This window comes from Candidatus Leptofilum sp. (assembly GCF_965223525.1).
Lineage (GTDB): Bacteria > Chloroflexota > Anaerolineae > Promineifilales > Promineifilaceae > Leptofilum.
Window position 1 is genome coordinate 2,246,442 of sequence record NZ_CBDCWX010000005.1, and the last position, 230,686, is coordinate 2,477,127.

Annotated in this window: 203 protein-coding genes (2 of these 203 only partly in view); 119 read left to right on the forward strand and 84 right to left on the reverse strand. The window is 50.9% G+C overall.

The genetic code is table 11. From position 1 onward, the window contains the following. From ACOQPM_RS15320 to ACOQPM_RS15395, 16 genes are all read left to right on the forward strand, one after another. Positions 1-742, forward strand: the 3' portion of a protein-coding gene (locus ACOQPM_RS15320) for a hypothetical protein (protein ID WP_420630138.1). It extends 74 nt beyond the left edge of the window; only the last 742 of its 816 coding nucleotides appear in the window; its start codon lies off the left edge, out of view; its stop codon occupies positions 740-742. A 74-nt stretch (positions 743-816) separates the two neighbouring features. Beyond that, positions 817-1,617 (forward strand): red chlorophyll catabolite reductase, encoded by an 801-nt coding sequence (locus ACOQPM_RS15325; protein ID WP_420630139.1) that lies wholly within the window; start codon positions 817-819, stop codon positions 1,615-1,617. A 50-nt stretch (positions 1,618-1,667) separates the two neighbouring features. After that, positions 1,668-2,828, forward strand: coding sequence for a hypothetical protein (locus tag ACOQPM_RS15330; protein WP_420630140.1), 1,161 nt, complete (start codon positions 1,668-1,670; stop codon positions 2,826-2,828). Positions 2,829-2,934: 106 nt separating this feature from the next. Continuing rightward, a complete protein-coding gene (locus ACOQPM_RS15335; RefSeq protein ID WP_420630141.1) occupies positions 2,935-3,927 on the forward strand; it encodes an alpha/beta hydrolase family protein in 993 nt (330 codons plus the stop codon). Positions 3,928-3,996: 69 nt separating this feature from the next. After that, positions 3,997-5,184 (forward strand): Rieske 2Fe-2S domain-containing protein, encoded by a 1,188-nt coding sequence (locus tag ACOQPM_RS15340; RefSeq protein ID WP_420630142.1) that lies wholly within the window; start codon positions 3,997-3,999, stop codon positions 5,182-5,184. A gap of 80 nt (positions 5,185-5,264) precedes the next feature. Beyond that, positions 5,265-5,990: a hypothetical protein gene (locus ACOQPM_RS15345; RefSeq protein WP_420630143.1), complete on the forward strand. Its 726-nt coding sequence runs from the start codon at positions 5,265-5,267 to the stop codon at positions 5,988-5,990. A 74-nt stretch (positions 5,991-6,064) separates the two neighbouring features. Then, positions 6,065-7,024, forward strand: coding sequence for a hypothetical protein (locus tag ACOQPM_RS15350; protein ID WP_420630144.1), 960 nt, complete (start codon positions 6,065-6,067; stop codon positions 7,022-7,024). Beyond that, the gene (locus ACOQPM_RS15355) at positions 7,025-7,819 is read left to right on the forward strand and encodes an SDR family NAD(P)-dependent oxidoreductase (RefSeq protein ID WP_420630145.1); all 795 of its coding nucleotides are present in this window, start codon (positions 7,025-7,027) and stop codon (positions 7,817-7,819) included. Between the two features lie 93 nt (positions 7,820-7,912). Then, entirely contained in the window at positions 7,913-9,298 is a 1,386-nt protein-coding gene (locus tag ACOQPM_RS15360) for a hydroxymethylglutaryl-CoA lyase (protein ID WP_420630146.1), read from the forward strand. 60 nt (positions 9,299-9,358) lie between these two features. Then, on the forward strand, positions 9,359-10,606 hold the full coding sequence (locus ACOQPM_RS15365) for a 3-isopropylmalate dehydratase large subunit (RefSeq protein WP_420630147.1): 1,248 nt from the start codon (positions 9,359-9,361) through the stop codon (positions 10,604-10,606). Between the two features lie 45 nt (positions 10,607-10,651). Continuing rightward, the gene (locus ACOQPM_RS15370) at positions 10,652-11,158 is read left to right on the forward strand and encodes a 3-isopropylmalate dehydratase (RefSeq protein ID WP_420630148.1); all 507 of its coding nucleotides are present in this window, start codon (positions 10,652-10,654) and stop codon (positions 11,156-11,158) included. A 1-nt stretch (position 11,159) separates the two neighbouring features. Then, on the forward strand, positions 11,160-12,335 hold the full coding sequence (locus tag ACOQPM_RS15375; RefSeq protein ID WP_420630149.1) for a CaiB/BaiF CoA transferase family protein: 1,176 nt from the start codon (positions 11,160-11,162) through the stop codon (positions 12,333-12,335). Positions 12,336-12,399: 64 nt separating this feature from the next. Then, positions 12,400-13,872 carry a dihydroorotase gene (locus tag ACOQPM_RS15380; protein ID WP_420630150.1) on the forward strand — a complete coding sequence of 491 codons (1,473 nt, stop codon included), beginning with the start codon at positions 12,400-12,402 and terminating at the stop codon, positions 13,870-13,872. 43 nt (positions 13,873-13,915) lie between these two features. Continuing rightward, positions 13,916-15,541 carry an alpha/beta hydrolase gene (locus ACOQPM_RS15385; RefSeq protein WP_420630151.1) on the forward strand — a complete coding sequence of 542 codons (1,626 nt, stop codon included), beginning with the start codon at positions 13,916-13,918 and terminating at the stop codon, positions 15,539-15,541. Positions 15,542-15,614: 73 nt separating this feature from the next. After that, positions 15,615-16,886 carry an acyl-CoA dehydrogenase family protein gene (locus ACOQPM_RS15390; protein ID WP_420630152.1) on the forward strand — a complete coding sequence of 424 codons (1,272 nt, stop codon included), beginning with the start codon at positions 15,615-15,617 and terminating at the stop codon, positions 16,884-16,886. Positions 16,887-16,965: 79 nt separating this feature from the next. Next, positions 16,966-18,450 (forward strand): aldehyde dehydrogenase family protein, encoded by a 1,485-nt coding sequence (locus tag ACOQPM_RS15395; protein WP_420630153.1) that lies wholly within the window; start codon positions 16,966-16,968, stop codon positions 18,448-18,450. A gap of 67 nt (positions 18,451-18,517) precedes the next feature. Here ACOQPM_RS15395 and ACOQPM_RS15400 read toward each other — a convergent pair whose 3' ends face one another. The 3 genes from ACOQPM_RS15400 to ACOQPM_RS15410 all read right to left on the reverse strand — a co-directional run bounded on the left by ACOQPM_RS15400 (position 18,518) and on the right by ACOQPM_RS15410 (position 22,197). Next, positions 18,518-20,239: a nitrilase-related carbon-nitrogen hydrolase gene (locus ACOQPM_RS15400; protein ID WP_420630154.1), complete on the reverse strand. Its 1,722-nt coding sequence runs from the start codon at positions 20,237-20,239 to the stop codon at positions 18,518-18,520. A gap of 113 nt (positions 20,240-20,352) precedes the next feature. After that, the gene (locus ACOQPM_RS15405) at positions 20,353-21,006 is read right to left on the reverse strand and encodes a cobalamin B12-binding domain-containing protein (RefSeq protein WP_420630155.1); all 654 of its coding nucleotides are present in this window, start codon (positions 21,004-21,006) and stop codon (positions 20,353-20,355) included. Positions 21,007-21,066: 60 nt separating this feature from the next. After that, positions 21,067-22,197 (reverse strand): uroporphyrinogen decarboxylase family protein, encoded by a 1,131-nt coding sequence (locus ACOQPM_RS15410; RefSeq protein WP_420630156.1) that lies wholly within the window; start codon positions 22,195-22,197, stop codon positions 21,067-21,069. Positions 22,198-22,302: 105 nt separating this feature from the next. Here ACOQPM_RS15410 and ACOQPM_RS15415 point away from each other — a divergent pair, with 105 nt between their 5' ends. Then, positions 22,303-23,157, forward strand: a complete 855-nt coding sequence (locus ACOQPM_RS15415; protein WP_420630157.1) for an AraC family transcriptional regulator — start codon at positions 22,303-22,305, stop codon at positions 23,155-23,157. 83 nt (positions 23,158-23,240) lie between these two features. Here ACOQPM_RS15415 and ACOQPM_RS15420 read toward each other — a convergent pair whose 3' ends face one another. The 8 genes from ACOQPM_RS15420 to ACOQPM_RS15455 form a co-directional block, all read right to left on the reverse strand. Then, entirely contained in the window at positions 23,241-26,408 is a 3,168-nt protein-coding gene (locus tag ACOQPM_RS15420) for an alpha-mannosidase (RefSeq protein ID WP_420630158.1), read from the reverse strand. Between the two features lie 57 nt (positions 26,409-26,465). Continuing rightward, positions 26,466-27,266: a phytanoyl-CoA dioxygenase family protein gene (locus ACOQPM_RS15425; RefSeq protein WP_420630159.1), complete on the reverse strand. Its 801-nt coding sequence runs from the start codon at positions 27,264-27,266 to the stop codon at positions 26,466-26,468. 87 nt (positions 27,267-27,353) lie between these two features. Beyond that, entirely contained in the window at positions 27,354-28,709 is a 1,356-nt protein-coding gene (locus ACOQPM_RS15430) for a hypothetical protein (RefSeq protein ID WP_420630160.1), read from the reverse strand. Positions 28,710-28,804: 95 nt separating this feature from the next. Then, positions 28,805-29,806 carry an ABC transporter ATP-binding protein gene (locus ACOQPM_RS15435; protein ID WP_420630161.1) on the reverse strand — a complete coding sequence of 334 codons (1,002 nt, stop codon included), beginning with the start codon at positions 29,804-29,806 and terminating at the stop codon, positions 28,805-28,807. Further along, complete coding sequence (locus tag ACOQPM_RS15440; RefSeq protein WP_420630162.1) at positions 29,778-30,809, reverse strand: ABC transporter ATP-binding protein; 1,032 nt, start codon at positions 30,807-30,809, stop codon at positions 29,778-29,780. Before ACOQPM_RS15440 ends, ACOQPM_RS15435 begins: the two co-directional genes overlap by 29 nt. A 12-nt stretch (positions 30,810-30,821) precedes the next feature. Then, complete coding sequence (locus tag ACOQPM_RS15445) at positions 30,822-31,775, reverse strand: ABC transporter permease (protein WP_420630163.1); 954 nt, start codon at positions 31,773-31,775, stop codon at positions 30,822-30,824. After that, on the reverse strand, positions 31,772-32,785 hold the full coding sequence (locus ACOQPM_RS15450) for an ABC transporter permease (protein WP_420630164.1): 1,014 nt from the start codon (positions 32,783-32,785) through the stop codon (positions 31,772-31,774). The genes ACOQPM_RS15445 and ACOQPM_RS15450 overlap by 4 nt, the downstream gene beginning before the upstream one ends. Positions 32,786-32,917: 132 nt before the next feature. Further along, positions 32,918-34,825 (reverse strand): ABC transporter substrate-binding protein, encoded by a 1,908-nt coding sequence (locus ACOQPM_RS15455; RefSeq protein ID WP_420630165.1) that lies wholly within the window; start codon positions 34,823-34,825, stop codon positions 32,918-32,920. Positions 34,826-35,290: 465 nt separating this feature from the next. Between ACOQPM_RS15455 and ACOQPM_RS15460 the strand changes: the two genes are divergently transcribed. The 6 genes from ACOQPM_RS15460 (at position 35,291) to ACOQPM_RS15485 (ending at position 47,261) form a co-directional block, all read left to right on the forward strand. Beyond that, positions 35,291-36,307, forward strand: coding sequence for a LacI family DNA-binding transcriptional regulator (locus ACOQPM_RS15460; RefSeq protein WP_420630166.1), 1,017 nt, complete (start codon positions 35,291-35,293; stop codon positions 36,305-36,307). A gap of 132 nt (positions 36,308-36,439) precedes the next feature. After that, a complete protein-coding gene (locus ACOQPM_RS15465) occupies positions 36,440-39,937 on the forward strand; it encodes an AAA family ATPase (protein ID WP_420630167.1) in 3,498 nt (1,165 codons plus the stop codon). Beyond that, complete coding sequence (locus ACOQPM_RS15470) at positions 39,921-40,904, forward strand: ABC transporter substrate-binding protein (RefSeq protein WP_420630168.1); 984 nt, start codon at positions 39,921-39,923, stop codon at positions 40,902-40,904. The genes ACOQPM_RS15465 and ACOQPM_RS15470 overlap by 17 nt, the downstream gene beginning before the upstream one ends. Positions 40,905-40,919: 15 nt before the next feature. Then, positions 40,920-44,744 (forward strand): cache domain-containing protein, encoded by a 3,825-nt coding sequence (locus tag ACOQPM_RS15475; protein WP_420630169.1) that lies wholly within the window; start codon positions 40,920-40,922, stop codon positions 44,742-44,744. Then, positions 44,741-46,627 (forward strand): protein kinase domain-containing protein, encoded by a 1,887-nt coding sequence (locus ACOQPM_RS15480; protein ID WP_420630170.1) that lies wholly within the window; start codon positions 44,741-44,743, stop codon positions 46,625-46,627. The genes ACOQPM_RS15475 and ACOQPM_RS15480 overlap by 4 nt, the downstream gene beginning before the upstream one ends. A gap of 175 nt (positions 46,628-46,802) precedes the next feature. Continuing rightward, positions 46,803-47,261 (forward strand): hypothetical protein, encoded by a 459-nt coding sequence (locus tag ACOQPM_RS15485; RefSeq protein ID WP_420630171.1) that lies wholly within the window; start codon positions 46,803-46,805, stop codon positions 47,259-47,261. Between the two features lie 94 nt (positions 47,262-47,355). Here ACOQPM_RS15485 and ACOQPM_RS15490 read toward each other — a convergent pair whose 3' ends face one another. Further along, positions 47,356-48,282, reverse strand: coding sequence for an LLM class F420-dependent oxidoreductase (locus tag ACOQPM_RS15490; protein ID WP_420630172.1), 927 nt, complete (start codon positions 48,280-48,282; stop codon positions 47,356-47,358). A gap of 141 nt (positions 48,283-48,423) precedes the next feature. After that, on the reverse strand, positions 48,424-48,750 hold the full coding sequence (trxA, locus tag ACOQPM_RS15495) for a thioredoxin (RefSeq protein WP_420630173.1): 327 nt from the start codon (positions 48,748-48,750) through the stop codon (positions 48,424-48,426). A gap of 217 nt (positions 48,751-48,967) precedes the next feature. On the opposite strand from trxA, the gene ACOQPM_RS15500 reads away from it, so the two are divergent. The 5 genes from ACOQPM_RS15500 to cofE all read left to right on the forward strand — a co-directional run bounded on the left by ACOQPM_RS15500 (position 48,968) and on the right by cofE (position 53,258). After that, complete coding sequence (locus ACOQPM_RS15500; RefSeq protein ID WP_420630174.1) at positions 48,968-49,645, forward strand: hypothetical protein; 678 nt, start codon at positions 48,968-48,970, stop codon at positions 49,643-49,645. Between the two features lie 44 nt (positions 49,646-49,689). Beyond that, positions 49,690-51,054, forward strand: coding sequence for a putative aminohydrolase SsnA (gene ssnA, locus ACOQPM_RS15505; RefSeq protein ID WP_420630175.1), 1,365 nt, complete (start codon positions 49,690-49,692; stop codon positions 51,052-51,054). A gap of 172 nt (positions 51,055-51,226) precedes the next feature. After that, positions 51,227-51,628 (forward strand): NUDIX domain-containing protein, encoded by a 402-nt coding sequence (locus ACOQPM_RS15510; RefSeq protein WP_420630176.1) that lies wholly within the window; start codon positions 51,227-51,229, stop codon positions 51,626-51,628. A 127-nt stretch (positions 51,629-51,755) separates the two neighbouring features. Then, positions 51,756-52,406 (forward strand): NADPH-dependent F420 reductase, encoded by a 651-nt coding sequence (gene npdG / locus ACOQPM_RS15515; protein ID WP_420630177.1) that lies wholly within the window; start codon positions 51,756-51,758, stop codon positions 52,404-52,406. Positions 52,407-52,493: 87 nt separating this feature from the next. Next, on the forward strand, positions 52,494-53,258 hold the full coding sequence (gene cofE / locus ACOQPM_RS15520) for a coenzyme F420-0:L-glutamate ligase (RefSeq protein WP_420630178.1): 765 nt from the start codon (positions 52,494-52,496) through the stop codon (positions 53,256-53,258). Here cofE and ACOQPM_RS15525 read toward each other — a convergent pair whose 3' ends face one another. From ACOQPM_RS15525 to ACOQPM_RS15585, 13 genes are all read right to left on the reverse strand, one after another. Beyond that, positions 53,259-53,675, reverse strand: coding sequence for a DUF1801 domain-containing protein (locus tag ACOQPM_RS15525; protein WP_420630179.1), 417 nt, complete (start codon positions 53,673-53,675; stop codon positions 53,259-53,261). It lies immediately after the preceding gene. 132 nt (positions 53,676-53,807) lie between these two features. Then, entirely contained in the window at positions 53,808-54,767 is a 960-nt protein-coding gene (locus ACOQPM_RS15530) for an MBL fold metallo-hydrolase (protein ID WP_420630180.1), read from the reverse strand. A 40-nt stretch (positions 54,768-54,807) separates the two neighbouring features. Next, a complete protein-coding gene (gene miaA, locus ACOQPM_RS15535) occupies positions 54,808-55,752 on the reverse strand; it encodes a tRNA (adenosine(37)-N6)-dimethylallyltransferase MiaA (RefSeq protein ID WP_420630181.1) in 945 nt (314 codons plus the stop codon). A 50-nt stretch (positions 55,753-55,802) separates the two neighbouring features. Further along, positions 55,803-56,186: a YraN family protein gene (locus tag ACOQPM_RS15540; protein ID WP_420630182.1), complete on the reverse strand. Its 384-nt coding sequence runs from the start codon at positions 56,184-56,186 to the stop codon at positions 55,803-55,805. Next, positions 56,176-57,474: a glycosyltransferase gene (locus tag ACOQPM_RS15545; protein WP_420630183.1), complete on the reverse strand. Its 1,299-nt coding sequence runs from the start codon at positions 57,472-57,474 to the stop codon at positions 56,176-56,178. Before ACOQPM_RS15545 ends, ACOQPM_RS15540 begins: the two co-directional genes overlap by 11 nt. A gap of 492 nt (positions 57,475-57,966) precedes the next feature. Then, a complete protein-coding gene (locus ACOQPM_RS15550) occupies positions 57,967-59,097 on the reverse strand; it encodes a molybdopterin-binding protein (RefSeq protein ID WP_420630184.1) in 1,131 nt (376 codons plus the stop codon). Positions 59,098-59,181: 84 nt separating this feature from the next. Further along, a complete protein-coding gene (locus ACOQPM_RS15555) occupies positions 59,182-59,691 on the reverse strand; it encodes a cyclic nucleotide-binding domain-containing protein (protein WP_420630185.1) in 510 nt (169 codons plus the stop codon). A 76-nt stretch (positions 59,692-59,767) separates the two neighbouring features. Continuing rightward, positions 59,768-60,850, reverse strand: a complete 1,083-nt coding sequence (locus tag ACOQPM_RS15560; protein WP_420630186.1) for a dipeptidase — start codon at positions 60,848-60,850, stop codon at positions 59,768-59,770. Positions 60,851-60,999: 149 nt separating this feature from the next. Then, the gene (locus tag ACOQPM_RS15565; RefSeq protein ID WP_420630187.1) at positions 61,000-62,580 is read right to left on the reverse strand and encodes a sensor histidine kinase; all 1,581 of its coding nucleotides are present in this window, start codon (positions 62,578-62,580) and stop codon (positions 61,000-61,002) included. Then, positions 62,573-63,271: a response regulator gene (locus ACOQPM_RS15570; protein ID WP_420630188.1), complete on the reverse strand. Its 699-nt coding sequence runs from the start codon at positions 63,269-63,271 to the stop codon at positions 62,573-62,575. Before ACOQPM_RS15570 ends, ACOQPM_RS15565 begins: the two co-directional genes overlap by 8 nt. A gap of 66 nt (positions 63,272-63,337) precedes the next feature. Continuing rightward, positions 63,338-63,820, reverse strand: coding sequence for a hypothetical protein (locus ACOQPM_RS15575; protein ID WP_420630189.1), 483 nt, complete (start codon positions 63,818-63,820; stop codon positions 63,338-63,340). Between the two features lie 183 nt (positions 63,821-64,003). Continuing rightward, positions 64,004-64,537 carry an SRPBCC family protein gene (locus ACOQPM_RS15580; RefSeq protein WP_420630190.1) on the reverse strand — a complete coding sequence of 178 codons (534 nt, stop codon included), beginning with the start codon at positions 64,535-64,537 and terminating at the stop codon, positions 64,004-64,006. Then, positions 64,455-67,301 (reverse strand): DUF2207 domain-containing protein, encoded by a 2,847-nt coding sequence (locus tag ACOQPM_RS15585; RefSeq protein WP_420630191.1) that lies wholly within the window; start codon positions 67,299-67,301, stop codon positions 64,455-64,457. The genes ACOQPM_RS15580 and ACOQPM_RS15585 overlap by 83 nt, the downstream gene beginning before the upstream one ends. A 563-nt stretch (positions 67,302-67,864) precedes the next feature. Between ACOQPM_RS15585 and metA the strand changes: the two genes are divergently transcribed. The 8 genes from metA to ACOQPM_RS15625 all read left to right on the forward strand — a co-directional run bounded on the left by metA (position 67,865) and on the right by ACOQPM_RS15625 (position 75,982). Then, positions 67,865-68,932, forward strand: a complete 1,068-nt coding sequence (gene metA, locus ACOQPM_RS15590; RefSeq protein ID WP_420630192.1) for a homoserine O-succinyltransferase MetA — start codon at positions 67,865-67,867, stop codon at positions 68,930-68,932. 98 nt (positions 68,933-69,030) lie between these two features. Further along, positions 69,031-70,305 (forward strand): O-acetylhomoserine aminocarboxypropyltransferase/cysteine synthase family protein, encoded by a 1,275-nt coding sequence (locus tag ACOQPM_RS15595; RefSeq protein ID WP_420630193.1) that lies wholly within the window; start codon positions 69,031-69,033, stop codon positions 70,303-70,305. Between the two features lie 73 nt (positions 70,306-70,378). Further along, entirely contained in the window at positions 70,379-71,014 is a 636-nt protein-coding gene (locus ACOQPM_RS15600) for a LysE family translocator (RefSeq protein ID WP_420630194.1), read from the forward strand. A gap of 24 nt (positions 71,015-71,038) precedes the next feature. Then, a complete protein-coding gene (locus tag ACOQPM_RS15605; RefSeq protein WP_420630195.1) occupies positions 71,039-71,671 on the forward strand; it encodes a nucleoside kinase in 633 nt (210 codons plus the stop codon). A 71-nt stretch (positions 71,672-71,742) separates the two neighbouring features. Further along, positions 71,743-72,411 (forward strand): NAD(P)-dependent oxidoreductase, encoded by a 669-nt coding sequence (locus ACOQPM_RS15610; protein ID WP_420630196.1) that lies wholly within the window; start codon positions 71,743-71,745, stop codon positions 72,409-72,411. Between the two features lie 353 nt (positions 72,412-72,764). Further along, entirely contained in the window at positions 72,765-73,823 is a 1,059-nt protein-coding gene (locus ACOQPM_RS15615) for an amidohydrolase family protein (protein ID WP_420630197.1), read from the forward strand. Positions 73,824-73,906: 83 nt separating this feature from the next. After that, a complete protein-coding gene (gene pyrB / locus ACOQPM_RS15620; RefSeq protein WP_420630198.1) occupies positions 73,907-74,902 on the forward strand; it encodes an aspartate carbamoyltransferase in 996 nt (331 codons plus the stop codon). A gap of 273 nt (positions 74,903-75,175) precedes the next feature. Continuing rightward, on the forward strand, positions 75,176-75,982 hold the full coding sequence (locus ACOQPM_RS15625; protein WP_420630199.1) for a GNAT family N-acetyltransferase: 807 nt from the start codon (positions 75,176-75,178) through the stop codon (positions 75,980-75,982). On the opposite strand, the gene ACOQPM_RS15630 is transcribed toward ACOQPM_RS15625, so the two are convergent. Continuing rightward, a complete protein-coding gene (locus tag ACOQPM_RS15630; RefSeq protein WP_420630200.1) occupies positions 75,976-76,791 on the reverse strand; it encodes a vWA domain-containing protein in 816 nt (271 codons plus the stop codon). The two genes, ACOQPM_RS15625 and ACOQPM_RS15630, sit on opposite strands and share 7 nt — an antisense overlap. A 131-nt stretch (positions 76,792-76,922) precedes the next feature. Next, complete coding sequence (locus ACOQPM_RS15635) at positions 76,923-78,029, reverse strand: ATP-binding protein (RefSeq protein WP_420630201.1); 1,107 nt, start codon at positions 78,027-78,029, stop codon at positions 76,923-76,925. A gap of 203 nt (positions 78,030-78,232) precedes the next feature. On the opposite strand from ACOQPM_RS15635, the gene ACOQPM_RS15640 reads away from it, so the two are divergent. From ACOQPM_RS15640 to ACOQPM_RS15670, 7 genes are all read left to right on the forward strand, one after another. Next, positions 78,233-78,469 carry a ribbon-helix-helix domain-containing protein gene (locus ACOQPM_RS15640; protein ID WP_420630202.1) on the forward strand — a complete coding sequence of 79 codons (237 nt, stop codon included), beginning with the start codon at positions 78,233-78,235 and terminating at the stop codon, positions 78,467-78,469. Continuing rightward, entirely contained in the window at positions 78,466-78,792 is a 327-nt protein-coding gene (locus ACOQPM_RS15645; RefSeq protein ID WP_420630203.1) for a type II toxin-antitoxin system PemK/MazF family toxin, read from the forward strand. The genes ACOQPM_RS15640 and ACOQPM_RS15645 overlap by 4 nt, the downstream gene beginning before the upstream one ends. Positions 78,793-78,809: 17 nt before the next feature. Then, positions 78,810-79,250, forward strand: coding sequence for a hypothetical protein (locus ACOQPM_RS15650; protein WP_420630204.1), 441 nt, complete (start codon positions 78,810-78,812; stop codon positions 79,248-79,250). A 122-nt stretch (positions 79,251-79,372) separates the two neighbouring features. Then, positions 79,373-80,272: a glycerophosphodiester phosphodiesterase gene (locus tag ACOQPM_RS15655; RefSeq protein ID WP_420630205.1), complete on the forward strand. Its 900-nt coding sequence runs from the start codon at positions 79,373-79,375 to the stop codon at positions 80,270-80,272. Between the two features lie 98 nt (positions 80,273-80,370). Further along, positions 80,371-81,135 (forward strand): glycerophosphodiester phosphodiesterase, encoded by a 765-nt coding sequence (locus ACOQPM_RS15660; protein WP_420630206.1) that lies wholly within the window; start codon positions 80,371-80,373, stop codon positions 81,133-81,135. Then, entirely contained in the window at positions 81,136-81,897 is a 762-nt protein-coding gene (locus tag ACOQPM_RS15665; RefSeq protein ID WP_420630207.1) for an aspartate/glutamate racemase family protein, read from the forward strand. Between the two features lie 106 nt (positions 81,898-82,003). Then, on the forward strand, positions 82,004-83,113 hold the full coding sequence (locus ACOQPM_RS15670; protein ID WP_420630208.1) for a P1 family peptidase: 1,110 nt from the start codon (positions 82,004-82,006) through the stop codon (positions 83,111-83,113). Between the two features lie 70 nt (positions 83,114-83,183). On the opposite strand, the gene ACOQPM_RS15675 is transcribed toward ACOQPM_RS15670, so the two are convergent. Then, positions 83,184-84,083, reverse strand: a complete 900-nt coding sequence (locus tag ACOQPM_RS15675; protein WP_420630209.1) for a R2-like ligand-binding oxidase — start codon at positions 84,081-84,083, stop codon at positions 83,184-83,186. 74 nt (positions 84,084-84,157) lie between these two features. Further along, positions 84,158-87,541 (reverse strand): hypothetical protein, encoded by a 3,384-nt coding sequence (locus ACOQPM_RS15680; protein ID WP_420630210.1) that lies wholly within the window; start codon positions 87,539-87,541, stop codon positions 84,158-84,160. Between the two features lie 272 nt (positions 87,542-87,813). On the opposite strand from ACOQPM_RS15680, the gene ACOQPM_RS15685 reads away from it, so the two are divergent. The 5 genes from ACOQPM_RS15685 to ACOQPM_RS15705 are packed head-to-tail and all read left to right on the forward strand — an operon-like array spanning position 87,814 to position 92,982. Further along, positions 87,814-88,833, forward strand: a complete 1,020-nt coding sequence (locus ACOQPM_RS15685) for a hypothetical protein (RefSeq protein ID WP_420630211.1) — start codon at positions 87,814-87,816, stop codon at positions 88,831-88,833. A gap of 3 nt (positions 88,834-88,836) precedes the next feature. Next, positions 88,837-89,925 (forward strand): redox-regulated ATPase YchF, encoded by a 1,089-nt coding sequence (gene ychF / locus ACOQPM_RS15690; RefSeq protein WP_420630212.1) that lies wholly within the window; start codon positions 88,837-88,839, stop codon positions 89,923-89,925. A 55-nt stretch (positions 89,926-89,980) separates the two neighbouring features. Then, entirely contained in the window at positions 89,981-90,997 is a 1,017-nt protein-coding gene (locus ACOQPM_RS15695; protein WP_420630213.1) for an SH3 domain-containing protein, read from the forward strand. Between the two features lie 20 nt (positions 90,998-91,017). After that, the gene (locus tag ACOQPM_RS15700) at positions 91,018-91,470 is read left to right on the forward strand and encodes a DinB family protein (RefSeq protein WP_420630214.1); all 453 of its coding nucleotides are present in this window, start codon (positions 91,018-91,020) and stop codon (positions 91,468-91,470) included. A gap of 57 nt (positions 91,471-91,527) precedes the next feature. Beyond that, positions 91,528-92,982, forward strand: coding sequence for a sensor histidine kinase (locus ACOQPM_RS15705; RefSeq protein WP_420630215.1), 1,455 nt, complete (start codon positions 91,528-91,530; stop codon positions 92,980-92,982). A gap of 8 nt (positions 92,983-92,990) precedes the next feature. Here the strand turns inward: ACOQPM_RS15705 and ACOQPM_RS15710 are convergent, their stop codons facing one another. Continuing rightward, complete coding sequence (locus ACOQPM_RS15710) at positions 92,991-94,196, reverse strand: BtrH N-terminal domain-containing protein (protein WP_420630216.1); 1,206 nt, start codon at positions 94,194-94,196, stop codon at positions 92,991-92,993. A gap of 167 nt (positions 94,197-94,363) precedes the next feature. Beyond that, entirely contained in the window at positions 94,364-94,903 is a 540-nt protein-coding gene (locus tag ACOQPM_RS15715) for a thermonuclease family protein (protein WP_420630217.1), read from the reverse strand. A 138-nt stretch (positions 94,904-95,041) separates the two neighbouring features. Between ACOQPM_RS15715 and ACOQPM_RS15720 the strand changes: the two genes are divergently transcribed. Both ACOQPM_RS15720 and ACOQPM_RS15725 read left to right on the forward strand, forming a co-directional pair. Continuing rightward, a complete protein-coding gene (locus ACOQPM_RS15720; RefSeq protein WP_420630218.1) occupies positions 95,042-96,277 on the forward strand; it encodes a thiolase family protein in 1,236 nt (411 codons plus the stop codon). Between the two features lie 135 nt (positions 96,278-96,412). Then, complete coding sequence (locus tag ACOQPM_RS15725; RefSeq protein WP_420630219.1) at positions 96,413-98,014, forward strand: alpha-amylase family glycosyl hydrolase; 1,602 nt, start codon at positions 96,413-96,415, stop codon at positions 98,012-98,014. Between the two features lie 27 nt (positions 98,015-98,041). Here the strand turns inward: ACOQPM_RS15725 and ACOQPM_RS15730 are convergent, their stop codons facing one another. Together ACOQPM_RS15730 and ACOQPM_RS15735 are read right to left on the reverse strand one after the other, a co-directional pair. Further along, the gene (locus tag ACOQPM_RS15730; RefSeq protein WP_420630220.1) at positions 98,042-99,469 is read right to left on the reverse strand and encodes a response regulator; all 1,428 of its coding nucleotides are present in this window, start codon (positions 99,467-99,469) and stop codon (positions 98,042-98,044) included. Further along, positions 99,466-101,484 (reverse strand): ATP-binding protein, encoded by a 2,019-nt coding sequence (locus tag ACOQPM_RS15735; protein WP_420630221.1) that lies wholly within the window; start codon positions 101,482-101,484, stop codon positions 99,466-99,468. The genes ACOQPM_RS15730 and ACOQPM_RS15735 overlap by 4 nt, the downstream gene beginning before the upstream one ends. 248 nt (positions 101,485-101,732) lie before the next feature. Between ACOQPM_RS15735 and ACOQPM_RS15740 the strand changes: the two genes are divergently transcribed. Continuing rightward, a complete protein-coding gene (locus ACOQPM_RS15740) occupies positions 101,733-103,439 on the forward strand; it encodes a hypothetical protein (RefSeq protein WP_420630222.1) in 1,707 nt (568 codons plus the stop codon). 206 nt (positions 103,440-103,645) lie between these two features. Further along, entirely contained in the window at positions 103,646-104,734 is a 1,089-nt protein-coding gene (locus ACOQPM_RS15745; RefSeq protein WP_420630223.1) for a hypothetical protein, read from the forward strand. Between the two features lie 22 nt (positions 104,735-104,756). Here the strand turns inward: ACOQPM_RS15745 and ACOQPM_RS15750 are convergent, their stop codons facing one another. Then, entirely contained in the window at positions 104,757-105,380 is a 624-nt protein-coding gene (locus ACOQPM_RS15750; protein ID WP_420630224.1) for a hypothetical protein, read from the reverse strand. Positions 105,381-105,398: 18 nt separating this feature from the next. Further along, positions 105,399-106,199, reverse strand: a complete 801-nt coding sequence (locus ACOQPM_RS15755; protein ID WP_420630225.1) for an IclR family transcriptional regulator — start codon at positions 106,197-106,199, stop codon at positions 105,399-105,401. Between the two features lie 434 nt (positions 106,200-106,633). Here ACOQPM_RS15755 and ACOQPM_RS15760 point away from each other — a divergent pair, with 434 nt between their 5' ends. Beyond that, positions 106,634-107,515 carry a hypothetical protein gene (locus tag ACOQPM_RS15760; protein WP_420630226.1) on the forward strand — a complete coding sequence of 294 codons (882 nt, stop codon included), beginning with the start codon at positions 106,634-106,636 and terminating at the stop codon, positions 107,513-107,515. A 16-nt stretch (positions 107,516-107,531) separates the two neighbouring features. Here the strand turns inward: ACOQPM_RS15760 and ACOQPM_RS15765 are convergent, their stop codons facing one another. Continuing rightward, positions 107,532-107,927: an IS1 family transposase gene (locus ACOQPM_RS15765; RefSeq protein ID WP_420627216.1), complete on the reverse strand. Its 396-nt coding sequence runs from the start codon at positions 107,925-107,927 to the stop codon at positions 107,532-107,534. Beyond that, on the reverse strand, positions 107,924-108,283 hold the full coding sequence (locus ACOQPM_RS15770; RefSeq protein WP_420627217.1) for a helix-turn-helix domain-containing protein: 360 nt from the start codon (positions 108,281-108,283) through the stop codon (positions 107,924-107,926). Before ACOQPM_RS15770 ends, ACOQPM_RS15765 begins: the two co-directional genes overlap by 4 nt. Before the next feature lie 41 nt (positions 108,284-108,324). Here ACOQPM_RS15770 and ACOQPM_RS15775 point away from each other — a divergent pair, with 41 nt between their 5' ends. Beyond that, on the forward strand, positions 108,325-111,609 hold the full coding sequence (locus tag ACOQPM_RS15775; RefSeq protein ID WP_420630227.1) for a DEAD/DEAH box helicase: 3,285 nt from the start codon (positions 108,325-108,327) through the stop codon (positions 111,607-111,609). A gap of 121 nt (positions 111,610-111,730) precedes the next feature. Here ACOQPM_RS15775 and ACOQPM_RS15780 read toward each other — a convergent pair whose 3' ends face one another. Then, complete coding sequence (locus ACOQPM_RS15780; RefSeq protein ID WP_420630228.1) at positions 111,731-113,482, reverse strand: hypothetical protein; 1,752 nt, start codon at positions 113,480-113,482, stop codon at positions 111,731-111,733. A gap of 314 nt (positions 113,483-113,796) precedes the next feature. Between ACOQPM_RS15780 and ACOQPM_RS15785 the strand changes: the two genes are divergently transcribed. Then, a complete protein-coding gene (locus ACOQPM_RS15785) occupies positions 113,797-114,813 on the forward strand; it encodes a phosphotransferase (RefSeq protein ID WP_420630229.1) in 1,017 nt (338 codons plus the stop codon). A 52-nt stretch (positions 114,814-114,865) separates the two neighbouring features. Here ACOQPM_RS15785 and ACOQPM_RS15790 read toward each other — a convergent pair whose 3' ends face one another. After that, positions 114,866-116,086 (reverse strand): hypothetical protein, encoded by a 1,221-nt coding sequence (locus tag ACOQPM_RS15790; protein WP_420630230.1) that lies wholly within the window; start codon positions 116,084-116,086, stop codon positions 114,866-114,868. On the opposite strand from ACOQPM_RS15790, the gene ACOQPM_RS15795 reads away from it, so the two are divergent. Then, positions 116,085-116,510 (forward strand): hypothetical protein, encoded by a 426-nt coding sequence (locus ACOQPM_RS15795; RefSeq protein WP_420630231.1) that lies wholly within the window; start codon positions 116,085-116,087, stop codon positions 116,508-116,510. The genes ACOQPM_RS15790 and ACOQPM_RS15795 overlap by 2 nt on opposite strands. Before the next feature lie 9 nt (positions 116,511-116,519). Here ACOQPM_RS15795 and ACOQPM_RS15800 read toward each other — a convergent pair whose 3' ends face one another. The 5 genes from ACOQPM_RS15800 to ACOQPM_RS15820 form a co-directional block, all read right to left on the reverse strand. Beyond that, the gene (locus ACOQPM_RS15800; RefSeq protein ID WP_420630232.1) at positions 116,520-117,179 is read right to left on the reverse strand and encodes a CBS domain-containing protein; all 660 of its coding nucleotides are present in this window, start codon (positions 117,177-117,179) and stop codon (positions 116,520-116,522) included. Positions 117,180-117,198: 19 nt separating this feature from the next. After that, positions 117,199-119,313 carry a dipeptide ABC transporter ATP-binding protein gene (locus tag ACOQPM_RS15805; protein ID WP_420630233.1) on the reverse strand — a complete coding sequence of 705 codons (2,115 nt, stop codon included), beginning with the start codon at positions 119,311-119,313 and terminating at the stop codon, positions 117,199-117,201. A 10-nt stretch (positions 119,314-119,323) separates the two neighbouring features. After that, the gene (locus ACOQPM_RS15810; protein ID WP_420630234.1) at positions 119,324-120,247 is read right to left on the reverse strand and encodes an ABC transporter permease; all 924 of its coding nucleotides are present in this window, start codon (positions 120,245-120,247) and stop codon (positions 119,324-119,326) included. Between the two features lie 17 nt (positions 120,248-120,264). Then, the gene (locus ACOQPM_RS15815) at positions 120,265-121,584 is read right to left on the reverse strand and encodes an ABC transporter permease (protein ID WP_420630235.1); all 1,320 of its coding nucleotides are present in this window, start codon (positions 121,582-121,584) and stop codon (positions 120,265-120,267) included. A gap of 85 nt (positions 121,585-121,669) precedes the next feature. Beyond that, positions 121,670-123,409 carry an ABC transporter substrate-binding protein gene (locus tag ACOQPM_RS15820; protein ID WP_420630236.1) on the reverse strand — a complete coding sequence of 580 codons (1,740 nt, stop codon included), beginning with the start codon at positions 123,407-123,409 and terminating at the stop codon, positions 121,670-121,672. A gap of 519 nt (positions 123,410-123,928) precedes the next feature. Between ACOQPM_RS15820 and ACOQPM_RS15825 the strand changes: the two genes are divergently transcribed. Then, a complete protein-coding gene (locus ACOQPM_RS15825) occupies positions 123,929-125,161 on the forward strand; it encodes a DUF3048 domain-containing protein (RefSeq protein ID WP_420630237.1) in 1,233 nt (410 codons plus the stop codon). 159 nt (positions 125,162-125,320) lie between these two features. On the opposite strand, the gene ACOQPM_RS15830 is transcribed toward ACOQPM_RS15825, so the two are convergent. Beyond that, positions 125,321-126,457, reverse strand: a complete 1,137-nt coding sequence (locus tag ACOQPM_RS15830) for a citrate synthase/methylcitrate synthase (RefSeq protein ID WP_420630238.1) — start codon at positions 126,455-126,457, stop codon at positions 125,321-125,323. A 171-nt stretch (positions 126,458-126,628) separates the two neighbouring features. Between ACOQPM_RS15830 and ACOQPM_RS15835 the strand changes: the two genes are divergently transcribed. The 4 genes from ACOQPM_RS15835 (at position 126,629) to ACOQPM_RS15850 (ending at position 130,227) form a co-directional block, all read left to right on the forward strand. Further along, positions 126,629-127,600 carry a threonine ammonia-lyase gene (locus ACOQPM_RS15835; RefSeq protein ID WP_420630239.1) on the forward strand — a complete coding sequence of 324 codons (972 nt, stop codon included), beginning with the start codon at positions 126,629-126,631 and terminating at the stop codon, positions 127,598-127,600. Between the two features lie 31 nt (positions 127,601-127,631). Then, positions 127,632-128,849 (forward strand): citrate synthase family protein, encoded by a 1,218-nt coding sequence (locus ACOQPM_RS15840; protein WP_420630240.1) that lies wholly within the window; start codon positions 127,632-127,634, stop codon positions 128,847-128,849. 117 nt (positions 128,850-128,966) lie between these two features. After that, positions 128,967-129,236, forward strand: coding sequence for a hypothetical protein (locus ACOQPM_RS15845; RefSeq protein ID WP_420630241.1), 270 nt, complete (start codon positions 128,967-128,969; stop codon positions 129,234-129,236). Between the two features lie 277 nt (positions 129,237-129,513). Continuing rightward, positions 129,514-130,227, forward strand: a complete 714-nt coding sequence (locus tag ACOQPM_RS15850; protein WP_420630242.1) for a hypothetical protein — start codon at positions 129,514-129,516, stop codon at positions 130,225-130,227. 72 nt (positions 130,228-130,299) lie between these two features. On the opposite strand, the gene ACOQPM_RS15855 is transcribed toward ACOQPM_RS15850, so the two are convergent. Then, a complete protein-coding gene (locus ACOQPM_RS15855) occupies positions 130,300-131,301 on the reverse strand; it encodes an alpha/beta fold hydrolase (protein ID WP_420630243.1) in 1,002 nt (333 codons plus the stop codon). Positions 131,302-131,545: 244 nt separating this feature from the next. Between ACOQPM_RS15855 and ACOQPM_RS15860 the strand changes: the two genes are divergently transcribed. From ACOQPM_RS15860 to ACOQPM_RS15890, 7 genes are all read left to right on the forward strand, one after another. Further along, entirely contained in the window at positions 131,546-132,478 is a 933-nt protein-coding gene (locus tag ACOQPM_RS15860) for a carbohydrate ABC transporter permease (protein WP_420630244.1), read from the forward strand. A gap of 26 nt (positions 132,479-132,504) precedes the next feature. Continuing rightward, the gene (locus ACOQPM_RS15865) at positions 132,505-133,416 is read left to right on the forward strand and encodes a carbohydrate ABC transporter permease (RefSeq protein WP_420630245.1); all 912 of its coding nucleotides are present in this window, start codon (positions 132,505-132,507) and stop codon (positions 133,414-133,416) included. Positions 133,417-133,496: 80 nt separating this feature from the next. Then, entirely contained in the window at positions 133,497-134,912 is a 1,416-nt protein-coding gene (locus ACOQPM_RS15870) for an ABC transporter substrate-binding protein (protein WP_420630246.1), read from the forward strand. Positions 134,913-135,051: 139 nt separating this feature from the next. Beyond that, entirely contained in the window at positions 135,052-136,653 is a 1,602-nt protein-coding gene (locus ACOQPM_RS15875) for a CRTAC1 family protein (protein ID WP_420630247.1), read from the forward strand. 81 nt (positions 136,654-136,734) lie between these two features. Further along, the gene (locus tag ACOQPM_RS15880; RefSeq protein WP_420630248.1) at positions 136,735-138,048 is read left to right on the forward strand and encodes an alpha-glucosidase/alpha-galactosidase; all 1,314 of its coding nucleotides are present in this window, start codon (positions 136,735-136,737) and stop codon (positions 138,046-138,048) included. A gap of 93 nt (positions 138,049-138,141) precedes the next feature. Continuing rightward, complete coding sequence (locus ACOQPM_RS15885) at positions 138,142-139,611, forward strand: hypothetical protein (protein WP_420630249.1); 1,470 nt, start codon at positions 138,142-138,144, stop codon at positions 139,609-139,611. Between the two features lie 11 nt (positions 139,612-139,622). Next, on the forward strand, positions 139,623-140,732 hold the full coding sequence (locus ACOQPM_RS15890; RefSeq protein ID WP_420630250.1) for a UDP-glucose--hexose-1-phosphate uridylyltransferase: 1,110 nt from the start codon (positions 139,623-139,625) through the stop codon (positions 140,730-140,732). A gap of 35 nt (positions 140,733-140,767) precedes the next feature. Here ACOQPM_RS15890 and ACOQPM_RS15895 read toward each other — a convergent pair whose 3' ends face one another. Then, on the reverse strand, positions 140,768-141,694 hold the full coding sequence (locus ACOQPM_RS15895; RefSeq protein WP_420630251.1) for a hypothetical protein: 927 nt from the start codon (positions 141,692-141,694) through the stop codon (positions 140,768-140,770). A 130-nt stretch (positions 141,695-141,824) separates the two neighbouring features. Here ACOQPM_RS15895 and galK point away from each other — a divergent pair, with 130 nt between their 5' ends. Beyond that, positions 141,825-143,000 (forward strand): galactokinase, encoded by a 1,176-nt coding sequence (galK, locus tag ACOQPM_RS15900; protein WP_420630252.1) that lies wholly within the window; start codon positions 141,825-141,827, stop codon positions 142,998-143,000. Positions 143,001-143,131: 131 nt separating this feature from the next. Then, positions 143,132-144,115, forward strand: coding sequence for a UDP-glucose 4-epimerase GalE (gene galE, locus ACOQPM_RS15905; RefSeq protein WP_420630253.1), 984 nt, complete (start codon positions 143,132-143,134; stop codon positions 144,113-144,115). 89 nt (positions 144,116-144,204) lie between these two features. On the opposite strand, the gene ACOQPM_RS15910 is transcribed toward galE, so the two are convergent. Both ACOQPM_RS15910 and ACOQPM_RS15915 read right to left on the reverse strand, forming a co-directional pair. Then, positions 144,205-145,203 carry a LacI family DNA-binding transcriptional regulator gene (locus tag ACOQPM_RS15910; protein ID WP_420630254.1) on the reverse strand — a complete coding sequence of 333 codons (999 nt, stop codon included), beginning with the start codon at positions 145,201-145,203 and terminating at the stop codon, positions 144,205-144,207. Between the two features lie 84 nt (positions 145,204-145,287). Continuing rightward, positions 145,288-146,979 carry a glycosyltransferase family 39 protein gene (locus tag ACOQPM_RS15915; RefSeq protein ID WP_420630255.1) on the reverse strand — a complete coding sequence of 564 codons (1,692 nt, stop codon included), beginning with the start codon at positions 146,977-146,979 and terminating at the stop codon, positions 145,288-145,290. Between the two features lie 198 nt (positions 146,980-147,177). Here ACOQPM_RS15915 and ACOQPM_RS15920 point away from each other — a divergent pair, with 198 nt between their 5' ends. The 5 genes from ACOQPM_RS15920 (at position 147,178) to ACOQPM_RS15940 (ending at position 151,422) form a co-directional block, all read left to right on the forward strand. Then, positions 147,178-147,720, forward strand: a complete 543-nt coding sequence (locus ACOQPM_RS15920; RefSeq protein WP_420630256.1) for a helix-turn-helix domain-containing protein — start codon at positions 147,178-147,180, stop codon at positions 147,718-147,720. Between the two features lie 32 nt (positions 147,721-147,752). Beyond that, the gene (locus ACOQPM_RS15925) at positions 147,753-147,950 is read left to right on the forward strand and encodes a PLD nuclease N-terminal domain-containing protein (protein ID WP_420630257.1); all 198 of its coding nucleotides are present in this window, start codon (positions 147,753-147,755) and stop codon (positions 147,948-147,950) included. A gap of 3 nt (positions 147,951-147,953) precedes the next feature. Continuing rightward, positions 147,954-148,889: an ATP-binding cassette domain-containing protein gene (locus tag ACOQPM_RS15930; protein WP_420630258.1), complete on the forward strand. Its 936-nt coding sequence runs from the start codon at positions 147,954-147,956 to the stop codon at positions 148,887-148,889. Between the two features lie 108 nt (positions 148,890-148,997). After that, complete coding sequence (locus ACOQPM_RS15935; RefSeq protein ID WP_420630259.1) at positions 148,998-150,557, forward strand: YhfC family glutamic-type intramembrane protease; 1,560 nt, start codon at positions 148,998-149,000, stop codon at positions 150,555-150,557. A gap of 94 nt (positions 150,558-150,651) precedes the next feature. Beyond that, positions 150,652-151,422, forward strand: a complete 771-nt coding sequence (locus ACOQPM_RS15940) for a hypothetical protein (RefSeq protein ID WP_420630260.1) — start codon at positions 150,652-150,654, stop codon at positions 151,420-151,422. Positions 151,423-151,503: 81 nt separating this feature from the next. On the opposite strand, the gene ACOQPM_RS15945 is transcribed toward ACOQPM_RS15940, so the two are convergent. From ACOQPM_RS15945 to ACOQPM_RS15965, 5 genes are all read right to left on the reverse strand, one after another. Next, positions 151,504-153,528 (reverse strand): beta-galactosidase, encoded by a 2,025-nt coding sequence (locus ACOQPM_RS15945; protein WP_420630261.1) that lies wholly within the window; start codon positions 153,526-153,528, stop codon positions 151,504-151,506. A gap of 93 nt (positions 153,529-153,621) precedes the next feature. Continuing rightward, positions 153,622-155,121 carry an FGGY family carbohydrate kinase gene (locus ACOQPM_RS15950; RefSeq protein WP_420630262.1) on the reverse strand — a complete coding sequence of 500 codons (1,500 nt, stop codon included), beginning with the start codon at positions 155,119-155,121 and terminating at the stop codon, positions 153,622-153,624. Between the two features lie 20 nt (positions 155,122-155,141). Then, complete coding sequence (locus tag ACOQPM_RS15955; RefSeq protein ID WP_420630263.1) at positions 155,142-155,924, reverse strand: HAD-IIA family hydrolase; 783 nt, start codon at positions 155,922-155,924, stop codon at positions 155,142-155,144. Positions 155,925-156,016: 92 nt separating this feature from the next. After that, positions 156,017-156,307, reverse strand: a complete 291-nt coding sequence (locus tag ACOQPM_RS15960) for a DUF411 domain-containing protein (RefSeq protein WP_420630264.1) — start codon at positions 156,305-156,307, stop codon at positions 156,017-156,019. A 51-nt stretch (positions 156,308-156,358) separates the two neighbouring features. Beyond that, complete coding sequence (locus ACOQPM_RS15965) at positions 156,359-156,493, reverse strand: hypothetical protein (RefSeq protein WP_420630265.1); 135 nt, start codon at positions 156,491-156,493, stop codon at positions 156,359-156,361. A 306-nt stretch (positions 156,494-156,799) separates the two neighbouring features. Here ACOQPM_RS15965 and ACOQPM_RS15970 point away from each other — a divergent pair, with 306 nt between their 5' ends. The 32 genes from ACOQPM_RS15970 to ACOQPM_RS16125 all read left to right on the forward strand — a co-directional run bounded on the left by ACOQPM_RS15970 (position 156,800) and on the right by ACOQPM_RS16125 (position 187,777). Further along, positions 156,800-157,147: a hypothetical protein gene (locus ACOQPM_RS15970; RefSeq protein ID WP_420630266.1), complete on the forward strand. Its 348-nt coding sequence runs from the start codon at positions 156,800-156,802 to the stop codon at positions 157,145-157,147. A gap of 18 nt (positions 157,148-157,165) precedes the next feature. After that, a complete protein-coding gene (locus tag ACOQPM_RS15975; RefSeq protein WP_420630267.1) occupies positions 157,166-157,891 on the forward strand; it encodes an HAD family hydrolase in 726 nt (241 codons plus the stop codon). 51 nt (positions 157,892-157,942) lie between these two features. After that, complete coding sequence (locus ACOQPM_RS15980; RefSeq protein ID WP_420630268.1) at positions 157,943-160,732, forward strand: LuxR C-terminal-related transcriptional regulator; 2,790 nt, start codon at positions 157,943-157,945, stop codon at positions 160,730-160,732. 253 nt (positions 160,733-160,985) lie between these two features. Further along, complete coding sequence (locus ACOQPM_RS15985) at positions 160,986-161,819, forward strand: ABC transporter ATP-binding protein (RefSeq protein ID WP_420630269.1); 834 nt, start codon at positions 160,986-160,988, stop codon at positions 161,817-161,819. Between the two features lies 1 nt (position 161,820). Further along, the gene (locus ACOQPM_RS15990) at positions 161,821-162,588 is read left to right on the forward strand and encodes an ABC transporter permease (RefSeq protein ID WP_420630270.1); all 768 of its coding nucleotides are present in this window, start codon (positions 161,821-161,823) and stop codon (positions 162,586-162,588) included. Between the two features lie 71 nt (positions 162,589-162,659). After that, positions 162,660-162,842: a hypothetical protein gene (locus ACOQPM_RS15995; protein ID WP_420630271.1), complete on the forward strand. Its 183-nt coding sequence runs from the start codon at positions 162,660-162,662 to the stop codon at positions 162,840-162,842. 5 nt (positions 162,843-162,847) lie between these two features. After that, the gene (locus ACOQPM_RS16000; RefSeq protein WP_420630272.1) at positions 162,848-164,617 is read left to right on the forward strand and encodes a serine hydrolase domain-containing protein; all 1,770 of its coding nucleotides are present in this window, start codon (positions 162,848-162,850) and stop codon (positions 164,615-164,617) included. Positions 164,618-164,846: 229 nt separating this feature from the next. Then, complete coding sequence (locus tag ACOQPM_RS16005; RefSeq protein WP_420630273.1) at positions 164,847-165,473, forward strand: hypothetical protein; 627 nt, start codon at positions 164,847-164,849, stop codon at positions 165,471-165,473. 74 nt (positions 165,474-165,547) lie between these two features. After that, on the forward strand, positions 165,548-167,050 hold the full coding sequence (locus ACOQPM_RS16010) for a CPBP family intramembrane glutamic endopeptidase (RefSeq protein ID WP_420630274.1): 1,503 nt from the start codon (positions 165,548-165,550) through the stop codon (positions 167,048-167,050). 93 nt (positions 167,051-167,143) lie between these two features. Beyond that, a complete protein-coding gene (locus ACOQPM_RS16015; protein WP_420630275.1) occupies positions 167,144-168,088 on the forward strand; it encodes an ABC transporter ATP-binding protein in 945 nt (314 codons plus the stop codon). 2 nt (positions 168,089-168,090) lie between these two features. Beyond that, entirely contained in the window at positions 168,091-168,873 is a 783-nt protein-coding gene (locus ACOQPM_RS16020; protein ID WP_420630276.1) for an ABC transporter permease, read from the forward strand. 40 nt (positions 168,874-168,913) lie between these two features. Then, a complete protein-coding gene (locus tag ACOQPM_RS16025) occupies positions 168,914-169,573 on the forward strand; it encodes a hypothetical protein (RefSeq protein ID WP_420630277.1) in 660 nt (219 codons plus the stop codon). Positions 169,574-169,632: 59 nt separating this feature from the next. Continuing rightward, complete coding sequence (locus ACOQPM_RS16030) at positions 169,633-170,562, forward strand: ABC transporter ATP-binding protein (protein ID WP_420630278.1); 930 nt, start codon at positions 169,633-169,635, stop codon at positions 170,560-170,562. Beyond that, on the forward strand, positions 170,562-171,371 hold the full coding sequence (locus ACOQPM_RS16035; RefSeq protein WP_420630279.1) for an ABC transporter permease: 810 nt from the start codon (positions 170,562-170,564) through the stop codon (positions 171,369-171,371). Before ACOQPM_RS16030 ends, ACOQPM_RS16035 begins: the two co-directional genes overlap by 1 nt. Positions 171,372-171,423: 52 nt before the next feature. Further along, on the forward strand, positions 171,424-172,269 hold the full coding sequence (locus ACOQPM_RS16040) for a type II CAAX prenyl endopeptidase Rce1 family protein (protein WP_420630280.1): 846 nt from the start codon (positions 171,424-171,426) through the stop codon (positions 172,267-172,269). 68 nt (positions 172,270-172,337) lie between these two features. After that, positions 172,338-173,399 carry a zinc-binding dehydrogenase gene (locus ACOQPM_RS16045; RefSeq protein WP_420630281.1) on the forward strand — a complete coding sequence of 354 codons (1,062 nt, stop codon included), beginning with the start codon at positions 172,338-172,340 and terminating at the stop codon, positions 173,397-173,399. Next, positions 173,392-173,844, forward strand: a complete 453-nt coding sequence (locus tag ACOQPM_RS16050) for a hypothetical protein (RefSeq protein WP_420630282.1) — start codon at positions 173,392-173,394, stop codon at positions 173,842-173,844. Before ACOQPM_RS16045 ends, ACOQPM_RS16050 begins: the two co-directional genes overlap by 8 nt. Before the next feature lie 588 nt (positions 173,845-174,432). Further along, positions 174,433-175,104, forward strand: coding sequence for a CPBP family intramembrane glutamic endopeptidase (locus ACOQPM_RS16055; RefSeq protein WP_420630283.1), 672 nt, complete (start codon positions 174,433-174,435; stop codon positions 175,102-175,104). A 195-nt stretch (positions 175,105-175,299) separates the two neighbouring features. Then, a complete protein-coding gene (locus tag ACOQPM_RS16060; RefSeq protein ID WP_420630284.1) occupies positions 175,300-175,818 on the forward strand; it encodes a pyridoxamine 5'-phosphate oxidase family protein in 519 nt (172 codons plus the stop codon). Positions 175,819-175,852: 34 nt separating this feature from the next. Continuing rightward, on the forward strand, positions 175,853-176,599 hold the full coding sequence (locus ACOQPM_RS16065; RefSeq protein ID WP_420630285.1) for a hypothetical protein: 747 nt from the start codon (positions 175,853-175,855) through the stop codon (positions 176,597-176,599). A 94-nt stretch (positions 176,600-176,693) separates the two neighbouring features. Then, positions 176,694-177,251, forward strand: a complete 558-nt coding sequence (locus ACOQPM_RS16070; protein WP_420630286.1) for a pentapeptide repeat-containing protein — start codon at positions 176,694-176,696, stop codon at positions 177,249-177,251. A gap of 206 nt (positions 177,252-177,457) precedes the next feature. Next, positions 177,458-178,936 carry an alpha/beta fold hydrolase gene (locus ACOQPM_RS16075; protein ID WP_420630541.1) on the forward strand — a complete coding sequence of 493 codons (1,479 nt, stop codon included), beginning with the start codon at positions 177,458-177,460 and terminating at the stop codon, positions 178,934-178,936. A 228-nt stretch (positions 178,937-179,164) separates the two neighbouring features. Beyond that, positions 179,165-180,181: a zinc-binding dehydrogenase gene (locus ACOQPM_RS16080; RefSeq protein ID WP_420630287.1), complete on the forward strand. Its 1,017-nt coding sequence runs from the start codon at positions 179,165-179,167 to the stop codon at positions 180,179-180,181. Positions 180,182-180,313: 132 nt separating this feature from the next. After that, positions 180,314-180,592, forward strand: a complete 279-nt coding sequence (locus tag ACOQPM_RS16085) for a 2TM domain-containing protein (RefSeq protein WP_420630288.1) — start codon at positions 180,314-180,316, stop codon at positions 180,590-180,592. Beyond that, positions 180,593-181,006, forward strand: coding sequence for a flavodoxin family protein (locus tag ACOQPM_RS16090; protein WP_420630289.1), 414 nt, complete (start codon positions 180,593-180,595; stop codon positions 181,004-181,006). It abuts the gene before it with no gap. A gap of 128 nt (positions 181,007-181,134) precedes the next feature. Beyond that, the gene (locus tag ACOQPM_RS16095) at positions 181,135-181,866 is read left to right on the forward strand and encodes a head GIN domain-containing protein (protein ID WP_420630290.1); all 732 of its coding nucleotides are present in this window, start codon (positions 181,135-181,137) and stop codon (positions 181,864-181,866) included. Positions 181,867-182,059: 193 nt separating this feature from the next. Continuing rightward, positions 182,060-183,367, forward strand: a complete 1,308-nt coding sequence (locus tag ACOQPM_RS16100) for a hypothetical protein (RefSeq protein ID WP_420630291.1) — start codon at positions 182,060-182,062, stop codon at positions 183,365-183,367. A gap of 107 nt (positions 183,368-183,474) precedes the next feature. Continuing rightward, the gene (locus ACOQPM_RS16105; protein ID WP_420630292.1) at positions 183,475-183,933 is read left to right on the forward strand and encodes an ester cyclase; all 459 of its coding nucleotides are present in this window, start codon (positions 183,475-183,477) and stop codon (positions 183,931-183,933) included. Further along, positions 183,930-185,360, forward strand: a complete 1,431-nt coding sequence (locus tag ACOQPM_RS16110; protein WP_420630293.1) for an MFS transporter — start codon at positions 183,930-183,932, stop codon at positions 185,358-185,360. Before ACOQPM_RS16105 ends, ACOQPM_RS16110 begins: the two co-directional genes overlap by 4 nt. Before the next feature lie 309 nt (positions 185,361-185,669). Beyond that, positions 185,670-186,542: a CPBP family intramembrane glutamic endopeptidase gene (locus ACOQPM_RS16115; protein ID WP_420630294.1), complete on the forward strand. Its 873-nt coding sequence runs from the start codon at positions 185,670-185,672 to the stop codon at positions 186,540-186,542. Positions 186,543-186,573: 31 nt separating this feature from the next. Next, positions 186,574-186,939 carry a DUF6326 family protein gene (locus ACOQPM_RS16120; RefSeq protein ID WP_420630295.1) on the forward strand — a complete coding sequence of 122 codons (366 nt, stop codon included), beginning with the start codon at positions 186,574-186,576 and terminating at the stop codon, positions 186,937-186,939. A gap of 118 nt (positions 186,940-187,057) precedes the next feature. Continuing rightward, positions 187,058-187,777 (forward strand): DUF4386 domain-containing protein, encoded by a 720-nt coding sequence (locus ACOQPM_RS16125; protein WP_420630296.1) that lies wholly within the window; start codon positions 187,058-187,060, stop codon positions 187,775-187,777. 416 nt (positions 187,778-188,193) lie between these two features. Here ACOQPM_RS16125 and ACOQPM_RS16130 read toward each other — a convergent pair whose 3' ends face one another. From ACOQPM_RS16130 to ACOQPM_RS16140, 3 genes are all read right to left on the reverse strand, one after another. Beyond that, complete coding sequence (locus ACOQPM_RS16130; protein WP_420630297.1) at positions 188,194-189,177, reverse strand: carbohydrate kinase family protein; 984 nt, start codon at positions 189,175-189,177, stop codon at positions 188,194-188,196. Between the two features lie 79 nt (positions 189,178-189,256). After that, positions 189,257-190,423 (reverse strand): SIS domain-containing protein, encoded by a 1,167-nt coding sequence (locus tag ACOQPM_RS16135; protein ID WP_420630298.1) that lies wholly within the window; start codon positions 190,421-190,423, stop codon positions 189,257-189,259. Positions 190,424-190,533: 110 nt separating this feature from the next. After that, a complete protein-coding gene (locus ACOQPM_RS16140; RefSeq protein ID WP_420630299.1) occupies positions 190,534-191,103 on the reverse strand; it encodes a TetR/AcrR family transcriptional regulator in 570 nt (189 codons plus the stop codon). Positions 191,104-191,265: 162 nt separating this feature from the next. Between ACOQPM_RS16140 and ACOQPM_RS16145 the strand changes: the two genes are divergently transcribed. From ACOQPM_RS16145 to ACOQPM_RS16190, 10 genes are all read left to right on the forward strand, one after another. Continuing rightward, entirely contained in the window at positions 191,266-192,324 is a 1,059-nt protein-coding gene (locus ACOQPM_RS16145) for a hypothetical protein (protein ID WP_420630300.1), read from the forward strand. A gap of 118 nt (positions 192,325-192,442) precedes the next feature. Then, positions 192,443-193,369, forward strand: a complete 927-nt coding sequence (locus ACOQPM_RS16150) for a [Fe-S]-binding protein (RefSeq protein ID WP_420630301.1) — start codon at positions 192,443-192,445, stop codon at positions 193,367-193,369. Continuing rightward, a complete protein-coding gene (locus ACOQPM_RS16155) occupies positions 193,366-194,049 on the forward strand; it encodes a methyltransferase (protein ID WP_420630302.1) in 684 nt (227 codons plus the stop codon). Before ACOQPM_RS16150 ends, ACOQPM_RS16155 begins: the two co-directional genes overlap by 4 nt. 68 nt (positions 194,050-194,117) lie before the next feature. Continuing rightward, positions 194,118-194,789: a deiodinase-like protein gene (locus tag ACOQPM_RS16160; RefSeq protein WP_420630303.1), complete on the forward strand. Its 672-nt coding sequence runs from the start codon at positions 194,118-194,120 to the stop codon at positions 194,787-194,789. Between the two features lie 12 nt (positions 194,790-194,801). Continuing rightward, complete coding sequence (locus tag ACOQPM_RS16165; RefSeq protein WP_420630304.1) at positions 194,802-195,050, forward strand: hypothetical protein; 249 nt, start codon at positions 194,802-194,804, stop codon at positions 195,048-195,050. Further along, positions 195,051-195,770 (forward strand): hypothetical protein, encoded by a 720-nt coding sequence (locus ACOQPM_RS16170; protein ID WP_420630305.1) that lies wholly within the window; start codon positions 195,051-195,053, stop codon positions 195,768-195,770. Further along, the gene (locus tag ACOQPM_RS16175; protein ID WP_420630306.1) at positions 195,764-196,438 is read left to right on the forward strand and encodes a GAP family protein; all 675 of its coding nucleotides are present in this window, start codon (positions 195,764-195,766) and stop codon (positions 196,436-196,438) included. Before ACOQPM_RS16170 ends, ACOQPM_RS16175 begins: the two co-directional genes overlap by 7 nt. Then, the gene (locus ACOQPM_RS16180; RefSeq protein ID WP_420630307.1) at positions 196,435-199,095 is read left to right on the forward strand and encodes a phosphoenolpyruvate synthase; all 2,661 of its coding nucleotides are present in this window, start codon (positions 196,435-196,437) and stop codon (positions 199,093-199,095) included. The genes ACOQPM_RS16175 and ACOQPM_RS16180 overlap by 4 nt, the downstream gene beginning before the upstream one ends. A gap of 22 nt (positions 199,096-199,117) precedes the next feature. After that, complete coding sequence (locus tag ACOQPM_RS16185; protein WP_420630308.1) at positions 199,118-199,369, forward strand: hypothetical protein; 252 nt, start codon at positions 199,118-199,120, stop codon at positions 199,367-199,369. Then, positions 199,370-199,909, forward strand: a complete 540-nt coding sequence (locus ACOQPM_RS16190) for a hypothetical protein (RefSeq protein ID WP_420630309.1) — start codon at positions 199,370-199,372, stop codon at positions 199,907-199,909. Between the two features lie 22 nt (positions 199,910-199,931). Here ACOQPM_RS16190 and ACOQPM_RS16195 read toward each other — a convergent pair whose 3' ends face one another. From ACOQPM_RS16195 to ACOQPM_RS16265, 15 genes are all read right to left on the reverse strand, one after another. Next, positions 199,932-201,287, reverse strand: coding sequence for a sulfatase (locus ACOQPM_RS16195; RefSeq protein ID WP_420630310.1), 1,356 nt, complete (start codon positions 201,285-201,287; stop codon positions 199,932-199,934). A gap of 3 nt (positions 201,288-201,290) precedes the next feature. Further along, positions 201,291-202,649: an MFS transporter gene (locus tag ACOQPM_RS16200; protein ID WP_420630311.1), complete on the reverse strand. Its 1,359-nt coding sequence runs from the start codon at positions 202,647-202,649 to the stop codon at positions 201,291-201,293. A 133-nt stretch (positions 202,650-202,782) separates the two neighbouring features. Next, complete coding sequence (locus tag ACOQPM_RS16205; RefSeq protein ID WP_420630312.1) at positions 202,783-203,343, reverse strand: PadR family transcriptional regulator; 561 nt, start codon at positions 203,341-203,343, stop codon at positions 202,783-202,785. Between the two features lie 22 nt (positions 203,344-203,365). Continuing rightward, on the reverse strand, positions 203,366-205,315 hold the full coding sequence (locus ACOQPM_RS16210; RefSeq protein ID WP_420630313.1) for a glycoside hydrolase family 3 protein: 1,950 nt from the start codon (positions 205,313-205,315) through the stop codon (positions 203,366-203,368). Positions 205,316-205,496: 181 nt separating this feature from the next. After that, a complete protein-coding gene (locus ACOQPM_RS16215; RefSeq protein WP_420630314.1) occupies positions 205,497-206,381 on the reverse strand; it encodes a glycosyltransferase in 885 nt (294 codons plus the stop codon). A gap of 98 nt (positions 206,382-206,479) precedes the next feature. Continuing rightward, a complete protein-coding gene (locus ACOQPM_RS16220; RefSeq protein ID WP_420630315.1) occupies positions 206,480-207,265 on the reverse strand; it encodes a hypothetical protein in 786 nt (261 codons plus the stop codon). 123 nt (positions 207,266-207,388) lie between these two features. Next, positions 207,389-208,144: a triose-phosphate isomerase gene (gene tpiA, locus ACOQPM_RS16225; RefSeq protein ID WP_420630316.1), complete on the reverse strand. Its 756-nt coding sequence runs from the start codon at positions 208,142-208,144 to the stop codon at positions 207,389-207,391. Between the two features lie 85 nt (positions 208,145-208,229). Next, positions 208,230-210,053, reverse strand: a complete 1,824-nt coding sequence (locus ACOQPM_RS16230) for a protein kinase domain-containing protein (protein WP_420630317.1) — start codon at positions 210,051-210,053, stop codon at positions 208,230-208,232. A gap of 113 nt (positions 210,054-210,166) precedes the next feature. After that, positions 210,167-211,846 (reverse strand): dihydroxy-acid dehydratase, encoded by a 1,680-nt coding sequence (gene ilvD / locus ACOQPM_RS16235; RefSeq protein ID WP_420630318.1) that lies wholly within the window; start codon positions 211,844-211,846, stop codon positions 210,167-210,169. A 20-nt stretch (positions 211,847-211,866) separates the two neighbouring features. Next, a complete protein-coding gene (locus ACOQPM_RS16240; protein WP_420630319.1) occupies positions 211,867-212,502 on the reverse strand; it encodes a hypothetical protein in 636 nt (211 codons plus the stop codon). A gap of 13 nt (positions 212,503-212,515) precedes the next feature. After that, positions 212,516-212,914 carry a RidA family protein gene (locus ACOQPM_RS16245; protein ID WP_420630320.1) on the reverse strand — a complete coding sequence of 133 codons (399 nt, stop codon included), beginning with the start codon at positions 212,912-212,914 and terminating at the stop codon, positions 212,516-212,518. Next, the gene (locus ACOQPM_RS16250) at positions 212,907-213,338 is read right to left on the reverse strand and encodes a hypothetical protein (protein WP_420630321.1); all 432 of its coding nucleotides are present in this window, start codon (positions 213,336-213,338) and stop codon (positions 212,907-212,909) included. Before ACOQPM_RS16250 ends, ACOQPM_RS16245 begins: the two co-directional genes overlap by 8 nt. A 5-nt stretch (positions 213,339-213,343) precedes the next feature. Further along, positions 213,344-214,432: a 3-isopropylmalate dehydrogenase gene (gene leuB, locus ACOQPM_RS16255; RefSeq protein WP_420630322.1), complete on the reverse strand. Its 1,089-nt coding sequence runs from the start codon at positions 214,430-214,432 to the stop codon at positions 213,344-213,346. Positions 214,433-214,542: 110 nt separating this feature from the next. Continuing rightward, positions 214,543-215,016 (reverse strand): YbaK/EbsC family protein, encoded by a 474-nt coding sequence (locus tag ACOQPM_RS16260; protein WP_420630323.1) that lies wholly within the window; start codon positions 215,014-215,016, stop codon positions 214,543-214,545. Between the two features lie 92 nt (positions 215,017-215,108). After that, positions 215,109-216,092, reverse strand: coding sequence for a hypothetical protein (locus ACOQPM_RS16265; protein WP_420630324.1), 984 nt, complete (start codon positions 216,090-216,092; stop codon positions 215,109-215,111). A gap of 294 nt (positions 216,093-216,386) precedes the next feature. On the opposite strand from ACOQPM_RS16265, the gene ACOQPM_RS16270 reads away from it, so the two are divergent. Then, on the forward strand, positions 216,387-217,583 hold the full coding sequence (locus tag ACOQPM_RS16270) for a hypothetical protein (protein WP_420630325.1): 1,197 nt from the start codon (positions 216,387-216,389) through the stop codon (positions 217,581-217,583). 54 nt (positions 217,584-217,637) lie between these two features. Further along, positions 217,638-218,594: a hypothetical protein gene (locus tag ACOQPM_RS16275; RefSeq protein ID WP_420630326.1), complete on the forward strand. Its 957-nt coding sequence runs from the start codon at positions 217,638-217,640 to the stop codon at positions 218,592-218,594. A gap of 235 nt (positions 218,595-218,829) precedes the next feature. Here the strand turns inward: ACOQPM_RS16275 and cimA are convergent, their stop codons facing one another. From cimA to ACOQPM_RS16330, 11 genes are all read right to left on the reverse strand, one after another. After that, a complete protein-coding gene (gene cimA, locus ACOQPM_RS16280; protein WP_420630327.1) occupies positions 218,830-220,389 on the reverse strand; it encodes a citramalate synthase in 1,560 nt (519 codons plus the stop codon). Positions 220,390-220,468: 79 nt separating this feature from the next. After that, complete coding sequence (leuD, locus tag ACOQPM_RS16285) at positions 220,469-221,077, reverse strand: 3-isopropylmalate dehydratase small subunit (protein ID WP_420630328.1); 609 nt, start codon at positions 221,075-221,077, stop codon at positions 220,469-220,471. A 78-nt stretch (positions 221,078-221,155) separates the two neighbouring features. Beyond that, entirely contained in the window at positions 221,156-221,635 is a 480-nt protein-coding gene (locus ACOQPM_RS16290) for a hypothetical protein (RefSeq protein WP_420630329.1), read from the reverse strand. A gap of 89 nt (positions 221,636-221,724) precedes the next feature. Beyond that, positions 221,725-223,131, reverse strand: a complete 1,407-nt coding sequence (gene leuC, locus ACOQPM_RS16295; protein ID WP_420630330.1) for a 3-isopropylmalate dehydratase large subunit — start codon at positions 223,129-223,131, stop codon at positions 221,725-221,727. Further along, positions 223,128-223,676: a pyridoxamine 5'-phosphate oxidase family protein gene (locus ACOQPM_RS16300; protein ID WP_420630331.1), complete on the reverse strand. Its 549-nt coding sequence runs from the start codon at positions 223,674-223,676 to the stop codon at positions 223,128-223,130. Before ACOQPM_RS16300 ends, leuC begins: the two co-directional genes overlap by 4 nt. Before the next feature lie 72 nt (positions 223,677-223,748). Continuing rightward, on the reverse strand, positions 223,749-224,318 hold the full coding sequence (locus ACOQPM_RS16305) for a hypothetical protein (RefSeq protein ID WP_420630332.1): 570 nt from the start codon (positions 224,316-224,318) through the stop codon (positions 223,749-223,751). 127 nt (positions 224,319-224,445) lie between these two features. Next, the gene (locus ACOQPM_RS16310) at positions 224,446-226,101 is read right to left on the reverse strand and encodes a 2-isopropylmalate synthase (RefSeq protein ID WP_420630333.1); all 1,656 of its coding nucleotides are present in this window, start codon (positions 226,099-226,101) and stop codon (positions 224,446-224,448) included. A 48-nt stretch (positions 226,102-226,149) separates the two neighbouring features. Beyond that, complete coding sequence (ilvC, locus tag ACOQPM_RS16315) at positions 226,150-227,154, reverse strand: ketol-acid reductoisomerase (protein WP_420630334.1); 1,005 nt, start codon at positions 227,152-227,154, stop codon at positions 226,150-226,152. Between the two features lie 60 nt (positions 227,155-227,214). Beyond that, a complete protein-coding gene (gene ilvN, locus ACOQPM_RS16320) occupies positions 227,215-227,766 on the reverse strand; it encodes an acetolactate synthase small subunit (RefSeq protein ID WP_420630335.1) in 552 nt (183 codons plus the stop codon). 45 nt (positions 227,767-227,811) lie between these two features. Continuing rightward, complete coding sequence (gene ilvB, locus ACOQPM_RS16325) at positions 227,812-229,527, reverse strand: biosynthetic-type acetolactate synthase large subunit (protein ID WP_420630336.1); 1,716 nt, start codon at positions 229,525-229,527, stop codon at positions 227,812-227,814. A 650-nt stretch (positions 229,528-230,177) separates the two neighbouring features. Continuing rightward, a protein-coding gene (locus ACOQPM_RS16330) for a PucR family transcriptional regulator (protein WP_420630337.1) crosses the window boundary here: on the reverse strand, positions 230,178-230,686 show its end. Its footprint extends 1,129 nt past the window's final position; 509 of the gene's 1,638 nt are visible here — the last part of the coding sequence; its start codon lies off the right edge, out of view — the gene reads right to left on this strand; it ends in the stop codon at positions 230,178-230,180.

Here is a 230,686-nt window from a genome sequence, read left to right on the forward strand (position 1 = left end):
GCAGCGGCGGGAATTAGCGCAGTTACCGAACGGCCGTATTCGCGTCACCCAGCATTGCCAGCCAGACAAGGCGCTGAGTAGGCATCCAATGGTGCGATTTGCTGGGTCGCCCGTGTTTGAATTGAGCGTAGACGGCCGTTTTAGACGCTATCATGGCCCAGCCGTGGTAGGCACAGGCATTTCCTGGGGCGAAGGAGCGATGACGGGAAGAGGGTTGTGGCCCGACTTTGGACACAACTTTCGCTCCTTCGCCGTCCTGCCTGTGGCCGATTGCCAACTAACTGGCGGCAAATTTTTTAACGCCACCGAAATGATCGCCAACATTGCCGGGGTCGCCGTGCCGGAAAGCGGAGCGAGTGACTACCCGACGCTCAATCAAGCATACCGCCCACTCAGTCGGGAGTGGCAAGGCACCTGCCGGACTATTTTGCTCGATGGCACGGTGCAGGATGAACGGCCGTACCGTCGTATCTTCCACACCGTCAGCGATGAGCAAATTATTTGGGAAGAAGCGGGTGAATTGACAATATTGAACTGGGACAACGGCCGTTTCCGCAGCAAAGATGGCATCGGCAAACTGTTTGGTCCACTTTTGGAAATGGAAACGGTGCTGGAGAACGGCCGTATCTGCGAACAACTAGAGCTGCTAGACACCGTTCGCGGCCATCTCATTGGCATTCGCCGCTGGTTGCGGGATGAGGAATTGGAGAAGGTGGAAGTGGTACGACTTCGATCAAACTGAATTTATTGCGTATTTCGTATTGCGTAGGGGTTGATTTTATACGCAATACGAAATACGCAATACGAGGAACAAATATGACCGACACAACCAAATCAATTGCCCAAATGGTCGCCGAACGGCCGTCTGTCAACAACCAAGAACTGTTCGACGCGCTGTGGGGCATCACTACAGAGCTCAAAGAGAAGGTATTTGCCCGCTTCGCGCTGAATCCCGATCCTTGCTCGGCCAAATTTCAGCCTTACGGCGGTGAGGACAAGCCCAGCGGCTTCCTCAGCACCTTTGCCGGGCCAGAGATTGATTGGCTGGTTTACTCCTGGGTTGGCACGCCGGGCACCAGCTTCACCAACATGCACCTCACCATCAACGTGGGCGCACAGGTGAAGATTCCCCACTTTGGCTTTGCTTTGGGCACCGCCCCAGACATCTTCATGTACATGGATTATCTGCCCCGCGTTGATTTTTGGGCAGACGCTACCTATGCCGATAAATATTTGCTCCCAGCCAATGAACGATTCTTACAGTTGCGGAACGACGGCCGTTTCTCCCCCTTCGTTAGCCAAGATATGAGTATGCGCCTTTACCAATCGCCCACCAGCCACTGCTACATGGTCACACCCAATGATGAAACGCTCACTCTCATCCGCGAAACGGCGCACGAAATGCTAGACCGCTGGCTGGACTGGTTCGATGATGCCGAACCAGTCCCCGAAGCACAACGCCCAGCCCTCGCTGCCCGCGACCTCTACATGCGCCAAACCATCTGCGAACGCGACCCCGCCAACGCCATCGCCGACCGACTTTTTGGCAAAGCAATGGCCGATGAGTTAGTGAAAACTTTGTGGGGTGGGAACCGCACCCTAAAAAGGGTGAATTAAGAATTATGAAGCTATCAAGCCCCTCATAATTCAAAAAAGGAGAGAGGAAGATGGAGTCCACAATTTTTATTATTTATGGCTTGATTCAACTGGTTTTATTAGGGTTAGGACTGCAAATCTGGTCAAAAACCAGACGGCCGATTTATCTCATTTTGCCGCTGGTGTCGGCGGCGTTGGTCTATGACAATTTTGTCATTGGTTTGGGACTGTCTATCGGCGAAGGCAGTACGCTGGAGGCATTAAACAGTGTTCGCTTTATTTCTCATGCGCTGTTTACGCCCCTGTTGTCGTTGTATGGATTGCGCCTCAGTCGTAATGCCGGGCTGGATTGGTCGTGGCGTAAAAATGGGGCAACGGCCGTTTACGTCATCGTTGGTGCCTTGGTACTTTTGGGCATTTATCTGGACATTATTAGCCTGACACTGGAACCAATTGCCGAAGGCGGCACGCTGCGCTACGTCAACACTGGTTGGGAAGGGCCACCCATCACCGCCATCATGACAATGGCCGTTCTACTGTTTATAGGCTTTAGCATGATTGTGACAACGCGCTGGGTCTGGTTGCTATTTGGCTCGTTAACGATGTTTATCATTTCTGGTTTTGCTGCCACTCTGGGCATCGTGGCTAACTTTGGCGAAATTCTGCTCATCGTTTCACTCATCGCCACGGCGCGCCACTTCCCGCACCAAACCAAAGCGGAATTTGAAGAAAAAGTTCGCCTGCTCACCCCAGCCGAGAAGAAAGAGTTAGCCAGCACCATTCGCGCCCGCAAAAAGCGGCTGGCCGTGCATAATCGGCGCATGGCCTGGGTTATGCTGCCCGTTCTTATTATTGGCACAGTTGCCTTTTATCGGGATAGCCTCAATATGTCCTGGATTCCAGCCTGGGTTGATTACACCTTTAACACCCTCTTCATTTTGCTGTTTTTCATCCATGCCGTCGCCAGCTTTTATTTTTATGGAGTCCCCAAGCCGCGCCGGCATATCCGGGTGACGCATGTTTACATCGGCTACGGCGTCTTTTTGTTCACGCTAATAAGCCAATCACTCATTGGCGTAGAACCGATTCATTTGATCACCTACATCATCAACTGGGTCTTCATTGGGGCGCATGTGGTGTTGAGTACCTACTTCATGCTCAAGCGAAACCAAAAAGCACCTGTCGAGTCGCTCGACATCCGGGTGAAGGTGAAGGAAACAACGCTGGCTTAAGCCCTGATGTCATTCCTGCCTGTGCAGGAATCCACTCCAGTCGAAATGATGGATACCCGCCTTCGCGGGTATGACACTGAAAAGATACGAATTAAACGGAACAAGGATGACCATTAGAGCATTTTATCGCGCAGTTAAGGGCGAAACGGCCGTTTCGCCATACGATTCGGTGACGCTGAAGATTTATTATCCAGCGGTGTTGGATAGCGAGAGTGCAAAAAATACAGGCGTTATTCCCGCCGATGAAACGTTGGCTCCATTTCCGGTAGTTATTTTTATGCCAGGAATCAACGTGGGCTTGGAAGGGTACCATTGGCTGGCTGTGGCTTTGGCGAAGCAAGGATTGGTGGTGGTCACTTACAGCTGGATTGCTGAGGAGATGCCAGGGTTCATTAGCTTGACGCCCGGTGTGGATTTAACGGCCGTTTCCCCCCAAACATATGGCAGCAAACCTACTTGTCCCGCCATCCAACCCATCCTAGACCAACTGCAAAATACGCAACACGCAACACGCAATACGACCCCACTCGCTGGCCTGCTCGACTTAGATAAAATCATCCTGGGTGGGCATTCAGCAGGTGGCACAATGGCGCTGCAAAATGCCAATCCCGACTGGTTTCCGGCCATCAAAGGGGCGTTTTGTTATGCAGGGCACACTATGGCCGCTACCTTTTTGGGGTTTGAAGCAGGAACCATTTTGCCAATCAGCAGCCATCTACCGCTACTCATTTTGGGCGGCAGCAAGGATGGCGTCATCGAGGCCAGCGCCCATCGGTACAAGCTGGAAAACCCATCCGCCACGCTTGCCCTGGAACGCACCTTTGCCGAAGGTATTGATGGCGGTCAGCAAGACAAATATCTTGTTATCTTGGATGGTGCCAATCATTTTTCATGTGTACATCCCATTGATGAGACGACGGGACGGCCGTTTCTAGACCACCCAACCACGCAAGAAGACGACCGTATCCGCAACGAACTCATCACCCTGATACACTTTTTTATTGACGGACACATTCGCGGCAGTGCAAAATCGCGCCTTGCCCTAAAACAACAGGTCAGCAGCGGCAATCCGCTGATTGCTATGTGTAAATCAAAATAATTATTGCGTATTTCGTATTGCGTATTTGGTTTGTTTACGCAATACGAAATACGCAATACGGAGAAAATCATGTTAAAAAACTTCTGGTACGCCATCGAATTTAGCGAAGAAGTCACTACCACGCCCAAACGCCTCACCATTTTGGGGCAGGAGCTGGTGCTCTACCGGGACAGTGCCGGGAAGCCAGTAGTCATGAGCGACTTGTGCGTTCATCGCGGCGGGGCTTTGTCCGACGGTTTTGTCGAGGGCGACTGCATTCGCTGCCCCTACCACGGCTGGAAATTCAAGCAGGACGGCGCCTGTGTCGAAATTCCGGCCAACCCTCCGGATCGCGCCATTCCCAAGAAGGCGCGGGTAGACAGCTACCCGGCCGTGGACAAATACAATTGGGTCTGGGCATTTTTGGGTGATTTACCGGAAGCGGAACGGCCGTTAATCCCCGAACTGCCCCACTTCGACAACAGTGAGCTGCGCCGCATTACCGGCATTTACGAATGGCCCGTGCATTTTGCCCGTGCATTAGAAAATGGCATTGATTTCTCGCATGGTGCCTGGGTACACGGCGGCTCCTTTGGCAACCGAGACGAACCTGAAATCGAGGATTACAGCGTTGATTACATTAGCGATCTGGCCGCCTCAGCCACCATTTCCTTCAAACCGCAACCTGTCAAGGGGCTGTGGCGACGACTCTATGCCAAAGAAAAGGTACAGCCACACATTAAAGTGACCAATACCTGGTGGATGCCCAACGTCACTCTCCTGGAAGTGCGCCTTCCCTTTGGCTTTCAGCGGCTCTTCAACGCCCATGTACCCATCAATGAAAACAAAACAATCACCAAATGGCAGCTACTGCGTGATTTCTTCAAATCCCCCCTGGCGGACCGAGACGCGGCGCGGCGCGTTATCAAAATCTTTGATGAAGACAATCCGTTTGTGGTGGCGCAGCGTCCCGAACTGCTGCCTTATGATTTAGCCGCCGAGCTACACGTCAAATCAGACGCTATCCAGGTAGCCTTCCGCAAAACCCGCGCCAAATATTTTGATATGGGCTACGGCATAGACATGCACAAAATTCGTTCAGAGTATGGCAACTATCAAGCTGTGGTGATCCCTTCACCTGCCCGGCGCGAAGTTCCCGAACTAGCCAACGCCTGGGTTATGAAAGAGGTCCCCGCCGTCGGCCATGAAGAGCCTGCCGAAAATAAGTTGCGTCGTCCGGGCGAAATAAAGCGTTCTGAACAGCGGCAGAGTACGTAAAATTAGAGCATATTGCGTGTTGCGTATTGCGTAAAAGGAGCTTCCCTACGCAATACGAAATACGCAATACGGAGATCCCCATGTCATCACTAGCAAATACCCTCAGCCAAAATACTCTCAACGCCATCGTGAATCGGTTTAACCTGGCCGAACATGGCGAACCGTATAAAACACTCGTTTCCCCCATGTCGCCTGCGCCGGTGGGGCAGGTGCGCGTCTTTTCCGGTGGACCGGTGCATAAGATGGTCTACATTGGCCTCACCGTGCCGCCAATTGGGCTGGATTCACATATGATTTTTGCTTTCACCGCGCCAGATAGCCCCACCCCCCACTTTACGCTCGATTCGGTGCTGGCTGGCCCCCACTTTGCCTTCCATCTGGACATGATCCCTCGCGTGGATTTGGGGGCAAATTTGGCCTACATTAACGAGCTTTTCCAGCCATTAACCGAAATTTTCGACTCGGCCAAAGAGATCGAGGGATTGACTCCGGCGCACCTTTCGCCGCGCCAATACGCTATCATGTCCCCCTGGATGCTGGCCTACCGCGCCACCGAGGAAGCCTTTGCCCAAATTGATGAGCATGTAGAGCAATATTTAGCACACTGGTTTAAGGTCGTGGAGGCGAAATTGTCGGTTTCTACCTTTGAAGGGCTGGATAACCACAACTTTAGCCAACGGGATCAACGCAATCGCGCTGCCATTTTCAACCCAGCGGTTGACCCGGTTTGGGCGCAGATTGATCGGCTGTTGGGGGAAGAAGTGAGTAAGGAATTGAGAGAATTACTGATAAAGCAAGACGTTTAGATGAAGATATCGCGTATTTCGTATTGCGTAGGGGCATGTTTTTTACGCAATACCCAATAAAAGTAAGGAAAAATATGGCAGAACAAAAACCTTCTACCTGGCAAGAAAAAATCACGGGCGAATGGCACGGCCGTCCTTCAATCTTCGACGCAGTGGGAAATCATGTTGGCTACAACAAGGTGTTCCGTGAAAGCAGCTTTGAAGGGGAGCGTGTGACCTACACGATGGATACGCGGCTGGATGCCGTTGGCCCGCTGCGGGCTCGGTTTGAAGCAGACAAATTTGCCTTCGGCGTGGATGATCAGGGCAATAATCGCGTCTACATGGGGCCAGATTTTATCGGCGCGGGGCATCCCTTTGGCTCGCTGGTAGATGCCCATTACTACTCGCCTGGCTGGACGAGTGACCTACGCACGATGGTGCATGTGTTGCCCGACGGTGAGACGCAGGTCTACTCTTCGCTGCTGTATGACGGCCCCACCATCAATGGTGTATTCAACGGCATCTACAAAGTGGCTTACGATTACCACAGCAATCCAGACACCCAAGCGCGCATTGACGCGTTTACGGCGCAGGAAATGATGGACGGCAAAAAGCCCCACGTTTTGCCGATGAAACATGCCGGCAGGTGGACAGGCGAGATGCAGGTTTTCAATGCCGAGCAGGAAATGGTTGGCTCGAATCAGGTAGAAATTGTTTACAAACCGCTCACGCTGCTGCGCTCTGAGATGACCGTTACGATTAGCGGGATCACCGACCGCAGCTACACCTTCCAACGAGCGCGGAACGGCATTCGCCACACCTTCGAGGGGCCGGATGTGCTGGGAAATGGGATTGCCTACGGCCGTGCCCTTTACACTTCGCAACATTTCTTTGGTGAAGCCCTCAAAATTCGTGGCCGCGAATTTATTATTGATGACCAATACACCATGAGCGTCGTTTGGGATTGGCTGGCAGGCGACAAGCGGCAGTACATGACGTTTGGGGTGGTGAATTGGGAAGAGACGGGGTTGGTTTTGGGAGCGAATTACTAAATGAGCATGAAAACAGTCGTCATTACAGGCAGCAGTCGTGGCATTGGCTACGGTTTGGCAAATGAATTTTTGGTACGCGGCTGCAACGTGGTTGTAAACGGCCGTTCCCAAGCCAGCGTGGATAAAGCCATTGCCTCACTCAGTCAGGTTCATAGTTCAGAGCGTTTAGTTGGGCAAGCGGGCGATGTGACTAGCCCCGACGATCATCAGGCCTTGTGGGATACGGCCGTTGCTAAATTTGGCAAGGTAGACATCTGGATCAACAATGCTGGAGTGGGGCATCCCATGATCAACGTGTGGGAGATTCCGGTAGAAAAAGTGCATCAAATTGTGGATATTGATTTGAAGGGGCTCATTTTTGGCTCTCAAGTTGCCATTCGCGGCATGTTACAGCAGGGGCAGGGGCATTTGTACAACATGGAAGGTTTCGGCAGCAACGGCCGTACCCGTGCAGGCATTAGTCTGTATGGCGCAACCAAATCGGCCGTGCGCTTTTTGTCCCGTTCACTCACCAAAGAAACGGCCGCTACCCCCGTAAAAGTCAGCACCCTCAGCCCGGGCATCGTCATCACCGACTTTATTACTGAGCAGTATGAAGATGATCCAGAAGGGCTGGAATCCGCCAAAAAAGTGTTCAACACCCTGGGCGATAAGGTAGAAACCGTCACCCCTTGGCTGGTGGAACAAGTGTTAGCCAACGAAAAGTCAGGCGCAAGCATCGAGTGGCTCACATCCTTCAAAATTATCAAACGCTTCGCCACAGCCCGGTTTAACCAGCGAGATTTGTTTTCCTAGATTATATTTGAACCACAGAGAACACAGGGCACACAGAGAAAAAAGAAGAAATCTCCGTGTTCTCAGTGCGCTCTGTGGTAAAAGAAAATGTAAATGTCCATTGATCACACAGAGTTCAAAAAAGCCCTCTCCCAATTTGCCACAGGTGTGACCGTTGTTACGACGGTTCACAACGGTACGCCCATTGGCATTACGGCCAGTTCGTTTAGCAGCCTGAGCCTGGAGCCGCCGCTGGTGCTGGTGAGCCTGAGCAAGAAGCTGTTTACCCACAACGTCATTGCCGATAGCGGCAGCTTTGCCGTCAATATTTTGGGTGCCACCCAGCGTGAACTGGGAATGCGTTTTGCTGGGATGATTCCGGGGGTGGAGGATCGATTTGCGGGGGTGGCGGTGGGTACGGCCGTAACCGGCTGCCCCATCCTCACCCAAGCCATCGCTTGGCTAGATTGCCGCGTCTGGGAAATGTACGACGGCGGCGACCACACCATCTTTGTCGGCGAAGTGGTGGATGTGGCTTCTAGCGACAAAGATACGCCGCTGCTTTACCACAGCCGCCTGTGGCGGCGCAGCGAAGCGTTAGACGAACCCACCCTGCCGCCAAGTGCCACTATCATCGAGGTTGGTCCGCGGGATGGTATTCAAACCCGCGAGAAAATTGTACCCACCGCCATGAAGGTAAAGTTGATTCGCCAGTTGGCCGAAGCCGGACTTAAGCGCATCCAGGTCACCTCCTTTGTCCACCCCAAGCTGGTGCCGCAAATGGCCGATGCCGCCGAGGTGTGCGCCCAACTGCCGCAGCTAGACGGGGTACAGTACAACGCGCTTGTTCTCAACATGAAAGGGCTGGAGCGTGCCCACGCCGCTGGCATTCGCCATGTGGATATGGGCGTGCCTGCCAGTGAAACACTCAGCCTGAAAAACGCCAACTGCTCCATCGAAGAAGGGATGGAGCGCATGGCGGCGATGGTGCAGCAGGCGCGAGCGTGGGGCATGGGCGTGCGAGCCGGGGTACAAACCGCCTTTGGCTGCGTCTACGAAGGCAACATTGAACAAGCCAAAGTGGTTGGCCTGTGCCGCCGCTTTTTGGCCATGGGCATTGATGAGCTAACGTTGGCCGATTCGGCCGGTTTGGGCAATCCCAACCAAATTCGGAGCACTATTCAGGAGCTTTTGCCATTGGCTGGCGAAGTACCCATCGTCATGCACCTGCACGACACGCGAGGCATGGGGCTGGCCAACTGCCTGTCTGCCCTAAAAAGCGGCGTTCGCCTGTTCGACACCTCGTTTGGCGGCCTCGGTGGTTGCCCCTTCATCAAAGGTGCCAAGGGCAACATCCCCACCGAAGACACGGTCAATATGATGCACGAGATGGGGGTGGAAACGGCCGTAAACATCCCAAAACTAGCTGCTATTTCCCGTGAATTTGAAGCGTTCTTTGGTGAAGAGCTGCCGGGTAAAATTTACCAATTAGAGAGTTGACGTATTGCGTGTTGCGTATTTCGTATGAATGACGCAATATGCAATACGCAATACGCATTTATGTCCCAAACAATCGCCGAAAAAATCATCTCCCAACACGCTGGAACCACCGTCCGGGCAGGTGACATCGCTATTGTGCCTGTGGATGGGGCAATGGCGACGGATGCGACGGCACCACTGGCGATCCAGGCCTTCCGAGAAATGGGCGGGACGCGCTTGTGGGATGCCGCCAACTTTTCGCTGGTACTGGATCACGCCACGCCTGCGCCGAATGAGCGCGTGGCTAATTTGCATGAGCTAATCCGGGCATTTGCCCGCGAAACGGGCTGTATGCTGTACGATGTGGGCGAAGGAATTTGCCATCAGCTCATGGTGGAAAATGGGCATGTAAAACCTCATGACATTTTCATCGGGGCCGATTCGCATACGCTGACGTATGGTGCGTTGGGTGCTTTTGCCGCTGGCATGGGTTCTACTGATCTAGCCGCCATTATGCTAACGGGGCAAACGTGGCTCAAAGTGCCGCGCTCCATCAAGATTGTGCTAAACGGCCGTTTGCCTACAGGCGTGGTTGCCAAAGATGTGATTTTGTATTTGGTGGGCAGGCTGGGCATTAGCGGGGCGACCTATGAAGCAGTGGAGTTCATGGGAACGGCCGTACACAACCTCTCGCTCGCCTCCCGCATGACGCTAGCCAACATGGTGGCTGAAATGGGGGCAAAGGCTGGCCTGGTAGACACGATGGGCTTGCAACTCCCCTATGAATTTGAGTCCGTCAAACCTGAGTCTGATGCCAGCTATCGGGCGATTTATGAGTATGACGTCTCCACATTGCGTCCCCAAATCGCGCTGCCTCATTCGCCAGACAAGGTGGTGGATATTGATGAAGCGGTGGGGCAGAAAGTGAGCATGGCCTTTATTGGCTCGTGTACCAACGGCCGTCTAGAAGATTGGCAAGAAGCGGCACGGGTGCTGGAAGGGCAAAAATTGGCACCCGGCGTGCGACTGATTATGGCGCCGGCATCCAGAGCAGTATTCAACGCGGCCTTGCGAGATGGAACGGCCGCAATTTTATCGGCGGCTGGTGCTACCTTTATCACCTCTGGCTGTGGCCCGTGTGTGGGAACCCATCAGGGCATCCCCGGCAACGACGAGGTGGTGATTTCCAGCACCAACCGCAACTTTCGCGGTCGTATGGGCAATCCCAATTCACAAGTGTATCTGGCTTCTCCGGCGGTGGTGGCGGCAACGGCCGTGGCTGGCGAGATTATTGATCCGAAGGAGGTAGGAATAGTGCGTAGAACGTAGTACGTAGAGGTTGTTCTACGCACTACGCACTACGCTCTACCCACCATGAAACCCATCACCGCCCCCACCCACGTCTACGGCGACCATATTGACACAGATCGGATCATCCCCGGCAAGTACACCAAAACGCTGGATATGAGCCAGTTGGCGGCGCACGTACTGGAAGACCTCGACCCCACATTTAAGGATCGGGTGCAGCCGGGTGATATTTTGGTGGCGGGTGACAATTTTGGCTGCGGCTCCTCGCGGGAGCAAGCGCCCCTGGCGCTCAAGGCCGCTGGGGTGAGCGTGGTTGTGGCAGCCTATTTTGCTCGCATCTTTTACCGCAACGCCATCAACGTGGGTTTGCCGCTGGTAGAAATTGGCGTACACACTATTCAGCCTGGCTCTATCTTGCAGGTGGATTTGCTGCGGGGAGAAGTTGTGGATGAAACGGCCGTCGTCACCTACCGCGCCACCAAAATGCCAGAGGTCATGCTGGCAATTTTGCAGGCGGGTGGGTTGGTGAATTATTTGAAGGAAAACGGCCGTTATTTACCTGGGAAGGATTGATTTGCTGCCACTTGATGGAATCCGCGTCCTAGAATTTACCCACGCCGTGCTGGGCCCCAGCACCGGCATGTATTTGGCTGACTTTGGCGCAGAAGTCATCAAAGTAGAGCCAGCCCCAGGCGGCGACCCGACGCGCCGCTTGCAGGGGTTTGGCATGGGCTTTGCCCCATTCACCAACCGGAACAAAAAAAGTCTGGCCGTTAATTTGAAATCTGATGAGGGAAAGAAGGTGGTGTATCGGTTATTAGAAACGGCCGTTATCCTCATCGAAAACTTTGGTCCCGGCACCATGGAACGGCTCGGCTTTGGCTATGATGATTTGCGCGAGAAATACCCAGGGCTTATTTATTGCAGTCTAAAAGGCTTTATGCCGGGGCCGTATGAAAAGCGGATGGCTTTGGATGAAGTGGTACAAATGATGTCCGGCTTGGCCTACATGACGGGGCGACCGGGCGACCCGCTCCGCGCCGGGGCTTCGGTGGTAGACATCATGACGGGAATGAACGGCGTGATTGGCATTTTGCTGGCCTTGCGCGAACGGGAGCAGACGGGCAAAGGCCAATTGGTGAAAAGTACGCTGTTTGAAACGGCCGCATTCCTCATGGGGCAGCACATGGCCTATGCCGCTATGTCGGGTCAATCTGTGCCGCCAATGCCCACCCGCGTCAGCGCCTGGGGCATCTACCACCAATTTGAGGTGGCCGATGGGGGGCGCGTCTTCATTGGCGTGACCAGCGACAGCCAGTGGGCGCGGTTTTGCACCGAGTTTGGCCGTGAAGATTGGCTGCAAGATGAGCGAATTGCTACCAATAACGGCCGTGTAAAAAACCAAACCTGGCTGCTGCCTGCCATTCAGGAACTGGTGAAACCAATGAGCCAAAATGATGTATTGTCGCGGTGCGAAAAAGCCAACCTACCCTTTAGTCCCATCGCCCGCCCAGAAGATTTATTTGATGATGTGCAGCTAAACGAAGGGGGTGGGTTGCTGGAGACGACGTTGCCCAACGGCCGTAAAATCAAACTGCCCAAGCTCCCCATCCGCCTCGGCGATGAAGATTTCAACATCCGCAGCGACCCACCAGAAATTGGGGCACACACGGCCGAAATTTTGCAGGAGTTAGGCTATTCGGAAGAAGAAATTCAAGAATTTGTTTCGGCAAATATTGTTGTGACTTAAAAACGAACCCGTATTGCGTAAAGGAACCAAATACGAAATACGCAATACGCAATACGAGGACGCTATGACCCCAGAACTCGATTTAATCATCAAAAATGTACGTTTGGTGCGGCCGAACGAAACGGCCGTTCCCACCACAGACATCGGCATTAAAGACGGTAAATTTGCCCGCATTGCGCCCAATATTCTTGCCGAGGAGGGCAAAGAAGTGTGCGATGGCGGCGGCCTGCTCGCCTTCCCCGGCCTGGTGGATGCCCACATGCACGTTGGCATTTACCAGCCGTTGGCCGACGATGCCGTTACCGAGAGCAAAGCGGCGGCGATGGGCGGCGTGACGACCGCCCTGACCTACTTCCGCACGGGCGAATATTACCTGAACAAAGGCGGCTATTACCGCGACTTTTTCCCGGAAGTGCTGGCCTTGTCACAGGGCAACTACTGGGTTGATTATGCCTACCATTTGGCACCCATCAACCAAAAGCATCTGGATGAAATGCCCATACTGCTCACCGATTTTGGCGTCTCATCCTTTAAGATTTTTATGTTTTATGGGGGGCATGGATTGCACGGCCGTTCCGACCAGCAGCACAACTTCCTCCAGCTAGAGCCAGGGGAACGGTACGACTTTGCCCACTTTGAATTTATCATGCGCCGCCTGACCCAAATGCTGCACGATTATCCGCAGCAAGCCCCCTACCTCAGCCTCAGCCTGCACTGCGAAATTGCCGACATTCTCAACGCCTACACCGCCCTCGTCGAGCGGGACGGCAAGCTAAAGGGGCTGCACGCCTACAACGCCGCCCGCCCGCCCCATTCCGAGGGGCTGGCCGTCTTCATCGCCAGCTATTTGGCCTACGAAACCGAATGCCTCAACATCAACCTGCTGCATCTCAGCAGCCGCAAGGCAGTGGAAGCCGCCCTGATGATGCAAGAGATTTTCCCCCACATCAACTTCCGCCGCGAGGTGACGGTGGGGCATCTGCTGCTGGACATTGACACGCCCACGCAGGTGTTGGCCAAGGTCAATCCACCCATTCGCCCTCGTGAAGATGTGGAATTTTTGTGGCAGAAGGTGCTAAACGGGGAGATTGATTGGATTGTGAGCGACCACGCCTGCTGCCGCAGCGAAATTAAATACAACGCCGACCATCCCGACGACATTTGGCTGTCTAAATCTGGCTTTGGCGGCACGGAATACCTGCTCTCTGGCGTCTTTAGCGAAGGCCACAGGCGTGGCATGTCGCTCAACCAGATGGCCGAACTGCTCAGTTGGAACCCCGCCCAGCGGTTTGGCCTGCTCAACAAGGGCGACATCGCCCCCGGCTACGATGCCGATCTGGTGCTGTTTGACCCCAACCAAACCTTCACCGTGCGTGCCGCCGATTCGCAGTCCGGGCAAGGCTACACGCCGTTTGAAGGCCAGGAACTGACCGGACAGGTCAAACAAACCTTCCTGCGTGGCAATTTAGTTTTTGACAATGGCAATATTGTTGGGGAGGCGTCGGGAGAATATCAGAAACGGCCGAATAGTGCGTAGTGCGTAGACAACTCCTACGCACTACGCACTACGCTTCAAATCTATGAAAAAATTACCCACTCTCACCCTCATCGGCATTGCTTTAACGGCCGTTGCACTGTTCTTTTTGTACAGCGGTGATCGGGTGCTGGCTGATGGCGAGAAATTTGCGGTGTCGGATCCAAACGGCCGTCCGCTTTCCGCCACCTTTTACCCCGGCACGCAGCCCGCCGGGATTTTGCTGCTGGCAGGCTTCGGCAGCGACCAAATGGCGATGCGAACGGCCGCCAGCGAATTTGCCCAGGCGGGTGTGGCTGTCATGACGATGGATTTTTCGGGACACGGCCGTTCCCCCGGCACAATCACTTTCGACAACGCTGCTACGGCTGACCTGGCTTGGCAAACGTTGGCTGGCATCGAGGCATTCACCGCCAAATCTGGCCTAGCGCCCAACCAAATCATCATCATGGGGCACAGCATGGGGGCGCGGGTGGGCTTGCAGGCGATGACCCTGACAGATGACCCGGTGGCTGGACTCATCTTGCTGGGGGCGCAGGTAAACCTGGAAAGCAACCAGCAGGCCGAAACCTTCACAGGCGTGTCTGACAGCGAGCTGCTGTGGGTAAAAGGGCTCAGTACTAATCTCCCGGCCAGCGACGTTTTGCTCATGAGCGGTCAGTGGGACGATATTTTACCGCCGTCGTCGGCAAAACTGCTGCTGGGCAAGCTGCAAGAAGGCGAAGCCAGCAGCTGGAGGCGCGAGCTGAGCGTGCTGGATAGGCTGGTGCACAATTATGAAATTTATTCGCCGCGCGTGATGACCCAAGCCAAAACATGGGCTGGCCAGCGTTGGGGCATTCCCCTGGCAGCCGAAGCAGCCACGGCGCAAATGCGCCTCATTCTTTGGGCTGTGGGATTGGTGGGAATATTTTTAGCGGTGGCTGCTGGCTGGCGCTGGGCGGCGCAAACGTGGCCGGGCACGCCGCTAACCTTTCATTTGCAGATTGAGCAGACGAATCGTTTTCTGATCGGGAAAACGGCTCTTTGGCTGGCGGCCGTTCCCTTTGCCCTTTTGCTTGGTGGCCTGTTTTTTGTGCTGCCGTTGGGCTTGCCTGCTTTCAATCTGTACTATGTTTGCTTTATCGGTGGCTACGGGCTGTTGTTACTACTGCTGTATTGGCGGGGGCGTGTGCCGGGGGTGAACGGCCGTTTACCTTTTGTTCGCTCCCAAGCAACAGCCGTTTCCCCCAAACGTCTTGTGCTAGCAATTGGTATTAGTCTAGGGATTTTGGGCATAGTCACCGCTTTTATCCAAACTGGGCTGTTCTTCTACCCCACCGGGCAGCGGTTCATCTGGCTGCTCATTTACACACCGTTCACCGCTCTCGGTTTTGCTATTGGTTTGCGGGAAATCCAGCTTGTTCATCAGTCTGGAGCGGGATGGGGTGCTTTGTTGATTACGGCCGTCATCGGCCTGATCCCCTTCATTTTATACACGCTCTTTCTCGCCGCTTTGGGATCAATCTCCGGCATGTTAGGTGGCCTGCAAGGGCTCATCATTTTGGCTCTGGTTTGGCTGAGTGGCGGCTTGATTTATCAGGTTGCCCAACGATTGTGGCTAACGGCCGTTTTCCAGGCCTTCTTGCTCTACTGGCTGGTGTTGCCGGTGGGGCCGCTATTTTCTGTTTGATTTGATTCGTAGTGCGTATTTTGTAGTGTGTAAAAAACGGAATACGCAATACGCAATAAAAAAGGAACCATCCATGACAAACAAACCACTTACCGCCCAATTTTTCCTCGAACGGATGACCGCTGCCGAAATTGCGCGGGCGCGGCGCGTGGAAAGCGTGCTGCCTGCTCTGCGCGAGCACGCAGCAGAATCGGATGTGGCAGGCGAGTTTTATCGGCCGCACAAAGAGACATTGCGAGAGGCCGGACTGCTGGGGCTGGTCGTGCCAGAAAAATACGGGGGCTTGGGCGGCACGCTGCGTGATCTGGCAGCGGCCACCTTTGCTCTGGGCACGGCTTGTCCCTCCACGGCGCTGGCCTACTTCTTCCACTGCAGCAGCGTTTCACGCGGGTTGCTGGCTTTGGAGGCCGTGGCAGCAGGCAAGTTTAGCGACGAAGACGCGCCCGTCGTGCGGGCATTTGGCGAGAAAGTACTGCGAAAAATGGGCGCGGAGGGCAAATTGCTGGGCAACTTTGCCAGCGAGACGGCCAAATCGTCCAAGAGTGCCGTCTTTATTTCTTCTGAAGCAACCAAGACAGAAGGCGGCTGGCTGCTCAACGGCACCAAGAGCTTTGGCTGCAACACAGGCGTCGCCGATGAATATTTGGTGGCGGCAAAATTAGAGGGATACGAAACGGCCGCAGGCCTCGCCATGTTTTTTGTAAAGCAAGATGCCCCCGGCGTGACTGAGCGCGCTGCCTGGGATTCGTTGGGGATGCGGGCCACCGCCTCCCAGGGCATCGTCATGGAAAACGTTTTTGTGCCCGATGCAGACGCGCTGGCCATCCCCGACGCGTTTGTGACGATGATGCAGATGAGTCGGGGCTCGTTGCTAGGCAACCAGTTGGCAATTTCGGCCATTTACTTGGGCGCGGCCAAGCAAGCGTATGATTTTGCCCTCAACTTTACGACCGAAATGAAATTCAAGGATACCGGCTTGCCCATTGCCACAAGCCCGTTCCACCAGGAACTCATCGGCAAAATGACGGTGGATTTGGAGACGGGGCGTTTGTGGCTGCTTCGTCAACTCGATTTGGAGACATCAGAGCCGCCGTTGCTGCCCAAGCCGCTGGTCATCCGGCAGTGGCGCATGTGCAAAGGCGTTGTCTCTGAAGCGGCACTCAATGTGGCGCAGGGGGCGCTGAAAATGTGCGGCACGAGCAACACGGGCAACAGCGGCGTCATTGCCCGCATGCTACGCGACATTTCGATGGGCTTGGTCATGGCCTTCCCGCCAGAACGCGGCCGTTTGGAAGCGGCCAAAATGGTGGTGGAGGGGCAGGGACAGGATGTGTTTAGGGTGTGAGTGTGAGAGCGTATTTCGTATTGCGTAAAAAGCATCCCCTACACAATACGAAATACGCAATATCAAGTGAGATAATTCTATGAATAACGTAAAAATCCCTGATTTGACCGACTACATCGCTGGTGAATTTTTGCCGCCGACTGTGGCGATAACGGCCACTTCGGCAAGCTCAACACCGTTGAGCAGTTCAGTGCAGGCCGTAAACCGTAATCCCCACGACAACAGCCCAATCGGGCAGCAAATGGCAACCAGTGAGGCCAATTTGGAGCGGGCGTTGGCGGCCGCGTGGCAGGTACACCAATCCGGTGTTTGGCGGAATTTGCCCATTGCGGAACGAGCCGATTTGGTGACGAGAATGGGAGCTTGGCTGGCCGAACGTGCCGAGGACATTGCTCAATTGGAGTCGCTGACAACGGGGATTGTCATCAACACCTCGCGCTTGGTGAATATGATTACCCATCTCACGTTTACCGCTTCGGCGGAGATGTTGCGTGGGGGCAGTACGTTGCAAACACTGTCCGGCGAACTGGCTGAGGTGGAGGTTCATCGTCAACCGTGGGGGCCTGCTGCCTGCATTGCCCCGTGGAATGCCCCTGCGGCGCTGGCGGCGCATAAAGTGGGGGCGGCGTTGGCGGCAGGCTGCCCGGTCATCTTGAAGCCGAGTGAATGGTCGCCCTATTCGGCCGTTTTTTTGGCGCGGGCAGCAGAGGCAGTGGACTTGCCTGCGGGGGTATTTCAGTTGGTAAACGGCCGTGCCGACGTTGGCGCATATTTAGTGAATGATGCCCGGATTCGCTGCGTCTCTTTCACGGGTGGTTTGGCAGGGGGGCGGGCCGTCGCCCAGGCTTGCGCTCGCGACTTTAAGCCAGCTCAGCTTGAACTGGGCGGCAACAATGCCATGGTGGTGCTGGCCGATGCCGATCTGGACAAAACGGCGCAGGGCATTGTGGCTGGGATGACGACGCTCAACGGCCAATGGTGTCGTGCCCTGGGGCGGCTCATCGTGCAGGACACAATTTATAACGATTTGCTGGAGCGAACGCTGGAAGCGTTGGCGGCAGTGAAAGTTGGCCATGCGCTGGATGAAAGCAGCCAGATGGGGCCGCTGGTTCATGCGAGGCATCGGGGGCATTTACAAACGGCCGTTGCTCATTTACAGTCACGCGGCGGCACGGTGCATCAGGTCACGCCTCTGCCCGATTTGCCCGGCACCTTTTTTGCCCCGGCACTCATCACGGGGATAGATTCATCTGAAACATTAGAGGAGATTTTTGGGCCAGTGACGGCCGTTCACCCTTTCAAAACTGATGCCGAGGCCGTTCAGCTTGCTAATCAGACGCCGTATGGCTTGGGTGGTTACGTTTTTGGCGAACAGGAACATGCGCTCACCATTGCCCGGCAGATGGAAACGGGCGGCGTGAAGGTCAACGGGGTCAGCCTGATTGGTCTGCACCCGATGGCCCCACGCCCCGCCTGGAAGCTCAGCGGCTTCGGCGAAGAAGGCACGGCAGAGACGTTTCACTTTTTTATGGGGCGGCGGGTTGTTGGCGTGGCGGGAGTATAAAAAATTTGCCACAGAGAACTCAGAGAAAAAAGCTCTGTGGGCTCCGTGTTCTCTGTGGTGCAAAAAATTAACGCTCTGTAATTGCCTCAACCAAATACCACGGCCGTCCATTTACTACATCCGTATTTTTGGACACTTCTTTGTTTTGGGTATGGGCGGGGTGGATGGTGGCGGTGGTCAGGCCGGGCTGGTCGGTGGCGTGGGTGACGATTGGATAGCTGATGTTGCCATCGAACGGCCGTGTTTCCCAGGGCGTCATCAGGGTGAAATCGTTGTGCAGGGTGCAAATGAGGCTTTGCCCGGCTGGGGTGGGGCGGCTGGCGGCAATGAGGCAGACGCGATTCTCGGCCGAGCGTTCTAGCAAGCCTAGCTCTACTTCCCACCGTTCCTGAACGTGCATCGGCGCAGCCACCACGTCGGCCCCTTGCAGGGATGCCAGGCGAAACGCTTCGGGATAGATAGTGTCATCCCCCACGATGAGAGCAAAGCGTCCCCACGGTGCTTCCAGAATTTGTAGGTCATCGCCCAGGCTGGTGGCCCAATTTGCGTGCCGATTGACCCGATGTAGCTGCGGCTGGCGATGAATGAGGCCTTCACTGTTGATGACAACGCCAACGTGCGCGTGACCTCCACCATTATTTACTGCCTCCACAATGCTTGTAACCACAAATGCAGATTGATTTTGTAGAGCGGCAGTGAGGGTTTGGACGGCTTGCTGGCTGGTGGTTACGGCCGTATCCACATCATCCACTACCCCATCGGCAAAGCAAAACAGTTCCGGCAACACGATGAGCTGGCTACCGTTGGCGGCGGCTTGGGCAATGGCTTCGGCCGCTTCTTCGATGGCGTCGGGGCCGTTGGCAATGGGTTGGTAAACGGCCGTTTGCAGTTCGGCCGCACCTACCGGAAAGTCCAACGGCTGTGGTTCCTGGCCAATGGCGGCATAAAGCTCCGGGCGACGGCTGGCAAAAATGTCCGTGCCGTCGGGTCGTTGTTTGTCATCGGCTAAGCTGGGATCAATATCGGCCACGATGACGGCATCTCCCGTGCGGGGTGCTTTGGCCAGCACCGTGCCGTCTGGGGCCACAATTTGGCTTTCGCCTGCGCCATGCAGAAAATGGACGGGAATGCTGGTGGCCTGGCTCACTGGCTCCAGCAAAAATTCGGGGATGAGCGGGTCAACCTTGTTGGCCGCTACCACAAAGACTTTATTTTCCGCTGCGCGAACGGGTACGTGCAGGCTGGCCTCATCCAGGGCAAAGGAGTTGAGACTGTTGCCTAAAATTTGCGCCCCACGCAAGGCCAAAGCGCGGGGTGTTTCGTTAATCACGCCATCCATGCAGGCGTAGGTAGACAGTTTACCCAGCAGCGATTCGGTGATGGGTGTAGCTGCCTGGGCGCGTTCAAGGAAATCATTTTCATGCCCCATCAGCACCTGTTTGTCTGAGGTGGAAAGCAAACGGCCGTCTGGCCCGTAAAGCAGGCTGGTTCCGGTGGCCGTGCCATCCTCCTGTTGCAAGGTAACGTTGATGACGATATGGCAGTTGTGCTGGTGAGCTTTGTGGGAAACGGCCGTTAAAAATTCACCGTCAAGGGCAACAGAGACGTTAAAACAATGCATCTTATCATCATACCAAGAGAGGTGATTAACAAATTCGGGCAGCACCATCAAATCCGGCTGCTGCTCGGAAGCTTTGTCTATCATGGCTAAACATTTTTCCAAATTTTCTTGAACATCTGCGCCTGCACCAAATTGCAATGCAGCTACGCGAACTGTGGGATTTGACATAAAAACCTCATATTTGATGGCCGCTAAGAGGGCATCCACAAACAAGTGATTTGGAAATGGCAGATGACCTTGAAGTAAGCGGTCACTTTTTAAAGGAAGAATTTGTTGGCCGCTTACTGAGAGACGCCCAGTTGACGTTTTAATTCACGCACTAACGCACTACCATTAGGTGCATAACCATCAGCGCCAACATGATCACAATACTCCTGCGTAACAGGTGCCCCGCCTACGAATATTTTTACACCGTCTCGCAGACCAGCGTTTTCAATTGCTTTAATGGTTGGGCTAAACATGGTCATTGTGGTTGTTAAAAATGCACTCATACCTACTGCATCTGGTTGATACTTTTGTATGGCTTCTACAAAGGCAGCTTCAGTAACATTAACGCCTAAATCAATAACCTCAAAGCCTGCACCTTCCAGCATGATGTTACACAAATTCTTGCCAACATCGTGAATATCACCTTTTACTGTTCCCATAACAAACTTGCCCACAGGCTTCGCGCCCGTTTCCGCAATGAGAGGGCGCAAGATAGCCATTGCCCCGGCCATAGCTCTGGCTGCCACGAGCATTTCTGGGACAAAGTAGGTGCCGTCTTCAAATAAACGCCCCACTTCTTCCAATGCTGGAATAAGAGAATCAAAAAGAGTGACAAGGGGATCCATCCCCAGTGTAACAGCCTCTTTGGTTAAAGCAACTACTGGGTCACGCTCACCGTCAATCGTGTGGTTAAATAGTGAATCTAAGATTTCGTTTTCTCTGCTCATTTTGCTTACTCTCGTAAAAAATTTTGAATTATGAGGGATGAATTATGAAAAATCTGCTGTCTAAACCAGTTCTTTCACCAATTCACCAATCATGCGGATGCGTTCAATATCTGCACCGGGAGGTACCTCATCCGAAACGCCCAGAACCAGGCGGGGGTAGAAGAAGTCAACCATTTTTTTAGTGTAGGCAACCATTTCTTCAACTGGGTATTGGTTTTCGTTTACTAGCAATGAGGGTATGCCGTCCATGACGATTAGGTCGCCAACGGCATCCCGTATTTGTTCAATGGTGACATCGCCTTGCGGTGCGGCCGTAGGTGCTTCAATTGCATCGTAATCAAAATCTCGTAGATGAGGCAGCAGTGATTTCATCGTGCCGTCAATATGCACTGAAACAAATTTACCGGCCGCATGAAGCTGGTCTGTACGCATGGCGTAATAAGGAACCAGATGCTTTTTCCAAACCTTGGGGGAATCAATAAACCCGTCTACATTTTCGCCCAAATTGATAATCTGTACGGGGCTTTTGCAAATGACATCATACATGACATCATCAGCGGCCGTAGCAAATTCAACGTACTCTTCCAAAACGGTGGGATGGTCGTACATGAAGTAGATGGCTTGTTGTAAGCCCATTTCCTCAATCATCAAGCGCTGCACGGGTGAACGCCGGAAGTAAAATTGGGGAGTGCCATACTCACCATATTTGGCTAAATCTTGCTGGAATAGCTCCTCGTCCCAGAACCACTCTTCATCTTCGTGAATGTATTTCAGGATTTTGAAATCTTCGGCTTCCTTAACGCGATATTCGGTGATGTGTGAAGATACTTTCCATTCATCAAATTCGATCACTTGGGACAAATCCCCAATTGGCGTGTGCCAGGTGCGGCGCAGGGTTTGATCATCTTTCCAATCAAGCTCCACATCCACCGTTTTGTAGCGAAATTTGAGCCAGGAATTGCCGCGCAGCCAGGAGCGATCCCACATGAAGTAGCGAATTGAAGCGTGGCAGTAGTCGCATATTTCCGGGAAGGTGGCGTCTTTTAGGTGGTCGGGAATTGTGCCGTTGGCCTTGTTCACTTTGTACCACCAATCCAAGCGGGGCTGCCAAAGCACACCGCCGGGGTCTTCGCCGCGAAAAATTGCCAGTTGCATTGCACCATAGTTGGGTCTTACTGCTGAAGTAACCATTTCACCTCATCCTTTTAGATACACTGTTTCTTATTGTACAATACCGAAAATGCGACTGTTTTGTCTTGTGAGTAATTAGCCTATCTTTGTGCTAATTTGATATTTATGGAAAAACGACTGGCGGCAAATATCATTGATTCTGAAATTGAGGGTCACTATACTTTTTTTCCGTTTGTAGAGGGGATTTCAACGCGGGAGCATGTGCATGATTTTTTTGAAATTTTTCTCATTGCCGCTGGCAGCATTTATCATCATGTGAATCGCGAGGTGATTTTGGTGCAAAGCGGCAGCCTTGTCTTTATTCGGCCTGAGGATGCTCACTTCTTTCGTCAGCATGAAAACCAGCGTTGTGAACTGATTAATTTGGCATTTTTGCAGGAGACTTTTGAGGAAACGGCCGTTTTCCTCAACATCGCTCAACAAAAAGACGCCTTACTTGAATTGCCATTGCCCCCCACCGTTTTGCTGACAACGGCCGAATCAAGCTGGATCTCAGCCCAATTAAAACAGTGGGGGCAGCTCATGTACCGCGACAAAAGTCACTCCTGCGTTACGCTCAGAGCTTTACTGGCACAAATTGTCTCAAACTTCTTTATTGCCCGTTTTGAAGATTATGTAGGGGATGTGCCACTGTGGCTGAAAGCACTGTGTCAACAGATGCAGGGAAAAGAAAATTTAGTCGAGGGCAGAACGGCTCTGATGCGTTTAGCCAATCGCACACCCGAATATGTGGGGCGAGCTTTCAAGACGCACCTCGGGATCACGCCATCCCAGTTCATCAATGATTTGCGCCTCAATTATGCCACTGATTTGCTGCTCCACACCGATATGGCCGCCACTGAAATTTGTTATGAGGTGGGCTTTGGCAATCTTAGCCATTTTTATCATCTGTTCAAAAGACGCTGGCACTGTTCCCCCATCCAGTTTCGCAAAATGAACCAGCGATCGCGCGTTGTTTAATGATTGGGAGTTTTGTGAATTCGCGGAGTTTACAGGCCGTGAAACGTGATGACATCTTGTCACGTTTCACGTTTCACGCTTCATTAATCACGCAAACCCCCACGAAAAAAGTTGAGACGATGCGTTTTTATTTCATACGGCGTGTAGCTGGCAATAAAGGTGTGGGGATCAATGTTTTCTACAGCTTCTGGGCTTTCTTCTAGCAAATTTGTTTCGGCCACATTGTCTAAGTCGGCATTGAAGACAAGCTTTGTCTTAGCATGGCTGCCGTGGCTGTCGAAGGTACGCAGGATGAGTTCATCACCGTCTTCTGACTGCTTTAGTGCTTCCACGATCAGGCTGCGGGATTCAATGTTCAGCAGTGAGCAGGTCGCCGGCAGGTTGGCATTTTGTTCACTCGCTTGCAGCTCTAAGGGAATTGCCAAAGCGGGGATGTTAAGTTCATAAGCGCGGCGATCCGCTTGGGCTTGCCGCCAACCGCCAGCGTGAGGCAGCAGTGAGTAGGTAAATTGATGGTGGCCGAGGTCGCTGGTAGCGTCAGGCCGAATGGGGCTGCGAATGAGCGAGAGGCGCAGTACGTTTTCCCGTGCGTCGTAGCCATATTTGCAATCATTTAGCAGGGCAACACCGTAATCTCCCTCAGACATATCGGCCCATTTGTGGCCACAAACTTCAAATTTGGCCTGCTCCCAGTCGGTGTTGCGGTGGGTGGCGCGCTCGATGTGGCCGAAGGGCAGGTCGTAGGTGGCGACGCGGCTGCGAATTTGCAGGGGGAAGGCGACTTTTAGCAGCTTGCGGCTGTTGCGCCACTCGGCACGGGTATGAAAGTCAATGCGGGGATTGTCGTGGTACAGCCACATCTCTTGCTCGATGGTGGAATCTAGCACTTGCCAACTGCTGGTGAAGACGGCAAAGTGTGGCCCGTTGGCGACCAGTTGCCATGCGGCCGTCTGCTTTACGGGGTGCTGGTACGTTTCAAGATGGTAAGCAATGTCCCAGGCGCTGAACTTGGTGCCAGGATTATCCTCAAAAACCTGAAAGGCGTTGCCCGGTGCAGCCAATACCTCGTGGTCGTTGGTTTTGTCGTAGAGGCGTTCCAGGTTACCAGCCTCGTCTAGCTCAATTTGGTAAAGGGGAGTTTCGATGCGGTTGTTGGCAAAGGTGGCGGTTTGTTGGTTGTGGTCAACGGCCGTCCCCTCCCCAAAAGCCGCCACCGTCCAGCCCAAACTGGGAAGATCGGGAGCGCGGAAGTAGGCACGGCCGTTGTAATCCTGCACTGGCACAAGTTCACCACCGTTGATCCGAACGGCCGTTGCCCCAGTAGACGCAGTTTCCACCAATTCATTCCGCTGCCAAGCAAGCGTGTTAAAGATGATCAGATCATTTGCCTGTGCCACCTCTGGCTTAAGCTGCTGCACTAGATGAGCAACGGCCGCTCCTTGAACTTCATGGCCAATAGCAAAGGCCGCATCATAATCCTGCTGAATGTCGGCCACCGCTTCCGGCACGTGCGTACCGGGCAGAATGTCGTGGAACTGGTTCAGCATTGCCAGCTTCCAGCCCTCATTCAGCCGCTCCTGCTGGCGGGGTGCGCCATAGAGCCAGGCCAGCGAACTTAAAATTTCGGCGTTGCGGAAGAGCGTCTCCACTTGGCGGTTTTGCCGCTTGAGGCCAGCCTTGGTGGTGTAGGTGCCGCGATGGGCTTCCAGATACAGTTCATCGTCCCAAATTGGCAAGTTGGCGGCTCTTTTTTCAATGCTGTGGAAAAATGTTTCGGCAAAGGTGAGTTGATTGTGGGGGAGTCCGGGGAAAACGGCCGTTCGCAAGCTCGCCTCCACCATTTCACGGGTGGGGCCGCCGCCACCATCCCCCAAGCCATAGACGAACAGGTTTTCACCCACCGTCTCTTTTTCGCGGAAATCCTGCCATTGACGCTGCAAATTATTGAACGAGTACGTTTGGGCAAAGTGGGTGGGTGGAAAGTGAACTAACACCTCACTGCCGTCTGGCCCACGCCAGCGGAAGGTGTCGTGGGGAAAGACGTTGGTGTCATTCCATATGTTTAGCTTGGCCGTCATGAAATATTTGACGCCACTTTTGCGTAAAATCTGGGGCAGCGTATACACCGCGCCAAAAACATCCGGCAGCCAGCACGTTTCCGACGTGATGCCAAACGTTTCGCGGATATACCGCTGACCAAAAAGAAGCTGCCGCACGAAGCTTTCTGGCCCCAGCAGATTGCAATCTGGCTCGACGTACATCGCTCCGATCACTTCCCAGCGTCCTTCGACCACCCGCTGCTTCACTTCGGCAAAGGTTTCCGGGTACATCTCCTCCAGCTTTTCGTAAAGGTAGGGCTGGCTGTAGCTAAAAAGGTAATCTGGATATTCCCGCATCAGACTGAGCATATTGGTGATGGTGCGGCAATTTTTACGCAATGTTTCTTTCAGCGGCCACAGATAGACAATATCTAAATGCGAGTGGGCGCAGATGTTCATTTTGCCAGCATGTCGGTAAAAGTCGCTGGTGAACACGTTTTGGCGCAAAATTTGGCGGGCGCGAACGGCCGTAGCACGAGCCTCCTCACGGGAAGCAAGACAAGCACCAACTTCTCGGCAGGCTGTTTCTAAATGGTGGCGTAAAAAGCCTTCAATTTCCAGATTTTCGTCACTTTGCCAGTAACTCTTGTAAGCCTCCAACACCAGACGCGCGTCAAGGAGAAAGGCTTCAAGCTCACGGTCTATTTTTACCAGGGTTGCTTGGCGGAACAGGTGATAGTCACGCTCATCATGGCGGCGGGCATCGTAGGGATAGTTGATGATGAACGCTTCCATTTCTAGCTTTAGCTCGCGCCCAGCCTGGGCAAACTCGCCTAACGGAACCAGACTGCGGTAGTAATCGAGACCTTGCCAGGGACGGCCGTTTATACTAAGCTGCGTCTCTCCCCCATCCATATCAATGTCCAAATAAACGTCTGACCCTGAATGACTCTCAGGTATCACAAGCGTTTTGCGAAAGAAGGCCGTTGTATCCGGGCCACCCCACTGCTCGCCAACCTCAATAACCCTCCACGCCTCATCTAAGAATTGGTAGCTGCCGGGGGCTGTCAGGCGGGCGCGACGGTATTCCCAAAAGGTCAGTTCGATGGGAGCATAAGTAATAAATGAAGCGATACGAGCAAGATGGCGCTCGATCCATTCATGGGGCAAGTCGGGGCTGCGTTCAGGGTCTCTTGGTTTTCGTTTGGGCATTTCACTTCCAGTCTGCTTTTGGAGACTGGAGATTGGAGACCAGTAAATCTCTAATCTCTAGTCTCTCTCTTTCTTTGCACTATTGGCACGCGCCATCCGGCCAGTCTGCCACGCCTTTTGCCAATAAAAATCACGCGGTTCTGCCAACGGTTTGGCCGGGGCAGTGAAAGCCAAAATATAAGCTCGCCTTGCTCGGTTCGTCCGGTTTGGCCCTGCATAATGAAGCGTCCGGCAATGGTGTATGGTCGCCCCTCCAGCGGGAATTGGGCAAGCTACAAGATCGCCAAGATTGGTCAGTTTGGGGTCAACCTCTAGCCCATGCACACGCACATCCCCACCGATGCTGCGATGAGGAATCACGTCGAGCCGATGACTACCAGGAACAAACTGCATACAGCCCATCTCTACCGTGGTGTCTTGGAGCGGCATCCAGATGCTAATGCCGTTGTGTTCTTCCTGCGGGTTCCAATAGGCTTCATCTTGATGGAGTGGTGTCTCCGCACCCGTTTGTGGTGGTTTCAGGATGGCATGACTTCCCGTTCCCAATTCATCACTCCTCAGTAGCTGTTGGGCAACCTGGGTGGCGTTGGCTCTGTAGAGCGTGTCCTGCAATTCTGGCGCATACTTTTCTGGCTTCAATATTTGGGGCAAGGCTGCTTCCTGCCCTTCCTCATCGCTCCCGGCCAGATCAAACTGGTTGCCTTCTTCACGCCCAGCGCGGGTGGCAAATAGCCGATCGTACACGTTTTTGATGAGATTGATTTCTACGGCCGTTGTAATCGCATCAAGCACCAGATAGCCGTTCGCCTGAAAAAACGCAATTTGCTTGTCATTCAGTTGTAAGGTGGGTTGAATCATTGTCCCTTCCTTCATAAATATAGACTACGTAGACTACGGTGTGATTCGGTTAACCTTCTCTTAGCTCCGAGTCTCTTTCTTATATTATTAAGACCTAACTTTTAGGACGTCTTCTCCACCAATGTTGTCACTGAACTCAACAAATGCTGATTCTTGCCCTAAAACCTTTTTCACAAACGCAGGCCACCAATTAGTTTGCTTCTCTGGATCAGCATATTGATCCAGAACTGCTGACGTCTCCTCTTTTTTTTGTCTGCCTAACGCTTCAAACTCACGCCGATCTAGTCCGCTCCGCGGAATTCCCCACTCTCGACCCGTGTGTACGTGCAACACTTCATCGGCCCAATCAAAATCCTGGAAGAGTTTAGCCAATGGATTGTTTGCTTCTTTTGTCACCTGCCACTCATATTTCTTACCACTTTTAGCGGGCATCAAGCCTTGTTCAATAGCATAGAGAACAGCGTGGGCTTCTAATGTTGTCATATGCATATTCATTCGGATGGAGAAACCAGGGTGAAGTGGAATGTCACGTCGCCAATCAACGCCTAAATTCTCAAAATAGACAGAACCCATCATTGCGTGGCGTGCTTCATCCCAAAGTTGACGACACATATCAACATAGAACGACCACGGTTGTTCTTTTGTCTCGGCAATAATGCGTGCCATTGATTCTGGTACGTCCATTTCCAACGCTCGTTTGCACATCAATGCCAATGTCTTTTCCTCTAGAGGAACACCTTCAGTGCGAGCCACATGGTAACAGGGAAATATAAAATTTTCTTGCAGCTCAAAGCGCCTATCGCGGCGGGGCATGTAATCGGGCTCAAAGGGAGTTGTTACGCGGCTTTTGGGGAGGTGGTTAGGAGGTACGGCCGTTCCCTCCACCCCACCAGACGCTGCCAAATAAGCTTGTAAATGAGCTTTAAATTCTGTGTGGCACCCTACTGCAGCCATGGTAGCCTCACCCCACGTGATAGCATCTTTTTCCTCAAGCATAAGGAAACGTAAAATTCGGCGTGTTGGCGCATCAGCGAGTGGATTAGCCGCATTGAAGTGATTTTGGTAGGCGTCCAATACGGCCGGTTTCAGCACCTCATACAGTGCCGTAAGTTTTTCCGAGGTGGTTACGGCCGTCAGCAACTCATCAAAAAAGCGATCTATGCGTGGGTCAGGAGACTTATTCATGTCCGGCATCGGGTTTCTCATTTCACTGACCCGTACGCGAAACGACTGGGCATGTTCAGCGGCAAGATACGTATGATAGCTCAGCGCTTCCTTGACCTCCCATTCCGGCGTTGGATTGATCCAGCACAACGCCACTTCCATTGTCCGTTTCGCAATCCATGCGTAACGAAGCAACCGATCAACCGTTTCATTAACACCCAAACCATCTTGAGCAGCATCTTTATAATTTATGACATTAGGCAACAGGGAATTTGACATAACGCCTCTATAAGATGTGATTTCTATCCATTTCCATCAAAAATGAGCCAGAAATGAGACACAATAATGAATTTCAACATCGTCGCAAAGCAGAATTAGCCAAACGCCGCTTCTGGTTTTTCATTATAAAGAAAGCAAGAAGCCAGATGGTTAGCCTCATCAACCTTGTAAAGCGGCGGCAGCCCATCCAAACAGCGCGGCATCTTATCAGGGCAGCGCGGATAAAAGCGGCAGCCCGGTTTTTCAGATGTACGCATTTCTTCTTCAGCCGGCAGTTCAATCGTGCCTTCCCACTTAATATCTGGGTCTGGTATGGGCACCGAATTGATCAACAACTGCACATAGGGATGATGCGGTTGGTTAATAACGCGCACCGTATCGCCAGTTTCGGCAATGCCACCTTGATAAAGGATGAAGATTTGATCACCAATCTGGTAGGCTGTGCTTAAATCATGGGTAATGTAAATGAACGAGATGCCACTATCCCGCAGGCGAATCATCACGTCAAGAATTGAAGCCCGCAAGGAGGCATCTACCATAGAAACCGGCTCATCAGCCACAATCAGTTTTGGTTTTACCATGTAGGCCCGCGCCATCATAATGCGCTGACGCTGCCCACCACTAAGCTGGTGCGGGTACTTGCGTAAAACATCCTCACCGTGCAGTCCCACCACATTGAGCGACTCTTCCACCATGTCGCGTGCCTGAGATTTACTCTTCGCCAGCTTAAAATTGCTGGTTACCATGTCAAACACATGGCCTACCCGGTAAAATGGATTGTAAACGCCAAAGGGGTCCTGAAATACAGCCTGAACCTGTCGGCGGTACTCTTGCCGCTGCTGTGCATTTGCCTGTGCCATATCCAGCCCGTCGTAGATTATTTGACCTGACGTGATCTCCGTAAATCCAAGTATCACGTTAGCCAGAGTCGTTTTACCGCTACCGCTCTCGCCAGCAATTGTTGTAATCGTCGCCGGACGATGGGGAATGTTCAGGTTGAACCGATCCAGGGCGATGACTTGACGCTTTTCACCGCCAGAGGCACGCTGGGCATAGATTTTGGTCGCGTTACGGATTTGTAACAATAGTTCGGACATCAATATAGTTCCCATCCTCTTGCTTTTCATACAAATGGCAAGCAACTTCCTGGCGTGGTCGGATTTCCTGGCGAGCAGGCTCCTCCGTGCGACAGCGATCCATCACGAAGGGACAGCGCAGGTGGAAGATGCAGCCCGGTGGTGGATTGCGCGGGTCATGCGTAATGCCTTCCGTAATTTTTAGTGGCTTACGCTCCTTCAATGAAGGGACGGAATCAATTAACAATTCGGTATAAGGATGACCCGGATTTTTGAAAATATCTTCGACACCAGAAATCTCCACAATGTTGCCCGCATACATCACGGCCATGCGATCCACCATCTGCGCCATCAGCCCCATATCGTGGCCGATCATGATCATGGAGACACCCATGGCCTTTTTTACCTTCAGCATGGTTTGGGCCACCACGCGCTGTACCACCACATCCAGGGCGCTAGTGGACTCATCGGCAATGATAACTGCTGGATTGAGGGCAATGGCCATGGCGATGCAGGCACGCTGCTTCATGCCACCGCTGAGTTCGTGAGGATACATATTGTAAATGCGTTCGGGCAGTCCAACCCATTGCAGCAGCTCCAGAATGCGCGTTTTCATCTCATCTTTGCTGCGTTTGCCCTCGTGTTGGCGGATAACATCGGTGATCTGTTCGCTGATCCGCATGGTGGGGTTGAGTGAATTCATCGCACCCTGGGGGATCAAAGCCAGCCGCGTCCAGCGCATTTTACGCAGTTCGGTGCCGGTCAATTTGAGCAAGTCCACATCGCCCATTCTGATTTCACCAGCTACGATGCGGCCGGGTGGCACAATAAGCTGCAAAACGCCCATTGCGGCCGTAGATTTGCCACAGCCAGACTCTCCCACCAGACCCAAAATTTCACCTTCGTAAAGGGAAAAATCAACGCCGTCTACGGCTTTCACATCGCCTTTGGGCGTTTCATAGTAAATTTTTAAATTGTTTACTTCCAGGACTGCTTTGGGTGATTCATTTCCATTTGTCGCCATGAGAATCTCCCTCTATTTTGAAGCCCGTCGCAGGCGCGGATTGGCAATTTCGTCAAAGCCAAGATTGATTAGCAACAGCCCGATGAACATGAGCGATAGCAATACCGTGGGCAAGCCCCACCACCACCACATATTGAGCGAGAGCGCGGTGCCGACGTAAGCGTCATAAATCGTGCCGCCCAGCGTGGAGACCCGAGTTGGGCCAAGCCCTAATGTTTCCAAGCCAACGGCCGTTAAAATAGCCCCCGTCGCTCCAGCAATAAAACTGGCAAAGATGTAAGGTATCAGATTGGGCAGCATCTCCTTAAACATCAGGTCAAAATTGGAGGCACCGGACAGCCGTGCCATCTGCACATAGCCACTCTCGCGCATACTTAGCACCTGCGAGCGAATCTGCCGAGTGGCACGCGGCCAGGCAAAGGCAGCAATGAGCAAGGCCATCGTCGTGATTTCAACCCGATCTAGCACCGATTGCAACACTATCAGCACCATCAACGCTGGTATCGTTAAAGTGACATCTGCTATCAGGCGCACGGCATCATCCACCCAACCCCCAAGGAAGCCAGCCGAAAATCCCAGCACAATGCCAATCAGGATGCCAATTGTGGCCGCCATCGCCCCAATGATAAACGTGGTTGGTGCGCCCAAAATGGCAACGGCCAGCAGATCGCGTCCCAGATTATCTGTTCCCAGAGGATGTTCTGGCACGCCAGCCTCGCCGCGCCAATTGACAAAGCCAACGGGGGGCAGGTTGCGCGGCGCGGCACGAGCAAAGCCAAGATCGGTATCGTAAAAGGCTGGCCCAATCACCCCCGCCAGAAAGAGGAGGAGGAGCAAGCTAACCCCAATAATCATCTTGGGGTTGAGCCAGGGCGTATCCCACTTGTTGAAACGACCCATCGTTTTTGGTTGTTCATTATCTGCACCGGTTGGGCTCTCAGGAGTTGTCATTTTAGCGTCTGTCATGATTCGCCTCCATGCCTAATCCGTGGATCAATGAGCGGATAGATCAAGTCAACAACCAGCACAGCCAGGGCCGTCATCAAAATAATGATAAATGAGCCACCTTGAATAACGGCAAAGTCGCGGGCTAAAATGGCTTCGTAAATCACCCGTCCCATGCCGCGATACTGGAATACATACTCCACCAATATCTGCCCACTCACCAAAGTGCCCAGGGTGATGGCAAAGGCGGTGACTTGGGGCAAAATGGCGTTGCGGATCATGTAGCGATAAAGTACATAGTAAGGATTCAGCCCCTTCGCTTTGGCCAGTTGCATATAATCTTCGCCCTCAACCGTGATCATCATGCCACGCATACCTAGCGTCCAGTAGCCAAAGCTCACCAGAATGATGGAAAGCGCGGGCAATGTGCCATGCTTAATAACGCTTAGAATAAAGTCCAGGTTGAAACCAGGCGTGACGTCAAAAGCATAGGAGCTGCCCGTAGGAAACAAGCTAGTAGTAAAGGCGAATATGTACAGTAGGAATAGCCCGGCGAGAATTGCCGGAATCGAGGTAAACACCATCCCCAGGGGGATGATTGCTTTAATCAGCCCAGGTGTCTTTGTCCAAACCATGATGGCACCCAGAATGTTGCCAATTAGGAAAGTCAGCGTCATTGCCAAAAGCAATAAGCCGATTGTCCAGGGAAGGGCTTCACCGATGATGCTACTCACAGGGGTGGGGAAATTGGACACAGATAAGCCAAAATCCAATGTGACCAGGTTCCCCATATATTTAAGGTATTGAACGCCTAGTGGATCATCCAGACCAAAGCGCTCGCGCCAGCCTTCAATAATGGCTTCGGAATCTTCAACAAAACCGCCAGCGCTGGACATGCCAGCCACCATGGCAGCAATGGGATCAGTTGGCGCTAAACGAGGAATGAGCCAGATGATGGTGGCTGCCACCCAAATGGTAAGCAAGAAAATGCCAAGGCGGCGTAAAAGGTAATTTCTTGGTATTCTGCCCATTCTATTTTCCTTGCGATAACTCGTAATCGGCAAAAGATGTAAGCTCAGTGAAGGGTTGTTTTGGCTGATTACTTAGGAGCGGGACGGGAACATTGTTCCCGTCCCGCTCCCCGTTCAGAATTTACTTGGATTTTACTGAGAGCGCGTCAAATTATGAATAATTAGACCGCCTTTGCCACCCCAGAATGCAGAAGGATTGATGTATGGATCATCTGACGTTGGCCAACCGCTCCAGTAGGTGGTGTTAAACGGGAGCAACTTGGTGGACTGAACCAATGGGGTAAAAGGTACCTCTTCAGCCAGATACCCATAAGCTTCAGCAACAAGCCCTGGTACAGAGGGATCACCCAGAGGCAATGGGGCAATCTGTTCAACGATAGCTGAGTAAGCGGCCGTACTTTCAGTGTCCCAACGACCCGTATTGTTGAAGCCAGGTGCCCGTTCGCCAACCGGCACAACATATTGAGCCGTATAGCGATCCATTGACGCCCACGGTTCGTTGATCGAGCCACAAGCTAACCAGCTATAGGCAATTTCGTACCCACCATTAGGTGCCACATCACCCCAGAAGGTTCCATTGTCAACTGGGCGAGGTGCAGCATCAATACCAGCATTTCGCAACTGCTCAACAACCACATCAACCGTACGCGTATACTCAGTACTGGCTGTGTTTACTGTAATATTGACAGCAAGGACTTCGCCGTCCTTTTCATAGAAACCATCAGCGTTCAGCGTATAACCTTCGGCCTCAATTAAGGCTTGTGCGGCTGCAACATCGGCCGTTGGCGATAGAGCAAGCCCAGCTTCCGTAATCGCATCATTAAACGGCTGCATAGCGCCGTAATTCAGGAACATCGTTGTCGCTGGGGTTGTCGTGCCGTCATAAGCAAACTCGGCAATTTCTTCGCGGTCAATGATGAGACTGACGGCTTTACGCAAGTTTGCATTGTCCCATGGTGCTACAGTCGTGTTGAAATCAAGCTGGCGAACGCAAACGTCAGTAAATGAGTACGGGAACCCATCAAACCAGGCAACGACATTGGGATTGCGAGCTTGAATCGCTTCGAAGGCAGCAGGGGACACATTTTGACCAGCGTCAACTTCATTGTTGGCTACCCGCTGTACCCGGACATCCTCTGTTGTGATTGAAAGGTAAATTACGCGTAGCGGTTCTGGCAAATCCTGGAATCCTGTCTCAGCACCCCACCAATCATCATTCCGATCCCAAACAATGCGGTCTACTTGCAGATCGGTCAATGTATAGGGGCCTGTACCTACAGGCCAGCCTTGCGCTGGATCAAAGTTCGTGAAAGTCAAAGGATCTTGACCCGCCCAGATGTGTTCTGGCATAACCAATAGGCTGTCGTTGATACGTATTGAGAAGTAGTCTAGTTGAAAACGGGGATTAGGTGAAGTTAGATTGAATTGAACAGTTAAATCATCAACCTTTTCTACACTATCTACCCAACGTTGCATATCTGATGCATAGAAAAGTGTCGCAGATTCGTCATTCTTCAACATTTCTACGGTAAAGACCACGTCATCTGCATTGAAAGCTTCGCCATCTGACCACATGATGCCGTCGCGGAGGGTAAGTGTCCAGACATCTGCTGCGTCATTTGACTCTAAACTTTCTCCCAGCCAGGGCTGAATATCACCTGAAACTGGATTCAGGATAAACAATGGTTCCCATAATACCTGGTGACCACCAGCTAGACGGAAGCCAGAAACGCCAGCCGGTGAATATGGGTTGGCATTTGAGTTGTCGGCCAAGAAGCGGTCGAGGTCAAAAATCACTGTATCTTCACGGCCGATTTCACCGTTATCCTCAACGGGAGCATCGGCCTCAACTTCCACGACGCGCGTCACTTCAACTTCTTGTACTTCAGTCACAACTTCACCATCAACAATACGCGTTACTTCGATTGTTTCTGTGACAACCTGGGTTTCTGTGACGACTTCTGGTTCACCCCCGCCGCAGGCGGCTAGAATGAAGAATGCAACCAATAATGAAAATATAAGCCAAAGTTTTTGTTTCATTCTTATCCTCCTTCTCAGGATTGTAATTTACTCAAGAAAAAGCGGGAGGGAAGGCTTTGCTTATTTCAAGTTGCTTTCCCGCTTCTACACGTACAACGATTTATGATATAAGTTGCTTGGCGCTAGCTATATTGTCTTGATTAGTTACTTAATGTGATCTGGTTCACCTCCTTTTAGCAATGAGGACATTCATGCGGATATGAATAGGCTTTAGAAGAAGTTTGCCAAATGGCAACTAAGGTGGTGGTGGATTGCGGCCGTATTGCGGAATGTAAACGGCCGTTGGCTGCGATGAAATAGGTTTGGGCAAGGATATGAATGCGGATTCATGAATCCGCATTCATACTCTAAACTAGGTTAGTCAATTTGTCAATATAGTTCGGAAAATTGACACACGCGTTGACCAAGGTTAGGAACTACTATATATTTGAATTCGCATTCACAATGCAGGAAACAGGAGAAATAATGTCTCAACGACAAGTCACATCTTATGATGTTGCCCGACATGCGGGCGTTTCTCAACCGACGGTTTCGCGTGCCTTTGATCCCAACGGAAATATTAACGCCAAAACACGGGCGCGAGTGCTGCAGGCTGCGGCCGAACTGGGGTATCAACCAAACGCCATTGCTCGTGGTCTAACAACCCAACGCACCGACATTGTGGGCATTATTATGGGCAATATTGCCCGGAGTTATTTTTATCCAAACGTCTTGGTTCAGTTCACCCGTCGCCTGCAGGCTATGGGTAAACAGGTACTCTTATTTAATACGCATGAAACGCGTCCAGTTGATGAAATTTTGCCTCGCTTTCTTAGCTACCATGTTGATGCCTTAATTGTGGCTTCCAATACGCCTGGCCGGGAGTTGATTGACAAGTGTACTAGCATGGGAACGCCAGTGGTTCTGCTTAATCGGACAGTGCCGGATACGACTGCCAATGCTGTCTGTAGCGACAACGAAATGGGTGGACGAATCGTAGCTGATTTACTACTTGATGCTGGTCACAAGCGCTTGGCTTTTGTGACTGGCGTTGAGGTAACCGCAACTAACGAACTGCGCCAGAAAGGTTTCACGGAGCGGCTTAAAGAACGTAGCTATGGTGATGTTTTGCTAGGACATGGGGAATATACTTATGACTCTGGTTTTGAGGCTGCCTTGCGCTTGCTGGACCAAGATAACCCGCCGGACGGGATTTTTTGCGCTGCAGATATTATGGCTTTGGGTGCAATGGATGCCGCTCGCTACCGTTTAGGCATCCAAGTACCTGATGAGTTATCAATTGTTGGGTACGATGATATTCCGATGGCTAGTTGGCCAGCATATGATTTGACGACGATTCGTCAGTCTGCTTCCAAAATGGTGGAAGCGGCCGTTTCCCTTCTTACCTCCCCAAAAGACCACATTACCACTGGACAGGTCATCTTGCTTCCTGGTGAACTAGTCCAACGTGGCTCTGCCAAATTAAGAAAGTCTCAACTATAAACTTACCTCGCTCACCTTGCCACCAAGCCAGTTTCGTTCGCTTGGCAATTATGGAATTGGTTTTGAGATTTTAAAGCCAATCTCGTATAATTTGGTATTCGTACCAGAATCCTGCGAGAATAGGCTTTTAAAATGCTAAAAGTGAGTTTGTTGGGAGCCGCCAACATATCACTTGATGGACAGGACATTCCATTAACTGGCCGTCCTTTAGCGTTACTTGCTTATCTGCTTCTTACCCATCAACCCCATAAACGTTTATTATTAGCAAGACTTTTTCACGAAGAGTCTGAAAACCCTCAAGCCCGGTTCCGGTGGACACTCAACAAGCTCAAACAAAATATAGGCGCGCGATATCTGATTTCAGATCGGCAAACAGTAAGTTTTAACTTTGAGTCTGACTTTAAATTTGATGTAAATCAATTGAATCAAGGAATGACAAATGTATACAGTGGGGAGCTTTTAGCCGGTTTGCATCTTAATCGAGCTCTGAATTTTATGAATTGGCTTCTTTTTCAACGGGAAGCCTGTCGGCGTCAGGCAGAATCTTTACTCGTCAACGAGCTAAATGCTTCATTTCAGGCCGAAGATTGGAATCAGGTTATAACAACCTCACACCGCTTACTTCAATTGGATAATCTACGAGAAGATTGGTTATTGCCATTATTGCGGGCGCACGAACACAATGGAAATATTGAACAAGCAATCCAGCTTTACGATTCCTACAGAACGACATTGCGTGACGAGCTAGATCTATCACCAGGTCCGGAGTTGCAGCAAATATCATTCCGTTTGCAGACAAAAATGCAAGCTAGCCACACGTTGAAAAAAGGATCGCTCAAATTACCTGAACCCTCATTTTTGCAAACCCTTTCTAATCAGAACGAAAACACCTTCATTGGACGAGAGAAACAGTTAGTGCAGCTACTTTCTCCACTTCAGCAGGTAATAGAAAAAAAAGAAGGTCAAGTTTGCTTTGTCAAAGGGAGCGCAGGCAGTGGTAAAAGTTCTTTAATTCGTGAAGTTGTACGACAAGCAACTGACCAATATGAAGATATTCTGGTTGCTTATGGGCGAGGCACCTCAATTGATGGCGGTGGAAGTTCTTATCAACCGTTTATTGATGTTCTTTTTGTATTAATATCGAATAACCTGGAAGCAGTCATTCGTGATAACTTTCTTCCACATAAACAGGTTCGCCGACTATGGCAAGCAGTCGCCAAAATTCGTGATATTGTCAATAGCAATGGACCCAATTTGGTGAAAAGTTGGCTACCAGACCAGGAAAATGCAGATGACTTTGTTTCAGACCACAATACTCAGCATTACCTTTTTCAACAGTTAACATCGGTACTCATCACAATTTCCAGAGAATATCCACTAGTAATATGTCTTGATAATCTACAATGGTCAGATAAGTCCTCAATAAGCTTATTGTTTCATTTAGGACAACGTCTAGCGGGTTATCGAATATTCATTATTTGCGCTTTTCGGGAAGAATCTGCCCATTTGCAGGTTAACAGCAGTTTGCCTCAAACCATTTATGAGATTCAGCGGCGTACCAGCAGCACTCCTATTAATTTGGATAATCTTGATGATGAGGAGAATAGAAACTTCACAAATTTGTTTCTAGATAAAGAACCGAACCAATACTCCAAACAATTTCGACAAGCTTTTTTTGAACAAACAAACGGGCATCCTTTATTTGTAATCGAGCTATTCAATGCTTTGAAGGCTGATGGGGCACTATTCCAAAGTAACGGCGGAGGGTGGCGCGATCAGAATGATATTAGTTGGGCAAGGTTACCCACCCGAGTTGAAGCGGTAATTGAAACGAGAGTCAATAAATTGTCTGAGGAGTTGCAACAGATATTGAGCGTTGCTGCTGTCGAAGGAGAGTATTTTACGATTCAACTAATCAGCCAAATTGCTGGCTATAGCAACCGTGGTTTGCTCAAGTTACTTACTCCGCTTTCAACTCAGCACCCCCCCTTTATTCAGCAAGGGAATGCTCATGCCGAGGGTGCTTTTATGCAAATGAGGTTTTCGCAGCAGCTTTTGCAACAATTTTTTTATCAGCGAATTAACCCATCTGAATTAATTTTGTTGCACAGTGAAATTGCGGAAACTTTAGAGATTCTATATTCAAAGTCCTCAAATAGCATTGCTGCGAAATTGGCCTATCATTTTGAGAAAGCAAACCTTTTTATGCCAGCTATAAATTATTACCAGATTGCAGCAGAAACGGCCGTTTCGCAATTTGCTAATGAAGATGCCATTACTTACTTCACAAAAGCATTGCACCTATTATCAGATAATGACCGAATGATGCAGGCTGATTTTCTTCTGGCAAGAGAACGACTTCATGACCTACTGGGTAACCGAAACGAACAGGCTCAAGATTTATACACACTACATACGATTGCAAATCAAATGCGAAAGCCACAATTAACAGCCATTTATCTTTTGCGGCAAGCTAAACTAGCCTTCAATCAGAGCAATTTTAATCAAGCTGCACATCTCTCTTTAGAAATAATAAAACACCAAAATGCACCATCGGAAGTATTGCTGTCAGCAAATCAACTTTTAGGTCAGATAAACTTGTATCAAGGTCATACAATTGAAGCAAAAAATTACCTTGATAAATCTATGAAGTTGGCTGAAGCAATCACATCAATAGGAACTGAAGCAACAATATTCCGCAGTTTCAGTCTTATATCTTCAATGCAGGGAGAACTTACCCTTGCTCGCTCTTACTTAGAGAAAGCACGGAGCATTGACCACCACACACAATCTTTGATAGGGGAAGCCAAAGTTCTGCAAAATATTTGCTCATTAGAACATCGAAAAGGAAATTATCAAATCGCACTACATCACGGCCAACAGGCTCTGAACACCTTTCAAAGGGCCGGTTTTCGTCAAGGTGAAGGGCAAATTTTACAGGAAATTGGCGATTTATATCGTTCTATTGGAGGACAGCGTCAGGCTATAATTTATCAGCAGCAGGCGAGGCAACATTTTCGTATTTTAGGCGACCCCACAGGTGAAGCCATTTCATTAGGCTATCTTGGGAAACTACTCTATCAAAAACAAAACTATAAAGACGCATTCTTTTTTGCGAATCAAGCAGCTGCTCAAATGGCGATGTTAAATCTTAATTGGCATCATTGTTGGGCATTGGTCTTGCTAGCAAAGATATTATTGCAACAAAATAATTTGCAAGAGGCTGCCAAAAAAATTGAAGAGGTTACTCTGGTTTGGACCTCCTTGAATATCCCATCAACCCACCTTGGGATTCAAGCTATAAAGGCAGATTTGGCATTATTAAATGGAGACACCGAATCAGCAGTTGCAAATGTTCAATCGTCACAGAAGCATTTAAATGCGCGTAACCTCGATTGGTCAGCCGATCCATTTTATATTTATGCTGTTTTTTATAAAGTTTTGAAAAAGGTTAACGTAAGTCAGGCTGAACAGCTTCTTGAAACCGCTTATCAAACATTGCAATCAACTGCCCAAAAAATTGAATTAACGGTGAATAAAAACGATTTTCTTGAAAAAAACCCAAGCCATAAAGAAATAGTTACCTATTATCATCAGAGCCAGGAGGAAAAGAATGAAAACAACAAATAGAAATTGGCCCATAATCCAATTAGCCATAATTTTTACCATTTTTCCCATCCTTGTTATCGCTTGTGAACAAGAACCAGAACCGATTCGAATTGGCGTTGTCAACTATTTGCCTGCCATGGACCAGGTTTTTGTGGGATTTAAACAAGGAATGCAAGATGATTTTGGATATGAAGAAGACGTAGATGTAATATACGTTTACGATGGACCAGCACCAACAACCGACGATTTATTGCCTGTTGCGGAGAACCTCGTTAATGAAGAAGTAGATTTGATCCTGGCGTTCAGCACCGTGGCCTCTATTGCAACAAAAGAGGCAATAGAAGGAACTGATATTCCTGTCATATTTGCCCCTGTGACAGATCCTGAAGGGAGCGGATTAGTTGGAGAAGGAATTAACATGACCGGGATCACCAATGGCGGTAGCGATCGTAAACGAATGGAATGGGTCGTTGACATCATTCCAGATGCCGAAGTGATCTTCGTCCCTTATAATCCAAACCCAAGTGCAGTTAGCGCACTAGCTGAAGTGAGGGAGGCGGCAGAGGAATTAGATCTGGTTCTCATCGAACGGCCGGTTGACGAGGACGAGGATATGTTGAAAGTCCTTGACGATATGCCTGAGGAAGCGGACGTGATCTTTATTTTGCCTGATATTATTACGCTTGCTGAAGTGCCAACGTTTTATCAAGCAACGATTAACGATAATATTCCCATCGTTTCCGTTGTAACTGCTTCTGTTGAGGAGGGTGCACTTTTCTCGTTTGGTATAGATTTTAATGCAGCAGGGCATCAGGCAGCCCGTATGGCAGACCAAATACTTAGAGGAAACAGCACCGTCAATGATCTCCCTGTAGAACCAACAGATTTCTTTCTAGACATTAATTTGGAAACGGCCGATCTCATTGGTTTAGAAATCCCTGATGAAATTTTGGAGCAAGCCCGACAGATTTATCGGGCTTCAGAATAGATAGTACTGTTTCATATGTTTAAGCTGAATCATATAAGTTCTCGTCTTCGTCTCACCTATATACTCTTAGCAATATTGCCCCTTTTAATTGCCGGTTCCATTCTCCTATGGGTCAATTTCAATGCGCTAAATGAACAGGCCCAACTTCTTCAAGAAGAATTAGCCCGAAGAGTAACCGTTGAAATTGAAGCTTATTTTTCAAACCTGGAAGAAACAATCAAGGTAACACTTGCCGCTACAGATTTGGAGCAACAATCTAATGAGGAGCAGGCAGAAATTTTAAATGAGTTACGGATACAGCAACCAGCTTTTCAAGATATTTATCTGGTTGGGAGAGACGGTGAGGAAATTATTCATTCCTCATTGCTTGCTATCAACACAGAGACAAATTTATCTAGTCGTGTGGGCAAACCAGAGTTTGAAATTCCTGTACAAGAGAGGATGACGTATTTTGGGCCAGTCATAAATCGATCTGAAATTAACCAAGTTCCACAAATGATAATGTCCACACCGTTGGAAGACCGGCGAACAGGTGAAATCGAGTATGTGTTGGTAGCAGATGTTTCATTTAAAGCAATTGGAGAGCTAATAGCAGATGTAGACTTTGGCGATGGCGAAGATGTTTACCTAATTGATAAGAACGGCGAAATTATTGCTCACCGCGACCAATCGGTTGTACTTAAAGGCAATACATTCTCTTTGCCTGCACAAAGTTGGGCCATGGGCCTGGCAGGGAATTCTGCCATTATTAAATCCCAAACTATACAGTTGGGAGAACAAACGCTTACAGTTGTAGCCGAAAAGGAATTATCTGAGGCTTTGAGATTAGCGTTTACAACTGTGTATATCATTCTTGGAATACTGTTGGCTTCATTAATTATATCAATTGTCCTTAGTCTGATCGCTACCAACAGGCTGGTAAAACCAATTCAGCAAATGGCGGGGGTTGCGCGGAGGGTTCAGGATGGGGATTTGACACCAAAGGCAAGGGAGAGCGGATTATCTGAGCTGGATGAATTGGCCGGGGCTTTTAATAGCATGACATCCCAGCTTAGGGAGATGCTAACTAACCTGGAAAACTTGGTGGCAGAGCGAACCCAAGCGTTACGCAGCAGTGCGGATATAAGCCGGTACCTTTCAACAATTTTGGAAGTAGATTTACTCTTATCTGAAGTAGTGCATCGTCTTCATCATGAAATGAACTATGGATTGGCAGAAATTTATCAAACTAAAGGCTCTCAATCCGATTTGATACTTGTGGCTTCAAGTGCTCAAAATGGGCCAATTGTCCCGGAAGAGGAACAGCCTCCTCAGGAAGTCATCTTTCGGGCGGCTGAAACAAATAGCCCTATTCACCTTCCGAATGTTTTAGAGTATGAGCGTGATATTCAGCCCATTGAGTTCCAATCACTACTAGCAATCCCGATTGCCAGGGCAACCCAAGTATTAGGGATTTTGGCTGTTTATAAAAGAAACCCAAATGAGTTAGACACGGGTGATTTAGATTTGGTACAGTCCGTTGCTAACCAGTTGGTGATTGCCTTGCAAAATGCACAATCATTTGAGCAGCTGCTTCAAGAAAAGGTTGAAGCAGCTCGCCAACGGGAAGTTGCACAAAGTCAATTATTGGCTTATCGAAATTCCCCGTTAGGTCGTGCTGATCTCCTGGCTCAAGAGTTGTTGGAGGAGCCAAAACAAACGGCCGTTTCCCTTTACAAGTTGTCACAAGAAGCTGAACGCGATCAAGAGCGTGCCGATCTGTTAGCAAATCTTCCCAGAGCAATGAGCAACCGAACTGCACGCAATAATTTTGAAGGATCGGAGTCGCCTCGCCTGTCAATCAATTCAGCCATCCAATTAGCAGAAGGATTTCATTTCTTACAGAGTAGCCAGGAGCGTCCAGAATTGCTGTCGGTTGGGCTTCGCCAAATTCTAGCTGCTTTAAAAACCCCAGAAGCTCAGGAATGGGAGGAAAGCGCGTCTGTTACGGCCGTTTTACAGCTTTGTCATCAATTAATATCTGCTAGCAACGTGGAACAACTCACGACAATTGATGGAACGACCTTGCCGGAGAAGTTTGCTGCATCCCCCGCCAAACTATTAATTTCGGAAATGAAAGAATTATCACCAGTCATGGCAAGTTTAAATGCTTATGAACGAGTGGATACTGTTGAGGATAAAATCTCATACTTGGTTGCCGCTGTACAGCAGTGGCAGCGAGTTGAACGACAAGCGAGGCAAAAGCTGCAGGGGATTGATCGGATATTGTTGGCACGTATAGGAGAAAAAGGCATCAACATTGTTAATGGAGCGTTGAGCGATCTGCAATTAAATGCCCAGATTGTGTGTGAACTGTTAACCCGCCACACTTGGCAAAATGAAATTGTTCCGCTTACCTTAATAATACGGAATCAAGGGCGGGGCGCAGCCTTTAATGTACGTATCTCATTGGTAGAATCCCCCAACTATACAATTGTTAGTGAAAATGCTGTATTAGATCGTATCGGGGCGGGGGAAGAGGTGCGGGTCACCCTCAATGTGCATCCGCGACTAGAACAAAACATCCGCGAATTTCGAGCCCGGTTCCTTGTGCTCTTTACAGACCCACGCGCTGGTGAACAGGTAGAAAATTATGCTGATCTTGTTCATTTGCTGGATCGATCCGAGCCGTTCCAGCATATTAAAAACCCCTACATTGTTGGCACGCCCCTTGAAGAGGGGTCCTCTTTGTTCTTTGGGCGAGAAGATTTAGTTGAGGCAATAAAAGAGAGCTTTTCTGGCGAGCATCACCACAATTTGGTACTGGTTGGCCAAAGAAGGATGGGAAAAACATCGTTATTAAAACAGCTTCCCTTTCACTTTTCTGATGATTATTTGATTGTCTACCTTGATGGTCAGGTTATGGGACTGGACCCAGGCAGTGGGGCATTTTTCCTGAATTTAGCTACGGAAATTACGTATGCAATGGAAGATAAGGGTCTAGAAGTGACTCAGCCCGATTTAGAGATGTTTAGTAACAACCCAGCCCGTGTGTTCGAGCATGAATTTTTGCCCAAAGTGATGACTATTTTGGGGGATGGCCATCTGCTAATTTTGTTTGATGAGTTTGAGGAGCTGGAAAATACGGTGAAGCGCGGCTATTTGGATGAGGCGATTTTTGGATACCTGCGACACCTTATGCAGCATGTTCCTCGATTAAGCTTCATCTTTTGCGGCACACACCGGCTAGAAGAACTGTCAGCTGATTATTGGAGTGTATTTTTTAACATCACTTTGAATCAGCAAGTTGGCAATCTATCTTATCAAGATACCATCCGTTTAATTCAGGAACCGGTTGCGCCATATGGCATGCGGTATGATGATTTGGTGCTGGATAAAATTTGGCGGTTGACTTCTGGCCATCCTTACTTTCTTCAGTTACTGTGCCATAGCCTCGTGAATCAGCATAATCGTACAGAGCGTAGTTATGCCACAATTTCTGATGTAAATAATGTTTTGGATGAAATTTTATCCTCAGGGGAGGCCCACTTCATTTACCTGTGGACAGAATCTGAGCCAAATGAACGCATGGTATTGTTTGCCCTAAGCCGCATTATGCCTCTAACAGGCACTGCTTCTGATATTGATCTAGCAGATTATTTGGCAGAGCGAGGGGTTACTTTGTCCCGAGCCCAAATTCGCACTGGGCTACACCAATTAGCTTTGCGGGATATATTGCAAACAACCAATTATGCTGGCTCAAAGGAAACAGTAATTTATCGTTGGCAACTTGGTTTAATTGGTTTATGGGTCGAAAAATACAAGTCGTTTAGCAGGGTCATGGACGAGGCTTTCGGATGAAAAATCCTTACATTTCACGAGGGCCAATACAAGATAAATCTCTTTTTTTTGGTCGTCACTATATTTTGCAAGAGATTGGCAATTTCTTGCAGGGGAATCAATCGGTTTCCGTTGTTGGGCCCCGGAAAATTGGCAAAACTTCTTTGTTTTTCCATCTTTTGCGCCCTGAAACTGTCGCGTCCCTGAATTTTGAGCATCAATACTTATTTGTCTATTTAGATTGTGAAGTGCTTGGAGACAGCAATCATCAAGAAATCTTTGGCATTTTTGCTTCAGAAATGGAGATTGCTTTAGAAGAGCAAGGATTTGAGGTGGAGCCCACGTTGGAACGGGCTATTGCACACCCAACCCGCATTTCCTTTGAAACGGCCGTACGTAAGCTAAACCGGCGCGGTATCCGCATTGTCATTATTTTGGATGAGTTTGAACGATTAAGCGCAAATCCTAAACTGAACGTCAATTTTTTCAACGCGCTCCGTTCTGCTGCTGGCCGTTTTCAGCTCATTTACCTCACAGCCTCTACCAAACCTTTGATTCAATTAACATACGTCCAAAACCAGCAAGAAATTCTCTCCAGTCCCTTCTTCAATATATTTGCTCAACTTCATTTAGGGTTATTTTCCCGAGAAGAGGCATTTCAGTTAATTAATACGCCAGCGCAAGAAGCAGGGAACCCCTTTACAGCAGAGATGGCTTCGAATATCTATCAATTGGCTGGAGGGCATCCATTTGTTTTGCAAATCGTTTCTTTTTTCGCCTTTTCGAACGATGATGAGCAGCTTGAAGAGAGAATATGGCAAGAGCTTCTTGCACATTACGAATATTATTGGCGCAATTTGAGCCTGCTGGAGCAGAGTACGCTCCTGCGACTTTCACAGCTAATTGCTTCTGAGGAACAAAACACAACCATTGCTTCGACATTGAGGGATTTAACAAAAAAATGTTTGATTGTTGAATTGGCAGGGCGGCATGAATATTTCTCAAAATCATGGCAACTATATGTTTCCAGACAGCAAATGCCAGATACCCCAAACAAAGCTAATGGTGCCTTCACAGGTACGCACATCGCACCCTACGAAATAGGTGATTTATTAGGTCGTGGGGGAATGTCAGAAGTTTACAAAGGCGTTCACGTCCGTCTAGGGAAACCTGTCGCTATTAAAGTTCTCCCCTCAACTTATGCCAGCAAGGATGATTTCCGTACTCGCTTTCAGCGTGAAGCGCAGGCTGTTGCCCGCCTGAATCACCCCAATATTGTGCAGGTTTTTGACTTCGGTGACTTCGAGGGTGCTTACTATATGGTCATGGATCTGATTGATGGCAAGGATTTGATGGCTTATTTAGCTGACAGGAAGCCCCTATCTATAGAGCAGACGTTGGTTTTGGGCAAGGATATTGCTACCGCTCTGGATTATGCACATAGTCAAGGCATTGTGCACCGTGATATCAAGCCATCCAATATTTTGCTACGGCAAACAGATGACAAAAATGAAAACTGGCCTTTCCAATGTTTGTTAACAGATTTTGGTGTAGCCAAAATTCGGCAAGAATCTACCAACTCTACTAAGACGGGGGGGATATTGGGGACGCTTAATTATATGGCACCGGAACAGATTCGTCAGACTAGCCAAGTGACCCATCTGGCCGATATTTATGCACTGGGTGTCGTGTTGTACCGGGCGCTTACTGGCCAGCTACCCTTTGGTGGCGAGAATTTTGGCTCTGTGATTGATGGCCATTTACACCAAGTGCCGCCAGACCCCCGCAAATTTAACTCTGAGATCAGCGACCTTGTAGCTAATGCACTGCTGAAATCCTTAGCCAAAGAGCCCAAAGATCGTTTTGAAACGGCCGCTTCATTTATAGCCAGCATATCTCAATGAAAATTATTTTGGACTAATGCAACTTGTTACCGACCATAGCGTATAGCTAGCGAGGTAAGCAACGCAGCTTACGAGAGTTTGATCTCACACACGGTAATCTGGAAGATGGTGTTTAGCCGAAGCTGAGAGATGATTAGAAACCATATTTTTGTGATTGATTAAGGAGTATAAAACGATGACCGAAAAAACAACCCCCAGCGTTGAAGAAATTAAAGAACGCTTGAAAGTAGAAGTTCCCGTTGAGGAAGAAGTTACCAAAGCTGAGGCACAAAGCCCGGACGTGGCCGAGGAGTTACGTGAGTTTGGCAAACAATTTGCCGACACCATTCGCACCGCCTGGAACAGTGCCGAGCGGCAGCGGCTGGAAACGGAATTGCGCGATGGGATGCGTTCCTTTGCCGACGAGGTAGACAAGGCAATTCAGGAAATCAAGAAAAGCCCGGCAGCCGACCGCGTAAAAACAGAAGCTGTGAACGTGCGTGACAAGGTTCAATCCAGCGATGTGGGGCACAAAACCCGCTCTGGTGTAGCCACTGGCTTGCAGCATCTCAGCGAGCAGCTAGCTAAGCTGGCTGAGCGATTTACACCCGTTGAGAAGCCCGTTCCTGACGTGGAAGAAGAAAGCGCCGAGTAATGTCGCGGGGCGACCGCTTCGTGTACGGCATTCAGTAATCCGTGAACGGTAATCAGCTTACCGATTACCGTTCACCGTTTACAGATTACTGAACTTACTGAACCTGCGGAAGAACGGCCGTTCCCAAAGCCTCCAACCCCGTCATATCATCCAAATCAATCCATTGCAGCATGATGCGCTGCACGCCTGCCTCTGCAAACGCCCTTAACTGATCCACCAACTCATTGCCTGTTCCCACAACTAAGCCACGTTCCCGCAGCTCTGCTGCAGAGAGAGTACGTGGGGCCATTTTGGCGTCAAAATCGGCCTGATCTTTGCCAAACACCAGCCCTGTCATGAGCGAGCGGCGCACGTCTGTGGGTTTACGGCCGTTTGCTACCAACAACTCATCTAGCAACGCACATCGCTCGGCAAAGGTTTGGGGCGGAATGTAAACACCGTTCCACTCTGTAGCATATTTTGCCGTGAGGGGCAGCGTGCGTCTGGGACCATTGCCGCCGATGAGGATAGGTGGGCCGCCGGCTCGCTGTGGGCGCGGTAGCAAAACAGCTTCGTGCAGTTGGTAATATTCCCCGTCAAAATCGAGCGGTTCTTCGTTTTGCAGCAAGTGGCTGATGATTTGTAACCCTTCCTCAAACCTGGCGAAACGGCCGTTCATATCCAGCAAGTCCCAACTGTAATTATGATGTTCCCGCTCTTGCCACCCTGCACCGAGACCGAGATGGAGACGGCCGTTCGACAAATCATCCACTGCGCTCGCCATCCGCGCTGTCATCGTAGGCTGGCGGAATGAGACGGGTGAGACCATCGGCCCGAACTCAATGCGGCTGGTGTGGCTGGCCAGCCAGGTGAGCGACACCCACAGTTCCAATGATTCCTTATCTGGCGGATTGGCATTGGTATAATGATCCGAACGATACAGACCCGCAAATCCCAAATCCTCCACAGCGCGGGCAATCCGCTGCCACCGCTCCCACGTCAGTCCATTTTGCCCTTCCAACATAATTGCAACTTCAATCATTTTTCACTCCTGGGTTCATAGTTGTTAGTGGCTGATTGCTAGCGCATTTTACCAAACACTAGCAACTAACCACCAATCACTAAAACAAAAAACGCCCACGCTGGCAACCAGCATGGGCGTTAAAAATTCACATTCCTGTACTTAGTTCATGTGCGGCAAAATCTGGGCTACAATGCGATCTTTGGGCAAAGCGCCAGTGATGCGCTCTACAACCTCGCCACCTTTGAAAACCATCAAGGTGGGGATGCCCACGATGCCGTAGCGGCCGGGCACCATTGGATTGTCATCTACATCCATCTTGCCAACTTTAATTTTGTCGCCATACTCCTCAGCAATTGCCTTAACGGAGGGGGCGATCATGCGGCAGGGGCCACACCAATCTGCCCAAAAGTCCACCAAAACGGGCATTTCGGACTCTAAAACGTCGCTTTGAAAGCTGCTATCAGTAATTTCTAATGGGGTTGCCATCTTTTTTGCTCCTTGCATTTGGTATCTTACACACAATTTGCGTGTCTGTTTCTTTAGATTACGCTTTTTAGATAAGGTTACATGAAAAATTCTTACTAACGAGTTTAGCCAAACCGTTTGGGCTGTCAAGCAAAAAAGCCTACAATTAGGATTCCTGCACCTCTTTTTCTTAGGGACGCTGATTTTGCGACTGTGCCCACCAAAAAAGGAGACGCCAATGGCCGCGATAGCCTCAGTGATGATTTTGCTGATCCTTTCACTGATATTCTTAGCAATTTTTTGCCGCCCCCGTTGGGGAGTTTTTCGTACGAGGATGAAACAACGACTCATGATCCTCGTTGGATTATACCTTCTCCTAGTGCTCCTTTTGGCATATGCAGCTTGGCCGCTTTTGCCTTCTGGCCAAGCTCAGAGAGAAGTCGCTATTGATTCTTTTTTGAGTGCGCTCAGCGAGGGGGAGACGCAAACCGCAATGAGTATGATTGTGCCTGCGCCAGATGAAGAACTAAGCGTTATCCGAGCGGCTCTTTCGACCCCCGAAAACCGTCCCGTTAGTTGGGAGGTTACAGAACCAAACCGCAGGGATTATGCCTTTGGTACAGTGACATTTGCCGATGGCCAGACGCTTGATTTATTTATTGGCTTGGAGTGGGAATGGGAAAAGGCGCGTTGGGGCGTTATCCTGCTCGAATTTGGCCGAGAACAATCTACCAGCAAGGCGCGATTTTATTTGTACAGCACGTTTTTGCCTTACAGTTGGTTTCGTGGTGGCGCAATTTATTTAAGCCTTTTTTGTATTTTGTTTACGGTTTGGCAGGTTCGGCGACTTAGACAAGAATGGGCAAATATGGAAGCTCAAACAACTTCTTTGCCCAATCAAGTCCACAATTTCTGATTGGTTTCCCGCTTATTTTCACAAACCCATGTTAGGAGGGTTGTATGTTACAAGACCGCACATTTCTAATCACAAACGGCCGTATCGTCACCTGGGCCGACCCGAATGAGATTATTGAAAACGGAGGAATATTGGTGGAAAACGGCCGTATCGCCAAAATTGGTGATTCTGCTGAACTAATCGCCGCCGCCCATCCAGACCTGGAACAGCTAGACGCAGGCAACCAGCTTGTCATGCCCGGTAACATCTGCGCCCACACCCACTTTTACGGCGCGTTTGCCCGCGGCATGGGCATTCCTGGCCCGCCGCCAAAAGATTTCCCAGACATTTTGGAACGGCTTTGGTGGCGGCTGGATCGCGCCCTGCTCGATTTGGACACCGAATACAGCGCACTGGTTTGCCTGGTGGATGCGATCAAGCACGGCACCACCACCTTAGTAGACCACCATGCCAGCCCCAGTGCCCTCAACAACTCGCTGGATATGATTGCCGATGCGGTGGAAAAAGCTGGCGTTCGCGCCGCCCTTTGCTACGAAGTGACTGACCGCAACGGGCCAGAAGAAGCCGAAGCCGGGATTGGCGAAAATGTGCGCTTTTTGCATTCGCTCAAAGAGCGAGATAGCGAGCTGCTGGCAGGCAGCTTTGGCCTGCACGCTTCCCTTTCGCTGAGTGATGAGACGCTGGCCAATTGCGTCGCTGCCGCCGCCGATCTGGATACTGGCTTCCACATCCACGTTGCTGAACATGAGGTGGATGAGTACGATTCGCTGCACAAATATGGCCAGCGCGTGGTGCCACGTCTGGCAGAAGCGGGCATTTTGGGGCCAAAAAGCATTGTGGCCCATGCCGTGCACGTAGACGCTGTGGAAAAAAACATCCTGCGCGAGACGGGCACCTGGGTGACGCACCAGCCGCGCAGCAATATGAACAATGCCGTGGGTGCGGCCGACATCGAAGGGATGCTGCGGCTGGGAATTCCGGTTTGCCTGGGCAATGACGGCTTTAGCAATAACATGTGGGCCGAATGGAAGATGGCTTACCTGATGCACAAGCAGGTTCACCGCGACCCGCGCCGGGCCAACGGCATGGACATCGTGCAAATGGCGATTCACAATAATGCAGCTCTGGCGGATATGTTCTGGCCTGGAAAGCAAATCGGCCGTTTGGTGGCAGGCGCAGCGGCAGACATCATTTTTGTCGATTACCATGCCACCACGCCGTTGAGCGTGGGCAATCTGCCCTGGCACATTATCTTTGGCTTTGAGAGCAGCTTGGTAACCAGCACGATGGCGGCAGGCAAGCTGCTGATGCACAATCGTGAACTGTTGACGCTCAACGAAGCAGAAATCACCCAGCGCAGCCGCCAACTGGCCGCCGAGGTGTGGCAGCGGTATGAGAAGCTGAATTAGAGAATTAGCCACGGATTGCGCGGATTTTTGAGGATTTTTTGTTTTCCTCTGTGTCACTCTGCGCTTCTCTGTGAAGCTACTTCGGCTGCGTTCAGCACGGGTCTGTGTCCCGCTTTTTTATTGGAGTGATTTGATGGTTGCTTGTAGGCGTTGGTTGGGTGGAGAGATTTTGGTGCCAAAAGAGAAGTTGTTTCATCGGCCAGGGGCTTATGGCATTGTGCGGCGTGAGGATGCAGTTTTATTAATGACAACGGTGGGGCTGAACGGCCGTTACTGTCTCCCCGGCGGTGGCATTGAACCATATGAAACCAACGCAGAGGCTTTGCAGCGTGAACTCATGGAAGAGACAGGCATTCAAGTTGAGGTAGGCTCACTGCTTCATTTTCAGGAAGATTTTTTCTATTATGATCCCAAAGACGAAGCTATGCATGGTCTACTGTTTTATTACAATTGCCGGCCGCTTACCTTTGATCTGCTTGCTTCTGATGAAGTAGACGACGAATCTGTAACCAATCCGCAGTGGGTTAAAATCGACACGCTGCACGAAGACAATTTGCAGCCGCAAGAGCAATAGCTGCTAAAATATTTGAAGAAATAATATCGGCTCTTTAAGAGCCAAGTAACTGTTGTAGGGGCGCATCCCCGTGTGCGCCCGAAGTGGGTAGACACGGAGGTCTGCCCCTACTTGAGGAGATTGAACATTGAAGATTGCAATTTTAGGTGGAACGGGCGATGAAGGTTTTGGTCTAGGTTATCGTTGGGCGGCGGCTGGACACGAAATAGTTATTGGGTCGCGTAAACAAGAGAAGGGTGCGAAAGCGGCCGTTGATATGAAGGAGCGATTGCCAGAAGGCAACATAAGCGGCACAGATAATTTGAGTGCCGCGCAGCAAGCTGAACTGGTGGTGCTTTCTGTGCCGTACTGGGCGCAGGAAGGCACGCTGGACAGTGTGAAATCTGCTCTGGAAGGCAAGATTTTGCTGACGGTGGTGGCTCCATCTGGCGAGAAAAAATCGCGGGTGCATCATCTAGAAAGCGGTCTCTCGGCTGCAGAAGAGGCGCAAAATCAGCTAGGCGAAGCAACGCGGGTTGTGGCGGCGTTCCAAAATATCGGGGCGCACCATTTGCTGGATTTGGACCACGAGATGGATTGTGACGTGCTGGTTTGCGGCACAAAGAAAGCGGACAAGCAAGTTGCCATTCAGCTGTGTGAGGATGCTGGTCTGCGCGGGGTGAATGCAGGGGCGTTGCAAAATGCGCGGGCGGTGGAGGAGTTAACGGCCGTTCTCATCGCCATCAATATAATCCACAAAGTTAAAAGTGCGGGTATCCGCATCACTGGACTTTCTTAATCCATATATTTTTATCAACAGATTACGCAGATTAGAAAGATTTTATCTGTTAAATCTGCGTAATCTTTGATTTTTTCTTGAAGCATTATGGCAGATTTAACGTTAATGGCCGTTCCCCACATTCCCTATGTCCAACCCGGTGACAACCTGGCTGATCTCATCCTGAAAGCGTTAGCCCAGGCAGAGATGACGTTGGCTGATGGCGACGTGCTGGCCATTGCCCAAAAAATCGTTTCTAAGGCAGAGGGACGGCTGGTGTGCTTGGCAGACGTGCAGCCCAGCAAACGTGCGCTGGAAGTGGCAACCCAAACCGACAAAGACCCTCGCGTGGTGGAGCTGATTTTGCAGGAGAGCGACGAAATCTCGCGGATGCGGCCGGGCGTGCTGATTGTGCGCCATCGGCTGGGCTTTACCAGTGCCAATGCGGGTATTGACCGCTCCAACGTGGCGCAAAGCGATGAGGATGAGACGGTTTTGCTGTTGCCAGTAGACCCAGATGCTTCAGCAGCAAAGCTGCGGGATGAAATTAGGGCGCGGCTGGGTGTGCAGGTGGGGGTGGTGATTACGGACAGTCATGGACGGCCGTTTCGCATGGGTACAGTAGGTGTAGCAATTGGCGTAGCCGGGTTGCCCGCGCTGTGGGACAAGCGCGGCGAGCCAGATTTGTACGGCTATGAGCTGCAACACACCGACATCGGCGTGGCCGACGAAATTGCAGCGGCAGCGGGCTTGCTCATGGGTCAGGCAGCCGAAGGGATGCCCGTGGTGCTCGTGCGTGGCCTAAAATTCCCCGCTGTGGGTGGTAAAGCCACCGACCTGGTTCGCCCCAAAGAGATGGATCTGTACCGTTAGTTAACGATTTGTATTTGCCACATGCTCGGCTGAGCGCCGGACAAGTTCTTTTAGCGTTGGCAAATCTACATCCTCAATTTTGTTGATGTACAGGCACGATTTGCCTGTTTTATATTTGCCTAATTGGGCCATGAGGTCGCCGTACTCTGGAAAGCCAGCCATGATATAAAGCGTTAGGCTCTTTTTGCGTGGCGAAAAACCGGTTAGGAACCAATCGCCTTCACGGCCACTTTTGTATTTGTAATGATAGTCGCCAAAGCCCACAATGCTGCCGCCCCACATTTTCGGTTCTTCACCGGTGACTTCTTTCATGAGGTCTAACACCTTGAAAGCGTCTTCTCGACGTTTGTCGTGGTCTACACTGTTTAAGAATGCTTCCACACTGCCATCGTTCTTTTTTGTTTTGAGTTCAGCCATTTTGCTCTCCTATGGAAATCATTTGCCACAGAGGCTACAGAGAAAAGCGAGATATTCGTAAGCGCAAGCTGCGCTATCTGCAAAATCTGTTGCTTTCGGGGTTGTGTTGTTGCGTCGTCATTATACCAAATGTTATAAGGTGAAGCAGTCGCCGATGGCTGGGACGTGTACCTGGCCGGGCAGTTGCTCATCTTGCCAAACCCGACGCGCTTCGGCTTGCCAACGGCCGTTTCCCCAGCCCCAGCCTGCATTGCCACGGCCGTCTGGGTGGCCGCTAAGGTGCACAAGAAATGTCTGGCGGGGCTGCAAGCGCCTGGCATAACGCTGCACGTTGGTAAACGAGGGGTGGCTGGTAGTTTTGTTGGGCTTGGCTTGCCAGAATGCAGTATCGGCAAAAAGATAATCGGCGTGAGAAAGATAGGCGACGGCCGTTTCTTGTTCAGGTGTTTGCGGGTTTACCAACCACTCATTGCTGCTGTCTAAATCCCAGAGCAGGATGGCTTTTTTAGCGGCCGTTTCAATGACAAATGCGGCACAAGCATAGCGCGGGCGACGGCCGTCTACACCCTTATCAGCGTTGAGATGGGCGACTGTTACCGGGGTGATGGTGACATCTGGCAAAGAGATTGGCAACGGCGGCAGTAAAATCCCCGGTGGCTCATTATTGCCAGTCGTGTGCAATTCACACAGGCCAAATTCAAAATCATGATGCTGCTGTACCCATTCGGCCGTGCCCGGGCGGCACCAGATTGGCAGCGGTGGCAGGTTTAGCTTGTTGCGCTTGTTGTTAGCGTGCCGCGAGACGATGAGCTGGTTCATCCCAGCCGTGTGATCCGGATGCCAGTGGCTCAAGCAGAGCCAATCTAGCCGCGCCCGGCTGCCCTGCAAATAAGGAATTGACATCAGGCTGTCGCTGACGCCCAAGCCGATATCGAACAAAACGTGGTGTGTAGCTTCGCCCTGATCATTTAAGCTAATGAGGGAAGCAGAGGTGTGGGCTTGACGAGTTCCGTTGGTGCAGCGGGCGCAATCGCAGCCCAAAATACGCGCAAGCGGGCCATCCAGCCCGTTGATAACGAGAACATGATTCATATAAATGGCCTCTTTGTGTGGTTTCTAGTTTAGCTGAGGATTATAGCAGGGGTGCGGGACGGCCGTTGCTCGTTTTACCTTCATTTAACCAACGGACGATATAGGTTTGAACGGCCGTTTCCACTCCCTCCACCATCTCAAACCAGTTAATCGCCGGGTCGTCCTTACGGAACCAGTTGGCTTGATGGCGGGCAAAGCGGTGGGTCTCGAACTTAATCCGCTCAACTGCTTCATCCAGGCTCATTTCGCCATCCAGATGCGCCCATAGCTGCCGGTAGCCCAGTCCGCTCATGCTGGGCAGGGAACGGCCGTAGCCCAAGTCGCGCAACTGCTTCAATTCATCTAGCAAGCCGTTGGCCAACATTTGATCTATGCGGGCGTCAATGCGAGCATACAGCTCCTCGCGCGGGCGCGTTAAACCAATTTGGCAGACGCGGTAGGGTGGGGGTATTTTGTGCTGTAGCTCAGAAATTGGCCGTCCTGAAACGAGCGTCACTTCCAAAGCGCGAATGATGCGGCGCAAGTTGCGAGGATCGTGCTTGGCGGCGGCGATGGAATCAAGTGCAGCTAGCCAGCGAGCCAATTCGGGGCCGGGCAGTTGGGCCAGGGCGTCGCGCAGCTTGGGGTGCGGCGGTACTTCGGGGATGCCCCAACCTTCGATCACCGCTTTCACATACTGCCCCGTACCGCCGACCAAAATGGGCAGACGGCCGTTTGCCAGCACAAAATCAATCGTCTGGTACGCACGCCGCTGGTAGTCGCCCAGGGTAATTGTCTCATCTGGTTGGCACAGGTCAATGAGGTGATGCGGAGCGATGACCTGTTCTTCTGGCGTGGGTTTGGCGGTGCCGATGTCCATCCCCCGGTAAAACAGCCGCGAATCGGCAGAAATAATTTCACCAGCCAACGCCTGCGCCAGTTGTAATGAAAGGGATGTTTTTCCAACGGCCGTTTGCCCCAGCAGTACAATCAATGGTTGATCCAAGCTAATCTCCGTAAAAAGTATGCGAGTTTGCGAGTGGGCGAGTTACCCATTCACCAGCCCAGCACCGCATTTGGAATATGCTCGCACCGAACCAATTTCCCGCTGCTGTCCAGCTCTACCGCCACCAGATCAATGCGCCAATCTACGTCCAAATCATGCTCGCCCAGGTAAATTTGGGCGAGCTGCATGAGCTTGCGGCTTTTGTGCGGCGTGAGCCCTTCTTCTGGCAAACCCATGCTGCGTCCTTTGCGCGTTTTCACTTCCACAAAGGCTAGCAGTTCGTCTCCTGCCTCAACAATGAGATCAATTTCCCCCTGCTGGCAACGCCAGTTTTGGGCGACAATGCGGTAGCCGTCTGCTTCTAGCTTGGTGGCGGCGACCTTTTCGCCCCATGCCCCCAGCTTTTTGCGGGATGCACCGGAATTAGTTGTCATGCGGCCGTTGCTCAGATTGGGTGCTGCTGCCGGGCAAAAACCAGCGGCGGCTCGTTGGATCCTTTTCTGCTGGCCAAAGCAGTTTGCCTAGCTGTCCCACAACTGGCTGCAGCCGCTCGGAATCAAAAATGCGACGGCCGTGCATTTTTTTACGCTTCAGGTCTGGCCGTTCTTCGCGCAGCCGTTCGTACAGCTCAATGGTGCGCCGTACGGTGTTGTGAATGTCGAACCGTTCGCTGTCGTGGCGAGCTGCCCGGGCCATCTGCTGGCGGCGCGCCTCGTTAGTGGTCAATCCCACCAGGGCGGCAGCTAACCCGCCAGCCGGTTTGGTGGTCAACAAGCCAGAGCGTCCCGACTCAACCGTATCTACAATGCCGGGAGAAGAGACCGCGACAACGGGCAGGCCGGCAGCCATCGCTTCGATGACGGTGAGCGGATGCACCTCAGAAACGGAAGCAGTGGCAAACAAATCGGCGGCAGCCAGGTAATTGGCTACGTTTTCGTAGACAACTGGGCCAGTGAAGGTGACGCTGTTGGCAACGCCAAGCTGACGCGCTTGTTTTTCCAGTTCGGCTTGAATTGACCCTTTGCCGATGATCATAAGATGCAGGTTGGGCACTACATCTTTGGCAATGGCAAACTGGTCTAGCAAAATATCTACATCTTTTTCGGGGGAGAGCCGGCCAACGTAAGTGACGAGTACGGCCGTTTCTGGCACACTCAAATCAGTTTTGGTTAAGGGATTTGTGGGCTGGTGGAATGGTTTCAAATCCACGCCATTTTCAATGAGTTCGATGGGGCGACGCACGCCAAACTCGAGCATTACATCCCGTACGCCAGCAGACGGGGTAACAACCACATCTGCAAAATCAGTAAACTCTGGCCAAATTTGCCGCATAATGACGTCGGCCGCGGGTTGGGGCAGGGAGGTAACTGAGCCGGTGTACAGATCGTACCGGGTGTGGTTGGTATAGACGATGGGAGAACGGCCGTACCGGTGAGCCATCTCTACACTCATAAATAGGTGATGGCAATGAATAATGTCCATCTCTTGCAGCAAGGCTTGCGCTTTGTTGCTGTAGCGCATGCTGATGTAGTAGCCATAATCCCCTAGCATGAGCCCTGGCGAGCGGACAACACCTGGCTCATCGTTGGGGTGTGGATCGCCTAGGGTAAAGATAGTGACCTCATGACCAGCCGCTTCCAAATGCTCTTTGTATAGTGAAACCATGCGGGTAACGCCATTGATGACGGGCTTATAGCAGGCAGTAACCATGCCAATACGCATTTGCTCTTCTTCCTTTAGGTACGAGTTTATGTAAACTTCGCTTATTCTGCCAAGAAGTTGGATAGTTTACATAAAACAACCTATAAACGCTTAACTTCCTATATTTATACCAAAAACCAGATAGTTTTTGTACGCCAGCCTCAAAAAAGATGTAGGCGCAATCAACATGTATCTGATAGTAGCATTACGTAAAAAAGTGGGTTTTGGTGTAGCGACTTCTTATTTTCAGTAGATTGAAACGGAGTTCGCATCCCTAGATGCTTGCTCCTCTGCGTTAGGTGCAGCCACAGTCGGGTGCGTCGCCTCGGCGCTTTGCGCCTGGCGACGCTAATCAAGGTGGTTTTTTCACTTTTTGGGGTATCACACCCCTAAAAAGTGAAAAAACCCCAAAATTCCCCCGCACGGGGTGCAAAGCACCCTCGTGCGGGCAACCATCGAGGCGACATATTTTTAGAGGAAAATTGTGCTGTTTTGAACTATGCTTGATTTTGGTTAGTTGTGTACCAATAGCCAGCGGCGCAGGTGGGTTAGCCCTAGGGTAAGCGCCCATTGGTCAATATTTTCCGGGTGGCCGCCAAAGGAACGTTGGGTGACAGATACGCCATGCGGTGAGGCAAGGGTAATGAGGATTTGCACACCGCCCTGAGTTACGTTGTTATACACCATTAGGCTCAGATCGGTATTGGTTTGGCTACGCAAGGCGTTGGCAGCGCTACGACACCACTGGCTTAGATTGTCGCCGGTGAGGTTGTCTAGCTTGAGTTGAGTGGCAACTGCTTGCCACGTTTGGGCAGGAAGTAGCTGAATATGCTCAGTAGCGGCTGGAAGCAAAGCAATAGCTTGTTGTAAGACACCGTGCGTGTAGCATTCGGCCAGACTCAGGCGCAGGTTGTTTTGCCTGAGTTTACCTAAAACAACAGTTTCCAGCCGATCGGCCTCTTCGCCAAACACATGATCACCTAATCGTTGGGAAACGGCCGTTTTCAATTGCGTCAGCTTTTCATTCAAAGCGGCTTCATGATTCGCTTTGGCCCAAAGTCGGATGTTTGTTTGCCCAGCAAAAGAGTCAAAGGTGATCCGCTGCTCTGGGGTTGCATTGAGATCAGCCAGCTCTTGCTTGAGGCTGCTTTCCATCACGCCAACGCAGCGCAGGAGGGACCAGCCAGTACGGACATCGCTGCTGAGTTGCTCCTGCAAATAGGGCAAAACCTCTGTTTCAAGCAGGTAAGACATTTCCCGGCGGTTGCCAGGCAGGCAAACCAACACACCATTTTGCTCTTCTACCATGATGCCAGTGGAGCCAACGATGCTGTCTCCCAAAATGATGCCGCCCTGGATGCCGGGTGGTTCGGGGGTGGAGCGGCGGTTGGTAACGGCCGTAACCGCCTCTAGCGTAAAGTCATCCTTGCCACTGCCTAATCCCCCAGTGGCAATCACCAAATCGGCTCGCCGCAGTGCCACCTTAAAGGCGTCGGCAATCATCTCTGGGTCGTCGCCAACAGTCACTTTGCCGGTAAGGGCAACGTTCACCTCGCGCAGGCTGCGCGAGATGTGGGCAGCGTTTGTATCCAGAATGTCGCTCACGAGGAGTTCAGTACCAATGCTGATAATTTCCACTTTCATGTTTGCTACTACTATTGTGTGGAGAACTGATCCATTACCGGTGTATCCATTTGCCAAAAAAGTGACGAACTTGGCGAATGGTACCTATGATGCATCTAATTTGCTTTGTGACAACATCAATTGGTACTGGCGAATGGTTAAATCGGTGTTGCGAATTTTGAAGGCGAGGTCTGCCGCCAGGTTTTTCATCAACTTGTAACCCAGCTCAGGATAGGTGTCGCACAGCTGCATAATCCGTTGGCGGTCAATACGTAGCAAAAGTGTGTTGGCTTGGCTCACCCGAATAGTGGCGGAGCGGATCCCCTGATCTACCAATGCCACTTCACCAAAAACTTGCCCCTGGCGCAATTCTGTCAGAACGACCATCTCGGTTTCGTCTACGTCGTCGCTTACAAAGGTGGGGTTCATCACCACTTCAACGCCACCACGAGCTATGACGTACAGTTCAGTAGATTGATCGTTTTCTTTGAGGAGAATGTCGTCAGTTTGGTAAGTGTCGGCTTGGCAAATGGCAGCAACCAGCTCCAGCTGTGTGTCGTTGAAAGAATCGAAGATGTCGGTTACGGATAAAATCGCGCTGATTGATTGCTGCATGTTGGCCTCAAATTGTCATCATCTGCTGACAGTTTGCATTCTAGCATAAAGGCAGATTTAACAAAAGCACCAACTACTATTCTCCCCAAGTTTGGCGAAGGACGCGCACCCAATTTTGGTGGGTCACTTTTTGCAGGGCGTCGTCATCTAGGCCAGCTTGCCGCAGGGCTTCGATGAGTTTTGGCAAGCCTGTTACATCAACTAAATCATCTGGCATGGTGGCGCCGTCAAAGTCGGAGCCAAAGCCTACGTGTTCGATGCCAATTCGATCGGCGATGTAGGTGAGATGGCGCCCAATTTCGATGAGGGAGGTTGTTTCTTTGAAACGGCCGTCTCGCCTTAAAAATCCAGTGTGAAAATTAATCCCCACCATGCCCCCCGTCTCTTTAATGGCATCCAACTGCTTGTCAGTAAGGTTGCGCGGCGAGGGGCAGAGGGTGTGGGCGTTGGAGTGGGTTGCCACCAGCGGCGCGTCGCTAATTTTGGCTACGTCCCAAAACCCTTGTTCATTCAGGTGAGAGAGATCAATCAACACGCGCAGTTCGTTGCAGGTGCGAACTAACCCTTTTCCTTTTTTGGTGAGTCCGGGGCCAATATCTGGCGACTTGGGGAAGCTGAAAGGGACACCGTACCCAAATTTAGTAGGGCGGCTCCAAACCAGCCCCAATGAGCGCAGCCCGGCGGCGTGCAGGATATGCAGCGCGTCGTAGTTGGTATCTATCGCTTCTGCCCCCTCGATGTGGAAAATGGTGGCAAAGGTGCCATTTTTGAGACAGTGCTCTAGCTCTTCGGCCGTGCGGACAATTTTCACCTCTCCCTCTGAGGCGCGTTCGATTTCAAAAAGGTGGGTGGCAACGGCCGTTGTAAAGCGCAACGCATCTTTGTGGCGAATTGGTTTGGGCAGCGGCACCTCGTACCCATCTTTGGTCATTTTGATGCCCTTGAATGCCGCTTTTTTCTCTTTTTTGGTGAGCGGGCGACGGCGATTGGGGGTAAAGACGGCAAAGAAGCCACCGGCCAGGCCGCCCTCACGGGCGCGGGGCAGATCAATGTGGCCTATGTCTGATCGCTCAAAAAAGGAACGGCCGTTGCCTCGGTGTTCTAAATGTAAATTAAGCAATGTATCGTTGTGGCCATCAAAAATGGGAAAATCAGACATGAATTACCTCACACGCTTTGAACACGAACCTACTGGTTACTAACTCATGTTACGCAGCGTAGATTTCAAAAGTCTCGTATCTCTCTGGCAAATTGCAGGACTACTTGCAAGACTTTTGAAATCTTTTCACTGGAAGTGCGTAACATCAGTTACTGAATATTAAATATTGGCAACGAGATTGTAAAGGCTGCGCCGCTGTTGTTGGGGGAAAGCACGCTCACCTGCCCCTGATGCAGTTCCACAATTTGCTTGACAATGGCCAGGCCGAGGCCAGAGCCACCGCTGTGGCGGCTGCGGGATTTGTCGCCACGCCAGAAGCGGTCGAAGACGTTGGGCAAATCTTCGGAGGGAATGCCGGGGCCGCTATCTATAACAGAGAGGTGGATGGTGGTCTGTTCTTGAACGGCCGTTACCCGCACCCGCCCCCCTTTTGGCGTATGCCGAATGCCGTTGGCCACCAAATTGGTGAGCGCCTGCTGAATCCGATCTGCATCGGCGTGGGTGATGAGCGGCTTGCCTGGCGCATCATCTACCAACCGAACGCCGCTGGTTTCTGCCAGAGGAGCCAAGCGAGCTACAACAGTTGCCGTTAGCTCACGCACGTCTAAAGGTTGCAGGGTGAGGGAAAGCTGACCAGAATCTGCCAGGGACAGCAGGCGCAAATCGTCAATGAGGCGGGAGAGGCGATGCACTTCGCCGTTGAGTTCTTGCAGTTCGGTGGGATTTGGCTCCAGCAGGCCATCGAGCATCGCTTCCAGATTGGCCTGCATGACGGTAAGTGGCGTACGCAGCTCGTGGGCGACGTCGGCAACCATCTGCCGCCGCAGCTGCTCCTGCTCTGACAGTTTGCTGGCCATCTGGTTAAACGCTTCGGCCACCTTGCCCAGTTCATCTTGCGAGCGCACCGGAACCTGCACATTGGGTTCTCCTGCTGCTAACGCTTGCGAAGCGCGGCGCATTTGGCTCATGGGGCGGGTAATTTGCCAGAAAAGGAGGGTGCCCAGCACCAATGAAACCACGCCAGCCGCGATGACGGCCGTTTGCGCCGCCTGCTGCACATCGTTGAGGAAAGACAAACCCAGTGCGTCTAGGGAAGGAGGGGCCAAAACACCTGGTCGGTCCAATGCGATCACTTCTTCGGTTACGGCCGTTTCCACTCCCTGCTCAATCACAACCTCAGGCGGTACCACCTCAATTTCTGGTGGTTCAAATTCAATGTTGGGAAAATTAGGGAACTCGGGCGGCACTAGTGTAGCAGGCCGGGGCACGGTGTGCCGAATGATAATTTCATCTCCGGTTACGATGATTTCTGCACCCTCTAGCGTACTGGGATCATCCACCACCGTAGGCAAAATAGCGCGAATCGTTTCGTTACGCTGGGCAATGTACTGGCCAAAGGCGCGGGCGGTAATGTTGCCCACCACAGCGGTTACGATGAACAGCATGAGGAAAATGACGACAGCGAACGCGCCCATCAGCCGGAACCAGAGGCTGCGCGTCATCCAGCGGAAGCGGTTCCAGACGCGGCGCAGCAGACCAAACAACCAACCCAACCCACGCCAGATGAAGCGAAACGGCCGTCGCAATCGTCCAAAGCGCATCGTCTCCTCTTTCAGGATGATGAGCTCATCCCCCACGCGGATTTGCTTGGGCGTGACACGCTTGCCGCGCCGCTGCTTGCGCTGACGATACCAGGTGGACGGCCGTACTTTTTGCAACAGCCTACGCATTGGGCAGCACCACCTCGTCTAGCCGATAGCCCACCCCGTAAATGGTGTGGATGATGGGATGATCGCCGACGGCCGTTTTCAGTTTGCGCCGCAGGTTTTTAATGTGCTGGTCAATGGCTCGCTCAAACTCTTCATGCGCCACGCCCTGCACCGCTTCCAATAATTGCGCCCGGCTGAGAACCTGCCCCTTGTGGCGCAGCAGCGTGGCCATCAGCTCAAACTCCGTTTGGGTCAAATCCAGCAAAGTGCCATCAATCCAGACGCGATAAGCCGCCAAATCCAATTGAAGCGCCCCTGCTTGCAGCAGCGTTTCGCTGGCCAGGCTGCCCTGGGTGCGGCGCAGCACCGCCCGCACGCGAGCCACCACCTCACGCGGCGAAAACGGCTTACTGATGTAATCATCTGCGCCCAGCTCCAGGCCAATGAGCCGATCCATCTCCTCGGTGCGGGCGGTGAGCATAATGATGGGCACGTTCCCCAGGCGGCGCAGGCTACGGCAGACATCCAGCCCGTCCTGCCCTGGCAAATTGAGATCGAGGAGAACGAGAGACGGCCGTTCTTGCCGAAAAGCGGGTATAGCGTCGGTTCCAGCGTGAACGGCCGACACCACAAACCCTGCCTGCTCCAAATAGAGCCGCAGGGTTCGTACAATCCGCACTTCGTCTTCCACAATTAATATCTTGTCGCTCATTGGTGGTTAAATTTTAGCACAGGTGAGATACATCGTAGGGGCAGGTCTCAGACCTGCCCCTATCAGTTATTGGTTCAGCGATTCAGGGGATTTCTCTTTGGGCTGCCGTCGTCCACGCAGAATCATCACAATGCCCAGACCAATCAGACCAAAGGAGGCCAAAATGGTGCCGATGCCGTTGACGACATCAAAAAAGGAGGGCCCGCCACGCTCGATATGAATTGTGGTGGGAATATCCGGCATAGGCGGTATTTCTGGCATTTCGGGGATGGGTGGAACGGTGGGAATTGGTGGCATCGTGGGAATAGGTGGAATGTCCACGACGATCTCTTCTTCGATGCGCTGTTCAATACGCTCGTGAATCCGCTCCTCCACAATGACATCCATCCGTTCATCAAAATGGTGATCGCCGCGAACGACGATGGTGTGGTTGGCAGCGGCCGAACTTCCGCCAATAGTCAGCCCAATAATGACGCCAATGCCAATTAGCACAAACACACCACCCATTTTTAACAGTCGCTTAAACCACCGCTTCATTCTTGCTCGCATATCGCTACCTCCAACTATTTGTTTGCCACAGAGAACACGGAGAATTTAGAGATGTTGGTTTATTTCTCAGATTGCTCTTTTACTCTGTGGCTGTTATTAAGGGAAGCTTAGCAAGCAAATATGTAGGGAATGTGTACGCTCTTTTTAGAGATGATGTAGGTTTTAGATTTGAAGGGTGAGCAGTTAACTTAAATAGATGGCTAACTGTGCCAAAACGCCTTGCCAATTTTCTTCATGGCTGTTGCGCTCGTCTGCGGTTAAAAATTCATCGTGGAAGAGGGTTAGCTCTGTTTGATTAGGGGTCAATTGGCGCAGGGTTAGCTCCACGTAGGTGTCTTCGGCGTTGGTTTCATCCCCCCAGCGCCAGGTAAAGGCGAGCTTGACTGGCTCATTGATTTCGTGGTAGAGGCCGCTAGCACGATGAACGGTGCCAACGGCCGTTTGCATTTCAATGCGGTAGTCGCCACCGGTGCGAAGATCCGTTTCAGCATTAAGTATTCGGACTTGGTCGCTGGGCCGGAACCATTTTTGCAATGCCTTTGGTTCTATCCAAGCGCGAAAGATGCGCTCAGTGGAAGCGGTGTAAGTTTGGCTAATGGTTAAGCTGAATTCTGTGTCGCTCATCATCCCCATTTTAGCGGAAGCCGCGGCTTCCGCCACCACCGCTGCGCCGTGAGCTGGAGCTGCGGGAGCGGGATCGAGAACTGCTGCGGCCAAAGCTGCTGCGAGAGCCGCCTCGGTAGCCGCCACGCCCACCGCCGGCAGACGGTCGTACCGGTTTTATTGCCTGTGCCTTACGCATAATGTCGTTCATCATGCCGTCAACTGTTTGTGCGCCATCCCAATTGAGCTTCACGCTTTGCCCAGCGGCGTTTAGCACGATGTTAGGGCCGTCGCCATCTTTGTCGCCAACGGCCGTATTCAACACAGTGGCCAAGCGGTTACTGCTGCGCTCCAGCCCGCCCGCCAATGAGTCCGAGAGTGCCTCCAGCGGAGGACGGCCGTTGCTGCTGCTCGTTGGGGAAAGTGTGTTTGATGTGGGAACGGCCGTTGCAGGTCGGGGCGGCTCTGGTCGCCAGGAGCCGCGTTGCCAGCGTCGCTGCCAGCGGTCTTGCCAGGTGCGCCGCCGGGTGGGTCGTGGCGTTGCGCCATCCCCCAACCAGGGTGGCATTTTGCCACCAAGCGTTTCAATTTGCGCCAGCAGCCGCTCATCTACGCCCAAAGCAACGGCATAGGCAAAATAGTTGTCCAAAATCTCCTGCGCCTCAGCTAAATTGCCAAACTGCTGGATTTCGCTCAGGTACAGCTTGAAGCCTTGCCACTTTTGTGCCTCTTTTTTGGCTTGCTCCGTCAGCGGGCGCGCCTTGCGCGTCAGGCGTATGCTCACAAACATCCAAATCAATATCCCACCAAACATGATGACCGGAACAGGCACATTCCAGCGGGCGTACACGCCGCTCACGAGCGTTAAACCAAGTACCGCAAAAATGGTAAACATGGCAATAACCATGAGGGCTTGCCCATATTTAGCGCGCCAGCCGTTACGGCCGTAAAAATGGCCCACCATCTCCTCGCCCATCGTTTTGGTGAGTTCTGGCAGCTTGCTGGGCAGGGTGAGCAGAAGCGTTGGCAGCGGCACAGATTTGCCATCCGGCAGCAGCGCCAGCAAATGGTTGAATAGCTGCGCTAAAAAGCGAGAAACTTTCACTTCTTCCCCGGCTGGCGTAATGATTTTGCTGTTTTCAGCGAGGAGTTCCTGGCGAACGGCCGTCAATTCTAGCGGCTCACCCATTTTCAGACGCAACAAACCCAAATCGGCCAGGTGCAGCACAGAGGCCAACACGCCCCGCGCCGTCATTTTGCCCTCGACCAAAAAGTTCACCACGCCGGGGGGCAGGTTAGAGGGCGGCTCGGTGCGGTAGTTGCCCCGCGCTTCGCGCAAGCGGCGGCTGCCTTGTAAATACCAGTAAGTGATGGTGCCGAGAACGGCCGTTACACCCGCCAAAATTTTGCCCACCAGCCAGGCCAAATCAATCCGCGCCTGCCGTTCCTGGTAAGCAATGCCTTCGGCCACCTCCGCCTCAATTGTGCTTTGCCAGGCAGGCATTGGCGCGGCCAAAGCGTCTGGCGGCAGCGTTAGTTCAATTTGCCAGGAGGCGTTGGGGGCAATCGTTGCCGAGTTTGTTAGCAAAATGGCACCATCGGCCGTGCGCGACACGTCACCGCCCGCAAAATTGGCATCTTCCAGCCCCAAGCCGTTGGGCAGCACCCAGGTGACCGCTACATTTTCTATGGGGACATCGTAGTTGGAAACGGCCGTCCAGTTCAAAAACTGCTCATCTTCGCTGGGCAAAACCGCACCCTCGACGACGTACTCAATCGTAAACTGGCTGCTTTCGCCCGCTACCAGCGCCGGCACAAACCAGTTAAGCAGCACCTCCCCTGCTACCTCCTCGTTAATTTGTACTTCGTCTTCAAAAGGACTGTAGCTGGCCCACCAGCTATACGGCCCTTCTGTCTCAACGGTGTAGCAATCTTCACAATCACCGCCCAATGCCACTTCGGTAAGTGCTAGCTCCCCTTCACGCACACCCAAAATCTCAATGCCGTCGGTGAAGAGCAGGCTGAATTGGCGATAGCCTGCATACAAAACGCCCGCTTGCACGCTAACCTGCTGCGTTTCCAGTACGTTTAGCGTGCCGTCTGGCAGCATCTCAATTTGCATTTCAATCTGGTCAATGCTGTATTCCAGGGCGGCACTGTCTTCCGCAATTTGCCACGCTTGGGGAACGGCCGTTACTAACTCCGGCGGAAAATCAAGCAGCACCTGAAACTGGGTGCCATCCACAATCTCACCCACCGATTGGTAAATGACGGTGGTGCTGGCAGCATCTTCTACAATATTCAGATCAAACGCAGGGCCAAAGGCATCAGTGGTGAGGGCGGCAGCAGGCACGGCAGCGGGGAGCTGCACCGTCACCTGGCTTTGTGGCACGGGAATGCCGCTGCGGTCTGCGGGAACCGCCCGCCACTCCAGCCGCGTGGCCTCAGGGTACACCCACAGGCCACCCTGCACAGTGTACTCAAGCACAAAAACCAGCGTGTCGCCGGGGCTGGTGGGGGCAAATTGCCAATCTACAAACAAGCTTTCCCCTGCACGAGATTGGGTAAAGGTTTGGGCCGAGCCGCTTCCCGGCAAATATACTGTTTGCTCTTCAAGCGAGGGGCCACCTGTCACGGTCACATTCTCAATGCCGCTGGTGTAGGCCAATGGAATTTCGGCAAAGCCCTGTGTGAACTCGCCGCCAAAGCGAATGTGCTGGATTTCTTGTACGGTAAAACGGCCGTCTGGCAAGATCGTAATGTTCACGTCGTATCGTTCGTACTGAACGGCCGTTTGTGCCAACACGTTTGGTCTGGGAGCCACCAGCCAGCCCAGCACACTCAGGAGGATCAGAAATGCAGGGAGTCGTTTCATCATTTTCTCAACTGTTCGTTAAATTTCGTTTCTGATGAACGTAGCATATCATTTGGGCGATCTTAAAGCGATCCTCAGCCCACTAAGGCCAGAGTTTCTCAAAAGTCCGCATTATTAGTCAATGGGACGCGGATTCACGCGGAAAACGCGGATAATCATTGGTTTTCCGCGTTTTCTGCGCTCGTCCGCGTCCGTTTTTTGATGGCACTGGCCTACTGAAAAGCCCTAGCGATTACCCCAGTCATTGACGCATTGGGAACTGTTTGTTACCATCTGCCGCTATGTTTTGTCAGCAAGGCCGCGCTATGATGCCGATTTTCTTCACGAATATTCCGCACAATATGATGATGTGCGGTATGCCTTGCTGCATCTGTACCAAGCGGGGGCGGTTCTGTACTCGTTTGGTACCGATTGTGCGTTAATCCACTTTGCACAATTCGACTTCCCCCGCACTCCCACAAAGTTCGTAGCCTAACTGCCCAAAATTCCTGGGCAACGGCCGTATGCCAATCAACCTAATACCTACTCAGCGGCGAACACAATCGCTGTCCCAACAAATAAATCTTATGCCACTCGTTGCACATACCCCCCTCCCGACGTTTGACAGCTTGCGCCAGCAAGGGCAAGAAATCCTCTCACTGAATCATGCCCTGCACCAAGACATCCGCGAGCTACACATCGGCTTCCTAAACATGATGCCCGATGCAGCACTTACCGTTACGGAGCAGCAATTTATGCGGCTGATGGGTAGTTGTAACCAGATTGCCCAATTTTATGTGCATCCCTTCTCCATTCCAGGGCTACCACGCAACCAGAAAACGCAAGCCTACATTGATGAATATTACACAACCTTTGCCCAGCTCAAAGACAAAGGTTTAGACGCACTGGTGATAACAGGTGCCAATGTGGCCAACCCCACGCTGGAGCAAGAACCATTCTGGCAGCCATTGCAAGATGTGATCGCCTGGGCCACTGAAAATGTAACCTCGGTGCTTTGCTCTTGTTTAGCCACGCATGCGCTGGTGAAGCAACTTTATGGCATCAAGCGGCAGCCTCTGCCAACCAAAAAGTGGGGCGTCTATCCCCATCGCATCACCAACAAGTGGCATCCCTTGCTACGCCACATCAACACCCGCTTCGACGTGGTGCATTCCCGCTACAACGGCATCCGGCGGGCACAGCTAGAAGCGGCCGGTTTAACCATTTTGGCAGAAGGTGAGGAAGGCGGTATCCACATGGCTGTCAGCCCGGATCAGTTTCGCATTGTCTACTTTCAGGGACACCCCGAATATGATTACAACAGCCTCTTGAAGGAGTACAAGCGAGAAGTGCTGCGATTTATTGCAGGAGAGATTGTTGAGTATCCGCCCCATCCAGAAAACTACTTTCCGCCAGAAGCAGCCAACATTGCCGACGAGTACGAAGCAATTATCTTGGCCAGCCAGGAGGCAAATACGCCCATCCCCCCCTTTCCAGAGGCACCGATTGAGCGGCATCTGGATAACACCTGGGGGGATACGGGCAAGGCACTGTTCAACAATTGGCTGGGGTTGGTGTACCAACTGACGGCACTAGACAGGAAGATACCGTTTTCCCCCGGCATTGACCCCCAAAACCCACTTGGCTTGCGCTAAATTATTCCACCAAGGACTGGCAGTCCTAGGCAGAAGTCATTGCAAACATCTAATTTCAGGACTGCCAGTCCTCAACATAATTAAGGAGAAAACATTTCATGAAAGCAGCAACCATTGGCATCCACGGCGGGTACGAAACTGACCCCACCACCAAAGCCGTCGCCGTGCCCATCTACCAAACCGTGGCCTACGAGTTTGACAACGCCCAACATGGTGCAGACTTGTTCAACTTGGCTGTGCCGGGCAACATTTACACCCGCATCATGAACCCCACGGCCGATGTGCTGGAAAAGCGCGTGGCTGAACTGGAAGGGGGCATTGCGGGGCTGGCCGTCAGTGCAGGCAGTGCGGCCGTGAATTATTCCATCCTGACCATTGCCGAGGCGGGCAGCAATATTGTCTCTGTGCCGCTGCTGTACGGTGGCACGTACACGCTGTTTGCCCACATGCTGCCAAAGCAGGGCATCGAAGTGCGCTTTGGCGAGGACGACAGCCCGGCTAGCCTGGAAAAGTTGATTAATGAAAAGACAGCGGCCGTTTTCTGCGAAACCATCGGCAACCCGGCGGGCAACATTGTTGATCTGGAAGCGATTACGGCGATGGCGCACAAGCACGGCGTGCCCGTTATCGTGGACAACACCGTTGCTACACCCATTCTCATCCGTCCGATTGATTACGGCGCAGACATTGTGGTGCATTCGCTCACCAAATACATGGGCGGGCACGGTAACTCGTTGGGCGGCGTCATCGTGGATTCTGGCAAATTCCCTTGGGCAGAACATGCCGACCGCTTCTCCATGCTTACCACGCCAGAGCCGTCGTATCACGGAGTGGTGTACACAGACGCGTTGGGGCCAGCGGCGTTTATTGGCCGCGCCCGCACCGTGCCGCTACGCAACACTGGCTCAGCTATTAGTCCATTGAATGCGTTCCTCATCTTGCAGGGCATTGAAACGCTGGCTCTGAGAATGGAACGGCACACGGAAAACGCACTGGCGGTGGCCAACTATCTGGATAACCACGAGAGCGTTGCCTGGGTGAGCTTTGCCGGGTTGCCCAGTTCACCCTACTATGAATTGGCGCAAAAATACACGGATGGTAAGCCATCTGCCTTGCTCACCTTTGGCATAAAAGGTGGCTTTGAGGCTGGCGTGAAGTTTTACGATACGCTTAAGCTGTTCAAGCGGCTGGTCAACATCGGCGATGCCAAGTCTCTGGCGGCGCATCCAGCCTCCACCACGCACCGGCAGCTCACGGATGAGGAACTGACGGCTGCGGGGGTTACGCCAGATGCGATCCGGCTGTGCATTGGCATTGAGCATATTGATGATATTTTGGCCGATTTGGCACAGGCGTTGGCCGCGGCAGGATAAGTAATTCGTAATTGAGTAATTGGTAATTGTCCAACAATTACCAATTACAAATTCCTTTCAAAGGAGAGTCGTCATGTTTGAGTGGACGCAACTGGCAACATTTATGCTGGCGGCAAGTTTGCTGATTGTGGTGCCGGGGCCAGCGGTTTTGTACGTGGTGGCACGTTCTATTGACCAGGGGCGATTGGCTGGCATTGTGTCGGTGCTGGGGATTGCGTTAGGTGCATTGGTGCATTCCTTAGCGGCGGCGGTGGGGATTACGGCCGTTCTCACCGCCTCAGCCCTCGCATTCAGTACCGTCAAATATTTGGGCGCTGCCTATCTCGTCTACCTGGGCATCACCACTCTGCTCAAAAAGCCTGATCTGCAAGAAAAGATTGTAGTTAAGCGGCAACCACTGTGGCAAATCTTCCGCCAGGGGTTTGTGGTGAACTTGCTCAATCCTAAAACCGCCCTCTTTTTTCTGGCGTTCCTGCCCCAATTTGCCGATCCCACACGCGGCTCCGTGCCGCTGCAAACTTTCTTGCTCGGCCTTGTTTTTGTGATAATTGCCCTGGTTAGCGACGGCATCTACGCGCTGTTGGCAGGGCAGCTCGGTGGCTGGCTCAAGCAAAGTCAGACATTCCAGCAGCGGCAGCAGTATTTTTCTGGGTTGGTGTACATTGCGCTGGGGGTGGGAACGGCCGTTTCCGGCAGCAAAACCCAATAAGGCGGTACATTTGAGGTAAAAATTATGTTCAACGTTTGCGACAACTGTGGTTCCTATCGGCCAGACAAAGAAATCCAGCAAAGCCCAGCCCGCGCCATCTGCCCGGATTGCCAACATGCCCATCATTTTGTGCAGCAGCCTTTATTTGTCATTTGTGGGCCAAGCGGTGGCGGGAAAACGGCCGTTTGCCGACATCTACAACAGCAAACCAACGCATTCATCCCCTTAGAAGCGGACATCCTGCTTCGTCCTGAATTCAACAATCCCGACAAAAAAGGTGACTTCCAGGAAACCTGGCTGCGTGTCTGCAAAAACGTCGGGCAAGCGGGGAAACCAGTCGCTTTATTCCACTCAGGTGGCCTGCCACAAAACATCGAGCCATGTGTGGAGAGACGCTACTTCAGCACCATTCACTACCTTGCCCTGATCGCCACTGACGCCACCATTGCTGCCCGGTTAGAAGCACGACCAGCCTGGCGCGGCTGCACGCCTGCATTTATTGACGATCAGGTGGCCTACAACCAATGGTTTCGCCGCGAAGGGATGCACCGCACTCCGCCCATAACGACTCTTGATACCACGCAAGCGACAGTTATTGAAACCAGCAATCAGGTACTTCGCTGGGTGCGCTTTGACTTTACAAAGCCAGAAACTTAAACTTATCCTGACGCCTTTGCCAATGTAAAAAACTGTTTCTCATACGGCCGTTTGGCAAAAATGAGGCAAGATTGGCTAAACAAACCCACAGTTTGGAGGATGTGAAAACGATGAACTTAACGATTTTTGGTGCCACCGGGGGAACCGGACAAGAACTGGTAAAACAAGCATTAGCTGCGGGCCACAAGGTAACGGCCTATGTACGCAATCCGGCCAAAATGGCGCAAACTAGCGAGGCGCTCACCGTCGTTCAAGGCGAAATGAACGAGCCAGACAAAATGACCCAGGCCATTACTGGTGCCGATGCCGTTATCAGTGCCTTGGGGCCTACCAGCAACACGCCGGAACGGCCGTTAACCGCCGGGATGGCTTACATTGTCGCTGCCATGAAAGAGGCGGGGGTTTCTCGCCTCATAGCGGCCACGGGCGCAGGCGTGGCCGATCCCAACGACAAGCCACAGCTCATCGGGCGACTGTTTGGGCTGGCGCTGCGCCTGTTCGCCAAACACGTTCTTGCCGACAGCCAGGGCATGGTAACGGCCGTTCGCAACAGCGGCCTAGATTGGACGCTTGCTCGCGCCCCACGCCTGCATGACAAGCCCACAAACGGCAAAATCAGGGTCGGCTACGCTGGGCAAGGTCCCGGCACGCAGCTTGCCCGCCCCGACTTCGCCCGCTTCATGCTGGCGCAGCTAGAATCTGAGGAGTGGATCAACAAAGCCCCCATGATCAGCAATTGAGAATTTATCAAATGTAGTCATGGATTCTTTCCACGCCAAAGCCAAAATCACGCCGAAAGAATCCACAGCTACGAAGCAATAAAGAAGTTTGTGTTGGAATGAGCTCCGTAAGAAATATGACTGTTTTGGGCAAAACGGCCGTTCCGTGCTACCATTTCATCCCGGTGCAACTTTGGCACAAGTGAGGAAGAAATGCCTGGAATAACCGGAAAGAAAATCAAAATCGCAGAAATCGTGCGAAAAACAAATCGTAATTCATAGCCTGATCCTTCTGGATTAGGCTTTTTTTTTGCCAAAACGCAACGTTCATAGTGGTTAGTACTAACCACTAGCAACCATTTCAAAGGGGGCATATGACAGAAACAATCACATTACCCGGACTCGTAGACGTTCACACCCATCTGCGCGTGCCGGGCGGGGAGCATAAAGAAGATTTTCGTACCGGAACGGCCGCTGCGCTGGCAGGCGGCATCACCACAATTTTGGGAATGCCCAACACCAGCCCCCCGCTGAGTACACTCAAAGAACTTGCCACTGCCCGCCAGCAAGCGGCACAGGATATTTTGTGTGATGTCGGCCTGTTTGCTGGGGCTAGCCCAGAGGTTATTGGCCAACTGCCTGACTGCGCTCCGCATGCCGCTGCCCTCAAAATTTACCTCAACGATACCTTTGGCCCGCTACGCGTGGAAGACGTGCCTACATTGGCAGCCTGCTTTGCCACCTGGCCCCGCGACAAAATGATTGCCATGCACGCCGAAAAGCAGAGTGTGGCCGTGGGCATCGGGCTGGCAGCAGCCTACAATCGCCCAGTCCATTTTTGCCACATCAGTCGCCGTGAAGAGATTGAACTGATTGCCCAGGCCAAAGCCGCAGGGCTGCCGGTGACCTGTGAGGTGACACCGCATCACCTCTTCCTCACCGAGGCGGATGCGGCGCGGCTGGGGCCGCTTGGCGACATGCGGCCGCTGCTCGGCACGCCGTCTGATGTGGCCGCGCTTTGGGAACATCTGCAGGAGACGGTGGATTGCATCGCCACAGACCACGCGCCGCACACGCTGGCAGAAAAGCACTCGGACACGCCGCCGCCGGGGGTGATTGGTTTGGAAACGTCATTGCCGCTGATGATGACGGCCGTTCAACAAAACCGCCTCACCCTAAACCGCCTCATCGAACTTATGCACCATAACCCACACCACATTTTTAACTTGCCAGAACAGCCAGATACGGCCGTAACCGTCGAGCTTATCCCCAACACCATCACCAACCAGATGGTGCAAAGCAAATGCGGCTGGACGCCGTTCCACAGCACCGAGGTGCTGGCTAAGGTGCAAAAAGTGGTGCTGCGCGGGGAGGTTGTGTTTGAAGACGGCCGTGTTTTGGCACAACCGGGATCAGGCGCACTGTTACCGTAAATTAGCCACGGATTTCACGGATTTTCTAAGGATAGATTATTGAGAATCCGCGAAATCCGTGGCAAAAGTATTGAGGAGAAAATATGCACATCAAAACTCTAGAACCCTTATTTGATTTTGACTCGCTTGCTGCCCCATACCTAAACAGCAATGGGCTGACTGGACACGACATTCTGTCCGTTTCCCAATTTGACCGCGATAAACTATCCTACATTTTTAGCCGCGCACGGGAAATGCGGGAGATGGTAGACCGTGTTGGCGGCACTAATTTGCTCAAGGGCAAGGTACTGGCCTGCCTTTTTTACGAACCGAGCACCCGCACCAGCTCCAGCTTCATTGCCGCCATGGAGCGGCTAGGCGGCAGCGTCATCCCGATTACGCAAGGCGTGAAGTTCAGCTCCATCAGCAAAGGAGAAACATTGTCCGACACCATCCGTGTACTGGAGCAATATGCCGACGTGATTGTGTTGCGGCACCCGGAAATTGGCTCTGCACGAGAAGCGGCCGAAGCGGCTAGTGTCCCTGTCCTCAACGCGGGCGATGGCCCCGGTGAACATCCCACCCAGGCGCTGCTGGATTTGTTCACGATTCGGGAAGAGTTGGGCACCATTGACGGCTTGAAGGTAGCGATGGTGGGTGATTTAAGATACGGCCGTACTGTCCACTCCCTCACCAAACTGCTGTTGCAATATAATGTCAGCCTCCGCTTTGTCGCACCAGAAATTTTGCGGCTGCCTCTCAAGGTGATGAATGAGGTCATTGATTCTGGTCTCAACGTGCGCGAAACCCACGACGTGGCCGACGTCATCGAAAACGCCGACGTGCTGTACGTGACCCGCGTGCAGAAAGAGCGGTTCACCGATTTGGCTCAGTATGAAGAGGTGAAAAATTATTACCACATCACCCCAGAAATCATGGGCATGGCAAAAGAAAAAATGGTGGTGATGCACCCCCTGCCCCGCGTCGGCGAAATTCACGATTCGGTGGATGATGACCCGCGGGCAGCTTACTTTCGCCAGGTTCGCAACGGCATGTACATTCGCATGGCGCTGCTGGCGGCGGTGCTGGGGCGAGCGTAATTTGCTGATCATTTTCCCAGAAACTCGGAGTTCCTTGGGGAAATTTACAGTTGGTTCGTTCGGAACTGCATAGCAAACTTGTTAAGCAAAACACAGAGTTTGAACTGGAAAAAAGATAAGATAAAGACAGTTAAGCAAAAAAACTCTTCTCTTTCTTCTCTTCCGCTTCAAGGCCCCTGTAAGGGGGTCTTGTTGTTTCTATTGATTTTGCCTGATAATCTTACCGCTGAGTGTGCAAAGAACACAGAGGTTTGAATTTTAGCGGTAAAAAGTATGGCAAAAATTGAGATTAAACCAATCGCGGATACGGCAGGCTGCACGGCCGTTGAACAACTGCAAATTGACGCCTGGAAATTGGCAGATTACCGGGAGGTTGTGCCTGTACATATGCTGCTCACCTTCCACAAAAACGGGGGTGTCTTGCTAGGGGCTTACGCAGGGGAGCAACTGGTTGGCTTTGTGGCGGGGTTTGTGGGGTTGATGGCGAACGGCCGTTTCAAACACGCTTCTCACCAACTGGGGATTCACCCACAGTTTCAGGGACGAGGCATTGGCACTATGCTAAAACTGGCGCAGCGGCAAGCGGTGCAGCAGCAAGGGCTAGACCTCATCACTTGGACGTATGATCCGCTAGAAATTGGCAACGCCCGGCTCAATATTCACAAGCTGGGAGCCACCTGCCGCACCTACATTCCCAACCTATACGGCAATGCAGACGGCATCAACGCCGGGCTGCCCACTGATCGCTTTCAGGTGGATTGGCACATCAACAGTGCTCATGTGGAAAATCGGTTAGCGGGGAGGGATGTGAGGGAAACGGCTGTGCACAAGCATCTCATTTTGAACCCCGTGGGAGAGAACGGCCGTCCAACCGAAAAACCAAAACCACCCACCGAGCCAATTCACTTTGTGCAAATCCCCCACAACTTTCAAGCCCTCAAAGCCCAGGATATGCCGCTGGCGCAGGCCTGGCGGCTGCACACCCGTCAGCTTTTTATTAATCTCTTTGCCCAAAACTACACGGTCACCGATTTTGTTTTGCAAAATGAGCGCGCTTTCTACCAACTAACAAATTACTGATTATCCAGCTCTCCCAAAACCGTCTGGTAAAGCGTGTCAGCGCGTAAATCTTCCAGTGTGTGGCAGGGGGCATCCAGCTTTTCGGCAAGCAGCTTGGCCAGACCCTGGTCAAAGGCAGCGTGTTCCATGTTGATGACGACGGAGCGTACCCCCAACTCCTTGATGAGCTCAGAAATGCGGTGTGCTTCCTGTTGTGGTGGCATGTCGCTCAGGCTCACGTTGCCCGCGCCGTCGGTGAGCAAAATCAGCATCGGCATCACGTCTGGGTGCGTGTACGCTTCCTGCCGGAACACGTCGTAGGCCATCATCAGCCCGGCGGAGAGCGGCGTTTTGCCGCCCACGGCGATGTCTGCCAGCGCCTGTTTGGCCAGCTGTACCGAATTTGTTGGTGGCAGCACCAGATTGGAATCATTCTTGTTGAACACAATCAGCCCTACGCGATCCCGCCGCTGGTAAGCGTCTGTGAGCAGCGACATGATCGCACCTTTGGTTGCTTCCATCCGCTCGGCGACGGCCATGCTCCAACTGGCATCCACGGCAAAGAGGATGAGATTGGCGGCGCGGCGCACGCGCACTTTTTCGCGCAGATCGCTTTTTTCAAGCGCCAATGCCAGCTCAGATGTGTCACGTTCTTTTTGGTAGGGGGCTGCTGCGCGGAAGGTGGCATCAAAGGCCAAATCGGTTACTTTGCCCTTAGGAACGCGGGCCTGCACGTAACGGCCGCGTTTGCGTTCTGTCTTGGTTTGGGAGCGGCGTCCGGCTGATTTGCGGGTGAGGCGGTCTAGCTGGGTGTCCAGGCGACGCGCCATGAACTCCTGCTTGGACTGGATTTTTTGGCCGCCTTCCCACCATTGACCATCTTGCGCGGTTTGGGGAACCGTTTGGGGACCAGCCTCTGCCTGCTGGCTGGTTTCGGCCCCGTCACTGGCTTCATCCGAATCTAATGTTTTTTTTTAACGTTATCCTGTTCGACGCTATCGTCCATCGGGTCGTCGGTAGGGTCGCCCATGCCCATTTCGGACTGCACATCTTCCAGCCGCTCTTCCAAATCGGCGGCAGAGATGGCGGTGTCTTGGAACGGCCGTCCCTTAATCCGGTGCGGCAATGCCAGTTCAGCCGCCAACACGATGTCCTCGTCTGTAATTTGGCTGCGTCCCTGGAAGGCGGCATGTGCCTGCGCGCCGCGCAAAATCACCAGGTCGGCGCGGTGGCCGTCTACGTTCATGGCACTGGTTAGCCCTGCGATAGAGTGCAGATCGCGGCGGGAATATTTCACTTTGTTGACGATTTCACGGGCTTCACAAATTTGGTCAGCCAATTGCTTTTCGTGGTCTTCCCACTCCTCGCGGAAGGCGTCGGGATTCACTTCAAAGCTCAGGCGGCGTTCCATAATCGAGACGCGCTGGTGGGCATTGGTCAGGCCGGAGATTTGTACGGAGAAGGCAAAGCGGTCTAGCAATTGGGGACGCAGATCGCCCTCTTCCGGGTTCATCGTGCCGACGAGGATGAATTTGGCGGGGTGAGTGAAGCTAATACCCTCACGTTCCACCACGTTCACGCCCATCGCCGCCGAATCCAGCAGCAAATCCACGACGTGATCATCTAGCAAATTCACCTCATCTACGTAGAGTAAGCCTCGGTTTGCAGCAGCCAACACGCCAGATTCAAAGTGCTTTTCACCTTTTTGAATTGCTTTTTCGATGTCCAATGTGCCCACCACGCGGTCTTCTGTGGCGCTCACGGGCAAATCCACAAACGGGGTGCGGCGGGCGGTGATTTCCAACATGCCGTCGGCGTGGCGCACGCGGCATTCGTCGCACCATTGGCTAGTGCGGTTGGGGTCGCAGCCAAAGCGGCAGTCAGCCACGGTTTCGATGTCCGGCAAGAGGGCAGCCAGGGCGCGGGAGGCGGTAGACTTTGCGGTTCCGCGCTCGCCCCGGATGAGGACGCCACCAATTCGGGGGCTAACGGCGTTGAGGATCAATGCCCGTTTCATGCGTTCCTGTCCGACGATTGCTGTGAAGGGAAAGACTGCTCGACGTGCCATTTGTTTCTCCAGGTTTTGGTATTCAGTGGTCGGTAATTGGTTTACAGATTGCCGACTGGAAGATTATACTGCATGGGATTTTGCTGGCAACGGCCGTTTCGCCCCCACTTATCTTTCGAGAATAAAAAAATTTGGCTTGAATCGTTATTCAATGTGGGCTAGAATGTGGATTGAACTCCACATTGTGATAGGTGAGGTGTAACATGAAAACGATTCAAATGACGATTGATGAAGAGTTATTAGCGGCAGTAGATACGGCCGTGCGCGATTTAGGTACCAGCCGCTCTGCATTTTTGCGCGAGGCGTTGCAACGCGCTCTGCGAGCACGCCAGATTGCGGCTTTGGAACGGCAGCAAATTGCGGGCTACGAGCGGCATCCAGTTGCCCCAGATGAGTTTGATGTCTGGCAAGATGAACAGGTTTGGGAGGGTGTGGCGTGAAGCGTGGCGAAATCCGCTGGTACACTTTTCGTTCGCCAGATAAACGCCGTCCGGTTTTGATTTTGACCCGCAATTCTGCACTAGGGGTGTTGACTGGTGTCACCATTGCCCCGCTTACTTCCACCATCCGCAATATTCCCACCGAAGTTGTGCTGACCCCTGCCGAAGATGGCGTGTTGACGGAATCGGCCGTTAATTTGGACAATTTGCAAACGGTGCACAAGGCAAAATTGGGTGGTTTAATAGCGGTTCTCTCACCGGATAGGCTAGATGCTGTTGAGCGTGCCCTTTGTTTTGCTTTGGGGATTGATTATTTGCTTTAACCTGTGAGATTTGCAAAATGCTCAAACAAATGTTTCTTTTGATTTTCTTGCTCATTTCACTTGGTGCTTGTGCTGTTATTGTGCAGAACAATGACTCCTCCGATACGAATGAAGGCGATCTGTTCCTTGAGGAAAATATTGAAGGATTTCGTATTTTTGAGGTTTCAACTTATTCTGGTCAGATCGAGAATGAATTGTTTAACGAAAGCAATAATTTCAGAGCATTTTTTACCTGTGATTTTCACTGCAATATTTTTGTGGAAGACATCAAAAACGAAATACTTTATCAATTAGACGCACCATCCTTCATTCCCGGTCGTCCATTTTCAAATTTAGAATGGACCTCTGCCACCATATTGGAGTTTAGACAAGCCACTCAACCTCATCACGCAGTTTATTACATCATTGATGTTAAAAAACAGGAGCTTATCAACGCAATCCCCGAATACCTTCCATAAAATTGCCAATAGCTTTTGAAAAATGGATTTGAGCAAAAATGCGTGAATGGTCTCATGCTATCTATTTGTCTTCTTGGTACAATCCAGCCGCTTTTTGACACATTCGGGATGGAGAAACTCAGATGAAGAGCCGAAAAATGCGGATTGTTTTGAGCGTGGTGGCGGGGCTGTTCGTTTTGTATGTCGCGCTGGCGTGGCGGGCGCAGCCAGTGCCGGAGCATCCATTTTATACCCAGCAAGACGGCGGCGTGATGGTCATTGCCCACCAGGGTGGCGAATGGTTGCGTCCCAGCAATACGCTGGTTGCCTTTGACCACGCGGTTGAGCTGGGCGTGGACGTGCTGGAGATGGACGTTCACCAAACGAAAGACGGTGTCATTATCCTCATGCACGACGACACGGTGGATCGCACTACCGACGGCCGTGGCACCATCAAAGAGATGAGCTTTGCCGAAATCCGTGAGCTAGACGCGGGTCATTATTGGACTGACGATGACGGGGCGACCTATCCGTATCGCGGTCAGGGCATTCAGGTGCCAACGCTTGAAGAAATCTTCCAAAACTACCCAGAGATGCGGATGAATATTGAGATTAAGCAGGAGACGCCGAGCATGGTACGGCCGTTCTGCCAACTCATCCGTGACTACAACATGGAAGAAAAAATCCTCGTCGCTACCTTCCATCAGGCCACGGTGGAGGAGTTCCGCCAGGTGTGTCCCCATGTGATTACCTCGATGGTGGAGCCAGAAATTCAGCTCTTTTTTGGCTTGAACACCGTCTTCTTGGGTGCGTTGTTTCAAGCTCCAGGTACTGCATTTCAGGTGCCGCGAACCTCTTCACTGCCCATCATCGGCACGGTAGATGTGCTTACCGAGCGATTCATTCGTGTAGCCAATTCCCACAACATTCAAGTTCACGCCTGGACAATCAATGACCCCGCCGAAATGGAGCGGCTCATTGGGCTGGGTGTTAACGGCATCATCACAGATAGACCAGATTTGCTTCTCGAAGTGACAAGGTGACAGGGTGATCAACTTAACAATTCACAATTCATTATTCACAATTCATTATTCCCATGCGTTTTCCCAATAAACCCTTCGCCTCCCAAGGCGGCCCGATCGTGCTGGCGCATCGCGGCTGGCCGGGGCTGTACCCGGAAAACACGATGCTGGCCTTCCAAAAAGCGGCGGAGCTACCAATTGATGGGCTGGAGATTGATATTCACCAAACGGCCGATTCCGTGCTGGTGGTTTTTCATGATGCCACTCTGGAACGAACGACGAATGGAAACGGCCGTGTCCAAGACCATACCCTCGCCGAACTGCAAGGATTGGACGCGGGCTACCGCTTCACTCTCGACGGTGGGCAGACCTATCCCTTTCGCGGACAAGGGGTCACTATTCCCACACTAGCGGAGGTTTTTGAGAACTTTCCCGACCTGTGGATCAATATTGACATGAAGCAGGAGACGCCCAGCCTGGTGCAGGATTTTGCCGATCTCATTCGCCGGCACGATGTAGCGCACCGTCTGTGTGTGGGGTCATTTAGCAATCAAACGGTTAGTGATTTTCGCCGCGCTTGCCCAGAGGTGACTCGTACTGCCTCTCACGCCGAGACGGTGCGTTGGTTTGCTCTTAGCAAGCTGCGGCTAGATTGGCTGTATTGGGGGCAGGGCCACGCGCTGCAAATTCCAGAAATAGACCCGGACAGCGGTTGGCAATTGGTGACGCCTCGTTCTGTGCGTGCCGCGCACCGCAACAAAATGGCGGTTCACGTCTGGACGGTTAACGAAACGGCCGATATGCAGCGTCTGCTTGATATGGGTGTGGACGGGTTGATTTCTGACTTTCCCGACCGAGCGTTGCGCTTGCTAGGACGGTTGTAAATGATAGAAAAATGGATTGGCGTAGTGGGTGGGGTTGGCCCCTTTGCCGGGATCGATTTGCTGGGCAAAATTGCGGCGCAAACTGTTGCCCAGCAGGATCAAGATCATCTCACCGTCCTTAACTGGTCACAGCCCAGCGAAATCGTGGATCGCACAGAATATTTGCTGGGAGAAGTGGACGAAAATCCGGCGGGAGCGTTAGCGGTGCAGGTGCAGCAATTGGCAAAAGCAGGCGCAGGCGTGGTGGGGATTCCTTGCAATACCGCCCACGCGCCGCGCATCTTTAACAAGATGCGTGCAGAACTGGCAGCCGCCAACTGTGATGTAAAGTTGCTGCACATGATTGAGGAAGTCGGCCGTTTTTTGCAAACAACGCTGCCACAAGTTACCCAGGTTGGCGTGCTGTCCACCACCGGCACGTACCGGGCGGGGGTGTATGTGGATGTGTTGGAGCCGCTGGGATTTACGGCCGTTCTCCCCCCACTCCCCCTGCAAACCGAAAAAATTCACCCAGCTATCTACGATCCAGTTTATGGCATCAAAGCATGTGGCGTCGCCACGAAGCAAGCACAGGAAAATCTACGAGAAGGCGTTGCTACCCTCAAAGCTGCCGGAGCCGAAGCAATTATTCTCGGCTGTACCGAACTGCCGCTGGCCTTCAACAAGCCCACCATTGCCGGATTGCCCCTCATAGACCCCACGCTCATTTTAGCCCGCGCCCTCATCCGCGAAGCCAATCCTGCTAAGTTGAAACCTCTCTGATTTTTATCCGCAGATTTCACAGATTACGCAGATTTTTCTTTTTTCTGTGTATCTCTGTACTTTCTCTGCGTAACTCTGTGTTCCGCTTTTCAAAAAGGAGAAAACTATGCCCAGAATACGCGAATTAGGAATTTACGAAAGCCAACTCCCCCCTGGCTCCCTCAACAGCATCACCGATGTGGTGGGCGTGGCGGTGGGGCATTTTACGCTGATTGAGGGGGAAGGTGCCTGGACGGGCAGCGGGCCATTTCGCACGGGAGTGACGGTGATTTTGCCGCATCAGGGCAATTTGTATGAGGAGAAGGTGGTGACGGCCGTTCACACCATCAACGGTTTTGGCAAGGTGGCGGGCTTTGAGCAGGTGCGCGAGCTAGGCAACATCGAAACCCCAATTGCCCTGACGAGTACGCTGAACGTACCCCGCGTTGCCGACGCGCTGATGACCATTGCCATTGAGCAAAATCCACACATTGGGCTGGGCTTTGCTGCCACCGGACGGCAAGGATACGCGAGCGTCAATCCAGTGGTGGGCGAGACGAGTGATGGTTTTTTGAGCGACATGCAGGCGCGGCCAATTGGTCTGGTGGAGGTGCGGGCGGCGTTGGCCGCTGCGACGATGGGTTCAGTGGCCGAGGGTGTGGTTGGCGCGGGAACCGGAACAAGCTGCTACGGTTGGAAGGGGGGCATTGGCACAGCCAGCCGGGTGCTGCCGGAGCGGGGTCATCATTTCACAATTGGCGCATTGGTACAGAGCAATTTCGGCCGCCCAGAGGAACTCACGATTGCGGGCGTGCCCGTTGGTTTGCATCTGCAGCCGCCGCCCAGCCAGCGCGTGGAGGATGGCTCGATTATGATCATTCTGGCGACGGATGCGCCGCTGGACGTGCGGCAGCTAGGGCGATTGTGCCAGCGCGCCGCGTTTGGCCTGGCGCGGACGGGCAGCACTTGCCACGGCGGCAGTGGGGATTTTGTGATAGCGTTTAGCACGGCCAACCGGATGCCGGACAGGCCGGAGAAGATGGTGGTAGGGAGAACGGCCGTTTACGAGCAACCGATCATGAGCCTGTTCTCGCTGGCGGTTATCGAGGCGGTGGAAGAGTCAATTTACAACAGCCTGCTCATGGCGCACACGGTGGTGGGGCGGGATGGCAACACGCGCCACGCTCTGCCTGTGGAAGATGTAGTCAAAATAATGCGAGCATACGGCCGAAAATAAAAGCTAGTAGCCGCGGATTCTTTCCGTGCCCCGGATACGCGGAAAGAATCCGCGGCTACTAGGTGGGTATTTAACTGTCGTTTTGGTCAATGGCGCGTTGGGTGACGCGGTAGATTTCATCCAGCGAAGCCCCACGCGCTTTTTCCAATCGCTCGACGCGCTTTTGGAATTGATTCAGAGCGTAATCGGTGAAAACGGACTCTTCCAGACCAAAAGGCATTACGTCGTAGGCGGCAAAGGCATCCCCGACGACGCCAAGTGCTGGGGGCAGCAGGTCGTTCATCGTCTCCTCCAGCACAGCCCACAAGCTATCATCGGCGGCGACAAGGCGGGAGAGCAGGAAGATGCCGTAGGCGATGTGGCGGGATTCATCCTGCTGCAAGAGGCGGATGCCTTCGCGTACACCGGGCAGGATGTTGTTTTGTTGCATCACGGTGAAGTAAGCGTGGTAGCCCGTTTCGGCCAGCACGCCTTCCACAATCATGTTGTAGGTAACAGAGGCGCGCACTTGGGCAGCAGGCGAGGCATCTGCTTGCAAAGCACGTAACGCCTGGGGCAACGCCTGGTAAAAGAGGGTGTGGTAATTTTCGGTATGGTAATGGCTCAAATCAGAATCTGCCTGCACTACTTCAACCAAAAAGCGATTGAAAAAGTCGGTGTGCTTGGCTTCTTCAAACAAGAAAGTGGTGAGGAACATCTCCTCTTCTAGCCGCCCTTCCTGGGCAATCGCCAAAATGAGAGGTAGCAAATCCAGCGTTACCGCTTCTTCGCCCGCCTGGAACATTGCCGTGAGGCGTAGCAGCAAATCCTGCTCATCGGGGGCAAGCTGCTGCCAATCGGCCTTGTCCTGCGCCAAATTGATGTCGCTAGGGTTCCAAATGCCCAACCGTTTGGCCTTTTCATACAGGCGCATCGGCGGCGTGTGCCGCTGCAAGCCGTGGGTGGTGGTTAGAAATTGTTGGTGGGTCATCGCTTGATAGGCTCCTTTTACACAATTTTTATCATTTATCTGAGTTGTTTGACGCAAACGCATCAAGTAGATTTTTATTTGCAGGCTTGGGGTTCAGTGAGGCTGACATTTTCTAGATAGGGTTGCAGGGCATCGCGTAGTTCAGGTTGTTCCAGGACGGCACCGTTGTCTAGGGGGTATTGGCAGGCCAGGTCAATGAGGGTTTGAATGCCTGCGGCATCCAGTTCCATTTCAAGATTAAGGACACCAGCTTCGTGCATTGCTTCTAACCATGCCAGGTCTAGCCAATAAGCCCGCCCATCCTGATAATGCACAATTGCCGTTGGCAAGGTTGAAAAAAAAGTAATTTTAGTCGCATTCGCACCTAATGGAGCTAGCAACTGCCCGTTCGCTGCTCGCAATAGCTCGCTATTACCATCTGAATAATGAGCAAACAGCAAGGTCTCATTGGAGCTAAACTCCGACCACGCTACCGCACCAGGGAGAGTAGCAAGGAGCGAGCCGTTGTTAGCGTCCCGTAATTCACTCGCAACACTGTGCGCGACATCATAATAATCAACCCGCAGCCATTTTCCATTGGGGCTAAACTCCGCTCTCGTTACCGCACTAGGGAGAGTGGCAAGGAGCGAGCCATCGCTGGCATCCCGTAGCTCATCTGCTGCATCTTGATAATCAACCAGCAGCCATTTTCCATTGGGGCTAAACTCCCATTGAGCCACCTTACCAGAGAGGGTGGCAGGGAGTGAGCCGTCGCTAGTGTCCCGCAGTTCATCTGGTGCATTAGAATAAAGAACCAAAAGCATGGTCTCATTGGGGCTAAACTCCCACCTATCCACATCACCAGAGAGGATGGCAAGGAGTGAGCGATCGCTGGCGTCCCGTAATTCACCCGCTGCATCATGATAATCAATCAGCAGCCTGGTCTCATTGGGACTAAACTCCGAACGCCCTAACTGACCAGAGAGAGTAGCTATGAGCGAGCCGTCGCTGGCGTCCCGTAGTTCACCTGGTGCATTAGAATAACGAACCAAGAGTCTGGTCTCATTGGGACTAAACTCCGAATCCCCTAACTGACCAGAGAGAGTAGCTATGAGCGAGCCGTCGCTGGCGTCCCGTAGTTCACCTGGTGCATTAGAATAACGAACCAAAAGTCTGGTCTCGTTGGGACTAAACTCCGAATCCCCTAACTGACCAGAGAGAGTAGCTATGAGCGAGCCATCGCTGGCGTCCCGTAGTTCACCTGGTGCATTAGAATAATCAACCAGCAGCCAGATCTCATTGGGGCTAAGGGCAATATCTTCAATCTGTGACCCAATCAATTTGGTGCGACCCAAATGGAACATCTGCTTCTGAGTATCTGCAAGGACATCAGATTCCTGATTATGTGTTTGGGCTAACATTAAACCCTCTAAAACGAGGGACAATCCTAATTGCGGATTGTCTTCAAACAATCTTTGCCCTTCACTAACCAAATAGCGCGCGTTTGCTAAATTTTGGGCTATTTCAGCATCTAATCGGGAACTTGCTTCTGCCGTTGCTGCCACTTGGGCGTCAGATTCTCTAGTTTGGGCTAGGGAAGCGTTCGCATCACTCGTGCCTTGAGCATCAATTGCTTCAGCGGCAGATGTTTCCGCAACTTGTTCATTAAAAATAGCCGTTGCTTCATTGTCCTTTGCTAATTGGTTACTGTTTACTAGCAAGATGGTCAAGACTAAAGTGGCTAACAAACCCGCGACAAGTACCCCTACTATTTGGCGCAGGCGGGCGCGTCCTTTTTTCTGTTCTTCGGCTAGCCGATTGGCCTGGTCTAGCTCATGCTGGCGGTGGGCTTCTTCTGTTGCTTCCCGCTCCTGTCGCTTTTGTAAACTGGCTTCAATGAACGCAATTTCTCCGCTGCTTAAATCATCTGGCCGCTTACCCAGCCACTCTTCGGCAACCGAAAGCGGGGCACTTCGTAACAAAAATCCATCATTTTGCCCATTTTCCTGCCACAGCTTCAAGTCGGCACGTAGCCGCTCTTGCCACATGCGGAGTTCTCGGTCGCGCTCCATCCACTCCTGCAATCGCCCCCAATGCTGGATCAACGCTTCGTGAATCAGCTCCACCGTTTCAGCAGTTTGGCTGCTTGGGTCAATTGCTTGGTCTTCAAGGTTGGTAATTAGCAGGCGGGCATCGGCCAGTTGGGGAACTAACGCCCAGCCTGCTTCGTCCAAGTCGGTGCGGCGGGCAATGCGGCGGGTATCTTCCGCCCCTGCGCCGGGGTGTACCAACTGCACCATCACCCGCTGAATCGCCTCCTCCAGTGCGGGGTCATCCTGGGTCAGCCTTGCCAGAGTTTCATCGGCGTGGCGGGCTAATGCCCCAGAAACGCCGCCAATCTCTTCGTAGGCGGCGTGGCTCATCTGCCCGTCGCTTTGCCGTTCCCACAGCAGGGTCAAGGCAAATTCCAGCAGGGGCAGATTGCCCGCATGGTCGCCCACATCCTCCAAAATGCGCGTTACGAGGCCGTCGGCAAAGCCAACGCCTGCATTGGCAGCGGGCTGCACAATCGCTGTTTCCAACTCATCCGGCGACATCAGGCCAATTTTGATATCTCGGTCTTGCAAGGTGGCCACCATCTTGGGATAAGCCAAAACCTGCCCCAAAAAATCAGCGCGCAAGGTCAAAACCAGCGTAGCATCGTAGGCTTTATCTGGTTGGTCAAAGCCCGCCAGAACTACATCCAAAAAGCGGCGACGCTGTTCAACATCAGCTACCTGCGTATACAGTTCCTCAAACTGGTCACAGTAGAGCAACAGCTTGGCGGTGGGCTGTTCCTGCTGAATCATTTGCAGGTAGTCGGTTAGGGTTGCATCGCCGCTTTGCAGGTGGGTGGCCAGCCGCCTTGCTTTTGGCGGCTTGTCAATCGTACTGACGTTAGGTTCAAGGAGGGGTAGTAGAGCTTGCGCCAGTGCTATGAAAGGGTCAACACCAGGGCGAAAATCAGCAATCAGCCAATTCTTCTCATCTTCAAGTTCAGGAATCAGCCCCGCAAAAACCACAGAAGATTTACCGCTGCCAGATGGCCCAATAACAGCGACTAGTGGTTGGTCATAGACAGCTGCCTTCAATTTGGCCGTAAATTCTTCACGGCCGAAAAAGTTCTTGGCGTCTTCTACCTGAAAAGCGTGCAAGCCTTTGTAAGGACATTCAACATCTGCAGGCGGCCCACTGCGCCAATCTATTCGGGGGCGTTTTTCCTCTGCTAGAGTAATTAGTTGCTCGATCTGTTTGCTGCGCTTTAGCTTCAGGAGCAGTTCACGCACCTTGGCAGATAAGGTTTCCCCTGCCAAATCGTCGTACCGAATATTGAGATTTAAGCAGAGGGTGCGAAACTCATCTAGATCGAACGAGTTCACCAGCAAACGATGCAATTGGCTAAGCGAAGCAGGAAGCTGATTCGATGGCAAATCGGGCATGGACACTACCTAAATGATAAGACTGGATGCAGGATTTATTGATGTTGTTGAATTGGGTGATTGTTGGTCAATCTGGCAAAGATTTTAGCGTATTTTGGTTATCGGGTAAAGATTTGGTTGTAGAGCCATTTGCTAATTCAAACTCACCTGCATACAATTCGCACGGTTCATTTTATAGAAGAAAATTGTTACACAGATGGGTAACTGAGTCCAGCAGGGCTGTTACCCATTATTCTTTATGGGGTGTAGCGAGGATGAACTGGAGGAATTCTGTGAATTTGAAACGAAATGTTTTAAGTATATTCTGGCTGCTGCTGTTTGCTTTGGTTTTTGCTTTGGTTGGATGCCAAACAGAACCGGAGGCGGACGAAGCCGCAGAGGTTGATGTGCAGGCGACGGTGGATGCGGCCGTTTCCCTCACGGTCACTGCTCAAGCGGAAAATGAAGTAGAAGCGGAGGCAGTTGTTGAGGCAACGCTGCTGCCCACTTTGACCCCCGTGCCCACGCAGGTGCCAGCCACGCCAACGGTGGATGCGACGGCGACGCCACCGCCCACCAGCACACCCAAGCCCACGAGCTTGCCCATTCCCACGAATACACTTGTGCCCACCGATACGCTAGAACCAACGGCCGTACCGCCCACCGCAGCCCCCGTGAATACCCAACCACCCCCGCCGCCCACCGTTCCGCCGGAACCAGTGTTAGGGGGCAACTTACTGGTTAACGGCTCATTTGAAGATGGCTGGTACAACCTGAATGGTGCACCGGAGTTCCAACTGCCCAACGGCTGGATTATGGAATTTGATTCTGGCCCGACGGGTTTTGGCGGGGAAGCGTGGGACATCTGGTTCCCGCCGGAGACGCGCGTGCTGCCCTACTACCAATTGCCAGAGCATGAGCGCAGTCTGTTCATTCGGCATGGTGAATACACGATTAAAGCGTTTAAGGGGAATGGCCCGATTAGCTTGCGCCTGCTGCAAGATATAGCTCTGGAGCCGGGCACCTACGTTTTCACCGTGTACGTCTTCCCGGATTTGGTGTCCAGCTATGAAGGTGGCAAACAGTTTTCCAACGATCCGTTTGCGGGTGAGGTGCGCTTTATTTCGCCCAGCGGCGGCACTGGCTGGCTGACGTTTGGTGCAGGTTACGGCACCTGGGGCGTGTTTGAGCATACCTTTACGATTGATACTGCCCAGACGGTACGGATTGGTGTGGGGCTGCGTGGCCGATATGCGTTGGACAGCAACGGCTTTTTCATTGATGATTGGTCTTTACAACGCGTCGAGAATTAACGTATGAAATTAGGAGTTATCGGGTTGCCCAGCAGTGGCAAAACCACCATTTTTAACGCCCTTACCAAGGGAGATGCACCCACGGGACAAAGCATGGGCGGCCGTTTTGATGTGTTAACGGCCGTTGTCAGCGTATACGATGAGCGGGTGGATGTCTTGACAGAGATGTTCAATCCCAAGAAAACCACCTTTGCTAAAATCACTTACACCGACGTGGCGGGCATTAAGAAAGGTGCCAACGAAGGCGGGGGGATGAGCGCCGAACTGCTTAATCATTTAGCCGGGCTGGATGGCTTTGTGCATGTGGTGCGCGCTTTTGAATCTGATTTGGTGCCGCATGCCGACGGCAGCGTGGACGCCGCCCGCGATCTGGAAATTGTGGACACTGAGTTTTTGCTAAACGATTTGGGCATTGTGGAGCGACGCATCGAGAAGATTGAGGATGGCTTACGCAAGGGCGCAACCAAAAACAAGGCAGCGGCCCAGGCGGAGCTAACCCTGTTTCAGCAGTTGAATGAGACCTTGAGTGAGGAACGGCCGTTACGCACCCTCGACCTCAGCGACGAACAAGAAAAAATGCTGCGCGGCTATGGCCTGCTTACTCTCAAACCCGTGATTGTCATCATAAACATCGGTGACGATCAGGAGGAACTCGATCTGGCGTATGATTTTCCGCATACAGTGGTTGCCAATCTGCGCGGCAAGCTGGAAATGGAGCTTTCTCAACTCAGCGCCGCTGGGGACACCGAATCGCTGGAAATGTTTATGGAAGAGTACGGCGTGACGGAACTAAGCCTGGATCGAGTGATTGGCTTGAGCTATGATTTGATGGGGCTGCAATCCTTTTTTACCGTGGGCGAAGATGAAGTGCGCGCCTGGACGATCAAGCGGGAGGCAACGGCCGTTGACGCCGCTGCTACCATTCACACAGATTTAGCCAAAGGGTTTATCCGCGCCGAGACGGTAGCCTACGATGAGTTGGTGGTGCTGGGCGGGCTGCCCCAGGCGCGCAGCGCAGGCAAGCTGCGCCAAGAAGGCAAAACCTACATCGTGCAAGATGGCGATGTGATTAACATTAAGTTCAACATTTAGTTCCAAGTTAGGTGACAGTCACTTCCAAAGCGACTGTCACCTATGGAGAACTGGTATGGATTTTGCGCGGAAGATGAAATGGGTTATTGGATTGATCACTATTTTGCTGGTGGCTGCTTGTGGCTCAGAGACGTTGCCAACGGCCGTTCCCACCCTGAATGTTCCTACCTCTTTGCCTGCCACCGACGCTGTGCCAGAAGAACCAACAGCCGTACCTACCAACACACCCCCTGCCATCGAGCCTGAACAACTGCCAACCGAGGCAGCAACGGCCGTCTCTCCCACCAACACGCCAGAACCAACACCAACCCCGCTAACGCCCACCGCAACTGCCACCACGAGCAGCGGCAGCGCAGGTAATTTTTCTGTTATCTACGTGGAGCCAAACGACGTGCTCAACGTGCGCTCTGGCCCCGGCGTGGCCTTTGGCATTGTGGGCAGCATCCCGCCCACCGCCACCGACGTGCAGATTACGGGCAGCGGACAACTGGTTTCTGGCTCTACCTGGGTGCCGGTACAGCGGGGCAACCTGACTGGTTGGGTCAACAGTCGCTTTTTGACTGGCAACCTGTCTGATGCGACCTTTTGTGAGAATACGGCCGTTTTGCAATTGCTCAATCAGTTGGAAACGGCCGTTGCCAACCAGGATGATGCGCTTTTGGCTCAACTCATTCACCCAGAGCGTGGCCTGCGTGTGCGCCTGCTTTGGTACGAAGCCGAAACCCGCCTAGATAATCAGAACCTGCTTGGCGACCCCACCAGCTACAATTGGGGCAACGCCGCAGGCAGCGGCGAACCGATTTTGGGAACGCCAGAACAGGTGTTGTTGCCTCGCTTGCAAAACGATTTTCTGGGGGCGACAGAAACCGCCTGCAACAGCATTTTGCATGGGCCCACGCCCGGTTTTGTGGTGCTGCCAGATACGTACGCACCACTCAACCATTATTCTTACTATCGCCCCGGTACAGCCGAATTTGACGGCTTGAATTGGGGCAGTTGGGCAATTGGTGTGGAGTTGTGGCAAGGCAGCTATTATGTAAGTGCGTTGCTTCATTATCAGTGGGAACCATAATTTATTTGGGAGACATTGCTGTGCTGACGAAAATAATTACCTCTCTTTTTCTGGAGCGACCCGCTAAGAAGTTGACCATGTCTGCCTGGGGTGAAAAATTGACTGCTAGCGGTGAGGCAATCGGCCAAAAACTGGATAAAATCCCCGATTCGCAAAGTAATCGCCAGATGTTGTCTCACATCATTGGCATTGAGCAATGGGGGCAAAGTCGGTTGCGAGTCGGGTTAGGCGAGCCATTCAAAGAAGAAGAGTATGACGGCTATCGCCCCTCCCAGAATCGCAGTTGGGAGCAGTTAAAAACGGAATTTCGCATTGTCAGACGGAAAACGGTTGCGCTGGCCGAAGAGCTTGATAACAAACAAGCAGACCAATTTATGACGGTAAAGCACAATCAATTTGGCGAAATAAGTTTGGGTGCTTGGCTGCGATATTTAGATTTCCATACCAGTCGTGAATCCAAAAGGATTAAATAAGAGCACTAGTTGCCTCACAAGAGTAGAATGCACATCGGTTTAATTTGACATAACAAAATGATGGATGTTGTCACCCGCCTAAAAAGTCAGCTTAATGCCCCCATCTTCCCTGGAGAAGAGGAGAAAACACGCCAGGCGTATTTAATCAATTTAATTGCCATAACAGGCGTGTTTTTGACGGGTCCTATTTGGGCGGTGCTGCCGTGGCTTTCAGAAGAAGGTAGCTTGAGCCAATTTTTATTTGCCGTTACGGCCGTTTTGCTCAGTCTAATCTTTGCTAAATTTGGCTTATTGCACCGAGGGCGGGTGCGGGAAGCTGGTTTTTTTCTTGTTGCTACGCTTTGGTTAATTCTTGCCATCATCACCTTGTGGGGCAATGAAGGATTGGCCGGAATCCCTTTCATCGGGGCCATTGCGCTAATTCCATTAATAGCAGGCTTTGTCAGTGGTGTACGGGCCAGTGTCATAATCACCGTGTTGAACTGGATTTTAGGCGGGGTGCTGGTTTGGCTGGAGATGACGACTGTTATCTCCACGAGCATAATGTACGAGCCGCCTGCGCGCTATTTGGCGCTCATGGTGATGTTTTCTGCGTTTCCGCTGTTGGTTTATTTGTGGCGACGCAACTTTAGTGAGGCAATTGAGCAGGTGCGGGTGGTGGAGCAGGCCCAGGCAGAAACGGCCGCTTACCGCCGACAAAATGAACTGCTGGAAGAAGCCGTCGCTGCGCGCACCAGTGCCCTGGAAGAGTCGCTGACCCGTGAACAGCACATGGCCGAAAAGCTAGCCCTGGCATTGGAATCTGAAACGGAACTGGGTGAGTTGCAATCCCGGATCATTACCGTCGTGTCACATGAGTTTCGCACGCCGCTTTCTGTCATTAGCAGCTCGGCGGAACTGCTGCAAAAATTTTATGATCGCTTGCCAGTTGAGCGCCGCCAGGCCGCCCACACGCGCATTCGAGATTCCGTTTTTTACCTGAATGATTTGTTGAAAGATGTCACGCTGGTTGATAAGGCGCAACGGGCCAGCATACGGCCGTCTTACCAAACCTTCACCTTTAGCAATTTGTGTCGGGCATTGACCCAGCAATTGCTAGGCGAGGTTTCTGATCCCGATCGTGTTCATTGCCACTTTGCTCACGGCATAGAAACACCCATCCAGACAGACATCAACTTGCTACAACAAATTTTGGCGAATCTCATCTCCAATGGGCTGAAATACTCAGAAGAAGCAGTTGCCGTGCATTTTTGGCTAGATAATTCGCACCTGTTTATTGAGGTTAAGGATGAGGGGATCGGGGTTCCCCGACATGAGCAAGCGCGTATTTTTGAGCTTTTTTACAGAGCCAGCAACGTAGAGCATCGGGAAGGTTTGGGTTTAGGCCTCTTTATTGTGCAGGCAATTTGCAAACTGTTGCAGGGTAGTGTGCACTTGTTCAGCGAGGGGCAGGAGACAACCTTTGAAGTACGGCTGCCCCTGCTGCCTCAGGTAGAAAGCATGGAGGAATAGCTGGTTTGTTACACCATTGCTGTCTTCAGGTTGGCAACGGCCGTTTCCTCAATCGCATGTATCTTTTCTAAATGGGTGGCCATATTTTCTCGAAACGCTATCACTTCTTGCTCGTTCAGCGGGAACGCTGTTTCTGACTGCTTCAACAGCGCTTTTTCTTCTTCCTTAAGCTGGGCGATTTGCTCAACGGCCGTACTTCCCTGGCTGTGCATCAAATCCCGTTGTTGCAACAAGATGTGGCGCATGCGTCCCAGCATTGGCACCTCGTCTGGCAAAACGGCCGTGCCAAACGCGTCCCACGCCGCACCGCTTTGCCGGAACTGTGCGGCCACCTCGTTAAGGGCTGGCTTGCCTAAAATCTGGCTTGCTTCCTCCAAAAATGCGGCAAAAACGTCCCGCTCCGCATAGCCCACATTGCCAAAACAGTTAATGCTGTCAAACACGCCCATCAGCCCAGCCAGCATTTTGCGCCCGGCGGGGAACTCCTTTGCCCAGCTAAGGCGGGTTTTGGGGCGGGTCAGCAGCTTGATCCAATGAGGGTAGGCGGCCAGGCCAAAATTATTTTTGGAGCCTTTGGGCGGTTTTTCGGTGTATAGTTTGATGCAATCCCAAATGCCTGCCTGCACAGCGCTGGGCAGCTTATCTGGCACCGGGGGTTCCAGGGTGAGAATGCGAAACTTATCCTTTTTTACGCGGGCGCGAGCCGTGTGCAGCGCCTCGGTGCTGATGGTGAGGGGGATAGGGGCGCGGTCAGCGATGTGGACGGTATCGGCCGTTTCATCGTAGCCATACACCAGGATGGGATACATGCCCCACATGCCTTCGTCGTAAGGCATGGCGTTGTAGGGCAGGCTGAAAAAGTCGGCCCAGACAATGGCGGGTTCGCCACTTTCTAGCGTGTCAATCAGGTTGGCAACGGCTTTTTTGGGGCTGCTGGTGTGGCGTCGGTGCTGCACCACGCCGAGGCGGGCTAGCATGGTATCTAGCGGGTCGAAGGTGTTGCGGGTGAGCAGGCGGCAGTAGGGATCATATCCTTCGTAGGCAAAAGAGAAGTAGCCCATCACCGCACCACCGCTGACGCCCATGAGCAATGCTTCGCTGTACGGCCGTCCCGTGTGCGGCGCTTTGGCTCCCGTGTAGGCTAAAAAGTTTGCTACGGTGCCGGTTTCCCAATGACGGCCGTTAAATTGATTGTAATTCTCTAAAATTGGCATAGTTTCCTCCAGATTTTTTTTGCGAGTTGTTTTTGGTGCGGTTGAATCTGGGAGGTAGTATACGGCCGTTTGCCCACCCATCGGCAAAAAAGAGACATACTATGCAGAAATCGGTAATCAGTGACCCGTAATCAGTTATCACGCCAACTGATTACCGAAAACGGACTTTAAGGCGAGAAAACGCCAGCGGGGTGGCAGCCAAGCTGCTGGTTGGCTGCACTGTCCTCTAATTCCTCCAGGTAATTGAACAGCGCGTCATCAGGCTGGTATCGTTTGGATTCTGCCCAGCCGCCAGCGACCAATTCTGCATTGACCAGCACCTCACCCACGTACACGTAGCGCAGCAGCCGATCAAATCGGTCGGTGTTGCTCACATCTGTCACCAGGCGGACGGTTTGCCCCTCCACGTAAGCGGCATTGGCAGCGGTGGCATCGCCAAAACAAGCTTCATCCCGCTCTGGGGTGTCTATGCCGATGTAGCGGACGCGGTAGGTACGGCCGTCTAGCAGCACATTGATTGTATCCCCGTCAATAACTTCCGTGACAACGGCCGTTTCGCTTAGTGCGTTGGTTAGCTGGGGTGCATCAGGAGCCAAAACATCGCCGCTGGCGGCGGGCGCTGGAAGCAGGTCGCAAGCGGCTAAAAGCAATGCCAGCAAAATCAGCCAGCACAGGTGGGAATTGTTGAAGTTTCGTTCTTTTTTCATGTTGCCACGATTATACAAGAGATTGAAGATTCGATGGCATAGGCAAATGCCAGCCGCCGTTCCCCAATTGCAACTCCTTTCGTGTACAATATTGTCATTCAACGAAAAGTTAATTCCCATCCACTGAGGAGCGTTATTATGACAGAAAAAAGCGAACAAGATGTTGTCATTGTTGGTGCAGCACGGACGCCCACCGGTAGATTTTCTGGCGGGCTGGTAAGCCAATCGGCTTCAGATTTGGGGGCAGTGGCGGTGGAAGCGGCCGTTTCCCGCTCTGGCATTGATCCCACCACTGTGTACGAAGTGATCATGGGGCAGGTGGTGCCAGCCGGCGCAGGCCAGGCTGCAGCACGGCACGCTGCGCTGGGCGGCGGATTGCCCAACAATGTTGGGGCAGTGGCCGTCAATAAAGCATGTGGCTCTGGCCTGAAATCCGTGATGATGGCTGCCAACGGCATTGCGGCTGGCGAAGCGGATGTGTTTGTGGCAGGTGGTATGGAGAGCATGTCCAACGCACCCTACCTGGTGCCGCGCGCCCGTCAGGGCTTGCGTTTTGGCCACGGCGAGCTGCAAGATGCCTTGCTGCGCGACGGTCTGTGGTGTGCCTTTGAAGATTGGGCCATGGGCAACGCGGCCGAATTTATTGCCAAGCAATACGAAGTGACCCGCGAAGAAATGGATGAATACGCTTACCACAGCCACGAAAAAGCGGCGGAGGCCACGGCAAACGGCCTTTTCCAAACCGAGATCGTCCCCATCGAAATAAAAAGCCGCAAAGGGAGCGCACTGGTAGACAAAGACGAACCGATCCGCGCCAGTTTTAGCAACGGCAGCTACGAGATGCAAACCAGCGTTGAGGGGTTAGCCAAGCTGCGCCCCGCCTTCGAGAAAGATGGCCAGGTGACGGCGGGTAACGCCCCTGGCCTGAATGATGGCGGTGCGGCCGTTGTTGTGACCAGCCGCGCCACAGCCGAACAACAAGGCACAATCCCGTTGGCCCGAATCGTTGGCTACACACACTTTGCCGTTGAGCCAAAATGGCTCTTTGCCGCCCCTGCCCGCGCCATTCCTCGTTTGCTGAACAAAATCGGCTGGGACATGGCAGATGTGGACCTGTTTGAGCTAAACGAAGCGTTTGCCGCCCAGGTGCTGGCCAATGGTGTAGAACTGGTGCAAAAAGGGTACGCCTGGGATTGGGAGAAGGTAAACGTCAACGGCGGCGCGATTGCTTTGGGGCATCCCATCGGGGCCAGCGGTGCGCGCATTTTGGTCACGCTCATCCATGCCTTGCAGCAGCGCAATCTTAAGCGCGGCGTTGCTTCACTCTGCCTGGGTGGCGGTGAAGCTGTGGCAATGGCGATTGAGCTAGAATAAAATAACGAATAACGACATCCCAAAGAGCATCTTCCGCAATCTGAAGATGCTCTTTTTTTGTATACTCACCGTAGCCGTGGCAAAAGATATATATAATGATTTTGTCTTCAGCAACTGGCGACAAACGGAGGTTTTATGAGCAGGTGGTGGCAAACTGGCATTATATACCAAATTTACCCCCGCAGTTTTCAAGATAGCAACGGGGATGGCGTGGGCGATTTGCCAGGAATCGAGCAGCGGCTGGGCTATTTGCGTGGTTTAGGCGTGGATGCGGTTTGGATTTCACCCATTTACCCCTCGCCGATGGCAGATTTTGGCTACGACGTAAGCGATTACACAGACATCCACCCTCTGTTTGGCACGATGGCTGACATGGATCGTCTCATCGTTGCAGCGCACGATCACAACCTCAGGCTCATTCTTGATTTTGTCCCTAACCATACCTCCAATGAACATCCCTGGTTTTTGGAATCGCGCAGTTCGCGTCACAATTCCAAGCGAGATTGGTACATCTGGCGCAACCCAGCTCCGGATGGCGGGATACCCAACAATTGGCAGAGCCGCTTTGGTGGCTCGGCTTGGACGTTCGATGAACAAACGAGCCAATATTATTTACACTCCTTTTTGGCGGAGCAGCCAGATGTGAATTGGCGCAATCCAGAACTGCGGGCGGCGATGCTGGACGTGCTGCGCTTTTGGTTTGATAAGGGGATCGATGGCTTCCGCATTGATGTGAGCTATCGCTCAATGAAAGATGCACAGTTCCGAGACAATCCACCTAATCCCAACTGGCGGGAAGGGATGGATCCGTCCAAGCAGGTCATTGAAAAATATACGCGCAACACGCCAGATATTGAGCATTTTAATCGCTGGCTGCGCCAAGTGTGTGATGAATACGACGATCGGGTGCTGATTGGGGAGATCAATTTGCCGCCGCATGAACTTGTGAAGCATTACGGCCGTTCCCAAGATGGCCTCCACTTACCCTTCAACTTCAACCTCATCTTTACGCCGTGGGAGGCAACGGCCGTTCGCCACCTGATCGAAACCTATGAAGCTGCACTGCCCGATGGCGCCTGGCCCAACTGGGTGCTGGGCAACCACGATCAGCATCGCATTGCCAGCCGGGTGGGGGCAGCCCAGGCGCGGGTAGCCATGATGCTTCTGCTGACGCTGCGCGGTACGCCCACCATGTATTACGGCGACGAATTGGGAATGCTCGATGGCGAAATTGCGCCAGGTCAGGTGCAAGACCCGTGGGAAAAGCGTGTACCGGGGCTGGGACTGGGGCGTGATCCAGAACGCACGCCAATGCCGTGGACATCTGCCCCGAATGCTGGTTTTTGCCCGCCAGATGCCACTCCCTGGCTGCCACTCAATCCAGATTCCACTGTGGTCAACGTGGCGAGCCAGCTAGATGATCCCAACGCGATGTTGGTGTTTACCCAAAAATTGATTCAGCTACGCCGCGAAACGACCGCACTCAACCGGGGCAGCTACCGCAGCTTGCCCGCCCCCGATGGCGTATTGGCATATGAACGTCGTCACGATGAGCAAGTTTATTGGGTTGCGTTGAATATGACGGGTGAATCCAGAATGTGGAATTTGCCAAAAGGTAGGGGAGAAATATCTGTTCTAATATCTACTCTTCAGTCAGGCTTATCAATCGAAATTGGAAAGAAAGAAGAGTTGTTATTGCAACCAAACGAGGGGGTTTTGATAGGAGCTATTTTTTGAGTTTCTAAATTGCAACAATTCATTTCATTAGTTGAAATCGACAGAGATGTGAGGCCTTGCGTTCTTTAAAACTATTGCTAATTCTTTTAATCTATTTCGCCTAGTACAATATGCTACTATCTCTCTTGCTTTATTTCCTTTACCTACACCTTCAAGGCTTTCATAATCGATATTCAATTCAAGGCAAATATCTCTTTGCTCAGATTCGTTAAAATATAAATCAAGTATTTTTCGCAATTCGAATTGAGTGGTTTCAGGATTGGGGTTCTTCATATCATCATTTTGTTTTGAAAGCGATGATGGAAGGTGTTCAGGAAATATTACTTTTTCTTCTCCAATTAGAAGAATGGTATTTTGCAATATTTCTCTCAGTTCTTGAACATTGTTATTTCTATAATCATAGATAGTAAGATAATTAATTACTTCAGGGGCAAGTTGAATCTGTGAGGTGAAATTATGGTCTTGAGATAAAATATTCAAGAAATGCCCTGCTAAAGCTGGAATATCCTCTTTTCGATATCTAAGTGGTGGGACATTAATCGTCAGATTTGCAAAATATAGAACGATTGGATGTCTAATATTTCTCTTTTCTAAGGCAATGGCCAAGTTGTCTTCTTCACTTGTGAAGGAAGCAATAACTCTTAAACCTGAATTTTTGAATAATGGCAAAAGTTCAATCAGGATTTTCTGACCTGAATCATCTAGGAAATTAATATTGTGTAAAAAAAATGTCCCTGTCTGATTTTTTGATTTGTATTTAATAATATTATTTTTGATTACATCTCGAAAATCAAACAATTTTGTGCAAGGAATTACTAGGAATCGGGAATTTTTGGGGTTATTCGAATGAATAGCTTTTGCTAATAACCGCTTCCCTGTCCCCTGTTCACCCCATATTAGAACAGGAAAATTTGATCTCACAGCCTTGGCCATTTGCTCAAAAACATTTTGCATTCTTAACGTATTTCCAATAATACTTTCTTGTCCACTCTGCAAATTTTTTGTTGAAACATCTTTTTTGGTATGCTTGATTTCTCTATCATTTGTGAGGTTTTTTATCGTCACCAATTTTTCGGTAGCCTGTATTGCTCGGCTAATACTAATTATAAATTTATCTGGAATAGGTGGTTTTTCTACGTAGTCAAATGCCCCTTGTTGCATAGCTCTAAACGCGTTTTCACGAGAGCCATAAGCAGTAATTACAATTACCTGAGTCCCTGGATTTAGCTCTTTTGTTTTTTGTAAAATATTAAACCCCCCATAGTCATCTCCAAATCCAAGCATTTTTAGATCAGTAACTACAACATCAAAAATATTATTTGTGAGCATTTCTATTGCCTGATGGAGAGTTCGTGCAGCGTATAGATTATAAGGTTCATCTTCAAGGTAAACCTGATAGAGCTCAAGCCAATCTCCATCATCTTCAACCAGTAGGACTTTAGAATTTTTTTTCATGTCAGGACACCTGTTTGGTTTATTGGCAACAGGACGGTAAAAGTTGCCCCTTTACCTAATTGACTTGAAGCAGAAATCCTGCCTCGATGTTTTTTTACAATTGTACTTATACTGTAAAGGCCGATCCCATAACCATTGGGCTTTGTTGTAAAACCTAATTTAAAAAGTTTTGATAAATTTTCATTTGATATGCCAACCCCAGTATCTTTAATTTCGACTAATATGAAGGTTTTAATTTGGGAGAGCCGAATTGTTAAAACACCTCCGTTTGGCATTGCATCTAAAGCATTCTTTATTAAATTCATAAAAATTTGCTTCATCTGAATTTCATCAGCTTCAATGTTACCAATGGTCAGATCAACATCCCAATTGATCCGAAAAAGTTGAGGAGGGATTTTCCGTTCTAATAATTCTAGGACCTCGTCAATAATGCTTGCCACGTTCACAGATGATAGTGATGGATTAGTTGATTCTCCAATCTCAATCATATTCCTGACAAGTAATTGAGAGTATGAACAGTTGTGAGTAATTTTTTTAAAAGCCTTTGATAATTTTAGGGAGTTGATCTGGGATAGGATTTCTTTAGCGGCAGAATCGACAAAGCTTAATTCATTATATAAATTTCGAGCAAAATTTAAGGTTATTCTCTTAAATTCCTTGGATATATATTCTTTGTTTTTTTCGGATATAGTAGATTTACGAAATTTATTAAGTTTTTCTTCAAGGTAAGTTAAATAATTGTCCAAAGTTTTATTATGTGTGTGGATAATGTAATCTTGAAGTTCTAAAAATTCCTGGCGAAAAGAGCGATTTCTTGGAAATGTCAATACCACTTTCGTTCCTCTCAAAATGGAGCTTCTATAAAAATTAATCTCGCCTAACTGTTGTTCGATCAATCTTTTTGCTACATAGAGTCCAAGGCCACAATGAGCAGGTTTTGTGCTGTATCCAATTCGAAAGTATTCTGGAGGACCCATTGAACCGCTGTCTTCAATTATTATACTTACATCTGTTTCATTTTTTGCTGAGGAAATAAATAGTTGACCTCCCTCTGGCATTTCCTCGAAAGCATTTGTTATTATGTTGAGAATTAATAGATCAAATACACGACTATCTGTTTGTAATTTAAGATAATAAGGAATACTAATTTTTATTTCTGCAGAAATGAACCGTGGTTTTATAAGATTGAGGGAAAATTCAATTGATTTTCGAATAGAAATTGTTTTTCTAGAATGTTGTTCATTGAAGCTAACTCCTAGAAAATTATCAATTAACCACTTGCAATAATATATTCGTTTCCATACACGAAGAATGTGTTTTTTTATATTTTCTGGGCTTGATGAAATTTCTTGGTCGTCAATAGAGTCAAGAATTGTGATTATTAAATTTATTGGACTTCGTAAATCATGAGCCATTCCTGCAGTAATTTGGGCCATCTGATCCACTAAATGTCCTTCAGTTAAACTATGAGAAAAAAGTTCAATTTTCTCTGTCAGTTTGAGAATGTTTAAAAAGGTTGTTTCAGCCTCAAGTCTTGTTAATTTAGATTGTATTTCAGTGGTTGATTTTTTTGGTCGGTAAAATAGTTTGGGAATTTTAGAGGTTGATTTTGCTGTTATAAAAGGTCGCTTATCATGGACCCGACGAATAGCTGCTACTACTTCATCGCCACCAAAAGGCTTCGTAAGGAAGTCCCTTGCCCCTGCCATCATCGCACGACGCAGATAGTTAGGATCACTTTGCACCGACATAATAATTATTTGGACTGTAGGAACTGATTCTGTGATCTGCTGGCTTGCCCCAATGCCATCAATACCCGGCATATTAATATCCATTAAGATAATGTCCGGCTGATGTTCTTTAGCCATTTGTACGGCTTCTTCCCCCGTACCCGCTTGGCCAATTACTTCAATGTCAGATTCAAATTGAAGGAGTTTTCTAACATTTTCCCTTGTTTCAGGGAGATCATCAACAATTATCACTCGAATATTTCCCGACATTTTTTTCTTAACCATCTTGGTTTTAGATTTCTCCAAGGAAAATTGCATTGAAGTAGCAACATTTGTAAGATAGATTTGCCTTTTATGACGGTTGCCAACTCATGATAAGTATGAGTAAATTAATGATATTGCCAAACCGTTTCTAGGAACAAAATTATCTTAATTGATAACCGTATGATAGCATCTATTAACTCTTTTATGAAAGGGAATTTTGGGGTTTACTTGTTAGCAAACTCTCATCCTCACTTATTCTTGGAGGCATTATGTCTGACCGCTGCTTTTTGGTTTTGGGAGGCGCTGGCCTGGTTGGGTCGCAAATTGTACGTACCGTGGCGCGGGCTATGGAGCCAAAAAAGATAGTCGTTGCCAGCCTGTTTCGTGGCGAAGTGCGCGAATTTTTATATGACGTCCGCAAAGAGTTCCCCCACATTGAGTTTGTTGGTGCGTGGGGAGATGTGTTTGTCCGGGATGAGTTCAATTTGGAGCGCCGCCGACGCTTGCTGCAAAGCAGACATCGCCGCGACATGCTGTATGATGATCTGTTTGGCGCATTAGAGGAAGCATACGGCCGTTCTGCCCTGGTGCAGCTCATCCAGCAGCATCAGCCAGACGTCATTGTCGATTGCATCAATACCGCCACAGCTATCAGCTACCAGGACGTGGAAAGCCTTAGCAAGCAAACGTACGATATTTTGCAGCAGCTTCGCCAAATTGTAGACCATCAGGATTTAGAAGGATTAGATGCACTGGGCAAAGCGCTGGAACAAAATGTGAGCACCTTGCTCATCTCCCAATCGGTGCCGCAGCTCATCCGCCATGTGCAGATGATTCACCGGGCCATGCGTGAAGCAGGTACGCGCCTCTACCTGAAGATTGGCACCACCGGCACGGGAGGGATGGGGCTAAACATTCCCTACACCCACAGCGAAGACCGCCCCTCTGCCAAGTTGATGAGCAAAACGGCCGTTGCCTTTGCCCACACCGGCCTACTATTTTTGATGGCGCGCACCCCCAACGGCCCGCTGGTAAAGGAGCTAAAGCCAGGCGCAATGATTGGGTATCGTCGGGTGGCTTACAAGTCGGTTCGGGTGCGAGGAATGCCCCAGTTTCGGTACGAGAGTCAAATGCAGCCGCTCCAGCCGCTAAACGGCCGTCTCACTCTACGTGGCGACGAGAACCAATACGATCGCATAGGAAAAATTCATATGGCCGGGGTAGATACGGGCGAAAATGGCTTTTTTGCCCGCGGCGAATTTGAAGCCATCACCCATATCAACCAAATGGAGTTTGTAACGCCCGAAGAAATCGCGCAGCAAGCACTGTTAGAAATCAAAGGCAGCAACACGGGCTACGATGTCATTGCTGGGGTAGACAGCAGCATCATCAACCCCAGCTTCCGCGCCGGAGTGCTGCGCCAAACCGCGTTAGACAAGCTAGCCCGCATCGAGGAAGAGACCAAGAGCCATAGCGTGGCGCTGGGCCAGCTTGGCCCGCCAGAGCTATCTAAATTACTTTACGAGGCACATCTGCTGCGGCTAAACTACCAAACGCTCCGCAACGTGCTAGACACACCTGCCAGCGAACTATCGGAGTCTCTTTACCATTTTATTACCGAGAATGAATTGTTGCGGACGCAAATTACCTCTATCGGAGTGCCTATCCTCACACCAGATGGCTGTCACCTCATTCGGGGGCCGCGCATCAACATACCTGAGAGCATTTATCATGAGGTTGAACTGACGCCACAAGCGATGAATGCCTGGGCGCAAAAGGGATGGGTGGATTTACGGCCGTCTAACTGCAAAACATGGCAAGAGCGGTTCGAGCGAATGCGCCGCACCCAGCACATGCTCCACACCCGCGGCACCTCCTCCGTTACCATGAAAACCTACCTGCCAGAAACCATCGAAATCGGCTCCGTCGTCGCCTGGCTCTTCAACAACGATTATAAAGGGCATCGCATCAAATAAAGGAGATTCCGCTTTCCTTGACAAGTTTGCCGCTGCGACGCCCTCGACTGCGGTCGCGCCTAAAGAAATTTGACAAGAAACAAACGTAGGCTATAACTAAGTGGGAGCAGGAATTATCCTCTTTATCACGCATCCCCATAGAAAAACCATGTCAGTAGTTGTTCGGTTTGCCGCCACACCATTTTCTGACGAGTGAGGAATTACCAATGTCATCAAAAACAGCGTTCACGGGCCTGACCATGCCCGTCTTCACCGCTTTTGGCTGGGCTGGTGAAGAAACAGCCATCAATTTTGCCTTAGACCAGCTAGAGCAATTTGTTCATTTGCTACATAATAATCTGTCTCGCCAGGCCAAAGGCGATTTGCCATTTGCCGGTCTCAGCCGAACCAATCAATCTGTATACATCTCCGCTAGCGAGTCGCCAGAAGAAGATTTGCACCTGGTCTTTTTTGCCCGGCCATTAAGCCTGGAAATGCAGGTGGCCATGACCGACACTAAAGCGTTGGCCAAAGCCCTAAAAAATGCCGAAGCGCAGCCAGTCATGGCGCATCGGCTCATTACAGAGTTAGGTGCAGATTGGTCATTGCGGCTGCAGCAAGTGCAGGTGGACGACGAAAGCGGCGAACAGGCCCATTATCAGGACCTTTTCAAGGACAGCATTACGGCATTGCTGCCAGAGGTTTCAGCCGAAGCAATGAGCAAGGCAGCCTACTTAAACAGCGAAGATAAGTGGGTGACGCCTTTTTACCTGAGCCGTCGCTATCCGGCCGAGCAGGCTGCCGCAATGGGGCTAAAAATATCGTCTGTGCTGAGTGAGCAAATTGATGCGCTGCTGCCGCTCATCCATTTCCTCACTGGACGGCGTGCCAGCAGCAAACGGAAGTCTAAACCAAAAGCACGCACGGTAAAACCCATGATGGGTGGCAAATCAGAAGATGACGCTTCTTCTTCTCTGGCAACCATTATGAAACCAGAAGATGGCTTTACCCATGTAGCCCTCGTGAAACCGCTTCATCTTCGACGTGGCTTTATCAATCTCACTTCGGCTCACTGGCCCTTCTTTGCCATCAATTCCCGTACAGAGACGCGCCCCGTCACGATTTATTATGACGGTGTTTACGATAAAGAGAGCGCCGTGTGGCGGATGCTGCCCAACGATCTGGCGCGTATTGTCTTAAGCCCGTCGGTACACCACTGGTATGAAGATAACTTCAGTCAGGGTGATGAAATTCATGTTACCGTCACGCGCCTGGACAAGGACGAAATCCAAATTTCCCTGCGTGTGCCTAATTAGGTGAAAAGGCGAATATTGATTTTTAGGCCAACGTTCGTACGCCACGCCACATGGGCGTTTGGTCATAATCAAAGTAGCGGGCTTTGTGCAGGGTGAGCATATCGCTGTGATGAATGCCATGGGGGAGACGGCCGTTGTAAATCCGAATGGAGTGATAATAACCAGGAGATAGGTCATACACCGCGCTGGCGTGGGCTTCGCTGCGCCCCCAGCCCATTTGTGCCTCTTCAGACGTAAACAAAACCAAATTGGCATAGTTGCCATCTTTCAGCAACATGGTGCTGTAGCTTGCCAATCCCTCGTGCTGCGGAATTTCTGTCATCAGCGTTAGGTCAAACTCCTGCGCCAGCTCAATGTCCGCTTGGGAGCGGCTTTGCCCAAAAAAGCCCACAATGTGAAACAGTTTTTCTTCCCGAAAGTGGATAGGATGAGCCAACACCTGGCGGTGCGTCCAGCTTGTTTGGCCAGGCCGGTTGTGAAGGATGGTTTGGGGGATGTCGGGCAGCATGTGGGGATTTTGCAGCGTCAGGCAAAGCTGGCGAGCCATATAGCGCAATGTCTCCAGGTCGCCGGGGATGTGCTTGGGGTGGGTAAACGGCCGTTCGGCAAGAATGTGGGTGGGGGATAAATGAACGACGCTATCCATGATGGTTGTTTCCTCCTTTTATCTCATGGTATGGGTTGGCATAGGTAAAAAGCCTAGCTCGGCCGAAATCTTTTGGCAGGTGGCCAGCAGCATGGGCAACTGTTCTTGGAAAACGGCATCATTCAGCCGATAAGTGGGGCCAGAAATAGAAACGGTGGCTAATAAATTCCCCTGGTGGTTGTACAGCGGCCCGGCCATCGAACTAAAGCCTATTTCATACTCTTCATGCACGATGGCGTACTTTTGTTGGCAAATTTGGTTAAGTTGGCGGGTGAGTTGGTAGCCGTCGGTGATAGTTTTGTCGGTGTACTGGCGGAGAGGTTGAGGCAGAACGGCCGTACGCTCCTCTGGAGTCATGTGTGCCAAAATGAGCTTGCCGCTGGCCGTACAGTGCAGCGGCGACCGCCGCCCAATCCAGCCAATATATTGAATGGGCTGCGGGCTGGCCATCCGCTCGATGTTGACACACTCATTGCCGTCCAGCGCAGTGACGTTGACCGTTTCTTGGGAGGCCGCCACCAGATCAGAAAGATGGGGCTGAGCCACCGTGCGGGCATCCAGCCGTCCTAATGCGACGCCTGCTAACCCAACCAGCCCAATGCCCAAGCGGTATTTGCCAGACTCTGGGTTTTGGTCAATCAGCCCTTCTGCTTGCAGCGTGGCGATCATGCGGGAGACGGTGCTTTTGTGCAGATTCAGGCGGCGGCTCAACTCAGACACGCCCAGCTCTGGCTCCGCTTCCGTGAAGCTGCGTAAAATAGCAGCGGCGCGCTGGATTGACTGAATGGGTGCGGATGGCTTGTTGTTTGCGTTGTTCATTGCTCTTGTTGCATATTATGAAACTGTGTTCTGACATACGGGTCAAACACAGTATATGCGGAATGGAACGCTGCGTCAATCCCAGTTACCGAAATGCGGTAATTAGCGTGAGATAGACGCGGTTGCATACCATAGTATGGAAAGCAGCACGCGGTTCCGCCACTTACGGGCAAGCTCCCCTACACATGGCCGCTTGAGGTTGAAGGTGAGCCGCTGTTTGAGTTTGGATTTGGATTGGAAGCAGGAGAATAATAATTTTCCTAGATACAGTTCCAAAATCTATTACTAATAAAACGGCCGTTTTCATCATCGAAATTTTGGTGTCTGAAGCGGTCGTTTTTCCTGTATAATGGCCTTATGTGCAGTAGTGAAAAATCGGAGAGGGGTGGTCGTGGCCATAAGCTAAGATAATATCTGGGGAGTTTTTAATTGAGATGGTAATAGATGAAGAAGTCTCTCGTGCATTAAACGAACTTGCTCAATCAACAAACGTTATTGGTCCCGTAGTTGTTGATAACCATATTAACTATGTTATAAGGGGGCTTGCAGATACTGTTGAACAATTCACTAATCTCAGTTGGTGCTTATTAGGTTTTGTCGGGAGAATTTTTGAAACTGATATGAGTATTGATTCTGCTATTGGTGAAGGAACAACAGCAACCAACAATTTGCTGAATACCCTTGAAAATAGATTGAAAACCAATCAAGAGTTAACGCTAGCTCAGAAAGAGCGGATGCGCGATCCGTTAATTCAGGAATTAATATCGCACGTTCTACTTTTAATACACCAACGGCAAGAAAAAATGCCCGACTGGTTAGGAACAATTACAGCAATCTCACAACCTCACTTATCGGTTAACAATCAAGGGATAGACCTTATTGCTATAGGATTGTTTCAAAACAATCCTATTCCAATTATTGGAGAAGTGAAGGCAAAAGAAAAAGACCCTTGGGGAGGCTTAAATGATGCTTGTGAGAAATTTACACAAACAAAAGATGGGGAGTACGATGATGAAATTAGAAGTGCTTTAAAAGACATATCAAGACATAGTGAACCATCCTTCACAAAAGAGCAATTAGCAAACAATATTTGGCGTGAACGAAGTCATTTTGGGGCATTAGTGGGACATGATTGCCAATATGGAACAAATGGAACCGGTCACATAGATGTTGATTTTTCAAGCAATCGTCAAGAAATATTGAAACAAGATCCTGAGCGATTATTTTTTATTAGTTCCCCTTTTGAGTCAATGAGGGATTTATTCGATAACCTAACCAAAGAACTTGTATTACGTGCTAAAAGTCTGTCCGATTAATCATGATAGGGAGTGGCTAATTCTGTAGGCATACGAACTCAATCACATGTTTCTTGTCAAACGGCCGCATCCGATTGTGCAACTGACGTCGGTTCCAGGCATGAGCAAACGCTTTCACATGACGATTTAACCAAACCAAGCTGCGTGAGAAGCAACGGCTCTTTCTGACTAGTCGAGTGAGATAGTGTCGCAGTTCCGCATTGCCTCCTTCAACTGAGTACGTTTCGCTCTTATCTCTTAGCGATAAATGGTAGCCGCGACGATAAATCAAACTGTCGTACAGAGGGAACTTGTCACTGTAATACTGCTCGGCAGGCGCCTCATCAATCATTTTTTGTGCCACTGCCTGCGTGCGTTGCAAAACGGGCTCAATCCCTAGAAAACAGCGGGTTTGCCGGTCTACAACGGTCATGATGTAGATTTCGTTTTTTTCTCACCGATAAAGGTGAAGAGCTCATCCTGTTCAGCTACTTCCACTGGTTCATTAGGGCCGGGCAAGGTTGATGGCAACTTATCAGCGTATGCTTTAAGCCAATTAGCGACCGACTGTGGCGCAACACCTAGATGTCGTGCTGCCTGACGTTGGCTATTGCCATCCAAGACCAAGCGAATGGCTTGTTGGCGGATGGCAATTGGATGGCCATTTGGCTGAGGCTGGGGTACATATTTACGATTGCAGGCTTTGCATTTGAATACTTGGCTACCAGCCACAGTTTTGCCATTTCTAACTTGAGAATCTGTTCGGTGACAGTGCGGACATTGGTTCATGTGCCTTTTATACCATGCCTTTGTGTTTAGTCACTCCCATCATGATAGATGAATTTGCCCAAGGCTTAATTATAAATTCTCAAATTCCTTCCCAGCTATCTGCTATAGATGCTCGTGATATGCTCTCACGATCTTATCTTTCATGGCTAGAACGAAATATATTTAATGGTGAAGGGACAAGAAACAGTTTGTTTGGGGAGGATTTGAGGCGGTTGTCTTTAGCTTCCTCGATATTGCATAACTCTGAAAATGAAGATAGTAACAATGCTGATTCAACCGCCTTTTTAGTTGCGGAAGCTGGCGAAGTCTCAACCTTATTGGGTCGTGCCGACTTAGAAAATATATCTGCAAGCCAACGTTTTAGAAAACTTGTTCGATTTCTTGACTTGGCTAGTTATTATCATTTGGCAGATTACGATGCTAATGCAAGCGTTACTGCTAAATTTGCCCTTTCTTTTGACTTTGGAGGTTTCAACACCGATGAAGACATTAATGATGCTCATCTTAGTTATTATCGCTGTTTAGGACAGTTTCTTCGAGGGAAATTTAATGACTGCCGAGATGAAGCCGAAAAGGAGATTTCTGGAAGTACATCTGAAGAAAAAGCTTTTCTCTTTTTGAGAACTTGTTTGGCTAATCTGACAAACAAATACAAAAACCAAGGGGATAACGGAATTGATAGAAGGCTTAGCAATCTCCAATCCGCTCTTCAAAATGCCCCTGTCACCTATTTTTCCCTTCTTGCAGAAACCCTCAAACTAATGGCTTTCTATTCTGCTGTTCCTCGGAAAAGCTCATTTCAATTACTTGAAAATGTGTTTTCTGATCAACAAGAATATTTGAATGTTCGTGTAAGTGGAGATAATGAGCAGAGTTTTCCATTTGCTTGGCCACCAACTAGAGATTTTTGCGCCAAGTATTTTGTAGATAGTATGCCTCATGCTGTGATAACTGTGCCTACAGGTGGGGGCAAAAGCTTTCTTGCCGAATTAGCATCGGCTGAAGCTTTAGGGCATGGATGGGTTTTATATATTGCCCCGACAAATGCTTTATGTGCCCAAATAAAAACTGATTTGAGGGAGAATCTGAACTCAATCACTAATATTGATGTTGAGGCTTATCTTGGTAAGCTTGAATATTCTGGTGAATTACCACAATTTCAAATTCCACGACAAGTTTTAGTGGTTACACCAGAAAAAGCATTATTACTTCTCAAAAGACAGTCTGAAATATTCAAAAAGTGTTCTGCTGTGGTTCTGGATGAATGTCATCTATTGGGTAGTAAAAACCGTGGTGATATTGCGGAAATTGTTCTTGCTTTTTGTCTTTCTCAAAACCCCGAAGTACGTATTATTTTGATGTCAGCGCTGGTTCAAGACAGTAACAAGTTAGCTGCTTGGCTAAATAACAAAACTGGTAAAGAAGTTATTGAGATCGATCTAAACTGGAGACCAACCAGAATTTCTCGTTTAACCATATTTCCTGATTGGGAAACACTCGAACGGCCATTAAATGGAAATGATAAATATTCTGTTGGTGTAAAAGCTTTTGGGGATACAGTTACCCCTTGGAGGGAAGATACACCATTGGAATCTTGGTTAACACCTATTCGGCTTGAGCATAAAAATACTAAGTTTCCATGGAGAAACGATGTTACCCGCAACTTAGCCACAATATTCACAAACAATAATATTCCTACTTTGGTGTTCGTACTTAAAAACAAGCATGAAGCATTTTCAATTGCTGGGAAATATGATTCTAGTTCGCAAATACCAGAAGAAATCCCTGCGACTCAAAAAGAGTACGATTTAGCTATTGTTGCAAAATATGAATTAGGCACACCGACTATATTAGAAGAACTCATAAACGAAAAAAGAGCTGCAGTTCATACGTCTGTTATGCTGAACTGCGAACGGGAATTATCAGAAATCTCGTTTGCAAATGGACGTGCATTGTTACTTGTTGCAACTGGAACTCTTTCACAGGGATTAAATCTGGCTGCAAAGGCTGCCATCATTTGTGGAACGCAACTATCAGAATATGGAACTGGATTCAATATCGATCCCGATGAATTACAAAGGCTCTCATTATCTCAAGTTCTAAACGCCACAGGAAGAGCCGCCAGAGCTAATATCGCATGTCGAGGGATAAGCGTCATTGTCCCTGACTCGCTAAGAAGAGATGAACAAGCTATCCAAAAAAGTGAAATTCTCCGAACTGTACCAGTTCTTCAATATAAAGATGCATCCTTACAAATTAACAGCCCGCTTAAGAACAAATTCCAAGCTTCGTTAGAAAACCAGCTAGACGATCCTACCAATGAAATTGAACGTTCTCTATTAGCTTTACTACCCACTGACAATGATAATTTAAATTCGACAGTTCGTTTTACACTAGGCAGTTATGAAATAGAGGATGGAGAATCCACCGAAACTGTAATTCGGCGTCTTGATTCTATAAAAACAAGAGCAATTGAAGATGGGCATCCAGAATGGATACTAGAGGCTGCATCTTTTGCAGGAATTGAATATGAACTAGCAAGTAATCTTTACAATTTTATCCTTAGCCATGCAAATATAGCAGGATTTACTTCCCCAGATGATTCTTATAGTGGGTGGGCATCATTTTTGTTTGACTGGATTCGTGAATTGCCCGCTCCTGCAACGTGGGACTTAGTGAAATTACATATAAAAGCATGGCGTTATTCTTGGGGATCCAATAGAGATGATGACCTGAAAAAGCTTTTTGAGGAAGAATCATACCCAACAATTTTGTCTCAAAACATTGAGCCATACCTAAATGATTTGTGGGAAAACATGCAACTGACAGCTCAAGCTTGGTTAGACGACAAAACGCTATTGCAAATTGGGGAATTGCTTACGCGGAGAGAGAGTACTCAAGCCAACCAAAACAAGAGAACAAGTGCAGGACATTTTCTTCCGCGAACAATCATGTGGGGGAAAGGATTTATCGAACAGCTAGCCCAATTTGCAGGACTTCTATTAGCTTTACAAAATCAATGGGTAGAACACGAACCAGACACAATTCCAGAGTGGGTGTTATCTACTAACACATTGCACACGTTTCCCTTTGGGCTACGCTGTGGCATATCCGATCCTTTTGCAGCAGCTTGGTACAGACATGTTATCCAAGAGCGGCGATCTGCAAATCTGTTACAAAAAATCGCACCTATACAAGTGGAAACAGTTTTGGATTTACAAGAAGTTTGGTCAGAAACCAGAGATACTCTGTCCGAGTTCTTACAAATGACTGATGAGGATGAGATAGTCACATCATTGAGGCGATTATTAAGTGATTCAAATTAAAATTGCCAGAGACTGTATTTTAGGAGTGGCCAAACGTTAGGAAAGCGGATGTGTTGTTTGGGATACGGCCGTTTACAGCCCCCCCTCTACACATGACCGCGTAATCTAAAATTTGAGCCGTTTATGGCGAAAATTTGGACACACCCAAAAATGTCCCCGTATAAATTGTGCTATCCGGCCCCACTTCTGTGGCCGCAAAAACCGTATTCTCACAATTACGGGGACGGGTGAGGAGTGTGGGGATAACGGCCGTAAACCGCAAGCCAAGCGAACGAATTTGGGGCACAGAAGCCAGCGAGCAAGTCGTTTGGCTTGAAGGGACAAAAAAGGCCGATTCCCCTGTAGCAAAATCAACCGCCTCTAATCCCCAAACTCCATCTCGCTGACCGATGCCATAAAACAATCCACTGGCCTCACTCATTGTCGGGATACCATTGGGGATGGAAATATCCTCGTTTACCCAAACCTGCTGGCACTGTTGCGTCGTTGCATCCCAATCAATCCGTTCGATACCGAATGGGGCAACATCGGGATCGCCACCGGCAAATGCGGCCAACGACCCGCTAATCTGTTGGGGAATTCGCCGCCAGTACCCAGGCTCTTCTTGCAGCAAATTATTAACGACCACCGCAGCATACCCACGCACCAAAACCGATTGTTCCGAAAGTGAGCGCGTAGCTTCCGGATAGCCAAATCGAATTGGAACCTCACAGGCAATGCGGCGATCTTTTCCGGGGGCAATTGGCTGCCAATCGCTGGGGATTTCATCCCGCCACATAAAAACAAGGTGCATCAATTCCTGACCGTCTGTGAAAACCACGAACTTATCGGCATCTGTGCCTGTGCCCATTAAGCTGGGTGTGGAACCTGAGCCAGGCCCCAGGCGCAAGGCGGATAAGTAGCCTGGCGCTGTATCGTAAGGCGTTTGCCAGGCGAGTGACAACGCTGATCCGTCCCACTGCACACGCAGCATGGCGCGGCTGGTGACAATGTATATGCCGCCCTCTTCGTCAACTGCGATACTGTTGGAGATGATGTGATCATTTTCATTTTGGCAATTGTCGCCATTGATTGAATAGCGCTGCAAGTTAACGGCCGTTAACTTCTCTATCTCTCGCGGCAAAACGCCCACGACCCCACCCTCTGTCACGATAACGATGTGGTCATCATAGGTAAGATTGATACCCACAATCAAATCTGCATCCCCGCAAAAAAATTCATCCGGCAGTTGAAACCGTTTCAACAAGGCAATGGCTGAATAACGATCCCCGGCAACGCTGTCGGCATAAATTTCAACAGCGCGTTGTCGGCCCACAATGAAATGGTTGTCACGGTCGATGGCGCTGTAGGCACCGCTTATGCCCAATCCTCTATCTATCTCGCCATTCTCTTCAAATTGGGGACTGTAACTATCAATGACGGCAAAAGCATCGTGATCCAGCTTCACAATCGTGCCGTCCAGCGTCAAGAGCGACCCCCAAACGGCCACACCGCCATCGGCATAGGGTGAACTGAAGTTGTAAGTAATGGCGACGTTGGCTAGATCGAGATGCTGGACTAAAAATGTGTCATTGGCGGTGGGGCCAGGCAGTGCGGTGGAACCTTGAGCGTAGCTACCACCGTGCGAAATGCTCCAGCCAGATCGGGCTAAACTGGGATTACACGGTGGTTCATTGGCAACGGCCGTTGTTTCACAATCTTCCGGCACAGAGACCAGCTCCAGCGTAGGAACCGACCCATTTTGACGAATAACCTGGACGCTAGATAGAGGGGGTGCTTGTTGCCACATTAAAATGGCTGGAAAAATTAATGTCAGTACAAGCAGTAAAAAACCAATGATGCCTAGGGGAATCAGCAGATATTTTCGTTTCATTTTTCAATTGTCCTCCATTAAAATTGGTTTGTAAAATCAATTCGCTAAACGTTTGCTGAATTAGGTTTGGCAGGGAAAGCGGATGTGTTGTTTGGGATACGGCCGTTTACAAGCAAGCTCCCTTACACATGGCCGCTTGAGGTTGAAGGTGAGCCGTTGTTTGCGTTTGGATTTGGGTTGGAGTAGGTGTGATGAGGAAACGGCCGTTTGGCTTATGAAGATAACGCAAGTAGCCTATTTTCATAGGGCTGGGTATCCTTCATAAGGCTTGCATCTTGCTTGCTCATAAATCCCGACGAGGAATAACAACATCCATGAAAGCACAGATATTTGCACAATGCCAGACGGTGTTCCCTGAATGGCAAGACCTTTCGCTAGAAGATTTCACATTCGCTGACCCCAAAGGCTTTTCTTCATTTACGATGGGCATAACGACAGAGAAAGATGTTCAACCTTCAGCCATCCTTTACCGTCGCCTTGCGGGGAAAGAGAATGCGATATTGGACTTTGAGGCGGAAAAGGATGTTTTCCTGACCCTGGCGGCCAACAACATTGCCGCCCACTGTTATTATTACGACGAAACATGCCGCATCGAAGCGTTTTATAACGGCCGTACCCTCACCCCCGCTGATCTATTTGATCCTGAGAATTTACGCAAAATCGGGAATGAATTGGCGCGTTTTCACCAGATCGAACCCCCAAACCTGCCAGCGCAAACATTCTTTGAACTGCTCCACGAAAAGTGGGGGCGCGAGGCCAAAATTGTGCTGGAAGAAAAGCTGGACGCCTTCCCACCCCATGAACAAGCGCTTTGCGAAGAGTTGCGAGCCATTTATAGTGCAGAAACGGTCGTTAAAGTCCAGCGCTGTCTACCAGATGGGCCGCTGACCTTTTGCCACAACGACACCTATCATGGCAACATCATGAAGCTAAACAATGGCGACATCAAACTGCTAGATTTTGAGTTTTCTTGCCTGAATCACCGCGCGTTTGATTTTTCCAATCTGTTTGCGGAAACGGTTATGAAGCATAAACAGCCAGACTACCCGTACTTTCGCATTGCTGAACCAGAATTTACTGACCGTGAAATTGGTACATTGGTTAGCTATTATTTGGATAATTTCCAGTTCGCAACCCCGGCAGAAAAAGAAAAAGAAGCCCAACAGCTATTGCAAGAAACAAAAGATATGATCTTGCTGTCGCATTATATGTATGCGATGGCTGCATTACCGCTTGCGGTTGAACCGATTCAGAAAATCCGTTTCATTCCCTACGCGCATAAACGATTTACTAAATTTCTAAGTGAATATGAACAGCGGTTTGAGCAATAAGTATCTTTCCAGATGTTTGCGCTGACAGGGCAAATTTTATGCCAATATTTGTTTACCGGGGCAGGCTTTTTTGCATTTCGTTGTAATGAATCAACGGGTCACCCTGGAGCTGGTCAGGCTGGAGGGCAAGAGCTAGCTGGGTGGTGAGCGGCGTGGGCGTGCCAGAGAGGATGACGGGATGGTTTTGGGAGTTGGCATGCAGTACGGTCGTAATCCCCACCTCCAAATTCCCCAATCGAGGCAGCACAACATGGAGCATCTGGCAAACGCTGGCGTCGGCAAATTGTTGCACTGCTTCAAATGAATCTACCCACACGTCGGCCACCAACATCGTTTTCAGGCGGCGAATGCGGCAAAAGCTGGTTAGCTCTTTGTACTGTGCCAGTTGTGTCGGTAAATCTTCCCGCCAAACCGGGTTTTGCATCAGCAGGTCATATGGCTTGGCCGCTCGTTCCAGGCCATACATTGCCCCCAGCACCTTGCCGCTTTTGTTATCAAACAGGTTGCCAAAGCCACCCTGCAAATCTAAATGAATGGTTGGTTGGAAATCCAGGTTGAGGCTGGGCAGCCAGGCGGCAATCTGGCGTACGTGCTGCTGCAGCCGTTCGGCGTTTTTGCCCAGGGTGGCCTTGTGGTTCTGGTTGCCTGTGGTATAACCAACCGAGGCAACATGGGTGGTTAGAATGGTGTGGGCTGCCTGGATGGTTTGGTCGTTGAGCGGAATTTGCAGCGGCACGGCCGTTTCCATCAAATCTAGCCCATATTCCCGCGCCACCAACTTTGCCACTGAGACCCGATTGGCTGCCGCCACCGCTGGCAGCAACGCCGCCGTAAGCCCATATTGCACTGCCGGATGCAACGGCCGTTCCACCGTCACTTCCTCTTCTGTGGCCACAGGCGTTGGCTCCTCTGCCAAAAAGCCTGTAATCAGGCTGCGCCGCGAAACGGCTCTGGTGGCTAGTTCTGGTGGAGGTGTGACTTTGGTGTAGGTAAACGACTCGGTGAGCGGCAGCAGCTTTTGCGCCAGTGGTCGGAATTCGGTTGCGGGTTGGCCTTGCCACAGCGGGGCAACTACCTGTTGAATCTGGTTCGCTGCCTGAATGGGATCGAAAACGGCCGCGACCCCCATGCGAGACGCCGCAGGCACAGCCACACAATCTGCCCAAAACCGCCGCCCGTCACTCAGCTCAATACCGATTGTTAGTTGTGAACGGCCGTTTTCAGCCAAAGTTGGTGCCGTTAACAGCTCAGAAATCGCAGGACTTTTCATCATGGCAGCGTCAAATTTAGCCGATGCCCCCAAAAAATACAACCAGCGGCTGTTGGCTGGTTGTGGCTTGCTGCTCATTTTGTTCTTCTTTGTCGTAGCCTTTACGCTTCTCTGGTTCATTCAACAGGATCGGCAGCAGGTGCAATACCCTGGCTCCGTTCCGCTGGCTGCACATAGCAACTATGCCAGCTTACCCCGCACTTACCGCTGGGACGATACCTTTAGAACACAAGATGGTTTTACGGCCGTTTACAACTGGTACTCGACCAACTTCAACATGGGTGCCGAAGCACGCGCCAACGGCTCCTGCATTTATTTGGAAACAAACGAAAACTACATCCGAATCGAACGATATATGAGCGTCTTTATTTGCGGAACGGCCGAAGGGCAGTTAGTGTTTGTTTCTCGAACGACGACCTTCAAATAATGAAGGCAATTACACAACGTCCCGAACGTCTACCACTTCTTGATCAGAAATTTGGCTGAAAGCTGCACGCACGTCATCGGCCGTTACACCAGGGATTTTCAAAACCGCGTCATAAAACCCTTCGCGGCGGTGAGATGGATAGGTGCCAATGCCCATCACGCCCCAATCGTTGTCGGCTAATGCTTTCATCAGCTTGGCAAACTCGCCTTTGCGATTAGGCATACGCACCGTTACCCGCAAACCGTCCACCGGCAGCCCCATCAACACCTGATAGGAGCGCAAAATATCTATCTCAGAAATAATCCCCTCAACAATGCTGTCGGTGTCAAGGATGAGTAAGCAACCCACTTTGTTATCTGCCATAATTTTGGCAGCTCTTTCAATGGTGCGGTCTGCCAAAACAGTAAGCACATCATCCTTTTTCACCATTACATCTTTTACGGTGAGATTGCTCAACTGGCGAGAGATTTCCCACATATTTAAGCTGCCAAGCAAATCTGGCTTTAACGTCAGGCGGGTGCGCGTTACCAGCCCTTCCAGATGCTTGCCGGCAGACGCCACAGGCAAATGCCGGACGTTATTCTCAGCCATGATTTGTTGAGCCTCGGCGGCTCTGGTAGTCGGTGAAATGATGATGGGATGTCGTGTCATACATTCTTTAACAAGCATCTTCTTCCCTTCCTGTAGGTTAGTGACTATTAGTCGCCATAGAAATAACTGGCTCAAACGTGCGGAGCATCTCCTCTGGAATATGGCAGAAAATACGGTGGCCATTTTCCAGCTCACGCCAGGGTGGAATCTCCTGTTCGCAAATTTTGCCGCCGTCGGGCAGCATCTCCCGGCGTGGGCAGCGGGTGTGGAAGCGGCAGCCGCTTGGCGGGCTAATGGCGCTCGGCACGGAGCCAGAGAGCCGAATATGCTTTTGCTTGGCCGTGGGGTCTGGAATAGGTACGGCCGAAAGCAATGCCTCGGTGTACGGATGGTAGGGCGGGGCATAAATTGCCTCAGCCGGGCCAATTTCCATAATTTGCCCCAGGTACATTACTGCCACGTCGTCTGAGAAAAAGCGCACCACCGACAAATCATGCGCGATGAAAATCATGGTGGTTTTGTACTCCTGCTGCACTTCCAGCAGCAGGTTAAGCAGTGCCGCCTGCACCGACACGTCCAGCGCACTCACTGGCTCATCGCACAGCACCAGGTCTGGGCGGCTGGCCAGGGCGCGAGCAATACCCACCCGCTGCTTTTCGCCGCCACTTAGCTGGCGCGGCAGGCGATCAAAATAGTTTTCGCCCAGCCGCATCGCGTCCAGCAGCTTAATGACCTCGCTACGAATTTGGTCTTTAGGCACAGTACCAAACCGCTCCATCGGACGGCCGATTTGCTGCCCAACGGTGTAAGATGGATTCATCGTGGAGTCGGGATTCTGGAACACCATTTGCAGCTCTTGAATGAGCTTTTCATTGCGGGTTTCCAAGTCGCCAGTGATGTCGAAACCCATGAACTGTGCGTCGCCGCTGGTGCTGTCCTCTAGCCCAATCAACGTTTTAATAAGCGTACTTTTGCCGCAGCCAGATTCACCAACAACGCCCAGCGTTTTGCCTTTTTTCACGGCAAACGAGGCGTTTTCTACTGCTTTAACGTAGCGCGTTTCGCCCAAACCAAACAAATCTTTCAGGGAGCTACCCTGAACTTCGTAATATTTTTTCAGGTTTTGAACTTCTATTAGCGTTTCTTCATCACCGTTGGCTTGCACGCTTGATAAAGCCGGTTTTATATCTTCGGTGGGAGCCCATTGGCTGGGGTCAATCTCTTCGGCAAAGTGGCAGCGAACGGCCGTGCCATTCCCCATGATGCGTAGCTGCGGCCGTTCACTATGGCAGCGGTCTTGGGCATAATCGCAGCGGGGCACATACATGCAGCCCACCGGGCGATTGTTGGGTGGGGGAACGCGCCCGCGAATGGGGTACAGGACGCTGCCGGCCTTGTCTGCCCCCAGCTTGGGCACGCAGCGGATAAGACCCTGCGTGTATGGATGTTGGGGGCGGGCAAAAAGCTGCTCAATCTCTGCACGTTCTACCATTTCGCCAGCGTACATCACGCCAACACGGGTGCAAACACGCGCCACCACGCCCAAATTGTGGGTGATGTACATGATAGCTGTGTCAAAATCTCGTCGCAGCTCGCCGATTAGATCGAGAACGGCCGCTTCCACCGTTACATCCAGTGCCGTTGTCGGCTCATCCATAATCAGCAGCGCCGGATTGTTCAGCAAGGCCATAGCGATCACCACCCGCTGCTGCTGCCCACCGGAAATTTGGTGTGGATACCGCTTCATCACGTTGGCCGCATCTGGCATATAGACCCGTTCTAGCATCTCCACACACCGCGTGGCCGCATCCTGATCGCTAATGCCCCGATGCACGGTAAGCACCTCTTTCATCTGGTCACCCAGCGTCATGGATGGGTTAAGTGCTTGCATGGGGTCTTGAAACACCATCGCAATTTGGTCGCCACGTAGCTGCCGCAGCTCTTCGCCACTTTTGCCTACCAGTTCTTGCCCCTGAAACTTGATGCTGCCTCGCTTAACGTACCCGTTGGAGCCTAAAAAGTTGACAATGGCCCAGGCCATCGTGCTTTTGCCACAGCCAGATTCCCCCACAATGCCAAACGATTCACCCCGGCGAATCTCAAACGAGACATTTTGGACTGCCTCAATCTCGCCCCCACGAATTTTGTAGGCCACCGCAACATCTTCTACTTTGAGTACCGACGCTTTTCTATCGTCCACTTTCCATTCCATTGCAATCTTCCTATTTTTGGAACCGTGTTAGCTCTTCACGCAATCCATCAGCAAATAGATTCAGCCCAATCACCAACGTGGCGATGGCCAGGGCTGGCCACAGCACCGCCCACTGATTGGAAAAGATGTTTTTCCGTGCTTCGTTGACCATATTTCCCCAATCTGGGTCTGGCGGGGGCAGCCCCAACCCAAGGAAGCCAAGGGTGCCGATGGCAAAGATAGCATACCCAACGCGCAGCATGGCATCTACCAAAATGGGACCACGGGCATTGGGCAAGATTTCGCGGAACATGATAAACCAGACGTTTTCGCCGCGGGTTTCGGCCGCGCGGATATAGTCACGGGTTTTAATGTCGAGTGCCAAGCTACGCACCAGTCTAGCAATCCCCGGCGCACCAGTGATAGAGATGGCAAAAATCATGACCAAATCCCCTTGCCCCAGTGCAGCAATCACAACCAGATAAAGAACGATCACCGGAAAGGCTATCAAGGCGTCTAGGAATTGCATGATGATCTGATCCCACCAGCCACCCCGATACCCAGCATTGAGTCCAAGCACTGAGCCTAACAGCAGGGAGCCGAGAACGCCCCAAATGGCGACGCCGCCGGGAATGGCAATGCCGCTGTCGCCAGGCAGGCGGGTTTTTAGCAAGATGACCTGAGTGCCTTGCATAAGGCGAGATAAAATGTCTCGGCCAAGGTGATCGGTGCCTAAAATGTTGGTGCTATTAGGCGGAAGATTTTGTACAAAATCGGATGAGTTGGGTTCATACGGGGTCCAAAAGAGCGAGATGAAGCCGAGGAGTACCCAAAATAGGACGATGAACATGCCAACGGTTGCCACGCGAGACTCAAAAACAATGGAGATACTTTGCCATATTTTTTGCCAGCGAGACGGCCGTTCTGCTTTTGGCGTTGGTTGTGCGACTGCCATGATTGTATTCTCCTCTGTTATGCGTAGCGAATTCTGGGGTTCAGGAAGGTGTAGGCCAAGTCACCTAACAGGCGGGTAGATACTGCTAAGCCGACGGTAATCATGGCCGCTGCTTCTACGGCATTAAAATCACCAAAAATGGCTGCGTTATAGATGTAACTGCCCAGGCCAGGAAAGCCAAAAATCACCTCCACCACAACCACCCCGCCAACCAGGTAATTAACATGCAGCATAATAATCGTGATCGGTGCCATGAGCGCGTTCCGCACCGCGTGGCGCAAAACCACCCGTCGGTAGGGCATCCCTTTGATGATGGCGGTACGAATGTAAGCAGTATTCATCACTTCTACCATGCTGGCGCGGGTCATCCGAGCAATGTAGCCTAGCTCAACGGCCGTTAACGTCAGCACAGGTAAGGCAAGTAAGGTGGGGTCTTCAAAAATAGCGTCAGCACTGGTGAAAATGGCCACCGCCTTAAAAGGCGAATCTGGCCAAACGTTCCTCAACCAGATGCCCAGGGTGATGATTAAAAATATTCCGGTGACAAACTCCGGCGTGGCTGTAGCGCCCAGGCTGGTTATAGAAATCAGCCTGTCTACAAACTTTCCTTCATTGATGCCCGCAATTATCCCCAGAACCAGCGCCAGCGGCATCACCACAATGAAGGCGACGCCAGCGAGAACGGCCGTGTTCCGAACACGCGGCCACAAAATGGAAGAAACAGGCCGCCCAAACTGCAGCGATTCACCCGCGTCGCCGCGCAGCAACCCCTTCCGCAGCGGAATGTATTGTTGCGGGCCATCACCCTCGCGCCGGAAGCCTGCCGTAGTACGCACCCACACTTCAGCACCTTCACCACGCACCCACTTCACCGCGCTATTGTTGGTGCTAACGCCCCAAAAGAAATCGTTGCCCGTTTCCGGGTCAACTTGCCACACGTCCCCCGCTGGTTGGCGGTCAGATGAGCCATCTTCTTGCCTCACCAGAGCAATCAGCTCCCCGTCTTCCAGCTCCCACCGCAGCAGCTCGCCATCTACCTCCGCCCACCATTCAGGCTCGTCATTTTGCGGATTTGGCACAGTCACCAGGTCGTAGCCAACCTCCCGTTCCGCCCGCCAATCGCTGCCGACGGCCCAATCAATGTAACGTCGCCAAGCAGGAGCGTCTAGCCCCAGTTGCGCCCGGTAAGATGCCCGCTGCTCGGCCGTTGATTCGATGCCTAGAATTTTGACGGTAATGTCGCCAGAACCGACCTCGATCATAAAAAAAAGCGCAGCTGATACCAAAATCATGGTCACAAATGTTGAGATGACGCTTCGGGCCAAAAAACGAGCCATTTTCTTTTTCCTTTGCTACGAACGTGAGATAAGGTGAAAGAAAAGTGTCGGCTCAACTGAGCCGACACTTTTGAACTAAAAAGGGTTATTCATCAATCCAAACATCGTAGAGCAAATCGTACGCAGTTGGGTGAGCCTGGATGTTTTGGAATTTCTCGTGGGTGATGTTCCATACGTTCTTCCAGAAGCTGTTGCCAATGGGGCCGCGATCCTGCATGATCTGCTCAATATCGGCCATGATAGCACGACGAGCCTCCACATCCAGCGTTCCCTCTGCCTGACGCAGCAACGTTTCAAACTCTTCATCAGCCCAGCGTGTTTCATTCCATTCACCAATCGAAGCTGCAATGTAGGCTAATGGCAGAACCATTGTGTCCAACGGCCGATGCGTCCAGGAGGTGATGCCCAGATCAACTTCCGTCCAGCGATCCCAGTAGCCACCGGGTTCCGTAATGTCCAGGGTGATGTCGAAGCCAGCGTCAGCAGCCGACTCTTTGAGTGCCTGTGCCAGTTCCGGCTCGTTCTGATCATTCTTGGTAGCCAAATTCACTTTCAGCGGCAGTTCGATGCCATTTTCAGCAGCGTACTCTTCCAGCAGAGCGCGGGCACCGGCGGGATCATACTCGGGAATGGGCAGATCGGCGTAGGCGGGATGGATAGGCGCCACATGGGCATCAATGGAAAGGTCACCTTCACCGAAGTAGGCCAGCTGCAAATTCTTGCTGCGGTCTTGGGACATCTTCAACGCCGTGCGAACACGATTGTCGCTCCACGGCTCCAGGTCAACGCGCATACGCAGGATGAGGCATTGGGCGGTGCTGGCGGAGTAGGTTGCTAAACCGGGTACATCTTTCAACGCTTGCCAATCGCTGGGGCGTGGATCATACAAGGAATCTACCTGGCCAGACTGTAAGGCGGCCACACCGGCATCTTTGTCTGTAGAAACGTAGATGATTTCATCAAGGTAGGGCAGCGGCGAACCATCTTCGCCCATGCGCCAATAATCTTCACGCCGCTTGAGGACGGCACGTTCACCCTCGGCATACTCTTCTAACAAGAAGGCACCTGTGCCAACAGGCTGCTGAACGATGTCACCCTCAAAGTCGCGGTGCAAAATAATGGCTGGATAGTGGAATAGATGCTCTGGCACGCCAATGTTGGGGGATTGCAGATGTAGGCGGATATGGTAATCATCAACCATCTCAACATCTTCCATACCATTAAGGTAAGAAAGCAGACCGGCCATCGAGGAGCCAATATCTGGATTGAGCCATTCGCCAAAGGTAAACATAACGTCTTCGGCCGTCATCTCGTCGCCATTGTTGAACTTGACGCCTTGCTTAAGGTAAAGGTCCCACACATCTACAGTATCGTTAGCTTCCCAACGGTCTAGCAGGTAGGGGCGGGTGATGTTGTCGGAACCAGTCTCGGTGAGATATTCGCCGATTTGGCGGACAATGTTGGCACCTTCTACCCAGGAGAGGCGGGCAGGGTGGTCCAAGAGCTGAAGCTGCATGGATTTTGTGAAAGTGCCGCCCCGTTTAATGCTGGAAACGGCCGTTTCTTCCCCACCGCTATCCGTGCTGCTGTCGTCGGTGCTGCTATCAGAATCGTCGGAATCATCAGTGTCAGCGGCCGGCTCATCTGCTGCGCCACCGCCGCAGGCTGCAGCAAAAGTGGCTACACCCGCAGACATGCCCAACAAGGTAGCAAACCGAATAAATTCGCGGCGACTAATGCGCCCTTGTTCCAATTGCTCATATGCATTAGGAATTGCTACATGGATTTCTTCCATCTCTTTCTTTGAGATTTGAGGTTTATTCACGGTTCTCCTCCAAGAACTTGATGGTTTTGTATGTAAGCTGGCTGATAGGTATTGGCGATGCTTCAGCCATTTCAGGCAGTCAGGTACATACGGTAAACCAGCTTTTCCGATAAATCAGGGGTATTCAATTTTTGTTTAGGTTCACCTCCTTATCTACAGATTTACTACTTTGGAAGTGTTAATACGAGATTGTTTCTTTATAGAAATGCGATGGTATGATGGGGCATGAATTTAGGTTGGGTAGACGGCTAGCTGATTGGAGGGAAAATTGCAAGGACGCGTGGTATACATGTAAATGTTTGCCATATTTGCTAGCAAGGTTGTAAGCAAATTGCGGTAACTAAGTGTTGAGTGATTTTCTTGAATTCTATTTTTTATTGAGAAAGCGTGTTTTTCTTCCCGAATATGTCGCCAAAGATAATAGCATGAGATTGGTTTGCTGCCAAATGTTTAATATATCACTGATATATCAAGCGGTAGATGTTATGTTAACTGAAAAATGGAATTTGATGTAGACTTATGATTCGGAAACAAAAGATACAGATGTCCGTGTTGGGTGTACTGGTGTTGTGGTTGGTCGGATGCACACAAGGTGTGGCTACACGGCCGTTACCCACGCTCATCCCCTCCAACACGCCACTTCCTGCAACGGACACTGCCCAACCAACGATTGTTGCTACATTTACGGCCGTACCAACAGTCGAAGTTGAAATTGCGGCAACCGCTACGCCGTTTCCTACTATAACTGCTGTGCCAACTTCAACACCGTTACCAGGATTACATTTAAGCGGGCCAGATGATTTTGGCACTGAGCGCAACCCGTTAACTGGAGAAATTGTGGCTGAACCGGAGAATTTGCTCAGACGGCCGTTAGCCATCAAAGTGTCCAACAGCCCGCCTCAATACGCCCGTCCACAACATGGCCTTAGCCAAGCAGACTTGGTGTTTGAACACGTAACGGAGACCGACATTACCCGCTTTACCGCCATTTTTTACAGCCAGACACCGCCAGACATTGGCCCAGTACGCAGTGCGCGTCTCATAGACAAGGAGTTACCTGCCATGTATGATGCCGCGCTGGCAATGTCTGGCGCGCATCCCGTTGTGTCGCAGCGACTGCATGGCTCAGACATTGGTGACCGCATTTTGCGCTCGCACGAGACAGGCTTTTACCGCACCGGGGACGATAAACCGTGGGAACATACGCTCCATGCCGACCCGGCTGGTTTGTGGCAAGCGATTGCCGCTCACGAGGAAGATCGCCCACCCCAATTTACGGCCTGGATGACATTTGCCACCGCACCCCTACCAGGCGGTGAACCCGCCGCTCGCGTTACCGTGGCGTATGATACGTACACTTTGGTTGAGTGGGTTTACAATGCAGCAGACGGCCGTTACTATCGCTGGGCCGATGGAGAGCCGACGATTGACGCCAACAATGGCCAACAAATTACGGCCGCCAATGTGATTTTGCTCACGGCTATCCATGAAATAGACCGTTCTATCTGCCTAACGCACAGCAACGGCGTTTGCTCAGATTGGCCAATTGAGATTCAGATTTGGGGGCAGGGGGAGGCAATTTTATTGCGGGATGGCAAGCAGTATCCCGTAACTTGGCTGCGCCAAAACCGCAGCGATCTGTTCACCTTTGTGGATGCGAATGGCAATCCGGTGCCGCTGCAAATTGGCAATAGCTGGTTTCAGGTGTTGCCCCATTATTACGTCAATCCCGTCACTATCTTGCCTAATTAGCCCATTTAGATAATGTCTTCAAAGATTTCGCAGATTACAAAGATTATGGCTCATGGGTAAAAAGTGTGCATCAATGTGACAGTCACTTCAAAAGTGACTGTCACATAAAGGCAATTCGCACACATTTCATAGATGAGCCAAGATTATAATCTGCGAAAATTATCTTTCCTCCAGTGGCATCCAAGCCCGATCCAACGTACCAGTGTAGCGTGATTGGGGACGGATGAGACGGCCGTACTCGATTTGTTCAAAGCAGTGAGCCAGCCAGCCAGCCGTGCGCCCAACGGCAAACGTGGGGGTGAAAATGTCTGTGTCCAGACCCAGACCGTGTAGCAGCAGTGCGGTGTAAAATTCCACGTTGGTTTGCAGGTTCCGCCCTGGTTTGTGAATGGCCAGCAGGCGAACGGCCGTTTCTTCCACTGATTTTGCCAACTCATACAGTGCCATATCTCCATCGGCTCGGAACATCTTCTCTGCGGCTGCGCCCAACACTTCGGCACGCGGGTCGCGCACTTTGTAAACGCGATGGCCAAAGCCCATCAGCCGTTCGCCGGCGTCTAGCTTTGCTTGCAGCACGGCTTCTGCGCGCTCAGCGCTACCGATTTCAAACACGGTATCTAATGCTGGGCCGGGTGCACCGCCGTGCAGCGGCCCTTTTAATGCGCCAATGGCCCCGGCAATGGCCGAAACCAAGTCAGATTGTGTAGCGACGATGACCCGCGCCGCAAACGTGGACGCGTTCAAGCCGTGATCAACGACGGTGTTGAGGTACGTTTCCAGGCCGCGCACGCGGGCGTTGCTGGGAACATCGCCTGTGAGCATATAAAGAAAATTAGCCGCGTGGCCTAAGGATGGGTTGGGGGCAATGGGTGCTTTGCCTTGCTGCAAACAGTGGTAGTTGGCCACAATCGTGGCCACACGCGCCACGATAATTTTGGCAGTTGTGTGATGAGCGGCATCACTGTTACCTAAATCAAGCGTGGCTGCTGCCATGCGGAGCGCATCCATTGGGGTGCTGTTGGCTTTGGCGGCTTCGTGTAGCAAATTTAGAGTAACCGGGGGCAACGGCCGATAGTCAGCCAGCTCCTGTTTGAATTTGTCTAGTTCAGTTTGTGTGGGGAGACGGCCGTTCCACAACAAAAAAGTGGTCTCTTCAAAAGTGGCGTTGGCTGCCAGCCGAGCTAGCGGGAATCCAGCGATGATTAGCTCGCCCTTGAGGCCATCTACGTGGCTCAGTTCCGTTTCGGCCGCGACAATCCCCTCTAAGCCAGGAGAGAATCCGTTATTTTTTGACATGTTGACTCCTCTTGAGTGAACCTCCCGCGGGTTCGGTCTTAAATGACACCTGCTGATGGAACCTGCGGGAGGTTGCTTATTGACAAATTTTTTGATTTTTGTATGCTTCATTTTAATGGTTGATTGACGTCTGTCAACATTGATTGGAAAATCAATATAGGGTGGTTTTTGATGAAATTGGTTGATTTTTTGCAGGCAGCGACGCGGATACGGCCGTACATTCACCACACCCCTCTCATTCGCAGCAATTTTTTGAGTGAACAAACGGGCGGCGATGTGTGGCTGAAGCTGGAAAATCAGCAGCCAACCGGCTCGTTTAAGGTGCGCGGTGCGTTGAACAAACTGAGCCGGCTAAGTGAAGCAGAGAGGGCGCGAGGGATTGTGGCGGCATCAGCAGGCAACCACGCATTGGGCGTGGCTCATGCGGCAGGGTCACTGGGGCTGCCCCAGGTAGACATTTTTGTGCCAGAAACCGCGCCAGACGCGAAGCTAAAAAAACTGCGCCGCTTTCCTATTCAACTACATCTGGTCGGGCAAACGTATGAGGATGCCCATCAGGCCGCTGTTAATTTTGCCGCCCAGACGGGCGCAGTGGAGATTGCAGCTTATGATGATTTCGACGTAATTGCTGGGCAAGGCACGGTCGGTGTAGAAATTATGAATGATTTGCCAGCGGTGGAGCTGATTTTGGTGCCAGTAGGTGGAGGTGGTTTGGTGAGTGGGGTGGCAACGGCCGTTCACCACATCAACCCAACCTGCCACATTATGGGCGTGCAGCCGGAAGCTAGCCCAGCCGCGCAGCTCAGTTTTGCTCAGGGCCAGGCCATTGATCCCTATGACCACGAACCGACTATTGCCGATGGCTTGGCGGGCGGTTTTGGCGTGAAGCCATTTGCGTTGCTGCGCCAAAATCCGCCAGAAATCACGCTGGTAAGTGAGTTGCAAATTCGGCAAGCGATTTTGGCTCTCTTAGCAGAGCACCAGTTGGTCATCGAGCCGTCGGGGGCAACGGCCGTTGCGCCATTGCTTTCTGGGTTGGTGGATGTGCGGGGGGAAACGGCCGTCTGTCTGCTCACCGGCGGCAATTTAGCCATGAATTTGCTGCGCGAAATAATTACTCAATTACCCAATTACAATAATTGAGTAATAGTAATTAGGAAATTGGGTAATTGAGATGACAAACGACACTTTCATGAGCGCCAAAGAAGCGGCCACTGCGTTGGAAATTACGTTGCCGACGCTGTACGCTTACGTCAGCCGGGGACTGATTCGCTCGGAGCCAGGGGCGGGCAAGAGCCGGGTGCGGCTGTATGCACGAGCAGATGTGGAGGCGTTGCTGGCACGGAAGGCGCTGCGACAAAATCCAGCGCAAGCGGCTGAAACAGCACTCTATTTTGGCACGCCTGTGCTGGCTTCGGCCGTCACTTTGATTGAAGATGGCCGTTTCTTTTACCGAGGCCACGATGTGATTGAGCTGGCGCAAGCGACTGGCTTTGAGTCTGTGGCGTCCTTGCTTTGGCGAGATTCTCTGACGGCGGATGATCTGTTTCCCCCTGAAATTCCAGCTAGCCTGGCACAACGCATGGCTGAGATTCAGCCAATTTTGGAACCGCTGCCGCTTTTTGAGCGGTTTCAGGTGGCGTTGCCGCTGTTAGCAGGGCATGATTTGGCAGCGTTTGATCTGGCTGAAACGGCCGTGGCTCAAACCGGAGCGCGCCTGCTGCATCTGCTAACTTGGGCTGCCACTGGGGAACGGCCGCAAGCGAGTTTGGTAGCATCCTTGCAGCAGGCATGGGCAGCACACAACCAACCCATCCAAAAGATATTCAACATTGCGCTTATTTTGTGTGCCGACCATGAGCTAAACGTCTCTGCGTTTACGGCACGGGTGGTGGCTTCAACCCAGGCGAATCCATACGCGGTGGTGCAGGCGGGCTTGGCGGCGTTGCAAGGGGCGCGGCACGGCGGCCACACGGAGCGTGTGATGGCCTTCCTGCGCGAGGCTGGCTCTGTGGCTGGGGTGCGCCCGGCGGTGGCGGCACGGCTGCGATGCGGTGAGCGTATCCCTAGCTTCGGTCATCCGATTTACCCCAATGGCGATCCGCGTGGGCAACTGCTGCTGGATTTGGTGATGGGGGAATTTGGTGGGGGAACGGCCGTTTCCATTGTGCAAGAGCTAATCCAGGTGATGGCTGAAGCCACCGGGCAGCTACCAACCATTGATTTGGGACTGGCGGCTTTGGCAGAAGCGGCTGGGTTGCCAGAGGGCGCGCCATTAGCCCTGTTTGCCCTGGGCCGCACCGCAGGCTGGCTGGGCCAGGCCATCGAGCAATACAAAGAAGACCAGCTTATCCGCCCCCGCGCCCGCTATGTGGGCAAACGGCCTGAATGATTTTTGCCACAGAGAACACAGAGGAAAAAGAGAAAAATCTCTGTGCCCTCTGTGGCTAATCCTAAAATGACGGAATGGTTATTGACGAATGGCAACTGATCTGTCCATAATGCGACCATGTTTGCCTCTTTGCGACGTGTGATTTTGCCGGTAACGGCCGTACTTTGCCTCATCATTGGGCTGTTTTGGCTTTGGTTCTGGTATGAATTTAGCCTGAAGTGGGCGTTGGCTGGCACGCTGCCAGAGCTGGGGGATACGGCCGTGGTTTTTTATGGCAGCGGCGTGGCCGAGCTTGGCTTTCTCGCATTTGGCTGGCTACTGCTGGCGATTATTTTGTACGTCCTTCATCGCCGCTGGCGCAAAGACCCCAAAAAGCTTGAGAATTAATTCCAAATTGAATATACTTTTCCCTAGTGGCGTTAAAATTCGTTGTTGGGGAAGCTGCTGCCAGTTTTAGTCTGTTGCCCAAATTGATGAAATGCCCAATTTTATAATTTTGACTACAAGATGGGTAAAAATTTGTAACCCACACGTAGTATTGCGATTTGCAAAGTGTTATTATGTCAACCGCAATGCTTAAACAGTCTGGGAAGTGACTTTCCAAAATGTGGCAAGGAGTTCTTCCGGACTGTAGTAGTCACATAACCAGTCCGCGAGGGGAAAAATGAAGCTAAAATTGTCCATTTTGCTGTTAGGCTTGTTGTTTGTTGTTGCCTGTGCGAGCGATCCAGTCGAAGTAACGCGCGTCGTGGAAAACGATGTTGAAGTGACAAGATTTGTTGAAGTGACGCGCGAAGTGGAGAAAGAGATCGAGGTTACTCGCGAAATTGAAGTCCCTGTAGAAATTACATCAGAGGTTGAGGTAACTAGAATTGTGGAGGTGGAAGTTGAGGTAACGGCCGTTCCTACCCAAACACCAACGGCCTTGCCAACGAATACACCGGCTCCGACTACATCTAGTCCGAACACATCAGCACCACCGCCCGCAGCAGAACCCAATTTAGAAGAAACGTTATTGAATACGATGGTGCAAACCCGCACAAATATGCAAAACTTTGGCGGGATGATTGACACTGCGTTGAACAGTGGCGGCATTAGCTGCCAGGCGGTTGTAGAAACGTACGACAATGTTGTTTTAGCCCCAACATTTGATGTGAGTGGTGCCAGCCCTGTCGTCCAAAATGCCTATGCCTCTTACCGAGCGGCCATTGATGTATTTGGCAATGGTACCAGAGATATGGCAGAAAATTGCCGTACAGCAATCACGAATAATTCTGGTACGTCAATTGGCTTTCAGCAATGGGGATTGGCGAGACAAGAAGTAAATTCTGCAGTTGATATTATTCATCCCGCCATCCAAAGTTTGGGCGGCGAATAGAAAAGTTGACCAAGTTGATTTAAATTCTCCGGAAGCTGTACTTATTCAAGTTTAGTTTCCGGGGAATTGGGTTTAGGCTTGCAAGAAAGCAAGCATTGCGTTGTTTACCTCTTCTGGCGCTTCGTTTTGCACCCAATGGTTGCTGTGCGGTATGTAATGCCGCTGGATGTTGGGTACCCACTTCTCTAAATCCTCTGTGAGAGCACGGCTGAGGGCAAAATCTTGCTCGCCCCAAATCAGAAGCGTCGGTGTAGAAATGAGATTGGCTTTGTTGGCTGGCGGGTAGCGGAGCGCACGATACCAGTTGATCATGCTACTCATGGCGCGAGGTTGGCTCATAGCAACGGCCATCATTTCTACATCATCATCACTGAACGCTTCTCGTTGGGCAGTCATTTTCTGGAAAGATTGGCGGGCTGTTTGGTATGGGCTGAGGGTTAAAGCCAGCTCTGGCAGCATGGGTAGCTGGAAAAAAAGCATATACCATGATTTTAGCCGTTGTGCCCACCCTTTGCGGAACTCGCGCCCCAATGCTTTGGGGTGGGGGGCGTTCATGATAATGAGTTTCTCAGCCATTTTTGGGTAGTTGGCGGCAAATTGCCAACCAACACTGCCACCCCAGTCGTGGGCAATGATGACGGCCGTTTCCCGACCCAGTGCCTCAATTAAATTGGCTACATCTTTCGTGAGGGCATCGAGGCGGTACGGCCGTATGTCCCGTGGTTTGCTGCTGCGATTGTACCCTCGCTGGTCAGGCGCCACTACGCGATAGCCAGCCTGCGCCAACACCGGAATTTGCTTGCGCCAGGAGGCCCAATGCTCCGGGAAACCGTGCAGAAGAATAGCCAACGGCCCGTCCTCTGGGCCAGCCAGCAATGTATGCAATACGATCCCATCTGCATCAAGAAAATAGCAGTTGGCGTTCAAGCCCGGATGGGCAGCATTTAGTTTATCCACCGCTCTTGCCGTCAGCGTGTCGGTTTTGCGGGCAATTTTTGCGAGTTGCTGGTTGTGAAGAAATAAGGCTGAACCAAGCAGCCCCACGCCAATAATCCATTTTTTACTTTTAGACATACACAGACGATCCTTTTTTATTGGATCATACTGCGTTTAGATGGGATTTCAAGCCAGTCAGATAGGGCATAGGGGGATTGTATTTTGATCTTAATGTTTTTACCCATCATTTCCATACTTGTACAAATTGACCTAATTTGCCCTTGACAAATCAGGCATTCTTTAGTATTCTCACAAAACCGTGAACGTTCACGGGAGCGCTCACAAGTATGGAAGAGCACGTAAGGAAGAGGAGGAAAATTGGATGAGTAGCACCTCTGTTTTAGCCACCCGTTCTGAGCATAGCCGTTTGACCAGATGGCGGCGTGCATGGATTAACCGAGAAACGGCCGCAGCCTGGATATTCCTCCTGCCTAGTTTAATTGGCTTTATTGCCTTCTACGCAGTGCCGGCTGTTAGAGCCGTCAGTATTAGCTTCACAGATTGGGATCTTCTGACTGACCCACAAAATATCGGCCTGGAAAATTACACCCGCTTGTTCCAAGATGAAGATTTCTGGCAGTCGCTTCGAGTCACCTTCGCTTACGTCCTCTTCAACATTCCCATTCAAACAGCCATTGCTTTAGTTATCGCCGTACTGATGGATCGCTTTACCAAGTCCATTATTGTGCGAGGCATTATGATTGTGCCCTGGCTCATGCCAAATGTTGTGGTGGGGTTACTTTGGCTTTGGTTGCTCGATCCGTCGCTTGGCATTGTCAATGTATTTATTGAATGGCTTGGCTTCTCTAGCGTGCCGTTCTTAACAGGCACCGATTTTGCCCTGCCTTCAATTGCAGGCATCAATATCTGGCGGCACATGGGGTATACCGCGCTGTTGATATTTGCCGGGCTTCAAGCAATTCCCGGCAGCGTTTATGAAGCTGCCGCCATTGACGGGGCTTCTGAATTACGGACGTTTTGGAGCATCACTATTCCACTGCTACGTCCTGTACTCGTTTTTGTACTGGTTACTTCCATTATTGGTTCCTTCCAAATTTTTGATACGGTCGCCATCACCACCGAGGGTGGCCCAGTAAATGCGACGGAAGTTTTGAACTGGTTCATTTATGAACATGCGTTTGTCAGGTTCAACATGGGGTACGCTACTACGATTTCGGTTGTACTTTTCCTGATTCTCATCGTCGTTAGCGTTGTGCAAATGCGTATTATGCGGGCAGATGAATCTGATTTCTAAACGTAAATTTATGGAGGAATATTGTCATGGCAAACACAACAACTGTAATTGAACGGCCGCAAGCTGGCTTTAACTGGGGACGGCTGTTTACGGGTCTTCTACTGGCATTAATCATTTTTGTTACCTTATTCCCGTTCTGGTGGGTGATTCGAACTGGCTTAACCAACTCCAGGCTCGTTTTTACCGACACCAGTTCATTGCTGCCGGTCGGGGCTACACTGGATAATTTCATGCGGGTTTTGGGGCTGGTGGATACGGAAACGGCCGTTGCCGCTGGAGGCTCCGGTCAATCTATAAACTTTTTCCTGTTTTTACGCAACTCTATTATCGTATCAACCATTATTGCCGTTGTGCAGGTCTTCTTTAGTTCGTCAGCCGCCTACGCCTTTGCTCGGCTTAAATTTCCCTTCCGTGACCAACTGTTCTTCCTTTACATCTCTGCACTGATGGTTCCAGCCATCGTTACCCTTATTCCTAACTTTATCCTCATGCGTCAACTGGAATGGCTGAACACCTTTGCTGGTGTGGTAGCCCCTTACGTACTCATGACGCCCTTTGCAGTCTTCTTCCTCCGACAATTTTATTTAGGAGTTAACCGAGAAATCGAAGAAGCCGCCAAAATTGACGGTGCCAACATCTTCTCTATTTACTGGCGGGTGATTCTGCCGATTAGCCGCCCACCTTTAATCACTTTAGGGATCATCACCTTTATCCAATCATGGAATGAATACCTGTGGCCGCTAATTGTGGGTAAGGATGAAGGCGTGCGCGTATTAACTGTGGCTCTGGGCGTTTTCCGTTCCCAAACGCCGCAGGGAGCACCGGATTGGAGCGGCCTTATGGCTGGCACAACGCTCGCCATTATTCCCACCCTCATCTTGTTCTTCATTTTGGGGCGACGCGTGTTGGATTCAATTCAATTTACTGGTTTCAAGTAATTGGCAGACAGTCAATTATTATGAACGGGAAATTTTACATTCCCAGGCATTTCAAATTTCTTAACCAAGGAGAAGAAAACATGAAAGATGCAAAACGATTTTATTGGTTCATTTTGGCCGCACTGTTGGTAATTACGCTGGTGGCCTGTGGCGGTGAAACCGACAGCGACACGGCCGATTCTGGCGAAGACACGGCAGCCAGCAGCGAAGATGCGGACGGCGGTGGCGGGGAAGAGGTAATGGACGTCACCATTCGCTACGCGCTGTGGGACGCTAACCAACTTCCTGCTTACGAACAGTGTGCTGCCGACTTCATGGCTGCTAATCCAAACATCACCATTGATATTTCCCAAAGCGGTTGGGGCGATTACTGGAATGACATTCAGACAGGCATGGTAGCCGGAACTGCCCCAGATGTCTTTACCAACCACCTGGCTAAATACCCTGAGTTTGCTTCCAAGAACCAGTTAATTGACATTCAGCCATTTGTGGAGGCTGACGGGGTTGACCTAAGTGTCTATCTTGGCGATCTAGCACTGCTGTGGACGCGAGATGGCGCTCGTTTTGGCTTGCCAAAAGATTGGGACACAATTGCTATTATTTACAACAAAGAGATGTTGGATGCGGCAGGTGTTACTGTAGATGAGCTGAACAACGCAACCTGGAACCCGGAAGACGGCGGTACGTTTGAAGAAATCATGGCTAAATTGACGCTGGATGCCAATGGCAACAATGGCCTCAGCCCGGACTTTGACAGAGACAGTGTAGCTCAGTACGGTTTTGTAACTGCCTACGACGATGGTGGTGGCGCTTACGGGCAGACACAATGGAGCTATTTGGCAGCAAGCACTGGTTTCAGCTTTATTGATGACCTGTATGCGACTGAATACCATTATGATGATCCGCGCTTCGTTGCCACGATGGATTGGTACCAGAACATGATTACCGAGAATGGGTATAGCGCACCTTTTGAAGAGGTTGCCAGCTTGGGTGGCCAAGCTATCTTCAATTCTGGGCAAGCGGCACTCATTTCTGATGGTTCCTGGATGATTGGAACCTATAACAATGATGCCAACTTTGAATTTGGCTTTGCTCACTTGCCTGCTGGCCCAGAGGGCCGCAAGAGCATGTTCAACGGTTTGGCCGATTCCATTTGGGCCGGCACGGAACATCCTGAAGAAGCGTGGGAGTGGGTGAAATACCTGGCTTCACCTGAATGTGCCAATACAGTTGGTGAGTTTGGTGTGGTGTTCCCGGCTCAGGCAGATGCCGTTGATTTGGCCCTGGCTACCTATGAATCGCGCGGTCTGGATGTTTCTGCATTCACGGAGCAAGCATTAGACGAAAACGGTACTTTCTTGTTCCCGGTTACCGACAATGCCTCTGAAATTTCTTCTATTATGACGGAAACAGTTCAATCAATTTTGTTGGGTGACGCTGAACCCGCAGACATTTTGCCTGTTGCAAATGCTGAGGTGAATGATTTGTTTGAGTAGTTTCTAGTTTACTCTTTCATCAATAATGGTTTAATGCGCCGCCTCAAGCGTAAACCAGAGAGGGCGCATTAAACCACAACTTAACAGTATGATGTTTCGTCGTTTGTTTGGGGTGGTATTGGTATTCGTTTTAGGTTTCATGTGGTGGCAAATTGGCTGTAGTGGCTCGTCTGATTCATTGCCCTATTTGCCGGTAAACAGAACGACCATGCCGCTGCCTGACACGGCCGTTTGCAGTGGTCGTTTTGTTAGCCATACCCTACCTTACACGACGGTCATTGCCAGTGACACGGTGGAGATGTTTGACAGCAACGGAGCCGGGCTGGCGGTGAATGATTTAGACAACGACGGTGATTTAGACATTGTGTTGGCCAATTTAGCCGGGCCAAACACTATTTTGTGGAATAACGGCCGTTTACAATTTCAACCACAGTCGCTAAGTCATGGCAATTCTAGGGCAGTGAGCACCGTTGATTTGGATGGTGATGGCTGGTTGGAAATTGCCTTTACCACCCGGACAGGCAGCATTACCGTTTGGCCCAACGAGAACGGCCGCTTCACAGAACATACCACGTTGCCCGGTGTTGCTCATCCGGCTTATGTGATGAGCTGGGGTGATCTGGACGCCGACGGCGACCTGGACTTGGTAACCGGCTCCTATGATGCTGGCCTGGAAAAAGATTTCGGCGATGGGTTTTTATTTGGGGACGGCGGCGGCGTTTTTGTCTACGAAAACCAAGATGGTGCCTTTAGTCCTACTCAATTAGCAGATGCGTCGCAGGCATTGGCGTTGTTGCTAGTAGATTTGAATGAAGACGGCCGTTTAGATATTTGGGTTGGCAATGATTTTGCCGTTCAAGATATGGTGTGGCTGCAAACGGAAGATGGCTGGGAAACAAGCGCCCCGTTTACCGCCACCACCCACAGCACCATGAGCTTTGACTCGGCAGATATTAACAACGATGGCCGTCAGGAATTATTGGCCACCGATATGAAACCGTACCAATCCAGCAGCGAGATCTTGGCCCAATGGCAGCCGGTCATGGACATGATGATGCACGGCGAAGTCGAAGGCGACCCTCAGGTGATGGAAAATGTGGTGCAGGTGATGGATGAAGACGGCCGTTTCCAAAACCAGGCAGCTCCCCTCGGAATTACCGCCACCGGCTGGAGTTGGTCAGCCAAATTTGGTGATTTAGACCAGGATGGCTACACCGATTTGTACGTGGTCAACGGCATGGCAGCAGCCGAGCTATTTAGTCATCTGCCCGAAAATGAGCTGGTAGAGGAAAATCAGGTCTTTCGCAACCAGGGCGGGCACACCTTTGCCCCGATGCCAGCGTGGTCGCTTAACAGCACAGACGGCGGGCGCAGCATGACCATGGCAGACATGGATCATGATGGTGATTTAGACATTATCGTAAATAATTTGTTGGCCCCAGCGCAAATTTTTGAAAACCAACTGTGTGAAGGCACATCACTGTTGCTTAATTTAACCTGGCGTGGCACGCAAAACCGGAATGCCGTTGGCACGGTTGCGACATTGGTCACCAGTAACGGCCGTTTTTTACGCGAACTCCGCAGCAACAGCGGCTATCTTTCTGGTGATCCCACCCAGCTACATTTTGGCTTTCCGCAAGGAACTGAACTGCAACAGTTAGAGATCACCTGGCCAGATGGGGAACAGTCAATTCTAAGCGATCTTTCTGCCCATACGATTGTGACGGTGGAACGGCCGTAACTTACCCAAAGCCAAACGTTACCAATAAAAATCAGATCACACATAACATTTCATCCTTCAAAACAAGGGAGAGATTTCACCATGCCCAAAATTACATTTATTGGAGCTGGCAGCACAATTTTTGCCAAACGCCTACTTGTAGATATTCTCACATTTCCTGAACTGACAGACGCAACTATATTCTTGCACGACATAGACGAAAAGCGGTTGGAAACCTCAACATTGGTTGCTCACAAGGTTGTCCAAGCGTGCAATGCCGCCGCAACCATACACAGCAGCACCAATCGGCGCGAAGCTCTGGATGGAGCTAACTACGTCATTACGATGATTCAGGTGGCTGGTTATAAACCCGGCACCGTGATCGATTTTGAAATTCCAAAGAAATATGGCCTATACCAAACCATAGCCGACACCTTAGGCATTGGTGGCATTATGCGTGGCTTGCGTACCATCCCTGTTTTGCTAGACATTTGCCGCGATATGGAGGAACTGTGCCCAGATGCCCTGCTGCTGCAATATGTTAACCCCATGGTCATGAACTGCTGGGCAATCAATATAGCCACCTCCATCAAAACGGTGGGACTGTGCCACAGCGTACCCCATACGGCCCAATATTTAGCGACGGATCTGAAAATACCGTATGAAGAGATGAACTACCTAGTAGCAGGAATTAACCATGTTGCTTTTTTCCTCAAATTGGAACATCAGGGGAAAGATTTGTACCCGCAGCTTCGGGCCTTTGCCAAAAACGAAGATGCGCCCATTCGGCGACGTGGCATGGTAGATGCCGTTCGGTATGAAGTTTTCCAACGGCTAGGTTATTTTGTTACAGAGTCAAGCGAACATTTTGCCGAATACGTTCCCTGGTTTATTAAGCGGGGCCGCCCCGACCTGTTGACAAAGTTCAATATTCCGCTGGACGAATATATTAACCGTTGCGAACGTCAAATTAGCGAGTGGGATGCGCTACGGGAAAAATTGCTCACTGAAGAGACAACATTGGACATGCAGCGAAGTGCTGAGTATGGTTCTTTGATTATTCACAGCATGGAAACTGGCCAACCGCGAACCATTTACGGCAATGTACCAAACGCAAACCTAATAACAAATTTGCCATCAGAGGTGCCGGTTGAATTGCCCTGCCTAGTGGATAAAAACGGCATTCAGCCAACGCACATTGGCGAGCTTCCCCCTCAACTCGCCGCTTTGATGCAAACAAATATCAATGTACATCGCTTAACGGTGGAAGCCGCCCTCACGCAAAAGCGTGAGCATATTTACCATGCAGCCATGCTAGACCCGCACACGGCCGCAGAGCTAGACCTTGTGCAAATTCATTCAATGGTGGATGAGCTAATTGAAGCACATGGTTGCTGGTTGCCAACTTATCAGTAGCGAGTGATTTTTACGAATTTTCGCGTAAACTTAAGTGATTGGGTACACGCTTTTTGACCAGACCAAATTATAAAAGTCCAACGGTAATTTGCCATGAATCCCATTTTAGAGTTTGCCATTGTTGGTATCCCTTTAAGCAGACCAGAGATTGTTAACTTCTTAGTGCCGCCCCAGCCAGAGGTGCGTGGGCAGCCACTGTACATTGTAGGGCAACGGCCGTCTGCCGCTGCTGAGGCGAAATGGGTGCAACATTTATCAGAAACGGCCGTTCCGACGATTACTGACCTGCTCATGATAGATAATCCGCATGGGCATCTGGTGCAAACCACCACAGACCGGCTAGTACCAGTTGAGTTTTTAGCAGAACCAAATTTCCTCACCAGAGCCTTAGGCGGCTGGGTTGCCAACTACTTTGCGGTAATTGGCAATGAACCATCACGCAACGGCAATGACCCGCTGCTTCGCAAGGCAGAAATCTTACAGAGGCACGGCCAGACAATTCGCTACTTTGGTGCAGATCCGCAGCAGGTTGCCAGCCGCCTCTTTGCAGAAATTGGTTTGACAGAAACGGCTGTTGCCCAAACCTTTTGCCAGCTTCACGCAACCCGCCAGCAAATGATTGGGGAACCACCAACAATACAAAAACGCATGGCCTATGTTGATCACCTGTACGCCGAGCTCGTTGAAGGGCGCTTCTTGGGTACTGTCAATCTACCGCCGGTTCCCAGCACGATTCTCATTGATGAGCTTATTGGGCAAATGGTAAAACTGGAACTGCAACGACGTACGGCCGTTGCCAACCGCAATCACCAAACTACTGACGCCATCGCAGCCTGGCAGCAAAAGCATCGGCAAAGCACTGGCCTGCAGCTGATGCTCAAGGGGGAATACATTGTTGGGCGACACCGCCGCAGCACCGTCCTGATTGCGCCAGAATTGGGCATCGTGGTTAAACAACCTGCCCCAGAACCATTTCATGAAATTGAATTGGGGGCTAAAATAGCCCTGGGTCGCCCAGAAAATTGGCCCTACATTACTGAAGATGGTGCCCTGGTAACTGCGCGTGGCCGCTTGCGCCTCATTCTGGAAGAAAACCTGGTGCCGCGCATCAGCAAGGCGTTTAATTACAATATGCAATTCTCGGCACTCACGGGGCTTACCATTGAAGCATTTGTGCGTGGCAGCACGGTGCAAGATACCGTGTTGGCTGATCACAGTCGTCTAACGGCCGCGCTTTACGAAGAAATTGTGCTACACCAGCAGGTATGCGAGCAGCTTGGCATTGAAAATGGCGATTGGCACGCGCCCAACTTTATTGTGCGCCAGCCAGACGGCGCGATTGTGCATGTGGATTGGGGAGCCGCACGACCGCTGCGGCCAGATGAGTACACGCCAGAAGGTGAAAAAGCACGGCTAAACCAAGTGAGCAACATGGCTTTTTCTTTTAAAAATGAGACGTTAGCCGCTCGCTTAAAGCAATTGCACCACGATTTAACCAGTAGCAATGCGCGCATGTCCAGATTACGCAATCTTGCACGCATACTGGCTGGTAAACATTCTTAGGCTGAGGAAAGATGAGTCAATTTGATCCGACAGAACATCCCCACCGACGTTTTAACCCGCTGATTGATGAATGGGTTCAGGTGTCGCCGCATCGCATGAAACGGCCGTGGCAAGGCCAAGTAGAAAAAGCGCCACCAGACAACCGCCCTGCTTACGACCCAAACTGCTACCTGTGCCCCGGGAACGGCCGTGCGAGCGGCCACACCAATACAAATTACACAGAGACATTCGTCTTCCCCAACGACTTTGCCGCCTTGCTAACGGACGTTCCGCCTGCGGGCGAACCTGCCCACCCACTGCTGCAAACGCAGGCAGTGCAGGGTGAGTGCAGGGTGGTTTGCTTCTCACCCCGGCACGACCTGACGCTGCCAGAAATGAGCTTGCCAGAAATTCGTGGTGTTATAGACACTTGGGCGGCGCAATTTGTTGAACTCGGCCAAACCTATCGCTGGGTGCAGGTCTTTGAAAACAAGGGAGCCGTCATGGGCTGCTCTAACCCGCACCCGCATGGCCAAATTTGGGCATTAGACGCACTGCCCAATGAGCCAGCGGCTGAAGAAAAGGCCCAGAAGCGGTATTTTGCAGAGAACGGCCGTCCGCTTCTGGTGGATTATGTAAACTTAGAACTGGCGCAGCAAAAACGTGTCGTGGTGCAAAACGAGCATTGGCTGGCCGTCGTGCCCTATTGGGCGGTGTGGCCCTTTGAGCTGCTGTTGCTACCCCGCCGCCATATCCTCCGCTTCCCTGATCTCACCAACGACGAGCGGGATTCGCTGGCTGACATTCTCAAAAAAATGCTCACCAAATACGATAACCTTTTTGAAACTTCATTCCCTTACTCGATGGGTTGGCATGGCGCACCGTTCACCCCCACCAAAACCCCAGAGGTTTCAATAGGCGACGAGTCTGAAGACTCCCAAGCAAAACCTCCGGGGTTTGACGCGAATGAACATTGGCAACTACACGCCCACTTTTATCCGCCGCTGCTGCGTTCAGCTACCGTGAAAAAATTCCTTGTTGGCTACGAATTGCTCAGCGAAGCCCAGCGAGATCTGACGGCCGAACAAGCCGCAGACCGCCTCCGCGACCTGCCGGATATTCACTACAAGACGATCGGATAATGAATACTACTGGTCAATTTCACTCCGTTGTTGATCTAATCATTCCAATAACTTACAAGTTGTCCATTACTGTTATAGAGTGCCCCGTCATCTTTGTCGCTATTGCTCCATATATTTCCAGAACCAGTATATGGGTAAGTTTGTTGAGCACCTGGGCCGAGAACACCGCCAATTCCTTGATGGAGTTGATTACCCTTAATGCTACACATTTGCCATCCATTTAGATCAATTGCTTCGTTACTAACATTCATTAGCGTGACCGTTTCATCAGAATCATTGATATTAGTGATTCTAACTGGAAAATTTGGTGCAATTGATGCGTTTGGATCTGCTTGGCAATTATTGAATGAGGGTGGTGGAAGCGATGGACCCGCTGGAACTTCTGTTGGCGGAATTGTAGGAGCTTCGGTGGGAGTAACTGGTGCAACTGTAGGTACTAAAGTAGGCACTGTTGTCGGTATTTCTGTGGGTGCCTGGGTAGGTACGGCCGTTGGCACAACAATGGCCGTGGATGTAGGTGGAATTTGTGTGTTTGTTGGCATAGCAGTGTTGGTAGGAGTTTCTGTTGGATCGTTAGTGGCTGTGGGTTCGAGTGTTACTGTCAATGTTGCAGTAGAGGATGCTGTTGGCTCTTCGGTAGGTGATGCAGCCGATGTCGGCGTTTGGCTTGGCAATTCTTCTTCATCAGCTACAGCACTTGATGTGGGCGAGTCGCTTTCTGAGATTCCAGCTGGATTTTCAGAATCTAATCTAGAAGAAATTGCAGGTAAGTCATCGCCGGTCCCCTCCGAAGCCTGAGAATTACTGACAAGTGTTATCCCCAAACCACATGAACAAAACAAAATCAGTATTGTTGAACAACCAAGCCCAATCTTCCCAGCTAAATTGCTTTTGGAAAACAAGTGTGCATACCACTTCCCGAACCTGGAAAAAAGGGATTTCAAGCTGCGAGTAATGTTCATAAGATTCTCCCAAACTACCTTGGATTGGCACAATAAGACGAGTAAATTTGCGGACTATCTTATAACTTAAATATCTATTCTTAAATCATGACTTATGAAGTTTATCTGGCTCCAAAGCCCCAAATACCTTATGAAGAAAAAATCAAGTTTACAAGAACAAGTTTCTGTAGAGTTCCAGAATAAATTCGGCACTGCGCCGCCGTTGCTGGTGCAAGCCCCAGGCCGGGTCAATCTCATTGGGGAGCATACAGATTACAACGATGGCTTTGTATTGCCAATGGCCATAGACCGGGGCATTTGGCTAGCTTTACAGCCGCGCGAGGATGATCAGGTGGCAGTGCATTCGCTCGATTTTGGCGAAACGGCCGTTTTCCACCTCAACAATCTGCAACAAACACAATCTGGCTGGGCGGAATACCCCAAGGGCGTCGCCTGGGCCTTGCAAGAAAACGGTTATGCCCTGCGCGGCTGGGAAGGTGTGCTGGCGGGCAATGTTCCCAAAGGGGCTGGTCTCTCTTCCTCAGCCGCGCTAGAGCTGGCGACGGCGCGCGCGTTTCAGCAACTATCTGGCTTTTCTTGGGATGCCGTACAAATGGCCAAATTAAGCCAGCTTGCCGAAAACAAATGGGTTGGCATGAACTGTGGCATTATGGATCAGATGATTTCTGCTGCCGGAGAAGCAGGCCATGCGCTGCTCATTGATTGCCGCAGTCTGGAAACCCAATTAGTGCCGCTACCCCCAGCGCCGGACGGGTCAGGAACGGCCGTTGTCATTCTAGACACCACCACCCGGCGAGGCTTGGTAGATTCTGCCTACAATGAACGGCGCCAGCAGTGCGAAGCCGCCGCTGCCTACTTTGGTGTCCCCACCTTGCGGGATGTCTCCATTAGCAAATTTTTGGCCGAAGCAGACAATCTGGAGCCGCTGACGCGCCGCCGCGCCAAGCATGTGATCACCGAGAATTTACGCACGCTCAACGCCGCCAAAGCGATGCAAAATGCAGATGCACCGCTGCTGGGCCAATTGATGAATGAGAGCCATATCAGTATGCGAGATGATTTTGAAATTACCAACGATGAGTTGAACGTTATGGCCGAGGCTGCCCAAGCCCAGCCTTGCTGTTTCGGTGCGCGCATGACCGGTGGCGGCTTTGCCGGGTGTGCCGTGGCGTTGGTTCATGAAGAGATGGTTGCTGATTTTGTAACGGCCGTTTCCCAAAAATACCAGCAGCAAACCAACCTCAGCCCCAAAATTTACGTCTGCCAACCCAGCCCCGGAGCTTCTGTTGTTTCCCAGCCAAATTGATAGCGGTTCTGCAAGATTCAGCGTGTAAAACCAGTAGTCAGTGATCAGTAGGCTAGTAATCAGTAGAGGCTTTCACTACTGGCCACTGTTTACTGAAAACTGAATACTGATGAAACAAGGAGATTACCTACATGAAAATTCTAGTAACCGGTGGGGCAGGCTACATCGGCAGCATTACCGTGGAGCGTCTCATCAAATCGGGCGCAGAAGTAGTGGTTTTTGACAATTTGTACCAGGGTCACCGGGATGCGGTTCATCCCGATGCCGTGTTCATTCAAGGTGATTTGGCAGACAAGGCGGCGGTTGAGGCAGCTATTTCCACCCACAAACCAGACGGCATCATGCACTTTGCTTCTTACACACTCGTGGGCGAGTCTGTTGAGAAACCATTCCTCTACCTGCGTGATAACATCGTCAACGGGCTAAATCTGATTGAAACGGCCGTTGCTCATGGTGTCAAAGGGTTCATCCTCTCTTCCACTGCCAATCTGTTTGATGATCCAGAACGCATGCCCATTGACGAAGAAGAGCGCATTGTCCCCGGCAGTCCATACGGCGAATCTAAATTCATTTTAGAGCGGTATCTGCATTGGATGGATCACCTGTACGATATGCGCTACTGTTGTTTGCGTTACTTCAACGCCTGCGGCGCTACCGAAACGCGCGGCGAAGACCACGATCCGGAGACCCATCTAATTCCCCTGGTGCTAGAAGTTGCGCTCGGTCAGCGCGACAAAATCGTTATTTTTGGCGATGATTACGACACGCCAGACGGTACCTGCGTCCGCGACTACATTCATGTGGTTGACCTGGCTGAGGCCCACATTTTGGCCATGCGTGAAATCTTGAATGGGGGACACAGCCGCAAGTACAATTTGGGAAACGGCCGTGGTTTCAGCGTCAAGCAAGTCATTGATACAGCGCGCGCCGTCACCGGCCACGCAATCCCCGCCGAAATCGGCCCCCGCCGCCCTGGCGACCCAGATATCCTCATCGCCAGCAGCGAAACAATTAACCATGAACTTGATTGGAAGCCCATCTACCCTGACCTACGCCAAATTATCGAAATGGCCTGGCAGTGGCATGTTGCCAATCCGCGCGGCTACGAGAAATAGTACTTGATAAAAAGCAAGAATGGGACTTACGCAATTGCGTAAGTCCTATTCAAAAACTCTCCACTTTTGCATTCCAGAATTTTGAAAGATTAGCCAGTTGATTCGCGGATCACCAAATCTACATCTATGTTGATGGTGTGAGAAGAGGTATCTGGGTTGTCGAGCATTTGCAGCAAGCGGCGCATGGCAAGTTGGCCAATCGCGTATTTGTCAACGCGTACCGTGCTGAGGGAAGGTGTAAACATGGCCGCCATGCCAATATCATCAAAACCCATGACGGCAATATCGGCAGGTACTTGCTTGCCCAAATCATGCACCGCTCTGATAGCCCCTAAAGCCATAAGATCGTTGTAGGTGAATACGGCCGTTATTTGGGGAAATTGGCTCAATAATTGGCTTAAAGCGGCATAGCCACCTTGCAAAGTAGGTGCGCCATCCACTAGATAAGCATCAACCACAGACAGCCCATGATCCTGCAATGCTTTCTGGTAGCCTTGAACACGCCGCACTTGGCTGCGCGTGAAATCTTCATTCACCAACATGCCAATTTGCCTGTGTCCCAGCTTAATTAGGTAGCTAACAGCCAAATGTGCGCCTTGAAAGTTGTCAACATTGATGACAGACACATGGGGATGCTCAAAAAAGCGGTTAATAAACACAATTGGCCGGAACGTGTTTGCAAAGACAGTTAGTTCTTTAGTGGTAGCCTTGCTACCCATTGTAATAATGCCATCAACGCGCTGGGCTGCTAATGAGTACATCGTTTTGATCTCTTCTTCTGGCTTGTCGTCTGTGTTGCATAGCAGCACGTTATAATCGTGTAATCGCCCTTCATCCTGAACGCCCCTGGCAACTTCTGGAAAGAACAGATTAGTAATGTCTGGCACTACCAATCCCACGGTGCGCGTGCGCTGCGTCACCATCCCTTGCGCCAATCGGTTGGGCCGGTAGCCCAACTCGGCAACGGCAGCCATCACCTTTTCTTTGGTTGTTTTGCTGATTTCGCCTTTGTTGTTGATAGCCCGTGAAACGGTTTGACGAGACACACCTGCCAGGGCAGCAACATCTTCAATTGTGGCTCTTTTCACTTGAAAACCTCCGCCGTGAGCGTTCACAAATAGTGTAACAGCTTATTCTAATCTATTCAAAGAGGGTATAGCGGCTGTAGAATCTCACGGTGTTGTTGCTAGGCTGGCCCGATAAATTTGGAATTCACCATCGGGCAATTCCTGTTTTAATGCTTCCGGAAGGTTCACCTGCTTATGTACGCTTTGTAAGTTTAGCCAAAGTGCTGCCTGCCAGTGAAAGGCATCCTGCTCAATCATCTCGTTAGAGAAGTTTTGTAATGGATCCGGCTCGAAAGCATAAACTGGAATGTCCATAGCCAATAGTTCCTTTAGCTTTTCAGTCGTCAGAATTTGGTAGTAGGCATATGTCATCGGCGTAAATGGCCCTTGGCCATTGTAAAGTAGCAAGTAGCCGCCATCTCGAACCACGGGACGATATGGCATATAAAATGGCAGGGCGTTGACATTCCATTCTTCACTGGATTGAATGACGACAGCATTATCGGGTAGATGGTTTACTAGCGCCAACGCAGCCAACCGAGAAGGTGAATATTGGGCGATGGCATCCTGTGCCACATCATCCCAATGCTGGCCAAATTGTTGCAGCGATGGTAGCCAGAAGTAGAAGATGAGCATCAGGGAAATGATGGCGGTAATGAGTGTATTTTGGCGGGATGCCCGCCAGGTTTTGGTAATTGCCCAGGCTATCAATATGCCGACGGCCGCCAGCATCCCAGGCAGGAAGAAAACGACATAAACGCCAAAATCAGGCGTATTACCCAACAGGAGTTCATAACTCAAATATGGAACCATCCAAAGCAGCCAGAAAACGGCCGTTCGCCAATTTAGTCGCCAGGTGAGTGCCATGCCAGCCAATGCCATTAGTACATGCGTCCAGGGTAAACCCGTAGGAAAAGTGGCTAGCGGCATACGGCCGTGTGGAATGTCCTGAGCCGTTAGACGGACAAATAACTGTTGTGCTGATTGCTGTAAAAAAAATGGGTCTAGGAGTCGTGACAATTTTACCGTTGGGGCAATACCCCGCAGATAATCAAAGTAAAATAAATGATGATTGTGGTAGTTTTTGGGGATTAATAAATAGATCAGGGCAGAAAATAAAATAACAGCTCCGAGGGTAACGACCGTAAATTTTAGCCCACCTTTGCGCCGCACAACGGTATCCTGATTAGGCTGGGAAAGCAGTATAAATAGGAGAGCAGGCAGGAGGAAAATGGATGAATTATGGACGGCAATAGCTCCGCCATAAGCTAACCCCGCCAAGATAGTTCTATCTCGTTTTGGTTTCAGGAGCAACGAAGCGGTCAAGAGCAAAAAACAAAGCTGTACAATGTAAATCTCTTGCGTCCCCGCTTGCCGGACAAATAAATAGTTTATTCCGAGAAGTAATGTCGCAATGCTGGCCGCCACGGTTCTTATGATGGTTGGTTGCCTCTGATAAAAGTGTTTAATAATGACAAACAAAAGGGTGAGCGCAATAAGACCGCTGGCAAAAGAGAGGGTAGAAAGGGCAACGGCCGCATCACCGATTAGCCAATAGAAGAGTTTACCCAGCAAAAAGTAAAGAATATAAGGGGAGTGAGGCAAATAGTTTTGCTTTAACCCTCGGGCGTACTCCGTCTGATCCCAGCCATTCGGGAAATATTCAAAATAGTTGGCAATTAACAAAAAAGATGTAAGAAGAATAAGCAAGAAGATGACCCGCCAGGGGTCGGCTAAGTTGCTCCTTCGTGAAGTGAAAAGATTGCTTTTTACACCCGTTTGGTTAACTGCAAACATATGCCCTAAGCCCTACGAAATCCCAAAGGCTTGTTAAATTTCTGTCTGGGTAGTGTCAGGAATCACCCAATTATACTGTAACGATTTTGTTCCAAACAAAGAGAGTAGTTAGAAGATATGCTGCTTGCGATCTTGACAATCCGCAAAATCTATATTATCATATTCAGTAACATTATCAATTTTAATAACGGAGTTGTTTTGCGAAAAATAGAGCTTGTTATTCACCCCGTTCGTTTTCAGATATTGCAAGCACTTGGCACAGAAACGCTAACCACCCAGGAGATTGCTGACCGCTTACCCGGTACGCCCAAATCCTCCATTTACCGCCACCTCAAGCTACTACTGGATCACGCGCTGATCGTGGTAGCTGATACGAGGCTGGTGAATGGCATTCAGGAAAAAACCTACCGTCTGGATCAACCGACTCATCTGGGGCCAGAGGATATGGCATCTTTAAGCACTGATGACCATATCCGCTTTTTTACAACGTATGCGTTAACGCTAGTGCAAGATTATTCGCGCTATGTCACCGAGAATGAACCCATTGATATGGTGGCGGATCGCACGGGCTACACCGAGGTGACGTTTTACGCCACCAATACGGAACTGGACAGCTTTCAGCACGCCATCAATACGGCCTTGCTTAGGCTGCTGGGCAATGAACCGGGCAACGGCCGTACCCGTCGCAAACTGGCCATCGTTTCCCAACCATTGCCGAACGGGAATCAAAACGAAGAATAAAATGTAGATATTACAAAATGGAGTAAACAAAAATGGAATTTATAACCAACAACCTACCTTTGCTCATCCCAATTTTCATCATTCAACTGGTGCTGATCGCATTTGCCCTGATTGATCTAATGCGCCGAGACAACACGCGCGGCCCTAAATGGGTCTGGGTGCTGGTGATTTTGCTTGTCAACATGATCGGACCGATCATCTACTTGTTGGTGGGGCGGGACGAGGCTTAAGCGATGGATAACGTTGCAATTCGCTGTGAGAGTCTGAGCAAGCAGTACGGCGAGGTTCACGCTCTTAAGCCGCTTAACCTGACCGTTGACAAAGGCTCGATTTTTGGCTTTTTGGGGCGTAACGGGGCGGGTAAAACCACCACCATCCGGCTATTGACCGGGCTGGCTGTGCCAACCAGTGGCCGCGCCTGGGTAGATAGCGTAGAAACAACTACCGCCAACAGCGCAGCCCGCAGCCGCTTCGGCTATTTGCCGCAAGACCCGGCGTTTTATAGCTGGATGACGCCGCGAGAATATCTGGATTACGTAGGCAAGCTGTTCCAAATGGATAAGGCCACCCGCCAACGCCGCATCGAGGAGATGCTGACGCTGGTAAAGCTGACGGATGCGGCCAAACGGCCGATTCGTGGTTTCTCCGGTGGTATGGTGCAGCGGTTGGGTATTGCCCAGGCGTTGCTGCACGAACCGCCCGTCCTCTTTTTGGATGAGCCAACCAGTGCGCTGGATCCAGCCGGGCGGCATGAGCTGCTGGCCTTGCTGCAAACGCTGCGCGGCCAGGTGACCATCTTCCTCTCCAGCCATATTTTGGCGGACGTGGAGCGGGTGTGCGACACGATTGGCATCATTCATGAAGGGGAGCTGGTGCTGGTGGCTGGTCGGGACGAGCTGATGAATAAGTACGCCACGGACAGTGTGCTGCTGGAGGTGGCAGCGGGTTCACCAACGGCCGTTCCGCACTTGCTGTCCATCCTGCAAAATCAACCGTGGGTGCAGCAAATTGATCAGGAAAACGGCCGTCTCCACCTGCACGTTCACGACGTGGCGGTAGCGCAGCAAGCTATCCTGCCCCTTATGGCTGAAAACCAGGTGCAGCTTAACAAGTTTGAATGGATACGGCCGTCTTTGGAAGAAATATTCCTCTCAATTAGTGAACAGTAACAGGTGACGGTAGGGGCAGACCCCCGTGTCTGCCTAATTGCGGGCGGGCACGGGGACCCGCCCCTACTTCCTGTTAGATGCAAAGATTACCGATAACGGATAACAAAAATGACAATCTTTTTATTTACACTCGCAGTTTTACTCATGTTGTCCATCCCGCTGGGGCTGGCCATTTGGCTGCGACGGCGGTTTGCCGTGCCGTGGCTGCTGTTTTGCCTGGGGATGCTTACCTTTGTTGGTTCGCAAACGTACCATATCCCGCTCAACAATTGGCTGACCGATTTGGGGGTGATTGGCGAGGTTTCGCCGGACGCACCGAATTTGCTGCGAACGGCCGTAATCCTGGGACTCTCTGCCGGGATTAGCGAAACATTGGCTCGCGTGCTGGGCTACTGGTTCCTCTTCCGCCGCAACTTGGCGGAGCGGTTTGAGGACGGCGTGCTGGTGGGTCTGGGGCATGGCGGCATCGAGGCGATGATCATTGGCGGGGTGTTCCTGGCTGGGTCGCTCAGTTCGCTGTGGGCCATTCGCAATGTGGATTTAACCACGCTGGGCATGACGGCAGCGGAGATGACGGCCGTTTCTGAACAGCTTGCGGCCATTACAGAAACGCCGTGGGTGGTGTTTGCGGGCGTCATTGAGCGGCTGATCGCCATCACGCTGCATGTGACCATTTCTGTGCTGGTGTGGCGGGCTTTCAAAACGCGGCAGGTGTGGCCGGTGCTGCTAGGCGCGGCTCTACACGCATTTTTGGACGCAACGGCCGTTTACGCCGCGCAATTTTTAGACGCTATCTGGATCGAGCTGATTTTGCTAGCCATTGCCCTGCCCGGCGCAATTTGGCTCTGGCGCAGTTGGCCTGCCCCCACTCGCACTGAATCTGGTTTGGGTTGGATGGATGAGCTGCGGCTTTGGGGAACGGCCGTCACTCACGAACTCACCCTGCAATGGCGCACCCGTCGCGCTTTGGTGATGGTAGCGGTTTTTGTGCTGTTTGGCCTCGCCTCGCCGCTGATTGCTAAATTCACCCCAGAACTGTTGCGGAACACGCCGGGAGCCGAGCAGTTTGCCGGACTCATCCCCGAACCGACCTCGGCTGACGCGGTGAGCCAATACATCCGCAACTTGACCCAGTTTGGCTTTGTGCTGGTCATTTTGCTAGGAATGGGCGCGGTGGCGGGCGAAAAAAGCAACGGCACGGCGGCGATCATTTTGAGCAAGCCGCTGCCCCGCTGGGCCTTTTTACTGAGCAAATTTGCGGCGCAGGGCGTGGTTTACTTTGTGGCCTTGCTGCTGGGGACGCTGGCAACCTATTACTACACGCTGGTTTTGTTTGAGCCGCTGGCGTTTGGGCCCTTTTTGTTTGGCGGCTTCTTGCTGTGGCTGTGGACGTTGGTGTATACGGCCGTCACCCTCTTGGGCAGCACGTTGGGCAAAAGCACGGGCGGGGCGGCTGGCCTGGCCTTGCTCGGTGCCATTTTGCTGCTGATTTTGGGCAGCGTTCCCCAGGTAGCCAGCTTCTTCCCCGGCGCGTTGGTGGGCTGGGCATCGCAGCTTGGCCTGCCGGGAGACGTGCCGTTTAGCGGCGCAGCCCTGGCGGCAAACGGGGTGCTGATACTGGTGTTTTTGGTAACGGCCGTTGCCCTCTTCGAGCACCAGGAAATTTAAGGATTTGGCTTAGATCAAGAGTAACACGTCGAGATTTTTGCGAAGCATGGAGCTGGTGTATGATTGAATCGTCGCGTTGACAGGGGCATCATAGATGGCTAATTCAAATAAAGATTTATTGACAAAATCGCTGTCAAAGAAAGCAAGATTTTCCCCAAGAAGCAAAAAACGATATTGGGTCCATTTGTGCCTGTTACTTCTCATAATAATTCTTCAAATAATCAATTTGAGGCAAGTGTTTATTGAAGTGGATTATTCAACGTACATGAGGGCAAGAGGTGAGATATTTGTAAGCCCAAATTGGCGTTATGGCTTTGCAACAGGCTTAGGGGGAGTGACATGGATTAGGAGGTTAAATACCGAGCAGCTTCCCCTTCTTTATTTTCAGGTATCTGCATTAAAAAATATTTACTTTTTGAATCTAATAGGAAAATTTTTAATCGAGTTGATATTGTATGTTTCAATTTTGACGTTTATTTTTTGGGACAACTTCTCTTCAAATAAACTTGGTCGAAATTTCGGTTATTTTTTTAATTCATTCCGAGCAAAAATTCTTGCCTCGTGGGTGATGCTTTCCATTCCCCTCGTAATTTTCCAATACGGTACTTTTAACCTTGTTTCCGGGATTCCAGAATCATTTAATGCTTACGAATATTACGATTATTCAACAATCTCATATCGAGGGATTGTTGATATTGTTTACTTTGTTCCCTACACAATTTCACGTTGGATTGGCGTAAACGATGAAGTCTTGAATAATCCAATAGTCGTGTTTTTATTGAGTGCAATTTTTCTTGTTTTTGTAAGTTTGCTAATCGAGTTTCTCACAAAAAGATTCTCTCATGCTATGGATGGGTCTGCTTGAAGAGCTGTGGTTGATGTCCTTGCCGCCCTGTCTCCTACAAATGGCAAGGATAATCAGTCAAACTGCGTCGCCCCTGTGGCCTCAGTGGTAAACAATTAAGTCACGGGGCGGGAGGGTGTGGCTATGTGTGCCTAAGTTGACGGTTTGGGGCGCGTCGGTGAAGTTGAGCAGCAGGCGCGCATCGCCGCGCTGGAGGGCGAGGACACCAGCGGGTAAATCGGGCATCGTTTCGATGTTTAGCTGGCTGGCCAAATGTTGCAGCAGGGTGCGCGCCTGTGCCTGGGTGGGGTAAAAGCCGAGGGTGAGGACGCGACCATTGCCAACCGTGTTTTCCGCCAATGCAGTCGGTTTACCCAGACCTGACAGGTTTCCGAAAAAGTTGTCAGGTCTTTCGAGTTCGTAAGTTGCCAGCGGCACGGCCGTTTCCAACGCCAATGTCTCAATCCAGTAAGTTGCCTCTCCAGCAAAGTTCTCAATCTCACTGCTAAACGGCACCGACTGGCTCAATGGCAGCGACTGCCAGCTTGTTACTGTCACCCCAGCCAATTCGCGCAGCGCACCGGGCAGCGGTTGATCCGTGACGAGGCCAGACGGTGTTTTGAAGCCGGAGCGCACGCCGAGCAGCAGCGTCCCGCCGCCACTGGCGTAGGTGTGCAATCTTTGCGCCAATGCTTCATCCGCCAGATGCGCCGTTGGCGCAATGACCAGCTTGTAGCGGCTGGGATCGGCGGTGTTTGGTACCAAATCCACGTTGATGCCCAGTCGCAGGCAGGCGTAGTAGTAGGCAAACAGGTGCCGCAAATAATGGAAATCTTGGCGGTGCGGCACCGTTTGCAGCGTCCACAAATCATCGTAGTTAAAAATGATGGCGACGGAAGCGTCCAATGGGGCGGCAGTGAGCTGACTGAGCTGTTCCATCTCGGTAAGCAGCTTCTTTTGATCGCGAAAACCAACGTCGGGACGGCCGTCATGCCCCAATAGGCCAGAGTGGTATTGCTCCTGCGCCATCAGCGTGGCGCGCCAGCGAAAGTAGATGATGTGGTCAGCACCTTCGGCGACGGCGTGCCAAATCCACAGGCGGGGCGTGCCGGGGCGGACGCCGGGATTGAGCGACCCCCAGTTGATATGCCCACACTGCTGCTCCATAATCCAAAACGGCCGTTGCTTCAAACCGCGCATCAGGGCATGAGCCATGCTTTGCAAAATCGGGTCACCCATATCGTAAGCATAAACCGGATCGTTTCGGCTGACATCAGCATCGGGCGGGTACAAAATCTGCCGCCAGCGGTCTGGGTTGCCAGTTGGGTAGTTGTCCCAGGTGATGAAGTCAAGCGGCTTGGCCAAGTCAAACTGATCCAAATCGAGGTACAGCCCCATAAAGTTGTGGGTGATGAACCGTCCCGGTGAAAGCTGGTGCAGCAGGTCTATTTGTTCCTGCTGGTAGCTGACGTAAGTGTCGGACGAGAAGCGGTAAAAATCGAGCAGGTGGCTGGGGTTTTTGTAGTTGATGTCGTCGCCTGGTGGGTTAATATGTGACCAGTCGGTGTACGTTTGCGACCAAAATATCGTGCCCCAGGCGGCGTTGAGCGCGTCTAGCGTGCCATATTTTCCCTCTAGCCAAATGCGAAATTCGCGGGCGCAGTCGTTGCAGTAGCAGCGGGCGGACTTTCCTCCGCCAAACTCATTGTCAATTTGCCAGCCAACGACGCGGGCATCCTGGCCATAGCGCAACCCCATCTGGGTGACGATTTGGCGGCTGTATTCGCGGTAGACGGGGCTGTTGGGACAGGTGTGGCGGCGGGTTCCGTGGTTGCGGGAACGGCCGTTTGCGTCCACGCGCAAAATCTCTGGGTGCTGCCGGGTGAGCCAGGCAGGTGGGGTGCAGGTGGGGGTGCCTAGTACAACCTCCATGCCCGCGTTGGCAAACAGCGCAATGGCGCGATCCAGCCATCCCCAATTATACACATCCGGTTCTGGTTCCACCTTTGCCCAGGCAAACTCCGCCATGCGAATGATTTTGAGGCCAAGTTCGTTCATCAGGCGGGCATCTTCTGCCCACCGTTCTTCTGGCCAATGTTCAGGGTAGTAACAAACACCAAATTTCATAATTTTTCTCGAATTAAGATCAAACGATTTTGGATAGGGGCAGACACGGGGGTCTGCCCAATATCGGGCGGGCACGGGGACCCGCCCCTACAGTTATTGCCAGGATTGGATGAGCTTGATGGCCTGTTGCCAACGGCCGTATCCATCTTCAAAATAGCGCGGCGGCGTGGGGTCAGGTTCAAAGCGATGGTGGCTGCCTGGTAACGGAGGTAAACTGGCAACATCGGGCCAAATTTTGGCTTGCAAGCCCGCTAGCAAGGCTGCTGCCCACGCGGTCGTTTCTGTAAAAGTAGGGCGCAGGATGGGAATGTTGAGCATGTCGGCCTGAATTTGGCAAGCGATGTTGCTGGCCGAGACGCCGCCACCAACTAGCATTTGCCCCATCGTCACCCCGGCATCCCGCGCAATCGTCTCTTTGATGGCGCGAAGCTGGTAGCCCAATGCCTCCAAAAAAGCGCGCACGATGTGGCCGCGCTGGGTGCCAAGCGTCATCCCCAGCAGAGCGGCGCGGGCATTGGGATCGTTGTACGGCGAGTCCAATCCGGTAAAGGCTGGTACAAACATCACGCCGCCGGAATCGGGAACGGCCGTTGCCAACCGCTCCACGTCCTCGTAATCACCCAAAAAGCGGGCATTGTCCCGCATCCAGCGAATGGCCGCACCGATGACCGTGGTCGGTGCTTCCAGGCAGTATGTTTGTTGGTCGCCCAAATGCCACGCATTGTAAACGTTGATATGCTCTTGATAGGGCAAGTGGCTGCCAAGAAATAGTTTGACGTAAGCGGCCGTGCCGTGCGTTGATTCGGCATCTCCTGGCGTGCGGCAACCGTGGCCAAACAAAGCCGCCTGCTGGTCGCCAATCATTGCCGTGACGGGGACGACGGCCGTTTCGCCCCCAGACCCGGCAATCTGAATTTCGCCAAAGTGGTGCAGCGTGGGGGTGGCTTCTGGCAATGCTTCCCGCGGTACACCCAGCCAATCGAGCCATTCTGCCCAATATTGCTGGGCGCGGAAGTCGTATAGCCCCATTGCCTGCACGAGCGAGCTATCCATGGCGTGCCCGTTGGCTTTGCCCAGTGCCGTCACAAGCCACAATGCCGACTGCCCAATGTGTAAATGCCCCGCTTTGGCCGCTTGGCGCACGGCAGGTTCATGTGCCATCCGCCATTTTAGGTGTAGGGCGGCCATGTAGGTGCCGGGGGCGTAGCCTAGCCGTCGCTTGGCTTCGGTGGCAAACGGAGAGCGTGCAACGTCTTTGACAATCTCGCGCGTGCGTAAATCTTGCCAAGAGATTGCGTTACTGAGGGAACGGCCGTTGCGCCCATCCCATACAAACTCCGTGTTGCGCTGGCAGGTCAGGCCACAGGCAGCAATCTGGTTCGGATGAATGCCCGCTTCACCAACAGCCTCGGTAATGACGGCGGAGACGCCTTCGGCCACAGCCTGTGGGTCTTGCTCCACCCAGTCTGGTTTTGGGTGCAGTCGTGCCAAAGGCCGGTACGCATACCCATGCACCGTGCCAGCTTCGTCCACAATTAGAGCACGGCTGCCGCTACTGCCCTGATCCACTCCTAATAAAAATGATTTTGACATGCAATTTTTCTGCTTCTTGCCTACTTCTTGGGCAGCAGCTCCCCTAAATGATGAATGATGTAGGTTGGGATTATTTCAGACTGTGCGGCCGTTTCTTCACTTGTGGCTCCGGTTAGTGTGAGTGCGCCAGCCATCCCAGCATTCAGCCCCATCAACACGTCTGTTTCTAGCCGGTCGCCCATCATGATGCAGCGTTCGGCGGGCATATCCAGTACGTCGAGAATGGCTTCAGCCATGTAGCTAGATGGTTTGCCAACCACGGCCTCAATTTTGCTATCGGTACAGGCTTCGATGGCAGCAATCATCGCCGCTGCGTCCGGCTCGCCACCACCAGGAACGGGGCAGTAGCGGTCTGCATTGGTGGCAAAAAAGCGCGCGCCATTGCGGATGGCATCGAAGGCGATTTGCAGCTTGCGGTATTCAAACGTCCGGTCAAAGCTGGCAATCACGGCGTCTACCTGGGTGGCATCTTCGGTCAGGGTGAAGCCTGCGGCCGTTAGCTCATCGCATAAAGACTGTTCCCCGACGACAAACAGGCTGGCTCCCGGCATTCGCCGCTGCAAAAAGTCTACCATCACATAAGAGGAGTTGATTACGTCGCTGTTGGGCGTGGGTATACCCAATCTGGTCAACTTCTGGGCATACTCCTCTCGCGTGCGCGTTGGGTTGTTAGATAGAAAAACGGTTCGTTTGCCTTGCTGCCGCAGCTGCGCGATTGTCTCGCCAGCATACGGCAGCAGTGCATTCCCCAAATAAACTGTCCCATCCAAATCAAAAATGTAAGCGTCATACTCTTTCATCATATAGTCACTATCTTTGCAGATTTTTGGTAAAAGCCAAAAAAAAGACGGCTCGTTGCCGAACCGCCTGATTGGATCTGTTGGGATTGTTTTGTTTACGGGTAAGTGGCGAACACGGCCGTTTCGCCAGCTTCATTAAAAGTTACCACCTCATAGGCTTCGGCCGCTCTGTCGGGCGATTCCATGCCCGGCGAGCCAATTGGCATACCTGGTACAGCCAATCCTGCTACATCTGGTTTTTCTGTTAACAACCGACGGATTTCTGCTGCCGGTACGTGTCCTTCAATAATATAGCCATCCACGACGGCCGTATGGCATGAGTAGAGCTGACTGGGAACCTGATAATCTACCTTAACCTGAATCAGGTTTTGTACCCCTTTTTCCACCACGGTGAAGCCTTCTTCCTCCAGGTGTTTGCTCCAATCGCCACAGCAGCCTCAGGTGGGCGACTTAAAGACAGTCACCACGCCCGGTTCAGAGACGACGGCCGTTTGCTCTGCTTCTGTTGTCTGGTCACAGGCGGTTAAACCTGTCAGCAACAGGGCAATCATAATCACAAATAGACGTTTCATCCAAAAACCTCCAAAATTGAAATTGCAGACGCCTCGCTACGGTATCTGCTTGCCAGAAGATACCACCTTGCATAATGAAAATATATTGATTTATATTAGTAAATCTTATGGATGAATGTCATGGTCTATGAGGTGTACATAAATCATGGAACAAGCCCAGTTGAACAAAACGAGGAAACAACGATAATTATGACATCACAGTAAGACAGTTATGTTACGCATCGCCGAATACAAAAGTCTGTGTACCTCCTGGATTGTCCATCGCCTAAAATAGACTTTTGTATTCTTGTTTGCACCGGAATTTTTATGAAAACACCTGCTGGCAAAGAATGCCGCTTTTATTACCAAAATTTTCATCGAGGTAAATCAGACCAGGAATGCCGTCTCATTCTAGCCAATCCCCGCTCTGAAGAGTGGCGGCCTAATGATTGCACTGCCTGCCCCGTGCCAGACATTTTGCTTGCCAACAGCAATCCAGATTTGGTACTGGAGGCCACGGTTCATAAAGGCTTTTTAGGGTTCAATCGCCGCGTGGAAGTGAAAGCATTTTGCAGCAAGCATCTGATTGATGTGCCCAAGCCCCATGTAGGTTGCCCCCAATGCGCCCGCGAGAAGCCAGGCTTGCCCGATCTGTTCGATAACCTTGACACGTAAAACAAAACTCCCTAAAAAATGATGTTCAAAGCGATTCTTTTTGATTTAGATGATACCTTGCTGGGTAACGAAATGGATCACTTTCTGCCCGGTTATTTTGAGCTGCTGGGTCAATTTGCCGAGCGTTACCTTCCGCGCGACCAATTTTTGCAAGAGCTGATGATTTGCACCGAGGCGATGATCCGCAATGTAGACCCGGCGTTAAGCAACCGGGAAGTGTTCTGGCAACGGTTTGAGCAGCGCACGGGGCTGGATTCTGCCAAAATGGAACCTTTTTTTGAGCAATTCTATCGCCATCAATTTCATCAATTGCAAGGCCGAACTGAGAAACGGCCGTTTGCCCCTCAACTCGTGCAATTTTGCTTAGACCATAACCTGGATGTTGTCGTGGCCACCAATCCGCTCTTCCCGCGCATTGCCATTGAGGCGCGGTTGGATTGGGCAGGGTTGCCGGTTGATGCGTACAATTTTGCCCTGGTAACTGCCTACGAAAATATGCACGCTGCCAAGCCGCAGCCTGCCTACTACGCGGAAATCTTGGACAAAATTGGTTGCCAACCCGCACAAGCATTAATGGTGGGCAATGATTGGGAAAACGATATTTTGCCCGCCCGCAGCTTGGGCATCCACACGTACTGGCTATCGCTTGACGGGACTCCCCCGCCAGATGAGGTGCAGGTGGCTTACGGCCGTACTCTGCAAGATGTCTACACCTTTTTAGCTGCTCAACTGGCATTCGAATGAAATATAACAAATAACTAGGCAAACCATCACCCCTTCGACTATACTCCCTCTATGTCTAGTGAGCTGTTGCAGACAAAGCTCTTTGTGCCTCGGCGACCTACGGAGCGCCAGCAGCCTGCTCTGGTCTCTCGCACCCACCTCATCGAAAAACTCAACCAGGGATTACAGCAAGGCTGTAAGCTGAGCCTTATCTCAGCCCCGGCTGGGTTTGGCAAAACGACCTTGCTCACTGAGTGGGTTGCTATTCTACAATTAGCAACTGCCAATCGCGTCGCTTGGCTCTCGCTTGACGAAGCCGACAGCGAACTGCCTCGTTTTCTGACTTACGTAGTAGCCGCTTTGGATCAGGTTGATGGGCGTGAAGCCACCTTTGGGCAAAGCGGGTTGAGGTTTCTCCAATTACCCCAGCCATCCCCTGCCGAGGTCGTCCTGACTGCGCTAATCAACGAAATTGCCGACAACCCCAACCAGCTTGTTCTCGTCCTCGACGACTATCATCACATTCATGCCCCGGCTGTTGATGAAGCATTGGCTTTTTTGCTCGACCATTTGCCGCCGCAGATGCACTTGGTTATTGCCACCCGCGATGACCCACACTTGCCTTTTTCCCGCTTGCGGGTGCGCGGCCAATTGATGGAATTGCGTGCTGCGGATTTGCGTTTTTCCCTTTCCGAGACGGCCGAATTTCTCAATCAGGTGATGGGGCTGACCTTATCGGTAGAAGATGTTGCGGCTTTGGAGAGGCGCACAGAAGGCTGGATTGCTGGTTTGCAGCTTGCTGCCCTTGCCTTGCAGGGGCACATTTCCTTGTCAGGGGGCAAAGATAGCACCAAGCTCATCCAATCTTTTAGCGGCAGCCATCGCTTTGTCATGGACTATTTGATTGAAGAGGTTCTGGAGCAGCAATCTGCTGAAGTGCAGCGTTTTTTGTTGCAAACGGCCGTGCTCGACCAGCTTGCTGGTTCCCTGTGTGATACACTAACAGGCCAACACGACGGCCAGGAAACCCTGGAGATGTTAGAACATGCCAACCTCTTTATCATTCCCCTGGATGAAGAACGCCATTGGTATCGTTATCATCATCTTTTTGCTGATTTGTTGCGTCAGCGATTGCGCCAAAGCCAGCCCGAAAATATGGCAATTCTACAAGGCAGAGCGAGTGAATGGTACGACCAGAATGGTTTTGTTGATGAGGCCATAAAGTATGCGTTGCGTGCTGAAGCATTTGAGCAGGCGGCTGATTTGATTGAAAAAGCGGCGGAGACTGTTTGGGGGCGTGGCGAGGATACCAAACTGCGACAGTGGCTGGATACGTTGCCTACTGGTATTTTGTTTGCCAAACCGCAGCTTTGCATTTTCCATGCGTGGAGTCTGTTAGCTACTGGCCAGCAGGATGCCGCAGAGCGGAGTCTCCACATTGTTGATCAGGTTGTTAATTACAGTATTAAACCTAGTGCACCCGGCAGGTTGCCTGATGCCGATACGAAGCAGTTGCGGGGCAGAGCTGCGGCCACCCGAGCTTTTATAGCTTTTTACCAGGGGAATGTACCGGGGATGATTCAATTCTCACAGCAGGCCCTTGAACATCTTCCCCAGAAGGATGCTGCCTGGCGCAGTGTGGCAACAAATATTCTGGGGGATGCCTATGATTTTCAGGGTGAGGTTGAGGCGGCATATCCGGCCAGGCTAGAAGGGGTGGAGGCGAGTAAGGCCGCCGGAAACTGCTACCAGATCATCATTGCCAATCTGAAATTGGCGCTTACCTTGCGGACTCGGGGGCAGTTGGCCCAGGTTGTAGAAATTTGCCAGCAACAGCTATACATTGTGGATGAATATGGGAACTGCCCGCCTGTCTTGGTTGGCTGGTTAATGGCAGTTTGGGGCGAGGCGCTGGCCGAAATGAATGATCTGGACGGGGCAATTCGGCAAATGAAGAAAGGTATTGCCTTAGTCGAACGGGGTGGGGATTTAGCCATGATTGGCTGGAGCTACATTTGCCTGATAAGGGTTTTGTTTACCCAAAGGGATTTTGCTGCTGCTGAAGAAGCGATCCAAAAGATGGAGTATATTGATCGGGACAACGATATGCCTGCGTGGATAACGAATCTGGTGGCGGCTTGGCGAGCAAAGCTGTGGCTGGCTCAAGGCAAACTGGAAACGGCCGTTGGCTGGGCCGAGGAGCGCAAGTTAACTATCCCGGAAGCGAGTTCATTTTCGCTAGAAAGGGAGCATATTATCCTGGCTCGCATCCTTATGGCCCAGGGACGGCATAATGATGCTGCCAGGCTGCTGCAGCGTTTGCTCACGGCCGCAAAGGCAAACGGCCGTACCGCTAGAGTGATCGAAATTCTGCTGCTTCAAGCGCTGATTTCCCAAGCTGAAGGCGATATGACTCGTGCTATAACTGTCCTAAGTGAGGCCATCGCCCAGGCTGAACCGGGTGGTTTTATTCGCACTTTTGTTGATGAGGGTCAGCCAATGGCCGAGCTACTGTCAGCAGCTTTAGGGCGAGGTGACGCCCCAAGTTATGTTAAGAGATTGTTGGCTGCTTTTCCAACTGCTGCGGCCAAATCAATTCATCTTAATATCCAAGCGAAAATTCAGAAACCAAAGCTTGTGCAAAACTCAGCCGAAGCATTGGAAATTGTTGAGCCATTGAGCGAGCGTGAGCTTGAGGTGCTGCAGCGCATTTCGGAAGGGTTAACCAATCGAGAAATTGCCGAGCGACTGTATCTTTCTCTCAACACAGTCAAAGTTCATACTCGGAACATCTACGGCAAGTTGGGCGTCCATAACCGTACCCAGGCCGCCGCCAAAGCCAGAGAGTTAGGCATCCTCTGAAAATAATTTCACTACAAAGAGCGCAGAGAAAACGTGAAACGTGATGCGTGAGATTCCTCCAGTCACGTTTCACGCATCACGTTTCACACAAATCCCCACAAAATCCTGAAGACTCAAATCATACAACCGAATAATACGTTTGGGGTAAGACAGTAATACCATCTGTGGCGTATGCTGCTTGTGTAATTACCAATTCTCTTTCCAACGGCCGTCTACTTGGATGATGCGCTGCTGGAAAGAAACGGAGGGAAAAATGCAAGCAATTCCTACGTCTACGCGCACAAAATCTTCCAATGACCTTAAAAAGGTTGAGCCCCACCTCGGCACAGAAAGTCCGTTACAAAAAGAGGCGGTCATTGTTATTGATGATTTGGTGAAGCGGTTTGATGAGGTAACGGCCGTTAATCATCTCAACCTCACCATTCACAAAGGGGAGATGTTTGGTTTTTTGGGACCAAACGGCGCCGGCAAAACCACAACCATTAGCATGTTATGTGGCTTATTAAAGCCAACCGCCGGAGCAATCCAAATTGCCGGTTATCACATTGGCAGGGAGCCTCAAAAAGTAAAAGCACAGATTGGTGTTTGTCCGCAGGAAGCGGCCGTTTTCAAATTCCTCACCGGGATGGAAAACCTAGAGCTGTTTGGCAACCTGCACGGCATGAACCCGCAGCTTATCAAAGAGCGCGTAATCAAGCTGGTTGATCAGGCAGATTTTGGCCAGGCAGCCCAGCGCAAAGCCAAAGGCTACAGTGGCGGCATGATGCGTCAGTTGAACTTGCTAATCGCTTTGATTAGTGACCCAGAGATTGTCTTTCTGGACGAGCCAACAGTGGGTATGGACGCTCGGGCTCGCCGCCGCACCTGGGAATATATTGGCAGCCTCAAAGACCAGGGCAAAACGGTCATCCTGACCACCCACTACATCGAGGAAGCTCAGGCACTTAGCGACCGAGTGGGCATCATTGATTATGGCGAATTGATCGCTCTCGATACCCCCAAAGCGCTAATGGAAGAACACCAAGTTGACGATCTGGAAGGTGTCTTTCTCAAGATTACAGGCCGCCGGATCGCGGAGGGAAGTTGAGATGAAAATGCAAACCATCAAGGCACTTGTAATTGTTGAATTGAAGAAGTTGTATCGGGACCCGATGACCCTGGGTGTGCTGTTGCTCATGCCGATTGGGCTAACTTTAGTCTTTTATCTGGCGCTTGGCGAGATAAGAAACGATTACTATGGCTATGCCTCGGAAATGAGCCACTTTGACTATTTGCTGCCCGGTGCGATGGGGTATGCCATCATTTATATGGGCATGATCGTCGCTCTGGCACTGGTTGAATACCGCAAATCTGGCTTGCTGAAGCGCGTCCAGGCAACACCCGTTTCACCCACCGTTTACCTGGGCAGCCACATTATTGCCAACATGATCATTGCCACAGGTCAGGGGTTCATCGTCTTGTTAGTGGCTCTGCTGTTGGGATTTGAACCGCTTGGCGGCCTGGCTGGTTTGCTACTGGCGGCACTATTCCTGGCACTGTTGGCGATTTCGGCCGTGGGCTTGGGGCTGATTACAGCGGCCGTTGCCAAGGATACGGGCGCAGCAGGTGGGCTTTCGGTGATATTCATCGTGCCCATGATGATGTTTGGGGCGCTGCTGGCCGTCTTTAACGAAACGACCCGCAACATTGCCCGCTTCATGCCCAACTATTACGTTTCCGACTCACTCTCTGTCATCTTCCACACGGGGAGCCTCTCTGATCCAGTTATTTGGCAAAATCTGTTGATTCTGGCTGGCATCAGTCTGGTGATTGTGGTGGCGGGGATGCAAATCTTCAAGCGAGTTGCTTATCAGTAAAAAAGGCTCTTCGGATTCTTTCTCTGTGCAACTCTGTGTTCCGCTTTTTATTTTCTGAGGAGGTATTTGTCATGTCCAGCGAAAAGCACGGAAACAGGAAATCAGGAATTAGCGGCCTACTGTTTGTTGGCTGCCTCATGATTGCTCTGGCCATCGGCATCTTAATAAACCAGGTAGCTATCACCATTTTAATTGGGTTGGGCATCGGATTCATCGCTATGGCTGTTGCTCGTTATGCCACAGGCGAATGGTGAAGAAAATGAATAGTGGTTTGAGAGTCATACTGATTGTCCTCGTTATCCTGGCGGCTATTTTCGGTGCGATGACGCTCTGGACTACGATGCCGGGTTGGGTCAAAGTGCTGTTGATCGCCATTGGCGTTGTGGCTGCGTTGTATGGTGCGCTGACTGCCTGGGCACTTATTCCCAGCCGGAAATTTGCGCCTGTTGCTTGTACTCCCGTCACGCCTGACTATTGGCCAACCGCGGGCTTCCGCAAATCCACGCCTGAAGCCCAGCGGATGGATTCGGAAAAGCTGTCGGAAATTGTCGATTTTTACCAGGCAGCCCACGCCAAAGACCCAGGCGTAGCCATTGACTCCATTTCCATTATTCGCAACGGCTACCTGGTGGCGGATTTTTACTTCAATCCGCTGTTTCCCAAAGACACAGCGCACGTGATTCACTCTTGCACCAAAAGCATCATGTCGGCCTTGATTGGCATTGCCATTGAACAGGGTCATATCGCCAGCGTAGATGTGCCTATGATGGAATTCTTCAAGGACAAGCAGCACGCTATTAAAGATGAAAGAATGGCGGCAATCACCTTGAGGGATTTGTTAAGCATGAAAACGGGCATCCGTAGCCGGGATTCGTACCTGTACCAGTGGGAAGGCTTGTTCGAGATGACGGCCACGGATGATTGGATAGCCCATATCCTGAGTTTGCCCATTGATGCCCAGCCAGGCACCCGCTTTGACTACAGCAATCTGAGTTCCTTCTTGCTCTCGGCGATCGTTCAAAAGGCGACTGGCATGGATACCCTGGCCTTTGCCCGTAAATATCTATTTGATCCCATTGGCATTGGCGAAGTCCGCTGGGAGTGGAGCCCGCAGGGCATCGGCATTGGCTATGCAAGGATGTGGCTGAAGCCAGAGGATATGGCGAAGTTTGGCTTGCTTTATTTGCAGCAGGGTCAGTGGAAAGGCCGTCAGATTATACCAGCCGCCTGGGTGCAAGAATCCATCACGCCCCACGCCTTCCCCAAAAACTACGTCGAAGTTCGGGACGCCAACGGGAAAAAAGACCAGGAACTGACTTCAAGAAATTGGGCTGGGGCAAATTTCTTCCGGGCTTTTGCTGATGGCTATGGCTATCAATGGTGGCTGGATAAATCTGGAGCTTACAGTGCGGTGGGGGTTGCCGGGCAATTTATTGTGGTGGCGCCAGAGCAAAATTTGCTGATGGTAGTGACCAGTTCGGCCAGCGGCCGGGGTGTGTTTTTCCCCAAGAAAATTTTGGATAAATTTGTCCTGCCAGCGGTGAAAGCAGATGGCGCATTACTGGCCAATGAAACTGCTCAACAACGGCTTGAAGAGCAGTCTGGCCCGCCGCCGCTGCAGCAAAAGCGGCAAGCGGTGCCGCCGCTGCCAGCCGTCGCAAAGGAAATTTCTGGAAAAACCTATGCTCTGGAAAACAATAATTGGAATTATGACAATTTCAAACTTGTTTTTGACCCAGCGCTTGATGTTGCGGAGTGTAGTTATACGGCGCGTGTGGGGGATACGGCCGTTTTCAACGTCGGCTTAGATGGCGTTTACCGCTTTACAGAAACCGACATTGGCTGCATGGCGGCAATGGGAAAATGGATTGCCCCCGACACTTTTGAACTCACCTGCCAGCAGATTGGCTACTCTGCCCCAGCCAAATTTGTGTTGAGCTTCAACCAGGATGAGATTGACGTGACCGAGGTTAGCCAGACCGGAGCATATACGTATGGGGGCACGGTACAACCGAGAGACGCATTTTAATGCAAATGCCAAGATGCCCTTAGTTAGAAGGAAGGAGACTTCACCGGCTACGCCGACCACCATGAATGAAAATCAACAGGCTTGTACTGAGCTCCTCAACGCGGTTGAGCGAAGCCGAAGTATTTCACAGATTGGCGCAACTTGCGCTTTGATTTTCTCTCTTTTCTCCGTGGCTCTCCGTGTTTTCTCTGTGTAACTCCGTGCTCCGTTTTTTATTTTCAGAGGAGTGATGATGATCACCCAACTTCATGCAGGAGACCACTTAATTGCAGAACCTGTCATTGAGCTAACTTACTCTGTTGAAATAGGGTCCCCGCCATCTGCCATTTGGCCCTGGCTTGTCCAGGTCGGTTACCATCGCGCTGGCTGGTATATCGACAAATGGTGGGATCGCATTGAGCAGCAATACTTCTGGCCCCTCCTGGTTCCTTCCGATGCCCGGGGTATCTGGCAGGCGCCTGCCGAAACCATTCTGCCTGCTTACCAAGATTTAAAGGTTGGGGATGTCATCCCGGACGGACCTCCAGACACGGCTTATTACAACGTTGTAGAGATGGAACCAGAACGATTTCTTGTGCTTCATGCGACAAGTCACTTTAAGTATATGGCGCCGCGTTTTCTCAAGGGAACTCGATTTGAGCCACGGGGCGAATGGAGTTGGGCTTTCATTCTTGAGCCGATTTCTGCTTCACGTACCAGGCTGACAAGCCGCTGGCGCGGGACGGGAGAACCGGGTCTGTACATCCAATTGATCAAGCCGCTCATTCGGATAGTCGATCACTTCCAACAGCGAGAAGTCCTAAAAGGTATCAAGCGCAGGGTCGAGCGCCAGCACAGAATGGGTGGCGTCGCCTAATCGGCCGAGTTGAACTTGCTGTACTAGGTGGCTGCTAATGCTAGTGCGCTCATTAAACAAGGGAAAACTTCATCATGACTTCTTTTATTAATCGTCACCGAATCGCACTCTTCTTCATGCTCACTTTTGTTCTTAGCTGGTTTCCCTGGTATGCGGGGATCGCGCCGGAAGTGATGACAATGGGGCCATCCATCGCTGCGTTTATCATTGTGCTTATCATTGGTGGCAGGCGTGGTTTTGTTGATCTGGTACGGCCGTTTCTCCGCTGGCGTGCAAGTTTGGGCGTGTGGGGGATTGCGGTGTTGGGAACGGCAGTTCTCTACCTCATCGGCCTCGGTGTGCATCTGATTTTGGGCGGTGAAGCCCCCTCATTTTTCATGCTCCGCGAGGAACTCAACCTAATTCCTCTTTACCTTGTTGTGGTTGTCCTCATGCCCTGGAACGGGCCGATTGGCGAAGAGTTTGGCTGGCGTGGCTTTGCTCTATCCAGATTGCAAAGCAAATTTGGGCCGTTAGCCGCCAGTCTAATAATTGGCACCATTTGGGGAATCTGGCACTTGCCTAGCTTCTTTGCGCCTCAGGATGTGATTGGCGCTATTACAGCAACAATCGGGATGGGTTTCCTTATCCCGTACACGCTGGGAACAATCGCCAACGCTATCTTCATGACCTGGCTGTACAACAAATCTAAAGGCAGTGCCCTGATCGCCGGGATCGTTTGGCACGCAGCGATCAACTTCTGGGCGCCGATTTTGTTAAGCGATTCATCCCTGGCTGCTGCACAAGAAGGCACGCAGCTGCCAACAATTGCCCCAGCACTGTATCTGACAGTTCTGGCTGTGCAGGTGGTTGCCGCCATCGTTTTGACAATCACGACAAAAGGGATGTTGGGCTATTCAGATCAACAAATTTTAGAGAAAACAAAACCTGCCACCTGGGTATCCCCCAATTTGTTGGTCATTGCTACGGCCTTTTTGTTTATTGGCCAGGCTTGTAGCTTCAGCAACGAGGCAGTGTCAACGCTTGAACCGCCAAGCACTGTGGTTACTGGAACTTCCTTGGCAATGCCAGCACCGGTTACAGCCCAGCCCAGTCCAGTTCCGGCAACACCGACTACAAACGTTCTTGAGCCAACAGTGCCGCCTGTCTATACCCCGCCAATCGGCTTCAAAGAATATCGGGATGCTGATGCTGGCGTTTCACTGTTTATCCCAGATAACTGGGTGGTCACCTTCGTTGACCCAGGCCGGTTAGCCATTTTCCAGTCATATCCTGAGGATAAATATGCGGGTGGGGAGGGTCTTCAACCGGGGGATACGAAGTGCGATTTAACATTTTGGCCAGACACTGATATAGCCGAGTTGCTGCAACAGTGGAAATCTGACCCAAATGCGACCGTCATGTCTGAGCAGGAGGTTATCCTGACATCTGGACAGTTAGGCACCCGCTTGGAAATAGAGAACCGAGGGCATTCTTTGTCGTTAATTACCGAGGTCAATAACCAGGCGGTTACTTTGGTCTGTTTTGGGGAGTTTGCTCCATTTGATGATATTGCCGTTACGCTTCACGAGAATTAGGTCTTGTGAATTTGAAGCATTTCCTGTCATTTTAAGGCAATAGATGTATCACATTGATTCAATCGAGGTGATTAAAAATGGGAGGGGAAAAATATGAAAATGTCGAGAATTCAAAATCCTGAGAATGTCATTCAGGTTGACAATTTGTCGAAGTCTTACGGAGATGTAACGGCCGTAAATGACATGAGTTTTAGCGTCAAAAAAGGTGAGATATTTGGTTTTCTCGGTCCAAATGGTGCTGGGAAAACGACTACATTGAGCATTTTAGAAGGCTTACGCAAACTGGATCGGGGTCGGGTACGTATTTTGGGGATGGATGTCAACGATAAAGCCAAATCGATCAAATCACAAATTGGTGTGCAGTTACAAAGTACGAGCTTATTACCAGACTTAACTGTATTTGAACAGGTGCAGCTATTTTCCCGATTATATGGATACCAACTCAGCCGTCACGAAATTATGTCATTGTTGGAACAGGTTGGCGTGGATAATAAAGCGAAGTCGCTCCCCGATAATCTCAGTGGTGGACAAAAACAGCGTTTGGCTCTGGCTTTAGCTTTGGTCAACCAGCCTAAGATCGTTTTCTTGGATGAACCGACTACGGGGTTGGATCCCCAGTCACGGCGCGTTTTGTGGGATCTGATTCGCGAATTGTGCGATCAGAACAAAACGGTTGTGCTTACAACTCATTACATGGAAGAAGCTGAAGCCTTATGCCATCGGGTTGGAATTGTGGATAACGGCCGTTTGGTCGTACTTGATACGCCCGGCAATTTGATTGCCAATCTGGCAGGTATCTCATCCATTACCACATCGGCTCATTTACCACTCGCTGAATTCCAGCACTTGCCCACTGTCGTCCAGGCACAGCACGATGGAACCAAGCTAACCATTCAAACCCATGATGTCGCGGCAACGCTGCGATCGATACTTGATCTAGCTGAAAAGCACTGCGTCAGTTTAAGCAACCTCTACATTCAACAGCCCAATTTGGAGGATGTTTTTCTTAACCTGACAGGGAAGAGGATACGGAGCTAACCATGTACAGCATCCAATCAACAGAAATAGGAGATTTTTCTAATAGCAGTTTGAGACCGACGTTGCAATTTTCCACCACGCTACTCTATTCAAACTTGCGTAATTGGAAAGCATTGATCATTACGTTGGGGATGCCCGTCATAATGCTCCTTGGGTTTTGGCTGCCGACGTTGGGCGGCGATGAAGAGAGCCAGGAACTGATGTCAATCATGTTTCCGGCCATCATTTTGCTGAGTGTGATTATGCCGGGTTTGACCCAGGCAACCCGCTTGACGCGCTGGCGGGAGCAGGAGATTTTCCAACGGTTTGCGCTAACCCCTGTTCCACTGGCGAATCTGATGGTTGGGGCAGCATTGTCTCAAATTGTAATTGGAGTCGGACAAGGCGTGGTGACGTTGTTGTTTGGCATTTTTATTGTGGAATTGAACCTGACCTGGCAGAGCGTTTTGCTTGTGTTGGGCTTCATGGTATTAGCGGGAGCGACTTTCATTGCCTTCGGTTCGTTTGTTGCCGCACTTATTCGCAAATCGGACATTGCCGGGTACGTCTTCTTCTTTGCCATCATGCCGCTAATTTTTCTGGCTAGCTTTCCGCCCGACATGATGCCCGAATCGATCAATGCCATTGTTATATGGCTTCCCACGGCAATGGCGATTGAGTTAATCGGCCCATTGTTCTTGTTCAACCAGCTAACGAGTGACGCGCTCTTTGCTGGACTTGGACTGCTAATTTACACAATATTTTTTGCAACGATCAGCGCCAGACGTTTTCGATTGGAAGTGTAACCAAAGCCCGATAGGGCAATAAGTTAGAAGGAGAAAAGAGATGACACTCAAAGGAAGTTACCAACCAGTGGAACACTCCCCTCGCCAAACATCTAACAAGCAAAAGTTAGCTGTGAGCCTATTCTGGATTGGGTTGCTCCTTGCGGTCGCCTTCGCTGGCATTGCTGGCTGGAATCTGACGCACAATCTCAGAACATTGAGCGCCGCAGAAATTGAGACAACCATTTGGAACATAGGTGGCCCCTTGTTTAGCCTGTGGGCTTTTTCCGTGACCTTGGGTTCTTTGCTGGCCATCATTGGTGCGTTTTTGTATGTGAAAACGAGACCATCCTTCGCCTGGATCACCAGCATCGGTGTTCTGGCCGTGGTCATCGCCATGACCATGGTGTGGAGTGCTGAATATTATCCCCCGCTATTTGGCGTCGGTGGCATTCTAATTCTGGGATTCTTTTTCGCCATTGTCTGGCTGTGGATGAAGCGATATGCCAAGCTGGACATTCAGGGAAAAATCGCCGGAAGCTACACATTGGTCGGCTATCTGTTTTGGATGAATGCGTCCTGGTTCTTGTGCGGCGAAACATCCAAGCTGCATCTCAAAGCATTTGCGGGCAGCGCCCCACCCAGCCCAATCGAGATTATGGTTTTCCTAGTGTTGGGGTGGTTCTTCGTCTTGGTGGGTGAATACAAATTAAGGCATTAGGGGAAGGCGATTGCTGCCCTCATGAAGGAAGATTGATTGAGCGAAGGAGGAATTAGCCCATGACAAACTCGATTATCGAAGTAAAAGATTTTCGCAAAGTCTACGGTGATTTTGTGGCCGTAGATGGCATTAGCTTCGACGTGAAGCAGGGCGAGATATTTGGACTGCTTGGCCCCAACGGTGCCGGGAAGACCACCATCCTGGAGAGCCTGGAGGGGATTCGTACGCCTGACGGCGGAACGCTACGGGTAGGCGATGTAGACCCCACGCATGAACCGCGCAAGCTGCGTAACATGATCGGCGTGCAGCTACAATCTGCTGGCCTACCGGAAAGCATTACCGCTGAAGAAGCGATGAAATTGTTCTGCGCCTACCACGATACAGCGCCTCGATTTGACCTGCTGGAACGGCTGGGACTGGCCGAAAAACGCAAGGCTCAGTTCTATGAACTCTCGACCGGACAGCAGCGGCGACTGACGCTGGCGCTGGCCATCGCCCATGATCCGCAGGTGCTTTTTCTGGACGAGCCGACAGCCGGACTGGATGTAGCGACGCGGGTTGAACTGCATGCGTTGATGCGAGAGCTGCAAGCCAACGGCACGACCATCATCATGGCTACTCATGACATGGCCGAAGCGGAAGAGATGTCAGATCGGGTAGCGATTTTGCTCAATCACAAATTGGCGACTGTTGGCACGCCAATGGAAATCACGGCAACGGGTGCTGGTCTCACTAAGGTGTCGGTGCATACCAAAAACGGCTGCCTGACCAACCCGACGGCCAAAATTCCGGCGGTGCAGCAGCGCAAAGCGAAGGGTGAATATACGATCATGTACAGCACGGACATTGGACAGACGGTTACGGCCGTCATTGCTCACATCAAAACTCAAAATGATACGTTGATCGATTTGCGTGTGGAACGACCGTCACTGGAAGATCGCTTCCTGGAAATTACCGATTACAAACATGGCTCTCAAGGAGGTGCCTGATGGCCGCCTTTATCACCCATTTCTCGTTTGAATTTCGTAGCGGCATTCGCAACAAGCAGCTGCTCCTGATGAATTATCTGTTTCCCATTGGCTTTTACCTGATGATGGGCTTTGTCATGGCCGGAATCAATCCCCTGTTTTTGGACACGATGACCCCGGCGATGGTTATCTTTGCCGTTCTGGCTGCCACTTTGCTGGGTATTCCCGATCCATTGGTCAACGCCCGCGAAAATGGCATCTTTCGCAGCTATAAAATCAACGGCGTCCCTGCCATTTCGATCTTGATCATCCCTGCGTTAACAACGATGCTGCACCTGTTCATCGTGACCGTGATCATCACGGCAACTGCACCTTTGCTCTTTGATGCCCCGGCTCCGACGAACTGGTTTAACTATGCCTTGATTTTCTTCGTTTTGGCTTTTGCCATGGCCGGTATCAGCGTCTTGATTGGCGTAGTGTCACCCAATTCACGGGTGACAGTCCTGTATTCTCAACTATTTTTCATCCCCTCGATTTTACTAGCCGGGATGATGTTTCCATACGAGATGCTGCCTGATGCGGTCGGGAAAATAGCCCAGCTTCTTCCAGCCACTCAGGCAATGAATGCCTTCAAAGGGTTGGCCATGGGTGGTGTCGCTGACTTCAATCCCTGGATGTCTGCCATTTTGCTGTTTATCGCTGGTTTGATCGCATTTGGATTGGCGGTTTACCTCTTTAGCTGGGATCGTCGCAACGCGAAAAGACGAGGCCATCCCCTGCTGGCGCTGTTGTGCCTACTGCCTTTCGTCATTGGCATGTTTCTAGGGTGAGTCAGGGGAGTTATTTGTGAATTGAGGAATGCGTAAACAAGGGAGTAAGAAGATGGTTATTAAAAGGGAAACGAAAACTACGGTTCGTCAAATTATCATTTTTGCGGCGTTGGTGAACGTACTCGGGTGGTTGGGTCCGGTATTGGGAGGCAGTCCGACAGAACCTGGGCTCGGCTTGCTGGTGTGGGGTGTTGCCCCGATTGTGTCGGCATTGATCATGCGATTTGTGCTGCGAGATAAGGTGTCTTTAGGGTTTGGCTTGAAGTTGAGGGGAAACGGCCGTTACTACCTCCTCAGCCTCCTTTTCTATCCGGTCATCATTTTGCTCGTGCTGGTTCTAGGGCTGCTATTGGGAGCCAGTACAATCAGCAGTTTTACCGGAGCAGAATTTATGGTAGCCCTGATGCCAATTGCTATCACCTCTTTCATCTTTGGCTTTTTTGAGGAAGTGGGCTGGCGTGGCTATCTGGCTCCCAAGGTGGCTGAGATTCACACTGGTTTATTAGGCCATACCATTGTTGGCCTAATCTGGGCTTCATGGCACTTTCCGTACCTGCGCGAACTGTGGGGGCACACATCTGAGGGCATGACGACGCTGCTACCCCGTTTTATTCTTGGCACAATTATTGCTGCTATCGTCTATGGCGAAATCAGAATGCGAACTCGATCCGTCTGGCCTGCCGTCCTGATGCATGGCATAGGCAATACCGTTGCCAACACCCTGCTAGCCGGAACAGATGGGGCTGCCTTAATGACGTTGGTTCCTGGTAAAGAGTGGCTCAGTTCGTTTGGCATAGAAGGCGTGATAATGATAGCCCTCTCTGGACTACTTGCAGCAGTTCTGTACCGCAAACGACACAACCTCAAACTGGCTCTCACTCACCCAACGTATTCTTGAAGGACATACCTGAGTGGCTTGGTTTGTTTGAGAATCTATTCCGTTTTGGTTCAACTTGGGAGGACAAGATGATTACCAAAGTGATGACCGATGTCGTAAAAAACCATCGCATCGTGGTAACAAAACATGGTGCGCCAGATGTGTTACAGATGATAGAAGAGGATCTGCCTGAACCGAAGCGAGGCGAAGTGCGCGTGCAGGTGCTGGCCGCAGGCGTCTCTGCGTATGACCTGATGTTCCGCCAGTCGGGGCGGCTGCCGGGGACGCCCAAATCGCCGTTTACGCTGGGTGAGGATATTGTGGGTGTGGTGGATGCGGTTGGGGAGGGGGTAACGGCCCTTTCCCCAGGACAAACAGTAGCCGCAGCAACCTTTGCGCTAGGCTTGGGTGGCGGCTATACAGAATATCTCTGTCTGCCCGCCGATGAGTTAGTTCCCGTCCCGGCAGGTGTAGACCCGGCCGAAGCGGTCTGCGTGGTGGTGAATTACCTCACGGCTCACATGGCGATGCACCGCGTCGCTGGCGTGCGCCGTGGTGAGCGCGTCCTTGTACACGGCGCGGCGGGCGGCGTTGGCTCGGCGCTACTCGATCTGGGCAGGTTGGCCGGGCTGGAGATGTTTGGCACGGCGTCTAGCTATAACCATGAGCTGGTCTCCGCACTGAGGGCGACGCCTATTGACTACCGCAAGGAAGATTTTGTTAAGCGCAGCCACAGCCTGACGGGTGATGGCGTGGACGTGGTGTTTGATCATATTGGTGGCGCTGGGCAGCTATGGCGGTCGTATAAGGCGTTGGGGAGAAACGGCCGTCTCGTCTGGTTCGGCGTGGCGGCAACAAAAAAGTCGGGGTTGCGCGTCATTCCCTTGACGCTATTGACGGTTGGACTGCTCAAGCTTTTGCCCGGCAGCAAGCATTTGCTGCTCACCCCAGACCTGAGTAAAGAAAAGGCGTGGTATTTAGAGACATTGGCAGAACTGCTCGGTCTGTTGGCGGCGGGTAAGCTCAAGCCAGTCGTAACAGCACGCATTCCCCTGGCCGAGGCGGCGTGCGCCCACGAGCTACTGGAGCGCGATGGCTATGCTGGAAAAGTTGTACTCGTGACGCAAAGAGGAGGACAAAATCATGTCTAAAGGAATTGTGCTTGGGTTGTTGATTCTATGCGGATCGTTATTGGTTGCTTGCAGTGGCAGAGGTGAGGCCGTGGTTCCGAAAGCAGAAATGATTCGCTGTACGGCCGCTTATCGTGCCAGTGTAGCCCAGAGCATTGAACGCGAAGAATCAGTCACTTTCACCAACAGCAACGCTGAGAAGGCGGTGGTTTTTGCCGACATGGTCTTTCATGCGGTGTACAGTGATGGCGAGGCCGATAATGAACGGGCACTGCGGTTGTGGGTAACGGATGGAACAGACACGGCCGTTTACCATACCACACTCTACCAACTGCCCTTCGACAGTGGGCCACAGAACCAATTCGTCGGTGGACACGGCTTTACCGGCCTCCATTATAGCTATGCACCAGACTCGTCAGCCGAATTGCAGTTTTGGTGTGAAGCCATCGCGTCATCCCGCAATTAACCCTCCTGAATAACACCTCCTGGGTATGACACTAATACCACCTGGTAAGTATCCTGAAGGTGAAAGACGACACCAATCTCTTAGTCTTTAAAAAATAAATCAGGTAATTGGCTCTGGCCGCCTCTCAGCCCTGAAGGACTGCTCTCCTGACCGTGCCAGCTGGTGGCTCGGTCGGAGACCGGCCACATCGTTGAGTACAGAGCATTGGATGAAAAAACTGTTATTGGACACTCTTATCGTTCTTGCCACGGCTATGCTGGCAAGGTCGTTTTCAATAACAAAGTGGAGATGTGACGTTCGCGTCTTACTAGAAAACTTGTACCCTTCGATCTATCTTGTTGTCGGGAGGTTAACTATGGCTACCCATCTACTAAATATTCAAAATAAAGGGAGAGTGTCATAATGACTATAAAGAGTCTTATCAAAGGTCACCCGGTGTTAACTTACTTCGTCTTGACATTTATTTTCACGTGGGGCTGTATGGCAATAGCCGTTTACCCGAGCGGGTTCCCGATCACGGAAGAGCAATTCGAGATATCTGGGCCGCTTGTGTACGTGGCGATGCTCGTAGGCCCCACTGGAGCAAGTATGCTTTTAATTGGCCTTCTCGATGGCCGGGTGGGGTTTCGTGATCTGCTTTCCCATTTGATAAAGTGGCGGGTGGGAACTCGTTGGTATGCTGTTGCATTGTTAACCGCCCCGCTCATGATCATCACAATACTTTTTGGACTTTCGCTTTTCTCACCTGAATTTCAACCGACCCTATTCGCATCCGATAATAAGCTTGCCGTCGTATCGTCTGCTATTTTGGCGGGACTTGCCATAGGCTTTTTCGAGGAACTTGGCTGGACGGGGTTCGCTGTACCCAGGCAGAAGCGGCATCACGGCGTTCTAACGACCGGGCTTATTGTGGGTGTCGTGTGGGGAGCGTGGCACTTCCTGCCGTTTTGGGAAAGCAACACCTTCTCTGCCACATTCCCGCTGCTCCTTTTGCTCGGACAACTTTTCTCTTGGTTACCACCCTACCGGATACTTATGGTGTGGGTTTATGACCGTACCGAAAGCTTGTTTGTCTCCGTGCTCATGCACGCCAGTCTGATGGCTAGCCTGACTGCCCTCGTACCTGCAGGACTATCAGGAGTCACTCTCTTGACCTGGATACTCACATGGGCTGCTGCACTGTGGATTATCGTTGCTGTGGTCGCTTTGTCAGACTGGAGGAGACCCTTGCAACAACCGACCCAGAGGCAGATAGCTTAATAGCTCCACGAACAATTAGCATGGCGTTGTTTCAGGAAGATAGGGTGCATCTATTCATGGTGTGGCAGGGCAGATAGCACCTATGGTGGTGAAGACACTTCCACTTTTAGGAGCGGTCGCTGGCTAGAAAATGCTCGCCAGAGGTAAGGGTGGAGCGGCAAGGTGTCTGTTAACACAAAAAAGGAGAACTTAACAATGACAAATCAACCGACAACATCTGATGTTTGGGATGCTATTAAAGAAGAACCGTTTGCGGTGCTAGGGATGGTGACGGCACGCAACGAGTGCCGCACCGTTGGCATCATTTACGAAGTGGACAACCAGAAGCTCTACATTGGCACGGACAAAGACGCCTGGAAGGTTCGCCACATCCAGGGTAATCCGCATGTGTCAATCACGATTCCGATTGCCAAACGGATTCCATTGGTGCCCTGGGTAAAGATTCCGGCGGCAACGATTACCTTTTCAGGCACAGCAAAGGTGCTTATGAAGGATGAGGTGTCCGATGACCTGGTTAAGAGGGTCTTCAGTTACGTGTCGCACAACGACAAACTTATGGTGACAACATGCCTGATCGAGGTTACGCCTGAAAAGGATTTCCTGACGTATGGCATTGGGATTCCGATGATTCAGATGCGGGATCACGCTAAGGCACGCGGGCGTGTGCCAGTTAATCTGGCGAAACAACATGAAAAAGAGGCAGTCGCAAGTTGATAGCTTGTGATTGCAAACCTAAAGGGAGTACAAAATGAATCGTTCACAGATGATAAAACAGGAAAAAGATGTTTTACGTTGGGGGGGATTGTCTGGCATGTTGGGGAGCATTCTTCTCATTGCCGCTATGGCAATCGTCATCACGATGATGCCATCCGACCCGGCAACATGGGAAGAATGGGTTACCAGGTTCGCTGACATCAAAACGGTACGAATCTTGGAAAATACCGTCTACTTAATGGGTGTCATCTTATGGGTGCCAGCCTTCCTTGCTCTGTATTACGCCCTCCGCAGAACAAACCTCGCATTTGCTCTTTTTGGTAGCGTTTTAGGCATTCTTGGTCTCGCCATTCTCATGGTTGGTGCGCTGCCTCATATCGGCGTCATGCCATTGGCTGACATCTATTACGCACCAGAGACAACGGCTGCCGATAAGGCAACATTGGGACTGTTGTGGCAAGGAAGCCAGGCGATACATGAATCGTCGCTGGCGGTAGGCATTCTGGTTGTGCCGATTGCTATGTTGGATCTTGGCATTGCTATGTTTGGCGCCCCAACTTTTGGCAAAGGTTTTGCCGGGATAAGCTTGCTACTGGGGATTGCTGGCATCATTGGCGCAGTTGGCAACATCATCACTCTCTCAGAAATCGGCGCTATCCCCGTTTTTGCCATCATTATCTTCAATTTCGTTATGGGCTGGAAACTATTCAGCTTGTCGCGGACGGCTGGCGCGATAACGCAAATGGAAGAGCGTGTGATGCCAGAGTTGAGGACGGGTTGATGCCTAACGGTGCGTGAAACGTGAAACGTGATGCGCGACAAATTCACGTTTCCAAATTATCAACCCCTTTACCCATAAAAAAGGAGTAAGAAAAATGGAAACTGCAACAATGAAGAAGTTTGAATCACGTGAAGAAATTTTGGAAAGCTTACAAGAAGAACGCAACTTGGCAGGCGCAGATATGAGCGGCCTGGATCTGTCGGGCATCAAGCTGGTGGGGCTAAATCTGAAAGGGGCTGACCTGCACGAGAGCAACCTTGCCAATGCACGGCTGGCTTTTGCCGACATGAGCAATGTTAATTTGGCCAACGCCCATCTAGAGGATGCGCGCATCGGCGGTGCCAGCTTGCGTAACGCTAACTTGCGGGGTGCCGATATGACCGCTGCAAAGGTAACGGCCGTTGACATGCACGACGCTGATTTGACCGGGGCAGACCTCAGTGAGAGTCGCCTAATCGCAGTTGACGTGACTGGAGCCGACTTCACCGATGCCAAGATGGCGAATGCCACCACATTGGTTGAATGGAAAGATGCCAAGGTGCAGCCCGCCGATTTGCCAGAGCCTGTCAAGCCGCCACGCTGGCTGCCGTTCGTCTTTGCGGGCATCGTCGGTCTGGGCGTGTTCCTCATCCTGCGGCGTCGCAAGAAATGATTGAAATAGCGTGAATAAATTATCGAGTAGTTGGCGCAATGATTGGCTTATTTGCGCCAACTATACGGGTTGGTTTACCGTCAAATAGACTTTCGACTCGGGAACGAAAGAAGTAGAAATTTATTATGCGTCACAACATAATGATAATCTTCGGTACAGTCGCCATGCTACTAGCTGCTTGCGGCTTAAAGGAAGCCCCGTTGACTGTGCCAGATGAGGCCCGAGCCGGGGAGCTTATTGGGCTGGAAGAGTGTACATACGAACATAACGGCGTGGAATATACTGCCGACTGTGGCACTTTGACAGTACCCGAGAACCGGAGCGACCCAACTACTCGGCTGATTGCATTGCCGGTGATCCGCGTCATTGCCCTGGAAGATCACCCAGCCGAACCGATTTTCTGGTTTGCTGGAGGGCCGGGCAATTCGAATATGAGTCTCCCAGGCCTATCTGGTCTGATTGAGAATCACGACATGGTGATGGTGGGTTATCGCGGCAGGGACGGTTCAGTCGTGTTGGAATGCCCGGAAATGGCCCAGGCAATTAAGGGAGTTGGCGATAATCTTTTGAGCGCGGAGTCCACGGCTCACTTTGGCCAAGGCATTACCGACTGTGCTGAACGCTTGCAGGCGAAGGGTGTTGACCTCGATGGCTACTCTATTCCCGAAGTAGTCGAAGACATGGAGGCTGCTCGCAAAGCGTTTAGTTATGACCATGTGAACTTACTCAGTGCAAGTTATGGCACCCGTGTGGCATTGATCTACGCGTGGATGTATCCCGAAAGCCTCCATCGCTCAGTGATGGTTAACGTCAACCCGCCCGGACACTTCGCTTGGGAGCCAGATGTTGTTGATGCCCAAATAAGATACGATGCTGACCTGTGCAAGCAAGACCCTGAATGCAGCAGTCGCACCGATGACCTAGCCGAAACAATACGAAACGTATCTCACAATATGCCCGAGCGCTGGCTACTGATACCGATTGACTCCGGCAAGGTTAGATTCCTCACGCACTTCATGCTGTTTAATCGTGGTACATCTGCTACCGTTTTTGATGCTTATCTCGCCGCTGAGGAAGGCGATCCTAGCGGACTGGCGCTGATGTCAATGGCGTTCGATTTTATGATCCCCTCGGTTACTACTTGGGGTCATTGGGCTGCAATGGGTAGCCTCGACTATGATCCGGCACGAAATTGGATCATAGAAATGGATCCGCCAAACTCGATACTGGGGTCGCCAACCTCGCTGATGGTTGGTGCTGCGACCCAACAAAGTGGTGGCTGGCCGGTTGCGCCTATGCCCGACGCGTTTCGTGAAGTGCAACCTACCGCAGTAGAGACGCTGCTAGTGAGCGGAAGCATTGACTATTCGACGCCCTCACAGGCAGCCACCGAGGAATTGCAACCGGCCTTGCGTAATGGGGAGCACATCATCCTGTCAGAGTTTGGGCATTTCAACGATGTGTGGGGTTTTCAATCAGAAGCAACGAGACATATGCTGGCAACTTTCTTCGATTCTGGCGAAGTAGACGACTCGCTTTTCACCTACCAGCAGATGGATTTCCATGTTGGTCTTGGCTTTCCCGTAATAGCCAAGATTGGGTTGGCGGTTGCACTGTTTGCAATTGGGGGGCTGTTGGCACTCTTGCGGTTCATCTTGCGTCGCCGCAAGAACCAGGCAGCATGACACTGGTTGATAATGTTCGCCCAGCGATTGAGTAGCTGCGGTTACTGCCGGGCGAACATCATCCTTTGAACGTTGGCAAGACGTGTTGCCAGACGAGAAACGGCCGTATCGGTTCAGCCGAATACTACCTTGGGGGTATGACAATAATACCATCTGGCAGTTATGCTCAACATATGAGGAATTCGTCTTTCATATTTATCTGCACACAAGGCAAGTGGGAGGAGTACGATGACACAATTACAAGTGCCTGAGGAGATGACGGCCGTTATTCTGGATTCATTTTCTGGCCCTGAGGCGCTCCGGATCGAACAACGCCCGGTTCCCAGGCCGGGCAAAGACGAAGTGTTGGTCAAAGTCGCTGCTTCGCCTATCAATCCCTCAGATTTGGCCTACCTGGACGGAAACTACGGTTTCAAAAACCAGCCCCCGGTCGTTCCCGGTGGGGAAGGTTCGGGCACGGTTGTTGCCGTTGGGCCAGGCATGGCGGGGCGTTATTTCCTGGGCAAACGGGTTGCCTGTTTGAGTCAGGGAAATGGAAGCGGCATGTGGACTGAATATGTGGTGACTTCGGCAAAAGGCGGCGCCTTGCCCTTGCATGACGCAGTAAGCCTGGAGCAAGGGGCCATGTCTATAATCAATCCGCTGACAGCCAGTGCTTTTTTGGAAATTGCCAAAAAGGGTGGGCACAAAACCATTGTGCTAACGGCCGCAGCCAGCTCCCTAGGCCAAATGGTCAACCGATTGTGTCATAGCGAAGGCGTGCAGGTCATCAATGTTGTTCGTCGTGATGCACAAGTGGCGCTTCTCAAAGAACAAGGCGCAGCCATCGTTTTGAACAGCAGCGAGGCTGATTTCGACCAACAGCTTCACGATGCTTGCCATCAGACGGATGCCCACCTGGCCTTTGATGCGGTTGCCGGGCCGATGACGCGACGGCTCCTGGACGCGCTGCCAGAACATAGCCAAGTTACTGTGTATAGTTGCCTTTCCTATGAAGCGCCACAGACAGGGCCCGATCATCTAATCTTTGAAGACAAGGCATTAAATGGCTTCTGGTTGGGGCCGTGGATCAACAATATGAATTTGCTGCAAATCCTGCTGCTGTGGCGGCGCGCCCAAAAGCTGATGACAACAGAGTTAAAAAGCAAAGTTCGCGCCCAGTATCCGTTTCAGGAAGCAAAACAAGCCGTTCAGGACTATCTGAGCCAGATGACAGGCGGAAAAATATTGCTCAGACCAAACTAGCAATATTGTGGAGACAACACGTGCCATGGCGCACCGCAAAGAAATGAAAACAACCAACCTCCCGCAGGTTTGTTCTCGAACACCGTCGGCGGATGGAACCTGCGGGAGGTTAATTTACAAAGGAGAAAACCAATGAACAATCAGGAAGCTTATCAGAGAGCTAAAAAGAGAGTAGAAGCAAAGGTCAGATTTTACCGTCACCTAACAATTTACATCGCTGTTTCTGTTTTGCTCATGCTCATTAATTTCAGCACGTCCACCGAATACCTTTGGTTCATATGGCCGCTTATGGGATGGGGCTTTGCAGTACTGCTTCATGCCCTGCAAGTCTTCGGTTACGGTGGTGGATCAACTGTTACAGAACAGATGATTGAGAAAGAAATGGAGAAAGAAGCACAGGGAGATATTTAGATGAATATTGCGATTGTGTATGACAGCAGCACTGGTACCACCGCCAAAGCAGCGGAGAAGATGGGCAAAGAAATGGAAGCACATGGTCACCAGTGTCGCGTCCAATCAATATCTTTGGCCGACCCGGCCGATGTGTCGGAAGCTGATCTCATTTGCATTGGGAGTTGGGTGAAGGGTTTGTTCATCATCCGGCAACATCCTACAGAAGGAACGATGCGGTTCATTGAGCAGCTAGGTGATCTATCTGGCAAGAAGGTCATGGTATTTTGTACCTATAAGTTAGCTGTAGGATCAACATTGTGCCAAATGGCGAAAGCACTTGAGAAGAAAGGGGCAAAAGTGGTAGGACAGTACAAGTATCGCGACCCCGAACCAAGCAGCAAGTTCGCATCGTTTGCTAACTCCTTGACTTAACTGTTAAGGGTGAATTGGATAAGGCAAAGTACTTGTTGAAGAACAAGACTTAGGTTGGCAATCCCTCCGCATTTGAACCTGTTTTGCAGTTTATGGCGGCTCTATGGCCGCAAGTTAAGGAGTTTGTGATGAATAGGTATGGTTTGAGGTTAATTGGCTTGTTGGCCGTTGTGGCTTTCTTCCTGACGGCCTGCAACCTGAACATCGTGCGTGGTTCAGGTGACATTGTAACCGAGGCACGAAATGTAAGTGACTTTGAGCGTGTGGCGTTAAGCGGTTCAGGTGAGCTGATTATCATCCAAGATGGAGAAGAATCGCTCACCATAGAGACCGACGACAATGTGATGCAATATATCAAGAGTGAAGTACGTGGCGAGACGCTTGAATTGGGTTTTGATCCTGTCCGTACCGGTTCGATTTCGCCGACGCGGCTAACGTTCACCCTTCATGTTAATGATCTGAGGAGCTTGGATATTGCTGGCTCTGGTATGGTGACAGCGGAAAGCATCGTAACAGACCGTTTAGACGTTGAGGTAAGCGGTTCTGGAAACATTGAGGTTGATTCGCTCATGGCCGATGTAGTAGAGACAAAAATAAGCGGGTCGGGAGAGGTGAACCTGTCTGGAGAAATAACCAAGCAGGCTATTGAAATCTCCGGTTCGGGAAAGTATGAAACCCAAAACCTGCGCTGCGAAACGGCAATAGTGGATGTTAGCGGCTCGGGCAACGCCACCGTTTGGGTAACTGATGCCCTAGAAACGCATATCTCTGGCAGCGGTTCGGTAAGCTACTATGGCAGTCCGAAAACGGATTCTTCGACATCAGGCTCTGGAACGGTCAGAAGTTTGGGTGAAAAGTAAATAGCGGCAAATAGGTAAACCGCAGAAAGAATTCAAAGAAAATGATGATACAAAATCTGCGGTTTCCTCAGGAATCGGCAACGCCTTAAGCGATTCTAATTCTGAAAATCTGTTGCCGATTACCTAAGATAAGAATTTAGAAGATCTGTTAGTTGAAAGCTGGCAGCGAAACGTAACCCAAGGAGTGAGCAAAATGCACCATTTACGACGACACAAAACGGTGAGGCTACTCATTTTGATGAGCCTGTTGTTATTTATCTTTGTGCCCTCGGCCATGGCCTTTGAAGGGCGCGGCGACGACAATGTAACCATAGAAGCGGGCGAAGTGGTTGACGATGATTTATATGTGGGCGCGAATAAGTTTGTCCTCGACGGCACGATCAAGGGGGATTTAGTTGTCGCCGCTGCTGAGATTGTGATTAACGGCACGATTGAAGGGGATTTGTTGGCGGGTGGTCAATTCGTAGAGATTAACGGCATCATCGCCGACGATGCCCGCATTGGTGCAGCGGCGATCGAAATGGGCGAAGGGGCAGAGATTGGCGGTGATTTGATTGCCGCTGGTTACAGCTTGCACGGCAAATCTGGCAGCCTGGTGAGCAATGACCTGGTTTTTGCTGGTTTTCAAGCGTTGCTGGGAGGGGATGTCAATGAAGATGTGTGGATAGGCGCCAATAGCTTGCAGGTTAACGGCCGTATCGCTGGCAACATGACCGCAGAAGTTGGCGGTGAAGACTCAGCTCCCCCGGTGAACCCTTACCAATTCACGCCAGGCGCACCTTCCATGCCCGTTGTGCCGTCCGGTCTAACGGTGGATGATGCCGCCGAAATTGGCGGGGACTTCAGTTATCGAGCGCCCCAATCATTTGACATTCCTTCAGGCGCAGTTGAGGGTGAAGTTGATTTCACTCGCGGAGCGGTGAGCGTGGATGCTGAGGGGCAACCGAGTGCAGGAAATGCCATCTGGCAACACGTACGCCGGTTCATCACGCTGGCGCTGATTGGCTTTCTACTTGTCTGGCAGGTGCCTAACTTTGTTACGCGTCTCAGCGAACAGCTAAGGGAAAAACCCTTGCCCAGCCTGGGTTGGGGTGCGCTCGTCTACTTTGGGGTGCCGGTGCTCATCGTTGTTCTGATTGTGGCCGCCATCTTACTGGCGATATTCTTTGGTGCGGTCCAGTTTGGCAATTTGAGTAGTGCGCTGATTTTCGTGTTGCTGGCATTTATTTTTGCCTTTATGGTGGCCTTCGTGCTGATATTGCTCTATCTCACCAAAATCATTGTCGGCTATTTTGTCGGACACCAAATATTGCAGCGCGTAAGCCCCACACTGGCCGACACGCCATATTGGCCGCTTCTGTTGGGTTTGTTGCTGGTTGTGATTGTGATTGCGATTCCCTGGTTAGGCGGTCTGGTGAACTGGATCATTGCTATCGTAGGCGTCGGTGCCCTTTGGCTGCTGTGGCGCAGCGGCAAGGTGCCTGTAGAAAAGAGTGCTTAGAGCCTAAGTACAGACAAATATGAAGCGTTGGTTGTAGCCGCAGTTTCTTGCTGCGTTCCCCTGTCACGGAAAGAATCCGCGGCTACCCTTAACGAATGGAAAGGCAAATGAAGAGCGAAACTTCAATAAACAATGCCTCTGCCTTTGAGATTGTTTCGCAATTTGTGGCCGCTCTGTCGGCACAAGACACCGAAACCATGAAATCTCTGCATGCAAAGGATTACGTGGTGGATTGGGTTTACGGCGACGCTTTTGAGAATCCACCCAGATCGGCAGAAGAAAGCGCCGCGTTTTTCCCTGCCTGGTTCACCGGTTTCACTGAAATAGATTACGAAGTGAAGCGTACCATCGCTGCCGAGGAAGTTGTGGTTACGGAGTGGGTCTTCACCGGTACGCACACGGGGCCTTTGGGTCCGCCAGTTTTTGAGGAACGGCTCGATCCAACGGGCCGAACCATCCAGTTTAGAGGTGTGACCATTTATGACGTGCGTGAGGGCCTCATTCAGCGGGAGACCATTTACATGGATCTGGCCACATTGCTTGTAGAGTTGGGAGCCAGGGTATGAATTCGCCCAAGAACCACACTCACATGGGGAAAATCATGCAGGCGACAAGGGTGTCAACGTCCGGCACGGACCCCCGTCGCGCCCGCATTGTCATCGTCTTATTAGCGATTTGTATGGCTATGCAGATGACTAGCTATGGCATGATTTTCCCCCTCTTCGCCAGAAAGATCGGTGATTTTGGCGACAGCGTGGCAGTCTTGGCGACGAGTGTGATGGCTTATTCGCTGGCGGGCGTGATTGCAGCACCGTTTATGGGGACACTGGCGGATCGGTTTGGCAGACGGCCGTTAATTCTCGGTTCATTTGCAGTTTTTACGGCCGCTTTCACTGGCTATTACCTGGCGGCCACTTCATTGGTGTTCATTGTTATTCGCGGCCTGGCCGGGGCGCTGACGGCTGGGCTGGGGCCAGCGACAATGGGGCTTGTCGCCGATATTGCACCCGAAGATGAGCGTGCCCGTTGGATCGGCGTCATCGGCGGCGGCACATCGGCCGGTTTCATCATTGGACCGGTTGTGGGCGGTTTGCTCTACGACAAGTGGGGCTACGGCCCACCCTTCCTGGCATCCATTGGCATGGCTCTGCTCACCCTCCTGATCACTTTTTTCGCCACCCCTGAAACCCATACCAGGGAGAAAAGACGTAGAGAAAGCCTCACCCAGAAGCGAGCCGCAAGATTGGCACCGGAGACGGGAACGGCCACTTCGACTTCGCTCAGTGCAGGCGTATCTTTCATGGCTTCGCTGCCACATCCACTGTTGGCCTTTGGCACACTGCTCTTCATTAACTTAAATATGATTTTCGCCTGGTTCTTCATCGATCCCCAATTACCGTTCTATGTTTTTGACGATTTGGGCTGGTCAACGGCGCAGTTTGGCGCGGCAATCAGTTTTTACGGTTGGGCCACGCTAATTGGCAGTCTGACGCTGAGTCAATCCAGTGACCGGTTTGGACGCAAGCCAATACTCATCATCGGCCTCATTTTGCATTCTGCCCAATATGTTGGGCTAATGCTTACGAATATTTATTGGGTGATTATTGCAGCTTTCATCATCGCTGGGTTGGGCGAAGCTTTGGTGAATCCAGCTTTAAGTGCCGCTTACCTGGGCATCACCCCAGAAGAACACCGTTCGCGGGCAATGGGCATCAAAGGGGCAGTCGGTTCGTTGGGTAGTTTATTGGCCCCAGCGCTGGTGGTGGTCATCGTTGGCACTGTTCCGCCGCAAAGCGTTTTTCTGATCTCGGCAGCATTGATCCTATCGACGGCACTGCTGGTATTCATCGCTTTAAGGCTGCCGGGGCGGACTGATGCAGCGCGTGATTTGACTTGGGAAGCGTCTCAAGAACGAGTGATGGCGGCGCGATCTGTTTTGCACAATGTGGCCGTGAGTGCAGCAACGGCTCGAAAATTGAAAAGTGCGGCTTGATTTTAGAGAAACGGCCGTTTCCCTAGCCCCGCCACTTACCCGCATCCACATAGCCAATGCCGACAGCGCAGAACCGATCTTCTGGCTTGATAGTGGCCCTGGCCACGCAAACAGGATCCCCTCAGCTGGCAAACTGGCCATTAGCCCACTTTTTCCTCCGCTGAATACAAGCAACTGACACCCAGATGGCAAATAACACGCCGGATAATACCTCTGGGGTATGACAGTAGTACCGCCTATCTGTCATGCTGTACCTAAGTTGGAGATTACTTTGTTTTCGCTGGAGAAGGTGGTGTGGTGCAAAATATTTTGAAGGGCTCAAAGTCATTTTGGGAAACTATTGGTGAGCTGCTGAAAACAAACAAGCTAGCCATCTTTTTAGAAATTGCAATGGTTATTTTGCCATTTTGGGGTGGTGTTTTGCTGAACGGCCGTATTGGCAACGACCATATCTCACTTGGAGGAAACCTCATCCTGCTGGGCGGCCCTATTGTTTATTTGGGGTTGGCTGTCAGTCTCTTTTTACTGTGGAGCGCAACCAGGCTGCGTGGTGCAGGATGGGGGTATTTTGGGTTGATTCCCCAAAAAGGCTGGCTTCGCCCAGTGATGCTCACTTTGGGCGTTGCCTTGGTGACTTTGGCTGCGGTCAAAACGGTTATCAATCCCATCATTAACGCCATACCGGCTTGGGGCGTTCCAGATCTGAGCCGTTTTGATTACCTTAACGGCGACCTGCCCAACCTAATCATCCAGCTCGTAGTGATATGGTTGACAGCCGGGTTCTTGGAGGAATTTATTTTTCGTGGCTACTTGATCAATCGGCTGACTGACTTGTTCAGCGGGCGTTTTCAGTTGGCCTGGGTCCTTGCTCTGGTTGCTCAGGCAGTCATCTTTGGCCTGGTTCATGCCTACCAAAGCCCCGTGGGGATGTTTAAGGTGGGTGTTATTGGCTTGGCCTTTGGTTTATCTTATTTGGCCATTGACCGCAATTTATGGCCGTTAATCATCGCTCATGGGTTGATTGATTCTCTCGATATGGTGAGTCACTATTTTGTGGGTAATGAACCCGAATTATTTACCAACTCATGTTACGCAGTCCAAGACTACAAAAGTCTTACTCAGACTGGCAAGTACCTGAAATGCGGCCAAGACTTTTGTAGTCTCCCTAGACGAAGTGCGTAACATCAGTTACCAAATAAAGGAAGTTTGAATCATGGAAGATGTGCAAATAAAACTTTCTGCGATATGGGTATCACTCATGTTAACGTATCTGTTAGGGGATGTGCTGCGCATATTTAGTGGCGACTTTGAAGCCGGAACAATAGGCGATATGAAAGTGACACAAGCAATGTATTTGGGCATGGCCATTCTATTTGTGATCCCGATTGTAATGATTTTTTTGTCGCTGACATTGAACCATCCTGTGAATCGGTGGGCAAATATTATCGTCGCCGTGATCTTCTTTATTTTTAACCTTGTTGGATTGCCGACCTACTCATCGGCATATGACAAATTTTTGATCATAGTAGGGCTTGGTTTCAATGTTTTAACAGTCTGGTATGCCTGGAAGTGGGTTTGACCGCTATTTTACACACACCAAGTTTAGCCAAACGGCCGTTACTGGACTGTTTTTGTTGCTGTTTGTCATGATGCCAAGTGTGCGAGAGTTCTTTACTACTTACAAAGGAGAATGAACGATGAGTATCAATGAGAAAAAGAGTTCACTTAGAAAGACCTCAATCATTGTAGGCGCACTGTTTCTGATCGCTATGGTTGTGAGCCTGGCGGGAGGTATTTGGGTAGAAAATATCATCTCTGCACCAGATTATCTTAGCACCGTTCCTGAAAACGAAACGCAGCTAAAAATAGGTGTGTTCCTTGAGTTTATGAACGCCCTTGCCGTTGTAGGTATTGGCATGCTGATGGTTCCCATCTTGAAGAAGCACAGTGAAACAATAGCATTTGGCTACCTCGGTTTGAGGATAATGGAGGCTATCTTCTATGTTGGCAGTGCCATTATTCCGCTATCCATTCTTTCATTGAGCCAGGAATATGGGCAAACGGCCGTTTCTGACCCATCCTATTTTCAAATTGTTGGTACTGCCTACATTGCAGAGCACGCCCAGTTGACGGGCTTATTGGTTCCAGTCTTTATGGGGCTTGGGGCGCTCTTACTCTACGGTTTACTCTATCAGGCCAAGCTTATTCCCCGATTTATTTCAGTTTGGGGATTCATTGCAGCTATTTTAATGATTACTGCCAACGTTTTTGAGTTCGGCATGAATACGATAATGCTATTAGTCCTCCCCCTTATTTTGAATGAGATTTTTCTGGGTATTTGGCTAATTGTTAAAGGGTTCAATGCACCACCAATCGGTCAGGAGCCAACCAAAACTGTCATGAGCGTGGCGCATTGAAAATGGCGCGATTGAAAAAATCATAGTGCATTGACGATAGTGTCACGAAGCTTTTGGTCCTAGAATTTTATTGCATATTTCAAATTGCGTAGCCAGTGAGATATGTAAGGAGAATGCCCTAAGTACGACTCTCTAAGGAATCAATGATGAGCGAATCCAAGCAAAAGCTAACCCTGGATCGACTAGCAACATACTATATAAAAGTGCCCGGACACCTTGACGAACGTTGGACAGAATGGGATGGTAAGGTCACGGTTACTCTTGAAAGCGCAAATGACGGATCGCCAGTCACTGGCATAACCGGAACCCTTGACCAAGCCGCGCTGCAGGGTCTTCTTCGCCGTCTCTACGCCCTTGGCTTACCATTGCTTTCAGTTAAGTGTGTTGAATGTGTTGAATCTGACTAGGCAGGAGATTCAGAGACGTTGGTGTAATCGGGATTGCGCTTCTGTCTGGCGAGACAGGGCATAAAGTGCACCGTAGCCTTCAATGACAAGGGATGCCGAGACAAGTCCGTAATGAACGGCCTGTGCGGCATCCCCCGTTTGAGCCAAACCCACCATGAAGCCACCGCAAAAGCTGTCCCCCGCACCCGTCACGTCCACGACGCGCGGATCATTGGCCGGATGGTAGGCGGGGATGTGCGTGATCGTCTGGGTACGGCCGTCTGCCAGCAGCACTCCATCCGCCCCATTTTTTACCACCACCCATTTAGCCCCCCACTTTGTGAGCATTACGGTCGCCTCTGCCAAATCAACCCCCTCGCCAAACAAAGAGCGAACCTCCATTGCGCTGGGCAAGAAAACATCAATTTGCGGCAAAATTTGCTTAATTTGCGCGGCACGTGCAGGAATCATGTATCTTTCACCCGGATCGAGGGTAATTTGTTGGACAGCTGCCTGTCGTAGTCGCGACGGTGCGTTGAGATGGGTCGCTAAGGCAAGTGGAGATAGATGAACGGCCGTTACCTCATTCCAATCTTCTGGCCAATCATCTGGACGTAAGGCCAATGGCTCATAATTGTGCGGATCGTCCTGGCCGGGGGCGGAGTGAATATAATCTTGCAGCGCGGCTGGCAGTGGCTGGCCGACGCGGGCAAAGTGGGCAGCGGGGTTGGTATCATCACGACGGCCGTTTGGCAGATAAGCAAAAAAGGTGCGGTGATCCTGTGGCGTGGGCAGGCGAACGAGACCATCAATTTGAATTTGTTCCTGAGGTAGCTGGTTAAGCCAGTTTTGCGGATAATTGCTGCCAACCCGCGCCCACAAATGAACTGGTGCATCCCAAAGTGCTGCTCCCACAGCGGCATACAGCGCATTTCCCCCAACCATTTCCACCCGCGCTTCGCCGTCGTGGGTGATCAAATAATCAATTCGCATACCGCCTGCGGTTACAAACATAAACAAGAATTGCATATTTCGTAATGCCTGAACCGTCCGGTACGAAATACGGAATACGCAATAAAAAGTCAATAATAAATTATCGCCTCACTTCGCTGATTTGGTGACTGTCGCGGATGCGGGAAATGCCGCCGCCCCCTTCAACACTGCGACCACCGCCAAAACCACGGAAGTAGGGCTCGCCTAGGAGTTGGGCGCGATAGGCGGCAAACAAAGTCCCTGGCAGGCAGGTGAGCAGCGGTGAGAAACATTCGCGGGTGGGCACGGCCGTTTCCCACACAAAATCTGCTTCAGGATGAGCGGCCAACTGGCTACCTTGGGGCGCAATCACCGCCACGCGCCGCCCAATCGTCTTGGCCGCCGTCACCAACTCTAACGCGCGGTTTTCATCCCAGCCGCCTGCGCCAATAAAAACGGTAGGCGTGTTGACCTGCCGGCCAAAATATTGCAGATGGGCCCACTCTTCGGTGTCTTGGGCAACGGCCGTATCCCCACTGGCTTCTAAAATTTTGGCCGCGCTAAACAAAGCCGTGCCATAATTTGGCCCCGCGCCGCAAAAGACAAACTGGTCTGCGTCCAGCCACGCTTGTGCCGCCTGGCGAGTTGCTGCATCGCTGAGGGCGATGGTCTGAGCCATCAGATTGGCGGTGCGCGCTAGCTCCCGGCGCAGCTTGTTGGCCGCGGCTTTGGTTAGATGGCTACGGTGTTCGCCTAGCTGAATAGCGCACAGGTACAGCGCAAGCTGAGAAGCCACGTAGCTGCGCGTGCCGGGGACAATTAGGCCGCGAAGTTCGGCGGGGAGAGGGGGAACGGCCGTTTTCACCACCAGTTCCGCCGCGTCTGCCAATGCCCCCCTCGGATTACCCGTGAGGGCGACGGCCGTTGTCCCGGCCTGCCGTGCCAAGTTCATTGCCTCCACCGTGCGGCTAACGCTCCCACTGACGGAAACGGCCAATACCAGATTGCTGCCCCGCCCCGTCTCGGGCAAAAATCCAACGGCGTAGCGGGCAAACTGCATGGCGGTCATCGGTTCGCAGGGCAAGCCAGCTAGTTGCTCGAAAGCAAGCTCGGCGTTGAGCGGAGCAAAGTAGCTATCCCCACAGCCAGTGGTGAAGATGCGCGTCACTTTTTGGCTGAGGGTAGGGGTGATAGTGTGGCGAACGGCCGTAACCAGTCCGTCAATCATTGTTTCTACCATCTCTGGCAGCGTGTCTATCTGTTGGTGAAGGGGGGAACGTTCCATCATCTTCTCCCATTTTCTCTTAATAGACGGTTGGTATTTCGTATTGCGTATCCGGAGAGCATTGACGCAATACGAAATACGCAATAAATTTGTGTTAGTTGTCTACAATAATTTTAGGCAGGTTGGAGACGGCCGTTCAAAAAAACCGTCACATGATTTTCCAAATCCGGTGGGGGAAATGGCAGCTCTAGTGCCATGTTACGAATCATGTTCGTGGCGATCAGCGGGCCTAACAAGCCGGCCAGAGCGTGCATAGGATGCTCTGGCTTTAAAACGCCTTCTTCTTGATAGCGGAGAAGCAACTGGGCAATATGCTGAAACATTTCCATAGGCGTGCCAATCGCTTCTGCCAATTCAGGATAACGTTGAATCTCCAAAATAATCGTATAAATATATTGCCCTTTTTTTTCCGCAGCACCCTGATACATCTCAACCACGCGCTGCAAATCAGCCACCACATCACCCGAATATTGGGTGGCAGACTCAAAATCTAACTGTTCAGCCATTGCCGTCATCGCTTGCTTAATTAATGCTGCCTTGCTGCCATATTTACGAAACAACGTTACTTCGCTCATGCTGGCTGCCTCTGCAATTTGCTTGGTGGTTGCCCTAGCATAGCCGCGTTCCATAATTGTTTGCAACGCTGCCAGATAAACTTGTTCATCCTCAATGATTTTTGGCATCTGTTTCTCCTATCACTATAAGATGTGACATTCTACCCATTATATTCATATAAGAAAGCATTGACTAACATTAAAAGATCGAGTAAACTTATTGTTAGCGGATACTAACAATAAGGTTAAGGTGGCTGGGAATTTTAACCAGCCAAATCACAGGAAGTTTTCATGACTATCGTAAAACAGGTATTTGAACGAATCATTCCCAAAGGACGTGCGGGCAGCCCTTCACTAGATACAATGCTGGCAAAGTTCGACAAGGAACTCGAAAATTTTGCTGCGCTGATCCCGCCCGCACCCGAATCAAAGCCCCGCACCCCATTCGATACGCCCGGAGAAGGTGGGGCTGATATGTCCCGGTTTGCCAACATGACACCGACACAAGCGCTGTCCGTCCTAGGTATCATGGGGCCGTTGCTGTGGAACATGAACCAGAGCTCAAAATTTTACGATGGCACGTTTAAACCCACACAATATGAAGCAACGCCACAATTTATGGCAGAGCTGGAAGCCACTGCCTACAAAGCTGGTGCCAAAGATATTAAATATGTCAGAGTACCCAACACAGCCATTTTTCAGGAAAAAGGGATTCCGCACCAATATGCCATTGTGTTTACGGTGGAGATGGACAAAGACAACATGGAGACGGCCCCTAGTTTTGAGGCCTTTCGGGAGGTGGCAAAAGGGTATAAGAATCTGGCAACCATTTCCAATAAAATGTCACGTTTGCTACGCCAAAATGGCTTTGCTGCCTATCCAGGAACCGCTCTAGGCGGCTTAACCGATTACTGCTATTTGGCAGAATTAGCGGGCTTGGGGGCAATTGGTTATCATGGCTTACTCATTACGCCCGATGAAGGGGCTCGCTTACGGATCAATACCATTTACACCAATATCACCAACTTGCCCATCGAAACAGAAAATGAGCATCTCTGGGTGCGGGATTTTTGTGCCATGTGCAAAAAATGTATTCGCAAATGCCCGGTTGATGCTATCTTCGACCAGCCTGTGCCGCGCGGCGATGGTGGTATGCAATGTATTGATCACGATAGCTGCCGCGAATATTTTAATAAGAACTACGGCTGCGCCATTTGCCTGGTGGAATGTCCGTTTAGCCATATGGGGTATGAAAAGATTAAAGCTCGTTTCAAAGGGAACCCCAACGCGCCACAGTTTCGCATTTTACCAGAACCGATCATTGATTTGGCACAAATTGAGGTTGTTTGAGTAGAGGCGTGGCGTGCCATGCCTTTACAGGAAGAGTGATATAGGTGTAATGATGTCTCTAAAACAAAAGCTTAAACACGCGATCCATCCGAAGATGATGCAGCCCCTTCTTAATAAAATGAGAGCGTGGGAAACAAGTGTTGTCGAACGCCCCGGCGCGATTCGTGGTGGGGAAAACTCTCCCTCTCGCTTTGACATCATGGGTGAAGGTATCAAGTTGAAGGATGATCATCCACCGATGCCCGGTTTCCCAAAATCAGTACCCTATGTGCTCGGCAGCGTGACAAATATTCGCAAATCTGTACGCGATTTGGATAGAAACCCAACCAATGGCAAGAAAACTATTACAGCCAGCGATCTGGATGAATTACGTGCTTACGCCAAAACGGTTGGTGTGGACGAGATTGGGTTCTCTGATGTGCTGCAAGAATGGGTGTTTCAGGAAACGGCCGTTCTCTTTAACAAAGCTATTGTCCTCGTCATGGAAATGGATAAGGCTCGTATGCAGTTGGCACCGAATAAGGATACGGCCGTCATGGTGCATGAAACCTATGATCTACTGGGACGCGCCTCGAACAAGATAGCCGACTGGCTCCGTGAACGCGGCTATGCCGCCCACGCGGGACATCCCTTGAACGGCATGGCACTGTACCCGCCAATGGCGCAGGCCGCCGGGTTGGGGTATCGTGGCATTCACGGCTTGCTAATTACGCCTCGGTTTGGGCCACGGGTGCGGTTAGCGGCCGTATTCACAGAGATAGAAAACCTACCCATGTATGACGGGCATGAGCACGAATGGATTCTCGACTTTTGCCAAATATGCCACCGCTGCATCCGTGACTGTCCACCAAAAGCCATCTATGAAACTCCCATCGAGCATGAGAATGGGCTGGTAACCACGGTAGATAATACTAAGTGCTTCCCTTATTTTATCAACAATCACGGCTGTTCCGTTTGCATCAAAGTGTGTCCCTTTAATCAGCAAGGCTACCACAAAATTAAGAGTAGTTTTCTAAACAAAATCAGCGACCATCCTGAAATATGAAAGTACCAGCAAATTATTTCTTTTTCGGTCAGTTCCAACACATCCTGCTCTTAGCTTGCCTACTTCCAGGTGCTATTTTCCTTGCGTTTCCTTCGCTGGATAATTCGACTTGGCTAGGCATTACTGATTCCACCTGGTTCAATTCGCTACTAATCATTGTTATTATTCATCAATTTTTAGGTTGGTTTGTATTTCGCTCTCAATTATGCTTTTCTCTCTTTTCCAGAATTTTCGGCCGATATGATTTATTTGTATGGGGCTGCCTTTTCTTTCCCTTTCTTCTCCTTAGGCCGTTGTTAACTTTAGCTTTGGGGTTGGCTGACGCGGGTTCCATTACTGAGTTCCGTTCTCTCCAAATCATTGTCGGTTTAATTCTGTTACTCCCCGCCTTTTATACACTTTGGTCGCTTCACAAATACTTTGGCATGGTTAGGGCGTTAGGCGCCGACCATTTTCGAGAGCAATATCGGCAAATGCCCCTTGTCCGTGAAGGTGCCTTTAAGTACAGCTCGAATGCAATGTATGCTTTTGTTTTCTTGATTTTCTGGGCGATTGCTTTGTTGACAGGGTCGCTGGCTGCACTTGCAGCAGCACTTTTCCAACATGCTTATATCTGGGTACATCTCTATTGCACAGAAGAACCAGACATGCGAATTATTTATGGAACGACTAACATCTGATCGGCTTAGAAAAATTGTACGATACACTTTACGGATAATTTTTAGTCATTTTGTTAAAGGAGTCTCAAATGACAATCATTGCTGAACTTTTCGACGATGCGAAGTTTATTTTCAATTTTCGCAAAAGGGCGAGAAAACAGCAGAAGGCGCTGAATGCCCAAGCCCCTAAAGCTGGTGATCTCGCCCCAGATTTCACCCTATCCGATATTTCAGGGACTAAATCGGTCACGCTCTCTGATTTTCGCGGCAAGAAGCCGGTTGCGCTTGTTTTTGGCAGTTACACCTGACCGCCGTATATCAAGGGTACCGTGAGTATCCAGAAAATTTACGAACCGTATCACCAAGATGTTCAGTTCCTCAATATTTATATTCGTGAAGCACACCCCATTGATGGCTGGTGGCTGGGACGACGCCTGACAAAAACTATCATCCAGAAAATCTTCCCTTATCCAAAGGCGTCTATGGAACATTATGAGCCGAAAACGATTGAAGAACGCCGTGCCGTTGCTGATGAGTGCCAAATGGCGCTCCAATATGGCGTTCGTACCTATGTTGATGAGATGGATAACCGAGTGAATGATGCTTATGCTGCCTGGCCCACGCGACTTTACTTAATTGGATTAGATGGCAAGGTTGTGTATGCAGGCGGGTTGGGACCTTATGATTTTAAGCCAGCAAAACTAAATGCAGCGATAGCTGATTATTTACAGCAGGTTCGAGTAGAAACAGCGATACGCTAAAGAGGTATTGTTATGGCCACGCGGCTATCTATTCTGGAACCAGATTCGTTGAGAGATAAATTAAAATATCAAGCGTTTAAGCTGGCGTTTGGCTTTTTCCCGGACGTCATGCGGGTGATGTTTGCCAGCACAAAGTTAGACTTGGCAGAGCCATTTTCCAGGGTGATGGTGGCTTTCCATCGGCGCAGCCCCACCTGGACAAAAGGGGAGACTGAACTTTTTGCCTCTTTCGTATCAGCTCAAAACGACTGCAGCTTTTGAATGCTCACGCACGGCGCAGTTGCGTCGCGTTATTTGGGTGAAGATGTTGTGTACGAAGCGTTTGCAGACTGGACAAAAGCCCGTGTACGGCCAGAGGTAAAAGCAACGCTGGGAGTGCTTGCCAAGTTAACGACTTGCCCTCTTGAATTTAATGCAAATGATATTCAGCCCTTGCTAAAACTAGGCATTCCTGCCGCAGGCATCGAGCAGGCAGTGGTGATCGGTGGCTATATTTTCAATTATCAAAATCGAATAGCAGATGCCATGGGAGCCGATGTTCTCAAAGATAAAGTAAATCGTGCTGGCAAAATGCTCAATTTAACCGGGCGCTCAATGCTAAAAGATCGCAAGGTCAGCGGGGAAGCTGTCGCGTACAGTGGTGTGATTCCAGCGGAAATTGAAGCGATGGTTGACAGCGTGCGGAATGGCACTGGAGATTCTGAAATTGCTTTGCGACGGGCTGTTTTTCGTCGAGGCATGGCTTTTTTGGGTTTCCCGGAATCGGATACGGCCGTTCCCCAAACCATCACCCATTTTGTAGACACAATTGCCCAACACGCGCCAGACATTACCGACCAGGATGTGCAAGATTTACTCAATGCTGGCTGGTCTGAGGCAGAAGTTTTTGAAGTTGCCGTGGCGGCATCTGTCGCGGCTGGATACGGCCGTCTTAAAATTGCCTGGGCTGCCCTGGCCGATTTATCTAAAGAAATATGTTAACCGTACTCATTCAATCTCTAGTTTTGGCCGCTGGCGGCATGTTGTCGGTGGGATCCATCACCATCGTCATTTTGCTGCTCCTTTCAGACCGGGGCTGGCAGAATGGATTGGCTTACGTGCTGGGTTATGTTGGTGCCTATTCGCTAATTGGCACAGTTGTTGTTTGGGTGGGTTTCAGTGTAGCTGAAAACGGTTCAAGTGAATCAGGAAATGTTTCATCAATTCTGCTTATCATCATGGGGCTGCTGCTGCTATGGCTCACCCAGCGAAATTGGCGGAAACCGCCACCGGAGAACAAGAATAGTGAAAGCCCGCGCTTATTTGCCCTAGTTGATAAAATGACGCCGCCCAAAGCGTTTGGGTTTGGTGCCTTGGTGACGGTTATAAATTTCAAGAATCTGGCTATATTTTTATCGGCCGTTTCTGTTCCCTTGTTAAGTAATCTCTCGCTACCGGCAAAAATAATGGTTGCTTTGCTGGATGCACTGGTCTTTTGTACGGCCGTTATCGTCCCCGTCCTCATTTATGTTGCTTTCCCCAAACAGGCCAATGAACGGCTGAATTGGATTAAGCAAACGTTGGAGCGATACGGCCGTCCCATTGGCATTGGTGTGCCACTTCTCTTTGGACTCATTTTCTTGATTCGAGGCATTACAGGTTTGCTATGACACCAAAAAGCCCACTCATTCTACCTTTTGCCGATATTCGCGCTGCTGACTTGCCTTTGGTTGGCGGGAAGGGAGCCAATTTAGGCGAAATGGCTCATGCTGGTTTTCCCGTTCCGCCCGGATTTTGCCTGACAACCATTGCTTTCCGACAGTTCATCGCCGCTTGCCCCCACGCCGACGACCTATATGCGCTGCTGGACACGGTAACGACCGACGATGTAGAAACCGCGCGTCAAGTTGGACAACAAGTGCGCCAAACCTTACTGGAAACCCCCATGCCCCTCGCCATCGCCGAGGCCATCCGCCAGCAGTGGCAAACGTTGGGGGCAGACCAAGCGTATGCCGTTCGCTCCAGTGCCACGGCCGAGGATTTGCCCGATGCCTCCTTTGCCGGGCAGCAAGACACTTATCTCAACATCATCGGCGAAACGGAATTGTTGACGGCCGTTCAACGCTGCTGGGTCTCCCTTTTTACCGACCGCGCCATTTTATACCGCGTGCAAAACCAATTTTCCCACCGGGACGTGCAGCTATCCGTCGTTGTCCAGCAAATGGTGATGGCTCAGAAATCAGGCATTTTGTTTACGGTCGATCCCCTCACTGGCCACCGACACACCTTGACCATTGACGCTAGTTTTGGCCTCGGCGAAGCGCTGGTCGGCGGGTTGGTATCGCCAGACTCATACCACGTAGACAAGCGAGATATGACAATCATTGACCGCAAAATCGCTGATAAACAAGTCGCCATTCTCCCGGACAACAATGGCGGGGTTCACCAGGAAGCGTTGGATGATGCCCAACGTTCCCAAACCGTGTTATCAGACGCCCATATTCTTGAATTGGCGAAGATGGGCAGCCAAATCGAAGCCCATTACGACACGCCCCAAGACATCGAATGGGCCATTGCTGACGAAAAAATTTATCTATTGCAATCCCGTCCTATCACCTCACTTTATCCAATCACCGGGCTAACATCCCTCGATGACAGCCTGCACATCTTTTTGAGCTTAGGTCATCAACAGAGCATGACCCGCGCCATGTCCCCGCTCAGCCTGTCCACCATTCAGGTGCTGATGCCCATCGGCCACGCCGAAAGCCGTTTTGACAATGCCTACATTCGCGCCAGCGGCGGCCGTATGTTTGCCGACATTTCCCAGCCACTGCGCCATCCATTGCTAGGCAAAGCGATGCTAAAAATGCTGGGGCAGCTCGACGCGCTTGCCCCCGACGCCGCTAAGCAGGTGATGCAGCGTCCCGAATTTCAACGGTCGCATGGACTGCGCCTCAACTTCGCAACCGCTAAAGCAGGTTTCAAAATCGTACGCCGCGTGATGAGCGCGTTATGGTGGCGCAACCTGACCGGCTTCGCTAATCGTACCAACGCCCTTATGGATGAATATATGGAGAACATGACAGCCCGTCTCCAAATGCCTTCGGGAAGAAGCCAGCTTCAAGCCGTGCTGGATGCCTTGCCCACCGTCTTCCTCTTTTTCCTGAATTGGGTTCCCGAAGCGGCGGCCGGAATCGCTGCCACCCGGCTGCTGACGCGCCTGACGCAACGCTGGCTTTCCCCCGACGAGCAGGAAGCACTCACGCTAGGCATTCCTGGCAACGTGGTCAACGAAATGAATCTGATGATCGATGATTTGGCTGATTTGGCGCGTCAAACGCCACAATTAGCAGAATACTTTAATCAATTGGGGGATGACGGTCACGGTTGGCTGGAAGAAGCAGCGAAAATAGAGGATAGCATTGCTTTCATGAAAAGTTGGCATGAGTTCATTGCCCGCTATGGTATGCGCGGCCCGGCGGAGATTGACATTATGATGCCACGCTGGCGTGAAGAGCCGTTGCCTGTGCTACAAGTCATCGCTGGATCATTGCAACAGGAATCGGTTAGCCAGCGTTCTCGCCAAGAGTCATTTATCCAGGAGCGAGAGGTAGCCTTCCAGAAATTGCTTGCATCAGCGGGGCGGGGGGCGTTGGGATGGTTGCGTACGCGCCTGTTCAAGCGACTTTATCATACGATGACTGAAGTCGGCGGGATGCGGGAGCATCACAAGTTCATGGCTGTGCGGGTTTTGGGCGTGGTCAAGGAGATTCTAAAGGATAATGCCATTCATTTGACCCAAACTGGAAAGCTGGAAAATCCTGATGACGTGTGGTTTCTAACCTGGGAAGAGCTGTTTGCCATTGGAGATGATGAGACGATAAACTGGCATCCAATCATCGCCCAACGCCGCGCCAATCTGGAGCGTTTCCAAAAACTCAGCCCGCAAATCATCATCACCAATGACGGAGAATCCCCGGCCGTGCAGTATCGCGTGGATGATGCGCCGCCGGGGGCGTTGCTGGGCAATCCGGTCTCATCAGGCATGATCGAGGGTGTCGTGCGCGTCATCCACGACCCACAGCGGGAGATGCTTTCTCCTGGCGAAATCTTGGTCGCCGAATTCACCGACCCTGGCTGGACGCCGCTGTTCATCAATGCGGCTGGGCTGATTCTTGAAGTTGGTGGTGCGCTCACACATGGCGCCGTTGTGGCGCGTGAATATGGCATCCCGGCTGTGGTGGGCGTCCGCGAAGCTACTACAGCATTACAAACAGGCCAGCATGTGCGTATTGATGGCAACCGAGGCATTATTGAATTATGCTAAATCATTTGAATAATATGGGACGATGATGGCAAGCCGATTATCCTTGTTAGAACCCCATTCTGTGAAAGACCGTGTCAAGTACGCGGCGTTTAAGCTGGCGTTTGGCTTTTTCCCGGACGTCATGCGGGTGATGTTTGCCAGCACAAAGTTAGACTTGGCAGAGCCATTTTCCAGGGTGATGGTGGCTTTCCATCGGCGCAGCCCCACCTGGACAAAAGGGGAGACTGAACTTTTTGCCTCTTTCGTATCAGCTCAAAACGACTGCAGCTTTTGAATGCTCACGCACGGCGCAGTTGCGTCGCGTTATTTGGGTGAAGATGTTGTGTACGAAGCGTTTGCAGACTGGACAAAAGCCCGTGTACGGCCAGAGGTAAAAGCAACGCTGGGAGTGCTTGCCAAGTTAACGACTTGCCCTCTTGAATTTAATGCAAATGATATTCAGCCCTTGCTAAAACTAGGCATTCCTGCCGCAGGCATCGAGCAGGCAGTGGTGATCGGTGGCTATATTTTCAATTATCAAAATCGAATAGCAGATGCCATGGGAGCCGATGTTCTCAAAGATAAAGTAAATCGTGCTGGCAAAATGCTAAACTTAACTGGCCGCTCGATGTTGAAAGATCACAAAGCCAACGGGAAAGCAGTCGTCTTCAGTGGTGTGATTCCAGCGGAAATTGAAGCGATGGTCAACAGTGTGCGGAATGGCTATGGAGATTCAGATGTTTCTTTGCGACAGGCGGTTTTTCGGCGAGGCATGGCGCATTTAGGCTTCCCGGAATCGGATACGGCCGTCTCAAAATTGCCTGGTCTGCCTTAGCCGAAGCTCAATAAATTTATATTCATTGCAGTTTCCAGCCGCGTGGATTGCTTTCCATTTCCTCCCGTTTTCCTTCTAGCATCTCCTGCATCGCTTCAAATTTTTCGGGGAAATGGTCACGGGCATTATAAGACTCAGTAGGATCAAAATTAAGATCGAAGAGGAAAGGGCCTTGCTTTGCAATCCAATACGATCCATTTTCGCAGCGATGGCGATCAATGTATTTGAAGTTATCTTTTGTGCGCACCCCCATGACCTTCTTGCCTTTAATAAAGTAAAAATCATCATGGATCGTCTCTGAAGTTTCGTTCTTCAACAGCGGCAGCATGTCAACGCCGTCAATCTCACGGTCATTGGGCAGCGGAATACCGGCCATTTTCAAGATGGTTGGGAAGAAATCAATGTTCATGGCGACCGCATCGACCTCAATCCCTTTCGGGATTTCGTCAGGCCAAGATGCAATGAACGGTACCATTTGTCCGCCATCAAACGAGTTGTTTTTGCGTCCACGATGGTAGCCAGGATTGCCTTCGAACCAGGGGCCATTGTCGCTGGTGAAGATGATTAATGTGTTCTCGGTTAGCCCATGCTCGTCTAACTTCCTGACGATCTCTCCAATACTCCAATCAAGTTCCTGCACACAATCCCCGTATGTGCCCCCATGTGATGTGCCAGCAAAATTGCTGCTTGCATGAACAGGATCATGTGGGAAAGGAGATGGATAATATACAAAGAAAGGATTATCTTTGTTGTCGTCAATAAAGGTTACTATTTCACCAGCAATAGCCTTGGTTAATGTCGTTTGATCCGCAGGCGCTTCGATGACGAGATCATCGTTGCGATAATAAGCATACGGTTTCATATCGTTTGAATAGTATGAGCCGAAGAAATAGTCAAATCCCTTCTCATTAGGCAAATAGGGACTTTTATCACCCAAATGCCACTTGCCAAACATTCCTGTTTTATACCCCCCTGCTTGCAGTGCTTCAGCAATGGTGATCTCATCTGGCAAGATTCCTCTGACACCATATGGAAACATGAACGGACTCATGATTTTGCCAATGGGATGGCTATCAGGGAAGAACACGCTGTGAATGAAACCGCGTGTAGGATACCGTCCTGTCAGACAGCCAAAGCGAGATGGCGAACAAATCGGACTTGAGGCATAAAAATTGTTCATCTTTACGCCGTTCTCAGCCAAGGCATCCAGATGAGGTGTATGGATCGCGGTTGAGCCAAAGCACGAGATGTCACCATAGCCCATGTCGTCTACAAAAACCAAAACGATATTGGGGGGATTGTTATCCACTATATTTTCAATGGAATCCAAATACCTTCGGTGGTTTTCGAGCCGGAGTTCTGTTTTTTTCTTGTTCATATTTTAGCTGGCCAGGTTTGCATTCACATAATTGTCACGCCGTGTGGCTAGAGAATCTTTGAGGGCTTGCACATCTTTGGCATAAGGTTTGTAAAGCAGGGTAATAAAGGCCGTGTTAACCAGCATCAAAATCACAAGTACCGCGAGGAAGACAGGCTTTAGACCATAGATTTCACCGAGTTGTCCGGCGACAACATTGTATATTGCCCATGCAATTGCCTCAAACACCGAGACAAATAGTGCAAATGCAGTTCCCCGAAGTTCGGGGCGCACGACCGAAGCGACGATTGGCCGATTGACACCCATATTTGCCGAACCGAAAAAGCCCATACTGAAGAACAATACACCATAAATGGCAACGTTGTCGTACAAAAATTGTGTTCCAAAGAAAGCCATAATTGCATAGACAAATTGGATGAATTGTATCGCTCCAATACGACCATATTGGGGAGACTTTTTGTGAATCCAATCACCTATAAAGCCAAAAGCAAACATGCCAGATATTACTCCAACCATTAAAGGGATCATCATCAAGTTTGCTTGGGGGGTATCCAAACCGAGTACGTCTACCATGTAAACTACACCAAAGGAAAGCATGAGTAGATGTCCGCTAAGTACGCGCTGCCCAAGCATCAGGACGAATGTTTTGATCTGGAACAGCTCTTTCACCTCTTCCCAATTGACAAGGCCATACTCTTCTTTGCGTACTTGTTCGACCTCGGCGAGTTCACTTTCAGAAGCACCACGACCGGGATCATTTAGGAAACGCCAGATAATCAACCCACTGAGGGCACTGAGAATGCCAGCCGCATAGAATCCAATACGCCAGCCGTTGTCCATTGTGGCTAACCAGGCGTTCACTGCAAACATGGGAATAATCACGATTGCCGAAGCACCGAACACAAGGCTTACAGCTTTGCCGCGCTCCTCATCGCCAAATAAATCCATTAGCATTTCTTGCATCAATGGCTGACTGGCCACAGCACCAATCAAAGAGATGATGACAAATAGAAAAAGTTGGGTCACGCTTTGGGATAAGCCGATTGCAATCGCCCACAGCCCCCAGATACCAGTTGCAAATATCAGCACGTTTTTGCGATTATATTTGCGCCCTACACTTGCCCAGAATGGGCCAAAGATGACGGCTAAAATCTTAGGCAAGGCGGCCATCCAGCCCAACGTACCCAAAGACATACCTAATTGCTCCCGAATAATGGGGAACATGGCTGTAATAAAAGAAGTGCCTTCGTTGTTATCCAAAAATGATGCGAAGCTCAACGAGAACCCGCTTTTCCAGCGCCCTTCAATTTTTGGTTTTTCTTGTGACGTAATTTCTTGTGGAACTGCTGTTTCAGCCGTCATTTTTGATTCTCCTCGTTCGTGCTAATGGATTATTTGTAGGGATATTGTGATGATTTAGGCGCAAGGGATAACCAATTGTTTGCTCATAGGCGGTCCTGTGTTATGAATCTGAAGAGAATAAAAAGGTCACGTTTCAGTTCTTTCGGTCTTCAAAAAATACGATCATCTCTTCCAACATGAGGACATAGGCATCTATTGATTTTGCACCATTGCTATGGATCATTTCGTAAATCTCTTGAGCGTAGGCTGTTTGTTCTTTTGATAAAGCTGATGCGTCTGTGGTGCGGTCTCGGTTGCGAAATTTGGCGATTTGATCTTGGCGAAACGCCAGCTCTGTTCTCAATTTTTCAAGAATGACCTCTGGCTCGACTAAAAACGCAAATATTACTCTATACAGAATGTCGCCTTCCCATATCCGAAATGAAGGTTCTACTGGACTGTGTAGGTAATCTATTAATACCTTCTCCCCGATATCTGTATTGTGATATATCTTGGCATCTGGCTTGCCTTCTCGTACTTCTTCTTCGAATATTACCCAACTGTTGTGGGTCATCCGCTTCAAAGTCGTGTAGATTTGGCTGAGGGGTGCCCTGGCTCTGCCAAAACGGCCTTCAGTATCCAGGTATTTTTTGATGTCGTAACCGGTTCGGGGATTCATTTTCAGCAAACCGAGGATTAAATATTCTAGCTTCATTTGCTAAGCCTCTCTTGCTCTCTTATTTGTAGGTTAAACCGAATCCAAATGGAAAAAGGGGATTCTCTGAGTCACAGGGTACGTCTTCCCGCTGCTGCCGAACGGCTTCCATCGAGGATGGTAGTTCAAATGGTAGTTTGCCGTTGGGGATGTGGTTACCAAAGATCACATCGAGAGCGGCATCATCTTCGGCACCAAAGTTGGCAAGTAAGGCAACGGCCGTTTCCGCAATCTCGGGAATAACAGCCGGTCTCTCCAGGTAAATATCAACGATGGTAGGAACGGCCGTCATAATTTTTAGCAGCCGTGCCTTTTCCTTGCCCTTGAAATCCAGGTCACCCGCATGGACAAACCGTTCCAATAACCCGCGTCGTTTTTCATACGGGGTCGAAAGGCGCAAGATGGCAAAATCTGCTTCGGTGGGCTTCTTGACGATTTCACCATACTGTTTTGCAATCTCTGCGGCAATTCCTTCGACATAGACTTTTGGTTTCCCTGATAGTGGCAAAGCGGGCAAACCGCCATGTTCATCATTTTTTAGCAGGACAAATGATTGTCTCTGAGCCAATTTACCAGCTTCCCGAAAGGTGGAGTTGCCAATAACTTGTGCAGATGCTTCTGGATCGAGGTATGGATTGTCAAACAAGCCCAAGCGGAACTTTTCACGAAGTAAGCGTCGTACAGATTCATCAATTCTTTCTTCAGAAAGCTGCCCACTTTTAACGAGCTCTATGATCACTTCTGGACAAGCTTCACCACCAAATTGATCGACTCCGGTTTCGACAACCTTCTTGGCTCTTTCAGAGATTGAAAGATGCTCCACCCCCCACGCTTTGGCCTCCATGATAGTCTTGCCAAACATCTTCATCCCGGTGAGCAGCATCCAATCGGTACAGACGATCCCGTCAAAGCTATATTTTTCTCGCAGTAAGCCGGTAATGACGCCCCTGTTGAAGCCAAAACCGACTTCCTCGTATTGTGTGCCGACGGGACGGCCGTAATAAGGCATGATCTGGGATGTGCCGGCTTCAAAGGCGGCTTCAAACGGCCGTAAATGATAATCCCAATTTTCGCCTGGATAAACCTGATTTTTTCCATAGGAGAAATGAGCATCCTCACCGTCTTCTTGTGGTCCAGCGCCAGGAAAATGTTTTGTCATGCAGGAGACGCTTTCTGACCCAATCTCATCCCCCTGAAAGCCCAAAATGTAGGCTTTAATCAGCCTGCTGGATAGCTCTGCATCTTCACCAAACGTGCCACTCGCTCTACCCCAACGTGGTTCAGTTGCCAGATCGGCCATCGGGTGCAGCGCAACCCGAATGCCAGCAGCCAGATATTCTTGCCTGGCAATATTGCCAAACGCATGCGTCACAGCTTCATCCCCGATGGCGGCAAAACCGGGCTGCTCTGGCCATAAGGAAAACTCACCAGCAAACCGACTGGTTAGCGGATTTGTGGTGAAGGCATGACGCGGATCCGAGGCGATGGAAATAGGGATGCCTAGCCTGGTACGCTCTGCTAGTTTTTGTACACGATTGACCCATTCGGCCATGAGCCTCGGGGGAGGCAGTTCCATAACGTTGAAATGATTCATCTTTCTCTCGACGACCATTTCAGTTGTAGCCACTGGGTTAAATAAGGAGGTTTTGTCGGCCAGTGACCCATCCTTGTTGATGCCCATCATTGTCTGGAACATCATGCCGGCTTTCTCTGCCAGCGTCATTCGGTTAAGCAAATCTTCCACCCGCTCATTGATGGGTCTACGGGAATCTTCGTATAGATCGAGCACGCCGTTTTTATTGAGATCACGAAAAGAGAGAGCGTCTACTTTGATAATAGGTGCTTCAGCACCTAATGTGGCTCTGATGGCGTTGATTTTTTTTGCTTTGAGGAAATTGTTGACCAGATAGATGATAAGGGCTAAGAGAGCCAGACCAGCCAATGTTAATAAGATAATTAAACCGATATTCATGGGATCTCCTCTTCCATATATACAAACATACTATATATATTTATATATAATATGTCAATATATATGACAAAATAAGCATGCGGTGTTCCACTGACAAATGGAGCATGTTTGGGCTGTGTAAATTGATATTTAGTGAGGAAGCAACTTCGACGCGTTAACAATACAAAGCTGAGGAGATCAATTACTTAGTACTTTCGACGCGCTGCCAGAGGGTAGTTAACGGCCGTTTCAATACCCGCACCCGCCAAAAAACCAGCAACCATAAATGAAGCCGCGCCACAAAAAGCAGCAGCGTCCACCACAGTTCGCGGGGTGACTGGGCAAATTTTAGAGCCAGCAGCGAGCCTTGTTGCGCTTCCAATTTGGCAGAGCGCATAGAAAATGGGGAGTTGCGGACGTAATCCTGTGCATAGCCACCAGTGGAGCGTACCTTTTGTCGTAGCCAGTCGGCGTAATTGTCGGGGTATTTCACAAAAACGGCCGCATCCGGCGCATACCGAATCCGAAAACCTTGTTCTGCAATGCGGTGAGAGATCACGGCGTCCTCTGCCAGGGCATCCTCCGGAATGGACTGGATGAGGCTACGGCGGGCGGCAAAAAGGTAACCTGAGCAAAGCAAAAAGTCGCCAGTCGCATCACGAGCTAGCCGGGTTTGGTGAGCGCCTTCTACCAAAACGTGTGACCAGTAGCCGAGCTTCGTTGCGCGTGGACTGCTGGAAAACGGCCGTCCCGTCACCGCACCCACTTTCTCATCCGCAAAAGGAGCCAGCAATGGCGCGAGCGCAGCGTCACCAATCACTACATCCCCGTCACTAAAAATCACGATGTCCCCCTGAGCCGCCTGCAAACCAAGATTGAGCGCAGCGGGCTTGCCGCGCCGTTCTGGCTCTGGCACATGGCGAACGCGGGGGAATTTTTTGGCGTATTGGTGCACAACGGCCGTTGTCTCTGCATCTGGGCAAATGACCAGTAGCTCGCTTGCAGCGGGAAGCTGAGGCAAAAACGCATCCAGAGCTAGGCCAATGGTGGCCGCCTCGCGGTACGTGGTGATTAAAACAGTAATCATTTCTGGCTTTGCTGAAAAAAGCCACAGAGGATTTTGAGATAATCAGAGCGACAATCTGTTTTAATCTGCGGAATTTGCGGTTTTTTCAGTGAACTCATTTATGAACTTGGTGGGCCATACACAACCGAAACCCCTTTGGCGCGTCCCAAAAGCGCTTCAAGTCCGGCAATAACTGCCATGAAGAAGAAGTTGACACCAATGGCCATTGACAGGGCCAGCCCCAGATAGCTAAACACAATGGTTGCTGGCTCTATCAGACTATCCAGAATAAGGCCTGTCCAGCCTAAGATTGACAGGACGATGCCCACGGCGACCATTGTGAACAGGAAAGCGGGCCAAGCGCGGCGGTCGGAGCGACTAGGCATCATGCCGTTGGCGATGGCAAAAAGCAGGTAAAGCCACAGCAGAAAGTCTGGCGTTAGGTAAACTTGTTTCAGGGCTGCCACCAATAAATCTAGCTGGCCAGATTGGAAAGCAGCAGTCAGTTCCGTAACGCTAAAGACACGGAAGCCAATGAGGAGGATAACGGCCGTTCCCAAAATCAACGGTGCGCCCCCAATCAAACTTTCACGGATGGGGCCGAGGGTGCGGCCTTTGAAATATTCCACATAGCCTAGCTGCACCGTGCCATCCGGCTGCATTTTGGGAATAATGGAGAAGCCACCGGTACGAACGCCCAAAAAGGTAGCGGCCAGCCAATGGCTAAGTTCGTGCAAAAAGACACCGGGTAGCAAAATAATTGCGTATAAAATGACAGCCCGCTCTGGCTTGCCCATCAGCAGCAAAGAAAGACCATGCAGGTGGGTGTGAATCCACCGCTGCATGATGAGCAGGATGACGAGGGCAAAAGCAACCCAAACGAAGGGCATGATGACGCTGCTCATAAAATTTCTCTACTGGAGCAAAGCGAAAAAATTCGCACCTGTCATACCCGCAAAAGCGGGCATCCATTTTCCTGCAAAAATATGGATTCCCATCTGCGCGGGAATAACAAGCAGTGTCGAATCTTATCCTTTGGCATTTCTCACCAGTTCAACAAAGCTGGCTTTGAGGCTCGCCCCGCCAACCAGCGCGCCATCAATGTCTGGTTGAGCCATATAGTCGGCGATATTGTGCTCTTTCACGCTGCCACCGTACTGTATTCGCACTTTTTGGGCGGTTTCTTCGCCAAACATCTCAGCGATGGGGCCGCGCACGCTGAGGCCGATGATGCTGCCTGCCTGGGCAGCCGTGGCAGATTTGCCCGTGCCGATGGCCCAAATTGGCTCGTAGGCAATGATGAGGCTAGCAACTTGTTCGGCAGTCAAGCCATCTAGCGCAGCCCGCACTTGCCCACTCACAAATGCTTGCGTTTCGCCCGCTTCATTTTGCGCCAGCGTTTCGCCTACGCAAATGATGGGGGTGAGGCCGTGCGCCAGGGCTGCTTTGGCTTTTTGGTTTACGCCTTCGTCCGTTTCATTAAAATATTCACGCCGCTCAGAGTGGCCAATGATGACATATTGGCAGAATGGGGTGAGCATGTTGGGGGCGCATTCGCCTGTGTAAGCGCCGCTGTCGGCAAAGTGCATATTTTGGGCACCCACGCCAATGTCAGTGGCCTGTAGCGCGTCGAAAACGCCAGGTAGGCTGATGAAGGGCGGGCAAACGACCTTGTCTACACCTTTGATTTGGCCGAGGCCGTTGCGAATTTCACGTACAAATTCTACGGCTTCCACGGCCGTTTTGTTCATTTTCCAGTTTCCAGCAATAATTGGGGTACGCATGACACTCCTTGAAACTAATTTTGCTACAGAGACCACAGAGAAAAGAGAGAAATCTGTTGAATCTGCGAAATCTATTGATTCGTATTTACGGCCGTAATTCTATGATGTTTTCTTCGATCCGGGTAGCCAGCCAGAAGGGGGGTTCGTGGACCATGGCTTCTTCAAATGTATCCAAAGCCTCTTCTGGTTCGTCCAGCTCTAGCAGTAAAATGCCTTTAATGAAGAAAAGATCGGCGGCGTAACGGCCGTCGTCAAATGCTTCTGGCGACTCTAAAATGGACAGCGCTTCCGGCAGCAAATCCTCGTCGTACAAAATGTACGCTTCGCCAATAGCGATGGTTGTTGGGTGGTGGGCATCCTCTTCAAGTCTGCCGAGATATTCTTCAATGCGACGAGCGGATAGATCTTCAAGCAAATAAGCCATCATCAAATTTTGCTGAATCTCAATATCTCGTGGGAAGCGAACGAGCCCTTCTTCTAGCACCACGTTGGCTAACTCGTACTGCTCTTGCTCCATCAGCCGGTTTACCAATGCGTTTAGGGCAACGGGCATCCGCATTCGGCTTACCATGTCTCGAACAATGTGGCGTGCTTCTTCAACTTGGTCATCCCGCATGAAGGCAGCGGCCAATTCGGCGGCAAGCAGGTTGTTTTCAGGATTTTCTTCATAAAGCGGCAGGAGTTCTTCAACAGGGCGCACCACTTCTGGCAGCTCTATTTCTGGTGGCAGTGGCTCTTCATCGTCAAATTCCGGCAGCGGGGCGTCAAGATCGTCTTCGTCTTCAGGCTCTTCGGCAATTGGCTCGTTGTTTTGGGGCGAAAATCCGTCGGTAAGTACAAAAATGAGACCCGCACACAGACACATTCCTACTAAAACGCCAATGCCCACCAGCACCAACGGCCGTCTACGCTTTGTCTCTTTTTCGGCGGTAGGGGCAACAGCAGTCGGGGCTTCATCATCAAGCGTTGGTAAAGCTGGGGGCGGTTCACTGGGGATGAGAACGGCCGTTTCTACAGGCTGGGTTTTCTTCTCGGTGCTGTCTGGCAAAACGGCCGCACCGGCTGGCCCGATCTTGCTGGGGGCATCTTCCAATGCTTCCTTGAAGGCAGTCACGAATTCACCAGCGGTTGCGTACCGCTCTATTGGTTCTTTGCTGAGCACTTTAAGCAGCACCATTTCTAACGCGGGGCTAATTTTGTCATTCAGGCTGCTGGGCAATGGCGGCGGGTCAAAAATTTGGGAGTGGATCACGGAGTAACCGGTGTCTGAGGCAAACGGCACCCGCCCGGTGACCATTTCATACACCACAATGCCAAATGAGTAGATGTCAGTACGGCCGTCTAGCTCCATGTTGCCTTTGGCTTGTTCTGGCGAAATGTACTGGGGCGTGCCCATAATCATATCTTGCGACATCGTTGATTCGCCAGATTGAGTAATTCGCGCCAGACCAAAATCGGCAATGAAGACACCGCCCCCCTGCGTTAGTAAAATGTTCGATGGCTTAATATCCCGGTGCAGCACGCCCTGTTTGTGGGCATGATCCAGGCCGTCGGCTACCCGACTGGCAATGCGAATCATCTCTTTCGTGGAAAGTGTGCCCTGGCTCAGCCGCTCCTTGAGTGTTTCGCCTTGCACAAAGCGCATCACCAGGTATGGATAGCCATCATGCTCGGCAAAGTCGTAGACGGGAACAATATTGGGGTGTTCCAGGCGTGCGACTACCTGCGCTTCGCGGGTAAAGCGGCGCAGGAAGCTATCGTCATCCTTGAAGATGGTGTGCAAAACTTTGATGGCGCGGTAGCGGTCCAGCCGCTCATGGTATGCCTTGTAGACGGTGGCCATCCCGCCTTGGCCGAGTTTTTCTTCAATTCGGTAGCTGCCAACTGTGGAACCAATTTCAAAGCTCATGTTAGGATTATAGAGAATGGTTGTTAACGGAACAAGAAGGGGTTGTAAACCATTTGTAACGGTAAATGATGAATAGCAAAAGGTTAGCGATTGCGATGAGAACGGCCGTTTTTTTACTCATCCGTCACGCAGCCCTCAGAGGCAGACTTGACGTTCTTGATGTATTTGTACAGCGTGCCCCGCGTGGCTTTGTAGGGCGGGGTGGCCCAGGCGGTGCGGCGCTTTGCAATTTCCTCGTCGCTCACGTCCATGTTGATGGTGCGATTTTGGGCATCAATCGTCACCTTGTCGCCAGTTTTCACCAGGGCAATGGGGCCGCCTTCCTGCGCCTCTGGGGTAATATGCCCCACGATGAAGCCGTGACTGCCACCGGAGAAACGGCCGTCTGTCATCAACGCCACATCTTTACCCAAGCCAGCACCCATGATGGCGCTCGTTGGCGTCAACATCTCCGGCATCCCAGGGCCACCCTTTGGCCCCTCGTAGCGAATGATGATGACGTCTCCTTTTTGGATTTTGCCATCTTCCAACGCTGCCAGCATTTCTTCTTCCGAGTCAAAAACGTTGGCCGTGCCGCTGAATACCAGCCCCTCTTTACCCGTAATTTTGGCGACGGCACCCTCTGGTGCCAAATTGCCGCGCAGAATTTGGATGTGGCCGCTTTCTTTGATGGGATTGTCTAACGGCCGTAACACTTCCTGCCCCTCACTCAACCCTGGCAAATCAGCCAAATTCTCTGCTACGGTTTTGCCCGTTACCGTCAGGCAGTCGCCGTTGATGAGGCCATTTTCGTGTAGATATTTCATTACGGCTGGAGTGCCGCCCACTTCGTGCAAATCTTCCATCACGAAACGGCCGCTTGGCTTCAAATCGGCTAAAAAGGGCACCCGGTCACTCACCGCCTGGAAATCGTCAATCGTTAAATCCACATCCACCGAACGCGCCATGGCGATCAGGTGCAGCACCGCGTTGGTCGAACCGCCCAAAGCCATCGTGACCACCATCGCATTTTCAAATGCCGCCCGTGTCATGATGTCGCGCGGCTTGATGTCGCGCTCCAGCAAGGTGCGAATGGCGCGACCAGCTGCCACACATTCATTCACTTTCTCTTCGGAGACGGCGGGGTAGGAGGCGGAGTAAGGCAGGCTCATCCCCAGTGCCTCGATGGCGGAGGCCATGGTGTTGGCGGTGTACATGCCGCCGCACGCCCCTGGGCCAGGGCAGGAATGGCGCACAATTTCCTCACGCTCTTCGTCGCTGATGCTACCTGCCAAATATTCACCATAGCTTTGGAACGCTGAGACGATGTCTAGCTTGGCGTGCCTGGCGGTGCAGCCTGCCTGAATGGTGCCACCGTACACCATGATTGCTGGCCGATTGAGCCGCCCCATTGCCATGATGCAGCCGGGCATATTTTTGTCGCAGCCGGGCAGAGCCACTAGGCCGTCGTACCATTGCGCCCCCATAATCGTCTCGATGGAGTCAGCGATGAGGTCGCGGGATTGGAGCGAAAAGCTCATGCCGTCCGTCCCCATGCTAATGCCGTCGCTGACGCCGATGGTGTTGAAGCGCATCCCCACCAAATCGGCTGCGGCGACGCCTTCCTTCACCTTTGCGGCCAAATCCAGCAGGTGCATGTTGCAAGAGTTGCCCTCGTACCAAACGCTGGCGATCCCCACCTGCGCTTTGTCCATATCGGCGGGCTGGAAGCCAGTCGCATACAACATTGCCTGCGATGCCCCCTGCGATTTGGGTTGAGTGATACGTGAACTATATTTATTCAATTGCGTCATTTCCTCTCCTCATTGATTAGTTAATTCCAGGGAGAATCTGGAAAAACTTGTTTGTTAGCAAACCATGTTCGCTGATTTTCTATCCAGATATGGAATTGGTTATTTGACCTTGCAACCATTTCCTCAAATGTTGAAGGCACGTTGCCTAATTCAAAAAACCATAATTTTTCATGATTATTTTGAATTTTCCCAAGCCATGGTTGGCCGTGTTGGGCCTCATTTGTTAAAAAGATTGGCAAATTTGTAAATTCACAAGCAGCAAATTCGATGATTTGAAGAACAGCTTTTATTGGTTTTTTGTAATAGCGGACAGTTGGAAAGTTAGAAAGATCGTCGATTTCCGAAGAAGGAAAGGATAAATTAAAACTGACCCAATTATCCTTTAATTCAGGCATGACGATGGATGTGATTCCAAGAATGCTGGGGCGAGCCGTTATAGAAACCTCTTTTAAATGTAGTTTCACTTCTGGGGCATTGGGAGAGTAGACAAATCCGTCTTGTGGCACGTCCCAAGAGATGTTTTTCAGCCAGTCTTTATTTCCCTCATTTAAAAGGTTGATTTGGGACAGAAAATTCTCAAACTTTTTGAGCAGAACAGGGAAATCATTCTTTGATTCGAGCTTTTGGTGCATTTCGATTCGATGATATTCAGGCATATCGGTTCCACTGCTAAATTACGGCCGTTCCCTCAATCTCAATCAAAAATTCAGGCCGGGCTAACGAATGCACCCCAATCCAGGTGGCTGTGGGTGGATTTTCTGGAAAAAATGTCTTCAATCCTTCGCTGACTGGGGCGGTTTTATCCATCCAATCTTGGACGATGTAGATGCGTAAGGCTGCGATGTCGTTAAGGGTGGCACCTGCGGTGGTTACGGCCGTTTCCACATTCCGTAAACTTTGCCACACCTGCGCCTGCAAATCATTCTCGCCCACGATATTTTGGTTTTCATCCCAGGCCACTTGCCCGGAGAAGTAGACCGCGCGGCTACCCTGCGCCACCACAATTTGCGAAAAGCCATACTGCACGCTGTTAAACAACGATTCTGGATTTAAGCTAATCTTAGGCACGCTGAACTCCTTTTACAAATTGATAAGAAAACCGCCTGCCGCAATGAGCAGAAAGCCCACTCCTAGCCAGCGCACCCCCGGTATCCAGGCGCGGAACAGGATTTTGGCATTTTGAGCGCATCTCACTCGTTGCTTTTTTAGCCCGGATGGTGGTCAAATTTTCTTGTACGGTTTCATGGCTGAACGCACCAAACGTGTCCCGAATGAATATGAAGCCGCCGTAGATGATTACGGCCGTTCCCAACAAAATCAGCGGCAGCCCAACCAGATGTAGCCAAACAGCACGCATATCTCCAGCCTGAGCGAGTGGTTGAATCGTCTCCGCCCACATCGACCATAAGATTGAGCCGCCAAAAACGGCCGCAATCACCCACAAAACATATTTCCCAACTGAGCTGTTTGCCGATTTTTTAGACTTTGCCATTTTGCTTATAAGTTTGCTACAACCAAATTGCCCATCTCCTGCGTACTTACCTGCGTTTCGCCCAGTTTGGCAATGTCGGCCGTTCGGTGACCGGCGGCGAGGACTTGCGAGACGGCCGTTTCCACCACATTGGCCTCATTTTCCAACCCCAAGCTAGAGCGCAGCATCATTGCCGTGCTTAAAATGGTTGCCAGGGGATTGGCAATGCCCTGTCCCGCGATGTCCGGCGCAGAGCCGTGAATCGGTTCGTACAGCCCCACAGAGTCAGCTTCACCCAGCGCCGCCGAGGGCAGCATCCCCAGCGAGCCAGTAATCATCGAGGCTTCATCAGACAAAATGTCGCCGAACATATTGCCCGTCACTACCACGTCAAAATCGCCGGGGCGGTTGATGAGGTACATTGCCATGGCATCTACCAGCACATCTTCATACTCGATGTTCGGGTACTCTGCCGCTACCTCATGCGCCACCTCGCGCCAAACGCGGGATGAGGCAAGCACGTTGGCCTTGTCTACCGAAGTCACTTTGCCTCGCCCGCCAGCCGCTTTGCGCTGCTCGGCTAGCGTAAAGGCCACGCGCAAAACCCGCTTGATTTCCATCTCGCTGTAGCGCATCGTGTCGTGGCCGCTGCGTCCTTCAGCCACCGTTTCCCGACCCTGCGGCGAGCCAAAGTAGATGCCCCCGGTCAATTCGCGCACAAAAACAATGTCCACATCCTGCACCCGATCTGCTTTGAGCGGACTGGCCTCTGCCAAAGCTGGAAATACGCGCACCGGGCGAATGTTGGCAAACGCGCCCAGCGATTTACGCAGCTTGAGCAGCCCTTGCTCTGGCCGCACCTTGGCCGTGGGATCGCTCCATTTAGGGCCGCCCACCGCGCCCAGCAGCACCGCGCTGCCTGCCAGGCACATGCCCAGCGTCTCTTCGGGCAATGGGTTGCCCGTCTCATCAATGGCGATGCCCCCTGCCAAACCTGTTTGGGTAGTGAAGGTGTGGCCGAATTTGCTGGCAATAGCATCCAGCACCTTTTCAGCCTCAACCACCACCTCTGGCCCAATCCCGTCGCCAGGGAGTAATGTGATTTTTGCTTCCATCTTTTTTCCTTTGTTAGAAATGTTTTGAGTTTGATCGTATTTCGTGTTGCGTATTTCGTAACGTCCCGTGGCTACGCAATACGAAATACGCAATATTTTCAATTTGTGCGCTACTTTTTAATGTTTACGGCCGTTCCGCCACACCCAGCCACCAAATCACCCGGCGCAATAGCAAACACCGCAAACGGCGTCCCTGCCGCCGCCCAAACCGTCTCAAATTGTAGCAAATCCTCGTCCACATAAATTGTCATCGGTGTAAGGTGGCCGAAGGGCGGTACGCCGCCAATGCTAAAGCCAGTCGCCGCTTTCACTGCGTCGGCTGTGGCGCGTTTCACCTTTTTGCGCCCCACGCCGCACAAAGCGGCCAGCTTGCGTTCATCTAGCTGGTTTGTGCCAGAGACCAGCGCCATGATTGGCTCACCATTTACCGAAAAGCAAAGGCTCTTCACAATTTGCCCCAGCGTACAGCCAATCGCATCGGCCGCGTCCTGCGCCGTGCGCGTCGTTTGGGCAAATTCCTTAACTTCGATGTCTAGCCCCAATTCCAGAGCAGCATCGGCAACTTTTTGGGTAGATGGGTGCATTTTTCGGTAATCGGTGGCCGGTTATCGGTAGTCCGTAATCGGTTATTCGATGACCGTTCACCGATTACCGTTTACTGAATACCGATTACCGACTAATCAAGGTCATAATCGTCTTCGTAATCTTGTTCAAAATAGTTCTTGCTGCGGCGACGGTCAATGTAGCGGTCGAACTCGGCGGAGATTTGGGGGTCGAAGGAGTCATCCAGGGTGGCGTCTAAGATAATGTCGGCGATATCGTCGGGGGAAGCGGCCGTTTCATCAAACGCCTCTATATTTGCCAACTGCTCCTCCAATACGTCCCGCTCAATTTTTCGTTTGTCAATATCCTGTCGCAGCTGCGCCGCAACTTCAGCAAACCAATCACGACCCGCTCTTGCCACTTCTTCCTGCCGCTGCATCATAAACGTGCTTTTATGTTTGTCTAGCTGTGCCAACTCATCTTTAATCTCTTCCAGCCGATTTTGCACCCGCGTCAACTCCCGCGTTAGCAAATCTAGCTGCTCTTGTTCAGAATTGATCACAATGGTGTGCGGCGCATCTGGTTCCAGGAGCAATTGTTCCAACTTTTCCAAATCGCCGGCCGCGTAGGCAGCATTGATCGCCATCATCATCTGGGTGCGATATTTACGATCTTCCTTGTCCACCGCCATGTCGGGGTGAAAGCGGCGTGCCAACTGGCGATAGAGCTGCTTGAGCGACACCTTCTCTTCCTCTGCCAGCTTTTGGCGCGGAACCTGCGGCATTTCCCGATACCGATAGTCGCCCGATTCGGCCGCGCGTTCGCCTGCAGCCCAAGCGGCCGCTTCATTTTCCGGGTCGGTCTGCCAGCCTTCACCCAGCCAGCGCATTTTGCGCCTTAGCTCCTGAATTTCCGCTTCCAGCTTGTCTAGCTTGTCCGTGAGCCTGGCAATGCGCGAGCGCAGCTTGAACTCAAAGGCACTAATCGCCGCCAGCCGTTCCGACAGCTCTGCCTCAGCCTCCACCAGACGCGGCCGTAAGTTGTTTAGCAGCGCGGTAATCTTCTCAATTTGCTCATGCAAACTGGTTTTCGCGGGTGAGTGATTCTGGTTCGTCATATGGATATTGTAGTCGGGAATTAGGTAATTGGGTAATTATTTTCAGCAATTTTACAGCAACGAATAGTTGTGTTTTATTTTCGTTTTTTCAAACATGTTATTCGAAAACGATGGGACTCTATGTGGACAAAACATTCACTATTGGCTTCCATTTTGTTGTATCCACTGGTGAAGATTCCATCTATACAAAAAAACAAACGGTTTACCAAACGCTTGATCGCTATGATAAATGAAATAAGGTAATTTTTTGAAAAAGAACACTTTTATGACGATTGTATTTAGAAAGGAGAAACTATGAATACTGTGAATAATGTTTTTGAAGATTTTATTATTGTTCATTCAGATCAGGTAACAATCCATTTGGATGCACAGAATAATAGATTGATATTTAGAAGCGGTCCTGACGAGGACCGAGTTCGTATTGATGCCAATGGCGGGAATATATGGCTTGGTGGGAATGGGCAAGATGGGGATATATTTTTGTTCCCAAATGCCGGAGATAATCAAACTACCAATCAGGCAACAATCCATTTAGATGCAGAGAACAGTAGATTGTCTTTAAGAAGCGGTCCTGGCGAGGATCGAGTTCGTATTGATGCCAATGGTGGGAATATGAGGCTTGGTGGGAATGGGCAAGATGGGGATATATATTTGTTTCCAAATACCGGAGATAATCAAACTAGCAATCAAGCAACAATCCATTTAGATGCAGAGAATAGTAGATTGTCTTTAAGAAGCGGTCCTGGCGAGGATCGAGTTCGTATTGATGCCAATGGTGGGAATATGAGGCTTGGTGGGAATGGGCAAGATGGGGATATATATTTGTTTCCAAATGCCGGAGATAATCAAACTAGCAATCAGGCAACAATTCATTTAGATGCAGAGAATAGTAGATTGTCTTTAAGAAGCGGTCCTGGCGAGGATCGAGTTCGTATTGATGCCAATGGTGGGAATATATTACTTGGTGGGAATGGGCAAGATGGGGATATATTTTTGTTCCCAAATACTGGAGACAACGAATCTTTCGACCAGGCAACTATCCATTTAGATGGAGATTCTGGGGATATTAGACTAAGGAACGCCGATTGTGCTGAAGATTTTGATATTAATGAAGATATTGGAGAAGTCGAACCTGGTACTGTCATGGTGTTGGAAGAATCAAGCAAACTTTCCGTCAGTTCTAAACCCTATGACAAAAAGGCTGCAGGTATAATTTCTGGTGCTGGTGATTATAAACCGGGAATTATATTAGATAGACAACCTTCTGAGAATAAACGATTACCTGTTGCATTGATGGGGAAGGTCTACTGCAAGGTTGATGCAACATTTGGTTCTATTCAGGTTGGAGATATGCTTACAACCTCTCCAACGGTTGGCCATGCAATGAAGGCAGACGATCCATTTAGAGCATTTGGTGCTGTAATCGGTAAAGCCTTGAGTTCATTGGAAAAAGGTCAAGGTTTAATCCCTATTCTTGTTTCTCTACAATAATTTAATTTTTTTAGGGCGTAAACGGAAAGCAAATCGGTTTTCAAGGAGGTTGCCATGGGTATTTTTGGAGACGTTGTTAAGGGTATTGTTGGTGTTGCAGTCGGCGGTCCAGTTGGTGGCTTAATTGCAGTAACAAAAGGTGACGAGATAGTCGAAGGCACAGTTGATGTAGTTCGGCAAATTGTCAGTATTGGGGAAGATGTATATCGCGCAATTCCTGCCTGGGCATTTGCCTTTGGTAATCCACTCCACGGGGTTCTGAAACATGTTGCTGAAGATGAAATAATAATGCTAGGCCAAATCGCTGGAGAAATAGTTATTGTTTCAGGCTTATATTGGCCCGTATTAGGACCTGTTGGTGCAACAGCTCAAATTATGCAAAACATAGTCCCTACTATGGTTACAGTAGGGTCACTTATCGGGAAAATAGATCACAGGTATCTAAACGATCAAGAATGGGAAATGGCAAATTATATTTTTGGTGACTCACTAGCTGACAGGGATAGAATAATTTTAACAAATTTCTCTTGGCCAGGGGATAGACCATTTGTGTTTCCCAACACAATTGGTCAAATTTATGTAAACCTAGGTTCAGCTTATGTGCATAATGGTTCGATATTTCAGGCCCCATTACTATTTCACGAGTTAACTCATGTTTGGCAGGCTGAGAGACATATATTAAGAGAAATATTCTTTTATCACGCCGCGGTGGGCCGAGAATACAGCTTTGAGCACGGTCGCCAGTGGAGTGAGTATAATCTGGAACAACAAGCAAGTATCGTCGAGGCATGGTTATTGGGCCGAATTAGAAAGGCGGGGGGCGTTTTTACTGGAGATCGTAATCGGCTTGCAATAGGATCCCCGTTGTTCCGCTACATTAATGGCAATATTCGAACCTCCAATAATTTTGCGAGGACAATGGGCGATAGTTCAGTAAGGCGATTTCTTTTAGAAGGGAATCACCAAACAATGAGAGATATGCACCCAGAACCACCTCCGCTCTGGTGGTAATGTTAGTCCAGACCTCACCATCAGAGCGGAGGTGGTGTCCTCAGTATTGAATGATTGGAAGTGGCTCCAAATGCTATAATTGAGACTTATGCAAACTCCATATTTTATTCGACGTTCTGAACCTTAATTTTAATTAACAGGAACCAAAATATATGAAAGTAGCTACAACTCTTTCCGTTTAATATGCAATAACTAATTAATCTGCTGCTTCAAATTTTCTTAATTGCCAGGTGTCTCAATTTCCCAACAACGCATATTCCATGCTGTCTGCTAATGCCTGCCAGCTGGCTTCTATGATGTTGGGGCTGGCTCCGACCGTGCTCCAGCTTTGGTTGCCCTGCCGTGTGTCGATTAAGACGCGTGTGGTGGCTGCCGTGGCGTTTTCACCATCTAAAATGCGTACCTTGTAATCCACCAGCTTGATGCTGCTGAGCTGCGGATACACATCGACCAACGCTTTCCGCAAGGCGGCATCCAGCGCGTTAACCGGGCCATTTCCCTCGGCGACGGTGTGCATCCGCTTGGGGCCAACCCGTACTTTGACGATGGCTTCCGCGTTCAGGCCGCGCCCGCGCCGCTGATGCACGCTTACGGAGTAGTCAATTACTTCAAACGGCGGCACGTAGGCGGGATGGGTGCGGCGTAGCATCAGCTCAACGGATGCTTCCGCCCCTTCAAAAGTGAAGCCTTGCGCCTCTAGCGTTTTAATTTGCGTGAGGGCTTTGCGTAAATCGAGACTTTCTGTGTTTAGGCCAAATTGGTGTGCTTTGTCTACCAAATTGCCTCGCCCAGACAGCTCCGAAACGACGGAACGCTGCTGGTTGCCTACCAGCTCCGGCTCAATGTGTTGGTAACTAAGCGGGTTTTTGAGCATAGCGGCGACGTGGATACCGCCTTTGTGAGCAAAGGCACTGGTTCCCACGAACGGTTGGTGATCATCTAAATCCAGATTGGCGACCTCGGCGACGTAGCGGGAGAGTTCGGTGAGGGTGGCTAGTTTTTCTGGCGGGACGCAGTCGTACCCCATTTTTAGCTGCAAATCGGGGATGAGGCTGCACAGGTTGGCGTTGGCAACCCGTTCACCGTAGCCGTTGATGGTGCCTTGTACTTGGGTTGCCCCGGCACGCACGCCTGCCAGCGAGTTGGCTACCCCACATTCCCCATCATCGTGGGTGTGGATACCAATTTGGACGTTGGGGCCAACGGCCGTTTTCACCTCCGCCATAATCTCCTCGATCTCCCAGGGAAGGGAGCCGCCATTTGTGTCGCACAGCACCACCCAATCGGCCTGGTTTACGGCCGCTGCCTTGATGGTCGCCAGGGCGTACTCCGGGTTGGCTTTGTAGCCATCGAAGAAATGCTCCGCGTCGTAAATGACCTCTCTGTTTTGGGATTTGCAGTAGGCGACGCTCTCACCAACCATTGCTAGATTTTCTTCCAGGCGTACTTCCAGCACATCCGTGACGTGCAAATCCCAGCTTTTGCCCACGAGGGTAACGGCTGGCGTGTTGGCCTCGATGAGCAACTGTAAATTTTTATCCTCTTCTGGACGAACGCCTTTGCGACGGGTGCTGCCAAAGGCGGTAACTTTGGCGTATTGCAAATTAAGCGACGCGGCGCGGCGGAAATATTCAGCATCCTTCGGGTTGGAACCAGGCCAGCCGCCTTCGATGTAATCAATGCCAAATTCATCGAGCCGCTGGGTGATTTTGAGTTTGTCGTCCACCGAAAGGGAAATGCCTTCGCGCTGGGTGCCATCACGCAAAGTGGTGTCGTAGAGGAAGATTTTAGTCATGCGATTCTCCTGGAAGGAGATTAGAGACTGGAGACTGGAGATTGTTGAATCTCTATCTCTAGTCTCCAATCTCGCGGCATCAGCCGCTTGTATTCACGCGAGCCGGATGCGCGGCTTCGTAAGCGGCAACAGCATCGGCCTGCTTAAGTAAGTAGCCAAGTTGATCCAGCCCTTCGAGTAGGCAGGTTTTGCTGAAACTATCTATGGGGAAGTGGACGGTACGGCCGTCTGGCAAAGTAACCGTCTGGCTGGCTAAATCCACGCTCACCTGGGTGCTGGGGTCTTCGGCCACCAAACTCAGAAGCTGCTCATGCGTTTCTTCATCCACGATGATGGGCAGTAGGCCGTTTTTGAGTGAGTTGTTGCGAAAAATATCGGCGAAGCTGGTGGAAATGACGGCCGTAAAGCCAAAATCCATCAGCGACCAGGGGGCATGTTCTCGGCTGGAGCCGCAGCCAAAGTTATCCCCTGCCAGCAAAATAGATGCGCCCTGTGCCTCTGGCTGATTTAGCGGAAAATCAGTACGTGGCGAGCCATCTTCACTGTACCGCCAATGGAAGAATAAATTTTTACCCAACCCTTTTTTGCTAATTGTCTTCAAAAACTGGGCTGGAATGATCTGGTCTGTGTCAATATTTTCTGTAGGAATTGCCACCATGTGGCTGGTTAAGGTTGTAAATGGTTGCATAGAACTCTCTTTTAGGTTATTTGGGTTTGTAATTAGGTAATTGAGTAATTGCCCAATTACCTAATTACTCAATTACATCTACTGGTAGGCAAATTGAAAGCGCGACGGCCGTTCCCGCCTTGTAGCCCTTCGTTGACCAGATTCAATGACAGTTAAAATACCCTCTTGAACCAGTGCCTCGATGACATGTGGGCGGAACCAGTCGCTGAGTTGGGCTGGATCGTTGAATTTATTGGGAGCGTGGAACAGCAAACGGCCGTATCGCTCCAATTGCACCTCGGTAATGAGTTGACGCAGGCCAATGCGGTGCAGCAACTGGTTCTTTAGCTGGAACTTGTTCACGCCGCTCAACGGGACGATGAGCCGACCATGACTTTCACTGAATACAGGGTTTTCAACGGCAATCGCTTCACGCACTACGCTGTCCAGCTTGCTAAAACGGCACTGGGAGAGGTCGCCCACCAGCACCAGCGATGTTGCTGCATCCACCTGCGGCAAAAGTTGCTTCACACATTCCACGGCGTAGCGCACTTTTACGTGATAGGTTGGGTGTTCCATTTTCCCCTCCTTCATGAATGGGACGCAGATTTGCCTGATTTACCTGATAAATATGATCAGGGCGATCAGGTAAATCTGCGTTCTATTTGCTACTGCAAACTACGCACGTCCGTCACCTTGCCAGTAACGGCCGTTGCCGCTGCCGTGAGTGGACTCGCCAAAAAGGTGCGCCCACCTTTGCCCTGTCGCCCTTCAAAGTTACGATTGCTGGTGCTGACGGCGTACTGTCCTGGTTCTAGCTGGTCGCCGTTCATGGCAATACACATCGAGCAGCCCGCTTCGCGCCACTCTGCGCCCGCATTTTTGAAGATGCGATCCAGCCCTTCAGCTTCGGCCTGCTTTTTCACATCCTGCGACCCCGGCACGACCATGACGCGCACGTTTTCTGCCACGGAACGGCCGTTAAACACTTCAGCCGCCTGCCGCAAATCAGAAATGCGTGAGTTGGTGCAGCTACCGATGAACACCACGTCTACTGGCTGTCCCAGCAGCGGCTTGCCTGCTTGCAAATCCATGTAGGCCAGCGCTTTTTCCACCGTCTGCCGCTCGCCGATGTTGCCAATAGCCATTGGGTCGGGAATATTGTCGGTAATCTTCATCCCCAAACCCGGGTTCGTGCCGTAGGTGATCATCGGTTCCAGAACAGAGGCATCAATGTCAATCTCTTTGTCGTAAACTGCGCCTTCGTCAGAAACGAGGCTGCGCCAATACGCCACAGCGTCATTCCAAGCTGCACCCTGGGGCGCATGTTTTTTGCCCTTGATGTATTCAAATGTCGTGTCATCTGGGGCGATCAGCCCGGCACGTGCGCCACCTTCAATGCTCATGTTGCAGATGGTCATGCGCTGCTCCATCGTCAGGGCACGAACCGCCTCGCCGCGATACTCAAAGACATGCCCCGTGCCGCCACCCACACCAATTTTTGCCAGCAGTGCCAGGATAATATCTTTGGCAGTGCAGCCTTGGGGCAGACGGCCGTTTACATTCACAGCATACGTCTTGGGCTTGGTTTGCAGCAGGCACTGGGTCGCCAGCACATGCTCCACTTCGCTGGTGCCAATGCCAAACGCCAGCGCACCAAACGCACCGTGCGTGGCTGTGTGGCTGTCGCCGCACACAATTGTCATGCCCGGCTGGGTTAGCCCCATCTCTGGGCCAATGACATGGACAATGCCCCGGTTGGGACTCTCCATGCCAAATAGCTGAATGCCAAAGTCGCGGCAGTTGGCTTCCAGCGTGGCAATCTGCTTGGCGGCGATGGCATCCTGGATGGGAACGCCAATCGGTGTGGTGGGGATGCTGTGGTCCATGGTAGCGATGGTTTGAGACGGCCGTTTCACCCCCAAGCCCCGTTCGCGCAAGCCAGAAAAAGCCTGCGGCGAGGTCACCTCATGCACCAAATGCAAATCAATATACAAAACCGCCGGACTGCCCGGCTCATCCACTACCACATGGCTGTCCCAAATTTTGTCAATAATTGTTCTGGGTTCGTTCATTTACTCTCCAATAAATAAGTCGGCAAGCCATCAATGCTTGCCTGGTTTTTCTCTACCCAATAGCGTTGCACCCCTTCCTCGCAGCGATTTTCCGCCCATCGGAGCAATAAATCTCTATCTCCCCGATAATCGTAAAGTGGAACCGCAAAGCCACAGGAACTTTGCACCGATTCAATGTCCATCAGGATGATGTTACGGTTGTTTGGTGCGGGCGGAAACAAAGGAACATAATCCACCCATTCAGCATCTTGCTGATGAATCGCCCGACCCGTTCCATACAAACGTAAAATGAGCGGTTTCCCGGCAAAACTACAAAACATGATGGTGAGACGGCCGTCTGCTGCCAAATGTGCGGCCGTTTCATTACCGCTGCCAGTCAGGTTCATAAAGGCAACCTGGTTGGCGTTGATGATCCTGAAACAGTCTAATCCTTTGGGGCTGAGATTGATACGGCCGTTTGCCGGAGCCGTCGCCACAAAAAACATATGCTGTGCGGCAATAAACGCCTGCAAATCTTCACTGAGTGCTTCATAAAATTTAGCCATATCTCTTCCTACTATTTCATTCCCAATCCCCGTTCATGCAGCCCCGCTATCGCAGTTCAGTTTCATTTTTTGTTAGTCTTTCATTACTATTGACGACCACAGTTGATCCCATTTTTCCAATAGAAATTCTATGTAGTTTAATATGTAGCCAGGGGAAAAGACATTTATTGATTTTGGGGGATCACCTTTTTTGTCAGAAAAATATCTGTATTTTTGATCTGGGTTTCTATCCACACCATCAAAGACTTTCGATCCTATGATATCCTCAATTTTTTCTTGAGAAAGCTCCCACGGAGACGGAAAATTAAAATCCTCATTAGAATATATCTCTAAATATTGAGCCTTTAGCTTACCAATATCATGATTCAGCTTATAGTTTGAGTTATTGGAAATAATACAAGCTTTAAGGAATAATTCCGTCGCGTGGTATAACAAGAAATATACGACAGAAGCATTTGGCCAATTTTGAGCGGAGGAATTCTCACCAATTTCAATGCACAATAATTTGGCTGATTTCAAATATGCTGTAGAAAGTTCAAATAGACGATCACAATTTTCTTTTTTCCCAAACTCATGAGATTCTATCCTGCATCCAGGCCATTTAGCTTCTTCTAAAAAAGGGTCTTCAATTCTAATTGCCATACTATATCTCGCATGAAGGCCAACAATATCTTATCCTGCAATGCTTAGAGAGGTTCTTCACTGCGCTGTGTTGTTTTCAGGAAGGTATAAACTATAAACGCAATAAATAATCTCAAGTCTCCAGTCCCTAATCTCCAGCCACAACCTGCTCCACCACACTCGCCGTCTCTGAACTCGCTGCCAGCATCTTGTTCAGCGCGCTCAGATAAGCCCGGGCGCTAGCCACGACGATGTCGGTGCTGGCCCCGTGGCCGCTGAAGGTGCGGGCATAATGCTGGCTCGTCTGCGGATTGAGTGCGTAGCTGCCATCGCCATTGCTTGGCTGAATGCGAATTGTCGCTTCTGCTTGAGCATCTAACCCTTCCGTGACGGCGTTGATGGAAAACTCAGTCAATTTGGGTGCTTCGCCCACAATGCGGTTGATCGCTTGGTAGGCGGCATCAACCGGTCCGGTTCCCAGAGCCGCATCCATAAACGTCGTGCCGTCCGGCCCGGTTAGGCTGACAGACACGGTGGGGATGCTTTGGTCGCCGCAGGAGACTTGAATCTGGTTCAGCTTCCAAATTTCCGGCGGCTGGTAAATCTCATCGGCAATAATGGCTTCGATGTCAGCGTCGGTGACCACCTTTTTCTTGTCGGCCAGCCGCTTGAAGCGTTGAAAAGCCTGTTCCAGCTCATCTTTGTCCAGGTCATCGTAGCCCAAATCTTCCACCCGCACGCGGAAGGCATGGCGGCCAGAGTGCTTGCCCAGCACCAGCGTGCTGGCGTGCAGCCCTACCGTTTCGGGTCGCATAATTTCGTAGGTAAGCTGGTTTTTCAACATCCCATCCTGGTGAATCCCCGCTTCATGGGCAAAGGCGTTGGCGCCGACAATCGCTTTGTTCGGCTGCACCACCATCCCCGTGTAGGCACTTACCATCCGGCTGGTGCGGGTGATGTGGGTGGTGTCTATGTTGGTGGTGAAGTTGAAGAAGTTGGGTCGGGTGGAAATTGCCATCGCCACTTCTTCCAGAGAGGTGTTGCCTGCTCGTTCGCCAATGCCGTTGATGGTGACTTCCACTTGCCGAGCACCGTTTTGAACGCCAGCCAGCGTGTTGGCCGTTGCTAGCCCCAAGTCGTTGTGGCAGTGGGTAGACCAGACAACCGTCTCGGCACCTGGGGTATTTTCGATGAGGTAGCGGATGAGACGGCCGTATTCCTCAGGAGCCGTGTACCCAACCGTGTCGGGAATATTCAGCGTCGTGGCCCCAGCCTTAATCGCTTCACCCAAAACCTGCACCAAAAAATCTGGATCAGAGCGTCCCGCATCTTCTGGCGAAAATTCCACATCGTCACACAGGCTTTTAGCAAAGGAGACCGACTCAATGACTTGGTCAATGCACTCTTCACGATCCATTTTGAGCTTGTGGTCTAGATGGATGTCGCTGGTAGCCAGGAAGGTGTGGATGCGGTGGCGCGGCGCGCCTTTGACGGCGTCGTAGGCACGCTGGATGTCTTGCTTATTGGCGCGGGCGAGGCCAGCAATCACCATTGGTTGGCCGCTTTTGCGCCCTTCGGTAAGCGGCCCAATCTCCTCGGCAATGCGGCGCACGGCATCAAAGTCGCCCGGTGAGGCGATGGGAAAGCCTGCTTCGCAAATGTCTACGCCCAGGCGAGAAAGCTGACGGGCAATTTCCAGCTTTTCCTCTACGTTAAGCGTTGCCCCCGGCGACTGTTCGCCATCGCGCAAGGTTGTGTCAAAAATAACCACTGTTTCCTGAATATCAACATCCTCTTCGCTCATTTTGTTCTCCCGTTTTCGGTAATTCGGTAGCAACCTACCGATTACTGATTACTCAATTTCTACGGCATTCAGCCACGGCATCATCTGCCGCAATTCCTTGCCCACTTGCTCAATTTTGCTGGTACGGGCTTCCTGACGGCGCTGGTTGAACCAGGGACGGCCGTTTACATTTTCATCAATCCACTCTTCGGCATACGAGCCGCTGCGGATGTCTTGCAGCATTTGCTTCATCGCTTGGCGCGTCTCGTCCGTGATGATTTTGGGGCCGCCGGTGTAGTCGCCGTGTTCGGCCGTATCGCTGACGCTGTAGCGCATGTAGCTCAAACCGCCCTGGTAAAAAAGGTCTACGATTAGTTTAAGTTCGTGTAGGCATTCAAAGTAGGCAATTTCTGGCTGGTAACCTGCTTCCACCAGCGTGTTGAAGCCTGCTTCTACCAAAGCGGCCACGCCGCCGCACAAAACCGCCTGCTCGCCAAAGAGATCTGTTTCGGTTTCTTCGGCGAAGGTGGTTTCTAACACGCCAGCGCGGGTGCAGCCCAATGCTCTCGCATAGGCTAAAGCATTCGCTTTAGCTTGGCCACTGGCATCTTGCTCCACGGCCAGCAGGGCGGGGGTTCCTACGCCTTCCACGTACACTTCACGAACGCGGTGGCCGGGGGATTTAGGGGCGACCATGCTCACGTCCACGTCTTTGGGCGGCACAATTTGCCCAAAGCGAATGTTAAAGCCGTGCCCAAACATCAGCGTTTTGCCTGCGCTTAGGTTGGGAGCGATGGACTCTTTGTAAACGGCCGCTTGCTTTGTATCTGGCACCAAAACCATAATCACGTCTGCTTCAGCGCAGGCTTCCCCGGTCTCTTTTACTGTAAGACCATCAGCCTCAGCCTTTGCCCACGATTTGCTGCCGGGGTAAAGGCCCACGCGCACATCTGCACCAGAGTCTTGCAGATTTAGCGAATGAGCGTGCCCCTGACTACCGTAGCCAAGTACGGCGATCTTTTTGCCCTCAAGCAGAGCAAGGTCTGCATCTTTGTCGTAATAAATATTTGCCAAGATTTCTTCTCCCTTGTTTCGGTAATCCGATTTGCTGATTACCGATTCCTGATTACTGGTTTAATGATGTCCGTTTTGGGTGGGAACGGCCGTAAACGTTCCCCGTTCTTCCCGATCATGCTGGCCGCGCACCATAGCAATGCGGCCGGTACGCACCATTTCCTCAATACCAAAGCCCTCCAGCAGCCGAATCAGCGAATTCACCTGATCCTCCTTGCCCACAATCTGGATGATGAGCGATTCCATGTCTACATCCACAATGCTGGCACGGTAAATATCCACTAGCTGCATCACCTCGGCGCGAGTTTGGCTGTTGGCCTTTACTTTGATGAGTGCCAGTTCGCGCTTAACGGCGGGCAGATGCGTCACATCCTCGATGTGGGTAACGTTGATCAGCTTGTCTAGCTGCGTTTGAATCTGGCGCATGTCCCGGTCGGTGCCGTAAGCTACAAAGGTCATGCGACTAATGCCGGGGGTTTCGCTATGGCCCACGGCGAGGCTTTCGATATTAAAGTTGCGACGGCGAAACAGCCCCGCCACCCGGTTCAAAACGCCCGGCTTGTCTTCCATCCAGGCGTTGATTGTGTGTCGTTTCATTCCATCTTTTGTCATTTTCAATTCCTTATCGTCAAAATTGAACTGATCACCGATTACTCTTTACTGATTGCCGCTTACGGCCGTTGCCGGACGCCGAATCATATCCGCATTGCTTTTACCTGGCGTTACCATCGGATACACATTGGTAAACTCTTCCACCTGGAAGTCTAGCAGGTAAGGGCCATCATATGCCTGAGCTTCCTGGATGGCTTCGGCCGCTTCCTCTTTGTTGGTAACGGCTCGCGCTGGAATGCCATAGGCTTCGGCAATCTTTACAAAATCGGGATTAAATAGGGGCGTACCCGCGTGCCGCTTGTTGTAAAACACATCTTGCCACTGGCGCACCATGCCCAAATAACCGTTGTTGATAATGGCAATTTTGACGGGCAATTTTTCTTGAACCACCGTGGAAAGCTCTACCATCGTCATTTGGAAGCCGCCATCTCCGGCCACAACCCAGATTTCCTCATCGGGCAAGCCCATTTGTGCACCGATGGCAGCGGGCAGCGCGTACCCCATCGTGCCTAAGCCACCAGAGGTGAGCAAACTGCGTTTCTTGGTGTGGTGGTAATATTGTGCTTCCCACATTTGGTGCTGGCCTACATCAGTGACAACGGTAGCATCTCCTTCGTCGGTGGCATGCCACAAGGCTCTCATGACGTAGGGGGCGATCAGTTCATCTGTTTCCTGGGCCAAAATGTCGCGGTCACTGGTATCGGCTTTCCATTCAGCAATTTGCTCTAGCCAGGCGGGATGCTCATTAGGTTCAATTTGGGGCAGCAGGCTCCGCAACGTAAGGAGCGCATCGCCAATGACGGGGGTATTTATAGTGATGTTTTTGCCCATCTCGGCTGGGTCTAAGTCAACGTGGATAATTTTGGCTTTGGGGGCGAAGGTGTCGAAGGCACCTGTCAGTCGGTCATCTAGCCGTGCGCCGATGGCAAAGAGAACATCACACTCTTGCAGGGCATAGTTGCAGTAGGCTTCGCCGTGCATGCCACCCCAGCTTATGGAGAGCGGGTGGGTGGCGGGGAAGGTGCCAATGCCCAGCAGGCTGGTAGCCACGGGGATGTTGGCTTTTTCGGCCAATTGGCGTAGCTCTGCTTCGGCATGAGCAATGGAGACGCCTTGCCCAGCGACGATGACTGGTTTTTTGGCTTCGTTGATGAGTTGGGCAGCGCGGGAAACGGCCGTTGCCTCCGGTGCATTCATATTCGGATTGTAGCCAGGCAAATTGACTGCTTCCGGGTATCTGAACGGCATCGAGGCTTGCTGCACATCTTTGCACACGTCAATGAGTACAGGGCCTGGCCGTCCCGTGCGGGCAATGTAGAATGCTTCTTTAATGGCCTCTGGCAAATCCTTGATATCGGTGATGAGGTAGTTGTGCTTGGTCACGGGCAAGCTTACGCCCTGCACATCCGCTTCCTGGAAACCATCCCGCCCCAGCAAGGAGGTAGGCACTTGTCCAGTGATAGCTACAATGGGCGTAGAATCCATGTAAGCAGTTGCCAAGCCGGTAATGAGATTGGTGGCTCCCGGCCCAGAGGTGGCAATGCACACGCCCACGCGCCCGGTGGCGCGAGCATAGCCATCGGCCATGTGGGATGCGCCTTGCTCATGGGTAACCAATACGTGGTGAATAGGATACTCATACTTGGCCAGGTCATCGTAAGTAGGGAGGATGGCACCGCCGGGTAGCCCAAACACGACTTCGACACCTTCGTGCATCAGGCTTTCCCAAATAATTTGACCACCCGTTTTTAGCTCGCTCATAGTTCTCCTCCTTCTTTGGAGATTAGAATAGCTAGAATGAAAATGTACAAAAAAAGCCGCCCTGCTGGGCGGCTTAGGTTTAACCGATGAGTTGTTACACTCTGCCTTTACCCAACAAGCAATCTCTCCTCATGAATAATAAGGACGAGGCTAATAAGGATAAGGCTAATAATGATCTGAAAGAGTGTAAACATATTATTTTTGCAAAGCCAATTCTAATATATCACCAGTGTACAAGCTGACGGTTATTCCGCCAATACCAATTTGCCAAAATAAACTAAGCAAATCTTGTATAGTTTGTACAATAGGCTGGGATTTAGCAAATCAATTGTGATTTGCTCCAGTAAAAGCGAGAGAAGGGGTTCTTCTTATTTGCAAAAACTTTTTTCTGCTTTTACATATATTGGACTAGGGGATGTTGGCAAATAGTTGCTGTGTATAAAAACACCAAGGCGGAAAATGCTTAAACATTTTCCGCCTTGATTCCCACTATTTCCCACTGAACCGCGCATTTCAGCACAAGTCTCCATGAGTATATGGGATCATGTGCGTCAACTCTACGGTTATTATGGCTGAAATCAGTGCGTCCATTTTGTAAAGATTGCACAGAACAGACTTGAATTATGAATTGTGAGAGATGGATTATTGACTTACGGCCGTAACTGCCACAGCTTCAACGATAAGTGAAGAGCCAGCCGCATGTTTGCCTGGTTTAGATCATGCCCTGTTAGCTCTTGAATGCGCTCCAACCGGTAAAGTAGGGTGTTGCGATGGATGAAAAGCGATTCGGCCGTCTGGCTAATGTTGCCATGATGGTCAAAATAGGCATCAATTGTCTTTACCAAGCTACTTTTATGCTGCTCGTCATAGGCAACCAACGGGCCAATGACTTGATCTGTAAAACGGCGAACCACGGGAATTTCTTCTAACTGAACCAATAGTTGGTAAACGCCAAGGCTGCTGAACTTCACAACACGCTTAAGCTGCAACCGATCCCCAAGCTGCATAGCTTGTAACGCTTCATCGTACGTTTGGGGCCATTCACTTAATGTGGGTGCAGGGCCACTCAAGCCTGCAACCAAACGGCCGTCTGGGAATTCAGTATTTACTTGTTCTACAATACGGCGACCCAGTTCATGGGCTGTTTCCATATCCTCGG

Coding starts and splice junctions, on each gene's coding strand:
- ACOQPM_RS15670 (WP_420630208.1), top strand. CDS start 82,004: ATGCCCAGAATACGCGAATTAGGAATTTACGAAAGCCAACTCCCCCCT.
- ACOQPM_RS15825 (WP_420630237.1), top strand. CDS start 123,929: ATGATTCGGAAACAAAAGATACAGATGTCCGTGTTGGGTGTACTGGTG.
- ACOQPM_RS15780 (WP_420630228.1), bottom strand. CDS start 113,482: ATGAAACGAAAATATCTGCTGATTCCCCTAGGCATCATTGGTTTTTTA.
- ACOQPM_RS15925 (WP_420630257.1), top strand. CDS start 147,753: ATGGAATTTATAACCAACAACCTACCTTTGCTCATCCCAATTTTCATC.
- ACOQPM_RS16145 (WP_420630300.1), top strand. CDS start 191,266: ATGACTATCGTAAAACAGGTATTTGAACGAATCATTCCCAAAGGACGT.
- ACOQPM_RS16265 (WP_420630324.1), bottom strand. CDS start 216,092: ATGACGAACCAGAATCACTCACCCGCGAAAACCAGTTTGCATGAGCAA.
- ACOQPM_RS16230 (WP_420630317.1), bottom strand. CDS start 210,053: ATGAGCTTTGAAATTGGTTCCACAGTTGGCAGCTACCGAATTGAAGAA.
- ACOQPM_RS15785 (WP_420630229.1), top strand. CDS start 113,797: ATGAAAGCACAGATATTTGCACAATGCCAGACGGTGTTCCCTGAATGG.
- ACOQPM_RS16165 (WP_420630304.1), top strand. CDS start 194,802: ATGGCCACGCGGCTATCTATTCTGGAACCAGATTCGTTGAGAGATAAA.
- ACOQPM_RS15775 (WP_420630227.1), top strand. CDS start 108,325: ATGATAGATGAATTTGCCCAAGGCTTAATTATAAATTCTCAAATTCCT.
- ACOQPM_RS15830 (WP_420630238.1), bottom strand. CDS start 126,457: ATGTCAAAAAATAACGGATTCTCTCCTGGCTTAGAGGGGATTGTCGCG.
- ACOQPM_RS15965 (WP_420630265.1), bottom strand. CDS start 156,493: ATGAAACGTCTATTTGTGATTATGATTGCCCTGTTGCTGACAGGTTTA.
- ACOQPM_RS15625 (WP_420630199.1), top strand. CDS start 75,176: ATGGCAAAAATTGAGATTAAACCAATCGCGGATACGGCAGGCTGCACG.
- ACOQPM_RS15335 (WP_420630141.1), top strand. CDS start 2,935: ATGACCATTAGAGCATTTTATCGCGCAGTTAAGGGCGAAACGGCCGTT.
- ACOQPM_RS16070 (WP_420630286.1), top strand. CDS start 176,694: ATGGAAACTGCAACAATGAAGAAGTTTGAATCACGTGAAGAAATTTTG.
- ACOQPM_RS15355 (WP_420630145.1), top strand. CDS start 7,025: ATGAGCATGAAAACAGTCGTCATTACAGGCAGCAGTCGTGGCATTGGC.
- ACOQPM_RS15540 (WP_420630182.1), bottom strand. CDS start 56,186: ATGACAACTAATTCCGGTGCATCCCGCAAAAAGCTGGGGGCATGGGGC.
- ACOQPM_RS15815 (WP_420630235.1), bottom strand. CDS start 121,584: ATGGCTCGTTTTTTGGCCCGAAGCGTCATCTCAACATTTGTGACCATG.
- ACOQPM_RS15370 (WP_420630148.1), top strand. CDS start 10,652: ATGAAACCCATCACCGCCCCCACCCACGTCTACGGCGACCATATTGAC.
- ACOQPM_RS16135 (WP_420630298.1), bottom strand. CDS start 190,423: ATGATGGAACGTTCCCCCCTTCACCAACAGATAGACACGCTGCCAGAG.
- ACOQPM_RS16005 (WP_420630273.1), top strand. CDS start 164,847: ATGATGATCACCCAACTTCATGCAGGAGACCACTTAATTGCAGAACCT.
- ACOQPM_RS15995 (WP_420630271.1), top strand. CDS start 162,660: ATGTCCAGCGAAAAGCACGGAAACAGGAAATCAGGAATTAGCGGCCTA.
- ACOQPM_RS15330 (WP_420630140.1), top strand. CDS start 1,668: ATGGAGTCCACAATTTTTATTATTTATGGCTTGATTCAACTGGTTTTA.
- ACOQPM_RS15405 (WP_420630155.1), bottom strand. CDS start 21,006: ATGAGCAGAGAAAACGAAATCTTAGATTCACTATTTAACCACACGATT.
- ACOQPM_RS16080 (WP_420630287.1), top strand. CDS start 179,165: ATGACACAATTACAAGTGCCTGAGGAGATGACGGCCGTTATTCTGGAT.
- ACOQPM_RS15445 (WP_420630163.1), bottom strand. CDS start 31,775: ATGACAGACGCTAAAATGACAACTCCTGAGAGCCCAACCGGTGCAGAT.
- ACOQPM_RS15640 (WP_420630202.1), top strand. CDS start 78,233: ATGAAAACGATTCAAATGACGATTGATGAAGAGTTATTAGCGGCAGTA.
- ACOQPM_RS15575 (WP_420630189.1), bottom strand. CDS start 63,820: ATGCGAGCAAGAATGAAGCGGTGGTTTAAGCGACTGTTAAAAATGGGT.
- ACOQPM_RS15600 (WP_420630194.1), top strand. CDS start 70,379: ATGTTTGAGTGGACGCAACTGGCAACATTTATGCTGGCGGCAAGTTTG.
- ACOQPM_RS15360 (WP_420630146.1), top strand. CDS start 7,913: ATGTCCATTGATCACACAGAGTTCAAAAAAGCCCTCTCCCAATTTGCC.
- galK (WP_420630252.1), top strand. CDS start 141,825: ATGAAGAAAAAATCAAGTTTACAAGAACAAGTTTCTGTAGAGTTCCAG.
- ACOQPM_RS15425 (WP_420630159.1), bottom strand. CDS start 27,266: ATGATTCAACCCACCTTACAACTGAATGACAAGCAAATTGCGTTTTTT.
- ACOQPM_RS16215 (WP_420630314.1), bottom strand. CDS start 206,381: ATGATTACTGTTTTAATCACCACGTACCGCGAGGCGGCCACCATTGGC.
- ACOQPM_RS16125 (WP_420630296.1), top strand. CDS start 187,058: ATGAGTATCAATGAGAAAAAGAGTTCACTTAGAAAGACCTCAATCATT.
- ACOQPM_RS15695 (WP_420630213.1), top strand. CDS start 89,981: ATGGATTTTGCGCGGAAGATGAAATGGGTTATTGGATTGATCACTATT.
- ACOQPM_RS16310 (WP_420630333.1), bottom strand. CDS start 226,101: ATGAGCGAAGAGGATGTTGATATTCAGGAAACAGTGGTTATTTTTGAC.
- ACOQPM_RS15630 (WP_420630200.1), bottom strand. CDS start 76,791: ATGGCGCGTCGCCTGGACACCCAGCTAGACCGCCTCACCCGCAAATCA.
- ACOQPM_RS16010 (WP_420630274.1), top strand. CDS start 165,548: ATGACTTCTTTTATTAATCGTCACCGAATCGCACTCTTCTTCATGCTC.
- ACOQPM_RS15545 (WP_420630183.1), bottom strand. CDS start 57,474: ATGCGTATTGGCATGGTTACTGCCTGCTATAAGCCCGTCATCAATGGC.
- ACOQPM_RS15675 (WP_420630209.1), bottom strand. CDS start 84,083: ATGACCCACCAACAATTTCTAACCACCACCCACGGCTTGCAGCGGCAC.
- ACOQPM_RS15485 (WP_420630171.1), top strand. CDS start 46,803: ATGACCGAAAAAACAACCCCCAGCGTTGAAGAAATTAAAGAACGCTTG.
- ACOQPM_RS16035 (WP_420630279.1), top strand. CDS start 170,562: ATGGCCGCCTTTATCACCCATTTCTCGTTTGAATTTCGTAGCGGCATT.
- ACOQPM_RS15720 (WP_420630218.1), top strand. CDS start 95,042: ATGACAGAAAAAAGCGAACAAGATGTTGTCATTGTTGGTGCAGCACGG.
- ssnA (WP_420630175.1), top strand. CDS start 49,690: ATGTTACAAGACCGCACATTTCTAATCACAAACGGCCGTATCGTCACC.
- leuC (WP_420630330.1), bottom strand. CDS start 223,131: ATGAACGAACCCAGAACAATTATTGACAAAATTTGGGACAGCCATGTG.
- tpiA (WP_420630316.1), bottom strand. CDS start 208,144: ATGCGTACCCCAATTATTGCTGGAAACTGGAAAATGAACAAAACGGCC.
- ACOQPM_RS16060 (WP_420630284.1), top strand. CDS start 175,300: ATGACAAATCAACCGACAACATCTGATGTTTGGGATGCTATTAAAGAA.
- ACOQPM_RS16300 (WP_420630331.1), bottom strand. CDS start 223,676: ATGGCTAAATTTTATGAAGCACTCAGTGAAGATTTGCAGGCGTTTATT.
- ACOQPM_RS15850 (WP_420630242.1), top strand. CDS start 129,514: ATGAAGCTAAAATTGTCCATTTTGCTGTTAGGCTTGTTGTTTGTTGTT.
- ACOQPM_RS15945 (WP_420630261.1), bottom strand. CDS start 153,528: ATGAAATTTGGTGTTTGTTACTACCCTGAACATTGGCCAGAAGAACGG.
- ACOQPM_RS15460 (WP_420630166.1), top strand. CDS start 35,291: ATGTCTCAACGACAAGTCACATCTTATGATGTTGCCCGACATGCGGGC.
- ACOQPM_RS16155 (WP_420630302.1), top strand. CDS start 193,366: ATGAAAGTACCAGCAAATTATTTCTTTTTCGGTCAGTTCCAACACATC.
- ACOQPM_RS15950 (WP_420630262.1), bottom strand. CDS start 155,121: ATGTCAAAATCATTTTTATTAGGAGTGGATCAGGGCAGTAGCGGCAGC.
- ACOQPM_RS15635 (WP_420630201.1), bottom strand. CDS start 78,029: ATGGCACGTCGAGCAGTCTTTCCCTTCACAGCAATCGTCGGACAGGAA.
- ACOQPM_RS16190 (WP_420630309.1), top strand. CDS start 199,370: ATGCTCACGCACGGCGCAGTTGCGTCGCGTTATTTGGGTGAAGATGTT.
- ilvB (WP_420630336.1), bottom strand. CDS start 229,527: ATGAGCGAGCTAAAAACGGGTGGTCAAATTATTTGGGAAAGCCTGATG.
- ACOQPM_RS15340 (WP_420630142.1), top strand. CDS start 3,997: ATGTTAAAAAACTTCTGGTACGCCATCGAATTTAGCGAAGAAGTCACT.
- ilvN (WP_420630335.1), bottom strand. CDS start 227,766: ATGACAAAAGATGGAATGAAACGACACACAATCAACGCCTGGATGGAA.
- ACOQPM_RS15570 (WP_420630188.1), bottom strand. CDS start 63,271: ATGAGCGACAAGATATTAATTGTGGAAGACGAAGTGCGGATTGTACGA.
- ACOQPM_RS15740 (WP_420630222.1), top strand. CDS start 101,733: ATGTCTGACCGCTGCTTTTTGGTTTTGGGAGGCGCTGGCCTGGTTGGG.
- pyrB (WP_420630198.1), top strand. CDS start 73,907: ATGCACATCAAAACTCTAGAACCCTTATTTGATTTTGACTCGCTTGCT.
- ACOQPM_RS15450 (WP_420630164.1), bottom strand. CDS start 32,785: ATGGGCAGAATACCAAGAAATTACCTTTTACGCCGCCTTGGCATTTTC.
- ACOQPM_RS15745 (WP_420630223.1), top strand. CDS start 103,646: ATGTCATCAAAAACAGCGTTCACGGGCCTGACCATGCCCGTCTTCACC.
- ACOQPM_RS15650 (WP_420630204.1), top strand. CDS start 78,810: ATGCTCAAACAAATGTTTCTTTTGATTTTCTTGCTCATTTCACTTGGT.
- ACOQPM_RS15595 (WP_420630193.1), top strand. CDS start 69,031: ATGAAAGCAGCAACCATTGGCATCCACGGCGGGTACGAAACTGACCCC.
- ACOQPM_RS15890 (WP_420630250.1), top strand. CDS start 139,623: ATGAGTCAATTTGATCCGACAGAACATCCCCACCGACGTTTTAACCCG.
- ACOQPM_RS15855 (WP_420630243.1), bottom strand. CDS start 131,301: ATGTCTAAAAGTAAAAAATGGATTATTGGCGTGGGGCTGCTTGGTTCA.
- ACOQPM_RS15770 (WP_420627217.1), bottom strand. CDS start 108,283: ATGAACCAATGTCCGCACTGTCACCGAACAGATTCTCAAGTTAGAAAT.
- ACOQPM_RS16150 (WP_420630301.1), top strand. CDS start 192,443: ATGAGAGCGTGGGAAACAAGTGTTGTCGAACGCCCCGGCGCGATTCGT.
- ACOQPM_RS15755 (WP_420630225.1), bottom strand. CDS start 106,199: ATGAACAACGCAAACAACAAGCCATCCGCACCCATTCAGTCAATCCAG.
- ACOQPM_RS16180 (WP_420630307.1), top strand. CDS start 196,435: ATGACACCAAAAAGCCCACTCATTCTACCTTTTGCCGATATTCGCGCT.
- ACOQPM_RS16110 (WP_420630293.1), top strand. CDS start 183,930: ATGAATTCGCCCAAGAACCACACTCACATGGGGAAAATCATGCAGGCG.
- ACOQPM_RS15985 (WP_420630269.1), top strand. CDS start 160,986: ATGCAAGCAATTCCTACGTCTACGCGCACAAAATCTTCCAATGACCTT.
- ACOQPM_RS16045 (WP_420630281.1), top strand. CDS start 172,338: ATGATTACCAAAGTGATGACCGATGTCGTAAAAAACCATCGCATCGTG.
- ACOQPM_RS16275 (WP_420630326.1), top strand. CDS start 217,638: ATGGGTATTTTTGGAGACGTTGTTAAGGGTATTGTTGGTGTTGCAGTC.
- ACOQPM_RS15735 (WP_420630221.1), bottom strand. CDS start 101,484: ATGGTTAAGAAAAAAATGTCGGGAAATATTCGAGTGATAATTGTTGAT.
- ACOQPM_RS16025 (WP_420630277.1), top strand. CDS start 168,914: ATGACACTCAAAGGAAGTTACCAACCAGTGGAACACTCCCCTCGCCAA.
- ACOQPM_RS15500 (WP_420630174.1), top strand. CDS start 48,968: ATGGCCGCGATAGCCTCAGTGATGATTTTGCTGATCCTTTCACTGATA.
- ACOQPM_RS16120 (WP_420630295.1), top strand. CDS start 186,574: ATGGAAGATGTGCAAATAAAACTTTCTGCGATATGGGTATCACTCATG.
- ACOQPM_RS15605 (WP_420630195.1), top strand. CDS start 71,039: ATGTTCAACGTTTGCGACAACTGTGGTTCCTATCGGCCAGACAAAGAA.
- ACOQPM_RS15390 (WP_420630152.1), top strand. CDS start 15,615: ATGACAAACAAACCACTTACCGCCCAATTTTTCCTCGAACGGATGACC.
- ACOQPM_RS15980 (WP_420630268.1), top strand. CDS start 157,943: ATGTCTAGTGAGCTGTTGCAGACAAAGCTCTTTGTGCCTCGGCGACCT.
- ACOQPM_RS16210 (WP_420630313.1), bottom strand. CDS start 205,315: ATGAATATCGGTTTAATTATCTTATTAACATTGGCTGGTCTGGCTCTC.
- ACOQPM_RS15865 (WP_420630245.1), top strand. CDS start 132,505: ATGGCAAACACAACAACTGTAATTGAACGGCCGCAAGCTGGCTTTAAC.
- ACOQPM_RS15585 (WP_420630191.1), bottom strand. CDS start 67,301: ATGATGAAACGACTCCCTGCATTTCTGATCCTCCTGAGTGTGCTGGGC.
- ACOQPM_RS16095 (WP_420630290.1), top strand. CDS start 181,135: ATGAATAGGTATGGTTTGAGGTTAATTGGCTTGTTGGCCGTTGTGGCT.
- ACOQPM_RS16240 (WP_420630319.1), bottom strand. CDS start 212,502: ATGCCTGAATATCATCGAATCGAAATGCACCAAAAGCTCGAATCAAAG.
- ACOQPM_RS15710 (WP_420630216.1), bottom strand. CDS start 94,196: ATGCCAATTTTAGAGAATTACAATCAATTTAACGGCCGTCATTGGGAA.
- ACOQPM_RS15525 (WP_420630179.1), bottom strand. CDS start 53,675: ATGGCTGAACTCAAAACAAAAAAGAACGATGGCAGTGTGGAAGCATTC.
- ACOQPM_RS15935 (WP_420630259.1), top strand. CDS start 148,998: ATGACAATCTTTTTATTTACACTCGCAGTTTTACTCATGTTGTCCATC.
- ACOQPM_RS16140 (WP_420630299.1), bottom strand. CDS start 191,103: ATGCCAAAAATCATTGAGGATGAACAAGTTTATCTGGCAGCGTTGCAA.
- ACOQPM_RS15760 (WP_420630226.1), top strand. CDS start 106,634: ATGGTAATAGATGAAGAAGTCTCTCGTGCATTAAACGAACTTGCTCAA.
- ACOQPM_RS15845 (WP_420630241.1), top strand. CDS start 128,967: ATGTTTGCCTCTTTGCGACGTGTGATTTTGCCGGTAACGGCCGTACTT.
- ACOQPM_RS16055 (WP_420630283.1), top strand. CDS start 174,433: ATGCTTTTAATTGGCCTTCTCGATGGCCGGGTGGGGTTTCGTGATCTG.
- ACOQPM_RS16015 (WP_420630275.1), top strand. CDS start 167,144: ATGAAAATGTCGAGAATTCAAAATCCTGAGAATGTCATTCAGGTTGAC.
- ACOQPM_RS15365 (WP_420630147.1), top strand. CDS start 9,359: ATGTCCCAAACAATCGCCGAAAAAATCATCTCCCAACACGCTGGAACC.
- ACOQPM_RS15420 (WP_420630158.1), bottom strand. CDS start 26,408: ATGCCCAAACGAAAACCAAGAGACCCTGAACGCAGCCCCGACTTGCCC.
- ACOQPM_RS15940 (WP_420630260.1), top strand. CDS start 150,652: ATGGCTAATTCAAATAAAGATTTATTGACAAAATCGCTGTCAAAGAAA.
- ACOQPM_RS16000 (WP_420630272.1), top strand. CDS start 162,848: ATGAATAGTGGTTTGAGAGTCATACTGATTGTCCTCGTTATCCTGGCG.
- ACOQPM_RS15875 (WP_420630247.1), top strand. CDS start 135,052: ATGTGGTGGCAAATTGGCTGTAGTGGCTCGTCTGATTCATTGCCCTAT.
- ACOQPM_RS15550 (WP_420630184.1), bottom strand. CDS start 59,097: ATGAAAGTGGAAATTATCAGCATTGGTACTGAACTCCTCGTGAGCGAC.
- ACOQPM_RS16175 (WP_420630306.1), top strand. CDS start 195,764: ATGTTAACCGTACTCATTCAATCTCTAGTTTTGGCCGCTGGCGGCATG.
- ACOQPM_RS15765 (WP_420627216.1), bottom strand. CDS start 107,927: ATGACCGTTGTAGACCGGCAAACCCGCTGTTTTCTAGGGATTGAGCCC.
- ACOQPM_RS15880 (WP_420630248.1), top strand. CDS start 136,735: ATGCCCAAAATTACATTTATTGGAGCTGGCAGCACAATTTTTGCCAAA.
- ACOQPM_RS16100 (WP_420630291.1), top strand. CDS start 182,060: ATGCACCATTTACGACGACACAAAACGGTGAGGCTACTCATTTTGATG.
- ACOQPM_RS15415 (WP_420630157.1), top strand. CDS start 22,303: ATGGAAAAACGACTGGCGGCAAATATCATTGATTCTGAAATTGAGGGT.
- ACOQPM_RS16185 (WP_420630308.1), top strand. CDS start 199,118: ATGATGGCAAGCCGATTATCCTTGTTAGAACCCCATTCTGTGAAAGAC.
- ACOQPM_RS15465 (WP_420630167.1), top strand. CDS start 36,440: ATGCTAAAAGTGAGTTTGTTGGGAGCCGCCAACATATCACTTGATGGA.
- ACOQPM_RS16085 (WP_420630288.1), top strand. CDS start 180,314: ATGAACAATCAGGAAGCTTATCAGAGAGCTAAAAAGAGAGTAGAAGCA.
- ACOQPM_RS15840 (WP_420630240.1), top strand. CDS start 127,632: ATGACAAACGACACTTTCATGAGCGCCAAAGAAGCGGCCACTGCGTTG.
- ACOQPM_RS15835 (WP_420630239.1), top strand. CDS start 126,629: ATGAAATTGGTTGATTTTTTGCAGGCAGCGACGCGGATACGGCCGTAC.
- ACOQPM_RS15705 (WP_420630215.1), top strand. CDS start 91,528: ATGATGGATGTTGTCACCCGCCTAAAAAGTCAGCTTAATGCCCCCATC.
- ACOQPM_RS15970 (WP_420630266.1), top strand. CDS start 156,800: ATGAAAACACCTGCTGGCAAAGAATGCCGCTTTTATTACCAAAATTTT.
- ACOQPM_RS15870 (WP_420630246.1), top strand. CDS start 133,497: ATGAAAGATGCAAAACGATTTTATTGGTTCATTTTGGCCGCACTGTTG.
- trxA (WP_420630173.1), bottom strand. CDS start 48,750: ATGGCAACCCCATTAGAAATTACTGATAGCAGCTTTCAAAGCGACGTT.
- ACOQPM_RS16290 (WP_420630329.1), bottom strand. CDS start 221,635: ATGGAACACCCAACCTATCACGTAAAAGTGCGCTACGCCGTGGAATGT.
- ACOQPM_RS15440 (WP_420630162.1), bottom strand. CDS start 30,809: ATGGCGACAAATGGAAATGAATCACCCAAAGCAGTCCTGGAAGTAAAC.
- ACOQPM_RS15915 (WP_420630255.1), bottom strand. CDS start 146,979: ATGTTTGCAGTTAACCAAACGGGTGTAAAAAGCAATCTTTTCACTTCA.
- ACOQPM_RS15665 (WP_420630207.1), top strand. CDS start 81,136: ATGATAGAAAAATGGATTGGCGTAGTGGGTGGGGTTGGCCCCTTTGCC.
- ACOQPM_RS15530 (WP_420630180.1), bottom strand. CDS start 54,767: ATGAATCATGTTCTCGTTATCAACGGGCTGGATGGCCCGCTTGCGCGT.
- ACOQPM_RS16195 (WP_420630310.1), bottom strand. CDS start 201,287: ATGAACAAGAAAAAAACAGAACTCCGGCTCGAAAACCACCGAAGGTAT.
- ACOQPM_RS16205 (WP_420630312.1), bottom strand. CDS start 203,343: ATGAAGCTAGAATATTTAATCCTCGGTTTGCTGAAAATGAATCCCCGA.
- ACOQPM_RS15715 (WP_420630217.1), bottom strand. CDS start 94,903: ATGAAAAAAGAACGAAACTTCAACAATTCCCACCTGTGCTGGCTGATT.
- ACOQPM_RS15930 (WP_420630258.1), top strand. CDS start 147,954: ATGGATAACGTTGCAATTCGCTGTGAGAGTCTGAGCAAGCAGTACGGC.
- ychF (WP_420630212.1), top strand. CDS start 88,837: ATGAAATTAGGAGTTATCGGGTTGCCCAGCAGTGGCAAAACCACCATT.
- leuB (WP_420630322.1), bottom strand. CDS start 214,432: ATGGAAGCAAAAATCACATTACTCCCTGGCGACGGGATTGGGCCAGAG.
- ACOQPM_RS16220 (WP_420630315.1), bottom strand. CDS start 207,265: ATGAGCAGCGTCATCATGCCCTTCGTTTGGGTTGCTTTTGCCCTCGTC.
- ACOQPM_RS16040 (WP_420630280.1), top strand. CDS start 171,424: ATGGTTATTAAAAGGGAAACGAAAACTACGGTTCGTCAAATTATCATT.
- ACOQPM_RS16090 (WP_420630289.1), top strand. CDS start 180,593: ATGAATATTGCGATTGTGTATGACAGCAGCACTGGTACCACCGCCAAA.
- ACOQPM_RS15480 (WP_420630170.1), top strand. CDS start 44,741: ATGAAAAATCCTTACATTTCACGAGGGCCAATACAAGATAAATCTCTT.
- ACOQPM_RS15795 (WP_420630231.1), top strand. CDS start 116,085: ATGGCAGCGTCAAATTTAGCCGATGCCCCCAAAAAATACAACCAGCGG.
- ACOQPM_RS15885 (WP_420630249.1), top strand. CDS start 138,142: ATGAATCCCATTTTAGAGTTTGCCATTGTTGGTATCCCTTTAAGCAGA.
- ACOQPM_RS15750 (WP_420630224.1), bottom strand. CDS start 105,380: ATGGATAGCGTCGTTCATTTATCCCCCACCCACATTCTTGCCGAACGG.
- ACOQPM_RS15895 (WP_420630251.1), bottom strand. CDS start 141,694: ATGAACATTACTCGCAGCTTGAAATCCCTTTTTTCCAGGTTCGGGAAG.
- ACOQPM_RS16170 (WP_420630305.1), top strand. CDS start 195,051: ATGCTCACGCACGGCGCAGTTGCGTCGCGTTATTTGGGTGAAGATGTT.
- ACOQPM_RS15805 (WP_420630233.1), bottom strand. CDS start 119,313: ATGGAATGGAAAGTGGACGATAGAAAAGCGTCGGTACTCAAAGTAGAA.
- ACOQPM_RS15655 (WP_420630205.1), top strand. CDS start 79,373: ATGAAGAGCCGAAAAATGCGGATTGTTTTGAGCGTGGTGGCGGGGCTG.
- ACOQPM_RS15565 (WP_420630187.1), bottom strand. CDS start 62,580: ATGCGTAGGCTGTTGCAAAAAGTACGGCCGTCCACCTGGTATCGTCAG.
- ACOQPM_RS15810 (WP_420630234.1), bottom strand. CDS start 120,247: ATGGCAGTCGCACAACCAACGCCAAAAGCAGAACGGCCGTCTCGCTGG.
- ACOQPM_RS16105 (WP_420630292.1), top strand. CDS start 183,475: ATGAAGAGCGAAACTTCAATAAACAATGCCTCTGCCTTTGAGATTGTT.
- leuD (WP_420630328.1), bottom strand. CDS start 221,077: ATGCAACCATTTACAACCTTAACCAGCCACATGGTGGCAATTCCTACA.
- ACOQPM_RS16050 (WP_420630282.1), top strand. CDS start 173,392: ATGTCTAAAGGAATTGTGCTTGGGTTGTTGATTCTATGCGGATCGTTA.
- ACOQPM_RS16270 (WP_420630325.1), top strand. CDS start 216,387: ATGAATACTGTGAATAATGTTTTTGAAGATTTTATTATTGTTCATTCA.
- ACOQPM_RS15470 (WP_420630168.1), top strand. CDS start 39,921: ATGAAAACAACAAATAGAAATTGGCCCATAATCCAATTAGCCATAATT.
- ACOQPM_RS16250 (WP_420630321.1), bottom strand. CDS start 213,338: ATGGCAAAGTCTAAAAAATCGGCAAACAGCTCAGTTGGGAAATATGTT.
- metA (WP_420630192.1), top strand. CDS start 67,865: ATGCCACTCGTTGCACATACCCCCCTCCCGACGTTTGACAGCTTGCGC.
- ACOQPM_RS15350 (WP_420630144.1), top strand. CDS start 6,065: ATGGCAGAACAAAAACCTTCTACCTGGCAAGAAAAAATCACGGGCGAA.
- ACOQPM_RS16030 (WP_420630278.1), top strand. CDS start 169,633: ATGACAAACTCGATTATCGAAGTAAAAGATTTTCGCAAAGTCTACGGT.
- ACOQPM_RS15455 (WP_420630165.1), bottom strand. CDS start 34,825: ATGAAACAAAAACTTTGGCTTATATTTTCATTATTGGTTGCATTCTTC.
- ACOQPM_RS15990 (WP_420630270.1), top strand. CDS start 161,821: ATGAAAATGCAAACCATCAAGGCACTTGTAATTGTTGAATTGAAGAAG.
- ACOQPM_RS16130 (WP_420630297.1), bottom strand. CDS start 189,177: ATGTTTGTAACCGCAGGCGGTATGCGAATTGATTATTTGATCACCCAC.
- ilvD (WP_420630318.1), bottom strand. CDS start 211,846: ATGACGCAATTGAATAAATATAGTTCACGTATCACTCAACCCAAATCG.
- ACOQPM_RS15490 (WP_420630172.1), bottom strand. CDS start 48,282: ATGATTGAAGTTGCAATTATGTTGGAAGGGCAAAATGGACTGACGTGG.
- ACOQPM_RS15395 (WP_420630153.1), top strand. CDS start 16,966: ATGAATAACGTAAAAATCCCTGATTTGACCGACTACATCGCTGGTGAA.
- cimA (WP_420630327.1), bottom strand. CDS start 220,389: ATGACTAAAATCTTCCTCTACGACACCACTTTGCGTGATGGCACCCAG.
- ACOQPM_RS15860 (WP_420630244.1), top strand. CDS start 131,546: ATGAGTAGCACCTCTGTTTTAGCCACCCGTTCTGAGCATAGCCGTTTG.
- ACOQPM_RS16020 (WP_420630276.1), top strand. CDS start 168,091: ATGTACAGCATCCAATCAACAGAAATAGGAGATTTTTCTAATAGCAGT.
- ACOQPM_RS15475 (WP_420630169.1), top strand. CDS start 40,920: ATGTTTAAGCTGAATCATATAAGTTCTCGTCTTCGTCTCACCTATATA.
- ACOQPM_RS15800 (WP_420630232.1), bottom strand. CDS start 117,179: ATGCTTGTTAAAGAATGTATGACACGACATCCCATCATCATTTCACCG.
- ACOQPM_RS15400 (WP_420630154.1), bottom strand. CDS start 20,239: ATGTCAAATCCCACAGTTCGCGTAGCTGCATTGCAATTTGGTGCAGGC.
- ACOQPM_RS15410 (WP_420630156.1), bottom strand. CDS start 22,197: ATGGTTACTTCAGCAGTAAGACCCAACTATGGTGCAATGCAACTGGCA.
- ACOQPM_RS15325 (WP_420630139.1), top strand. CDS start 817: ATGACCGACACAACCAAATCAATTGCCCAAATGGTCGCCGAACGGCCG.
- ACOQPM_RS15680 (WP_420630210.1), bottom strand. CDS start 87,541: ATGCCCGATTTGCCATCGAATCAGCTTCCTGCTTCGCTTAGCCAATTG.
- ACOQPM_RS15725 (WP_420630219.1), top strand. CDS start 96,413: ATGAGCAGGTGGTGGCAAACTGGCATTATATACCAAATTTACCCCCGC.
- ACOQPM_RS15435 (WP_420630161.1), bottom strand. CDS start 29,806: ATGTCCGAACTATTGTTACAAATCCGTAACGCGACCAAAATCTATGCC.
- ACOQPM_RS15955 (WP_420630263.1), bottom strand. CDS start 155,924: ATGATGAAAGAGTATGACGCTTACATTTTTGATTTGGATGGGACAGTT.
- ACOQPM_RS16200 (WP_420630311.1), bottom strand. CDS start 202,649: ATGACGGCTGAAACAGCAGTTCCACAAGAAATTACGTCACAAGAAAAA.
- ACOQPM_RS16260 (WP_420630323.1), bottom strand. CDS start 215,016: ATGCACCCATCTACCCAAAAAGTTGCCGATGCTGCTCTGGAATTGGGG.
- ACOQPM_RS15790 (WP_420630230.1), bottom strand. CDS start 116,086: ATGATGAAAAGTCCTGCGATTTCTGAGCTGTTAACGGCACCAACTTTG.
- ACOQPM_RS15560 (WP_420630186.1), bottom strand. CDS start 60,850: ATGTCTGATTTTCCCATTTTTGATGGCCACAACGATACATTGCTTAAT.
- ACOQPM_RS15975 (WP_420630267.1), top strand. CDS start 157,166: ATGATGTTCAAAGCGATTCTTTTTGATTTAGATGATACCTTGCTGGGT.
- ACOQPM_RS15730 (WP_420630220.1), bottom strand. CDS start 99,469: ATGAAAAAAAATTCTAAAGTCCTACTGGTTGAAGATGATGGAGATTGG.
- ACOQPM_RS15380 (WP_420630150.1), top strand. CDS start 12,400: ATGACCCCAGAACTCGATTTAATCATCAAAAATGTACGTTTGGTGCGG.
- ACOQPM_RS15615 (WP_420630197.1), top strand. CDS start 72,765: ATGACAGAAACAATCACATTACCCGGACTCGTAGACGTTCACACCCAT.
- ACOQPM_RS15385 (WP_420630151.1), top strand. CDS start 13,916: ATGAAAAAATTACCCACTCTCACCCTCATCGGCATTGCTTTAACGGCC.
- ACOQPM_RS16065 (WP_420630285.1), top strand. CDS start 175,853: ATGAATCGTTCACAGATGATAAAACAGGAAAAAGATGTTTTACGTTGG.
- ACOQPM_RS15430 (WP_420630160.1), bottom strand. CDS start 28,709: ATGTCAAATTCCCTGTTGCCTAATGTCATAAATTATAAAGATGCTGCT.
- galE (WP_420630253.1), top strand. CDS start 143,132: ATGAAAATTCTAGTAACCGGTGGGGCAGGCTACATCGGCAGCATTACC.
- ACOQPM_RS16305 (WP_420630332.1), bottom strand. CDS start 224,318: ATGGCAATTAGAATTGAAGACCCTTTTTTAGAAGAAGCTAAATGGCCT.
- ACOQPM_RS15345 (WP_420630143.1), top strand. CDS start 5,265: ATGTCATCACTAGCAAATACCCTCAGCCAAAATACTCTCAACGCCATC.
- cofE (WP_420630178.1), top strand. CDS start 52,494: ATGGCAGATTTAACGTTAATGGCCGTTCCCCACATTCCCTATGTCCAA.
- ACOQPM_RS15555 (WP_420630185.1), bottom strand. CDS start 59,691: ATGCAGCAATCAATCAGCGCGATTTTATCCGTAACCGACATCTTCGAT.